We start from the raw sequence: 230,686 nt of genomic DNA on the forward strand, positions 1-230,686 counted from the left end.
GGAGATGGTTGCAAACAGGGCCGAAATGTCCTCGGGACTGACATTCCCGGTGATCGAGACGCGCAGACGGGATGTGCCTTTTGGAACGGTAGGCGGGCGAATGCCGCGAATGTCAAACCCCTGATGTTGCAAAGCCTGTGCCATCGCCATCGTGCGGGCCTCATCCCCAAGAACGACGGGAATGATCTGGCTGTTCAAGGCCGCGTCAGGCAACCCTGTTTCACGGGCCACCTCATGTGCATGGCGCAGACGTTTGCGTGCAGCAGTGACCAAATCGTCATTCCCGGCCAATTCACGCAAGACAGCCCGTACCAGCGCAGCATTCAGAGGGGACGGCGCCGTTGCAAAGATAACGGGCCTTGCGCGGTTGATCAGGGTATCGATCATCGCCGGTGGGCCACAGATCAGCCCGCCGGAAACTCCAAGCCCCTTGCCGCAGGTGTGAAGGGTCAGAAGGTCAGCGTTCAGATCATGCGCCAGACCTTTCCCATTTGCCCCGAAAACGCCGGTGGCGTGCGCCTCATCCACGATCAGAACAGCTTGGGCTTCACGCGCCAGACATGACAAATCTTCCAGCGGAGCCAGATCGCCCTCCATGGAATAGACGCTTTCAACAGCGACCCATACCTGACCCTGCCCACCAGCGGATCGCCATTCGGTCAGAACGTTGCGCGCATCCGCGACGTCGTTGTGACGGAAAGCGCGCAGGTCCGCTCGGCTGGCGCGCATCCCCTCATGGGCGCTGGCGTGAACCAGTTCATCATACAAAACCAGATCCCCGGCCGCCGGCAGGGTGGAAAAGATTGCCTGATTGGCCTGAAACCCTCCACCCATGAACAATGCGGCCTCGGCCCCAAAGAACACAGCTGCTTCGTGTTCCAGCGCCTCATGCTCTGGGTGATTCCCCCGCAGCAGCCGCGAGCCGCCCGAGCCTACGGGCACGCCGCGGGCCAGCGCCGCCTGTGCGGCCTCTTGCAACAGGCTTGACCCGGCCAACCCCAAATAGTCGTTGGACGCAAAATCCAGCCCGCGCGCCGGGATCAAAACCCGGCGGCGGTGCCGGGCTTCCAGCGCACCCAGCATGGATTCCAGTCGTTCGACTGCTTTCATTCGGCGGCTTCCGTGCGCTTATGGTCTTCAGCCGTTTCGGCCTGAAGGCCAAGTTTTGCAAACAGGATCGAGTCGGTGTCTTCTTCGGGGTTTTCCGCCGTCAAAAGAGTTTCACCGACAAAGATGGAATTAGCTCCGGCGAAGAAGCACATCGCCTGCATCTCGTCGCTCATGTCGCTGCGCCCGGCGGACAACCGAACATAGGCTTTGGGCATCAGGATGCGAGCGGTTGCGATGATCCGCACAAAGTCGATTGGATCAACCGGTTCCGCATCAGCCAGCGGAGTATCCGCCTGTGGCATCAGCATGTTGATCGGCACCGAATCCGGCGGCGGGGTCATGTTGGCCAAAGTCAGCAACATATCGATACGGTCGCCAGTGTGTTCACCCATACCCAGAATACCACCCGAGCAGACCTTGATTCCGGCTTCCTGCACCCGGTTCATCGTGTCGATCCGGTCCGCGAAAGTACGGGTGGTGATCACTTCGGAATAATAGCGTTCGGACGTGTCGATATTGTGGTTGTAATAGTCCAACCCGGCATCGCGCAGTTGAACCACCTGGGTGTCATCCAGCATGCCCAGCGTCATGCAGGTTTCCATGCCCATCGCCTTGACGCCTTCCACCATGGCAATCAGGGCAGGCATATCGCGCGGCTTGGGCTCGCGCCAGGCGGCCCCCATGCAGAACCGGGTCGCGCCACCGTCGCGGGCCTTTTTGGCCTCGGCCAGTACACGCTGAACCTCGATCAGCTTCGATGCAGGCAGGGTGGATCCGTTGCGGGCCGATTGCGAGCAATAGGCGCAATCCTCGGCGCACCCGCCGGTTTTGATCGACAGCAGCTTAGAGGTCTGGACCTTGTTCGGATCAAAGTTCTCGCGGTGCACGGTCTGTGCCCGGAACAGAAGGTCCATCAACGGGAGGTCATGAACAGCTTGCGCAGACTTTCGGGTCCAGCCGGAATGAGGGATGATCATTTTATCTATAAAACTTCCTGCAGCTTGCGTTGCCGAGGATTTATTATCGATAAAACCTGAAGGCGCAACCGTGTTGGCGCAAACGATCTCAAATCAAGCAGAAATGCCGCGCTTTTCAGAAATTTTTCAGAAATCAAGACCCAGATCAACGGTTCGGGCGGAATGCGTCAGCGCCCCGGACGAGATGTAATCGACCCCGGTCGCCGCAATTGATGCAACCCGATCCAACGTCACATTACCGCTGGCTTCGGTCTTCATCCGCCCGTCCACCATGGCAACCGCTTCGCGCAGCATCTCGTCATCCATGTTGTCCAGCAATACGACGGACGCGCCGCCAATCCTGAGGACTTCGGCCAGCTGGTCCAGTCGATCGACTTCGATCTCGACGGCCATCATGTGGCTGGCTTGCGTTTTGGCGGCCTCAAGAACCTGACGCACACCCCCGGCGGCGGCGATGTGGTTGTCCTTGATCAGGATCGCGTCGGACAAAGAGTAGCGATGATTGAAACCGCCGCCATGCAGCACGGCCTGTTTTTCGACGATGCGAAGTCCCGGCGTGGTTTTGCGGGTACAGGTCATGCGGGCATTCGTGCCCTTTGTCTGCTGAACAAAGCTGGCAGTTTTTGTGGCAATACCGGTCAGACGACCGGCAAAATTCAGCGCGACCCGCTCACCCGACAGGATCGAGGCCGCGGAACCTTTGATGGTCATCAGCGTGTCGCCGCGCCGACAAGGCTGGCCATCCTTGACAAGCACCTCAACCTCAAGCGTCGGGTCGACCAGCCGGAACGCAATCGTTGCCACCTGCATACCCGAAACGACGGCATCCTCACGCGCATTCAGCCGGGCCATATAGGTCGCGTTCGGCGGGATCACGGCGCGGGTGGTCACGTCACCATATGCTCCCAGATCCTCCATCAGCGCCGCGCGGATGACGGGTTCGAGGATCAGATCGGGCAGGGTCGCAAAACTCATGATATTTCCTTGCAGGCTTCGGCGCGAATGTGCAGCGCGTCGCTAAGATACATCCGGGATCGTTTGCCGGGGCCATCGGCAGTTTCCGGAAAGTCGGATCGCTCATGCGCGCCGCGGCTTTCTTCGCGCTGCAATGCCGCTGCGGCGATCAAGGTTGCTGTGGCACACATGTTTCTGAAGGACGGGCATGTGCCATGCTGTTCTTCGAGCGTGGCAATCCTGCGCAATGCCCGGCTTAACCCGGCGCGGTCCCGGACAACGCCAACATCGCGCGACATGGTCGTGCGCAACATACAGACCGCATCGGACGTATCAGGGATATCAGCTTGATCAAATCGAAGGGCCACAGGTTCCGACGCGGAAGTGTCCGGTATCGAACGCGCAATGTCCTGGGCACAGATGCGTGCAAACACCAACGCTTCGAGCAAACCGTTCGAGGCCAGTCGGTTGGCGCCGTGAAGGCCGGTCGAAGACGCCTCGCCGCACACCCACAACCGATCCAGCGTCGCACGGCCATCAGTGCCTGTGGCAATCCCGCCCATGTGGTAATGCGCTGCCGGAGCAACCGGGATCGCATCCCGGACCGGATCGATTCCGTTGCGCGCGCAATATGCGGCAACCGCCGGGAAAAGTTCATTGATTTGCGCCCCCAAAGCCTTGCGGGTGTCCAGCATCGGGCGGTTGCCGGCCTGTACCTCGGCAAAAATCGCGCGGGCCACGACATCGCGCGGGGCAAGCTCGGCATCAGGGTGAACGGCCTGCATGAAGCGCTCGCCGTGCTTGTTTATCAGTATTGCCCCTTCTCCGCGCAGGGCCTCGGTCGCCAGCGGGGCCGGGTCTTCACCCACGTCCATGGCCGTGGGGTGGAACTGCACGAATTCGGCATCGGCGATCAGCGCCCCCGCCCGTGCGGCCATTCCGATGACCTGCCCCCGGATGCGGGCCGGATTGGTCGTCAGGGCATAAAGCCCGCCAGAACCGCCACCCGCCAACAATACGGCAGGTGCACGAAGCGTCACGGGCGCGGATCCGCTTTCCGAGGCGTCCTGCAAAACAACGCCCACCACGCGCCCTTCCGTCACTTCCAGCGCAACGGCAAGGACCCCTTCCAACACCTGCACCGACGGAGTTTCGCGCACTCGCTCGATCAGGGCGGCCATGATTTCACTGCCGGCCTGATCGCCCTTTACCCGCACGACGCGGGCAAAACTGTGCGCGGCTTCTCGGGACAGGGCGTACCCGCCACCCTCGGTGCGATCAAATGGTGTGCCCAAAGTGGTCAGGTCCAGAATATAGTCCCGCGCCTCTCGCGTCACCAAATCCGCAACATCAGGCTCGACGGTGCCCGCCCCGGCATTGACGGTGTCAACGGCGTGGCTTTCCGGGCTGTCGGCCAGGTCCATCGCCGCCGCCACGCCACCCTGCGCCCAAGCCGAACTTGCACCTTCGCCCAAAGGATCAGGCGAGATGATCACCACCGGGCGCGGCGCCAGTTTCAGCGCAGCATAAAGCGCGCCAATCCCGGCCCCGACAATAACGACGCGATCCGTGGTGATGTCGGTCATTGCCGATCAGATGCCGAGCTTGCGGGACAGATCAATCATCGCCTGAACAGATTTGCGGGCCTTCTCTGCCACGTCTTCGGCGACCTCGACCTGGCCTTCCATCGTGTGCAACGCATAGAGGATCTTTTCCAGCGTGATCTTTTTCATGTACGGGCACATATTGCACGGCCCTACGAAATCGACCTCGGGCAGTTCATCCGCGATGTTCGACGCCATCGAACATTCGGTGATTAGCATCGCCTTTTCGGGTTTCTCATCATGCACATATTTGATGATCCCGCTGGTTGAACCGGAATAATCCGCCTCGGCCACCACATCCGGCGGGCATTCCGGGTGCGCAATCAGGCGTGTTCCGGGGTTCCATTCCCGGAAGTCGCGCAGGTCCTGTGCGGTGTATTGTTCATGCACGATGCAGGAACCGGGCCAGTACACCACATTCTTGTGGCTTTCATTGGCCACGTTTTGAGCCAGATATTGATCCGGCGTCATGATGACCGTGTCGCTCTCCATCGCATTCACGATCTGCAAGGCGTTCGACGAGGTGCAGCAGATATCCGAGGCCGCTTTGACCTCGGCAGTGGTGTTCACGTAAGACACAACCGGCGCGCCGGGGTATTTGGCCCGCATTTCGTCGATTCCTTCGGCAGTAATCGATTCTGCCAAAGAACAGCCGGCATCCATGTCGGGCATCAGAACAGTTTTCCCGGGGCTCAGAATTTTCGATGTCTCGGCCATGAAATGAACCCCGGCCTGAACGATCACATCCTCTTCCACCTCGCTGGCCTTGATCGCCAGTTGCAGGCTGTCGCCCACGAAATCGGACACACCATGATAGATTTCCGGTGTCATGTAATTGTGCCCAAGGATCACGGCGTTACGCTCTTTCTTGAGCGCGTTGATCGCCCGCACATAGGGCGCATAGATCGCCCAATCCGGCGGGCTGATCACACGATCCATACGGGCAAACGTGTCTTTCATCTCATTGGCCAACGTGGCCGATGGGGCGAGGTCATAGACGTCCGAAAGAACAGTGCGGACTTGTGCAATATCGAGCAACGGGCGAGCCACCTTTGTCAGTTGTCGTTAGCCTGGCGGGCTGCTTAACGGCTTAGCCCTAGCGGAAACATCCCCGGTTCGAAACCGGAAAATGAGACGTTAGCGCTAAGCCATGCAGACAAATTCAAAGATGAATGGCAAATCAGCCCAGAATCCCCGGCAGACGCAGCCCGTGTTCACGTGCGCAAGCCTTGGCATCCTCGTAACCCGCATCTGCGTGACGCCAGACGCCCGAAGCCGGATCATTCCACAGAACCCGTTCGAGACGTCTGGCCGCTGCATCTGTTCCGTCGGCACAAATCACGACACCCGCATGTTGGCTGAAACCCATGCCAACGCCGCCACCGTGGTGCAGCGAGACCCATGTCGCGCCCGAGGCGGTATTGACCAGCGCGTTCAGCAGCGGCCAATCCGACACCGCGTCCGAGCCGTCCTTCATCGCCTCGGTTTCGCGGTTCGGAGACGCGACCGAGCCGCTGTCGAGGTGGTCACGACCGATGACGATCGGCGCCTTCAGTTCTCCGGTTTTGACCATCTCGTTGAACGCCAGCCCGGCCTTGTGGCGGTCGCCCAACCCGATCCAGCAGATGCGCGCGGGAAGGCCCTGAAAGGCGATGCGCTCCTGCGCCATGTCAAGCCAGTTGTGCAGATGGGTGTTTTCGGGGAACAGTTCCTTCATCTTTGCGTCGGTTTTGTAGATATCCTCGGGATCACCCGACAGTGCGCACCAGCGGAACGGGCCAATGCCGCGGCAGAACAACGGGCGGATATAGGCGGGCACGAAACCTGGGAAGGCAAAGGCGTTTTCCAAGCCTTCGTCCTGCGCCACCTGCCGGATGTTGTTGCCATAATCCAGGGTTGGCACGCCCGCGTTCCAGAAATCGACCATGGCGGCCACGTGCTGCTTCATCGACGCGCGCGCTGCCTTTTCCACGGCCTTGGGGTCGCTTTCCCTCTTGTCTTTCCACTGCGCCATGCTCCAGCCCAATGGCAGATAGCCGTTGACGGGATCATGGGCGCTGGTCTGATCGGTCACGATGTCAGGTCGCATCCCGCCTGCCTGCATCCGCCGGTAGATCTCGGGGAAAATCTCGGCCGCATTGCCCAGCAAACCGACAGATTTTGCCTCGCCCGCCCTGGTCCAGCGGTCGATCATTTCAAGCGCTTCGTCCAGCGTCTCGGCCTTTTCGTCGAGATATTTGGTGCGCAGGCGGAAATCGATGCTGTCTGGATTGCACTCGACGGCCAGGCAACACGCCCCTGCAAAGACCGCCGCCAGGGGTTGCGCGCCACCCATGCCGCCCAGACCGCCAGTCAGAATCCACTTGCCGTTCAGGTCCCCGTCATAGTGTTGGCGTCCCGCCTCGGCGAAGGTTTCGTAGGTGCCCTGAACGATGCCTTGCGTCCCGATATAGATCCACGAACCGGCAGTCATCTGGCCGTACATCATCAGGCCCTTCTTATCGAGCTCGTTGAAGTGGTCCCAGTTGGCCCAATGCGGCACGAGGTTCGAGTTCGCGATCAGCACCCGAGGTGCATCCGCATGCGTCCGAACGATGGCGACCGGTTTGCCGGATTGCACCACCAGAGTTTCATCTTCCTCCAGGTCCTTGAGGCTGGCAACGATGGTGTCAAAATCTTTCCATGTCCGCGCGGCGCGGCCGATGCCGCCATAGACAACCAGCTCATGCGGGTTCTCGGCCACATCCGGGTGCAGATTGTTCATCAGCATCCGCATCGGGGCTTCGGTCATCCAGCTTTTGGCGTTCAGTTCGGGCCCTGTCGGGGGATAGATGTCACGGGTATTTTTACGAGGATCGGTCATCGGGCAAGCTCCAATGCAGTGTCGTGGATAGCGTCAAGTATGTCTTTGAGCCACCGGCGCAGGCGGTCGGCTTTGTCGGTGTCAAAAGCCCAGGGCGGCGCTTCAGCTTTCAGGTAGGTCGACTGAGCCAGCTCCATCTGGATCGCGTGAACCCCTTCCGAGGGGCGCCCATAATGGCGCGTTGTCCATCCGCCCTTGAACCGCCCATTCAGAACAGCCGTATAGGGCGAGGACGCCGCGAATTCATGCGTTATGGCTTCGATTTCCGGCGCGCAGGTCGCCCCATTGTTCGTGCCGATGCTCATATCGGGCAGAGTACCTTCGAACAGAAAAGGAATATGGCTGCGGATCGAGTGGCAATCATACAGCACCGCAACCCCATGGGCCGCCTTCACGCGCTCCAGCTCGGCCTTCAGGGCGGCATGATACGGTGCATGAAAAGCTTCCCGTCGTTCGAGGATATCCTTTTCCGAAGGCGGGATGTCCCAGATGCCCTGGCCGTCAAAATCCGTCAGCGGCACAAGAGAGGTCGTGTTCTGGCCGGGATAAAGCGACACGCCCGACGGGTCCCGGTTGGCGTCGATCACATATCGGTGGAAGGTCGCCCGAACCGTGGTCGCACCGGGCAGAAGCCCTTCATACAAGGTATGAACATGCCAATCCGTATCCGCCAGAGCCTTGCCCCGCGTATTCAACTTTGCCTCGATCGTGGCCGGAACATGGGTGCCGGTATGCGGCAGACCCAGCACGATCGGACTGTCACCGCGCGAAATCTCGACCGGGCCGCTCATGCGCCAAGTTCCGGCATGGCGATGCCCGTGCCACGGGCAATCTCACCACTGGCAATCAGGGCCGAGGCTGCTTCGATCTCGGGTGCCATATAGCGATCGTCACCCAAGGCCGGCACCACGGCTCGCAGCCGTGCCATTACGGCCTGCAACGTATCGCTCGTAGGCAGCGGCGCGCGGAACTCGACCCCTTGCGTGGCACACAGCAGTTCGACCCCCAGAATACGTTCCAGATTGGCAACCATCTGCCCCAATCGCCGCGCGCCATGGGCCGCCATCGAAACGTGATCTTCCTGATTGGCCGATGTGGGCGTCGAGTCCGTCACGCATGGATTGGCCAAATGCTTGTTTTCGCTCATCAGTGCGGCGGTCGTCACCTCAGCGATCATATAGCCCGAATTCAGGCCCGGATTGGGCGTCAGAAAAGGCGGCAGATCAAAGCTGAGCGCCGGATCGACGATCAACGCAATGCGGCGTTGCGCAATTGCCCCGATCTCGGCCACGGCAAGCGCGATCATGTCTGCGGCAAACCCAACGGGTTCGGCGTGAAAATTCCCGCCCGAAACGATCAGGCCGGTTTCCGATAGAACCAGAGGATTGTCCGTCGCCGCGTTGGCCTCGATTTCCAGCGTTGTAGCGGCCTGCCTCAGCACATCCATCGCGGCCCCCACCACCTGAGGCTGGCAGCGGATACAATACGGATCCTGAACCCGGGTATCGCCATCCCGATGGCTTTCACGAATGACCGACCCGGCCAGCAGCGCTCGCATGGTCACGCCGGCCTCGATCTGCCCGCGATGCCCGCGCAACGTGTGGATTTCCGGTTGCAACGGGGCGGTCGAACCCATTATCGCATCCGTCGTCAGCACCGAGGTAACCAGCGCGCTTTGCGCCGCCTGCCACGCACCAAACAGGCCGGACAGCGCAAAGGCCGTCGAAAACTGGGTGCCATTGATCAGCGCCAGCCCTTCTTTGGGGCCCAGTTCGATCGGGTGCAGACCCGCTTTGGACAGCGCAGCGTCACCGGGCATCACATCGCCGCCAAACTCGGCCTCACCAGCGCCCATCATGACGGCAGCCATGTGGGACAAGGGCGCAAGATCACCCGAAGCCCCGACCGACCCCTGCGCCGGGATCACCGGGGTCACACCTTTGGACAACATCCCTTCCAGCAGGGTGATCACTTCTGGCCGAACCCCCGAGGCCCCGCGCCCCAGGCTCAGCAATTTCAGAACCATCATCAATCTGGCAAGGGCGCGCGGGATCGCAGGGCCCACGCCGCAGCAATGGCTGAGGATCAGGTTGCGCTGCAAGGTTGCCGTGTCCTCGGCCGCGATTTTGACGCTTGCCAGTTTCCCGAACCCTGTGTTCACGCCATATACGGCGGCCTCTCCCGCCGCCGCATCGGCGATGCGCTTGTGCGCTTCTTCGACGGCCGGGCGGCAGGCGGGGTCCAACCGAACTGCGCACTCTTCGCGAAAGACCTGTTCCAATTGCGACAGGGTAACGGTACCCGGGGTTAGGGTGAGGGTCGTCAAAATATACCTCCGAATATGCGGGTATGAAGAGGGTTGAAGCCGATGCGATAGGCCAATTCCGCGGGGTGTTCGACATTCCAAACCGCCAGATCAGCGCGCCGCCCGACTGAGATCTGACCGCAGTCAGCCACCCCGAGAGCACGGGCCGCGTGAACCGTCACGCCTTGCAGGGCCTCTTCTGGCGTCATGCGAAACAGGGTGCATCCCATGTTCATCGCCAGCAACAGCGAGGTCATCGGTGCCGAACCGGGATTGCAATCCGTGGCAAGCGCCATGGGCACAGCATGCCGACGCAACAGGTCAATCGGTGGCGCCTGTGTCTCGCGCAAGGTGTAGAACGCCCCCGGCAGAATAACGCCGACGGTACCGGCCTGCGCCATGCCCAGAACACCTGCTTCATCAAGGTACTCAATATGATCTGCCGACAGCGCGCCGTATCCGGCAGCCAGTTTTGCGCCGCCCAAATTCGACAATTGTTCGGCGTGGATCTTGATCGGCAGGCCAAGCTCTGTCGCGACATCAAAAAGCGGGATCAGCTCTTCGGGTTGAAAGGCGATGCCTTCGCAGAAGGCATCGACCGCATCGACCAATCCCTCGGCATGAGCGGCGCGAAGCGTGGGAATGCAGACCTGATGAATGTAGTCCGACGCCCTGCCCTCATAGTCCCGAGGCACCGCATGAGCCCCCAAAAAGCTGGTCAGAACGCGGACGGGACGATGATCCGGCAACGCCCGAGCCGCGCGCAACATGTTCAATTCGGTATCGTCATCCAATCCGTAACCGGACTTCACTTCGATGACCGATACCCCTTCGGCCAGCATCGCATCCACACGCGGCAATGCCTGTGCGACCAACTCCTCCACTCCGGCTGCGCGCGTGGCCTTCACTGTCGAGATGATCCCACCCCCGGCGCGGGCAACCTTTTCATAGCTCGCGCCGTTCAGGCGCATTTCGAACTCTGCGGCGCGATGGCCACCGTGAACCACATGGGTGTGGCAATCGATCAAGGCGGGCGTAACCAGGCGCCCACCCATTCGAGCCCTTGGCTGGTCGGCGAAACGTGGAGGAAGATCCACAACAGGGCCTACCCATGCGATGCGCCCGTCCTGCAACGCGATCGCGGCATCCGGGACCAAACCGTATTGCGCACCGCCTGCGGTCATCGTTGCGGCGTTAAGATCCGTCAAAACCTGCGTTTGCGTCTGCATGTGACTCGCACCCTCCATGCATTTCCTACTTTTCTAGTACATTTCTATCATTTATATGTCTATGCATAAAATGAGGTGAAAAATGGCTATCTTCGCTAATCGCGCATTACTGAGCACCGGTTGGGCTACGAACCTGCGGGTAGAAATCAGGCAAGGGCTGATAGTGTCGCTGCAACAGGGCGCGACGGCGAAAGAAGGCGATACTTGCGTCGACACTTTGCTGCCTGCGCTGGCCAATCTGCACAGCCACGCATTTCAGCGCGCGATGGCGGGCATGACCGAATATCGAAAGGCCGGTCGCGACAGTTTCTGGACGTGGCGGGAACTGATGTATCGTTTCACCCAGCATCTGACGCCTGATCAGGTGCAGGCGATTGCCGCTCTGGTCTATATGGAGATGCAGGAAGCCGGCTATGCTTCGGTTGGTGAATTCCATTATCTGCATCACCAGCCAGACGGCACACCTTATGACAATCTCGCAGAGCTGTCCCAGCGGATCATGGCTGCTGCGGCCGAGACGGGAATCGGGCTGACCCATCTGCCCGTACTTTATTCTTACGCAGGAGTCGGCGAGCAACCGTTGGAATCGGGACAGCAACGATTTGGCAATGATGTGGACCGCTATCTGGCGTTGGTCGAACATGCGCAGGCGGCACTGGGCGATCTGCCGGATGACTGTCAGATAGGCATTGCACCACATTCCTTGCGCGCGACATCACCGCAAGATCTTGCCCGGGTTCTGAACGCAAAAAAGACGGGACCTGTCCATATTCACATTGCAGAACAACCCATGGAAGTTGAGCAGGTTCACGAGGGTCTGGGCGCCCGCCCGGTGGAATGGCTGCTGAACAATGCAACGGTAAACTATCGCTGGTGCCTCATCCACTCCACTCATATGACGGAAAAGGAAACTTGCGATATGGCCGCAACGGGCGCCGTCGCGGGGCTTTGCCCGATCACCGAAGCCAATTTGGGGGATGGCCCTTTCAATGGGGCTGTCTTTCTTGAAGCCGGTGGTCGTTTCGGGGTTGGGTCGGATTCAAACGTGTTGGTTTCGATGACAGAGGAACTGCGTACGCTGGAGTATTCCCAACGCCTGCGAGACCTGTCGCGCAATGTCCTGGTCGAAGGGGACGGTTCGGTAGGACAGACACTGTATTGCAATGCGGCTTTGGGCGGTGCGCAGGCCCTGGGTCGCGCGGCGGGCCAGATCGCAGAAGGGATGCTGGCGGATCTTGTTGCCATCGACAGCCAGGATCCCGCACTGTGTGCCCTGCGTCCTGAACAGTTGCTCGACGGGTTGGCCTTTGCCGCGAAGGACCACGTAGTGACCGATCTGTGGTCGGCTGGCCGCCATCAGGTACGCCGGGGCCGCCATATTGCTCGGGAGCGGATCGTATCCGGCTATCGGCGGGCCATGGCTGATCTCATGCCGAGGCTTTGAGCTTGCTGCCGCCTTTACGGGCTGACAAAAATAGCCTCATAATAGCAATATGTTTGTACGTAATTGGATGAACACCACGTGACCGATCAAAAACCTCTCGGCTTTCAGGACATTCGGGACGAAGTCGTGAACCGCATTCAAACCCGTGTCTGGCCACAGGGCAGCCTGTTGCCCACCGAGATGGAACTGGCAGCCGAATTCGGTGTTGCGCGGGCAACGGTCAATCGGGCGCTGCGGGAACTTGCCGAACAGGGAATTGTCACCCGCAAACGCAAAGGTGGCACGCGTGTCGTGACCACACCGGTAAAGCAGGCGAAATTGCCGATCACTGTCGTTCGGCAGACCATCGAAGAAATGAACGCCGAATACCGCTATGCTCTGGTCAGCCGAACACTGATCGATTGCCCCGCGTGGTTGCAGGCAAAGCTGAACATCCCGGAAGGTGCGCAGGTCGTCCATCTGCAATGCATGCACCACGCCGACAACCGCCCGTTCCAGTTCGAGGAACGCTGGATCAACGTCAGCACCGTGCCTCAGGTTCTCGACGAAGATTTCCTGACCACCGGGCCGAATGAGTGGCTGCTGTCCGAGGTGCCGTTTTCAAACGCTGAAATTGCCTTCTCTGCCGTCCCGGCAACAGGGCATTTGCAGGAGTTTCTGGCGGTACCGCCCGGAACACCGTTGTTTCAGCTGGAACGCACGACTTGGTTTCGCAGCGATCCGGTTACTTTCGTGCGCATGACTTTCCACCAGGGATACCAGATGCGCACCACGTATTGAGGCCAGAGCACCGAACAGGTTTGACATATGAGCAAAACCTCATCGCTTCGATCCCACCTTCCTGACTGTCGTGGCAGTCACCTTTGCCCGCTCAGCTTCCGAAGCAGCAGAGATTTGGTTCTCTTTGTTCAGCGGCCAGGGCAGAGACAATTGTACAATCGTCGGAACGGCAAATATGGCGGCAGATCGACTCGAACCTCAGCGTGGTCAGGTCGAAACCTTTGCTGATGCGGCTTGATCCATCTTGTTTGGGAAGCCTCACCTCAAGTTCGTATCCGAAACAGTGTGTAAGCCGGATGAAATCATACGGCGGAGCATCCTCTGGGGTGATGGATGGCAAGGTGCAAAGCGGGTGCCCTTTTCGAAGGGCCAGAAACAATGGTTCAGACCAGATTGAAGTGAAATCCAAAGTTGCGCTGCTGTTAATCTTCGCCGCAAGCGCCATGTCCAGCAAGTGATCATCGACCGTACGCAACATGTTTTCAGGCAGACCCTCGACCAGCGTGACCCGCATCCACGGAAACAGCGAGCTGAAGGGTTCAGAGAGATACCCGGTCAGATAAGGGGCCAGAGTCGGATTCATTCCGACAGTCAAAGGAACTGTTTCGGGGTCGCGGAACTCGGTCGCGGTGTCACGGATTTTCTGCGCATTGTTCAGAAGGCGCCCAGCCCGTTCAACGACACGGGCACCGTACAGTGTCGGGCGCACCTCGTTGTTGAGGCGCAGGAACAGACCGGTTCCCAATTCCTGTTCAAGCTTTTCGATCTGGTTGGCCAAGGGTGACATTCTCACCGTCACCCTGAGCGGCAGCCTGAACGCGGAGCAAGAGCCGGGACCGACCTCGGACAGCAAAGCCACCGGCGACGCGACCGTAGTCATCACCCAGAATCTGGCGACCGAAGAAGTCTCGTATTCCAGCGAACTGAGCGTTGTCGGTCGGGCGGCTTTGAACTTGGTCCCCGGCCAGCCCGCAGACCTGTTCGTCAACACAAGCGAACGCGCGATGATTGCGTATCTGGCGCAGCCTGTCAGCGAGGGTCTGGCCAGAACTTTCATCGAGTAAAGGGTTTTACAAGACTTACAGCTTTAAACTGTTGTGTATCGAGTGTTTTGGTGAGTGAGCGGTGGTCTGCGCCCCTGTTCCGGGCGCGGGCCATCACTTTTGTGGGTCAGACCCCGTAACGGGCAAGAAACATGTCAACAGCCTGAGCAGCGACCTGATCTATTTCTTCCTGAGTGAACGTGTTCTGAATACCAAAAGCCGCCCGGGTCCAGATCCGCACTTTGCACAGTTCGGAAAACTGCTCGGCAGCGATATGTACATCATCAATGGCCAATTCGCCCTTTGCCACGGCTTTTTCCAGATACTCGGCCATCTGTCGCTGGCCGTTTTGCGGCCCTGCCTCATAGAACGCACGACCAAGCTCGGGAAACCGGTCGCGCTCGGCAACGCAGATCCTGAAAACCTGCTGCGCGAAATCCGACACAAGAAAGGCCGTCAATTGCGTCGCCGTGATCTGAAGCACTTCGCGGGCAGGCTTGGTTTCGTCGATCATCGAGATGACCCGCTCGGCCATCAGGCAGCATTCTGTCTGGGCCACTTCCATGAACAAAAGGCGCTTGTCCGGGAAATAGCTGTAAAGCGTTGCTTTTGACACGCCAGCCGCGCGGGCAATGTCATCCACACTTGCCCCTTCAAACCCATCCGCCATGAAAACCTCTCGAGCCCCGCGCAGAACCTGGTCGAATTTCCGGCCGGTGCGCAGAATGGTGGCGGTCTGGGTCATGTCTTCTCCTCGATCGATAGCCGCGCCAGTTTATAAACCGTTCGGTTTAGATACAACGATTCTCGAATATTTCAGCGAAGCGGAGGTTGCATTTGCTTTGATGCCTGGGACTTGCAGCGCGTTCAAACCGTGCTAGGACTGGGCCCATGGTCGAAATCTTTCTGCGCACCCTTCCGTTTTTCGCGATTATCGGCCTGGGCTTTTGGGCGGGGCGCACACGGTTCTTCTCGGCTGAAGCCACGGCATATCTGACCAAGTTCGTCTTTTTCTTTGCGCTGTCGGCGATGCTGTTTCGCTTTGCCGCCACCCTTCCATTTGCCGAGATTTTCAATGCCCGGCTCATCCTTGGATATTTGCTGGGAACCATGACCGTTTACGTTCTGGCGTCGACCATCGCCTGGCTTCGCGGGCTCGACATTCCGACCGCTGCAGTCGAGGCTCAGTGCGCGGCCATCGGCAATGTCGGGTTCCTCGGGCTGCCCATGCTTTCGCTTTTGTTTTCCGAGGCTGCGATCGGGCCTGTGATGCTGGTCCTGACCGTCGATCTGGTCGTGTTCTCTTCCCTGATCGTGATCCTGATCAACGGCGGCCGTGACGGCAGATTGACCCCGACCACCTTCAAGCTGATCGGAATGGGTTTGGTCCGCAATCCCATGATCGTGTCCATCTCGGCCGGTCTCATCTGGTCCTCGCTGCAATTGCCTGTTCCTGAACCTCTTGGCGATTTTCTGATCATTCTCGGTGGGGCAGCAACTCCGGGTGCATTGTTCGCCATTGGCGCGTCATTGGCGGACAAGTCGGCTGAACGTGTCCAGATCGCGGCTTGGTTGAGTTTCTGCAAATTGGTGATCCATCCGGCCTGCGTTGCGGTCGCACTGCTATGGCTGATACCGATTGAAACTTTTCCGGCAACTGTAGCCATCTCTGCCGCGGCTTTACCTGTTGCGGGCAATGTTTACATGCTGGCTGCGCATTACGGCATTGCCCCGCATCGCGCGTCGGCGGCAATCCTTCTATCCACGATCGTCAGTATTCTCACCGTGCCGATGGTGATCGCCTGGGTGGGCACTTTCTGACCTTCACCTTTTCGAAAAATACTCTCACCGAAGGCGCACAGACTTTACGCCGGGTCCGCGGATCGTTAGCCATGTTGCGACTCGAAAACAAGGACGGTGCCTGATGGAAACCCTTTCGGAAAATGCCTGTTTCGGTGGTGTGCAGGGCGTGTACCGCCACGCCTCCTCGTCGTGCAAGTGTGACATGACTTTTGGCCTGTTTCTTCCAGCCGAGGCCAAGGACGGCCCGGTCCCGGTTCTTTGGTATTTGTCGGGATTGACCTGCACCCATGAAAACGCGATGACCAAGGCCGGGGCTCAGGCGTGGGCTGCGGAACAAGGGATCGCCGTGGTTTTTCCGGATACCTCGCCGCGTGGTGACGGCGTCGCAGATCACGAAGATTATGATCTGGGTCAGGGCGCGGGATTCTATGTGAACGCGACACAGGAACCTTGGGCGCCGCATTTCCGGATGTGGGACTATGTTGCCGAAGAGCTGCCCGCCCTGCTGTTCGAAAACTTCGCCATCGACAGCGAACGTCAGGCCATTACGGGCCATTCCATGGGGGGGCACGGCGCCCTGACACTTGCCATGAACCTGCCGGGACGCTTCCGTTCGGTGTCAGCCTTTGCGCCGATCTCGAACCCGTCCGGAGCGGATTGGGGACGCAAACAGCTGAGTGCCTATCTCGGTGACGACGAAGCGCTTTGGGCAAAACACGATGCGTCCTTGTTGATGAAGAAAACCGGCTTTGACGGCCCGATCCTGATCGACACAGGTGCAAACGATCAGTTCATGGATCTTCTGCGCCCCGAAGCGTTGGCGCAAGCCATCGCCGAACGCCGCCAGCCAGCGACGTATCGCTTCCAGCCGGGTTACGATCATTCGTACTTCTTTGTGTCCACGTTTATGGAAGATCACGTCATCTTCCATGCCGAGGCCCTGTACGGAGACTGAGGGATGAGCAATTACGATTATGACCTGATCATCATAGGGTCGGGGCCTTCAGGGCGTTCTGCGGCGATTCAGGCAGGCAAACTGAAACGGCGTGTGCTGGTCATCGACCGCAAAGACCGTTTTGGTGGCGTCTCTGTCCACACCGGTACGATTCCGTCCAAGACCCTGCGCGAAACCGTTCTGAACCTGTCGGGCTGGCGCGAGCGCAGCTTTTACGGGCGTTCATACCGGGTAAAGGATCAGATCCGGGCGGAAGACTTGAAAGCCCGCCTGCATATGACCCTCGACCATGAAGTCGATGTGTTGGAGCATCAGTTCAACAGGAACCACGTCGAAACCCTGGACGGTCTGGCCAGATTTGTCGGGCCGCACGAAGTAGAGGTCGCAACCGATGCCGGGGAAACAACGCGCGTGACGGCCGCGAAGTTCCTGATTGCGACAGGCACGAAAACCTATCGCCCGGATTATGTCCCGTTCAACGGCAAGACGGTGGTGGATGGTGACGAATTTCTGGAAATGGCAGAGATTCCGCGCTCGCTGGTCGTTATCGGTGCCGGGGTCATTGGCGTGGAATATGCCACGATGTTTTCAGCCCTGGACGTGCGTGTAACGCTGATTGAACCGCGCGACACGTTTCTGGATTTCATCGACAGCCGGTTGATCCACGACTTTACCCATCAGATCCGGGAAAACGGTGTCGACCTGCGTTTGGGCTCGGCTGTCGAGAAGATTGAAGACGCCGGTGAACATGTGGAAGTGACCCTTGAAAACGGTCGCCACGTTCGCGCTGAAATGCTTCTGTTTGCGGCCGGACGCATGGGGGCGACGTCCAAACTCAATCTGGATGCCGTCGGACTGGAGACGGACCACCGCAACCGGATCAAGGTAGACCGCAAGACATATCAAACGGCGGTACCGCATATCTATGCCACGGGCGATGTCATCGGACATCCGTCGCTGGCATCGACCTCTTTGCAGCAGGGGCGCGTGGCTGCCTGTCACGCGCTTGAAACGCCCACGCTGCCGGAAAGCCCGTGGTACCCCTATGGCATCTATTCAGTGCCCGAAATATCAACCTGCGGAATGTCGGAAGAAGAATTGCAGGAGCGCAACATCCCCTACGAGGTCGGCGTCGCGCGATTCCGCGAGACCTCTCGCGGGCATATCATGGGGCTGGAACACGGCATGTTGAAGATGCTGTTCTCGCTCAAGACCCGCAGGGTGCTGGGTGTCCAGATCGTTGGCGAAGGCGCGACGGAGTTGATCCATATCGCGCAGGCCGTGCTGAACCTGAAAGGTACGGTGGACTACTTCGTTCAGAACACGTTCAACTACCCGACACTTGCCGAAGCGTATAAAATCGCGGGCCTGGATGCGTTCAACCGCATGCCTATACCCGAGGAATTCAAAGTCAAAAAGAAACCGGTGGAACCAGCAAAGAAAGAGGCAAAGAAGGCGTGACGACGTTGTATGTCGATGGCGATGCCTGTCCCGTAAAAGCCGAGGCCGAACGGGTCGCGACGCGGCACAAAGTGCCGATGGCGCTGGTGTCCAATGGCGGGCTTCGTCCATCGGCCAACCCGCTGGTACAGGTCATTGTCGTTTCCGAAGGCGCGGATGAGGCCGATAAATGGATTGCCGAACGCTGTGGACAAGGGGATGTCGTCATAACTTCCGACATCCCTTTGGCCGCAAAATGCGTCAAAGCGGGTGCACGCGTGCTGCGCCCGAATGGTGAAACCTTCACTGCGGCAAATATTGGCCAACAACTGGCAATGCGTGACTTGATGGCCGATCTGCGCGCGGCCAATCCGTTGGGAACCGGCGGCGGTGGGCGACCCTTCGGCAAAGCCGACCGCTCGCGGTTTCTGGACGCCTTGGAACGAGAAATACGTGCCGCCAGAAAGGGATGACCATTCCTTTTGCCAGATCAAATACTAACCCGAATTCCGAAACGCCCGTTTACAAGTACCTCATTAGAACGCACCCTGTGCTTGAATTCCGATCAGGCTTTTCGAATACGGAGACTGCGTTATGAAAGTACAAGGCACCCATTATCGGTCTATTTGGTGGGACAAACCGGCAGGCGTGGTTCGGATCATCGACCAAAGGTGGTTGCCGCATGATTTTCGGGTCGTAACCCTGAAAACCCTTGATGAATTTGCAGCTGCGATACGGGATATGTGGGTCAGGGGCGCACCCTTGATAGGCGCGACCGCTGCGTTTGGAATTGCCGAGCAGATGTCTCGGGACAGCTCCGAAGCCTCCTTTGATGCCGCGTATGACGTTTTGCATGCAACCCGACCCACGGCAATCAACCTGCGCTGGGCATTGGACAGATGCCGAGAAGCGCTGATGCCGCTTGCTCCGGGTGACCGTGCCGAGCGCGCCTGGTCGCTGGCGCAGGAGATTGCAGACGAAGATGTCGAGATCAACGCCGCAATCGGCCGGCACGGGTTGGAACTGATCAAGGATATCGCGGCCCGAAAACCCGCCGGAGAACCGGTTCGGTTGCTGACGCATTGCAATGCGGGATGGCTGGCGACTGTGGATTGGGGCACGGCCACAAGCCCAATGTATCACGCACATGACGTTGGCATCCCCTTGCACGTCTGGGTGGATGAAACCAGACCGCGCAACCAGGGCGCGCTGACATCCTGGGAATTGGGCGAACATGGCATTCCACATCGTTACATCGTGGACAATGCCGGCGGTCATTTGATGCAGCACGGCCTGGTTGATTTGGTGATTACGGGCACGGACCGAACCACGGCCCAAGGTGATGTTTGCAACAAGATCGGGACCTATCTGAAAGCTTTGGCTGCGCGGGACAACGGTGTGCCATTTTACGTCGCCCTGCCCTCTCCTACGATTGACTGGACCGTTCGCGACGGTGTGGCCGAAATCCCGATCGAAGAACGTGATTCCAGGGAAGTCACCCATGTCATGGGGGTTGATGGGCAGGGGAACATCTCGGATGTACGCGTGACGCCAGACGGCACGGAAGGTGGCAATCCTGCCTTTGATGTCACCCCAAACCGGCTGGTGACGGGGCTTATCACCGAGCGCGGCGTCAGCGAGGCTTCTGCTGACGGGCTTGCCCGGTTGTTTCCCGAACGGGCTGGTTAACACTTTGTTTAGCACAGTCCTGAATTGTGCAATCGCCCACGCGGATAATGCACCCGCTTAACTTGCTGAGAATGAATGATGATTGAAAACTGGTACAGGGCCGACGAGGCGCGCAAATGGCGTGATAGGGCCGGAACAGACCCCGCAGATCAGGAACTGGGCGAACGTGTCTATACCTCGCGGCTGATCGGTCAGAACCCGGACCTCCTGATGCACGGAGGAGGCAACACGTCGGTCAAACTGGAACGCCCTGATCTGTTCGGTGATCCGCAGCGCGTTCTGCATGTCAAGGGATCTGGGTGGGATCTGGACAGCATCGAGGCACCGGGCCTGCCGGGCGTGTGGCTTGATCCTTTGATGAAACTGCGCGCACTGGACCATCTGTCAGATGCACAGATGGTCAATGTTCAGCGCGCCAATCTGTTGGATTCGGGTTCTCCGAACCCCTCTGTGGAAACTCTGTTGCATGCATTTCTGCCGCACAAATATGTGGATCATACGCATGCGACACCCTTTCTGGTGCTCGCCAATCTGCCAAATGCCGAGGACGTCTGCCGCGAGATTTTTGGCGACCGACTGGGCATTGTGCCCTATATCATGCCTGGCTTCGGGCTGGCCAAAAAGGCTGCCGAGGTATTTGACGAAAACCCGAATGTCGAAGGGCTTCTGCTGCTTCAGCACGGGCATTTCACGTTCGGCGCGACGGCGCAGGAAAGCTATGACCGGATCGTGGCGCATACCAACGAGGTTGCTGCCTATTTCGGAATGAAGGACCTGACGACAATTGGCCGTCGCGATCCGGCTGAGAATCTTGAGGTGTTGCCGATCCTGCGCGGGGTCATCGCCGAAGTGGCGGCTCAACGGGATGACCCGATGCCGGTTTTTGACCTCCGCAACGGGCCGGATGTCATGCAGTTTTTTGATCGTCCGGATATTGATTCATTGGCCCAGCGGGGCATGGCGTCGCCGGATCACGTGTTGCGGACAAAAGGCTGCCCGCTTGTATTGCGCGCGTCGGATTTGTCTGGGGGGCGGTCTCGGATCAAGGCAAAAGTCGAAGAGTTTGCCAAAGACTATCGGGCGTATTTTGAACGGCAGGCGCCGCAGGCCGACGAACCCAAGAAACTGCTGCCCCAAGACCCCAAACACGCCTGGATCGAGGGCGTTGGGATCCTGGGAATGGGCCCGAACGCAAAGGCTGCCTCGGCAGCGGCGGATCTTGCGGAACAAAACCTGCGGGTTCGAACAGTGGGCGAAGACGCGGGCGGTTTTTTTCCCATCAATGAAAAAGATCGCTTTGATTGTGAATACTGGTCCTTGGAACAGGCGAAGCTGGGCAAAAGCTCACCACCTCCGCTTCAGGGCAAGATTGTGATGGTGACCGGCGGTGCAGGGACGATAGGTCTGGCCACCGCCAAGGCCTTTGCTGACGCCGGTGCAAATGTCGTTCTGGTGGACCGGGATGAACGGGCGTTGGCCAAGGCCAAATCGACCCTTGGCACATGGCATTCGACATATGCCTGCGACGTAACCGAGAGAGGCGCCGCAGATGCCGCGATTGCGGCGGCGATACACCGGTTTGGTGGGATCGATGTAATGGTATCGAATGCCGGGTCGGCGACTTCGGGCGCTTTGCTGGATCTTGGTGACGACGAGTTCCGCGCGGCTTTTGAACTGAATTTCTTCGCGCACAAGGCATTTGCGACACAGGCTGCCCGAGTGATGCAAGCTCAGGGCCGCGGCGGTCAGATCCTGTTCAATATCTCCAAACAGGCGATCAACCCGGGCCGGAACATGGGGGCTTATGGCACGCCAAAAGCCGCCACCCTGTTCCTGTTGCGCCAGTTGACGCTTGAATTGGCCGAATATGGAATCCGTGTGAACGGGGTGAATGCAGACCGAATTCGGTCTGGCCTGCTGACGGATGGGTTCATTCAGGAACGCGCTGCCGCACGTGGCGTTTCCGAGGAGACCTATATGTCAGGCAACCTGCTGGGCCGCGAAGTCGAGGCGAAGCATGTCGCGAACGCTTTCGTTGCGCTGGCGCTGATGGAACGCACCACCGGTCATGTCGTGACCGTGGATGGCGGCAATACCGAGGCCGAACTTCGGTAACGCCTTTGCCGGATTGGTTTCCTGCCTGTGGCGTATCGATGTGCCTCAGGCAGGAACTGCTGTTCGGTTCTCTCGGATCGGCAGGTGGACTATGGCGCTGAAGGCACCGATCGCGACCCCGATCCACCAAACCATGTTGTAGTCGCCATACTGGTCATACATGCGTCCGCCAAGCCAGACGCCCAGGAAGCTGCCGATCTGGTGGCTCAAGAAGATAAAGCCATAGAGCGTTCCCATATAGCGCAGACCGTATAGATGCGCGACGAGCCCCGAAGTCAGCGGCACGGTGGCCAGCCAAAGCGATCCCATCACCAGCGAGAACACGATGACCGTAAGGGGTGTGATCGGGAACACGATGAACAAAGCCGCCGCAATCGTCCGGCCCGTATAAACCGCGGCCAGAAGATATTTTTTCGGAAAGTGGTTGCCGGCCCAACCCGCCAGCAGCGTGCCGCCGATATTGGCCAGACCGATCAAGGAAATCGACACCGCACCAAGTGCGGATGTGGAGGTGATCCCGATGGAATGCAGTACGCCTCCGGGTTGGATTGGTCCACACATCTCGGTCACGAAAGCCGGGAAATGCGCGGTGATGAAGCCCAGCTGGTATCCGCAGCTGAAAAAACCCAGGAATATCAGAGCATAGGAAGGGTCGCGGAACGCTTTGCCCAGTATCTCACTCATGCTTTCTTGCATCTCTGCTTTCGAAACGGGCTGTGGTGCACGCATGAAGGGCAAGGTCAGCACAAGGGCAAGAATTGCCGCGGCGAACACGACAAAAACCTGCTGCCAAGGCAGGAAAGTCAGCAGCCATTCGGCGGTCGGCGCCCCCAGAACCTGCCCAAAGCTGCCCGCGGCGGTAACGATGGCCAGCGACATGGAGCGGTTTTCATCGGTGGACGCGCGGCCGACAACCGCCAGAACCACACCAAACCCGGTCCCGGCGATGCCGAAACCCACCAGCCACGCGTATATCTGATGCTCGAACGGCGTAACGGACCACGCCGTCAGCACCATGCCGGCCGCGTAGGTGAGAGCGCCGAGGATGATGGCCCGGCGGTCGCCCACCTTTTCGGCAATCGCGGCAAAGATCGGCTGCCCGATGCCCCAGGCCAGATTCTGAATTGCAATCGCCATCGAGAAATCGGTTCGCAGCCAGCCGAACTCATCCGCTATCGGAATCTGGAATACGCCGAACGACGCACGAACGGCGAAGCTGACCGTGATGATGATACATCCGACAATCAGAATCGGATTCAACAAGCGGGCGGATTGAGACATGGGACCTCAGGCGTTACGTCCGAAGGACCGTATTACTTTTGGTGTCACCGTCAATTCAGCAGATTTGCGGTCACGGATAAACAAAATTGATGTGTCGCCAAAAATGGCTTCTTTTCAATGGCCGGGGCGACGGGTAAGGCTCGGATTCATGACGGATCTTATTTCGCTTTACGAGGCCCGCATCGCGGACGAAACGCTGACACGCGACGACGCGCAAGAGGCCGTTCTGCCCCAATTCGAACGCATCCGGGCGGCGCTGTCCAAGCCGGTAAAACGCGGGCTCTTCCGCAAGGCGCCTCCGCCACCTAAAGGACTGTACCTGTGGGGCGGTGTCGGGCGCGGGAAATCCATGCTGATGGACATGTTCGTCGATACGCTGAGCAATATCCCGGCACGACGCGTGCATTTTCACGCTTTCATGCAGGAAATTCACGCTGGAATGCACAAGGCCCGGCAACAGAATGTCGAGGATGCCCTGGCACCGGTGGCGCAGGAGGTGGTCAATTCAGTTCGCTTGCTCGCGTTTGACGAAATGCAGATCACCGACATTACGGACGCAATGATTGTTGGGCGGCTGTTTGACTTGTTGCACGAGGGCGGCGTGGTCGTGGTTACCACGTCGAACAGGCATCCCGACGATCTGTACAAGGATGGGCTGAACCGGCAGCTGTTCCTGCCCTTCATTGCCCATATCAAAGAGCAGTTGCAGGTGTGGGAATTGGTGTCGCCCACGGACTATCGGCAGAACCGGTTGGAGGGTGCCCCGGTCTATTTCACTCCGATTGGCCCAGAAGCCCGGCAGAAGATCAGAGAAGTCTGGACAGATCTTGCCGGTGGACCCGCTGATCCGCTTGTGTTGCACGTCAAAGGCCGGGCCGTTGAATTGCCCGCCTTTCGCAACGGGGTGGCGCGGGCTTCATTCTATGATCTGTGTGGCCGCATGCTTGGGCCGGGTGATTATCTGGCGATCGCCGAAGAGGTGAAGGTGCTGGTGCTTGAGGACATCCCACGCCTGTCACGCAACAATTTCAACGAGGCCAAACGTTTTGTCACCCTGATTGATGCGCTTTACGAAGCCAGGGTGCGTTTGATCTGCTCGGCTGCCGCCGAACCCGAGATGCTGTATGTCGAAGGCGAAGGAACCTTCGAATTTGAACGCACGGCATCACGCCTGCGGGAAATGCAGGATCAGGATTGGGGGCGACAGGGGCGCTGATCCGCCCGTATCGCCCGCGCCAAGACAGTGTGTCAGCCAGATCATGAGGCCGGAACGCACCTACGCGTTTTCTTGCAGAATTTTTCCAGCCAGATAGAGCGAGCCGCAGATCAGAACACGCGCCTGCGGGTCAGTGTCCGTGATCACTTTCAATGCGTCCGCCACGCTGTCAGCGGTGGATGCGGGAAGGTTCACCTTGGCCGCAGCCGCAGCGGTTTCTTCCGCGCTGAGCGTTGCGGTCTCACCCGGAATGGACACGGCTGTCAGACTTGTCGCCTTCTCTGCAAGAGGTGCAAGATATCCTGTCACATCCTTGGTGTTGAGCATGCCGCAGATCATGTGCGTGGGTTTTTGCGGCAGGTTCGTCAGCACATCCGCCAACGCGATTCCAGCGGCGGCGTTGTGACCACCATCCAGCCAAATCTCGGCCTGCGGGGCCTGATCGACGAGCGGGCCGGATTTCAGACGCTGCATTCGCGCCGGCCATTCGGCCTTGGTCACGGCAGCTTCGTATGCGTCGTCGCCCATGTTCAGATGGCGCAGAACCGCCAACGCTGCGCCCGCATTCTGAATCTGATGTGCGCCCAGAAGGTTGGGCAGAGGCACATCCCGCAAACCGGTTTCGTCCTGATAGATCAGACGCCCGTTTTCTTCCTGCACGTGCCAGTGCTGACCATGAACCAACAAAGGCGCACCCAATCGGGCGGCCGTGTATTCGATGACCTCAAGCGCTTCGTCCTGTTGCGGGCCGACAATGCACGGAACGCCGGGCTTGATGATGCCCGCTTTTTCCGCCGCGATCTTGCCCAAAGTATCACCCAGGAACTGTTCATGGTCGATGGATACGGGGGTAATAACCGTGACGGCCGGGTTTTCAATCACGTTTGTGGCGTCCAGACGCCCGCCCAGCCCGACCTCGAGCAATGTGAAATCTGCCTTGGCGCGGGCAAAGGCCAACAGGGCGGCGCATGTGGTGATCTCGAAATAAGTGATGTTTTCGCCGCCATTGGCAGAGTAGCATTCATCCAGAACCGCCGTCAGCTCTGGCTCCGAGATCAGCACTCCGGCCAATCGAATACGTTCATGAAAACGGGCCAGATGCGGCGAGGTATAGGCGTGTACCAAGCGCCCCGCCCCTTCCAGCCCCGCTCTGATCATCGCCTGAGTTGAGCCCTTGCCGTTGGTCCCGGCAATATGGATGACCGGCGGCAATTTCAGCTGCGGATTGTCCAGTGCTTCCAGCAGACGCCAGACACGGTCCAAGGTCAGATCAATGATCTTGGGGTGCAGCGCCATCATCCGGTCGAGGATGGCGTCGGACGTCTTGGCCGTCATTTCTGATCTGTCTCTTCGGCGGGGGCCTCGATTGCGTCGGTTGGTTCCGGTGCAGGCAGATCGCCCTTGATCGCCGGCGGCAGATTCATCAGCATCCGCGTGATGGTAATCAGTTCATCGCGCATTTCGGTACGTCTGGTGACACGGTCCAGCATCCCGTGATCCAGCAGGTATTCGGCGCGTTGAAAGCCTTCGGGCAGTTTTTCGCGGATCGTCTGCTCGATCACGCGAGGCCCGGCAAAACAGATCAGCGCGTTGGGTTCCGAGATATGGACATCGCCCAGCATCGCATAAGACGCAGTAACGCCACCGGTTGTCGGATGAGTCAGTACCACGATATATGGCAGGTTGGCTTCTTTCAGCATCTCGACTGCCACGGTGGTGCGCGGCATCTGCATCAGGCTGAGGATACCTTCCTGCATACGGGCGCCACCGGCTGCCGAGAAAAGGATAAGCGGCCGTTTGAGTTTCACCGCCTCCTGCGCGGCGGCGATGATCGCGTTGCCGACATACATGCCCATCGATCCGCCCATGAACGAAAAATCCTGCGCGGCGGCCACAATGGGGGTGCGGCCAATTTCACCCAAGGCGACCAGCATGGCTTCCTTTTCGCCGGTCTTCTTCTGCGCTGCTTTCATGCGGTCGGGGTATTTCTTCTGATCGCGGAATTGCAACGGGTCGTCTTTTGGCGCGGGTACTTCAAGTTCGGTAAAGATGCCGCCGTCAAACAAGTGCTTGAACCGCTCTCGCGGTGTGATCGCCATGTGGTGGTCGCACTGTGTGCAGACATTCTGGTTTTCCGCCAGCTCGCGATGGAACAGCATCGTTCCGCATTCGTCGCATTTGTGCCAGAGGTTTTCAGGCACTTCGCGGCGTGAGAAGATCGAGTTGATCCGGGGGCGGACGTAGTTTGTGATCCAGTTCATGTCGGAACCTTGGCTTGTGCGGTGTTGACGTCAAATAGGACGCCACGGAAGGAATTGCAATCAACGCCTGAGCGCAAGTCGCGCGGCCAGCCAGCAAACGAACATCACGGCAAGGTCCACCAGAAGCCAGGGGCGAAGCTGTTCGGCGTCGGATGCATCGAACGGAAGGGTGAACAGCGCCAGCCCGTTCAGATTGTCGGGCAACGAGATGAACAGCAACGCAATGATGTTGTTGAAAAAATGCAAGGCGATAGCTGGCCCCAATGTTCCCGCCCGTGCCGTTAGGTCCGATGTCAGCAGACCGAAAACGCAAGCCCACAGCGCAATCAGCAACGCGTTGTCGCCAGCCATGTCCGGTGTGTAATGTCCAACTGCAAACAGGATGGATGGTACCCCCATCCAGATGACAGGCGATTGGAATCTGGCTGCCAGGGTTTGCTGAATATAGCCTCTGAACAACAGCTCTTCGGCGCTGGTCTGCACCAGAACAACCAAGGCCGAAACCGGCAAAAGAAGAAGCCAGGTTGACAATGGCAGGTTCTGCGACAGAGATCCGCCAAAGCCATAAGGCGGCAGCAGGAACCCGACAGCGCCCAAAATAAGCAGTGCTTTCAACACTTTGAGGAATTGGCCCGCAGCCAATCGGTACCCGCCCACGATGGACACCAAAGACCTGTGCTGAACCTGCCGCGCGGCGACGGCCACGCCCAGAATGATGAATCCGAAACTGGCCAACAGCAACAGCAACGCGAGGGGTGAACCGCCCAACAGAAGCGTCTGCGCCCAGCTTTCCGGACCCATCCCGGCAACCACGGTAAAAAACACCATGTTCAGAACGCTGACCAGCACGGCAACCAGCAAGAGCCCCAGCAACAGGCGCCAGATTTCCGGTTTGCCGCGCGCGGTTTCGACCAGATGGTCATGAGCGGAATATGCTTTAGGCATTATAATCCGTGCTTTCCTGAATCGCCTGATCCGTAATCGTCGGGAGCAGCTCTTCGGGGTTCTGCGCCGCATTGATTCTTGTGGACAACGTAGTCAGATATCCCGCAACAGTCTGTAGCAATTGCGTAGCAACCGAAGCGTCGCTTTCGACCACGGCACGCAGTTCCTCGGCGCCGATACGCAGGAACCTGCAATCTTCGGTGGCGACCAGATCCAGTTGTCTGGGCTCTCCTGTTATGATCGAGAGATCACCGATCAGTCGCCCGGGCTCGATTATCGAGATCGGGCGTTTTTGTCCATCATCCGTGGGCCAGTCCAGCCTGGCCTGCCCTGAGACGCACAGATACGCCGCGTCGGGCGCCTGACCACGCGAGAAGATGACTTGCCCCGCTGCTGCTTCGTACCATTGCGCTGAGAAAGCCAGCAGCCGCTGGTTGCGGCCATCCACGCCGGAAAACAACTCGGTCGCCGAAATGATCTCGAGCTTGCGGCTCAGATCGTCCGACGTGCTGTCTTCTTGCGGGGATTTGGATCGTGACACACCATCGATACGGCCATCCTTGATTTCCACAAACAGATCATACGCTTCGGGATGTGCAAAGTGATCTTCCATAAATATCATAATGGAATCCGGCAACAATTCCCGCAGTTTCAGGCGGGTGCGCAACCGGCTTTCGGAATCGTGACTTGCCAGGGCCCTGTCCAGAATCAGGACGTCAGGCCGTTTGATACCCGCGCGAGAGAATGCGGCACGCTCCTGAAAGACGGTCGGCAGATTGTTCCCGCCCAGGCCTGCTGGCAGATCGTAGATGATGGCAGCTGCACGGCGTCGCAGGCCGGCTTCGTTCATGGCTTCGGCCACAACGTCTTCTATTTCGTCCGCGTGTGCACCGGCCATCAACGAAACCCGGCCGTAGATCGCATTTTCCATCACGGTCAGACGTGGCACATAGATGTCCGGCGCAACTGACATGAACATGCCGCCCATCGCATCCCGCAGCCGCTTGGCCTGACTTTTGCGGATGGAAAGAATCTTTTCCTTGTATTCTTCCGGGAAGTTTGGGCCGATCTGCTCCGCCGTCAACAGGAACGGCACCGTCAATAGCAATGCGCGCTCCTGGTCGCTCACGGCCATATCACCTTTGGCTTTGCGCCGTTCTTCGATATCCAGCAATTTGTGATACATGTCCTTGGACATGCCAAGCCTAAGGAAAAGCGGGTGATCCGCCCCGTCCCGCCCGAAGGTCTTGCTGAGCGTGTCCATGACGGCCTGAGAGATGCTGATCACGTCGTCAACCAGATCATGGGATCTGAGCATCTGAACGAACCGTTCGTCACCCGCCAAAATATCCGGAGAAATGTCCTTGGATGGCGCCGCGAACAACAGGTTTCCGCCCAGCGGAACTGCCGGGTTAAAGCGATCAGGGTCGAACCGGTACACATATCGATCAAGCCCCTTTTCTGCCAGGCGCTCGGCGATGGTCCCTCGTAAATTGACAACTTCCTGTGCCAGGATCGGGTGAATTTCCGGGTCGAACTGCGTACGCAAAGTGCGGCGGAACATGAACTCGTCGATACCCATCGCTTCCACCAGCTGGAACCACCAGTCACGTATGTCGTCGATATCGTCAAGACCGGCAAGGCCCGGGTCAATCCACTCATCGTCCAGTGAATCCGGTGAATTGCCTGCACGAACAGCTTCGATCTGCCACCGCGTCGGGGCCTTGAGCGAATCTACTTGGTGTCGTGGATGCGTGCGCAAAGGCATCATGAGGTTGTCGCCCAATGTCCCGTCAAACAGATAAGGGCGCGAATAGGCATAGCCGATCCGGGCCGCGATGACGGCCTGATGCAGACCGCGCAGATTATGCCCGGCTATGATCACCTCACCCTGAGCCGGCAACACCTCACGAGTCAGAAGCTGTCCCAACGCACTGCGTTCCGACGCCTGTCCAGACTGAATTGCGACGCGCGCGCCGCGCGGAATGGTCAGATCGAGATCTTCGAGAACGGTTTTACCATCGCTGTCGCGAACCGTCACATTTCGCAGCTCTATGTCGCCAGTCAGACGCGGAATGGTTTCAGGCTCACCCTCGAAAAGCTCTTCCGGCATCATGTTGTCCGGCGCAAATCTCTCGGTGACGATTTCCCACCGCAAAGACATGTCCTGTACCTGATTGTAATAGGTCAGCAGATCCTTCCATGGGCCGCTCAGATCCTTGTAGGCGCCCAACGCGGCAACCAGCGCACCTACGGTCACCTCACCGGTAATCGCCAGATATCCACCCACTGAATAAAACAGGAAGGGTGTCATCTGAGTTATCAGGTTGTTGAGGAACTTCATGAAGAATTTTTTGTTGTAGATCTTGAAGCGGATCTCGAACAGCTTCCCCAGCCGATGGCTGAATTGCGCAAGGCGATAGCGCCACCCTCCGTTGGTCCGCAGATCGCTGATACCCGCCGCAGTTTCGCCGATCTCCGAGCTCAGACGTCGAACTTCCTGAATGCGGTCCTTGTTCAGAAGGTTGATTTGCCGCTGAAGCTTGGGGATCAGCCAGGCCTGAAGCGGGATCAGCGCGATACTGGCAATTCCGAACCAAACGCTTTGCATGAACAGGAAGGTGACGATCGTCATCATCTGGCCGAACTGGAAAACCGGCTGCGCGATGGCATCCCCCATCAGGCCACCCATCGGTTCGGCCTCGGACGTGATCATCGATACCAGCTCACCCTGGCTGGTGGTCGCAAAATAGGATTTCGGAAACCGCATCGACCGTTGGATCAACGTATAGCGCAGGCGCCGCAGCATGCGCTCGGCAAGGACGCCCTTCATCGTGTTGATGCGCATCTTCATGACACCGCTCACGATCACCGTCGCCAGGAACGCAACACACAGTATCATCAGATACTGAACCTGCGTCACGGTGAAGTTCCATATGGTTACCGTGTCACCCGGCGCGCCAATTGCGTCGTTGATGATTTGTTTGGGCAGTTCCAGCGAGGCGTAAAGAAACGGGAACGACAGGACCGTCAGCAGAAGAAGAACAAGTTGCTGTTTCTTCGAATACTTCCAAATGAAGGCAAATAAAGTGGACTCCATAACCTGGCCTTGTCATGCGCTAAACTGTTGTGTGGCTGTTCTTGGGATGACCCACTTTGCAGGAGCCAAACGGTAAGCACTGACCCGGTACATTGCAAGAATAGACCGGTTCAGTTTCAGCATGTTGCGCCTAACCAAATTATGGAGGGACCCCAACAGGAAAACACAAGGCTTCGATAGCAATTCCGTTATTGCGGCTTTGTTCATGCTGTTGTCCTTGACTAAGGCCGGGCATTATCGGACGACGTGGCCATGGGCAGGATTCTGGATCGCTATTTTCATCGCAAGATTCTGGGGCGCTGGCGTCGAGCCGCGCATCAGGCGCCGTATGCCAGCCAGGCAGATTTGCGCTTGCAACGGGATCAGGCCCGCGGCTTGCGCAGGCATCTTGATCATCTGATTCAGCAGGCGGACAGTCGCCTGATCCGGCCAACGATTGGGTCAACGCAGTTTCCCAAACCCGTCGGAACAGACTGGAGCTGCCGCCCCGACCTATGGCGTGCGCCCCTGACGCAACCGGGTGTGGCTTCGGCCCCGCGAAAGACCGTTCTGGACAGTCAGGTCAGCGTGTTCCACGACTGCCCGCTTTCTGAAATTGCCGTTCGGCAAGTCCGGAATAGAGGGGACAGAGATCTGGCTCCGTTCAGTCTCGTGATCGAGGTTTTCAGCTTTGGGGGGTCCTTCCTGTCCGTTTCGGTTGAATTGCCTGTGGATGCTGCAATTCATCTAACGCGCGAGCATCTTGTGAGGCTGGAAACCCTGATCGAGTGTGAAAAGCCATCGGGCGTTTTCGCGCGCCTCAACATTCAGCACGGGCCCAATATGGAACAGGTGTTGCGAAGCCTTGATCCCAGCGAGGTATCAAAGGCCGTGGATTTTGATCTGGCGCATCTCCCCCTGAATGAGCGCAGGATCGAAAAAATCTGGCTGGATTTGATTTTTGAAACGCCCGAGATGAACCGCACGGTGGTGCGGGATCTTACGTTTTGCCGTTTTCATCGTGCCGATTTGTGAGAAGATCAGTCATGACGCAGACCAAGCTAACCTTCATACGGTTCGAAAACGGAGTCTGGCAAGGCCACATTCAAGCCAGCAGTACGCCTAACCCCGAGGTAAGCTATCAGGGCGAAACCCTGAGCGATGTTGACCTGTCGCCCGCAGAAGACGGATGGGACTTGCGCATACAGGTGCCTGTTGCAGCCCTATCCGAAGGCGTGCACACGTTCGTCGTTGCAGATGCAGCCACAACCGAAAAACTGGGAAGCTTCACGGTGATTGCCGGTGAGCCCGCCGCAGATGATCTAAGGGCCGAAATTGATTTGCTGCGGGCTGAACTGGATATGCTGAAACGCGCTTTCCGCCGGATTTGCCGAGACGACCCCTAATCCGTTCCTGCTAGTTTTCCTGTCAATCTTGCCAGATTCGTGCATCATTGGCGTTTTCAGAGCGGATCGCGCCTTGTCATGGATCGCAGCAGCATAGTCAAAGTCATCGCTTTGATGGTTACCGGATTTGGCATCGGTATTGATTTTACCGGCGCCCTGATGCTGGTGCCTGCGATCGAAAGCAGCTTTGACGCCGACATCACCAGCACCCAATGGGTTCTGAACATCTATGCCTTGTTTTTCGCCATGACCATGGTCGCAGGCGGACGGCTTGGCGACATGTATGGCCACCGCAGAATGATGCTTTTTGGCCTGTCGATCTTTCTGTTTTCCTCGGTCATGTGCTTTGTTTCGCCCAGTCTTGATTTTCTTGTCATTGCGCGTGCGCTGCAAGGCATCGGCGCGGGTTGTGTGTGGCCCTGCACGCTGGCCTTCGGGGCAACCAAAGTATCAAAGCCAGAACATCGAGCCTTGGTGATGGGGCTAATTCTAGCAGGTGTGACCACCGGAAACGTGTTTGGTCCGATGCTCAGCGGATTGGCCGTGAACTTGGGAGAGTGGCGCTACTTTTTCCTCGCCAATGTGGTCTTTTCCTGCATTTCGATGGCCACCGCGCTGATCCTGATGGAGCGCGAAACACAGCACAAACCGGATGAACACCTCGACCTCGCCGGAATGGGTGTGTTGTCCTTTGCCGTTTTGCTGCTGCTTTACGGTTTGGATGTGGGCGCGGACTGGGGGTGGACGTCCGTTCCGTTGTTGATGCTGTTTTTCACCAGCGCTGCGCTTTTCATTCTGTTCCCCAAAGTCGAGAAACGCGTGACAGAGCCGCTGCTTTTGCCGCAGATGATGCAAAACCGCGAGTTTCGCATCACCCTTGGCCTGAACATGTTCAACGTGTCCGCGGCATTTGTGGGGCTGCTGTATTTTCCCCAATACATGCAAAAGGTGCTGGGCTGGTCGACGTTTGAATCGGCACTGGGCTTGGCGCCGCTGACCGTGTTGCTTGCCGTGGGATCAATTGTTTCGGGCACGCTTTACAATGATTTCGGCCCCAAGCGGCTGCTGTTTTGGGGATATCTGATCGCAACGATCGGCGCTGCGACCATTGTCGTGCTGCCCGGTGATCTGGGGTACTTTCGCATCCTGCCCGGCATGGCGATGATCGGGCTGGGCGCAACATTGACGGTTGGGCCGTCCGGAACTGCTGCAATGTGTGCCGTAAAGCCGGAACGGGCTGGGCTGGTTGGCGGCCTGAGCTTCATGACCCACCTGGTTTACGGCGCAATCTCTGTCGCCTGTGCCACCGCCATTATGTACGTCGTCAGCCTGTCTGAGCTTCGCCAGTATGTGGCCGCTTCGGGCATCAAGTTGACCGAAGCAGAGCTTCGCACGATCAACGGCGGAACACTTGATACGCCGTCCGCCCATGCGGTTATCAGCCGGTTGTCATCCAGCGAAGCAGAGACGGTTCAACGGGCATTGTCGGCGGCGTTTGACAGCGGGATGAGTATGGCTTTCGTCTTTTCGGCCTTGTCCGTCTCGGTCGGTCTCGTTCTGGCGCTGCTTCTCGACGAAAAAAAACTGCACCGGATCGAAAGCTGAAGCCGGGAGCCAAGGGCTGCGACATCCGCAGCCCTTACCGTTTTACTGTGACGGCCCGTTGGGGTTGAAGGCCGACAGCCCCTTCAGGATATCGATGGCATAGGCCAGCTGGTAATCCTCTTCCCTCAGCTCTGCGGTTGCCTCGGCCTTGGCGCGATCTTCCTCGATCTGGCGGATCTCATCTTCGCTCAGACTGTCATTGTTGAGGCTACCGCGCAGATCGGCCTCGGAGCGCGAACGGGCGTTGGCTTCTTCCTCTTCCGGTTCTGGCGCCGGACGGGGTTGTTCCACGATAATATCAGGGCTGACACCCAGAGCCTGAATCGACCGCCCTGATGGGGTGTAATACCGGGACGTGGTCAGGCGCATCGCACCATCACCCCGAAGCGGCATCACCGTCTGAACCGACCCTTTGCCGAAGCTTTTGGTGCCGACGACGATGGCCCGGCGATGATCCTGAAGTGCGCCCGCGACGATTTCAGATGCCGAGGCCGAACCACCATTGATCAACACGACAATGGGTTTGCCTTCCGCCAGATCGCCGGGGGTGGCGTTGAAACGCTCACCCTCTTCCGGGTCCCGTCCACGGGTCGAGACGATTTCCCCTTCGTTCAGGAACGCATCCGAAACTTTGATGGCCTGTGTTAACAGACCGCCCGGGTTGTTGCGCAGGTCCAGTACGACACCATTGACCTTGTCGATGCCACCAGCTTCTTCGATCTGTTCCTTCAACCCTTCCTGTAGGTTGGGGAAAGTCTGATCATTAAAGGTCGTTACCCGCAGCACGACACTTGTGCCCTCGGTGCGGGCGCGAACGGCGGTCAGTTTGATCGTGTCACGGATAATGGTGACATCGAAGGGATCAGGTTCGCCTTCGCGCACGACGGTAATAACAATCTCGGAGCCGACCGGGCCCCGCATCAGATCCACCGCCTTGTCCAGCGTCAGGCCCAGAATGCTTTCGCCATCCACATGCGTGATGAAATCTCCGGCTTCGATCCCGGCCTCGTCAGCGGGCGTGTCGTCGATGGGAGACACGACTTTGACAAAACCGTCTTCCTGCGTGACCTCAATACCCAGTCCACCGAACTCGCCCCGGGTCTGCACGCGCATCTGCTCGGCATCATCAGGCGAAAGATAACTGGAATGCGGATCAAGAGAGGTCAGCATACCATCGATTGCCGCTTCGATAAGTTCTTCGGGCTCGACCTCTTCGACATATTGCGCACGGATGCGTTCGAAAATGTCACCAAACAGGTCAAGCTGTTCATAGACGCTAGCCTTGTTCACAGCCTCTTGCGCCAGCAGGGGGCCTGCGATCTGTGTTGTCGCAAGAATGCCTGCCACAGTTCCGGCCAAACCGGCCATCACAAATTTCTTCATACTCGTTTATCCATCCTTGTCGGTCCGAAACCAAGTTTCCGGGTCCACCGGGGTGTTATCTTCTCTTACCTCTATATAGAGCGTTTCTGGGCGATCAGTTCCAGTGCCATCACCGCTTGTTGACAATATTGCGCCGATTTCCGGCGTTTCACCCGGCATCAGGCCAACCGGAGTGCCTTTGGGGATCACCTGCCCGGGTTGACCATAGACCTCTTGCAAGCCCGAAAACACGAACAACAGGCCCGGTTGCGGCTCCAGAATGACAAGGTTTCCCAAATCCAGCAGTGGCCCGCGATAGCGGATCGTGGCCGCAGTGGGGGATGTTACAAGCGCACGGGAACGGGTGCCGATGACCAGACCAGCGCGGGCGACCCCAGCAGCGTCCGGTTCACCGGCCTTGTGCAGCAAAACGCCCTGCACCGGCAAAGGAATCTGTCCTTTCTGATCCAGGATGCTTGCGTCGGTTTCAATGATCTCGCCTTCTGAAATCTCTGACAGACCGCTTGCAAAGCCATCCAGAGTCTCGGTCGAAGAAATCAGAATGGCCGTGCGCACCGGGTCTTCGACAAACCGACGCGGCAAATCAGTTCGGTCGGCAATCGCTTCGCTCAACCGCGTGCGGGCATCCTGCACACCGCGCAGCCCTTCGGTCAAAGTTTCCGAGGCACTTTGTTGCAGCAGACGCAGGGTCTGAACCTCTTGCAGGTCCTGTGCCAGCGCTTGCGCTTTTGCGTTAAGACCAGGCGTGACCTCGGACAGCATCATTCCGGCCCGCGCCGCGCCCAATGGGCCTGACGGGTGCAGCATCAGCACTGGCGGTGCGGTCGTTTCAATAGTCTGCAATATGCCAAGCAACTGCCTGACGTCCTTTTCACGCGCGCTCAATTGCGCGCTCAGTTGCGCTTCGCGTGTTGCAGCCTTGCGCAGACCAGTCCGCATCGCGCTCAGCCCGGCCTCATAGGCTTGTATCGTTTCGGTCAGCGCCCGCACCCGATCCCTTGCGCCGTCTGCTTCGCTCAGCGAGATCGACGCCTGTTCCAGCATCCTTGCCGCATCCAGTGCCGCCCGAGAAGCGTCGTCCTGGGCAAAGGCCTGACAAGTTGAAAGCAGCATAATCGCTAGGGCGGTCAGCCTCATGACAGCAGGCTTTCTCCGGTCATTTCCGGCGGTTTGGGCAGGTTCATCAAATCAAGCAGAGTCGGCGCCAGATCAGATAACCGCCCCTGACGCACCTGCGCGCCCTCTGGCCCTCCGACCAAAGCTATGGGCACCGGGTTCAGCGTGTGCGCCGTATGCGGACCGCCGGTTTCCGGATCAACCATCACTTCACAGTTACCGTGATCGGCAGTGAGGATCATTGCGCCGCCTGCTTTCTCCACGGCAGCAACGACCTGAGCCAATCCTGCATCAACGGCCTCGCATGCCTTGATCGCAGCTTGAAGGTCGCCGGTATGCCCGACCATATCAGGGTTGGCATAATTGGTTACGATGAGGTCGTAACCTTGTTCGATCGCCTCGACAAACTTGGCTGTGACCTCGGCCGAGGACATCTCGGGTTGCAAATCATAGGTCGCAACCTTGGGTGATTTGGGCATATAGCGGTCTTCACCTTTTTCGGGGGTCTCCTTGCCCCCGTTCAGGAAAAAAGTGACATGGGGGTATTTTTCGGTTTCAGCCAGCCGGAACTGACGCAACCCCTGCTTGGCGACCCATTCCCCGAGCGTGTTCACAATCGCCCGTTTCGGAAAAACCGCGGTCATATATTCGTTGTGACCGTCCGAATACTCTACCATGCCCAGCAGCGCCGACAGTTTCGGCCGCGGCCCGGTTTCGAACTCGGCAAAGCCCGGTTCACCAATCGCGCGCAGGATTTCGCGAGCACGATCTGCGCGGAAATTTAGACAGAAAAAACCATCGCCGTCGGTGACGCCCTTGTAACCTTGCAACACGGTCGGCGTAATGAATTCGTCAGACTCAGACTGGTTGTAGGCGTGGTCCACGGCATCAAGTGCGGTGCTGGCCGCCCTGCCCTTGCCGTTGATCATCGCGTCATAAGCTTCTGCGATCCGTTCCCAACGATTGTCGCGATCCATGGCGAAATAGCGACCGCTTACCGTGACGACACGTGCCCCCTCGGGCAGCCGTTCTTCCAACTGGGAAAAATAGGTCAGCGCAGATTTTGGGGCCACGTCGCGCCCGTCCGTGACCGAATGAAGGGCGACCGGAACACCGGCATCCGTAATGGCCTTGGCTGCAGCGATGATGTGATTCAGGTGCCCGTGAACACCACCATCCGAGACCAACCCCATGAGATGAGCCGTCCCCTCTGAGGATTTGACCTTGGAAATGAATGCCTGCAATGCCTCATTGCCAAAGAACGAACCGTCTTCGATGGCTAGGTCGATCTGCCCCAGATCCATGGCAACAACGCGGCCCGCACCTATATTTGTATGACCGACTTCGGAATTACCCATCTGCCCACTGGGCAGACCTACGTCCGGGCCATGCGTTGTCAGCGTGGCGTGCGGGCATTTGGCCATGATCGCGTCAAAGGTCGGCGTGTTCGCCAGATAGGGCGCATTCGCCTGTGTGTCGTCTGACACGCCCCACCCATCAAGAATGCACAGAACAACGGGTTTGGGGGTTGGCATTGAAAATCTCCGATTACTGCTCTTGGGTCTTCTTCTAGCGTCTGGCCGGCAAGGGGTGAACCATCTTTGCGGCAATTTACGCAGAATTAATCAAACGGCCTGGCGGCTTCGGCCCATCGCCGGAGGACAATGAGCCGCTGCATTTTTCGACGCAAAGCCATCATGGTTTTATCGGTGAAAAACCCGGACAAGACTAGTCTTTGAGGTAACGCGTGTATGGCTTCGCCTTGCGGTTGCGATATTTGACCGTCAGTTCCAGCGGCGTGTCGTTTTCGTCGTAGATGCCGATCATGATGCCCGTGCCCCCGCTTCGGGTCCGCATATCGATCAACTGCTGTTCGGACCGGGTGGTGCGCTGTGACGGGCGGCGCGCCCAGGCAAACAGGTGATCGTACATTTGCGCGATGACATCCGAATGATCCGCACTGTCACCCAGATCCACCAGTTCATCGGGGTCGTTTTCCAGATCGAACAGGATCGGCCTGTACCCGCCCTCGCAATGGATGAGCTTCCACTTTTCATTCGCGACCATGAACATGACCGCATCGCGAACCGATGCATTCAACCGCTGCGCGATGGGAGACGCGGAATAGTCATATTCGCAGATCGCGACCTTTCGGGGCGTTTTGTCGGACTGGCCATGCAGGATCGGCAGCAAAGAATGCCCCTCGAGAATATGCCCGGCCTTTTCGCCGCCTGCCAGTTCCAGAAACGTCGGCGCCAGATCGATCGACTCGACCAGCGCGTCGCAGGTGGTACCGCGCGTGACGTCCGCTTGGGGAGACGGGTCATAAATGATCAGCGGCATTTTGGTTGACACATCGTGGAAAAAAGTCTTCTCACCCATCCAGTGGTCACCCAGAAAATCACCGTGATCCGAGGTCAGCACGATCATCGTGTCGTCCATCCTCCCGGTTTTCTCCATCCAGTCGAACAGACGACCCATCTGGTCATCCGCTTGTTTGATCAGCCCCATATAAGCCGGGATCACCGCCTCGCGGACATCCTCCTGCGAAAATGCCTGCCCGACCTTGGTGTCCATGAAGGCCTTCAGGACGGGATGGGCATTCTTTCGCTCAGCTTCCGAGCGGACCACGGGCACGACAAGTTCGGGCCCGTACATCGAAGCGTAAGGTTCCGGCACGATGTAAGGCCAGTGAGGCTTGATGTAGCTGAGGTGACAGCACCACGGTCCGTCATGGCTGTCCATGAACTCGATTCCACGGGTGGTCAGATATGGTGTTTCACTGTCCTCTTCCGCGATATTTGCAGGTTCGGATGAATTCTTCAGGAACCACCCTGACAGCACGTTGCCATCGGCATCCAGACCGGAATTGGCAAAATCATGCCACGGATTGTCGCTCTCGTATCCCTTGTCTGCTAGGTAATGGTTGTATTTCTTTGCCCCGTCTGGGTCATAGAAACCGTCCGGACCCTCTGCGCGCAACCCGTCATCGCGTTCGAACACGTCAAACCCGCATTCCGCGACGCGGGCCCCGATGATGCTGTCGGGCTCCAGCCCAAGACGGGCCATCCCCTCGGCATCGGCGGCCATATGTGTCTTGCCGACCAGCCAGCAATCCATTCCCGCCTTGCGCAGGTGGTCGCCCAACGTGATCTCACCCACTTTGAGGGGAATGTTGTTCCATGAGGCTCCATGGGAATGCACATAGCGCCCGGTATAGGTCGACATGCGGGAACTGCCGCATATCGGCGACTGGATATAGGCCCGGTCAAAGCGGACACCGCGGGCGGCCAGACGATCGATATTCGGAGTATGCAGATGTGGGTGCCCGTAACAGCTCAGATAATCCCAGCGCAGCTGGTCGAACATGATAAACAGGATGTTCTTTGCCTTGGCCAACGCGGTGCCTCCCCGAAAGTCATAGGGACCTAGTTAGCCACTTCCGTCCGCAGAGCGAAGCAAAACTTGCTTCAGGCCTGATGTTCCATCCGTTCCAGCATCTTCCTGGCACGTTTGCACTGCAACTGATCGCGTAGCGGGCTGTCCGGATCGACATCCTTTTGACACACAACGCATTTATCGGCGCCCGAGATCGCATTCAGGCCACCGCAGCTGCCTTTGATGGTCTTGCCCATCAGCATGACACCCAATGACATACCGACCATGACAAGCGCCAAAAGAATAAAGGCCAGAATAAAAGTGCTCATCTCGGTTCCTGCCTGTCAGTTGGTTCCCAAAGCGTCTTTGAACGCGGTGCTGTGCGACGTAATATAGGCATCTTCGCCGCCTGTCACATCCCGCGAAATGAAGTACACGGCAAGTTTATGCTTTTCCGCGATGTCCATTCCCTTTTCCTGACCCAAAGCCAGCATGGCCGTTGCCCAGGCATCCGCCAACATTGCGTTTTCCGCCAGGACCGTGACAGAGGTCGTGCGATGTGTGATCGGGCGTCCCGTTGTCGGATCGATGATATGCGAATACCGCACACCGTCCTGTTCGAAGAAATTCTTGTAATCGCCCGAGCTGGCCATGCCGCGATCATCCAGGGAAACGATCAATTGAATGCTCTGAGCACCCGTTTCAGGCTTTTCGATGCCAATGCGCCAGGCTTCGCCCTGCTCGTTTTTGCCTTTGGCAACAAGATCACCGCCGATCTCGACAAGGTAATCGTCGATACCGGCATCCTGCAAAGCGCCGGCAACCGCATCGATGCCATAGCCCTTTGCAATCGCCGACAGGTTGATGCCCACCTGCGGATCAGCCTTCGACAGCGTGCCGGCTTCGGTGTCGAGCGTCAGCAAACGGGCTTGCCCGACGCCGCTCAACGCGGCCTCGATTTCGGCATCCGATGGCACCGGATCCTCGGGCTTGCGTGGGCCAAAGCCCCAAAGTTCGATCAGCGGGCCCAGAGTTACATCAAAGGTCCCACCGGTTTTTTCGTGCACGTCATTGGCGGCCGAAAGGACCAATGCGAGTTCGTCCGAGACCGGAACGGGGGCCGTGCTGGTTAAAGCCGAAAAAACGGACACCTCGGATTCTGGATCCCAGTTGGACATTTTGCCGTTCACCTCGGCCAGCGTCTCTTCGACGGCCGCGGCCAATGCGGCCTCATCAAGATCTTCACCGATCGCGGTTATGTTGAAGGTCGTGCCCATCGTTTCGCCCGACAGACGAACCACCTCGGGTTCTTTGTCGAACAAACAGCCGGAAAGAAGGGTGGCAATGGCCAGTAAAGGCATAAGACGCATCGGGCGATCTCCGGGAAATTCTGTGCCCGGCATATGCCAGTGCCCCCCGCCAGAGTCAAACTGCGATCACATCTTCAGCGGCAGGAAACCCAGCACCAAAAGGCCGACCCCCGCCGGCACGCCGAACAACCACGCACGTTTTTGCCAACCCGGCGGCTGCTGCTTCCACGCCATGCGGAAATTGTGGCCACAAACAACAACGGCAAAGAAGATCAATGCCGCTATGGGTGGCGTAAGATAGAGTTCACTCAATGGCTTGAACGTCCTTTCCGGGCCCGCGTTTTTGCCGATCGGCGCAATTGCACCCTATACAGGTCGTTTAGCTGCGCTAAGGTAAAAGGGAAAGACTTTGCAAGAACCACAAGGAGATTGCCCATGGCTCCAACCTCTTACCAGTCGCCTTCGCGTGGCGACAAGTCAGACAAGACGACGTACAGCCAGTCAGCGGAATCGAACCTGTCGCATTCGCAGACAACCGTGGCCAAGCTGCTGGAAGGTAAAGGGGACGCGGTGTTTTCGGTGCGGCCAAATGACACCATCCATTCTGTGGTCAACACGCTGAAGGAAAAGCGGATCGGCGCTGTTCTCGTGACGGATCAGAACGGGGCATTGCAGGGGATTTTGTCAGAGCGCGACATCGTTCGGCGCATGGCAGATACACCCGGCCAGACCCTTCCGCAATCGGTCGAAGACCTCATGACCAGGGATGTTAAGACCTGCACACCGGATGATCTGCTGAATGAAGTTCTGAAAACAATGACCGAGGGCCGTTTTCGCCATATGCCGGTGCTGCGCGACGGTAACTTGTGCGGCGTCATCACGATCGGAGACGTTGTCCACTTCCGTCTCAAAGAGTTGGAATATGAAGCGCTTCGCATGAAGCAAATGATCGTCGGCTAAAGGCCCACTGTTCATCCGGTCGAGGTGAACCGAACACTTCCGACGTTGATCTCGGCGGCTGTCAATCGACCCGAAGCGAAAGCGCCCGTGTCAATCGATACCACCCGGTTCCTGATCCGGGGCAGGTCCACGATGGTGTGGCCATGCACCACCCATTGGCCATCGCTGCGAGCCAGCCTGGGAAACATGGGATGTCCCCAGAGGCAAATCTGGCGATCCTGGGCCTCAATCGGAAGTCGGGGGTCCAGCGCCGCATGAACGAAAGTGACGTTGCCGGTAGTCCAGGTCAAAGGCCGGTCGGCAAGCCAGTTGATCAGGCTTTCCCCCATCTTCAGGCGAAGATCATCCGCCAGTTTTCGAACCTGCTGGTTGTTGTCGATATCCCCGGGCGGTTTCAACCCGAAAGACGCCAGCGTATGTACACCCCCATTTTGAAACCAGAGCCGGGCGTTGCGTTCCGGCGCCTCCAGGAATTGCAACAGAAACTCTTCGTGGTTTCCAAGAAGACATTGAACGCGTCCTCCTGACGTCTCGCTCAGGTGAAACAGGTGGCGCAGGACCTGCGCGCTGTATGGCCCTCGGTCGATGTAATCTCCGACAAACACCAGCAAGCTCTGATCGTCCAGTCTGGGCAACAACGCCTGCAACAAGTCCAGACGACCGTGGATATCGCCCACGGCCGTCACTTTCTCGGCCGGAGCGATGTCGCAAGACACCGCGTTCGTTGTCCGCCCCGCCCTGCGGTCGAACCATCGTCTGATCCAGTTCGTAATCATACATGTGATCCCTATCCTTCTCGTCCATTGGCGGCAATGAGCATCTGATTGAATCAGCAAAGAGTTGACCAATGACGTCTGGATGTTCGATATGACCTTCGGCGCAGTTCAAAATGTTTGACCCGGCATCAGGGGCAGAACCTTTTGTTCGGCGATGATCGTGCAGGGCGTTTTGAGGGTTCTATGAAACGGGTTTTGATTACGGGCTCTGCGGGGTTCATCGGGTTCCATCTGGCAAAGCTGCTGTTAGAGGAAGGGTTCCGCGTGCATGGATACGACGGGATGACGGATTACTATGATGTGGTCTTGAAACAGCGTCGGCATCAAATTCTGCTTCAGACACCCGGGTTCACGGCAACCGAGGATCGGTTGGAAAATTTTGATCGGTTGATGCAGGTCGCCGAGGAATTTCAGCCGGAAGTCATCGTTCATCTGGCGGCTCAGGCCGGTGTGAGACACAGTTTGGAACATCCCCGCAGCTATGTTGAATCGAATGTCGTTGGAACATTCAACGTGATGGAAATTGCACGTCAGCATAAGGTGGATCACCTTTTGATGGCATCGACCTCATCCATTTACGGTGCCAACGAAGACATGCCGTTTACCGAGACGGAAAAAGCCGACACTCAGCTGACCATCTATTCCGCGACCAAAAAGGCGAATGAGGCGATGGGGCATTCCTATGCGCATCTGTGGGATTTGCCGACGACCATGTTCCGCTTCTTTACCGTCTACGGCACCTGGGGACGACCGGATCTGGCGTATTTCAAGTTTGTCGCCGCCATCCTGGATGGTCGCCCGATCGACATTTACAATCACGGCGACATGTACCGGGATTTCACCCATGTCCAAGACCTTGTACGCGGCATCAGATTGCTGATCGACGTGCCTCCGGTGCGGCCAGCCAGCCGTGAGGATATCGAGGACGGAGACAGCCTGTCCCCCGTCGCGCCCTACCGCATCGTGAATATCGGCAACGGAGAAAAAGTGCGCCTGATGGATTTCATCGAAGCCATCGAACAGGCCGTGGGGCAGAAGGCGATCAAGAACTTCATGCCGATGCAGATGGGTGATGTTCATGCCACCTGGGCGGACAATCGGCTGCTACAAAGACTGACGAACTATCGTCCCCGGACAGACCTGAAAGACGGCATCACCCAGTTCGTTGCGTGGTACCGAGATTATTACGGAAAATAACGTAGGCCTATCGCCAAATGAAAGAACCGGCGTCTTCAACGCCGGTTCTTTTTTGTTCCTTACCCGCCGAAATCGTCGAGCATGATGTCTTCGCGGTCCACGCCCAGATCCAGCAGCATGTTGATGACCGACTGGTTCATGATCGGCGGGCCACACATGTAGAACTCGCAATCCTCGGGCGAGGGGTGGTTCTTGAGGTATTCTTCGTACAGAACGTTGTGGATGAAGCCGGTATAGCCTTTCCAATTGTCCTCGGGCTGTGCATCCGACAGGGCCACGTGCCATTCGAAATTGTCGAATTCTTCAGCCAGACTGTCGAAGTCTTCGACAAAGAACATCTCTTTCTTCGACCGCGCACCGTACCAGAAGCTGATCTTGCGGTTGCGGTTCTGAAGACGCTTGAGCTGATCAAAGATATGGCTGCGCATGGGCGCCATACCGGCGCCGCCGCCAATGAAGACCATCTCTTTGTCAGTTTCACGGGCAAAGAACTCGCCGAATGGGCCTGAAATGGTGACCTTGTCACCCGGCTTCAGGTTGAAGATGTAGGACGACATCTGACCCGGCGGAATGCCTTCGGACCCCGGCGGCGGCGAGGCCACGCGGACGTTCAGCATGATCATGCCCTTTTCGTCCGGGTAGTTGGCCATCGAATAGGCGCGCTCGATGGGCTCGGTCACCACCGATTCATATTGCCACAGATTGAAGCGATCCCAATCCTCGCGATATTCCTCTTCAATGTCGAAATCCGTGTATTTCAACTGGTGTGCAGGTGCTTCGATCTGGATGTAGCCGCCGGCGCGGAAGTTCACATCCTCGCCCTCGGGCAGGTCCAGGATCAACGCCTTGATGAAGGTCGCTACGTTTTCGTTCGACCGAACGGTACATTCCCATTTCTTGACGCCGAAGACTTCTTCCGGAACTTCGATATCCATGTCCTGCTTGACGGCCACCTGGCAAGACAGGCGATCACCACATGACGCTTCACGTTTCGTGATATGGCTTTCTTCGGTTGGCAGGATCGATCCGCCCCCCGAATGCACCCGCACCCGGCACTGCGCACAGGTGCCGCCGCCACCGCAGGCTGAAGGAACGAACAACTTCTCGGCAGCCAGTGTCTGTAGCAGCTTGCCACCTGCCGGAACGGAAATCGTCTTTTCGCCGTTGATCGTAATGTTGACGTTTCCAGTCGATACCAGCTTGGATCGGGCGGCCATGATGATGGCCACCAATGCCAGAACGATTACGGTGAAAAGAGCTACGCCTAAGGTAAAGGTTTCCATTAACGCCCCCTTACAGTTTCACGCCCGAGAAGGACATGAAGGCCATAGCCATCAGACCTGCGGTAATGAAAGTAATGCCCAGACCTTGCAGACCATCGGGAATGTCCGAATATTTCAGCTTTTCCCGTACTCCGGCCATTGCGGTGATTGCCAGTGCCCAGCCAAAACCGGAAGACAAGCCATAAGTCGCTGCTTCGGCAAAGTTATAGTCACGCTCCACCATGAACAGCGACCCGCCAAGGATGGCGCAGTTCACCGTGATCAGTGGCAGAAAGATCCCCAGCGCGTTGTAAAGCGGTGGGAAATACTTGTCCAAAACCATCTCGAGTATCTGCACCATCGCCGCGATCACGCCGATATAGGAAATCAGGCCAAGGAAGGTCAGGTCCACATCCGGGAACCCGGCCCAGGCCAGCGCGCCCGGTTTCAGCAGATAGTTCAGCAGCAGGTTGTTGGCAGGCACGGTGATGGCCTGCACGACCATGACCGAAATCCCCAGCCCCAGCGCTGTCGAAATCTTCTTGGACACGGCGATGAAAGTGCACATGCCAAGGAAAAAGCTGAGCGCAAGGTTTTCGACAAAGATGGCCTTTACGGCCAGTGAGATCAGACCTTCCATCAGTGGGCCTCTACCTGCTGAATTTTGTATTCACGCTCTTCCACCTGGTTCGGCTTCCATGTGCGGAAAGCCCAAATGATAAGACCGATGATGAAGAACGCCGAGGGCGGCAGCAGCAACATGCCGTTGGGCACGTACCAGCCGCCATTGTTGACGGTTTCCAGAATGGTGACGCCGAACAGCGACCCCGCGCCAAACAGCTCACGAATGAAGCCGACAAGCAGCAGGATAAGACCATAGCCCATGCCGTTGCCCATTCCGTCGATGAAGGACGCAACCGGAGGGTTCTTCATCGCAAACGCCTCGGCGCGGCCCATCACGATGCAGTTGGTGATGATCAGGCCGACGAAAACCGACAGGGTTTTCGAAATCTCGAAAGCATAGGCTTTCAGGATCTGGTCCACCAGGATCACCAACGACGCGATGATCACCATCTGAACGATGATCCGGATCGAACCGGGGATCTGGTTGCGCAGGCATGAAATGAAGAAGGACGAAAACGAGGTCACGAAGATCACCGCCAGCGCCATTACCATCGACACTTGCAGCGATGATGTCACCGCAAGCGCCGAACAGATGCCCAGCACCTGCAATGTGATCGGATTGTTGTCGACAAGCGGGTCGACCAGCATCTCTTTCTTGGTCTGGGACATCAAATCTCTCCTGCTTGAAGTTTGGCCAGGAAGGGACCATAGCCCGCATCGCCCATCCAGAATTTCACAAGGTTGTCGACGCCGACCGACGTCAGCGTGGCCCCCGCCAACGCATCCACATAGAAATCTGGCCCGGCGGCGGGCTGCGATTTGGCAACGGTGATTTGCAGATCACCTGCTTCGTCGCGCAACTTTTTCCCGTTCCACAAGGCTTTCCAGCGCGGGTTGTCCACCTCGGCCCCGAGACCCGGAGTTTCACCATGCTGATAGAATTGCAGGCCGTAGATATCGTTGCCGTTGTTTTCAAGCGCGATAAACCCATAGAGCGTCGACCACAGGCCGTATCCGTGCAGAGGCAGGATCACCTTGTCCAGATCCCCCGCATCATCGCGCAGCAGATAGATAACACGGTATTTGGATTTGCGTCCGATACCGGCTGGGTCATTGTCCAGCGCGACGCTCAGCTCTGGATCACTGGCGGCGGCGATGTCGTCAAACGTGGTCGGATCAAACTGATCATCGACGAAGGTGCCTGTGGACAGCTCCAGCACATGTGGTTCGAAGGCGGCAAAAGCCTCTGTCACGTCGATGCCCGGCTCGAACACGCCCGCAACTTGCAGAACGTTTACCTGTTTGTCCTTCAGTCGGTTGGCCTCTTGCACCGGGCGCAGGCTGACTGCGGCCGCGGACACAACCATCGAGGCGACCAGACAGACGGCAACGGCGATGAAGATCGTCTTGCCAACAGAATCCGGCGAGGCCGCCAGGAATTTGGCCAATGCGCCCTTGGGTGCCTCGTTTTGATCTGGGGATTGCGTATCAGACATGGCGACGCGCCCTCCGTTTGATGTTGGCTTGCACGACGAAATAATCGATCAGCGGTGCAAATACGTTGCCGAACAGGATTGCCAGCATCATGCCTTCGGGGAAAGCCGGGTTGATGACGCGGATCATCACGACCATGACACCGATCAGAGCCCCGTAGATATAACGCCCTACATTGGTGTGGCTGGCCGAAACCGGTTCCGTCACCATAAAGGCCAGCCCGAAAGCGTAACCGCCCAACACGATATGCCAGTACCACGGCATCGCGAACATCGGGTTGGTATCCGATCCGATCAGGTTCAGCAGCAGGGTAAAGCCGATGGTGCCCGCCAGGCAGCCCACAATCAGGCGGTAGTTGGCGATCCTGGTCATCAGAAGGAAAGCCAGACCGATCATGCAGGCCAATGTCGATGTTTCGCCAAAGCTGCCCTGAATGGTGCCGAAAAACGCGCTCGACCAAGTGATGCCTTCGGCGGCCAGTGCCTGCACACCTTCGGCCGCAGACACGCCCAATGCAGTTGCGCCCGAGAACCCGTCAACGGGTGTCCAGACTGCATCCCCCGACATCTGCGCCGGATAGGCGAAGTACAAAAACGCCCGCCCCACAAGCGCGGGGTTGAGAAAGTTCTTGCCGGTGCCCCCGAACACTTCCTTACCGATCACAACACCGAAGATGATGCCCAAAGCCACCTGCCACAGGGGCGTCGAAGCAGGCATGATCAGCGTGTAAAGCATTGATGTAACAAGGAAGCCTTCGTTCACCTCATGGCCGCGAACGGTGGCAAAGATGACCTCGAAGATACCGCCCGCGACCAGCGTGACGATGTAGATCGGAAGGAAATACATCAGACCATGCATGACGTTGGCAAAGATGCTGGACGGGTCCAGCGAAATCCCGAACATCTGCAACAAAGCAATCCGCCAGCCGGTGGCCGATTCCGGCCCCAGCAAAGCAATCGCCGAGTTTGCCTGATAGCCGGTGTTCCACATCCCCCACAGGATGCAGGGGATCGTCGCGATCACGACATAGGTCATGATCCGCTTCATATCCACATAGGACCGCGCGTGCGGCGCCACCGTGGTCACGGTTTTTGGAGTGTAGATGAAGCTTTCCACCATCTCGTAGATGGGGAAGTACTTTTCGTACTTGCCGCCCTTGGTGAAGTTCGGCTCGATTCTGTCAAAGAAGCTGCGCAAACCCATTCGGCTCAGCCCTCCTTTTCAATTTTGCTCAGGCAGTCGCGCAGCGCCAGCCCGTATTCATATTTTGCCGGACAGGCAAAGCCCACAAGGCCCAGATCCTCTTCGTCCAGCTCCAGCGCACCCAGGGCTTGGGCAGTGTCCGTATCCATTACCAGCAGCGCCCGCAGCAACTGAGTGGGCAGATAGTCCTGCGGCATCAGGTCTTCGAAAACACCTGTGGGCACCATGGCCCGACGCCCTCCGTTCAGGTTGGACGTGAAGGCATACAGCTTCTTGGCGAATGCCGAACCTAATACAGGCTGGACCGCGTATTTCGACGGCATCGGACGAATCCAGCCCAACGGGATTTGATCGGGATCTTCACGGATGATGCTGATCTGGCGCGCGAACCGGCCCAGATAGGCGGTCGGGCCCTCAGCGTGCCGGCCCGACAGGATCGAACCCGAAATGACACGGGGCGTACCGTCCACATCGACTTCGTTGCGGGTCAGATCGTCAGTTGATGCGCCCATCACGGTACGGATCAAACGTGGTTGACGCGCACCCGGCCCCGTCAGGGCAATCACGACATTCGGATCCAGATGGCCGGTCAGCATCAGGCGGCCAATGGCGATGACATCCTGATACCCGATGGTCCAGACCTGCCTGTCGCCTGCAAGGGGTTCGAGGAAGTGAATATGCGTTCCGGCCAGCCCCGATGGGTGCGGGCCTGCGAAAGATGCAGCTTCGACACCGGCGACATCTGCGCCGGGTATCGTGTCACCCTCTTTTTGGCAAAGATAGGTTTTGCCCTCGGTCAATGTGCTGACTGCCGCCAAACCGGCGGTAAATTCTTCGGCCGCCTCGGCAATGATCGTGGCAGCGTCAGCGGCCAGGGGGTCACTGTCCATGGCCGTGACAAAGATCGCATCCGGTTTGGCGCCGGGGTTCGGCATTTTCGAATAGGGACGCGTGCGGAACGACGTCCACAGGCCGGCGGCGCACAGTTTGGCCGTCACGCCTTCGGAGCTGTCGGCATCCCCTATGCCCGAGAAATCAACACCGGCGTCATTGACGTCTGTCACTTCGATCACGACGCTTTGCAGCACCCGACGGGCACCACGGTTGATCGCGACGACCCTGCCACTTACCGGTGCGACCATCATCGCGTCAGGCGCGTCCTTGTGACAGAACAGCGGCGCGCCACGTACGACGCTGTCGCCTTCCTGCACCAGCATCTTGGGTTTCAGGCCGATGTAGTCACCGCCCAGGACGCCAACGGTCGAGTATTCCGGGCCCGGGTGAATGGTCTGGTCAGGAGCGCCTTCCACCGGCAGATCCAGCCCCTTTTTCAGTTTGAAAGTTTGCATGTTGCTACGTTCTTCCAAGCCTCTTTTCTGCGCCAGCTCTGCCAACGCCCTTTCGGGGTCATGCAATAGCGCGGTTTTTTCGAGCCTCCGTCGCAAAAGCGTCGAAAACGGTCCAAAATCCGCAGGCGTATTTCCGATCAAGGACCCTTTACGCGGGGAAGGTCACAAACGCAAACCTGTTACCGCCAAAACTTGAGGATGAACCACACAATCCTGCGATTGATCGGTCATTTCTTCTGATTCCATGGCGTATAATTGCATATCGCGCCCACCAAGGTTCCAGTGTAAGCAACCGGAATGGAAAAAGACACAGATTTGGAAATCTTTCTGGTTGCCACGCCTGGCCTCGAGGCGCCTCTTGGTGACGAGGCGCAATTCAACGGACTCGCGCAGGTCAGAACTGTACCCGGCGGGGTGACATGTCGGGGTTCATGGCCCGAGGTCTGGCGTGCCAACCTGACACTGCGCGGCGCCAACAAGGTTCTGGTGCGACTGGGCAGTTTCCCCGCCGTGCACCTTGCCCAATTGGACAAACGTGCTCGGAAATTTCCTTGGGGCACCGTTTTGCGTCCTGACGTGCCGGTCAAGGTGGACGCCATCAGCCGCAAATCCAGAATTTATCACGCCGGTGCAGCGCGTCAGAGGATCGAGCGGGCAATATCCGAGACATTGGGCACCTCGATTTCATCCGAGGCAAACCTTCGGGTCTTGCTTCGAATCGAGAAAGACATCTGCACGATCTCGGTCGACAGTTCCGGCGAGCTGTTGCACAAACGCGGTCACAAGGAAGCCATCGCCAAGGCCCCAATGCGCGAAACAATGGCCGCCATGTTCCTCAGAGAGTGTGGCTACTCGGGTGATGAACCCGTGTTGGACCCGATGTGCGGATCGGGTACCTTCGTGATCGAGGCCGCCGAAATCGCTCTGGGTCTGCGCCCTGGCCGCTCCCGCAGTTTTGCATTCGAGGACCTGGCGGGCTTTGACCCTGATCAGTGGCAGGAAATGCGGCAGGAAACGAAGACGGCGGAATGCGCGCTTACTTTCTACGGCTCGGATCGCAACTCGGGCGCGGTCGACGCGGCGACTGCCAATGCCGAAAGGGCGCAAGTCGCTGCTGTGACGCAGTTTCAACAGCGTTCCGTCAGTGACATAAAGCCCCCCGAAGGTCCTGCGGGGCTGGTCATTGTGAACCCGCCCTACGGGGCGCGGATTGGTGACGAAAGACGCTTGCGTTCGGTCTATGGTGCGATGGGCAAGACCTTGATGAACCGGTTCCGGGGATGGCGGGTCGGCGTGATCACCAGCGCTCCGGGGCTTGCCCGGGCCACACGTCTGCCTTTGCTGGCGCCAGGACCGGTCGTCGACCATGGTGGAACCAAAATTCGTCTGTACAAAACAGATCGCTTGCCGTGATTGCCTGGGACGCTTCACAACCAATTCATGATGATGGCTGCGCGGGCGAGAGCGGACAAGAAAACCACAGGGTTTCCGTTGCAAAGGGGGGCGATTCCCTTGTCTCTCAACGTGCCTGTGAACCTCTCGACGTCTTGGCACCGGTGCAATCGTGACCTGCCCGGCAAGGGCGAACAAGTTGGCGGAAACTCTTGCTTGCCGATCAACCAGAAGAACGCAGACAAGCAACCGCTCGTTTTTTCGAATCGTGAAGACCTGCTCAAATTACCGGGTTCCGACCTTATCGGTGCGCCGCCCTTTTTTGGTTGTTGCGTTCGAAAGATTCGAGTGATCGAAATACAGAATCCTCTTGCGCATCAGACACGCCGCGTATAGATCACCCGCCACGGTCGGAGTGTAGCTCAGCCTGGTAGAGCACTGTCTTCGGGAGGCAGGGGTCGGAGGTTCGAATCCTCTCACTCCGACCAATAAAACAAGGCGCCCAAGGGCGCTTTTTTGCTTTCAGTGTATTTCACGCAACGATTTCCGCAACGTTTCGCGGGTTGTTTTTGCTCAGTTCATCCCAACCGGCAGAAATCTACCACAGCAGGGGACCCTGATATCTTCTAGCCCCTAGTAACCGCAGCTTTCTTGGGCGCAACCAGGCTTTAGGAACGGTAGAAATTCTACAGGGTCTCGCGCAAGATCGCAGAAAAGGCAGTGGCGTTTACCAGGGTCATGCCGCGCATGCCCAAGCTGAAAACAATATGCCGGAGGCGGCGGACAGAAGAATTGGCACGTCGGGATCGAGGAAGAGACCCAGACAATCAAAAGCACCAACTTTGTCGTACATTCGGTGTTCCAAACCTTTGCCGCCCGCGAAGGCAACCTCATCACGAGGCTACAACAGGGCCTTGGCGCGGCCACAGCGGAACGGATTGTCGACACACTGCGCAGCCAGGGCTCCGAAATTCAGCCGGTGGTGCCTCCTCAATGCGCTGTCACGAATGTGCAGCGTTCAAGTGTTCGATTCTAGTCGAATGCTTTTGAGGGATTTTTGCATGGCAACAATAAGCGCATCTCGCTCGGCCGCGAGTGTCTGCGGGGATCGACCGTTTGCTTCTTCGTTTATGCCCTGAACCAACGTTTCGATAACGTCGTCGTTCAAGTATGGCTGACCCAACCCGTCCCACCATCCGTTAAACGTATCCCGGAAGTGATCGCAAAAGGCGCGCAGACCGCCCTCTCCCGCGCCTAGATTGAACAACATCGTCGGCCCCATCGCCGCCCATCGCAGACCGGGGCCCGCCCACATAGCCTTGTCAATGTCTTCGACCGAAGCAACGCCCTCGACAGCCATATGGACCGCTTCGCGCCAGACGGCTGCCTGAAGGCGGTTCGCCACATGGCCAGGCATGCCTTTCCTGATGCGGATCGTGACCTTGCCGATGTCGTGATAAAACGCTTCGGTTCGTTCGAGAACGCCATCACCTGTTTGCGCGTTCGCGGTGAGCTCCACCAAGGGGATAAGATGAGGCGGGTTGAACGGGTGTCCGAGGATGAAAGGCGTAGGGTCTTGCCAACCAGCTTGCAAAGCCTCCAGCGTCATGCCTGATGTGGAACTGGAAACGATCGCCTCCTCGCTCAGGGCTGGTTCGACTTCAGAATAGAGTGCGTGTTTGATCGCTTCTCTTTCTGGAACATTCTCCTGCACGAAGTCTGCACCATCGACCGCAGATGCTGCTGTTTCTGCAAACGCCAATGCGTTCGGAGAGGCTCTGCCGGTCAGGCCGAGTTCTTCAAGCGTGGGCCAAGCTGTTTCAATGAAAGCGCGGGTTTGCTCTTCAGAGTTTGGTGCCGGATCGTAGACAGTAACTGATCGACCAGCCGCGAGAAACAGCGCAGCCCAGCTTGCACCAATAACGCCGGCACCAAGAATTGCAGTATGTGAGATCTCCGACATCAGAACACTCCGGGGTTGAGTGGCGACGCGGCCGTCATGCCGCCGTCGACGGTAAAGAACTGACCCGTTGCGAAGCTTGCCTCGTCAGAGGCGAGCCAGACAGCCATGGATGCAATATCATCCGGCTCGCCAAACCGACGAACGGGATGACGGGCCAGTGCGTCTTGCCTTGCCGCGACAGGATCCTTTGCAAGTTCGAACGCGGCCTCAAGCATGCCGGTATTGATCCATCCCGGACAAATCGCATTGCACCGCAGGCTTGGGCCATGATCCACGGCGATAGATCGCGTGAGCCCATGCACGAAAGCTTTGGACGCATTGTAGAGAGCCATCGAAGGGTCCGCGACCTTGCCAGAGATTGAGCCGATATTGATGATGCTCCCGCCGGATTTCATGGTCGGAATAAAGGCACGGCAGCAGTTGAACACCCCTCGACAGTTGGCGCCGATCACAAGATCCCAATCCGCGTCGGTGCTTTCCGTCACGGTCTTTTCCACCTGGACCCCGGCATTGTTGACGAGAATGTCCAACGCACCCACAGCCTCGGCTACCATTTGGACGTTCACCGGATCACTGACGTCCAGATCGTGCCATTCACAGGGCAGGCCGTCAGGGGCTCCACCCCGCCCGCAGGTCACTACCTCGGCGCCTTCCTTTAGGAAAGCACCGACGATGGCGCGTCCAATTCCCTGGCGTCCGCCAGTAACAAACGCTTTTTTTCCCGCAAGCCGCATCAGTGCGCCACCATCACATGACGGATCGACGTATAGGCGTCGAGCGCATAGACGCTCATATCACAGCCCGTGCCGGAGCCTTTCATCGCGGCCCAAGGCATTTCAGGTGTGCCGACACCATGCGTATTGACCCATGTGAACCCGTAGCGCAGGCGAGATGTAATCGACATCGCCCGTCCCACGTCGGTCGTCCAGACCGAGGATGCCAGTCCGTATCGACCTGCATTCGCCACCTTTACGGCATGATCCGCGTCCGAGAAACGGGAAAGCGTCACAACGGGCCCAAAGACCTCATCCGTTGCGATCTCTGCTGAATTATCGACGTTTGCTAACACCGTCGGTTGATAGAAGAACCCGTTTCCATCTCCGCTTGCGCCACCTGTGACGATCTCGCATCCAGGGCGTGCGCGATCGACAAAGGCGGAAACGCGGTCGCGCTGACCTGCGGAAACCATCGGACCCATTTCGGTGCCTTCGGCCTTGGGTGCGCCAACTTTTATTTCTTTTACTTGCGCTTCGACCATGGCCGTGAATTTTTCATACACACTGTCTTGGACCAGGATCCGGCACGGTTGCGCGCAATCCTGCCCGGCATTGAAAAAGCTCCCATAGCGGATCGTTTCGGCCACAGCGTCCAGGTCGGCATCATCAAAAACAATGACGGGGGCCTTGCCACCCAGTTCCAGATGCACATGGCGAATTTGCTCGCTGGCGGCGCGCATGGCGGCCATGCCGGTGGCCGGGGACCCCGTGACAGTGATCGCTTCCATTTGAGGGCTGTTGATCAATTGATCCCCGATCGTGGGACCACGCCCGTGAATCACATTCAGCACCCCTTTGGGCAAGACGTCGTGCAAAAGTTCAGCAAGGCGCAGTGTGGACAAAGGTGTGATCTCGGAAGGCTTCAGAACAACTGTACAGCCGGCTGCAAGAGGGGCTGCAAGTTTCCAGGCGGCCATCATCAACGGATAATTCCAAGGGGCAATCGCCGCCACGGGGCCAACGGGGTCGCGGCGGATCATGCTTGTGTGGCCTGCGACATACTCGCCCGCGGCCGATCCCGTCATGGTCCGGGCCGCCCCTGCAAAGAAGCGGAATGTGTCGATGGTAAGAGGGAACTCATCATTGCGTGCCGATGGCCAGGGTTTGCCGACATCAAGGCTTTCAAGCTCCGCCAACTCATCCTGATTGGCTTCGATAATATCGGCGATTTGCATCAGCAGCGCGGCCCGTTCGGCCGGCGGGACATGTCGGAAGGTTTCGAACGCCTCTTCAGATGACCTTACTGCGGCCTCTACCTGGTCCGAACTTGCCTCTGCGACCTGACCAATCTTCTCTCCAGTCGCGGGATTCAAAATGGCCAGGGCCTCACCCTCCCCTTCCACCATCTCCCCATTGATAAGCAATTTGCCTTGCATGCCCGTTCCCTTCTATCAGAAATTCACCCGGTCCGCGCCCTTGAGCGCGAGCCGCTCTCTGGCTTCGGCAGGTGCTGCAACCTCAAGCCCGAGGTTTTCCACGATGTCTCGAATTTTCCGGACCTGCTGGGCATTGGATGTCGCCAGTTCGCCCTTGCCGATGAACAGGCTGTCTTCGAGCCCCACACGAAGGTTGCCCCCCAACAGGGCCGCCTGAGTCGCAAATGGCATCTGATGGCGCCCCGCAGCCAGCACCGACCATTCGTAGTTCTCCGGCCCGAACAGCCGGTCGGCTATGGTGTGCATATGCATCAGGTTGTCGAGATCAGCGCCCACACCGCCGAGGATTCCGAACACCATCTGAATAAAAAACGGTGGCTTGATCAGACCCTGATCAACGAACCATTTTACATTGTAGAGATGGCCAAGATCGTAGCACTCGAATTCGAACCGTGTGCCATGTTCACCCCCAAGCTTTTCGATGGCATAGCGAATTGTCCTGAACGTGTTGGGAAAGATGAAATCCTCGGTCATTTCGAGGAAAGGGCGTTCCCAATCATGCTGAAACTCGGTGTATTTCTGAAGCATCGGGAAGATTCCGAAGTTCAGGGACCCCACATTGAGGGATGCCATTTCGGGGCTTGTTGTCGTGGCCGCCAACATGCGTTCGTCCATGGACATGCCAAGACCACCGCCGGTTGAAACGTTGATCACGGCATCTGTGGATTGTTTGATGACAGGCATGAATTGCTGGAACAATTCTGGCCTGGGATCGGGTTTGCCGGTCTCGGGATGGCGGGCATGCAAATGGATAATGGAGGCACCGGCCTCGGCGGCTTCTATGCTGGCCGTTGCGATCTCGGTTGGTGTAATGGGCAGATGAGGGCTCATTGTCGGGGTGTGGATGCCCCCGGTCGGTGCGCATGTGATGATTACGGATTTTGGCATTCCGGGGCCTCCTGCGAAACAACACGGCGCAAATGGTAACGCACCTCTTTGGGTCGGTAGATCAGATGAAACTCGGGGGTTTCACCAAGCGCATAGCGTGGCCGTAAAGCACCCTTGTCGGCGACCTTCCTGGGGTTGACGGCGCATTTCATAGCCGCATCTGCTGGACTTGAGCGCTAAGGCCTCCATCCAGCACCCAAAGCTGTCCGCTTGCATATCGGGCCTCATCGCTGGCGAGCCAGTTCACGAGGTTTGCGATATCGTCTGGCGTTCCATAAGTGCGCATCGGGTGCACATCGCGCACAGCTTGCTGAAGCTGGTCAATCGTCTTGCCGCCGCCGCCCGAGCCGTCGCCGGTGAAAAAGCTTTGCAGCATCGGTGTGTCGATGTAGCCAGGGCAAATCGCGTTGACCCGGATGCCTTCGGGCCCGTGATCGCAGGCCATCGCGCGGGTCAGGGCATGAACCGCACCTTTCGTTGCACAATAAGCCGCCAGTCCCGGATCAGCGATGAAACCGTCATATGATCCGAAGTTAATGACAGAGGCAGAACTGCCGCTCTTTGCCGCCTTGCGCATCAAAGGTAGCGCATATTTGGACGTCAGGAATGTGCCTGTCACGTTCACCGCAAACGAGCGGTTCCATTCTTCAAGGCTTGTATCCTCAATCGTTTTTTCGATCTCGATGCCCGCAGCGTTCACGAGAATATCGAGTTTGCCGTGCTCAGTCTTTATCCTCTCCATAGCTGCAATGGCCTCGGGTTCTGAGGTGACATCAAGTCGGAGAAAATGGCTATCGGCCCCTGCTGGGTTGGACACGGATCCGCTTTCACTGAGATCGGCTGCGTAGACAACGGCACCTTCTCGGGTCAGCCGATCCACGATCGCACGGCCGATGCCGCCCCGTCCGCCCGTCACAAGGGCCACCTTGCCGTCTTGAATATCCATCAATTTGTTTCCCCCATCGGTGGAAAGCGGTAGCGCGCGGCTGCCGCAGTCCAATCCATGTGATTGCGAACATACTCCTGACTGGCGTCGCGCGGCGGGTTGTAATCCCATGGCTCGCTTGCCCCGGACTCCATCGCGGCATGAAGCGCGCGCCTCGATTTCTGGGTGCGCATAACATCAGCCCGGAGCCTTTCGCTGTCCCATCTCTCAGCGACTTCGCATGCAAAGGCAGCGGCTGCATCACTGTAGGCCGGGTCATCCGCCAAGTTGACACGCTCATCCGGGTCCCGAGACAGATCAAAAAGCTGCGGTGGATCCACATCGCAGTGAATATACTTCAGTGTCCCGCGCCGGATCATGAAGACAGGCCAAGGTGTCATCTCTGCGCAGTATTCGCCGATGGCAATGTCCTCTGGTGCATCCTCCCCACGCGCCAAAGGCATCAGGGACCGACCGTCAACAGGCTCGCCCAGCATGTCGGGTGTCCCTCCGGCAACCTCCAGGAAGGTCGGAAGCAGGTCGACGAGAGAGCACGCCTGAGGCGCCGTGCCTTCGGCCACATCCGGGCCTGCGAAGATTAAGGGCACACGGGCAGAGTGTTCGAAGAACGTCATCTTGTACCAAAGACCCCGTTCACCCAGCATGTCTCCATGATCCGCGGTCACAATGATCAATGTGTTGTCAATCTGACCCGTTTCTTCCAGCGCCTTGACGATCGCGCCGACTTTACTGTCGAAATAGCTCACATTTGCCAGATAAGCGCGCCGTGCGCGGCCGATTTCTTCATCCGAAAGCGGCACAGTGGAGGCTTCGATCCCATCCATCACACGGCGTGAGAACGGGTCGTGCTCTTCCAGAGAGAGGCCTTGCGGCAAGTCGACTTCGTAATCGGCGTAGAGATCCCAGAATTCTGGCTTCGCCACATATGGATCGTGAGGATGGATGAAACTCGCCACCAAGCAGAACGGAGAGACGTCGCCGGCTGCGTGATCCCGTCCTCGCTCAATCAGCCAACGGCGCGCTGCGAACTCGACCTCGTCATCGTAATCCGTTTGGAATGTCGCGATTGCCACACCGCTTTCCTTGACGGTCTGCATGTTGTGGTACCACTTGTCGATCCGCTCATCATGGGCTTCCCAGTCCGGCGTCCAAGCGAAATCGGCGGGATAGATATCGGTCGTAATCCGATCTTGAAACCCATGCATCTGGTCAGGTCCGACGAAGTGCATCTTGCCTGACAGGCACGTGCGATATCCCAGAGCCTTGAGGTAGTGTGCAAATGTAGGCACGCTGGCACGGAATTCCGACGCGTTGTCATAAGCCGCAATTCGGCTGACATATTGCCCGGACATGAAAGCAAATCGCGACGGCGCACAGAGCGGCGAGTTGCAATAAGCGGCGTCAAATCGCATCCCGCGTGCCGCGAGTTTGTCCATATGCGGGGTTTTGGCGCCCTTGTGCCCATAAGCACCAATGAAATGTGGTGCCAACTGATCGGCCATCACCACAACAATATTCGGCTGCGTCATGGAGCGGCCTTTGCGTAAGCATCAAGTACCAGCCCGTGGAAGTGATGAACGGCATGTTCGGATTTGCCGGATCCTGAAGGGTCCGACACGATTCGACCTTGCGTAAAGGCCGGCGTTTTCATTCCTCGCTGTACACTTTCGACCAGATTGATGTCTTCAACCTGAAGCACTTCATCCAGATAGCGCATCGCGTCAATTTCCATCGGATCAGGCTCGGGCGTCTCAAGAAAAAAGTCATAGGTCTCCAACGTGCGATCTGGTCCGACCGGAATGACATTCAGCACGATCATGCTGGACCGGCCCGGGTATCGCATCAGACAAGTTGTGGGCCACAGCCACCAGACCGCATGGGTTTTTACAGTCGCGTTTGAGACGTCGTAGGCGGAGTTGGCGTTCTGCCCCGCTTCTGCCATGTGGCTGGAATAAATACCGTAGGTCGTTACTTTGTACGTGTCCATGTCCACAAGATCGCAAAAGTCCTTGTGGGCGGTCGGGCAGTGGTAGCATTCAAGGAAATTGTCGACGACATTCTTCCAGTTCGACTTGATGTCGTATGTCAGTCTTTTCCCGAAGGTAAGTTGTTCGATATCAGGGGCCCAGTGGCGGATTTCGGTCTCCAGATTGCCGGATTGATCCGACAGCGAGGCGGCTTGCGTGTCGAGGTTGACGAAAACGAAACCGGCAAACTCTTCCACTTGAACAGCATCCAGGCAGATATCGCGTGGAGTGAAGTCCTCCAGGTGATCTGTTTCAGGTGCACGGACAAGTTGACCGTCAAGCTTGTAGACCCAAGCATGGTAGGGACACATGATACGGGTCGTCTCGCCTTCGCCACTCAACAGCTCATGGGCACGGTGTTTGCAGACGTTGTAGAAGGCGCGCAAGACCCCTTCCCTATCCCTGACGACAGCGATTGGGTGCCCCGCGATATGTGTGGCGACGTATGACCCCGGCGTACACAGCTTTTCGACGTGACAAACCCATTGCCAAGACTTGGCAAGGATCTCCGTACGGTCGACCTCAAACCAGTTTGCGTCAATGTAAGCCTCTTTTCGCAACGAAAGCGCACGATTTGGATCTGGGTCAAAGCCAGACTTGATTGCTTCGAACGCGTTTTGATCTGGAAACTGCGTCATGGCTGTCCTCACGACTGGAATCAGGAACTCACTGCACCAGCATTTCGCGGATCAAACCACAAGACTTACCATGAATCGCCGACTACTTTACTTTTTTCGCCTTAGGCTTTGGTGCACGGTGCATTGGCCATGCTCGGAACTCGAATGGAATGCGTCCCTGTACACGATCCTTGCTTGGCGGGAGACCGAAGCGGTCCTTGTAGGCCCGACTAAAGTGGACCTGGCTCGAAAATCCGCTCGCAAAGGCAATCTCCGACATGGTCAGGTCAGTTTGGGTTACAAGGCCGCGGGCCCGGTCGAGGCGGATATCGCGGTAGTAAAGTGCTGGCGTTTTTCGCACGCATTGCGCAAAGAGCCGATCAAGTTGCCTATGTGATAACCCGACATGCCTGCAAACATCCGCAATGGAGAGTGGCGTTTCAAGGTTTGCCTCCATGACACGAATTGCGGCACGCACATTTGTTGGAACAGAGTTGCCCAAAGGTTCGGTATTTTCGGGGTACTGCAATGCCCCGTGGGCGCGTATCGGGGGGGCAAACACATAGCGTGCAGCGGCATTTGCAAGAGCGCTACCATGAGACTGCTGGATCAGATGCAGGGCAAGATCGAGCGAAGCTGCACCACCACTGCAAGTCACACGACGGCGATCAATAACCCAAAGCGCTTCACTGATGCCCGTCTTGGGGAACAATTCTTGAAACGCATCAATATGTTCGTAATGGACTGTTGCCGTATAGTTTTCCAGCAACCCGGCATGGGCCAGAATAAAGGCACCTGTATCTAGCCCGCCCAAGATTGCCTGACGTTTCGCGGCATTTCTGAGGTTCGCGCGCAATGCTGCAGAAACATGGCGCTCCGGCTCCCAACTTGACGAGACGAAAAGCATGTCCGCTTTGTTCATTCCCGCCTCCGAGAACCTGGCAGTGTTGACTTCAACGCCATTGCTGGCCGTCACCATTCCGCCCGCCTCGGACACAAGTTGCCATCGGAACAGTGTTGTTCCCTCGAGATAGTTGGCGGCACGAAATGGATCGATAAATGACATCGTGGCCGCCAGGTTGAAAAATGGTGTTACAGCGATTCTCAGTTCGGTTGTTCTGTCCGGCCCGCCGCCCTCGACCATGTCGCCAACTCCCTTCTGTTCTTTCTCAACGGTAGACAGTGCGGCCAGACAAGTAAAATCGACGACCAACTCAAGGCTGAATCAGACGCGAAGCGCAACGTGTATTGCAGCGACTTAAGCTTATCTTTCGCCTCGAACTGCGACGAAGGATATTCCATTTTCCGCTGTCTGACTTCAGCACCCACCGGGTAGATTTAGGTATCTGTCAAACGGAGGGGTTCGGGTTCATTGAACCTATTGGCAAGCTAAGATGAACAAGAAATCCGGAACTTAGAAAGACGCAGATTAAAAGCTGGTCAGGAACATCAAACGCAAGACCCGCAAACATTACCTGGCCGAATAGAATGTCGGTAATGTCCCGGCCGGTCTGCGCGCTGAGGATAGCATTGCGGCGCTGTGTCTCCGCGAGGGCATAACCGAAAGCTATTATATTCTGGTCGAAGGAGTTCCCGGAAGCCGTGAGAGCCCGTCTTGCGGGCGACACGGCTCGGTAGGTGACCGCCCCTGAGACCTCGGACTGAGATCACGTCATGGTCGCACACGAGCCAAGGCTGCTCAGCGAAAACGGCTCGACATACGCCGCGGGTGATTTGGCGGACTGTCTCGGATCACGTGCACGGTGCGCCGCACCACACACAAACCCCACTCCAGTTCGAGCGTTGGTACCAAACTAAGAAGCACTGGGTTCTCTTGGAAATTTACTTCCTACCCGGAGGTTTTGAGCGACAGATCGGCACCTTTGTCGATCACAACAACTACTGTTACCCCAAGACCCCGGCCAACTTGACGCCCGCCGACGTCTACCATGGCCGAGGCGCCGAAATCCTGAACATAAGAGTGGAGATCAAGAAGCAAACAATCAGAAACCGAAGGTTTCAGAACCAAGCCGCTACCACTTTTACTCAAACGTAAACCGAACCAGAGCCTCCGTTACAAAGAGACCAACGCCAAAAAACTCTGAAAACGGGTGGTCGAGATCCATCTCGCATTACTTGTGCCAAAGAACAGCGCACAGCTCACTTTCAATCGGTGACCTGCCCCGCGCCGATTATTGTTCCGAGAACAAATTGTGTCGCGGGATCAATTTCACCCCTCACGATAAGCGCTTGAAATTGGTGATTCAGGGCGGTCTCGCCCCAGTTCCGCATGGCAACTGCGATCCGCGGCGCTAGATTACGGTCCTTTTCGAGTTCACTCGCGAAAATGCCAATAATCTGAGCGCGAAGTTCAGGCAAAACCGTGCCGCCTTCGGTCAAAGCCCGGATCAGGGATTGCTTTTCGGGCGGTTGCCAGCCGGGGCGCTGCAGTGCTCGCTCAATCGCAGTAACTGCAAGGGCACCGTCGATTTCGATACCTGCGAGAGCCCATTCATAAAGGTTTTGACCATTGCTTTTCAAAACCTGTTCAAATCGCGAACGCACAACAGAGGCTGCCTGTTCATCAGATTGCAAGCCAAGCAGACGCACCGCGACGGGTATGTAACTGATCCTGTTCAGACTACGAAATTCTTGCAGGAGCTGCTCAGTGGGCACCGTGTTCCGAAGTGGATGAACAAATTCATATGGGGCACGGTAGATTTCAACCATAGCGATATTTCTCAGCACATGATCTTCGTGGCTTAGATAGCCCGCAAAGAACATAACACGCTCCGAGCCGTCATTGTCGCCGTACGCCCACGATCCTCCAACAGCTGTCAAAACCTCAACAAACCGAGATCTATCTGGCGTCATCATGAATAAGCGCTTCCAGCTTCGTGAAATGCTACGCCCTGCACCATCCTTGTCGGTTGCGCCATAGGTGAAGAGAACCGTCTTTTCTGGATTGGACCGGAAAGCTGCGCGGGTCTTGCTGTCGATCAGAAACGGTATTTCCGGCAGCGTTGAGATTTTCTGTTCTGTCCCTCTCAGAATGTGAACCGGAGAAAACCGGAACGGGTTGTCCGGTGTGGGACCGGCCAGAACGATAATGTCCGCGGAAATAATGTGATCAGCCGACGAAGCCTCAGGCAAAGTCACGCAGACTGAGCAAGCTTGCAAAGGTCTAGAGGTCACCAAGAAGATGGCCAGAATACAAAGCAGTGAGAGAGAATTCGTTATTAAGCGCATAAGATACTGATATTCTTTAGTTTATGTGTTCCTTTTTACCTGTCGGCACTTGAGTTGGCACAATAATCTGTAACTCAACTTAGTTTAGAATGCGAATCTTCGACAGTGACTAAGCTAAGAACCCCGTGACGCGCTTGACCAGACAGAAAAGCAAAGACCAGACATTCCAGAAGCGCCGCGCTCTGCATAAACACAGCGCGCTGCAGATTGAAGTTTCAGCGAGCTTGACCCTCTCAAACCAATCAAGCGATCGTGGTCCTAGTCATACGATGAAAGACATTGCCAGCAACAGTCTAAGGCGTCTTTTAGCGATCGCAAAACGCACCTGCGACTCCGGCCCCGATCAGTCGGCCAAGTAAACCGTTTCACCGGTTTCAATTGCCTGTTGCGCCGCTTGCCCCATCCTGACAGCCCAGAGGCCGTCCTTCAAACTCACATCCGGTTTCGCCTTTTCGCCACGAAGAACGGCCAGGAATCCTTTGTGCTGATAGTAGGTCGACCCATTGTGATCCCCAGCCGCCAAAAGGGTGGGGTCCACCGGAACGTCCATTGATACCGGACCTTTGGGATTGCGCGGGCTCAAAATCACCTGAGGCAATGGCGGGGCTCCCAAGTGATCGGGCCAGAATCGTCCGGGTCCGGGGACAAACGCCTCGATCTTGGCGTCCGGTCCGACGGCCGATATTTCTTCTTGATAGCGTGAGCCTTCGGCAAACATGCAAAGTTCCAACATCGCGCGCGCACCCGAAGCAAAGTCGACCAGAACATAGCCGTGATCCAGAATATCCGGGGTTTGACCGTCGTAACTTTCATCAAGATGGTTCACCGCCTGCCCGCCGCTTGCCGTGATGCGCACCGGATCGGATTGCAATATCAGACGCATCAGGTCGAAGAAGTGGCAGCATTTCTCGACGAAAGTGCCACCAGTATTTCGGTTGAACCGGTTCCAGTGACCGACCTTGTCGAGGAAGGGAAAACGATGCTCGCGGATCGACAGCATTTTTACCCCACCTGTCGCCTCGGCCTTGTCGATCAAAGCAGCGATAGGGGGCATGTACCGGTATTCCATTGCAACCCAAATCGGGCAGGGGTAGTCGCGCTGCAACTGTTCGAGCCGGGGCGCGTCCTGCGGGTCGGTGAACAATGGTTTTTCTACCAGAAGCGGCAGAGGACGTGTTTCTGCGATTTCGCAGATCTGGTCCACATGAAGATGGTTCGGGCTGACGATGACGACGCAGTCCAGTTCCTCTACCGCCAGTAGCTCTTGCACGGAACCTACCATGGTAGCAGTTGGCGCAATTGCCTTGGCGGCTTTTGCCATCTCCTGATCGAGTTCAAAGATCGCAGCCACACTGGTACCTTCCAGCAATCCGATATTGTGCAGGTGCTCTTGCCCCATCATTCCGCATCCAATCAGCCCGTATTTGATGGTCCGGGTCATGCGCAATTCCTTTTACTTCAGACGTTGTACGTAGTTGGCCCGATCCGGGTCGAACCAAGTTTTTGAGAATTCGACGGGTTCGGCGCTTTCCGACCAGCTGAACCGCTCGATATAACCGACTGCTTGGCCGGCTGGCTTGGTGAAGTCAGAAGGCGTCCAGTCCGGTAGAGGCCGGACCGAAACCCTGTCTTCGGCTCTTGCGATCCAAAAGCCCAACTGGCGCTGATAGTAGCGATAGAGCGAGTCGGACAGCAGGCTCTGGTCGATTAGGCCCGCTGATTCGTCCAGCCAGATTTCTTCGACAGCGATGATTGTATCATTCAGGTAGCGCATCCGCCGGACACGCGAACCGGCGTCAGAAGCACCGAATTTCGGCAGATTGATCGGCTTTTTCAGATGGTCAACCGACAGGATATCCGCACGAGGCAGGCCACCCCCTTCCGGCAGTTCCAGCCTGAACATTGCATAGACGCTGTTTTGCGTACCGGTCTCGCGTATGTAGTTGCCCGAGCCCTGGATACGCTCCAACATCCCCTTTTTTTCTAGCTCTGAGAGCGATTTTCGCAGCGTTCCAACCGAGACATTCAGCTCTGCGGCCATCTCGCGCTCGGGCGGCAATCGTTCACCGTCAATAAGGCGACCAGCCGCGATGTCACGGATCAGAAGTTCCGCGATCTGAATATATACCGGCAGGGCATTGGGGTTTCGGTTGGATGCAGGCACGGCAGACGCTTCACTCGGTCGCAGGAAAAATTGATACACTATTGATCTACATCAAAGCGATTGCTACGCAAGAGGAAAGTCAAAGATGTACGGAGCGTGAATCAAATGAGCATCGTCCCCATCACATCCCCCGATCTGGATGCGGCCGAAGTTTCGTGGTTCGCTGCGCTGTGTTCCGATGATTACCAGTTCCTTGGCGTTCCCGATGGTGCCCTGCGGTCGAGTTGGGAGCATTGCTCGAACATTGTGAAAGAGGCCGAGGCGCAGGGTTTTCGCAACATCCTCTGCCCGTCCTCTTATCAGGTCGGTCAAGACACGCTGAGCTTTGTCGCCGGCTGCGCCCCGATCACCGAGCGGATCAACCTGCTGGCCGCCGTGCGCTGTGGCGAGATGCAACCGATCATGCTGGCCCGCACCATCGCAACGCTGGACCACATGCTGAAGGGGCGTTTGACGGTCAACATCATCTCATCCGACTTTCCCGGTGAGAAGGCCGACAGCGCGTTCCGCTATCAGCGCTCGCGCGAAGTGGTGGAGATTCTGAAACAAGCCTGGACGCAGGATGAGATCAATCATGCAGGCGAGGTCTATAACTTCTCGGACCTGACCACCGACCCGGCCAAGCCATATCAGACCGGCGGGCCGCTGCTTTATTTCGGCGGCTATTCTCCCTCTGCTTTGGATCTGTGCGGCGAGCATTGCGACGTCTACCTGATGTGGCCTGAAACCAAGGATCAACTGGCCGAACGGATGAAGGCCGTTCACGCCGTCGCTGAAAACTACGACCGCACGCTGGATTACGGGTTGCGTGTCCATATGATCGTTCGCGATACCGAGGCTGAGGCACAGGAATACGCGGACTACATCGTCTCGAAGCTGGACGACGAATACGGTCGCGCCATCCGCGAACGGGCGCTGGATTCGACCTCGCTGGGGGTGGCGCATCAGGCCAGGAACCGCGATCTGGCGGATGAGTACGGCTATGTCGAACCCGGTCTCTGGACCGGTGTTGGCCGGGCACGGTCTGGTTGCGGTGCCGCTCTGGTCGGATCGACGGATCAGGTTATGTCGAAGATCGAGGAATACCAGAAGATGGGCATCCGCGCTTTCATCTTCTCGGGCTACCCGCATCTGGACGAAGCCCGCCATTTCGGCGCCCGCGTGTTGCCGAATTTGAAAACCTGTTCCCTTCCCGAAGCTTACGGAAGGGTTCCCAAAACGACCCCGGCCACACCGCTGGGCAACGGAGAACGCCGCTAATGCAACGTGTGAAACTATCTGACTCGCTGGAGATGAGCCGCCTTGTCTATGGCATGTGGCGGTTGGGCGATGACAGTGACACGTCCGCGGGCCATGTCGAGGCCAAGATTCAGACCTGTCTGGATCAGGGTATCACCACCTTCGATCAGGCCGACATCTATGGCGGCTACCAGGCCGAGGCCGTGCTGGGTGCCGCCCTGCGCGCCAATCCAAACCTGCGTCAGAAGATGGAGATCGTCACCAAATGCGACATCGTCGCGCCGGTTGGCCGTTACGCGGATGCGAAGGTAAAATACTACGACACCTCACGTGCCCACATTCTGAAATCAGTCGACACGTCGCTGTCGGAAATGGCGATTGACCACATCGATCTGCTGTTGATCCACCGCCCGGACCCCATGATGAGCCACTATGAAACCGGAGCCGCCCTGGATGAGGTTGTCGCCAGCGGCAAGGTCGGCGCGGTGGGCGTGTCCAACTTCCGCCCGTGGGATTGGTCGTTGCTGCAATCGGCGATGAATACGCCGTTGGTCACCAACCAGATCGAAATTTCGCTGGGTCAGATCAGCCCTTTCACCAACGGTGATCTGGCCTTTCACCAACAGCATGGCCATCCGTTGATGGCATGGTCGCCGCTGGGTGGAGGCCTGTTGATGGCCGGAAACCCGCCGATTGGGGTCGTCGCCGATGAAATCGCAGCCGGGTTTGGCGTGGATCGCGCCGCCGTCGCAGTGGCGTTCCTGTTGGCCCACCCGGCCAACATCCTGCCGGTTCTGGGCACCAACAATCTGGACCGGATTAAACGCGCCTCTGACGCATTGAAAGTCAAACTGGATCGCGAAAGCTGGTTCCGCCTGTACGAGGCGGCGCTGGGGCACGAGGTACCATGATGAACGCAATCTCAAAGGACATGACCCGCACCTTTATTCCACATAAGGACGACACACGTACCCTGCGCGACGCCTTCGGCCGATTTGCAACCGGTGTCACCATCGTGACCTGCGACAGCGCGGATGGGCCTGTCTGCATCACCGCCAACAGCTTTTCGTCCCTGTCGCTTGACCCACCGCTGATCATGTGGGCCGGAGACCGAAACTCGCGTCGCTTCCCCTATTTCCACAAGGCCCGTCATTTCAGCGTGCATGTGCTGTCTTCGGACCAGGCCGAGCTGTGTTTCGGCTGCTCGAAAGACGCCTTTGCACTGCGGGACATCAGCCACGAGCGCTGTGAGAATGGGACACCGGTGTTGGCAGATTGCCTTGCGCGGTTCGAATGCGAACAGCACGCGTATCACGATGCAGGCGATCACGTTATTGTGGTTGGAAAAGTTCTACGGGCCAGCATGTCGGATGGAGACGCGCTGACCTTTTATGCCGGGAAACTCGGCCAATTCGCGAAAGTCTAAGCGCGATTTGATGACCGTGGGGGACACCCGCGGCTGACCAAGGGAGGATCCGCATGGGCGGACTGGCATCGGTGCTTGCACCGATTGCATTCGTGAACGAAACCGTGCTGCGTCTGGGGCGCGCGGTTGGTGTTGTTGCGATTGCGCTCATGGTGATCGCAATTCTGATCCAGGTGTTTTTCCGATACGTTCTGGGCAATGCGCTGCCGTGGCCGGATGAGGCCGCGCGGTTCTGCATGCTGTGGATGACCGGTCTTATGGCGCCCACCGCGTTTCGGCGCGGCGGTTTTGTGGCCATCGACATGCTGGAACGCCTCCTTCCCCGCATCATCGGCCAGACGCTGAATCTGTTCCTGCTTTTGATCGCGCTCGCAGTCCTGCTGGTCGCCGTCAATATCGGCTGGTCCGAGGTCACCGGCTTTGGCGGCAAGTTCGCCACTGCCGCGCTGTATCTGCCCACCTCTTTCGGGTTCGACGAATGGTATCGCATTCCTCGCAGTTGGATGATGGCATCGCTGCTGGTGGGGATCATCCTGCTGATCTCGGTGAATATCGAGCTGATCCTGCGATCCTTCATCACTCTGCTGGGCGGCGGCCACCTGTTGCCTGAAATTCCTGATGCGGCAGTGGGGGCCGAATAAATGCTGATCTGGTTCCTGCCCACCTTCCTGATTTTCCTGCTGATCGGCCTGCCGGTCTTTTTCGCTTTGCTGGCGGCGCCCGGAATCCTGCTGTGGCTGAACGGCCAGACGAACGACATCACGCTGCTGTATCGCAATGTCTATAACGGTATGGACAGCTTCCCTCTGATGGCGATCCCCTTCTTCATGCTGGCCGGAGAGCTCATGAACCGAGGCGGCATCACCATCCGCCTTGTCGAGTTTTCGCAGGCCCTGATGGGGCACCTGCGCGGTGGTCTGGCGCATGTGAACGTGCTGAGTTCGATTCTGTTTGCGGGCCTCTCGGGGTCCGCCGTGGCGGACACCTCGGCGCTAGGGTCGATGCTGATCCCGGCGATGGAGAAACAGGGCTATACCCGCAAATTCGCCGCCGCGATCACGGCGGCGAGTTCGGTGATCGGGCCGATCATTCCGCCCTCGGGCATCATGATCATCTACGCCTATGTGATGGGCGAAAGCGTGGCCGCGTTGTTTCTGGCGGGGATCGTTCCGGGCGTGATGGTCGGTGTCGGTCTGATGCTGATGATCAAACTGATGGCCGACCGCTATGACTTCCCCATCGCCAGCCGCAAATACACATGGCCCGAGCGGCGTCAGGCCAGTTTGAAGGCCTTTTTCCCATTGATGACACCGGTCATCATTCTGGGCGGTATTCTGGGTGGTATCTTCACACCGACCGAGGCTGCGGCAGTCGCCGTGGGCTATGCCTTCATCATCGGGTTCTTCATCCTGCGGACATTGACATGGAAAGAGGTCCCCGAGGTGCTCAGCAATGCAGGCATGACTTCAGCCGTTGTTCTGCTGCTGGTTGGTGCTGCGATGGCGTTCAAGACGGTCGTCAGCCTCAGCCATGCGCCGGAACAACTGGCCTCGCTGATCCTCAGCCTGTCGGAAAACCCGCTGATCCTTTTGTTCCTGATCAACCTGCTACTGTTCATCGTTGGCATGTTCCTGGACGCAGGCCCTGCGATCATCATCCTTGGTCCCATCCTTGGCCCGATCTTCACCAGCCTCGGTGTTGACCCGATCCACTTCGCCATCATCATGAGCGTCAACCTGACCGTCGGCCTCGCCACCCCGCCAATGGGCCTGGTCTTGTTTGTCGCTGCTGCTGTCTCGCGCGAACGGGTCGAAACCATCGCCAAAGCGATCCTGCCGTTCCTGGCGGTCGAAATCATCGTGATCTTCCTGATCACCTATATCCCCGCACTATCCATGACGATCCCGAGGATAACGGGATTTGCCAACTAACTGAGTTCCACAGGGAGGAAACGCATGCTCAGAAACTTCATCAAAACCGCAGCGGTGGCCACTTCGCTTGTGGCCGCGTCTGCCATCGCGGCAACAGCTGCCGACTACACGCTGCGCGCCACTGCCAATTCGAACGAAAACGACGAGGACTATGACGGCCTGATCGTCTTCAAGAACTATGTCGAGGCCGCCTCGAACGGCGCGATTGAAGTCGAATTGTTCATCGGTACACAACTGTGCTCGAACGGGGCCGAGTGCTTGCAGGGTGTGGCAGACGGTACCATCGACATCTACATCTCGACCTCGGGCGGTGCCTCAGGCATCTTTCCTTACGTGCAGGTTCTGGACCTGCCTTATCTGATGGCCGATGACCGCATTGCCGAGCATGTCCTGTCGGGCGATTTCACCCGCACAATGCGCGACATGGCGCTTGAGGACTCGGGCGGCGCGATCCGTCTGATGACCATCGGCAACACCGGCGGCTGGCGCAACTTTGCCAACACACAGCGCCGCATTGCCGAGCCTGCGGATATGGAAGGTCTGAAAATCCGCACCGTCGTCGCCGACCTGCCGCAGGAACTGGTCAAGGCGCTAGGTGCGTCGCCCACCCCAATCCCGTGGCCGGAACTGTTCACCAGCTTCCAGACCGGTGTCGTTGAAGGATCCAAGAACGGCATCACCGACATCATGGGCATGAAATTCCCGGATGCGGGCCTGCAATACGTAACGCTGGACGGCCACGCCTATATGGGCGCATTGTGGTGGATGAACAACGCCAAGTTCCAGGAGATGCCCGAGGATCTGCGCCGCGTCGTGGTCGACGGGTTCTATGCCCTGCAACAGGCCACTTTCGCCTCCCCCAAGCGCAAGTCGATCCAAGCCTATGAGGATTTCGTCGCCGGTGGCGGAGACCTCTATGTGCTGACACCCGATCAGAAGGCTGCGTTCAAAGAGGCCGCAACGCCAGTCTATGATTGGTTCCAGTCCAACGTTGCGCGAGGCGACGAGATCTTTGCTGCACTGACCGAGGCGGTCGCGGCGGCTGAGGCGGACGTCAACGCTGCTCGTGATGCGGACCTGAAGTGAACGGTTGGGCCGGGCTTTGCGGCCTGGCCCTCACCGAAACGGGTACATCCACCCTTTGTAGTCGTTGACCAGAACATGCGCCTTTTCAATCTGCTCCGGCGACATTTTCTTGACCACTTCCTCAAGGCTGATTGCCGCATCGGGGTCGCCGCCAATAGCGCTGAGCGTGTACCACATATACGCGCGCACCAGATCGGGCGCAGGCATGCCCAGACCCAATTCGTAATACCAGCCAACGCCCGACTGCGCCCCCGGATGCCCCTTCATCGAGGCGCGCAGATACCATTCAAAGGCCCGTTCGTAATCCTGCTCGACCCCCAAACCCAGCCCGTACATCACGCCGATCAACTCTTCAGCCTCGGCGTTGCCCGAGCGCGCGGCTGGAAGAAGTTCCTCACGCGCGGCAGCAAACTGTCCGGCTTCCATCATATCGCGGGCTTGTTCCAGTTCAGCCAGAGCCGGAGACGCAAATACGCAAAGGGCCAAAACAAGCTGGCGCATGGGATGGTTGCCTTCTTCTGGGTCGGGCCCGCTGTGGCACAGGATTTGCCGCGCCCGCTGACCGATGATGACTTTATCCCCTTTGATATGGAACAGGCCGCCATCGGTCATCAACTGTTTTACGACCCGATCCTGTCAGGCAACCGCAACATCGCCTGCGCCCATTGTCACCACCCGGATTTCGGCACTTCGGACGGGTTTTCGCTGGGCATAGGAGAAGGCGGACAGGGGTTGGGGCCGGACCGCACACCCGGCACCGGGGCCAACAGAATACGCAAACGCATCCCTCGTAACTCTCCGGGCCTGTGGAATCTTGGGGCCAAGGACATACACACCGTCTTTCACGACGGCAGGCTGAGCATTTCCGACGTCTACGGCAACGGCTTCAATTCCCCGGCGCAGGAGTGGCTGCCCGAGGGTCTGAACTCCCTGCTGGCAGCACAGGCTCTGTTTCCCCTGACCTCACAATTCGAGATGGCGGGCAATGTGGCCGAAAATGAAGTCACAGGCGCGGTGCATGATCGTATCGACAAGGGCTGGCCCATTCTGGCGAAACGCGTCCGCACCGATCCGCGCTATGGTCCGGCCATCGTCGCCGTCTTTGATGAGGTCGAGACGACCGAGGACATCACGATCGCGCAAGTCGCCAACGCTCTGGCCGCTTTCATGGCGATCGAGTGGCGCAGCACCGACAGCCCGTTTGACCACTATCTTGCGGGCGACATGAATGCCCTTTCACCTGCGCAAATCGAGGGGATGAAGCTGTTCTACGGCAAAGCCCGCTGCTCCGCCTGCCACACCGGTCCGCTCATGTCAGATCAGAAGTTCCATGCATTGGGCTTGCCTCCCTTTGGGCCGGGTCGCACCCGGCAGTGGGATCCCTTCGTCCGGGATGTCGGCCGCATGGGTGAAAGCAACCGCCTTGAGGATGCCTACAGGTTCCGCACCCCGATGCTCCGTAACGTTGCCCTGACCGCACCATACGGTCACAATGGCGCCTTCCCCGATCTTGAAAGCGTCATTCGCCATCATTTGGATCCGCAGGCCAGCCTGGACAAATGGACCCCCCAAATGGCTGCCTTACCCGAGGTGCCATGGTTGCAAAAAACGGATTTCCTAGTTTGGCAGGACCGATATGAAATGGCACGTCAACGCAAGAAAATTGATATCGATCCGATCCAACTCACGGAATTAGAAATAGAAAACCTGATTGCTTTTCTGAATTCGTTGACAGGTCGCAGCGTGGACTCGCCGATATTCGGTGTGCCGAAAGGATTTACTCCTTAGCCATCTCTCACATCATTTAGCTCATGTTGACTAATGGCTGAGCCAGAGACGGGTTGATGCGAAATCGACGAATCCGAAGAGCTTTCGGCGGGCACGTCGCAGCGTGTTGCAACTCGGCTGGCATTCTTCAACTTGTTGAAGCATTTCTCGACTGGATAGCCTCATCTGGCCCCGCCCATCTCTGAAACTTATCAATCACTTTCAAACAAATACTCTCTGCAGTCTTCGCTTGCATTCTAAATTTGGCACCTGCTTTTTTTCACTGCATGGCCAGAAGACCACAACCAGGCTAACGAAGCTTTGATTGGTCCAAGCGGACCAATGCGGTTTGGCACCCGCCAACTTTATCGGGAGCGTGCTAAAGCGCTGACAACTCTCTCGACACAATCCAAATCAAAAAAAGCCAGCACCTCGAAACGCGATGGCAAAGTTCTGGTGGTCAACGATGCAGTTTGAGCTGGTTTAATTGCAGGCTGTTGCTGGTTTTCACAGCGAAACCCCACCCCCCGTCTCAGCCACATTTCGAATGCCCGCAGCTGCGGCAGGTCATGCAGCCCTCGATCATCACCATGTCATACTGGCCGCAGGACGGGCAGGCCTTCCCGCGGGGGGCGTCCATGTTGACCACTTGCGCTTGCGGGTCGGATTTCAGCCCCATCCCTTCGCCCTCAAGAAACCCAATCGCGATCATGTGCTGCTCGATCACACCACCGATCGCCGCCAGGATCGAGGGGATATACTTGCCCTGCACCCAAGCCCCGCCGCGCGGATCGAACACGGCCTTGAGCTCCTCGACCACGAAAGACACGTCACCACCGCGCCGGAACACGGCCGAGATCATCCGGGTCAAGGCCAGCGTCCAGGCGTAATGCTCCATGTTCTTCGAGTTGATGAACACCTCGAACGGACGACGCCGGCCGCCGATGACGATATCGTTGATGGTCAGATAGATCGCGTGTTCGCTGTCGGGCCATTTCAGCTTGTAGGTCGAACCCTCAAGCGATTGCGGCCGGTCCAGCGGTTCGGACATGTAGATGACATCGCCGCCATCCACCTCGTGCGGCGCATCCGCACTTTCACCCGGCACCTTGTCGTCGCTTTCCGAGACGGTCAGCACCGAGCCGGTCACGTCGTTCGGGCGATAGGTGGTGCAGCCTTTGCAGCCCTGATCCCAGGCCTGCATATACACGTCCTTGAAGGCGTCGAACGAGATGTCCTCGGGGCAGTTGATGGTTTTCGAGATCGAGCTGTCGATCCATTTCTGCGCAGCCGCCTGCATCTTGACATGCTCGGCCGGCGTCAGGGTCTGGGCGTTCACGAAATAGTCGGGCAGCTCGACATCGCCGAACTTGTCGCGCCACATCTGAACGGCATAGTCCACCACCTCTTCCTCGGTGCGCGAGCCGTCCTTCTGCAAGACCTTGCGGGTGTAAGCATAGGCAAAAACCGGCTCGATCCCCGACGACACGTTGCCCGCGTACAGCGAGATCGTCCCCGTGGGTGCAATCGAGGTCAGCAGAGCATTGCGGATGCCATGCTCGCGAATGGCCTCGCGAACAACGTCATCCATCTGCTGCATGGTGCCGCTGGCCAGGTATTTCTCGGCATCGAACAGGGGAAACGCCCCTTTTTCCTTGGCCAAGTCGACCGACGCCAGATACGCGGCGCGGGCGATCGCGTGCAACCAGCGCTCGGTCTGACGCGCCGCCTCGTCGGACCCATAACGCAGACCCAGCATCAACAACGCATCCGCCAGTCCGGTCACGCCCAGCCCAATGCGGCGCTTGTCCTGCGCTTCAGCCTCTTGTTCGGCCAGTGGGAATTTTGACACATCAACGACATTGTCCATCATCCGGACAGCCGTGGCGACAAGTTCTTGCAGGGCCTCTTCATTCAAACGGGCTTTTGCCTCAAACGGTTCAACCACCAAACGCGCCAGATTGATCGAACCCAACAGGCAGGCGCCATAGGGCGGCAATGGCTGTTCGCCGCACGGGTTCGTGGCCGCGATGGTTTCAACATAGCTCAGGTTGTTGGCCTGATTGATCCGGTCGATGAAGATCACCCCCGGTTCGGCATAATCATAGGTGGCCTGCATGATCTTGTTCCAAAGATCACGCGCCTGAACCGTGTGATAGACCTTGCCGTCAAAGATCAGATCCCACGAGGCATCGGCCTTGACCGCTTCCATGAACGGATCGGTCACCAGAACCGACATGTTGAACATGCGCAGGCGGGCCGGGTCAGATTTGGCGGTGATGAACTGTTCGATATCCGGGTGGTCACAGCGCATGGTCGCCATCATCGCGCCACGGCGCGAGCCCGCGGACATGATCGTGCGGCACATGGCATCCCAGACATCCATAAAGCTCAGCGGCCCCGACGCATCCGCCGCGACGCCTTTCACGTCAGCGCCACGCGGGCGGATGGTCGAGAAATCATAGCCGATCCCCCCGCCCTGCTGCATGGTCAATGCGGCCTCTTTCAGCATGTCGAAAATGCCGCCCATGCTGTCGGGCACCGTGCCCATGACAAAACAGTTGAACAGGGTCACCTGACGCGCGGTGCCGGCGCCTGCTGTGATCCGCCCGGCAGGCAGGTATTTGAAATCTTCCAGTGCCTCATAGAATTTCTCTTCCCAGTGCCCCGGGTCGTTTTCCGCCCGCGCCAGATCACGGGCGATGCGCCGCCAACTGTCTTCAACCGTTTGATCGATGGGGGTGCCATCCGCCTGTTTAAAACGGTACTTCATATCCCAGATCTGCTCGGCGATGGGGGCGGCAAAGCGGCTCATTGGTGATTCCCTGTGCTGAAAGAGGTATCCAGACTACCTCAAATCACATGCTCACCACAACACCTTGATGACAATTGGAACCAAGCTACAATATAAAGATGGTCTTCGGGACGACTCTGTGGGAAAGCTGTGGATAATTACGTAAACCTCATAAAACTGTCCGTTGGTTCGGAAAGCGTCGACACGCTGATGGCCTGGCAGGACAGCTATCGCCAGCGGTTCGCAGATGGCCTTCCACGCCACGTCACCCGCATGTGGCCCAAGCGCGAAGCCGAAATTCTGAACGGCGGATCGATCTATTGGGTCATCAAGGGCGTAATCCAATGCCGCCAGCGGATCCTGCGGCTGGATGAAGTGATCGGAGAGGATGGTATCCGCCGCTGTGCCATTGTGCTAGACCCCAAGTTGCACCGCACTCAGAACGCCCTGAAACGCCCGTTTCAGGGATGGCGTTATCTCAAGCCTGAAGATACTCCTGCCGATTTGCCCAAAAACCGCGAGCAGGACGATGCCCTGCCCGATGATCTGAACCGCGCCCTGGCGGAAATCGGGGTTCTGTAGTTACCGCAACCGATCCAGCAGTTCGGACAGAACCGCTTTTTCTGTCGGATCATATTTTGCAACGCGACTGCGCCAAAGCGTGGCCTGCGATTGCAGGATCAGACCGTCCGAGAGGATCTTCAGGTGGTTCGCGCGCAGGGTCTCTCCGGTCGAAGTGATGTCGGCAATTGCTTCAGCGGTTTCATTCATCACCGTGCCTTCAGTCGCACCCTGACTGTCGACCAGCGTGTAATCGGCCACGCCCGCTTCTGTCAGGAATTCCCGAACCAGACGGTGGTATTTGGTGGCGATCCGCAGCCGGTGGCCATGGGTTTTGCGAAACGCAGCTGCTGCCGCGTCCAGATCATCAAGCGTATCGACATCGACCCAACATGCCGGGATTGCGATGATCAGATCAGCCTTGCCGAATCCAAGCTGCGAAACCTCTTCAACCTGCTGTTCCCAGCGCGGCAGTTTCTCGTGCACCAGATCGATCCCGGTGACGCCCAGATGAATCCGCCCCGCCGCCAGTTCACGCGGGATTTCCCCCGCCGACAGCAGGATCAGAGAGACACCGTCGATCCCTTCGACCTTGCCCGCATATTCCCGGTCCGACCCGCTGCGTGACAAGGTGATGCCGCGTTTTTCGAACCACGAGAAGGTCTTTTCCATCAACCGGCCCTTCGAGGGCACACCCAGTTTCAGGCTCATACAGCACCCTCCTCAATCTCCAGCATCAGGTCGGGGCGCAACACGCCGCCGACAGCCGGGATTTCGTCTCCACGGCCCAATTGCCGTGTCAGCGCGTCATAGCGCCCGCCCGTGGCGATCGGAGGCAGGTCAGGCCGACCTTCCGCGTAAAACCCAAAAACAAAACCATCGTAATATTCCATCGATGTCCGGCCATAGGCGGCCTCGAAATCCAACCGCTCGACATCTACGCCACGTGCTTGCAACGCAGCCACGCGCGCCTCCAACCGGTCCAGAGCGGGCGTGATCTGGGGCAGATCCACCGCCACGTCGCGCAGCTGTTCCAGCGCAAATGGCATGGTCTCGCGCACATTCAGCAACGTTTCCAGCCCGGCCAGTTCATTGTCGGAAATCGGCGGCGTATCGCGGTCATCGCGCAGGGCTTCGATGCGCGCTGCGATTTCGGCCTTGCGGCGCTTGCCGATCATAGGGGCTTCAAAGGCCATCGGATCGGCAGCGTCCAGCAGCGCGGCGCGCCCTTCCGAGGGCGCCTTGCGACCTGCAAACCTATCCAGCAAGATACGGAACCGGCGCGGTCTCCACAGGTGCCGCATCAGGGCGGCCTTGCGACGCTCGGTCGTGCGCAGCCCTTCGACCGCAGCGGTGAGGATACCGATATCCCCGGTTGCCGCGCGCAGTGGCAGCCCGCGCAACTGAAGCGCCATCAGCGAAAACACCTCGGCGTCGGCGCCTGCCGGGTCGTCGCGGTCAAAGACCTCGTATCCCACCTGGATGTATTCATTGGCGCGGTCGGGGTCATGCTCCTGACGGCGGAACACCTCACCCGAATAGGTATAGCGCGCCGGTTCGGCCCCGTCGCGCATGTGCATCTGCACCACCGGTAGGGTGAAATCCGGGCGCAGCATCTGTTCGCCGCGCAGCGCGTCCGAGGTGACATAGGCGCGCGCGCGGATATCCTCGCCGTAGAGGTCCAGCAGCGTCTCGGCCGATTGCAGCAGCGGCGGGTCGACGACCTGCGCCCCGGCGGCCTCGAAGCGCACGCGCATCATCGCGGCCCGGGCCTGGATCTGGGATCGGTTGGGCATGGCTTAGTCCTGACTGTCCAGAATCTCGCGCACCTTGGCGACCAGATCGCCGCGCGGCACCTCGAACTGGCTGGGGCGTTCCTTCCATTCCTCGAGCGTGGCGCTTTCGGCAATCTTGGCCCCCAGGATCAGGTCCTTGATCTGCACGATGCCTTTGGCTTTTTCGTCGCCGCCCTCGATCACCGCAATCGGAGAATTCCGCTTGTCCGCATATTTCAGCTGGTTACCAAAATTCTTGGGATTGCCCAGATAGACCTCGGCCCGGATGCCGGCATTGCGCAGCTCGGCCACCATCGCCTGATAGTCGGCCATGCGGTCGCGGTCCATTACGGTCACGACCACAGGGCCGGTGGCCTGAGCACTGATCCGACCCTTTTCGCGCAGCGCTGCGAGCAGGCGATCAACGCCGATGGAGATGCCTGTCGCAGGCACTTCCTGCCCGGTGAAACGCTTCACCAGATCGTCATAGCGCCCACCACCCGAGACGGACCCGAACTGCCGCTTGCGGCCTTTCTCATCAAAGATCTCGAACGTCAGTTCGGCCTCATAGACCGGCCCGGTATAATACCCCAGACCGCGCACGACCGAGGGATCGATCTGGATGCGATCAGCACCATAGCCGCCCGCGGCCAGCAACTCGCCGATCTGCTCCAGTTCCGTAATGCCTTCGGCGCCGATCTTGCTGTCACCCACGGCCGCGCGCAGGTTGGCCAGCGTTCCGGCGGCAGCATCGGCCTTGGAGGTCAGGAAGGCGATCACCGGCTCGGCCTGATCGTCGGACAGGCCCACACCGTCGATGAACGCGCCCGAGGCATCCAGCCGGCCCTTGGTCAGCAACTCGCGCACGCCCTGCTCACCTACCTTGTCGAACTTGTCGATGGTGCGCAGAACGTCGTCGCGCGCTGCCGCGTCCGCGCCTAGGCTCATGGCCTCGAGCACGCCGTTCAAAACCTTGCGGTTGTTGACCCGGACCAGATAATCGCCGCGAGGAATGCCCACGGTTTCCAGCGTATCCGACAGCATCGCGCAGATTTCGGCATCGGCGGCCATGCTGGCCGTCCCCACCGTATCCGCATCACACTGATAGAACTGACGGTACCGCCCCGGCCCCGGCTTTTCGTTGCGCCAGACCGGACCCATCGCATAGCGGCGGTACGGCGTGGGCAGATCGTTGCGGTGCTGGGCATAGACCCGGGCCAAAGGTGCTGTCAGATCATAGCGCAGCGCCATCCAATCGCCATTGCCGCCCTCGTCAAACTCCTGCCAGGCGAACACGCCTTCGTTCGGGCGATCCACGTCGGGCAGGAACTTGCCCAGCGCCTCGACGGTCTCGACCGCACTGCTTTCAAGCGCGTCGAACCCGTAACGATGATACACGCCCGCAATCGTCCGCAGCATCTCGGTGCGCTGCGTGACTTCCTCGCCGAAATAGTCGCGGAACCCTTTCGGCGTGACGGCCTTGGGGCGGGGCTGTTTCTTGGGCTTGGCCATGTGGGGCGTCCTTGGGAGTGTCCTTGTTCCGCGCGCGGTCTATCCCATGGTCCGCATCGGGGCAAGGCGCGCTTTCTCTGGCCTTGGGCCGACTGTGTCGCTATGACCAGCGCAAGACAGGAGTCCCCCATGCAGCATCTGGAAGAAGAGATCGCACATCTGACCCGTACCGTGGACGAGCTGAACACGGTCGTCACCAGACAACAATCGGAAATCGACCGGCTGACCCAACGGGTTGAAATGCTGTTGCAGCGCGAAGCAGAACGGGCGCAGGAAGGTTCAGGCGGCGTTGTCTTTGGTGACGAACGACCGCCTCACTATTGATGAATTAAAGCCCAAGCGTCGATTTTACCGCGTTGTCCACAACACCTCCCAACAGGGCGTTTTCGTCCCCGGTGCAGCCCTCTTTCAAGGCGGCCACAAATGTTTCTCTCAGAGCCGCCTTTTGCTCATCCGAAGTCGCGTGGGCTTCGATGTCAACCTGACGGTTGTAAAGCGAAAGGGCCGTCATCTTCCCAACAACGTCCAGAATGTACTCTTCGTTACCATCAGCCTCTTCGATAACAGAGGTGCAGGTGTGATACATCAGCGGCAGCGCGTCCTGCATCATCTGTTCGGCTTCCTCGTCGGCAAGGGCCAGTCCGGGCGCTGCAAGCATTAAGGCGGTGGCGGCTGGCTTAAGCAAATTCGTCCTCATCCGGGTGCTCCTCCGCTTACTTGGAATTCGCGCCGATCAGCGCACCGGCCACCGCTCCGGCGGCGGCACCTTTGCCGTCGCCGATCAGCGCGCCGACACCCGCACCAATCACGGCGCCTTTGATCGTGTTTTCTTTTTTCTTGTCATCCGCCAGACCAGCTGAGGCCGAAACCAAAGCCAGCGTCGCTGCTGCGCCGAATACAATCTTTCTGAACTTGAGACCCGTTATTGTCATAACAACGCCCTCCCGTGGCATGACCTAAAGACATCTCTGTAAAGTCAGCCTAGCGGGGCACCAACAGTCTGGCAACAAAGCGGCGTCATATCTCTTCTACGGTCATGACGCCTTCAAGGGATTTGATCGCGCCCTTGATCTGCGGGTTGATGGGGAATTCACGTCCCAGTTCCATCTCAACATCGCCGGGCAGGCTGGGGTCCAGCAACATGAACTGGACTGGTCCCCGTGCGGCCCCTTTCGCGGCAGAGGCGGCGTCCTCGAGCACCTTGGCGACCGTTGGTACGACCTGCGCTTCGTTCACAAAGATGCGCAGCCCAGTTGCTCCGGCCTCGGCCACGAGGGAATCCGCAGGGCCAACCGAGCGGCCCAGCAGCTTGAGCTGATCGGCTTCCATCGTTGCCTCGGCAGTCAGCACGACCTGCGCGCCGGTTTCCAGAAACTCGCGACACTTCTCCAGCGTGTCTGAAAACAGCGTGACCTCATAGGCGCCAGTGGGATCAGACATTTGAACGAAAGCAAAGCGGTTGCCCTTGGCCGATTTCCGCTCCTGCCGCCCGGCGACCACACCGGCCATCTTGGCGATGAACGGGCCAGACCGGGCCCTTTCCGTCACCTCGTCCAGCGTCATCACCTGTTTGCGTTTCAGCGCAGGCATGTAATCGTCCAGCGGGTGGCCGGACAGGTAGAAGCCGATGGCCTTGAATTCTTCGCTGAGGCGCTCCGCCGGCAGCCAGTCGGGTGTCGGCGACAGGCGCGGTTCGGGCAGGTCGTCGCCTGCCTCGCCGAACAGAGACACCTGATTGGAGTTCTTCTGTTCATGGATCGCCGCCGAATACTGTACCAGACGGTCAAGGCTTTCGAACACGCGGCGACGGTTCTTGTCGAGCTCATCAAAAGCGCCCGCACGCGCCAGCATTTCCAGCGGACGTTTGCCGACCTTTTTCAGATCGACCCGGCGGGCGAAGTCAAAGAGGTTGACGAAAGGCTTGTCGCCCCTGCCCTGCACGACCAGATTCATCGCCTCGACGCCGACATTCTTGAGCGCGCCCAGCGCATAGACCAGTTGGCCGTCCACCACGTCGAAGGTCGCCAGCGAGCGGTTCACGCAGGGCGGCACGTAAGGCAGGCCCAGACCCTTTCGTACCTCTTCGAAATACACCGCCAGCTTGTCGGTCAGGTGGATATCGCAGTTCATGACGCCCGCCATGAATTCGACCGGGTGGTTCGCCTTGAGCCAGCCGGTCTGGTAGCTGACCACCGCGTAGGCCGCCGCGTGGGACTTGTTGAAGCCGTAGTTGGCGAATTTTTCCAAGAGGTCGAACACTTCGGAGGCCTTCTTGGCGTCCACCCCGTTCTTGGCCGCGCCGGCCTCGAATTTCGGGCGTTCGGCGTCCATCGCCTCTTTGATCTTCTTGCCCATCGCACGGCGCAGCAGGTCGGCGCCGCCAAGGCTGTAGCCCGCCATGACCTGCGCGATCTGCATCACCTGCTCCTGGTAGACGATGATGCCCTGGGTTTCCTCGAGGATATGGTCGATCAGCGGGTGGACCGAGGTGATCTCGCGCTGGCCGTTCTTGACCTCGCAATAGGTGGGGATGTTCTCCATCGGGCCGGGGCGGTAGAGCGCCACGAGAGCCACGATATCCTCGATGCAGGTGGGTTTCATGCGCTTGAGCGCGTCCATCATGCCCGAGCTTTCAACCTGGAACACCGCCACGGTCTTGGCCGCGGAATAAAGCTTGTACGTCGCCTCATCATCCAGCGGGATGGCGTTGATCTGGTTCTCAGCCCCCTCGGCGGGCTCATAAAGTTCGGTGCCATCGGCGGCGATGTGCAACGGGCGCCCGGATTTGAAAATCAGGTCCATCGCGTTCTGGATCACGGTCAGGGTCTTCAGGCCCAGAAAGTCGAACTTTACCAACCCGGCCTGTTCCACCCATTTCATGTTGAACTGGGTCGCGGGCATGTCCGAACGCGGGTCCTGATAGATCGGCACCAGCGCGTCCAGAGGCCGGTCGCCGATCACCACCCCCGCCGCGTGGGTCGAAGCATTCCGCAACAGCCCCTCGACCTGCTGGCCATAGGTCAGCAGGCGGTTGACCACCTCTTCCTCGCGCGCGGCCTCGCGCAGGCGGGGTTCGTCTTTCAGCGCCTTTTCGATGGAAACAGGTTTCACCCCCTCAACCGGGATCATCTTGGACAGGCGGTCCACCTGCCCATAGGGCATTTGCAGCACCCGCCCGATGTCGCGCACGGCGGCCTTGGACAGCAAGGCACCGAAGGTGATGATCTGACCCACCTTGTCGCGGCCGTATTTCTGCTGAACATAGCGGATCACCTCTTCGCGGCGGTCCATGCAAAAGTCGATGTCGAAGTCGGGCATCGAGACCCGTTCGGGGTTCAGGAACCGTTCGAACAGCAGGCTGTAGCGCAGCGGGTCAAGGTCGGTGATCGTCAGCGCATAGGCCACCAGCGAGCCCGCGCCCGAGCCCCGCCCCGGCCCGACCGGAATGTCGTGATCCTTGGCCCATTGGATGAAATCCGCGACGATCAGAAAGTAGCCGGGGAAACCCATGCTTTCGATGATGCCCAGTTCGAAATCCAGACGTTCCTGGTATTCCTCGGGCGTCACGGCATGCGGGATCACGGCCAGACGTTTCTGCAAGCCTTCATTGGCGATGCGCCGCAGCTCGGCCACCTCGTCATCCGCAAATTTTGGCAGGATCGGGTCGCGTCGATAGGCCATGAACGCGCAGCGTCTGGCGATCTCGACGGTGTTTTCGATGGCCTCGGGCAAGTCGGCGAACAGGGTCGCCATCTCTTGTTGTGACTTGAAGTAGTGCTGAGCCGTCAGCCGACGGCGGCCTTCCTGCTGGTCGACATAGGCCCCTTCCGATATGCAGATCAGCGCGTCATGCGCTTCGTACATGTCCGGCGTCGGGAAATAGACGTCATTCGTTGCGACCAGCGGCAGGTTCTTGGCATAGGCCATCTCGACATGGCCGCGTTCTGTCAGGCGCTCGGCCTCGGGTTGGCCATCTTCACCCGGATGGCGCTGAAGCTCGATATAAAACCGGTTGGGGAACATTGCCGCCAGCCGATCGACCAACGCTTCGGCCGCCGGGCGCTGACCCTGTTGCAACAGCATTCCGACCGGGCCGTCAGGTCCACCGGACAGGCAGATCAACCCTTCAGACCGGTCGGCCAGTTCTTCCAAAGTGACCTGAGGCAGTTGCCCGCCCTTGTCCACGTAGAGACACGTACTGAGTTTCATCAGGTTTTCGTACCCGGTCTCGGACTGCGCCAGCAGCACCAGAGGCACGGGCATCTTCGGCTTCTCGCCCGGCTGGGCCTGGACATAGGTCAGATCGACCTGGCACCCCATGATCGGCTGTACCCCGGCGCCGCTTGCGGTGACCGAGAATTCCAGCGCCGAAAACATCGAATTGGTATCCGTCACGGCGACCGCCGGCATTTCCATCTTCTCGCACAGGCCCGGCAGCTTTTTCAGCCGCACGGCGCCTTCCAGAAGGGAATATTCAGTGTGAACGCGGAGGTGGATGAATCGTGGAGAACTGCTCATGACGCCCAAGCTACCCCAGCCGGCTGCGCGGCAAAAGGCTGAACCGCGTCGCGTTTGCCGCAAAAAAATCGCCATTGATTATTCGGCTTTTTCAGAAGGTGCTTCGGGATTAACTGGGCGTCGCAATCAAAAACCGCTTTATTTACAAGTGGCTGCTCATTAATCAGAAAAGACGGTCACAGGCCGTATACGTCTAATGGTGTATAACAGAGGCGGTTTTTCTTGCCAGACAAGCCGCGCTGTTTCTAACATCTCATGGCAAGCAATTCGCCCGCCACTCTTTCTACGTCGCATCGAAGGAGGGCCACAAGGGCGCAACCGGGTAAGGCGACGGGTTTCTCTAATGAACATCACGTTTCTTCTGAACGGAGAGACAGTGGAGTTGGCTGATATCGATCCGACAGCCACCCTGCTGGATTGGCTGCGCGAAGATCGCGGCCTGACCGGCACCAAGGAAGGCTGCAACGAAGGCGATTGCGGGGCTTGCACCGTGATGGTGACGGATGACGAAGGCGCCAAGGCACTGAACTCGTGCATTCTGTTTCTGCCGCAACTGCATGGCAAAGCGGTGCGCACGGTCGAAGGTGCCAGCGGCCCGAATGGCGAAGCGCACCCGGTTCAGCAGGCAATGGTTGATCTGCACGGCTCGCAATGCGGCTTCTGCACACCCGGTTTCGTGATGTCGATGGTGGCCGGGCACACGAACGGTGCAACGGACCATGACACTTTGCTTGCAGGCAACCTGTGCCGCTGCACCGGCTATGCGCCGATCATTCGCGCGGCGAAAGCGGCCGAGGAACAGCCCGTTCCGGTTTGGGTCAAAGATAAACCACCTGCAACGATTGCCGCTTCGCGCATGCTGCCAACTTCATCCGACGAATTGGCCGCCGTGTATGCCGAGAACCCGAATGCGACTCTGGTCGCTGGTGCGACCGATGTGGGCCTTTGGGTCACCAAGCAACTGCGCGAACTGGACCCGGTGATCTTCCTCAACCGCTGTGATGATTTGAAGAAGATCACGCTCGGCAGTGAAGAAGTCCGCTTTGGCGCAATGGTCGACATGAATCGCATGGCAGAAGCATTGGCCGATCTGCATCCGTCCTATGCCGAGATGATCCGCCGCTATGCCAGCGTTCAGGTCCGCCATGCGGCCACCGTGGGCGGCAATATCGCAAACGGTTCGCCTATCGGGGACAACCCGCCCGTGCTGATCGCATTGAACGCGACACTGCACCTGCGCAAGGGCGACGAGCGGCGGTCGATCCCGCTGGAAGAGTTCTTCATCGACTACGGCAAACAGGATCGGGTTCCGGGCGAGTTTGTGGAAGCCGTCAGCTTCCCCCGCCAGCCAGATCGCCTGAAGGCTTACAAGCTCAGCAAACGGTTCGATCAGGATATCTCGGCCGTCTGCGGCTGTTTCAACATAACCGTTTCGGAGGGCAGCGTCACACAGGCGCGCATCGCCTATGGTGGCATGGCTGCTGTTCCGAAACGGGCAACCCATGTCGAGGCCGCTTTGATCGGCAAACCGTGGACGCGCAAGACCGTTGACGCCGCGCTGCCATCCTTTGCCGACGACTTTTCGCCACTCACGGATATGCGCGCCTCGGCCCTGTATCGACTGGAAACCGCCAAGGCGATGCTTCAACGGTATTTCCTGGAAGATCAGGGCGAGATCACCAATGTGCTGGAGGTGTCAGCATGAGTGTGACGCAAGCCCTGCCCCACGACGCCGCCCCTTTGCACGTTTCGGGCGCGGCACGGTACGTGGATGACATCCCGACACCCAAGGGCACGCTGCACCTGGCCTTTGGCCTGAGCCAGATCGCCAAGGGCAAGATCACCGCAATGGATCTGTCGGCTGTCAAAAACGCCGAGGGTGTCGTGATGGTCATGACGGCAGAGGATCTGCCGTTTGCCAACGATGTCTCGCCCTCGATCCACGATGAGCCGCTGCTGTCGGACGGCACGGTGCATTATATCGGTCAGCCCGTGTTCCTGGTCGTTGCCACCAGCCATCTGGCCGCCCGCAAAGCGGCGCGATTGGGCAAGGTCGACTATGCCGAGGAAACGCCGATCCTGACGATCGAAGAAGCGCTGGCTGCCAACAGCCGGTTTGAAGATGGTCCACGCATCTATGCCAAGGGCGATGCGGATGCGGCCATTGCCAGTGCGCCGCATGTGATCGAAGGTTCGTTTGAATTGGGCGGGCAGGAGCATTTCTATCTGGAAGGTCAGGCCGCGCTGGCCGTGCCGAATGAAGGTGCGGATATGCTGGTGCACAGCTCGACCCAGCACCCGACCGAGATTCAGCACAAAGTGGCCGACGCTCTGGGTGTTCCGATGCACGCCGTCCGGGTCGAGACCCGCCGCATGGGCGGAGGGTTTGGCGGCAAGGAAAGTCAGGGCAACGCTTTGGCAGTGGCCTGCGCCGTGGCCGCCCGCGCAACCGGCAAGGCCTGCAAGATGCGCTATGACCGTGACGATGACATGATCATCACGGGCAAACGCCACGCTTTCCGCATTTCGTACAAGGCCGGGTTCGATGAGCATGGCCATATACAGGGCGTCTCATTCCTCCACTATGCGATCTGCGGCTGGGCGCAGGACCTGTCCTTGCCCGTGGCCGACCGGGCGATGCTGCACTCGGACAACGCCTACCTTTTGCCGAACGCCCGGATCGAAAGCCACCGGTTGAAGACCAACACCCAATCTGCCACCGCCTATCGCGGGTTCGGCGGCCCGCAGGGCATGGTCGGCATCGAACGGGTCATGGACCATGCCGCGCATGCGCTGGGTTTGGATCCCGTCGAGCTGCGCCGCCGGAATTACTACGCACCCGCGCACGCCGTGACCGAGAGCACACCGACAGAAAAACCACTGGGGCATCCCGATCCGCACGAAGACCTGACCAGCCGCGGCGCCGTTGAAATGGGTGACGCACCGGTGCGTCCTCTGCCCGCCGGCGGGAACACCACACCCTATGGGATGGAGGTCAGCGATTTCGAACTGCACGGCATGACCGAGGCGTTGCTGAAATCCAGCGACTATGCCGCGCGCAAGACGGCTGTCGCGAAATGGAATGCCGAGAACAGTGTAATCAAAAAGGGCATCGCCTTTTCCCCGGTCAAGTTTGGTATCTCGTTCACGCTGACCCACCTCAATCAGGCGGGTGCGCTGGTGCATGTCTATCAGGACGGATCAGTCCACTTGAATCATGGCGGCACCGAGATGGGCCAGGGCCTGTTCCAGAAGGTCGCACAGGTCGCCGCGTCGCGCTTTGGCATACCGCTGGAGATGGTGAAAATCACCGCAACCGACACGGCGAAAGTACCGAACACGTCTGCGACGGCGGCATCTTCGGGCAGTGACCTGAACGGTATGGCGGTGAAGGCCGCTTGCGACACGATCCGCGACCGGATGGCCGCCTATCTTGCGGAACGTCATCAGGCCGATCCATCGACGGTCACGTTCTCGGATGGGCAGGTCTCGGTTTCAGAAGAACGCTACACCTTCGCCGAAGCCGCCGCACTGGCCTATCAGGGGCGCGTCAGCCTGTCGGCGACCGGGTTCTACAAGACGCCCAAGATCGAATGGGACCGGATCGCCGGGCGCGGTCGCCCTTTCTTCTACTTTGCCTACGGCGCTTCCGTTACCGAGGTGGCGGTGGACACTCTGACCGGTGAAAACCGCATTCTGCGAACGGATATCCTGCATGACGCGGGCGCGTCGCTGAATCCGGCTTTGGACATAGGTCAGGTTGAGGGCGGCTATGTACAGGGTGCAGGGTGGCTGACGACCGAAGAGCTGGTCTGGGATGACACGGGCAACCTGCGCACGCACACGCCCTCGACCTACAAGATTCCGGCCTGCTCGGACCGGCCGGACATCTTCAACGTCACGCTTTGGGATGGCGAAAATCGCGAGGACACCATCTATCGTTCGAAAGCTGTGGGCGAGCCGCCTTTCATGCTGGGGATCTCGGCCTGGCTGGCGCTGTCGAACGCAGTTGCCGCCTGCGGAGACAGATACCCGGCCCTGAACGCTCCGGCCACGGCCGAAGAGGTTTGGCGCGGTGTCCAGAGGATGAAGGGAGGCATCTGATGGGAGTTGACCTTGAGGCTTTGAGGGAGACGGTCAAAACCCACGGGAAAGTGGTTCGGGTGGTCATCGCCGGGATCAAAGGATCGTCCCCTCGCGAGGTGGGTGCTGCGATGCTGGTCTGGAAGGACGGGCAAAGCGGAACCATCGGCGGTGGTACGCTGGAATACCAGGCCGCAGAGGCCGCACGATCGCAAACAGTGGCCACGCGCCTGACGCATCACACGCTGGGACCGGACATGGGCCAATGTTGCGGTGGAGCGGTCTCGTTGTTCAGCGAAGTCTATGATCTCATGAAGGTTGAAACGCTGGATGATACGATCATTGCACGATCAGCATCCGGTGGCACCATGCCTCTTTCGGTCAAGCGAGTGCTGACGGCAGTACGCAATCAAGGCATCGCGCCCGAACCACGCCTGATCGACGGCTGGATGATCGAACCGGTGCATAAACCGGCACGAAACCTGTGGATCTGGGGCGCAGGTCACGTCGGACGGGCGCTGGTGGATGTTCTGTCCCCCCTGCCCGATCTTGCGATCACTTGGGTCGATACCGGCCCCGAGCGCTTTCCGGACGTGATTCCCGCAGGCGTGACCGATCTGCCCGCGACGAAACCGGCCGAACTTGTGCGACATGCACCGCCCAATGCCGAGCACCTTGTGCTGACTTATTCACACAATCTGGATTTAGAACTGTGCAACAGGCTGCTTTTGCACGATTTCCGCTTTGCGGGACTGATCGGCTCGGCTACCAAATGGGCGCGGTTCCGATCGCGGCTGGCGGCCCTTGGGCATCCGCCCGACCGGATAAGCCGGATTACCTGCCCGATTGGTGACCCGTCGCTGGGCAAACACCCGCAGATGATCGCCGTGGGCGTCGCAGCGCACCTGCTGCGTCCGGCCCGGCAGAATGAGTTGAAGAAGGACCTGAGCGCGTGACCACTCCATTGCTGAGCCTGCAAGGGTTGACCAAAGCCTATCCCGGTGTCGTGGCCAATGATCAGGTGTCCTTTGACATCGGAGAGGGCGAAGTTCACGCCCTGTTGGGGGAAAACGGGGCCGGGAAATCCACACTGGTCAAGATGATCTATGGGCTGGTGAAACCTGACAGTGGCACCATGCTGTTGCGCGGTCAGCCTTTTGCGCCGCCCGAGCCCCGCGCCGCGCGGGCCGACGGGATTGCGATGGTGTTCCAGCATTTTTCGCTGTTTGACGCGCTGAACGTGGCCGAGAACATCGCCTTGGGGATGGAAAACCCGCCCGCCATGGGTGATCTGGCCTCGCGCATCCGCGAAGTGTCGGAAACCTACGGCCTGCCGCTGGATCCGTTCCGCACTGTCGGCGATCTGTCCGCCGGGGAACGCCAGCGTGTTGAAATCATCCGTTGCCTGCTGCAAGACCCGAAACTGCTGATCATGGACGAACCGACCTCGGTACTGACCCCGCAGGAGGTCGAGATCCTGTTCGAGACGCTGAACAAGTTGCGGTCCGAGGGCACATCGATCCTGTATATCTCGCACAAGCTGGAAGAGATACGGACCCTGTGTGATCACGCCACGATCCTGCGTCTGGGCAAGAATGTGGGCGAGTGTGTCCCCTCTGAGACCTCGGCCCGCGACATGGCCGAACTGATGGTGGGAACGACCCTGCAAACCCCGGAACGTTCGGGGCGTGATTTTGGCGCAGTGACGCTGGATGTCAGCGGGCTGTCGGTGCCTTCTCCGTCAGAATTCGGTACTGCATTGCGCAACGTGCATTTGACTGTCCGCAAGGGCGAGGTTCTGGGCATTGGCGGCGTTGCGGGCAACGGGCAGGATGAGTTGCTGGGCGTTCTGTCCGGTGAAATCCTGACATCTGCCGACGCGATCAAGTTCAACGGTCAGGCGATCGGCAAGCTGGGTCCGACCGCGCGACGCAAACTTGGCGTGTTGACCGCGCCCGAAGAGCGGCTGGGCCATGCCGCTGCCCCGAACATGAGCCTGACCGAAAACGCCCTGTTGACCGGGTCGGTTCGAGAGGGTCTGGAAAGCAACGGCTTTCTCAAATGGACCGAGACCAAGAGCTTTGCGGAGAAGATCATCGAGATTTTTGACGTCCGGACACCCGGCCCGGACAACGCGGCGCGGTCCTTGTCCGGGGGGAACCTGCAAAAATTCGTGATCGGACGCGAAGTGCTGCAAAACCCGGATGTGCTGGTGGTGAACCAGCCAACCTGGGGCGTGGATGCCGCGGCGGCGGCGGCCATCCGGCAGGCAATCCTCGACCTGGCTGCAAAGGGAACGGCGGTTGTCTGCATCTCTCAGGATCTGGATGAGTTGATGGAAATCTCGGACAGCTTTGCTGCGCTGAACGAGGGCCGCCTGAGCGCACCACGTCCGACAACCGGACTGACGGTGGACGAAATCGGGCTGATGATGGGCGGTGCCCACGGAATGGAGGTGGCGCATGTGTGATCTGTTGGGCCGCCTTCGGCGAGAGTATTTGAAAAAAGATGAAGAAGTCAGGGGAATGAGCTGATGATTGTGCTGGAGAAACGTCCTCAGCCTTCCAGGGTCTGGTCTTATGCGACGCCGTTGGTTGCAGTTTTGGCGACGATGTTTTTTGGCGGCGTATTGTTCGCCATACTGGGCAAGAATCCGGTTGAGGCCATCGGCACCATCTTCTGGGAACCTCTTTTTGGTGAATTCGCCTTTTATTACCGCCCACAGCTGCTGGTGAAAGGCGCTCCGCTGGTGCTTATCGCCATCGGTCTGTCGCTGGGCTTTCGTGCAGGCATCTGGAACATCGGGGCCGAGGGACAGTATATCATGGGCGCCATCTTCGGGGCGGGTGCCGGGCTGGCCTTTTACCCTTTGGATGCCTTCTATATCTTTCCGATCATGGTGATTGCCGGCGCCTTCGGCGGCTGGTTGTGGGCCATGATCCCCGCCTTCCTGAAGGTGCGTTTCGGCACCAATGAAATTCTCGTCTCGTTGATGCTGGTCTATGTGGCCGAGCAGATGCTGGCCTCGGTTTCTCTGGGTTTGCTGAAGAACCCCGAGGGGTTTGGCTTCCCGGGGTCCCGCAATCTGCAATCCTATGACAGTGCGCACAATGCCGAACTGATCGCCGGATCCGGCATGCACTGGGGTGTTGTGACCGCGTTGATCGCAGTGATCTTTGCCTATGTCCTGCTGAACCGGCACATGCTGGGCTTTCACATCCGCCTGACCGGCGAAGCACCGCGCGCCGCGAAATTTGCGGGTGTGAACCCGGCCCGGTTGATCCTGTTCTGTCTGGGTCTGTCCGGCGCGCTTGCAGGACTTGCGGGCATGTTCGAGGTTTCCGGCCCTTCAGGCGTTGTCAGCATCGATTTCAACGTGGGCTACGGTTTCACTGCCATCATCGTGGCCTTTTTGGGCCGTCTGCACCCTGTGGGCATTCTGCTGGCCGGTGGCCTGATGGCGCTGACCTATATCGGCGGTGAAATCGCGCAGTCGCAGCTGGGCCTGCCTGCCGCTGCCATTCAGGTGTTCCAGGGCATGCTGCTGTTCTTCCTGCTGGCCTTCGACCTATTGACCAACTACCGCATCCGTGCGGCCCGTAACGAGGTGGCGTGACCCATGGACCTTGGTGAAATCAATCCCGTACTTCTGGTCGCTTCACTGATGGTGGCCGCGACCCCCTTGCTGCTGGCCGCGATCGGAGAGCTGGTCGTTGAGAAAGCAGGCGTTCTGAACCTCGGCGTCGAAGGCATGATGATTGTCGGTGCGATCAGCGGCTTCGCGATTTCGGTCGAGACCGGCTCGCCCTGGCTGGGCTTTGTTGCTGCCGCGATCGGCGGCGCTGTTCTATCGCTGCTGTTCGTCTTGCTGACGCAGTTTGCGCTGGCCAATCAGGTAGCCAGTGGTCTGGCGCTGACCCTGTTTGGCCTGGGGTTCAGCGCGTTGATGGGGCAAAGCTATGTGGGGATCAAACCCCCCAGTATGGGCGACATCCATATTCCGCTGATCAGCGATATTCCGGTTGTCGGTCCGATCCTGTTTCAACATGACCCAATCCTGTATGTCGGCATCGCGATCACGGCGGCCGTCTGGGCGGTGCTGAAATACACCCGTCTTGGTCTGATCCTGCGGGCAGTCGGTGAAAACCACGATGCCGCGCATGCGCTGGGCTACAAGGTGATCAAGATCCGCATTCTGGCCATCATGTTCGGCGGCGCCTGCGCTGGTCTGGGCGGGGCCTATATCAGCCTGATCCGCGTGCCGCAGTGGACCGAGGGCATGACCGCCGGCGTCGGCTGGATCGCATTGGCCCTTGTTGTCTTTGCAAGCTGGAAGCCTTGGCGGGTTCTGCTGGGTGCCTATTTGTTCGGCGGCATTACCGTGTTGCAGCTTAATTTGCAGGCAGCGGGCGTTGCCATTCCCGTCGAGTATCTGGCAATGTCGCCCTATATCATCACGATCCTTGTGCTTGTGATCCTTTCGGCCGACAAGAGCAGCGCACCTGCCTCGCTGGGCCGGACCTTCCATGCCTCACACTAGGGGCCAACAGTACCAACTTGGGGAGTAACACATGAAATTCACTACACTTCTGACGAGCGCCGCCATGGCGCTGGGTCTGGCCTCGGGGGCCATGGCCGAAGACAAGACCAAGGTCGGTTTCGTCTATGTCGGCCCGGTCGGCGATGGCGGCTGGACCTATGAACATGACAAGGGCCGGCAGGCCGTTGAAAAAGAGTTTGGCGACAAGGTTGAAACCGTATTCGTTGAATCCGTTCCCGAAGGCCCGGATGCCGAGCGTGTGATGACCCAGATGGCGCTGGAGGGCGCCGACCTGATCTTTACCACCTCGTTTGGCTACATGGACCCGACCATCAACGTGGCCAAGAAATTCCCGGACGTGAAATTCGAGCACGCAACCGGCTATAAAACCGCCGACAATGTCTCGGTCTACTCGGCCCGTTTCTACGAAGGTCGCGCGGTTCAGGGCCACATCGCCGGTAAAATGACCAAGTCGAACATCATCGGCTATATCGGCTCCTACCCGATCCCCGAGGTGATCCGCGGCATCAACTCGGCCTATATCCACGCCAAGAAGGTGAACCCGGATGTCGAGTTCAAGATCGTCTGGGCCTATACGTGGTTCGACCCGGCGAAAGAAGCTGACGCCGCCACTGTTTTGATCGAACAGGGCGCGGACGTAATCCTGCAACACACCGATTCGACAGCGCCGCAAGCAGCAGCGCAAGAGGCCGGCAATGTGATCACCTTCGGTCAGGCGTCGGACATGAGCGAGTACGCACCGCTTCCGCGTGTGTCATCGATCATCGACAACTGGGCCCCTTATTACATCGCGCGGACAAAAGCGGTAATGGACGGGACCTGGACGTCTTCCAACACCTGGGACGGTATTGGAGCAGGAATGGTTGAAATCGGCGAGATTTCGGACGCGGTTCCCGCAGATGTCAAGGAAGAGGCTTTGGCCCTGAAGGCGGCCCTTGCAGATGGCAGCTATCACGCGTTCACCGGTCCGCTGAAGAAGCAGGACGGCAGTGACTGGCTGGCTGAAGGCGAAACCGCTGACGATGGCACGCTGGCAGGCATGAACTTCTATGTTGAAGGGTTGGAAGGCGAAATTCCGCAGTGAGCTGTATCGTCAAGGAACGGAAAGGGCCCGCAATCCGTGTGCGGGCCCTTTTTTGTGCTGTGCTCACCTGAGGTGCCGAACAACGAATGAGATTACCTGGTCAGCGCAATCGAGCTCAGATCCATCACACCCTGCCCTGTCTTTGCCACCCCACCACGCTGAGACAGGCAAACAAGACTGCGGCGACGCAGACAATTGATGGCCCCGCCGGAGTATCGAACACATAAGCTGCCCGTAACCCCGCAATCGAGGACATCGCGCCTATTGCTGCCGCTATCAACGCCATTGATTCGGGCGAGCGGGCCAGATTTCGTGCCGCCGCCGCGGGAATGATCAGCATCGCCGCGATCAGCAATACCCCCACGACCTTGATCGCAACAGCCACGGTCACCGCCAGAGACAGAGTCAGAATCAACTGTTCCCGCCTCGGGTCGAACCCACTGGCATAGGCCAGTTCCTCGTTCAATGTAGCCGTCAAAAGCTGAGCCCATCGCCAGGCGATCAGCGCCACGACAAGCGCCGCGCCGCCCCAGATCACAAGCAGATCCGAACGGGATACCGCAAGAATATCGCCGAACAGATATGCCATCAAATCAATGCGGACGCCGGACAAAAACGAAACGGCAACCAGACCGAAAGCCAAAGCAGAATGCGCCAGGACCCCCAGCAGCGTGTCCATCGCATAGCCACGACCCGCCAACAAAGTGACCGTCAGCGCCATAATCAACGCAACAGCCAGCGCACCGGTGAAGATCGACATCTGAAAGGTCAGTGACAGGGCCACGCCCAGAATCGCGGCATGTGCGGTTGCGTCGCCGAAATACGCCATGCGGCGCCACACCACGAAACATCCAAGAGGCGCCGCCGCAAACGCAACGCCAATACCTGCAAGCGTTGCACGCATCATGAAATCGTCAAGCATCATTCCGCCGCTTCCTGAGGATTTGCATCATGGTCGTGATGGTGATCATGCTCGTGCCGGTACAGAGCAAGCGCTCCGCCTGTTCCCGTTCCGAACAAGGCCCGGTATTCCGGTGCCGAAGCGACCACCGCCGGCGATCCTTCACAGCACACATGGCCGTTCAGACAAATCACCCGGTCCGAGGCGCTCATGACCACGTGCAATTCGTGACTGATCATCAGGATTGCACATCCGGTTTCGCGGCGCACGGCCTCAATCTGCTGATAGAAACTCGCTGATCCGCGCTGGTCCAGCCCCTGGGTTGCCTCATCCAGCAGCAGAAGGTCAGGCTGGTTGATCAGCGCCCGCGCCAGCAACACACGCTGAAACTGCCCGCCGGACAGTTGCGACATCTGACGTTTCAACAGATCCGGGACGCCCGCTTTTTCCAATGCCTCGACACACTGACGGCCGGAGACACGGTCGGTCAGTCGCATGAATCGCTCGACCGAGATTGGCAACGTGGGATCCACGTGCAGTTTCTGCGGCACGTACCCGATCTTCAATCCGGGTTTCAGCGATACATGCCCGGCACTTGGCCTGGTCGCACCGATGATGGCGCGCAACAGGCTGGTTTTGCCCGACCCGTTCGGCCCGACGATGGTGACGATCTCGCCGGGTTCGACAGCCATGTCCACATGGCTCAGAACAGTGTTTGAACCATAGCGAACACTGAGATTCTCGACAGAGACGAGCGTCATTTTCAGGCCTTTTCGGTGCAGTCGGGGCAAAGTCCCTCGGCTTCTACAACCGTTCGCTCGATCTCGAAACCCGCTGCGCGCGCAGCGGCACCCAGAACACCTTTGACCGGCATGGACTGCGCCTCGGCAACGGCATCGCACTTTCTGCAAATCATGAATGCCGGCGAATGCGACGCGCCGGGGTGAGAGCAGGCAACGAATGCATTCAGCCGCTCGATCTTGTGAACGAAGCCGTTTTGAACAAGGAAATCAAGCGCCCGATAGGCGACCGGAGGTTGAGACCCGAACCCTTCCTCTCGCAGGCGGTCAAGAATTGCATAGGCACCAAGGGCCCGATGCTCTTGCAGCAGCATTTCCAAGACCTTGCGGCGAACCGGTGTCAGGCGCAGCCCCTCGCCCTCGCAGCGCGCCTCGGCGGATACCAACGCAGTTTTGACGCAACTCTGATGGTCATGTTCCTGAAACCCGACCGGGGCCGCCTCATCGACAGAGGCAGGGTTCGTATCGCTTGTCATGTTATTTCATATCATGTATTGCCACTCGTAACGTTATAAAATCACACAGAGGGTCTGATGTCCAGAAAGCTTCTTCCAGTTTCGATCACGGTTGCATTGATGGGAGGAACGGCCATTGCGGACGTTCCGAACGTCGCGGTCGATATCGCACCGATCCACTCGCTCGTTTCCCGGGTTATGGACGGCGTCGGAACACCGGCCCTGATCGTCGCACCAGGTGCCTCGCCTCATGAATACAACCTGCGCCCGTCCGAGGCGGCCGCATTGCAGGATGCCGATCTGGTGTTCTGGGTAGGAGAAGACCTGACACCTTGGATGGAAAACGCCATCGAAACCCTTGCCGACAGTGCGACGGTCACGTCCCTTCTTGACGCAGATGGTACCGTTCTTCTGGAGTTCCGCGAAAGCGCTGTTTTCGAGGCACATGATCATGGCGGCGAAGACGAACATGATCATGATGATGAGCACATCGAAGACGACGGGCACGATCATGATGATCATGAACATGGTCACGACGACCATGCAAAGGATGATGACCACGAGCATGATCACGAAGACCACGCCAAGGATGATGATCACGATCACGAAGACCATGCCGATCAAGACAAACATAATGAGCATCATGATCACGCGCATGGTGCGCACGACCCACATGCATGGCTTTCACCGGCAAATGCTGAAACCTGGCTGAATCTGATCGCCGCGCAGCTGTCGTCTGCCGACCCGGACAATGCAGGTGCATATTTTGCCAATGCCGCAGCCGCGCGCGCTGAAATGGCCGCGCTGTCCGCACAAGTGGCCGAGACGCTTGGACCAGTTCGCGGAGGAAGCTTCGTCGTGTTCCACGACGCCTACCAGTATTTCGAGGATGCATTTGACTTTCCGGCCGCAGGTGCGATTTCCATCGCCGACGCCTCGGACCCGAGCCCGGCTCGTATCGCCGAGATTCAAACCCGTATCCGCGAAGAAGGTATCAACTGCGTTCTCGCCGAGCCGCAATTCAACCCCGGCATGGTCAAAACCGTGCTGGACGGCACCGAGGCCAAGACGGGCGTAATCGATCCGCTGGGCTCTGATCTGGAACCCGGAGCCGATCTCTACCCGCAAGTCATTCTCAATATGGCAAAAACTCTGGCCGAGTGTCTCTGACCCTGTTGCAAGCCCGGTTCAGTTTTAGAAACTGGCCGGGTTCAACCTTCCAGAAGACAGGGCGGATCAACTCGCAGAACGAAATAATCGGCAGCTACTTCATATATGATGCCATGGTGCATCCGTATTCACTGCGCGGCACGGTTCACGGCTTGAAAACGAAGCGGTGACACACGTCATTTTTTCTGGTTGACCGGCGCGCAGATCGCTAGGCACGCCCCCTTCTTCGTGAAGTCGCACGGCAGGCCTCGGGTGGATGACAAACCGGTGTTTCGCGGGATTGTCTTCATCAACTGCAATGGCTCGCGGTGGCGCGACACTCCCGAGGAATACAGAACTAACAAGACGCTTAACAGCCGGTGGAAGCGTCGGTGCAAGAAGGGTATCTCCGCCCGGATGTTGGCCGAACTGGTTGCCGGGCACGGCGAAAGGAAGACCACGATCCCCTGCCGGGCAATGGACGCGACCTATCTCATGGCACATCGCAATGAAACCGGTATGGCCGAAAAAAGGGGGGCGTGGCTGCCTGATCGGGCGCATCAAGGGCGGCATGAATACCAAGCTGATGCCCGCCTGCGATGGCCAGGGTCGCCCGCTCAACCTGTTCGTGACCGCCGGGAGCGACAGTGATTACATCGACGCCCGGACTCTGCTCAGTAGCATCCCAAATGTGGATTGGCTGCTTGGGGAACCTGGCCGTGATGCCAGTCAAGGAAGACAAGCGCCGCAACTGCATCGAGACTATGTTTGGCGGGCTTAAGAATTGGAGGCGTGCGGCAACCCGCCATCACCGTTGATCCGGGGTCTTCCAATCAGCGACCGCACTCAAAGAAACCGTCATCCACTGACTGGGAATCCTCGCCCAAGTACATTAGCTCTTTTTCGAAACCTTTCCGCCGGAATAGAGATGCAAAGCGCTGTGCTCTTAAATCCTCGCGCTACGTCAGTCACGTAGTTTTTTTTGTTTTCAATATAGTTAGTCACTGTATCTTGATCGGAACGACCCTGAAGAGAGACGCAGGAGATTTCAAAATGGAATTGATTTCTGAGCAGCTTCGTACCTTCCCGATTATGGCGCTGTTTCTTTGTCTGGGCTTAGGTTATGGCGTTGGAAAGTTCAGGGTCGGCAAGTTCGAACTTGGTGGCATCGCCGGAACCCTTTTGGTGGCCGTTCTTGTAGGTCAAATCGGGGGCATTAACCTAAGCACCGATGTCCAGAATATTTTCTTCTCTCTTTTCATTTTTATGGTCGGCTATAATGGTGGCCCTCAATTTTTTGCAGCTCTGAACCGAACCGCACTTACCAAGTTACTGGCTGCATTTATGATGACTGTCTGGGGACTTTTCTTTGTGGTGGTCGTCGCCCGTTTGGCTGGGTTGGACAAAGGGTTGGCCGCTGGGCTGGCTGCAGGAGGGCTTACGCAATCCGCAATCATTGGTACCGCTGGAAATGCCATCGACCTGCTTGGGCTGGCCGCTGACGAAGCGGAAAAGCTCAAAACCAACATCGCCGTGGGATATTCAGTCACTTACATCTTCGGCTCGATCGGGCCAATTTTGGCGGTGAGTGTCATTCCAATCATAATGCGCGTGGATCTGCGTAAAGAGGCGATTAAGCTGGCCCAAAAACTCAGCGGAGGTGGCCGCAAACTGGAAGAAGGCGAGTTCCTCCCAATGAACCGCTTTAACGCCCGCGCCTATCAGGTAGGTTCCGACGCCTCGATTGCAGGAGAGTCAGTTAAATCCATCGAAAACACTTACGACGGCGACCTGATCGTCGAGAAAATTCTGCATGAAGGTGCCCCGTTAGATCCGAAACCGGACATGGTTATCAGCCCAGGAGACGTCATCGTTGTATCGGGGCTTGTTACAACCCTGACCCGGTTCGAAGGTAGTGCAAGCGGAGAAATTGGTGAGTACCCACCTGAATTGACGGTGGTGGAAGAACGTCGAAATGTTGTTGTCACTAATCGGAAACTGACAGGTAAAACTCTTGCCGAATTGCGCGAAGCCGTAACAGCCGATCAACGACGCGGCGTTCACATCTCAAAAATTACCCGAATGGGTCACGAAGTGCCGGTGTTGCAAAATACCGAAATTCATGCAGGCGATGAGATCTGCATCGTCGGCCACAAAGACGACTTGAACCGAGCGGCAAAAGAGGCGGGATACGTACCGCCATTGGCTTCGGCCACAAATTTCATCGCGCTGGGGATTGGTGTGGCAATTGGCTATTTGATTGGCGAAATCAGCTTCGTGATCGCTGGAACCAAAGTGTCGCTCGGCTCGGGCCTTGGGTGCCTCGTGACAGGGTTGATAATCGGGTATTTGCGTATTCGCCGACCCAAGATCGGCGGGATCAACCATGGGGCCGCAAATTTTCTGCAGAGTTTCGGATTGGCGGTATTCGTCGGGGTTGTTGGTTTGAATGCCGGTAAACCTGCTCTGGAAGCAATTCAACAGTACGGCGTTACCCTGCTTCTGTTGGGAGTCCTGGTCACAATGATGCCAATGATTGTTCAATTCCCTATTAACTACTATGTCTTGCGCATCAAAAACCCGGTCGAAGCCTGCGCGGTTGTTACCGGGTCCCGGTCCGGGAACCCGGGGTTTGCCACGTTGCTTGAAAAGGCAGGGAACTCCACCCCCACGCCAGCGTTCACCATGACCTATGCGGTTGCAAATATCTTTTTGACGCTCTGGGGCCCGCTCGTTGTGGCGTTCGTACCGTAAGTCGCTTCAGAATGACCTCAACTGTCGAACGCGACTATGTGGCGTGCGGCTAGGGCATGACCCGCTGAGAAGACAGGCTGATAGTTTGAGTCGCCTGCGTCCTCAGCGGCCATGTATTTAACCGTGCAACGGCAATCCTTTTGACGCGCGATAAGCCTGCACATATCCAACGGCCACAGCCCGTACAGCGCGACCGATCTGGCGATAGGCGCTGTCGTCCAAATTGGCGAAAGACACGCGTGCAGACCAGTTGGGCGCATCAAAACCGGACCCGTTCAACAGCACGATCCCGTGGTCCTGTGCCAGTTTGAACGAGATATCCAACGGGTGAACGTTTTCCTTGATCCATTCAACCACATCTTCGCCGACGTATTTCCGCAGCCAGAACTCGAAATCTATGATGCCATAATACTTGTCGAACAACGGGTTGTCGGCGACTTCAACGCCCAATCCGTCGACCAGTTCATCAAAACGGTGCTTCAAGATACCCCAACAGAACTTCTGATAAGCTTTCTCGTGGTCCATCAACTCGACAAGCGAGAACAATGTCATCATCACTTGTTGTGGCACCGACAGACCCGCAGTGTGATTTAGTGCGACATCCCGGCTGTCGGCGACAATCCGATCAATGAACTTGAACGAGGACGGGTCGGGGGTCAGCGATTCATACCGGGCGTTCACCACAGCTTTGGTCTCGTCCGGTGCCTCAGCAATCATCTTGTCGAAGATGTTGTTCTCGGCCACTAGAATTGCGCCCAGACGCCAGCCCGTGCAACCAAAATACTTCGAGTAGGAGTAAACCCCGATCGTATTTTCAGGAAGATGCCCCATCACCGATTGAAAGTCAGGTACGAAGGTGCCGTAGACATCATCTGTCAATATGATCAGGTCAGGACGGCGGGTCTTTACGAAGTCCACAAGTCGGGTCATGACTTCGGGGCTGATCGCGACAGAGGATGGATTCCCTGGGTTGACCAAGAACAGCGCTTTGACTTTGGGATCGGCCAGCAGTTCAAAATCGTTGTCGTTAAGTTGAAAATGATCTTCTTCAGCAGAAGACACATCCACAGTATTCAACCCGTAATCTTCAAGCACCGGCATTTCCAGATAAGGCGTGAAGATCGGCGTGCCCAATGCAATTGTGTCGCCTGCATTAAGCAACCGCTGGTTCTTAAGTGCCTTGAAAATATAGCACATCGCAGCAGTTCCGCCCTCTACTGCGTAGATATCGAACTTTGCGTCGGGCCGATGGCCTGCGCACATCGCCCACATCACGTATTCGTGGACGATCGCCTCATTGTGTTCCAAGCACCTGTCCGGCATCGGGTAGTGGTCGCCAATGATACCGTCGGTCAATTCGAGTACGAAATCGTCTGCTGTGAAACCAAATTTTTCAATCGCAAAATCCACCACGGCCACCAAAGTATCTGCACCTGGAGGACCGTTTTTTTCCGACGTTTCGGCGCAGTATGCCTTGAGCCGTTCGTAACATCCCGGCCCTTGTGGCATACCGGCTAGTCCAACTTGTGGTTCATTGCGATGTCGCTGTGCCTCGGTCATCGCGAACTGACCCAAAAGGAAGAACGCCTCTCGTGCCTTGGTAGCGATCCAATTCGGGTTGCCGCGCCCTGCGTTCAAATATGGCAGCGCCATTTGGCGCGACTCTCTCTGCGCCAGCTTTATGAGTTCGTCTTTGATCTGGAAAGGACTTAGGTTCTCGAACTTATGCAGGTCCAGCGTTTCTGCCATGGCATCAAACCTTTGCGTTAGAACAATCGAAAGAATTCAACCGGATCGTATGCAAGGTGATGAGCAAATGTAAACAGAACTATCAGAATGGAGCGACCGACGAAAAGAAAACCATGAACTTCAAAACAGGCTCTGGGGTCGCGATTCCTAACCAGTAAACGACTGTTGCTGCGGGTGCGATCGCTGATTGAAATATCCTGAAACAGGTCGCGCCTATTGCCCAACAGGGTAGCACGCCAATGATGTCACGATAGGGATCATCACAGTCTTCTTCTCGCCCTGCCCGGCAACAAGGCCGGCCAGCATTCCGGCGAAGATACCTTTCTCGCACCAACGCTTTCTCCGGCTGTAAAGCGAGTTGTGCGCTCTGTATTTCTCGGGAACGTCGCGCCACCGCGAACAGTTGCGATTAATGGAGATAATCCCGCTCAATACCCGTTTGTCATCGACCCTAGGCGTGCCAAGCGTCTCCGCTAAGAAGGGGGCGAGCCTGGCCACCTGCTCGTCGGTCAACCAGAAAGGATCACCCGTTTCACCGCTCTGTTTTCTAGGACGTGTACCCTGAAGTACCTTGAAATTGGATGCATCGTGGCACTATGAGGGTGATTTCAAACCCAGCTGTTTCAGAGCTTCGTCCGCTGACCGAGCCCAACGTTCCCGAAGGGCAGCGTTGGTGCTATGGCGCAAACCAAGTGATCTCAGATGCTCAAATCGGTTCGGGTCATCCCTCCCGAAAGACACTGCTACGCGTGGCCACCAATAGTCCACAGCGTCTTGCATGTCTTGCGACGCTCCGTTTTCAACCAGCTTCACAGCGCCTTCCAACGCCAGTTCGCCGTGATGCGCCTCGATCGGTGCGATCTGCCGGAAAGCCTCGGCCAGTGGCTGGTAAGAGACGGTCGAGAACTCCGCCAGTTGCTCTGCCACGGCACGGCTCATCAGCAGGTTCATGACGACGGCATCAGTCCAACCGGAAATCGGATAATTGAACACCGCAAGCCGCATGTCATGTTCGCTGCGGGTCGCGCCGATATCCGCTTTTCGATCCAACCGGGCAGTCCACGGGTGATGCGTGGCATAACGATCCGTGTCGGCGCCGAACTCACCCATGATTTTCAGAACCCGATCCGCATGGTCCGTCTTTTCCAACACGATCTTCGCCGCCGCGATGCGTTCCTTTATGCCGGGGCCCTGGTTGATGACATCAGCAAAGCCCGCGGCACCTGCGAGTTCGCTGTCCACAAACGTAGCCATCAGTTTCATCAGTTCGGCGCGGTAACGCGGCGGTACGTTGGTCGGATTGGTCAGCACTCCGCCTGCGGCCAGGTAGCTGTCAAGTGTCATGGCGTCGGTCATTGATCCTCTCCCTTTACTGGTCGTAGTCCACGACCACGCGGTCGGTCACCGGGTAAGCCTGACAACTCAGCACGTAACCTTTTTCGACCTCGTAATCTTCCAGCGCGTGATTGGCGAGCATCTCGACTTCGCCCTCAAGAACACGGCAGCGGCAGGTTGAACAGACCCCGGCCTTGCAGGCGTAAGGCGCGTCCATGGCATTTTCCAGGGCGGCATCCAGAATGGACTGATCCTTCGGCAAGGTGACGGTCTGCGTCGCGCCGTCCAGTGTGATCGAAGCACTGGTCTGGTTTGCCTGCGTGCCTGCGTCGGCGGCGTCTGTCTTGCGCCTGGCCCGACCCGGCTGGGCGCTTGCGAAGAGTTCGAACTTGATCTGGCTGTCCTCAAGTCCGTGTTCCCGCAGAGCGGCGGCAATACCCAGCATCATCGGCTCTGGTCCGCAGATGAATGCGGTGTCTGCATTCTTGACATCGATCCAGTGCTTGAACAGCTCGCGGCATTTTTCCTGCGTTACCAGACCGGTAAACAGGTCAATCTCCTGCGCGTCGGTTTCCAGAATGTGGATGACGTTCAGCCGACCCATATATAGGTTCTTCAGATCCTCCAGTTCCTCGCGGAACATGATCGTGTTGATGCCCTTGTTGGCATAGATCAGCGTAAATCGGGATTTGGGTTCGCGCGCCAATGTGGTTTTGAGGATCGACAGAACAGGCGTGATCCCCGATCCGCCGGCGAAGCCAAGGTATTGTTTTTCCGCATCCGCATCGATGGGTACGTGGAAATTGCCCATTGGCGGCATCGCCTGCACGACGTCACCTATGTTGAGCTCTTCATTTGCCCAGCTTGAGAATGCGCCACCCTCGACACGTTTTATGCCAACCTTAAGAACACCGTCATCCTTGCCGGCACAGATGGAGTAGGAGCGGCGCAGTTCTTCACCGTCGAATTCGCGCCGGAACGTCAGGTACTGGCCGGCGGCGAAGTCGAACTGTTCCGCTGCGCCGTTAACGGGCTCAAGCGTAACGACAACCGCATCGCGGATGGTTTTGTGGATGTCGGTGACTTTCAGGTCGTGAAAACGTGCCATCCGGTGCTCCTCCTCAGATGCACTTGAAATAGTCAAAGGGTTCCAGACAGTCCGCGCAGCGCCAATGGGCCTTGCACGGGGTCGAGCCGAACTGGCTGACCTTTTCGACTGCTTTACTGCCGCAATGGGGACAGCGATCCGGGCCGCCCGCGGGTTGCGGCGGCGCAATGCCATAATCTTCCAGCTTGGCGCGGCCTTTTTCGCTGAGCCAATCGGTGGTCCAGGCGGGTGAAATGCTGGTTTCTATGAGCAGATCCCCGATGCCGTGATCGCGCAGGGCGGTTTCGATATCCATACTAATGATGGATGTCGCCGGGCAACCGGAATACGTTGGCGTGACGGTTACGACCAGCGTGTCAGCGTCCCAGCGCACATCGCGCACAATGCCCAAATCCACGACGGAGATCACCGGGATTTCGGGATCGGGCACGGCATCCAGCCAGCTCCATATCTGGTCAGTCGAGACCCGCATCCGCTTTTACCACTTTGCTCCGGGATAGGCGCGTTGCAGCCATTGCATCTGCGTCAGCAGATGGCCCAGATGTTCGGTATGCATGCGCCCGTCGCGGCCGCCTTTATGGGCAAAACGGCTTTCCGGAATGGTCAGAGTTGCCTGATTGAGGACCCGCTCAACCAGAGCGTCGTATTCCTCTCGCAAATCCGCCGGATTCGGAGCGATCCCTGCGGCGACCATCTGGGCGTCCACCTCGTCGCTGGCAAACATCTCGCCCACATAGGGCCACAGGTAATCCAGAGCATCCTGCATCCGGGCATGGCTTTCCTCGGTTCCATCACCAAGCCCGACAACCGTGTCGCCCGAACGTTCCAGATGGTAGGTCACTTCCTTGCTGGCCTTGGCGGCGATTGCCGCGACCCGCTCGTCCGAGGAAGCCATCAGGCGCCCCAGCATGATCGAGTGCCACGCATCGAACAGGAATTGACGCATCAGCGTACGGCCGAAATCGCCGTTCGGCACTTCGACCAGCAACACGTTGCGGAAATCCCAGGCGTCGCGCAGGAAAGCCAGCTCGTCGGCGCTTTTGCCACCATCGGCCTCTCCCGCAAGGCCCAGCCACATCTGGGTCTGGCCAATCAGGTCCAGCGCGGTGTTGGCCAGCGCTATGTCTTCTTCCAGAACCGGCGCATGGCCGCACCACTCACTGACACGATGGCCGAGGATCAGGGTGTTGTCCCCCATCCGCAGCAGGAATTGCAGAAATGCCTCGTCCCGGGTCATCACATTGCCCCCACTTCATCGGGAATGTCGAAGAAAGTCGGGTGGCGGTAAACTTTGCTTTGGCTCGGTTCGTACAGCGGGCCTTTGTCGCTGGGCGACGACGCCGAGATGTTGTTGGCTTCGACCACCCAGATCGAGACGCCTTCGTTGCGGCGGGTGTAGACATCGCGCGCGTTCTTGATTGCCATTTCCGCGTCAGGGGCATGTAGCGAACCGACATGTCGGTGGCTCATCCCATGCTGACCGCGGATGAAGATTTCCCACAGGGGCCATTCGGTATTCATCGGGTATCCTCCTCAGGGTAAGCTTATTCAGCAGCCAGATTGCCGGCCTGTTTCTTGCGGGCGTGGGCCAGCAGCCCGTCACGGACCCACTTGCCGTCGTCCCATGCCTTGTTGCGCGCGGCCAGCCGATCCACGTTGCAGGGGCCGTTGCCCTTGATCACGTCAAAGAATTCCGACCAGTCGGGTTCGGTAAAGTCGTAATGCCCCCGCTCTTCGTTCCACTTCAGATCCGGATCGGGGATTGTCAGACCCAGATATTCAGCCTGCGGCACGGTCTGGTCGACGAATTTCTGACGCAGCTCGTCATTGGTGTTGATCTTGATCTTCCACGCCATCGACTGGGCCGAATGCACCGAGTCCTTGTCGGACGGACCGAACATCATCAGTGACGGGTACCAGAAGCGGTTCATCGCATCCTGCGCCATCTTGCGTTGTTCGGGCGTACCTTCGGCCATTTTGCGAATGGCATCGTAACCCTGGCGCTGGTGAAAGCTTTCTTCCTTGCAGATGCGGATCATGGCGCGCGAATACGGCCCGTAGGACGTTCTTTGCAGCGGCACCTGGTTCATGATCGCCGCACCGTCAACCAGCCACCCGACGGCACCGATATCGGCCCAGTTCAAGGTCGGGTAATTGAAGATCGACGAGTATTTCATGCGGCCATCCAGCAGCATCTCGGTCAGTTCATCGCGGCTGACGCCCAACGTTTCGGCGGCACAATACAGGTAAAGACCGTGCCCGGCCTCGTCCTGCACCTTGGCGAGAAGGATCGCCTTCCGCTCCAGCGTCGGCGCGCGCGTGATCCAGTTGCCTTCGGGCAATTGGCCCACAATCTCGGAATGAGCGTGCTGTCCAATCTGACGGATCAGCGTCTTCCGATACCCGTGCGGCATCCAGTCCTTTGGCTCGATCTTGATATCCGCGTCGATCCGCGCCTGGAATTCAGCTAGCTTGTCCGGATCTTCATTCGACGCTTCGGATTCTACCATCTGAGCATACATGTCCCGTCTCCTCCGTTACACGCGTTCAAGTATAAGGGCCGCACCCTGCCCGACACCCACACACATGGTGCACAGGGCATAGCGCCCGCCGGTACGTTTCAATTGATAGGCCGCAGTCAGCACAAGACGCGCACCGCTCATGCCAAGGGGATGGCCCAGCGCTATTGCGCCACCGTTGGGGTTCACGTGAGGCGCGTCGTCGGGAAGACCCAGCTCGCGCAAGGTGGCAAGGCCCTGAGACGCAAACGCCTCGTTCAGTTCGATCACGTCCATCTGATCCACGCTCAGCCCTGCCCGGGCCAACACCTTGCGGCTGGCCGGCACCGGGCCGATGCCCATCACACGTGGCGCAACACCCGCAACCGACATGCCAACCACACGGGCCATCGGGGTCAGACCGTTCTGGGCTGCCGTGGCCTCATTCGCCATCAGGATCGCCGCCGCGCCATCATTCACACCGGACGCATTTCCCGCCGTCACGGTTTTGTCGGGCCCGTTCACACCTTTCAGACCCGCGAGTTTTTCTGCCGTAGTTCCCGGGCGCGGGTGCTCGTCCGTATCAACGACAATCGGATCGCCCTTGCGCTGGGGAACCGAAACCGGGGTAATTTCATCCTTGAACACCCCAGCGGCATGCGCGGCGGCCCAGCGGGACTGGCTGCGCGCGGCAAAGGCATCCTGGTCTTCCCGGCTGATACCATAATCTTCGGCGACATTGTCGGCCGTTTTCGGCATGGAGTCGACGCCGTATGCCTGCTTCATCTTCGGGTTCACGAAACGCCATCCGATCGTGGTGTCGTAAACCGCGTTGCTGCGAGTGAACGCCGAACTTGCCTTGGGCATCACGAACGGCGCGCGTGACATGCTTTCCACGCCACCCGCAATGACCAAATCATAGTCGCCCGCCTTGATGCCGCGCGCCGCCATTCCCACGGCATCCATGCCGCTGGCACACAGACGGTTCACCGTCGTTCCCGGCACATCAATCGGCAAACCCGCCAACAGCGCCGCCATACGCGCAACGTTTCGGTTGCTCTCGCCCGCCTGATTGGCATCGCCATAGATCACGTCGTCAACACTGGCCCAGTCGACCTGAGGGTTGCGCGCCTTCAGCGCCGCCAACGGCAGAGCAGCCAGATCATCTGTGCGGACCGACGAAAGCGCTCCTCCGTAGCGTCCGATCGGAGTGCGCGTCGCGTCACAAATGAAAGCGTCCATCTTAGAGTACTCCTGTTCCCACGGAACAATATCAACCGTCTGGTCGGTTAATAAATCTTCCCCTGATTCGATGCAAGTCTTATGTTACTCAATCTTCCCATGCGCCGCACATCTTGTAACATTAAAGGTGACTGCTGACCAAAGAGGTTTTCTTGACCGCAAAAAAGACGACGCAGCCCTTCGCGATGGCAGGACATCCAACAGCTCGCCCGAACTTTGCCCCGCTGTGGGTCAGTCCATCAGCTCGGCTTCCAAGCTCGATAGCGAAGGGCGCGGCAGCCTGTCCAACAAGTGCGAGACAGCTTCTCTGCATGCGGCGCCTTTCCAATCGTCCGGCAGGAAAACCGGTGGCAGGCTTGGGTGGCGCAGAACGATACGACGCCAGGCATGCACCACCAGTACGCGCAGAACCGCCGAACGCATCGGATCGCCCGCCCCCTCTGCGGGCAAAAGCCGCTCAACCACCTGAATGGCATCCCAGAACTGATCATAGGCGGTTTTCAACGGCTCCGGCCCGCACAGGTCGCGAAGCCAGTTCGGGACGGACATCGTGTCGCTCTCGAAACCCAGAAGCTCTTCAAGATCATTCGGCATCGGCCCGGGCGCCATGGCCGTGGACGCATTCAGCGAGAAGTAATCCCCTGTCAGCATCAGGTCCGACAATTCCTTTCGGGAACTTTCCGAGTTGCTGGCGATGAGGACATGCCAGATATCAGGCATGTTCGGGTCGCGGGAATAGATACGCGGCGCGGCTGCAACGCTTTGACGGCGGCCAAAGCTGGTCAGCCTGTGTACACTGTTCCGACCAACCCGCGTGCTTTCAATCCAGCCTTCCTTGCGCAACCGATGCAAGGCAACCCGCGTGGCCTCGGCCCTGATCCCCGCCAGACGCGTAAGCGCGGTGATGAGTGATCCGCTGATCTGATCTGATCCATCCTGCGCCAGATCGCCGAAAATCGTGACCAGAACAGACCACACCCGCTGGGTGCTTGTCGTGGTCAGCCGGCTGACACAGGTTTCAAACCAGTCTGGAGCGGTATCTTTCATTTGCCCAGTATAATCGGGCCCGAAGGAAATGCCATCCGGCCCCACGCGCCCAGTTTCGTTCAGGGTCAGGATTTCGCCAACGGGGTCGGTTCAGTCAAGCGTTGTCGGGCAAGACAAATGATCGGCCGAGGCAGCGCCACCTGCGCGCGCCGCGTTGCCTGCCGCTCTATTTGGCGTGCATGTCACGTTTGCGGTTGCGAGTTCGTTTCGTGGCCTCTTCCGAGCCATCGTGATAGGTTCCGAACCACTTGTCCCAGGGCATTTCCGCGTTGCCGTAATTGCATTCGTAATACCGGTGATGCAACTGGTGGAAAAACGCCCCGATCAACAACGCCTGACGGTCGCGCGCCCAGATGGCCTCGTACCCGGAATGAGACGAGGCGGCACCCAACATCAGCCAATACCCCAGAAAGATCATGTGCACCGGGTTGCTGGGCAGCACCAGCACGATCAGGATGGCACTGAGATACCCCAAAGCCTCGACCGGATGCATCGACATGCCCGACCATGGGCCGGTGTTGACGTTGCGGTGATGCACGGCGTGAACATGTCTGTAGATGAATGGCTGATGCAGAAATAGATGCACCACGTAGAAATGAAAGCTCTGCCAGATCGCCAGGATCGGAAACAGCAGCACGAACCAGACCGGATGCGCCGTGAAGCTGAGCGTGGCGATATAGTCGTTGGCATACATCCAGCGCAGAAAGCACTCCAGCATCGACAGGAATGTCGCGCCAAAGACCATCGAATGGTAGATGTTGTCCCAGGTCTGATAGCCGAACTTGTACAAAGCGTTCTGGCGCTTCATGTAAGGCCGTGGGTCGTATTTCAGCAGCTTTCCCTGCCCGTCAACGCCGTAGAACCACATGTGCAGACCACCGGCGACGATCAACAGCAGCACCCAGTTCCGAATGAATACCCATGACATCCAGCCCGAGGCAAACGAGGCCTGCCCGGCATCGACGGGTTGTACCCAGAAGGCCACTAGGAAGGCCAAGGCCAGAAAGATCGAGCGGTCCGAGAACTGAAGCCAGTTCTGCCAAACCCATTTCGCCAGGACGCCGATTTTCGGCGGCCAGTTCCAGTACGGGGCGTATATCACCGGCAAGTCCGGGTGCCAATGCCATTCGCGGCTCATGGGGCCGGGCGCGGGGCGTACCTTGGTGGTGCCCTGAAGGTTCGCATCTTGGGTCGTCACGTGATTGTCCTTTCCTGAATAAAGTCGCCTTTTTCAGGACCAGGCCGGAGGCGGCTCGTAAGGATATTTGCGTGATGGCCGGCGATACATGATGTGACCTATTCGTGGAACGGGCGGCGGTTATCGAGCACCTTGCGCAACCTGCCCCGCCCATCCGGTTTCTTGCGGACACCGGCAGCGGAAAGCGAACCGTTCCGCTCAGAAACGGCGGCACGAAAGACGGCCAGAAGTTTCAGCCGATTTGCTTCAGGCGTGATGCAGGATCCCCCCATGTCGGCGAATGCAACGGCGCAAGAATGATGATCCGCCATGCTGTAGATCCGTTACCTGCCCGCCGCGCACCGCCCTATTCGGCGGCCTTCAGGTCAGATCCTTGCGGGATCACTTCGTAACCGGGCTCTTCGGGTTCATCGTCCAGCATTTCCGATGGGAACCCCGGCGCGCGGATATCCAGCCCGGTTTTGTCTTCGAGCCGGCGGATGATGTTGGGGGAAAACTCACGAGGGCCGTATTTCTCGATCCCGTCCTTGAAAATCTCGATCATCAGCGGATTGACCTCCAGCGGCACCCCGGCGCGATCCGCCACCTCCTGAAACAGGCCGATATCCTTCAACACCAGGTCCATCGTGAACGAGATATCGCGAGACCCGTTTAGGATGACCTGACTTTCGGTTTCATGCACGAAGGATGTTCCCGAACTGATCTTCATTGCCTCATACGCCGTATTCAAATCCATTCCGGCGGCCTTGGCGACCACAAGCGCCTCTGAACAGGTGATCAGGTTTGCAGTGGCCAGATAGTTGGTCAGCACTTTCAGTACCGAAGCAGATCCCAGTTCACCGGTATGAAGGATGCGACGCCCCATCGTGGTCAGAAAGGGCAGAATACGTTCGAACGCGGCGCGATCACATCCGGCAAAAATCGAAATGTTGCCGGTATCCGCCCGATGACACCCCCCCGAGACCGGACAATCGACGGCAGCGCCACCGCGTTCCTTCACCATCGCACCCAGACGCTTGACCTCTGCTTCATCCGTGGTGGACATCTCCATCCAGATTTTGCCCGCGGTCACTTCGGGCAGCATGTCCTGCATCACAGCGTCCGAAGCCGCCGGAGAAGGCAGGCAGGTGATCACTGCATCACAATCCCGCATCAGTTGTGCCGGATTCTCGGCAGCCTTTGCCCCGCGGTCGACGAAACCTGACACCAGGTCAGAGTTCAGATCATGTACGGTCAGATCAACGCCATTGCGCAGCAAACTGCCGCTGAGTTTCCCGCCGACATTTCCAAGGCCGATAAATCCAACTTTCATACCTGCGTTCCCTTTCCGGTGGCCAATCAGAGGACCAGCGCTGTTTTTCCCTGATGAAATCTACGGCCGTTGAATGCAGCATGTAAAACGAATAAATATCGCCAGTATCCATAAATTTTTTTGGTGCTGGAAATGTCAAAATCGCCCAATCTGGTCTGGCTGCGGTCTTTTGACTGTGCCGCACGGCATATGAGCTTTACTGCTGCAGCAGAAGAACTTGGCATCACACAGACGGCCCTGAGCCTGCACGTCCGCTCATTGGAAGCACAGCTGGGCTGCCCTTTGTTCTTTCGTGCCGCGCGCAACCTCAGCCTGACAGAGGTCGGGCAGGCCTATGCGTTTTCAGTTCGGCGCGCCTTGGGCGATATCGACCTGTCGACCGCAAGCCTGTTTGGCTCCAGTCACAAGCACGAGCTGGTCGTGCGTGTGCCGATTTCCACGGCCAGCTTGTTCCTTGCCGGCAGATTGCCCGAGTTTTCACGCGCACACCCGGGTGTATCGATCAGGTTGGTTTCAAATATCTGGGCAGAATCCGCGGGCAGGGAAAACGTCGATGTCGAGCTGCGTTTGGGAAACGGGGAATGGAAGGACGGGCCGTTCAGCAAGATCTCGGACGAACGTATCGTACCGGTTGCAGCCGGATCACGAGATCGGAAATGGCCTTCGGCGCAAGAACTGCTGGTCAAACCCCAAATACAGATTTTGGGATTTCAGGACATGTGGCACCGGTATTTTTCCGCTTTCGGCACAAAATATTCTCCTGCTGCGTCTTGCTTCACCGTGGACACGACAATTGCCGCCGTGGACATCGTGGCGGAAGGTGGAGGATACGCGGTAATCCTTGAGCGCTTTGCCAGAACCGCAATCAAGGCCGGAAGGTCCATCGCGATAGTCGGGAACCCCATTCCAATCGAACAGAGCCATTTCCTTGTCGATGGTCAGAGATCGAACGCGAACTCTGCTGCAAAACAGATGTTTGAAACCTGGCTCAAACAGATTTTCGCCTGAGACGTGCCTGCGGGCAATGAGTTCGATCTTCTGTATTTGACCAGTTACGCGCGTGCCCGCGTCTGCTTGCTGATCCAGTTTGCAAAAACTTGAACGGCGTCGTTCTTCTGACCTGTTGGCGTCGCGATGTAATAGGCGCTGTTCGACGTGTTGGCGATCTGGCCGATTTCGGTCAGAACGCCGGACGCCAGCTCTTCTTCAATCAAATACGAGGGCAGAATGGCGGCACCCAAACCGACGACGGCGGCCTCGATCAGCATCGAGAACTGATCGAACCGCATCCCCGGAAAAACCGCTCCCGGATCCAGCCCGAGCTGAGAGTGATAGGTGGACCACAGCTCGGGGCGCGAGGTCAGATGCAAAAGCGGCAGCTCAAAGGTCTGCGCGCGGGTGTCCAGCCTGTGACGTCTCAGCAGCGCGGGTGCTGCCGTGACCACCAGATGCTCGGGGAACAACCTGCGCAATTGCGCGCCCGGCCAATCCTCCTGCCCGAAATGGATGGCCAGATCCATACGTCGTTCTTCAAGGCTGAAAGGCGTCGTGTAAGAGTGCAGATCCAGTTCGATCCCGGGATGGCGCGTTTTGAAATCCGGCAGGCGCGGCACCAGCCACCGTGTCGCAAAGGTGGGCAGGACGGCCAGGGTCAAAAGCGACGCACCGTCTCCGGCTGCAATCGCACGGTTGATCGTGCCGCTGAGACGTTCAAGATCTCCTGCCAGCTCGTCCCGCAAGGCCCGCCCCGCCTTGGAAAGGCGCACTGCGCGTCCAACCCGCCGAAACAGCGTAACGCCAATCGCGGCCTCAAGCTCTCGGACCTGGCGGCTGATCGCGCTTTGCGTCACGCCAAGCTCTTCGGCCGCCATGGTATAGCTTTCATGGCGCGCGGCGGCTTCGAAACTGCGCATAAGAGCCAGCGATGGCAGTGAGTTGATCCGGGGCATGGAACTCATGAGTTTTAGTCACTGAAAAGATACTCATTGGCGTATTTTTCTCAAGTGACTTTGTGGCTAAAACCGAACCTGTTTGCAGAGGAAGGTTCATTGTGTTCCAGCGCGCTGACCGGTTGAACGGTATCGAATTGTCGGAAATCGTCCAGATCTCAGAGGCCGCCGCCCGCCTGCGCGCCCAAGGGCGTGATATTCTGGCGCTGTCAACCGGCGAACCGGACCTGCCGACGCCACCCCATGTGGTCGAAGCTGCGCATTCCGCGGCACTGGAGGGCAAAACCAAGTACCCGCCCACTGCGGGTGTGCCTGAACTGCGCACGAAAATTGCCCGACAGGCAGGTGCCGAGATGGCTCAGATCATCGTATCAACAGGCGCGAAACAGGTGATTGCAAATGCGATGCTGGCCAGCCTTAACCCCGGCGACGAGGTCATCATGCCCGCCCCCTATTGGACCAGCTATTCCGATATTGTCCGGATGGCAGGTGGGGTGCCGGTTGTTCTGCCCTGCCCAATGGAGCAGGGCTTCAAACTGCTGCCTGAACAATTACAGGCCGCCATCACACCGCGCACGCGCTGGCTTATGCTGAACTCACCCTCGAACCCGTCGGGCGCGATTTACTCGAAGGAAGAACTTGCGGGGCTGGCAGACGTGCTGGAGCGCCACTCGCAGGTCTGGGTTCTGGCCGATGAGATTTATCGCCATCTCAACTTTGCACCTTTCACGTCCGCGGCCGATGCCGCCCCGGCGCTGACCCATCGCATGCTGATCGTCAACGGTGTGGCCAAGGCGTGGTCGATGACCGGATGGCGCATCGGCTGGGGGATCGGACCGTCCGATCTGATAAGCGCCATGGTCGCTGTTCAGGGTCAGGTCACATCGGGGGCATGCTCGATCTCGCAATGGGCGTCGCTGGCCGCCATCACTTGCGACCCCGAGTTGCTGGAGGAGCGTTGCGCCCTCTTTGACGCGCGCCGCGATCTGGTCGTCGACGGGTTGAACGCAGTACCCGGGCTGCGCTGTTCCACCCCGGACGGGGCGTTTTACGCCTTTCCGTCCTGCACTGGCCTGTTGAAAGAACAAGGCGGGCCATTTGACAGCGACGCGGAATTCTGCACGTGGTTGCTGGAAGATGCCGGCGTTGCCCTGGTGCCCGGCCGCGCCTTTGGGATGCCGGGCCATCTTCGCCTGTCATTCGCATATGCTGAAGATACAATTGCAGCGGGCCTTGCGCGTCTGAAAACCGCTGTGGAAAGGAAACTTGCATGAAACCTCAATCCTCCCCGCACCTTGGCCCCTTCACCTGGGACGACCCGTTCCTGCTGGAAGACCAGCTGGCCGAAGACGAACGCATGGTTCGTGACGCTGCGCATGCCTACGCGCAGGACAAGCTGCTGTCTCGGGTTACTGCCGCGTTTGCCAATGAAGAAACCGACCCGGCCATCTTTCGCGAGATGGGTGAGATGGGTTTGCTGGGGACAACCATCCCCGAGGAATATGGCGGCATTGGGTCCAGCTATGTGACCTATGGTCTGGTCGCGCGCGAGGTCGAGCGTGTGGACAGCGGCTATCGTTCGATGATGTCGGTGCAGTCCAGCCTGGTGATGTATCCGATCTACGCTTACGGCACCGAAGAGCAGCGCCAGAAGTACCTGCCCAAACTGGCAACCGGCGAATTTATAGGCTGCTTCGGGCTGACGGAACCCGATGCCGGTTCGGACCCCGGCTCGATGAAGACTGTCGCGAAGAAAACCGAGGGCGGCTATGTGCTGAACGGGTCGAAAATGTGGATCTCGAACGCCCCGATCGCCGATGTGTTCGTCGTTTGGGCCAAATCCGAGGCGCATGGCGGCAAGATCAAGGGCTTTGTCCTGGACAAGGGAACGGCTGGACTGTCGGCGCCCAAGATCGAAGGCAAGCTGTCCTTGCGCGCCTCGATCACCGGTGAGATCGTGATGAACAATGTCGAGGTCGGCGAGGACGCCCTGCTGCCCAATGTCGAAGGTTTGAAAGGCCCGTTCGGCTGTCTGAACCGTGCGCGTTACGGCATCGCCTGGGGGTCGATGGGCGCCGCCGAGGCGTGCTGGCACGCGGCCCGGCAATATGGGCTGGACCGCAAACAGTTCGGCCGTCCGCTGGCGCAGACACAACTGTTCCAGCTGAAGCTTGCCAACATGCAGACCGAAATCACGCTGGGCCTGCAAGCCGCGTTGCGCGTGGGTCGCCTGATGGACGAAGCCCGCGCCGCGCCCGAGATGGTCAGCCTGATCAAACGGAACAATTGCGGCAAGGCCCTTGAGATCGCCCGCCATGCCCGCGACATGCATGGTGGCAACGGGATCAGTCAGGACTTCCACGTGATCCGCCACATGGTGAACCTTGAAACCGTCAACACCTATGAAGGCACCCATGATGTGCATGCCCTGATCCTGGGCCGTGCGCAGACAGGTCTGCAAGCCTTCGCCTAAGGACATCTGACATGGATCGCGCCGCAATCGTGCATGACAATTTCCTGCGCCGTGTTGCGGCGCGGGACTTTCCCGAAGGGTCCGCACCGGCCGGGCCGCTGAGCGGTCATCAAGCCGTCGCGCTTTACAGGGCGCAATGCCTGAGCCGCGCGCTGGACCGGCAAAGCCGCGCGATGCAGAAGGCGGGCCAGGGGTTCTATACGATCGGGTCGTCCGGGCATGAGGGCATGGCGGCCGTTGCCGCGGCCCTGCGCCCGACCGATCCGGCCTTTCTGCACTACCGCGATGCGGCCTTTCAGATTGCCCGCGCGGATCAGGTGCCGGGCCAAAGCCCGACATGGGATATTCTGCTGTCCTTTGCCTCGTCTTCCGAGGATCCGATCAGTGGCGGGCGTCACAAGGTTCTGGGATCGAAAGCGCTGTGCATTCCGCCGCAGACCTCGACCATCGCCAGCCATCTGCCGAAGGCGGTCGGCGCGGCATATGCCGTCGCTGCTGCACGGCGTCATCGCCCTGAACATGCAGACATGCCCGAGGATGCCATCGTCTATTGCTCGTTCGGGGATGCCTCGGCCAACCACTCCACCGCACAGGGCGCGTTCAACACGGCGCAGTGGACGTCCTTTCAATCTGTGCCTCTGCCCCTTCTGTTCTGCTGCGAAGACAACGGGATCGGTATCTCGACCAAAACGCCGAAAGGCTGGATCGCGGCCACTTTCGCCAACCGTCCGGGCCTGAAGTATTTCTCGTGCGACGGGTTGGATCTGTTCGACACCTATCGCGTCGCGCAACAGGCGGCGGACTATGTGCGCAGCCGCAGGAAACCTGCTTTCCTGCATGTTCGGACTGTTCGCCTGTACGGTCACGCCGGGGCCGATATGCCAACCACCTATATGCCAAAAGCCGAGGTTGAGGCCGAAGAAGCCAACGACCCGCTGCTGCATTCCGTGCGCCTGTTGGATCAGTTCGGCGCGATGGGCCCGGAACAGGCGCTGAGCGTCTACAATGATACCTGCGCCCGGGTCGCCCGCGTGGCCGATCAGGCCGTCGCACGCCCGCGCCTGCAAAACGCAAAAGAGGTGATGGCCAGCCTGATCCCGCCGGCACGCCCCTGCGCGCCGACCAACGGCCCAACACCCGAGCGTCGGGCCGAGATTTTCGGCGGCGATCTCAAGGCCCATTCCGAACCGCAGATCATGTCGCGGTTGATCAACTGGGCACTGACCGATCTGATGCTGGAACATGGCGAGATCGTCATGATGGGCGAAGATGTCGGCCGCAAGGGCGGCGTTTACGGCGTGACCCAAAAGCTGCAAACACGGTTTGGCCCTGACCGGATGATCGACACGTTGCTGGACGAACAGTCGATCCTGGGCCTGGCGATCGGCATGGCCCAGAACGGGTTCACGCCAATGCCGGAAATCCAGTTTCTGGCCTATCTTCACAATGCCGAGGATCAGCTGCGAGGTGAGGCCGCCACCCTGCCCTTTTTCTCGAACGGTCAATACACCAACCCGATGGTCGTGCGCATTGCCGGACTGGGGTATCAAAAAGGGTTTGGCGGACATTTCCACAATGACAACTCGGTCGCTGTATTGCGCGACATCCCGGGCCTGATCCTGGCCTGCCCGTCGAACGGTGCCGACGCCGCGCGGATGCTGCGTGAATGCGTGCGCCTCGCGCGTGAAGAACAGCGGCTGGTCGTTTTCCTCGAACCCATCGCCCTCTACCCGATGCGGGACCTGCACGAGGCCGGAGACGGCGGCTGGATGCAAACCTATCCCGATCCTTCTGAAAAGATCGGCTTCGGCGAGGTGGGCGTGGATGGTGACGGCGACGATCTGGCCATCGTCACCTTTGGAAATGGCGTCTATCTCAGCCATCAGGCGCGCACGGCCTTGCAGGCCGACGGGATCAAGACACGGATCATCGATATGCGCTGGTTGTCCCCTTTGCCCAAAGCGGCACTGACACAGGCCGTGATCGGGGCCAAACGCATCCTGATCGTCGACGAAACCCGCCACCATGGCGGCGTGGCCGAAGCTCTGATGGCGCATTTTCATGAAACAAGCGATGTGCCGCTGGCCCGCATCACCGCAGAAGACAGCTTTATCGCAACAGGCCCGGCCTATGCTGCGACCATGCCATCGAAGGACAGTATCGAAACCGCCGCGCGATCCTTGATGGAGGCCGGCACATGAGTTCCGCCAAACAGACTGCCGTCGTCATCTGCCCTGGCCGCGGTACTTACAACAAACCAGAACTGGGTGTCTTGGGCCGGCAATTCAGCGACAAGGCCCTGTTGCGACGCTTTGATGACATGCGGCGCGCGCAGGGGCAAGACACGCTCAGCGAACTGGACGGTGCCGCCCGATATTCCATTGCCAAGCACACGCGCGGCGACAATGCATCTGCTTTGATCTATGCCGCGACTTTGGGTGATTTCCGCGCCATCAATCCTGACAAAATCGAAGTGGTTGCGGTGACGGGAAATTCGATGGGCTGGTATTCGGCACTGGCCTGCGGCGGTGCGCTGTCCGCCGAAGGAGGGTTCGAGGTGGTCAACACCATGGGCACTCTGATGCAGGAAAACATGATCGGTGGTCAATTGATCTATCCTTTCATGGAGTCCGACTGGCATCCTGACCAGGCCCGCAAGGCAGAGCTGCTTGCCTTGGTGGATGACATCGACCGAACCGATGCGACGCTGACCCTGTCGATTGATCTGGGCGGCATGTTGGTGCTTGCAGGCGACGACGCCGGTCTGGCCGCGTTCGAAAAGGCCGTACCGGTGGTTCAGGAACGTTTTCCCATGCGATTGGCCAACCATGCCGGGTTCCATTCGCATCTTCAGGCTCCGGTTTCGGCGCAGGGCCGCACACAACTGAGCGCTAGCCTGTTCCGGCAACCGGACCTGCCCCTGATCGACGGGCGTGGCCGGATATGGTGGCCCGGAGCATGCGACCCGAATGCGCTTTGGGATTACACCCTGGGCCACCAAGTGACGGAAACTTATGATTTCACCCATGCCATCGCACAGGCCGCGCATGAGTTCGCACCGGATCTTTTCATTGTTACGGGTCCCGGCACCACGCTGGGCGGTGCCGTCGCGCAAAGCCTGATCCTGAACAATTGGTCCGGACTGTCGGACAAGTCGACATTTCAGTCTCGCCAAAGAAACAGCCCGATTCTGTGTTCGATGGGAATGGATGATCAAAGGAAACAGGTGACATGAACCTGCGGGCCGCCGGTCAGCCTCAGAGCCGGCGCGCCGAGGTTGCCAAGCCGTTTCAGAAAACCGGTGCAGCGAACCCGGTTTGTCAATTCCGTCGCTATTCAATGCGATAGAAACATTCTGACGTGCCGCGAAAGACGTCGTCCAGCATCGACCCCGGGATGAGCGTCTCATGCCGGGAAACGGTTTCCTTGTAGGTCGAGGTAAGGCTGTCGACCGGGAAATTCGACCCGAACATGCAGCGATCGGCGCCAAATTGGGACAGGCAGGTTGAAACGATCGGCGAGACGCTCTCAGAATTCCAATCCTGGTCGAACATTCCCAGGCCGGAGAGTTTGCAAAAGACTTGTGGCAGGTTTGACAAGGCCGTCAATTCATCTGCCCACCGTCGCAACCCTTGCGGAGTCCGGTCGTAAGGCGAGCCTGCGTGGCAAAGAGCGATCCGGGTCTCCGGGGCCTGTGCAAGGATATTCGCGGTTTGACCCATCAGCTCTGGCAGCAGCTGAAGATCAAAGGAAAGACCGCGCGCGCCCAGTTGCTTCAGGCCAGTCAAGAACTTTGGGTCTTCAAGCAACGCGTTCGTGCCAGTTGAGGCGTCTTCACCCGGAGCGCGGCCAATAATCTGACGAGCGCCGCGCACCGAAGGCAGGGTTTGAAGACGGTCGAGCTGTGCATCCAGATCATCCGAGGTCAGATCGCAGAATGCCACCTGCACCAACGGCCAGTCAGGGAACTGGTCGGCAACGGATTGTACCCACTGCGCCTCGGCCCAGGGGTCAGCGGCGCCGACCTGAATGTGAACCGAAGCGCCGAACCCCATGGCTTCGGCGTCTGCGCGAAACTCCGGGAGCAAATAGTCCCGCTGGATGGAAGACGGATCGCCGAAAAACCGAACGATACCTTTCTCTGAAAGCCAGGGGTAGTGCACGGCCGAAAGGTCCCACAGGTGGTGATGCGCATCTATCCTCATGGTGCTTCAATCCCGGTGGTGCGCGCCAGAATATCCACACCCTGCCCTTTCCAGAAATGCAGCAAGTCGATGAAGATCCAGTTTTCGGCCAGCTTGTCTTCGACGCGGCGATAGATATCGATCACCCTGAATTCACCGGGTTTTCCGGTGGCTGGCATCCCCATGAAACCCCCTGTGGGCGTGGCAGTGAAGTTGGGCCATCCAAAGAAGCCGCCGTAATGCCCTTCGGCCAGACGGCAGACGTGATTGGTCTTTGACCGGCCCGTGAAGGCAGCGCGAAACGGGCCAGAGTGTTGCCTGGCATAGCGTTCGATCGTGTAGGTCGCGCCAATTCCTTCGGGGCCCCACCAGATCATGTCCTGGTGCCAAGTGCGCGCCAATTCTTCTTCCAGCGACAGTCCGCTGTCCCAACGGCCCAGATCCGCGATCATCGCGTTGATGACTGCCAGCGTTTTTTCGCCTTCGTCAGCGGGTTGCTCATCATGCAGCAAACCATCATGGGTCCTTGGTCCGGGCTGAACCACATGTGCCGCGGTCTGCGGGGGGAACGGATTCTGGCCAGCCTGGACCATCAAGTGCGGGATGTCGAAATACATCGCCGTTTCGACAATTCTTCCGCCGGCCACCTTGTAGAACGCGCAATACCGCAGGAACGCCATCTTGCCGGTTGGGCGAATACCCAACCACGGTCGGTCGAACAGCCCCACCAGATGGCCCATGGCGACAACCCAAACGTCGGTTTCTTTCCGCAACGAGTTTTGCCCCGCAAACAGAATATCCACTCGGTTCTGCAAATGAGCAAGGCTGCCCTTCAGCGGCTGCCAGAATTTCCGGGCAACCTGTTCGGCGCCGTTGATTTCGTTGAACGGATGAAAGCCGCGCCACCTCAAATCCGAGGCGCTGAATTGGCTCATCACCTTCGGAGTTTCCGTCACTGCGGCCGATTCCAATGCGGCGTGAAACGCAGAGACCAGTTTTTTTTCTGTCTGAAAGTTCAAGGTTTTTACCATTGTAGTCAAAGTTTTGCGAGCGGCGCGAAGCCAGGTTGAGTCGGATTTCTCCGTTATTTTTGCATACGTATGCAAAAAAGTCTTGCCTGATTTGATACATGCGAATTACAGTTTTGCAAACGTATGCAAAATGATTCCTTGCAGGGGGCACCATGGCGGAAATTCAATTGCGGAACGTCGGCAAGCGATGGGGCTCATTCGTTGGGGTTCACAATTTCGACCTCACGATTGCAGATCGTGAGTTTCTGGTGCTGCTCGGCCCATCAGGCTGCGGCAAGACAACCACAATGCGCATGATCGCCGGCCTTGAAGACGTGACGGAAGGCGAAATCCTTGTCGACGGCAACGTAGTCAATGATCTGGAACCCAAGGACCGTGACGTGGCGATGGTGTTCCAAAGCTACGCTCTGTATCCCAACATGAACGTCTACGAGAACATCCGCTTTCCGCTGAAAGTGCGTGGTATCGACCCGGCAACCCACGACGAGAAAGTGCGCCGCGCCAGTGCCATGGTTGAACTGGACGATTTCCTGCATCGCAAGCCAGCCGAGTTGTCGGGTGGTCAGAGACAGCGTGTGGCACTTGCACGTGCCATCGTGCGCGAACCCAACGTGTTCCTGATGGACGAGCCGTTGTCCAATCTGGACGCCAAGCTGCGGGTTTCCACACGGGCCCAGATCAAGAACCTGAGCCATGAGCTGGCTGTAACCACCATTTACGTCACCCACGACCAGATTGAGGCCATGACCCTTGCGGACCGCGTCGTCGTGATGAAACAGGGCGTGGTTCAGCAGGTCGGAAGCCCGACCGAAATTTATGACCGTCCCGCGAATACGTTCGTCGCCAGCTTCATCGGTTCACCCGCCATGAATTTGATGGATGGCGAAGTGGCGGGCGGAATATTCCGCGCCGAACATGTCGAAATTGCGGTGGATGCACCGGATGGCCCAATGACACTGGGTTTCAGGGCCGAAGATGCCAGCCTTGCCGATGGCAAAGGTCAGATCACCGCTCCGATCTATACGCTGGAACTGCTGGGCGACGCGACCATGATCTCGGTTCGGGTCGGCGGAGATCTGGTTTCAGTGAAAGCAGACAAAGCATTCCGCGCCGAGATTGGCGAAACGGTCTCGTTCTCGGTGCCAACGGATATCTGTCACCTCTTCGAAGCTGGAAGCGGTGCGCGGATCGGGGGCTAACCCCACAAACGGCCCGCAAGGGCATAACACCGGTCCGGACGTCGACGACGGACCGATCCTGACAGGGAGAAACCTATGAAACTCAAGACGATCCTCATGGCCGGTGCCATGTCCATCGCCGCCACCGGCGCGTGGGCAGATTGCGCCTTTGAAAACGAAGTGCCGCTAAAATCACTGTCCGCCGGTTTTGAAGCGTGGAAAGCCGTCACCGATGCGATGGCAGAATGCGGCAATTTCAGCGCATCGCTGGATCAGGAATTCCGCGAAAAGCAGCCCGAAGCATTTGCTGCGGATCCCGCGCTTTATCAGATCGGCGGTGTTTCAAACGCGACCCTGGTGCCGTTGCTGAACGCAGGCACGATCCGTCCGTTGGATGATCTGGTCGAAAAATACGGCCAGGACCTGCTTCCCAACCAGTTGATCAAGGTCGATGGCAAGACCATGGCCATTGCAATGATGGTGAATGCGCAGCACCTGATGTATCGCGATGATGTACTGGCTGAACTGGGCATCGAAGAACCAAAAACCTATGATGACGTCCTGGCCGCAGCTGCCAAGATCAAAGAAGCCGGCGTCATGGACTATCCGATCGGGGGAACGTTCAAGACTGGTTGGAACCTCGGCCAGGAATTCGTCAACATGTACCTTGGCGAAGGCGGCTCGTTCTTTGGCGACGGCAACGTTCCAACGATTAACAACGAGCAGGGCGTAGCTGCGCTGGAAACACTGAAAGCCATGACCGAGTACATGGATCCGGAATATCTGGTTTCCGACTCGACATACGTGCAGCAACAATTCCAACAGGGCAAGATCGCCATGGCGAACCTTTGGGCCAGCCGTGCCGCCGCCATGAATGATGAGGCCGAAAGCCAGGTCGTCGGCAAAGTCACCATGGCAGCCGCTCCTATGGGTTCGGCAGCGCCGGCAACCACCATCTGGTGGGATGGCATCGTTCTCGCTTCGAACATGAGCGACGAAGAGGCCGACGCCGCATTCCGCGTCGCGCTTGAGGGCATGGACGGCGAAATGGTCAGCGCAAACAACGACGTCGCTGTTTGGCTGAGCCCTGCCTATTCAGCGGGTGCTTTGGCGGCAGGAGCAGCCGCTTCGGCTGAAGCGGGCGCAAAGGCTTACCCGGCATCTGGCCCGATGGGCATCATGCACACCGCCCTGGGCAACGGTCTGGCCGACTACCTGACCGGCGCCAAGGATGCTCAGACAACGCTGGCGGATATCGAGGCAGATTACATCACTGCCGCGAAAGAAGCAGGTCTGATCAGCAACTGATCCTCCCGTGGGAGGGCTACGGCCCTCCCGCCCCTTCCCCTCGAGAGTCATGAGAAAGGCAGAGCCATGAATTTCCGGACATTTGCCGCATTTGTCGGCCCCTCTGTCTTTATGATGCTTCTCTTTATCGCGTTTCCTCTGGTCAGCGTGTTCAAGCAGAGTTTTTACGTTACTCAGCCGATCTATGAGACGGTCGAAAAGGAAACCTGCACGCCAGGTTTCCTGACGCAGACCTGCGTGACCGAGATGGTTTCGCAGCCAAAGCTCGACGAACATGGCGAGGTCATTACCCAAACCCAATATGTCGGCTTGCAAAGCTATCGCAACGTATTGGAGCCTGAACGCGCATGGCGCGCCATAAGCGACGGCAGTTGGCATGTGCTGTCTACGATCAACTTCTGGAAAGCGCTTCGGTTCACCCTGACCTTCACATTGATCACTCTGCCGCTGGTGGTCGGGTGCGGGCTTGGGATCGCAATACTGATCAACAACGCGGCGCGGTCCATCCGCGGGCCGGTGATCTTTGTGTCCTTGCTGCCCTTCATCATCACACCCGTGATCGGCGTGCTGTCGATCAACTGGCTTTTCCGGGGCGACGGCATCCTGACCGCAATGATGGAATGGTGGCTGAACCGGGACATCGCCCTTTTCGCCCAAGCCTGGACCATCGAAGTACTGATGATGCTCTACCGCGTCTGGCACGTGGCACCCTTTGCAGCGATCGTCTTCTACGCCGGGCTGCAAACGGTCAATCAGGACAGTCTTGAAAGTGCCGTGATTGACGGTGCGACCCGTTGGCAGCGCCTGAAATACATCGTCATTCCACACCTGATGCCACTGATCATTTTCGTGTCGATGATCCACCTGATGGACAGCTACCGCGTGTTCGAAGAGATCGTCGGTTTTTCGAGCCAGGGCTACGTCATCTCGCTACAGTGGCTGACCTTCGACTACCTGACGCCGGATCAGGCCGGCAACCGGTCGATCAGCCGGGCGTCCGCCAACTCGATGCTGACCATGATCGGTGTCGTCATCCTGCTTATCCTTCCGCTGCGCCGTACATGGCGCGACCATAAAGGAGGTCACTGACATGTCCTCGCGTGCGCTTCGCCAGCCCTTAAGCCTGCGGTTGACCTCGAACATCTTCCTTGCGCTCTGGTGCCTGATCGCGGCCTTTCCGATCTTCTGGATCGTGGTCATGAGCTTCAAGTCACCCGTCGATGCGTTCGACAGCAACGCGCTGAACGTGATCTTCGGGCCGGCCACGCTGAGCGTCGGAAAGGGCTTGTCGCTGCTGGATATCATTCTGGGTATCGCGGTTATCTGGGGCACGATCTTCGCTGCCACCAAAACACTGCCTTCGATGATAAAGTCCTACACCAAGCCCGGTCAGGAATGGTTTGGATGGCTAATCGGTGTTCTGGTATTGCTGGTGGGTTTCCTGCTGGTGTTCTTCGTGGTCCTGCCTGCAATCCTGAACGTGTTGAACCCGCTGTTTGGCCCACTGGGACGGGATGTGCTTGGTCTGACGACCGAGCATTACAAAACCGTCTGGATCGACCGGGGCTTTTCAAACAACTTCAAGAACTCGCTGATCGTAACGACGGGCGTGGTGACAGTGTCGCTGACCGTGGGCACATTGGCGGGCTACGGTCTAGCGCGGTCAGGATCAACGTTGGCCTTCTGGATCCTGATCGTCGCACTGGTGTTTCGGGCATTACCGCATTCAGTTCTGGTGGCGGGCTATCTGCCGGTGTTCATCAACTCGGCCGAATGGCTCAGCCCGATCTTGGGTGAAAACGCACCAACCTTGTACGGCAAGCCTTTTGCGGTAATTGCTGTTCTGGTTGCGATCAACCAGCCCTTCACAATCTGGATGCTGCGTTCGTTCTTCCAGAACATCCCGGCCGAGCTGGATGAGGCCGCCCGCGTGGATGGGTGCAGCCACTTTCAGGCCTTCCGCCGTGTCATCATGCCGGTGATGTGGCCAGGCGTGATCACCACAGGACTGTTCAGCTTCTTGCTGGCGTACAACGATTTTCTGGTCACCGCGCTGCTGCTTGATGCGCAGAACCAGACCATGGTTCCCGCCATCGTCGGCATGTTCAATCGCGAGACGACGACAACCGATCAGGTCGTTGCGGTTGCCGCTGCCGTATCGATCACCGCGCCTTTGATCTTCCTTGTACTGATTTTCCAGCGCCAGATTGTCAGCGGTCTGACAGCCGGGGCAGTGAAAGGCTGATGAGCAAGAACGCCCGACATAACGCCATGTCGCGCCACCCGGCGCTGAACAGGATGCCGAGGGACTTTCTGAGCATTGGGGCCGCACGTCCCAATCCCTCCCTTCGGCAACCTCAAAGGATAGAAAAATGAAAGGTTCCCGTCCCGAACAAGCGGTTCTGACCCGCGACACGGACATGAGCAAGACGGAAGACACGCGCCGCGTGATCGAAACGATGGTTGATGGTCTGAATGATCACCGCATTGATGACATCGGTGAATTCTTCGCCCAAGGTTTTCGCTGGATGGGCAATCAGGGCTGCGGCACCAAGACCGGCCTGCAGGAATTTCAGGATAACTGGCAGCGCCCGTTTCAAGCCGCGTTTTCGGATAAGGTCTGCGTTGACGAAGCGCGCCTTTACATGGGTGAATGGGCCGCCGCCTTCGGCCGCCAGGAAGCCACGCATTCCGGCGAATTTCTGGGCATTGCCCCCACAGGCAAGCGTGTCGAAATCAGGTACATGGACTTCTGGAAAGTGGTCGACGGCAAAATTGTCGACAACTGGGTGAATGTCGACTTTGCCCACGTTGCGGCTCAGCTGGGCGTGGACCTGTTCAACGGCGAAGGCTGGGAAGCATTTGACCGCGGCGAGAAGACTCCGCCACGGCCGGAAAACTGAGGATTGGAAAGATGGCAATCGAGTATCTTAAACGCGGCAAATCCGATGCGGATCGGGCGGAAGATGATGCCAAGACCCGCGCCGTGGTTGAAGCGACGCTGAAAGACATCGAAACCCGTGGGGATGCCGCGGTGCGCGAGTTGAGTGAGAAGTTCGACAACTACTCACCTGCCTCGTTCCGCCTGAGCCAGCAGGAAATTGATGACCTGATCGGGCAATTGTCCGATCGTGAGCTGGCCGATATCAAATTCGCGCAGGAACAGGTGCGCAACTTTGCGCAGGCGCAGCGGGATTCAATGCTGGACATCGAGGTCGAAACCCTGCCCGGTGTCATTCTGGGGCACAAGAACATCCCGGTGCAATCCGTGGGTTGCTATGTTCCGGGCGGCAAATTCCCGATGGTCGCCTCGGCGCATATGTCGGTGGCGACCGCCTCGGTCGCCGGTGTTCCGCGCATCATAGCATGCACACCCCCGTTTCAGGGCAAACCCAATGCAGCGGTAATTGCCGCCATGCACCTGGGTGGCGCGCATGAGATCTATGTCATGGGCGGCATTCAAGCCATCGGAGCCATGGCATTGGGCACCGAAACAATCGATCCGGTTCACATGCTTGTTGGCCCCGGCAACGCCTTTGTCGCGGAAGCCAAACGTCAGTTGTTCGGTCGTGTCGGGATCGATCTTTTTGCAGGGCCGACCGAAACGATGGTCATTGCCGACGAGACCGCCGCAGATGCGGAGCTGTGCGCAACCGATCTGCTGGGGCAGGCCGAGCATGGATACAACAGCCCTTGCGTTCTGCTGACCAACTCACGCAATCTGGCCAATGACACCCTGGCCGAGGTAGACCGGCTGCTGGGCATCCTGCCAACCGCGGATACCGCAAAGGTGTCGTGGGACGAATATGGTGAGGTGATCGTTTGCGACACTTATGATGAGATGTTGCAAGTGGCAGATGACATCGCCTCGGAACATGTACAGGTGATGACCGACCGAGACGACTGGTTCCTTGAAAACATGACCTGCTATGGGGCGTTGTTCCTTGGGCCGCGCACCAATGTTTCGAACGGGGACAAGGTGATTGGCACAAACCACACGCTGCCCACCAAGAAGGCCGGACGTTACACGGGTGGTCTTTGGGTTGGTAAATACCTGAAGACGCACAGCTATCAAAAAGTTCTGACGGATGAGGCCGCGACGCTGATCGGCGAGTATGGCTCGCGCCTGTGCATGCTCGAAGGGTTCGTTGGCCACGCGGAACAATGCAACGTTCGTGTGCGCCGATATGGCGGAATCAATGTTCCCTACGGTGCGCCCGCCCCTTACCGGGACGCTGCTGAATGAGTGACAAACACACACATCACAAGGCCCTGATCGAACCGCTCAGGGCTGCGATGTACGATTTCGATGAGGCCGGCGTACGCCGGGCTTTGGCGGAGGTCACGTCACCGGATGCCGTGTTCCGTCTGTGTCATCCCTTTGGGGACAGCGTCGGCAGTGATGCGTTCTATGACACTGGCTACAAAGACTTACTGGCGGCCTGGCCCGATCTTGAACGACGGGATTACATCGTCATGGCCGGCCCGGATGAGTTCGGCGCAGATTGGGTCGGATGTGGCGGCTATTACACCGGTGTTTTCACTGGCCCCTGGCTGGACATCCCGCCGACGGGTCATCAGGTCACGATGCGGTTTCATGAATTCTACCGCTTCGAAAACGGCAAGATCGTCGAGATGCAGGCCCTGTGGGACATCCCCGAAGTCATGATGCAGGCGAATGCCTGGCCGATGGCGCCAAGTCTGGGCCGTGAATGGCACGTCCCCGGCCCTGCCACCCAGGACGGGTTTGTCCCCGGCCCCTATGATGAAGCTAAGGGCGAACAGACCTGCCAGCATATCATCGACATGCTCGATCATCTCAAGAAACACCCGTCCCAAGGCGGCCCCGAAGTGATGGAGATGGAACGGTTCTGGCACCCGCGCATGAACTGGTACGGCCCTTCGGGCATCGGCACCGGGCGCGGCTATGCGGGGTTCCGCAACTGGCATCAGATCCCGTTCCTGAACGGAATGCCGGATCGCGGGCAGTTCGTGGACGACATCACCTATCACTTCTTCGGTGACGGGGAATATGCGGCCGTGACGGGCTGGCCCAACATGATCCAGACCGTCACAGACGATGGTTGGATGGGCATCGCTCCGTCAGGCAAGAAGATCACCATGCGCAGCCTCGATTTCTGGCGTTTGGAAAACGGCAGGATCCGGGAAAACTGGGTGCTGGTTGATTTGCTGGATGCCTACCGGCAGCTTGGCGTTGACGTCTTTGCCCGCCTGCGGGAGTTCAACAAGGCCCGCAATTTGGGCCGCATTGAAATACCGGATGGAATGAGCTGATGACGGAATTGCCACGCACCCCTTCGTTTTCCCTGAACGGAAAATCCGCCCTCGTTACCGGGGCCTCCTCGGGTATCGGGCAGGGGTGCGCGGTAGCGCTGGCCGAGGCGGGTGCACATGTAGTTTGTGCGGCCAGAGGGGCGGATCGGTTGAACGACACCGTCTCCGCCTTGCGAAATCACGGCTGGTCGGCCGAAGCGCTTGTGATGGATCAGGGTGATCTGGATGCCCTGAAACAGCTTTTCGATCACCGCACCTTCGATATCGTGGTGAATTCGGCGGGCGTGGCGCGCCACAGCGCGGCCATAGAGACAACACCCGATGACTTCGATGTTGTCACCAACGTCAATTTGCGTTCGGCCTACTTCTTATCGGCCTACGCCGCCCGCGCTTTGATCAAGGCAGGAAAGCCGGGATCGATCATCCACATCTCCAGCCAGATGGGGCATGTCGGCGGTGTCGACCGGGCGCTTTATTGTGCGACCAAACATGGGCTTGAGGGCATGGTCAAATCCATGGCCATCGAATGGGGCAAACAGGGCATTCGGATCAACACTGTCTGCCCGACTTTCATCAGAACCCCCCTGACCCAATCCACTTTCGACAATCCTGAACGCGCGGCTTGGATCATGGAAAAGATCAAGTTGGATCGGGTCGGAGAGGTCGAAGACATCATGGGGGCGGTGCGTTATCTCGCGTCAGACGCCTCTGCACTGGTTACCGGCACGTCAATGCTTATCGACGGGGGTTGGACAGCAGATTGATGGCGGAAAAAGTAACATCTCTGCAGGTCGCTCAACTGGCTGGTGTCAGCCAGTCCGCCGTCAGCCGCGTATTCACGCCCGGCGCGTCCGTCAGCAAAAAGACCGAAGAGAAGGTGCGCAAAGCCGCTGCTGAACTGGGCTATCGTCCAAACGTTCTGGCCCGCGCCATGGTGTCCGGGAAAAGCCGGATTATCGGTTTGGTGGTGGGCTACCTGGATAACTATTTTTATCCGGAAGCGCTCGAGAAGCTGTCCAACGCCCTTCAGGAGCAAGGCTATCACGTGCTGATCTTCATGGCCTCACGATCGGCCGGGAACATCGACGATGTGATGGAAGAGATTCTTGATTATCAGGTGGATGGCGTCATCCTGGCCTCGGTGCCCATGTCGTCGGATATCGCCATGCGCTGCCAACAGGCCGGGGTGCCGGTGGTGCTGTTCAACCGCAGCCAGGACATCGAGGGCATCACCACGGTCACGTCCGACAACTATGCCGGGGGCCGCAAAGTCGCGGAATTTCTGTTAGCCGGTGGGCACCAACGGATTGCCTATATCGCAGGTTGGCAAGGGGCCTCGACGCAGCGGGACCGCGAAGCCGGGTATCGCGCCGCACTGGCCGAGGCCGGGCAGGAATTGTTTGCCCACGAAGTAGGTGAGTTTCACACGGAAAACGCCCGTACAGCAGCCCGTCGGATGTTCGATGTCGCCCCCGAACGACGGCCGGATGCCGTATTTGTGGCCAATGATCACATGGCATTGGCGGCGATGGATGTGATCCGTTTTGAACTTGGCCTGCGCGTCCCCGAGGATGTCTCGGTCGTGGGCTATGATGACGTGCCGCCGGCCGGTTGGCCGGCTTACAATTTGACGACGATCCGGCAGCGGGCTAACCTTATGGTGGCCGAAACCGTTGCCGCCCTTTTCGAACATATCGACACCCCGGCGAAAGCCGAACCGCGCAAAGTGGCCATTGATGGACCACTGGTTGTGCGGACCTCGGCCCGATTGCCAAAGGGGTGGGCCCCACAAAGGACAGAGACATGAAAGGCTTCGATCCGAAATTCCGGGATTTTCCGGACTACATCATCGGCATCACCAAGGAGATCTGGGAAGATCGAGGTATCGCCACGCTGCATGAGTATTACAGCGATGACATCGTCGTCCGTTCGCCTGGTTCGGTTGTTTTGGGCAATCAAAATGTCATCGGAGCCACAATGGCAACGCTGGCCGAGTTTCCGGATCGGCAGCTGCTGGGCGAAGACGTGATTTGGTCCGGCACACCGGAAGAGGGCATGTTGAGCTCTCATCGGATCATTTCAACGGCCACGCATTTGGCCGAGGGTGTCTATGGCAAGCCCACCGGGACGAAGCTGCGTTACCGGATTCTTGCGGATTGCCACGCCATAGACAATCAGATCAACGATGAATGGCTGATCCGCGATCAGGGCGCGATTGTGCGCCAGATGGGCTGGGATCCCAAGGAATACGCCGCTGATCTGATTGCCCGGGAAGGCGGCAAAGAGAACTGCGTCAAACCTCTGACGCCCGAAATCGATCAGCCCGGACCATACAAAGGCCATGGGAATGACAATGAATGGGGGCAGCGCTACGCCGACATTCTGACGCGGATCATGAACGCAGATATGGGCGTGATCGGTTCGGAATATGACCGCGCTGTTCAGTCAGAATATGTGGGCGGAGTAACCGGGCATGGCCGGGATGCCGTCGACCGCTTCTGGATGGGACTGCGGGCGAGTTTTCCGAATGCAGAATTCAAGATCGAGCATCAGATCGGGCGAGATGACCCTGATATGCCTCCGCGCGCGGCAATTCGCTGGAGCCTTTGGGGCAAGCATGACGGCTGGGGCGTGTTTGGCGCGCCGACCGGTGCGCAGGTTTATGTCCTCGGGATCAGCCACGCTGAATTCGGCGCACTTGTTGCGGGGCAGCCGCAGTTGCGCCGTGAATACACCCTGTTCGATGAAACCTCGGTCTGGAAGCAGATCCTGTTGCAAAACGGCGAGGTCTGAGTGGGCCGCCCGGTCTCATATCGCATCCTGTCGGGCGGTCTGTCCGAGCCCCGAACCGTTCGGCTTTTCCATATGTACCGTCAAAGCCTGAGGGCGCGGCGACTGAACCTGCGCCCGCCCGGAAAGTAAGGGCCTGTCCTGCTTGGGCACACGCGCTTTCTTTCCAAAAAAAATCAATCGGATCGTACGTCATGACAAAATCATCCATCCCTTCCCGCATCGTCCGCTATGGCGAGCTTCAACCTTGTAAAACCGCTTTTATCGATGCCCATACTCCCGGCAGCGATCAGAAAGAGAACTTCACGATAATCGGCGGCGGCGTCTCGGAATCTCCGGACCAGCATGTCCACATCACCGACAAGATCGGCTTCAACATCGGAGCGGCGGGACAGCCGCCGAAATGCCGCAACTCACTGCACAGCCACACCACGGCCGAGGTCTTTTTCGTTGCCAAGGGTCGTTGGCGGTTTTTCTGGGGCCGCTATGGTACGGCCGGGGAATTCATCGCCGAGGAAGGAGACATCTTCAACATTCCAACGGGTATTTTCCGGGGCTTTGAGAATGTCGGCCAGGATTACGGAATGATCATGTCGATCCTGGGCGGAGACGATGCGGGTGGCGGCGTCACCTGGGCGCCTCAGGTGATCGAAGATGCGCAGGCACATGGTCTGATGCTGGGCGACAATGGCGTTCTGTACGACTCCAAACTGGGCCAGGAACTGCCCCACAATGTCCGCCCGATGCCTTTGCTGACCGAAGAACAGTTGAAAAGCTATCCCGAAGTTCCTGTCGAGGATGTGGTCGGCAAATACGTTGCGCGGTATTGGGATCTGATGGCGTTGTCGGCCAATAAGCCCGCAAAGGTGATTGGCGAAAACGCGTTGATCAAGGACAAACCCGGATTCGAGGTCGATTTTCTGGGGCGCGGATCCGCAGTGACCGAACCGATCGCGGCCGAGAAACCAGTGGTTCTGATGCCGGCCAGCGGTCACTGGCGTGTTTCGATCGACGGGTACGAAACCACGATCTCGGTGGGCGACACGGCCTTGGTTCTTCCCGGCGAAACCTATGGTGTTCAGCCATCCATGACCGGGCTGGCGGGCCTGTACCGCATCACCGCAACCGATGACCCGGCAGGAGCGACCTGGACAGGATGAACGCGGACCCGAATGACACCCACGCCGTTTATGAACGGCAGGCGACCGAATATGACAGGCGCCGTTCCAAGGCCCTGTTCGAAGCGCGCTGGTTGGCGCGCTTCACCGCCAGCCTGAAGCCGGGTGACCGCGTATTGGACCTGGGCTGTGGCTCGGGCGACCCCATCGCACGCTGGTTCATGGCCGAAGGGTTCGACGTCACGGGTATCGATTTTTCCGACGCCATGCTTGCCATTGCCCGCGACCGTTGGCCCGATGGCGACTGGCGCAACGCGGATATGCGGAATTTTGAACTGGATCAGCAGTTCGACGGCATCATTGCCTGGAACAGCTTTTTCCACCTTACGGCGGACGAGCAGAAAGACTGTATCGCCCGGATGGCGCGCCATTTGCGACCCAAGGGAATGCTCATGCTGACCGTCGGACCTCGTGCCGGAGAGGTCAGCGGCACAGTCGGATCAGAGCTTGTCTACCACGCGTCACTGTCCCCGGCCGGTTACGCCGGGTGTCTTGAGAAAAACGGGCTGCAAATGACCGGATACCTGGCCGAAGACCCAGAAGCCCAAAGCCACACGATCCTGATGGCACGAAAAGTTTAAGGAGGTCCCTATGACCGTAAAAACAACACATGTTGGCTCTCTGCCCCGAACGCAGGACGTCGTGGATTTTATTTTTGCCCGCGAAAACGGCGAACCTTATGACACAGGCGCCTTTGATACCTGCATGGCCAACGCCGTGGCCGAAACGGTGCGCAAACAGGTCGAAGCCGGTGTTGATATCGTCAGCGACGGCGAAACTTCGAAAATCTCCTATGCGACCTATGTCAAGGATCGCTACACCGGGTTTTCGGGCGACAGCCCTCGCAATGCACCGGCAGACTTGAAGATGTTCCCCGGCTTTCTGCAAAGACTGGCCGATGACGGCGGTACGCCACAATACGCAAGGCCGATGTGTACGGGTGAGGTGCGATCAAAAGGGCAAGGCGAGTTGCAAAAGGACATCGCCAACCTCAAGGCGGCCATGGCTCGACACGGGGCCGAGCGCGGCTTCATGAATGCCGCGTCTCCCGGAGTGATCTCGTTGTTTTTGCAGAATGATTTCTACCCTACGCGAGAGGCCTATCTGGCAGCGTTGGCCGACGCGATGAAGGACGAATACGAAACCATCGTCGCCGCCGGGTTGGACCTGCAACTGGATTGCCCCGATCTTGCCCTGTCGCGCCACATGCTGTTCACCGACCTGTCGGATGAGGCGTTCATCAAAATTGCCGACATGCATGTCGAGGCCCTGAACCATGCGCTTCAGAACGTCCCGCAGGATCGGGTACGGGTACATATCTGCTGGGGCAACTACGAAGGCCCGCATTGCTGCGACATCGCCATGGACAAGGTCTTCAGCACCCTGATGGCGACCAAGTCGCGCTATGTCCTGTTCGAAACGTCCAATCCGCGGCATGCCCATGAATGGACTGTTTTCCGGGACCGCAAGGCCGAGATTCCCGATGACAAGGTTCTGGTGCCCGGCGTGGTCGACACCACGACCAATTTCGTCGAACATCCCGAACTTGTGGCCCAACGGATTGACCGGTTCACGGAAATCGTGGGACCGGACCGGGTGATCGCGGGCAGCGATTGCGGCTTTGGCACTTTTGCGGGTTTCGGCGCCGTCGATCCCCAGATCGCCTATGCCAAGCTGGCGGCGTTGTCCGAAGGGGCAAAGCTGGCTTCGGCATGAAACCTCTGATCTTGTTGCCGGGCATGATGTGTGATGCCCGGCTTTTTGGCCCTCAGATCAATGCTCTGTCGGGCAGAATGCCCGTGATGACCTTTCCGTTGTCTCATCACGACAGCATAGAGGCCATGGCCCGGGATATTCTCGGGAATGCGCCGCCGGTCTTCGCGCTGGCCGGGCTGTCCATGGGGGGTATCGTGGCGATGGAGGTCACGCGCCAAGCCCCCGAACGTGTTTCGCGTCTGGCCTTGCTTGACACCAATCCACTGGCGGAAAAGCCAGAGGTAAAAGCGCGTCGTACGCCGCAGATGTCCGTCGTGCGCAACGGTCAGCTGAGGACCGTGATGCGTGACGAGATGAAGCCCGGTTATCTGGCTGACGGACCGAACCGGGGGGCGATCCTGGATCTGTGCATGGCAATGGCCACCGACCTGGGCCCAGACGTTTTCATACGTCAGTCCAAGGCGCTTATGAACCGACCGGACCAAAGCGAGACGCTGACGGCTTATACCGGAAGGGCTCTGGTTTTGTGCGGACGTGAAGACCGGCTTTGCCCAGTTGAACGCCACCGACTTATGCATGACCTGCTGCCACGAAGCGCGCTTGAGATCATCGGCGACGCGGGCCATCTCCCGACATTGGAACAACCTGAAAAAACAACAGCGGCGCTGTCCCGCTGGCTGGAGGACACATGACACCGTCCCTTTTGTCTTTGCTTCGCAAAGTCGATACGCCAACTGTCTGCAATGCCATCGAGGTGGCACAGGGCAGGCGCGGGTTCGACAGGTTCACGCGTGGCACCATGCTAAGCTCGGCCCCCGAAGGGCCTGCCATCGTCGGCTATGCGCGCACCGCCAAAATTGCTGCGGTCAATCCCCCGACCGAGCCGCCCGACGTCATCAAAGCCCGACGTATGGCCTATTACAAGTACATGGCCGAGGCACCCGGCCCTTCAATCGCCGTGATCGAGGATCTGGATTATCCCGATTGCATCGGCGCTTATTGGGGTGAGATCAATACGACGGTTCACAAGGGTTTCGGCATGTCTGGCGCTCTGACCAACGGTGTCATGCGGGATCTCGGGGATTTGCCCTCAGGGTTCCCGATTGTCGCTGGTTCCATCGGACCGAGCCATGGTTTCGTCCACGTCCGCGAGATTGACACTCAAGTTTCGATTTTTGGTCTGACAGTTGACCCCGGTGATCTTGTTCACGCCGATCGTCATGGCGCATTGGTCATACCGAATGATGTCGTTGATCAATTGGAAGCTGCAATCCATAAGCTTTTGGCGACAGAACGTATTGTTCTGGACGCAGCCCGCGAGCCCGCGTTTGATTTCGAAGCATTCGAAACCGCCTGGGCCGCCTTTGAAAAAGCACGGGTCTGATCACAAGGGTCGGAGACAATGAAAGCCGGCTGGGTGAAATGCACTTACAAGCCGCTTGCTCGTCAACCCAGAGCAAGACGGCCTCTGCCAACGCAATGCCCGTGACGAAGGGTTACCCACATCTGTCTGTCCGGTGGCGGCGTCGCGCCGCTGCCGGTGACGCCCGAACGAAAACCGGACCGTTTCAGGCAGCAGTCCATTACACCGGAGTGTACGGGGTTTCAGATCCGTTCAGCCCCGCGTACAATCCGCGTTTCCAGACAGTTTCCCGAAAGAACAATCAAACCTTGTGAGAAGCGGCGCCCTGCGCATCCCTTCGCTGTTCTCCGATCACGTTCAGCATGGCATCTACATCTGTACGTACGGTTTGTGTTGCCGCTTCGCGCACCGGGCCAAAACCACGGATATCCAGCGGCGCTGACAGGATCTTCAGGCAGGTTTCCGCCTCCAGCTCGGGGCTGGATTGTTCAATGCGATCCAAGACAGCCAGAAACCAGGCCAGGGTTTCGTTTTCAAGCTTGCGGTCCCTTGAAAACCGGAATGGATCAAGCCAGCCGCCGCGAAGCCTGCGTGCACGCGAAAGGAGCCTCAGAACGGGGGTCATCCAACCACCATAGCTTCGCTTGCGCGGTCGCCCGCGTGCATCCTTGCGACCGGTCAGAACCGGTGGCGCGAGGTGGTATTTGATCCGAAAATCCCCTTCGAACTCGGACCGCAATTGTTTCTCGAATTGTTGCGATGTCAGCAACCGAGCAACCTCGTATTCGTCTTTGGTTGCCATGAGGCGAAACAGGGATTTTGCCGCAAGCGAAAGCGCTTCCTCGCGTATCTGATCAGGCAGTGCTGCGGACAGACGGGCCAGGCGATCCCGGTACTGTTGCGCATAAGCGGCATCGTGATAGATCGCCAATTCATCGGACCGGTAATCGATTATCTGCTGCGACGATTCTTGCGAAAAGCTCTTTTCCTTCGCATTCAGCATCTGCGGGTTTGCAGCGATCACCCGCCCCAGATCAAAGGCCATTATGTTGGCCTCGATCGCGGTTCCATTGAACTTGATCGCCTGTTTGATTGCAACCTCACTGATTGGAATGTTCCCCAGCTGCCACGCGACACCAAACAGCAAGGTATTGGCAAAGACCGAATCCCCCAGCAAATCCACGGCCAACTGGTTTGCATCCAACGCGAAGACATTTTCTTCGCCGACGGTCCGGCGTATCAGCGCTTCTCGTTCGTCGACCTTGAGCTGGGCATCGCGGTGCAAAACAAGGTCGCCTGTTGGCATTTCCGCACGGTTCAGTACGACTTTTGTGCCCTTGCGATAGTGAACCGAGGCTTTGGGCGCCGAAGACACGACCACGTCACACCCAATGACGGCGTCGGCGCTTTTGGCCTCAATTCGGACCTGATTGATTTCTTCGGGCGTGCGGGCAATGCGAACATAGCCGACAACCGTACCGAATTTCTGGGCGAACCCGGTAAAATCCAGCACGCTGGCGCCTTTGCCTTCCAAATGCGCCGCCATCGTCAGAACGGCGCCCACCGTTACGACACCGGTGCCGCCGACCCCACCGACCAAAAGATCGTACGGCGCGTGCAGGTCAGGAAGCTGCGGGTCGGGAACCTTGGCAAGAAGCGACGGGATATCCAGTTTCTGCCTGGGTTCCTTTCGCCGCACCGCCCCTTCCACAGTAATGAAACTGGGGCAAAACCCGTTCAGGCAGGAAAAGTCCTTGTTGCAAGAGTTCAGGTTGACCTTTCGCTTGCGGCCCAATGGGGTTTCCAAGGGTTCGATACTCAGACAGTTGCTTTCGACCGAGCAATCGCCGCAGCCTTCGCACACTGCGGGGTTGATGAAAGCAAACCGCTTGGGGTCTTCTGTTTTTCCACGCTTGCGGCGACGGCGTTTCTCGGTGGCGCAGGTCTGCTCGTAAATCAAAACCGTAACACCTTGGATGTCACGCAACTCACGCTGCACGGCATCCATCTCTTCCCGGGGGTGAAAGCTCGTTCGTGCCGGAAAATCGCTGGAATCGAACTTCGTTATGTCGTCTGAAACCAAGGCGATCCGGTCGACACCTTCTGCGCGACAGGTCTGGGCGATCCCGGTAACGCTGATAGGGCCATCAACAGGCTGCCCCCCCGTCATTGCCACTGCGTCATTGTACAGAATCTTGTAGGTGATGTTCGTACCCGCCGCCACGGCCTGGCGAATGGCAAGCGACCCGGAATGATACCAAGTGCCCTCGCCAAGGTTTTGAAAGATATGTTTGTTGCCACTGTATTTCGAGGCAACAACATGCGGCACACCTTCGCCCCCCATCTGCGCATAACCGACCGTGTTGCGGTTCATCCAACTTGCCATCACGTGACAGCCGATGCCTGACGCAGCCATGCTTCCATCGGGGACTTTGGTGGATGTGTTGTGGGGACAACCCGAGCAAAAATACGGAGCCCTGACCGCACCCGGAACATTCAGAACGGATGGCGGTTCGTCCGTCAGCGCCTTCGCCTTTTCCAGAAATCGCTCTTCCGGGAAAAAACGGTCGAGTCGCTCTGCAACGACCGGAATCAGGTTCAACGGGCTCAACTCTCCGGTCCAGGGAATCAACGGATCACCCGCTGCGCGGTGTTTTCCGACCATCTTTTCGGGTTTGTCCCCCGGCCAGTCATAGAAATATTCCTTGAACTGGCTTTCGATGATCCCGCGTTTTTCCTCGACGACCAGCACTTCTTTTTTGCCACGGACAAAAGACAGCGCATCGCGCCGCGCCAAAGGCCAAACCATCCCCACCTTGTAGATGTCGATGCCCAAACGGCGGCATCCGCTTTCGTCGAGCCCCAGAAGACGCAGCACTTCCATCAGGTCCAGATGGCTTTTGCCCGTTGTGACAATCCCGAATGGGGCATCCTTGATGTCATAGATGCGCCGGTCGATCGGGTTCGCCTCGACAAAAGCCTCGACTGCCCGCAACTTGTGTTCGATCCGCGTCTCGATGGCCGGGCTTGGCAAATCGGCGCTGCGCACGTGCAAGCCGCCCGGCGGCAGATCTATTTCCGGCAAGGTAAATTTACGGTCCGGCTTCAACCGCACGGATTGCCCGCTTTCCACGGTTTCCGAAATCGCCTTGAACCCGACCCAGGTGCCCGAGTATCGGCTCAGCGCGATCCCGTATTCGCCGAACTCCAGGTATTCAGCCACGTTGGCCGGGTTCAGCGTTGGCATGAACCAGGTCATGAAGGCGACGTCGGACTGATGCGGCATTGAAGAAGACACGCAGCCATGATCGTCACCCGCGACAACCAGAACCCCGCCCTTCGGCGACGAGCCATAGGCATTGCCATGGCGCAACGCGTCCCCTGAACGGTCAACTCCGGGGCCCTTCCCGTACCACATCGAAAACACGCCCTCGACCTCACAATCGGGATCAAGCGAGGCCTGCTGGGCACCAAGAACCGCTGTGGCGCCGAGGTCTTCGTTTACGGCCGGCATGAATGTGATCCTGGCCGCCTCGGTTTCCTCTTTCGCTCGCCACAGCTCCAGATCCAAACCTCCAAGAGGAGACCCCCGATATCCGGAGATGAACCCGGCCGTGTTGTTTCCCGCTGCTGCGTCCCTGCGGGCCTGGTCCAACATGATGCGCACCAGAGCTTGCGTTCCCGTCAGGAAAACACGACCCTCTGAGGCTTTGTATCGGTCCGACAGGGCGTAAGTATCGAATTTCAGGGACTGGTCAGTCATGGATGCCTCGCCTTTTCTGGGTATTTTACCGGAATCCTTTGAGGAATCTGTTCTAGCTTCCCGCTATTTCCGGATATTTTTGAAAAATCCTCTCTTCTTTTGTCGCGTTATGGGGTATTTTTCTCGAATGCTTCTCGACTCACGTGACTGCCAACTTCTCGCGCTGCTTCAAAAGGATTGCCGCATCTCAAATGCTGACCTTGCAGAACGGGTGGGCATGTCATCCTCTGCCTGTTGGCGTCGAATCCGCGTGTTTGAAGAGGCCGGCCTGATTTCGCAGTACCGTGCCGAATTGTCGCCTGAACACGCCGGGCTTTCGTTTCAGGCCCTGGTGCATGTTCATCTGACCCGGCACAATCCGGAACATCTTGAACGCTTCATTGCAGCGATCGAGAAGCGCCCGGAAGTTATGGAATGCTACGCAACGACCGGGCAGGCAGATTACCACATGCGGGTGATCTGCAAGGATATCGGGGCTTACAACGTTTTTCTTGAAGAATTCCTGTTTCGCCTGCCGGCGGTGGAAAGCGCGCAAACAAATGTCGTTCTGCGCGAAATCAAACGCAGTAACGCCCTGCCCATTCCTTCCTTTTGAGATCGGTTCCCCGGGTGGGACTTGCCGTCTGGTGTGGGCTTTGTTGCAAAGCTTTGAACGCACCAAGCGAAAGATTCACTCGAACCCGTTCCGAAGCTACGATTTGGCCCGCCAAACTCCACGGAATTGATTTTCATAGAATTTTTCACGGATCAGGTCTGGGAACGCCCCCAAAAACCGTCGCGCAATTCAGCTTCAAGGCAGGTAAAACGTGGTTGCCTTTTCGACCGCAACCTTTTGGATTCCACCTTCTGCGCCGCGCTCTGGGCGGAAGCTTCCATCGACGCCGAAAAGCCGCAAAACCGAATTTCGAAACTGAAGCCATTTTGTTGCTTCGCGTTTCGATCTTCCTGTTTTCTTTACCCGTGCTTGCATCGAGTCCGGCTCCTGTTCGCTGCCGTCATCAGAAGTGTAGCATCATTCCTTTGCTTTTTCAGATTTTTATCACAGAACCTTCCGGCTATTTCGCAATTTCGTCGATCAGCCGCGTCTCGAGAAGCTGGCCATTCTGGTACAGCACCGGGTAAGCAATAGATGCGATATGGCTGTTGAACTCCCGGAACGCCCGCAACGTCTCAAGATGAATATCACTGGTTTCGAAGCTTTCCCGTGACCCGTGCTGCAATCGGCGCAGGTGTCGTTTTCGGCTTTCACGTTCCACCCGTTTGATTTCGGTCTTCTCAAGGCTCAGCAGGCGCGCGCTTTCCAGATCGTCTGAAATAAGCACGTTTGATGCCAGCTTCATGTTGGCCAGAATACCCTCGTGCATTTGAACAAGTTCCGACCAGCCTTCCTGCGAAAAGCTCGAGCCTTTGGCCCGCATTTCACCCGCCAACACGGTCAAGCGCTTGGCCACGACATCACCGGCCGTCTCCAGCCGGATTGCGAATTCCATCAGGTCGCGTGCGGATTTTTCATCCTTTTTTTCATATACATCCGGTGGAATCGCGGAAACGAATGCCCTGATCCCGGACAGGCAATTGTTCACGTCTTCGTCGATGGCCTGTACCGCTCGAATCTGTTGTTTGTCGCCACTGCGATACAATTCCAGGCAAGGCCGGAACATGGTTTCGACAAGGTCGCTCATCCGCAGCAGCTCACGCTTGAGGCTTGGCAGGGCCTGGCTGGGATTTGCCACGTTGCCTATGTCCAATGCGCTGGCCGGTCGTGCCGGTTGCGGAACCAGTTCCTTCTTCTGATCCGGCAAAAACCTTTCGAAGAGAACTTTCAACTTACCGCAAAATGGCAAGGCCAGTAGCAGCAGTGACAGGTTGAACAAAACATGCACATTGACCAGCATCTGCCCGCCTTGCGGGTCTCCCAACAACCCGGTCCGCAAAGCCATGTTGGCGGCAAACAAACTCACCAAAGCCCAACTGCCACGCAATGCCAGGTTGGCATATGGAATGCGCCGGGCCTGGACTGGCATGGCACGGGTGAGCCAGACCGGAATGAAGGCAGAGCCGAAGTTCGCGCCAAACACCAAAGACATCCCGGCGGCGAACGGGATCGCTCCGATCTGCACAAGGGTGACACACATGAGGATGGCCGCCACCGAAGAATGCATGATGAAAGCCAAGGCGCCCCCGACCAGAAACGCGGTGATATAGTCGCGCGCCAGATAATCCGCCACCGCGGGCAGAAACGCGCTGTCCCGAATGGGATCCATTGCCTCGCGAAGGAACCGAAGCGAGATCAGGATAAAGGCCACGCCCATCAGGATGCGCCCCATTTGCCGGGTTTTTTTGGCGTCGGTCTTTACGAACAGATACCCTCCAACCGCTAAAAGCATCGGAACAAGCCAGTCCAGCCGGAACGAAAGAATCTGGATGATCAGCGCCGACCCCAGATCGCCGCCAAGTACAATCGCAAGGCCGGCAGGAAAACTGAGCATTCCACTGGCCGCAAACCCGGAGGTCAACAGAGCAACGGCCGCCGAGCTTTGCAGCACGACCGCCATCGTCAACCCAACCACCGAGGCCTGAAGGTAGCTGCGTTGTTGGGTCATTACCCGCTGGAACGACGCCCCATAGCTGCGCTCGATCCCGGTTCGCACCATACGAACCGCGTAAAGCAGCAGCATCGTCGCCCCGGCAAGGCTGATAAGGAAGCTGACAATTGCCATACTCTACCCCGTTATTCTTTTTGGCCCAGCTTGTCGCGGCGCATTGTATTATTCATGTTACCGGCCGCGATTGGGAAGGGATACATCCCATTTTTGGCCTACAAGGCGTAAACTCCTGTGAGCTTCACCGCAAGCACTTGACCGCGCTTTGGCGGAACATCCGTCACCTATGAACTTGGCCAAGGGCGCCCGGAAGGACGCGGCCCCTGATCCTCTATTGTGACACGAGATCGGAAAGGGGCGTCAACTCTCGGCCTTGATTGCAGCAATTACGATGTCGATTGCGCGGTCCAACTCCAAACGCGAGATGGTCAGCGGCGGTGACAATGTCAGAACGCACCCCTGACTGATCTTATAGCTCAGACCGGCCTCGAGGCAGGCATAGTAGATCCGTTCGGCGCACGCGTTTCCCGGTGTTTTGTCGGCGCGATCATCCACGATTTCGATCCCGAACATCAGGCCCCGTCCCCGGATGTCTCCGACAATCGGAACGTTCTGAAGTTCATCCATCAAGCGACCAATGGCATGTTCACCCAGTTCGGCTGACCGGCGAACCAGGCCTTCGTCTTCGATGATCTGGATCGTCGTCAAAGCGGCCCGGGCGGTGACCGGGTTCTTTTCGTGCGTGTAATGCCCGATGGCAAAATCTCCGCAGACATCCAGCTGTTTGCGGGCGACACAGGCGGCAATTGGCAGGATGCCGCCGCCAAGCGCTTTCCCAAGTGTCACGATGTCCGGGATGATCTCGTCATGTTCAAAGGCGAACATCCTGCCCGTCTTGCCAAGACCCGTCGGGATTTCATCCATGATCAACAGCGCCCCGTGACGGTCGCATGCCTCTCGCACCGTCTTCCAAAATCCCGGCGGCGGGACGTAGGGCACGGCGCGCATCGGTTCCGCAATGACCGCCGCCACATCTCCTTCGCGCTCGAGCACATATTCCACCATTTTCGCACAGGCCAGCCCGCATGTTTCGGGGCCCGCATGATTGTACGGGCATCGATAGCAGGCAAAGGGGGCTACATGTTCGGTGCCGGACAAAAGGGGCCCCGCAATGTGACTGCGAAAGGTCGCCTCTCCGCCGACACTCGCAGCGCCGAACCCCGCGCCATGGAAAGCATCCCAGAAGCTGATCGTTTTGAACCGACCCGTAGCGGCGCGCGCGATCCTGAGGGCAACCTCGTTGGCGTCAGAGCCGCCGGTGGTAAAGAGCATTTTGCCCAGATCACCAGGCACGATCTCTGCCAGTTTTTCAGCCAGTTCCACCGCCGGATCATTGGTAAATCGGCGGGGCGCAAAGGGCAGATCGTCAAGCTGTGCCTTTATGGCGGCTACCAAGCGGGGATGGCCATACCCGATGTGGTGCACCGAGTTGCCGTGGAAATCCATGTACCGGCGGCCCTCGATGTCTTCGATCCAGAGCCCTTCGGCCTTTGCAATGGTGCTGACGCAGGGTGAGGACAGAGATTGATGCAGGAACACGTTCGCATCGCGTTTGAGCAATGGCGATGATTTCGGCCCCATCGACTTTTGCAGCCACGCCTTGCGCGCCTCGGACGTGTTTGATTCCCCTTCAGTGTGGACAATTTGTGGCATCGCCGCTCCTCTTTGCCGTCATCGAAAGATGCGGACCCCGCAAGGCCCGCCAGTACCAGGGAGGAACTGTGTTGCCCTTTCCGCAAAAGGGGTAAGGGCAACAGACTCAGTTAGGCCACGGCAGCGAATAGGTTTTGACGTTGGTGAAAAACTTCATCGCTTCGATGACGCCTTCCTTCACCCCGTTTCCACTGTCCTTGATGCCGCCAAAGGGCGACATTTCAATGCGGTAACCCGGCTGTTCCCAGATGTTGCAGGTGCCGACGTTCAACCCGTTGATGAAGGCAATCGCCCGGTTCAGATCGTTTGTGCAGACACCCGAAGACAGGCCGAACTCGGTTCCGTTGGAAATTGCCATCACTTCTTCGTCGTTGTCCGGCACGCGAACGATCGGCACGATGGGTCCAAAGGTTTCCTCCATCACCAATTCGCTGTCATGGGGCACCTTGTCGACCACGATAGGCGGCAGCAGCGCACCCTGGCGACCGGGGTGGTACAGAATTTCAGCACCTTCTTTTTCCGCCTGAAAAACGCGGTTTTCAAAAACCTCGGCGGCCTTGTCATGGATCACGCATCCAAGTTCGGTTTCCGGGTCTTGAGGATCGCCGAACTTGATCTTCCTGGCCTTCTCAAGAACCAGCGGCACGAATGTATCGGCCACGCTTTCCTGCACGAGAATGCGCTTGACCGCCGTGCAACGCTGGCCGGAATTTCCGGTAGCCCCCGCCACCGCAATGGCTGCCGCCTTGTCCAGATCGGCCTCACTGAGGTCATTCAGAACGATCAGAGGATCGTTGCCGCCGAGTTCCAGCGCCTGACGCTTGTAGACGCCCTTTTCGGCGATCATCTTGCCCACGGGCACACCGCCGGTGAAGGTGATGATATCGATGTGTTCATTGGTGATCATTTCGTCGCCGATGTCACCGGGCCAACCTGTCACGACCTGGAACATCTCGGGCGGCAAGCCGGCCTCATAGAGTATGTCAGCCAGTGTCAATGCGGTCAGCGGCGTCAGCTCGGTCGGTTTGCAAACCATGCAATTGTTGGTGGCAATCGACGGCGCGATCTTGTGGCTGACCATGTTCAGCGGGTGATTGAACGGCGTGATTGCGCTGATTGCTTTCACCGGCTCTCGGGTGGTGAAAATCTTGCGGGCCTTGCCATTGTGGGTCAGGTCGCAGGAGAAGATCTCACCATCATCCTTCAATGCCTCGGCCGCCGCGAATTGATACACGTCCTGCGCGCGCTTGGTTTCGTAGATCGCATGCTGGTGACAGATCCCCAACTCCAGCGTCAGCCATTTCGCAAGATAATCGCGTTTTTCGCCGATCAACTCGCCCGCCCGTTGCAGGATCTGGCTGCGCTCGTATCGGGTCAGCTTGGGTTTGAAATTCGCCGCAATCTCGAACGCCCGGCGCGCATGTTCGGCTGTACCGGCTGGTACGTGACCCACAACCTCGTTTGTGTACGGGTAGAGAACGGGAACGGTGTCGTCGGTAAAGATAATCTCGCCACCGATCCGCATTCCCTCGTTGCGTACTTCGATTTTCGACATGGTCTGATCTTTCATAGCTTACTGTGCCGCCGCTGTTGTTGCGTAGAAGAAGGCATCGAAATTGCGCAGCACGGGTTGGTTTGGCAGGTCGATGACACGGTTCACGATGAAGGGAACTTCCTGCTCGGTCAAACCACCATGGCTGCGCAATGGTTCTTTGAGTGCTGCCAGATCGTGGCGATGCTCGGACGTGCCGATGCAGATGTTTTCACCGGAAACCATCACGATGTCGCCAATGCGGTCGCCCGGCAATTCGAATTGCTCGATCGCCTCGGCCTTGGTCAGAACATGAGTGATGCCGCTGGTCGCCTTGAGCTTGCTGATGATGTCGTCCTGGTCTGCTCCGTCAGGCAAATAGGCGGTTGCAAAAGACCCCAACGCGCCATGATGCACAACGTATGGGTCGGTAATCGGAAGAATGACCCGCGCCGCATCCTTGCCCAACCATTCGTCCATCAGGTCCTGCACGTACACCACCGAGGGGGATCCATCCGCCAAATGCTTGGGCTTCATGCCGTGGTCCGCGGTCACCACGATGGCCGCACCCAGTTCATCCAGTTCGCCCAGATACCGGTCAAACATGGCATAGAAATCGAGTGCGCCTTTTTGATCGGGTGCAAACTTGTGCTGGATATAGTCTGTGGTCGACAAATACATCACGTCGGGCTTGAACTCTTTCAGCAGCTTGACGCCAGCGGCAAAGACAAATTCGGAAAGCTCTGCCGAGTAGACCTCGGGGACGTCCATGCCCAGCCATTCGCTGGCGTTGTCGATGCCATGTTCCGCCAGCGTCGTTTCACCCGACCGCTCGGAAGAAAACGCAACCGCCCTGCCCTCGTCAAATTTCAGCCCGGCCCCCAACAGCGCGCGCAGCTTGTCCTTGGCGGTTACCATCGCCACGCGGAAACCCGCGTCGTAGAATTGGGAAAAAATGGTCGGCGCACGCAGGAAGCGGACATCATTCATCATCACTTCCTCGCCGCTGTCAGGGTCGATGAGGTAGTTGCCGCAGATGCCATGCACGATCGGAGGGCGCCCGGTGGCAATCGAAAGATTGTTGGGGTTGGTGAAGGACGGGATAACGGAATGGGCCAGTCGGTCCGTACCCTCTTCCCGTATCCGCTTGAGATTGGGCATCAGCCCTTTCGCAATCGCGACATCAAGGTATTCGGGCTCGCATCCATCAAGGCAGATGGCAATAGCAGGCACCTTCGGCGTAGGATAGACGCGCTCATTTGCTTCGACAGGGGTTTGAATGGTCATCTGTATTTTCCTTGATGTTTAAGCGGCCAGCTTGGCGCGTTCTTCCAGTGCACGAAGAGGAGGAGCGGCGTTTGTCACGCCCATTTCTTCCAGGGATTCCTTTGCTGCGCGCACGACATTGCGCATGACGTCTTCGTCCATCTGACCGATGCATCCGACGCGGAAACTGTCGACGACAGTCAGCTTGCCCGGGTAGATAATGAACCCTTTGTCCTTCATCAGGTTGTAGAACCGATCGAATACGAATTTCTCATCGGCGGGGCAGAAGAACGTGACGATGATCGGGCTGAGCCAACGATTGTCCAGCAGCGTTTCGAAACCCAGTTCACGCATGCCTGCAACCATGACGTCCCGGTTGCGGGTGTAACGTGCGCCGCGGCCGGCAACACCGCCTTCAGCGGCATGCGCCCGAAGCGCTTCGATAAAGGCGGCGACCACGTGCGTCGGCGGGGTAAAACGCCACTGACCGGTCTTGTTCATGTGCGCCCACTGGGCGTGCACATCCAGAGACAGGGAATGACTGTTACCCTTTGCGGCTTCCAGCTCGTTCTTGCGCGCCACAATGAAGCCAAATCCGGGAACGCCCTCGATGCACTTGTTAGCCGAAGACACCATGGCTTCATATCGAATATCCGAGGGCCTGAGCTCGATCGCGCCAAAGGCAGACATCGAGTCGATCAACAGCTTGCGGCCGGCTGCATATGTGGCCTCGGATATTTCCTCGACGGGGTTCAAGATACCCGAGCTGGTTTCGCAGTGAATGGCAACAACATGCGTGATGGCCGGGTCATCCACGAGAATGCGCGCAACCTCGTCGCCCCGTGGCGGCAGGTAATCGCCCTTGTCCAGCACGATATGGTCCCGCCCCAGATACTGTAGCGTCTGCGCAGAACGTTGCCCATAGGCGCCATTGGCCAATACCAGCGCCTTTCCTTCCGGCGGAATAAAAGACGCCAGCATTGCTTCGACCGAGAAAGAGCCGCTGCCTTGCATTGGCACGCAATCGAAGGCGTCGGCGCCGTTACCCAGCAGGTCCAGCAGGCTTGACCGCAGCTCTCTTGTCATGGCGCGAAAGTCGTCGTCCCAGCTGCCCCAGTCCTTCAGCATGGCCTCTTTCACGGCGTAGGACGTTGTCAAAGGACCGGGTGTCAAAAGGTATGGTTCGCCGAGGCGCGGTTGCTCGATTTTTGGATGGGATGGCGTCATTACCGGGCTCCAGAACAGCGTTTTCACAAACACCATTGCAGCAACGGTTGCTATATGTGAAATTGCAAATATCAATCTAATTATAAGTGCAGCCTATGCACAAATCATTTGGGACCAGTGATGCGGCACAGCCAGCTCAAAGCCTTTCATTACGTGGCCAAACATGGCGGGTTTTCCCGCGCGGCCGAGGCGCTTTTTCTGACGCAGCCGGCGATTTCCGAACAGGTTCGAAAGCTGGAACAGGATCACGACCTGTTGTTGTTTCAGCGCGAACGAAAACGCGTGAACCTCACCCCCGAAGGCGAACAGCTTTACCGGTTCACAAAGCAGTATTTTGAGATCGAAGATCAGATCGAGGACTATCTTTCGGAAACCAAGGCCGCAATCGACGGGGAACTGCGGATCATCGCCGATTCAGCGCATCACATGACGTCTTTCCTGGGGTCGTTTCAAAAGAAGTACCCCAAAATCACCATCACCGTGCGGTCCGGAAACACCGAAGAAATTCTGGAGGAACTTCGGTCGTACAATGCCGAGATCGGTGTTGTCGGCAGCCTGTCCCCCGGCAAGGACATGGATGTGTTGAACCTGGGCTCCACTGAAATCGTGGCCTTTGCCGCCCAAGGCGTGCTTTTGGCATCCAAACCTTCGCTTTCTTTGGAAGAACTGGCCGATCTGCCGCTGGTTTTCAGAGAGCACGGGTCAAAAACACGTCAGAAACTGGAAGAAGAAGCCGAAAGGCGCGGTATCACGTTGAATCCTGCAATCGTTGCGGAAGGGCGCGAGGCCGTTCGCGAGCTTGTGGCCTCGGGCGCAGGCATCGGGTTTGTCTCTCAGGCAGAGTATGGGCATGATGATCGGTTGCGACAAATCAAGCTGAAAGGCGTGAAGCTGCAAATGGGTGAAAGCATGATTTCGCTGTCGCAACGGCGCAACGTAAAGATCATCCGGGCCTTCATGGACTTCGCCCAGCGCGCGCTGGAAGAAAAAAGCCCCCCCGCCGATACCTGACCGGCGGGGGCAGCGTTCCTTTGACTACCGGCTTCGCCAAGCCTGAGTGCGCTTGAGGATGCCTTTTGAAGCAAACAGGTGAACGATCCGGGCAGCCGCGTTGGTGTAAAAGATCATCATGCCCATCGCCGCCGCAGGCGCGATATCCCCGGCATCATCCATGTTCAGCACCGCGATGGACGCAAGCGTCGTTTTGGGAGAGTAAAGAAATACCACTGCCGACACGGTCGTCATCGCATTGACGAACAGATAGATCGAGATGTCCAACACCGCCGGCAGACAAACCGGAACTGTTACCCGTGCGAACAGCTTCATTGTCGGCTGTTTGAGCGAGGCAGACACCGACTCAAATTCTCTGTCCATTTGCTTGAGCGCGGTGACGGCCGTCAGGTGCGATACGGTGTAGAAATGCGTCACGGTGCAAATCACCAAAATCGCCATCGTGCCGTAAATCCCGTTCAGCGGATTGGACGGGTTGTTGAAGAAGAAGATGTAAGACAGCCCCAATACCATGCCCGGGATCGCCATGGGCAGCATCGCGAACATCTGGAAAATCGACCGGCCGGTTCTGAACCCGTTTGATTTTTCCACCAGATAGGCCCCGAAGAACACAACCGTCGTGCCGATGACTGCCGTCAGCAACGCCAGTTTGATCGAGTTGAAATACGACCCCCAGCCGCCGCCGTCCATTCTGTTGAACTGATAGTTCTTGAGGCTCAGACTCAGGTCGTAGGGCCAGAACTTGATCAGCGCCGCAAACTGACACACTGCCAGAAGACCAACGATGAACAGGCCGATCAGGCTGCAATAGATCAGGAATATTCGGTCAGCTTTCGGGTTCGGCGTCGCCTGATATGGCACGGAACGCGCTGAAAGCAGCGCAACCTGCTTGGACTGAACCATTCGATCGATGGCAAAAGCCAGAATGGCCGGGATGACCAGAACCACAGAGACCACGGCGCCCATTTCAAAATTCTGCTGGCCGATCACCTGTTTGTAGATATCCACGGCAAGCACGTTGAATTGACCACCGATGACCTTCGGCAATCCGAAATCGGTGATCACCAGGTTGAACACGACAAAGGCCGCCGAGATCAGGCCATAGCGAGCCCCGGGAATGGTTACGGTCCAGAAGGTCCGCCATGGCGTCGACCGCAAGCTGGCCGCAGCTTCATACAGGCGCGCGTCAGATATCGCGAGCGCGGTCGATATGATCAGAAACGCGTGCGGAAAGGTAAAGAAAACCGATCCGATCACGATGCCTATGGGGCCGTAAATGCTGGCACCGAACAGCAACTCCTTGATCATGCCCTGATTGCCGAACAGGTAGACCAACGCGATGCCCGGCAAAAGCGACGGAACCAGGATCGGTGCCATCGCAATGAGGCGAAAAACACCCTTGAACCGCATGCAGCTTCGGTTCAGCGCATAGGCGAACCAAAACGCCAGTGTCACCGTCACAATGGTGCTGACTACCGAGATCCAAAGCGAGTTCTTGATCGAATTGAACAATGCCGGTGTCGAGAAGTAGTTGATGAAATTGTCCAACCCTCGCGACTGGACCGGCCGCATTTGCACCCGGCGGAACGTGTTGGAATCCAGCTCGACCCAATCGGTGCCTTCATTCAATGTCGACCCAACCAGAAAGCGCCCGGTATCCGTCGTGTTGCGGATCTTGTACATCACCGGGCTGCGAAAGCTGAAATCAGGAAAGAATCCGGTCACCGGCAAGCGCCCGTCCGAACCCGTCACCAGATCAGAGTCGGAATAGACCCCCAATTGCCTGTTCAACTCGTCCGCCGACAGGATCGTTCCATCAAAGACGCCTGCGTCGTCACTTACCTGAAACTCGTACTGGGACAGCTCGACCCGATAGGTCGAAAACGACTTGGACAGCATCGTGTAAAGCGGCAACGCCAATGTCACGACCAGATACAGCGCGATCACCATCATGCTGCCGCGCATCAGGATATCATCACGGCTGAGCTTGGGCTTGATGTCCGGCCCGACCGGCAGGCTGTCCTGATTGGTAGAAACCGAGCTCATGCCTTGGCCTCCGGCACTTCAAACGCCATAAGGCGGTTCTCGGGAAGCTCAATCACCACGCTGCGCCCCTCTTCCAGTTCCAGACGACGCACGGCGTTGATCGAGAAATCCGCGATCAGTTCCGATGATCCGAACTTCTCGTTGTTCAAGCGGCAGCGCCAGAACGAACCCAGGAACTCCATCTCATCCAGCGTCACCTCTATGCAGTTCCGATTGCCGCCCGTGTCGAGATAACCAGCTTCATGAGGGATGATGTCTTCGGGTCGAATGGCCGCGATGATCGGGGTTCCATCGTTGAACTTGTGGCTGAGGCAGGCAAAGGTCTTTTCCCCGACGCTCAAACGTCCGCCTTTGGTGACCTGTGACCCGATCTGGTTCATTTCACCGATAAAGTCGGCAACGAACAGATTGGCCGGTTCCCGGTAGATTTCGGTAGGGGGCCCCACCTGTTCGATCACTCCGTGATTCATGACCACGATCCGGTCTGCCATGGCCAGCGCTTCTTCCTGATCGTGGGTCACCATCACGGTGGTCACACCCAGCTTGCGCTGCAACTCCTTGATCTCGTGCCGCAGATGAACACGTACTTTGGCGTCCAGCGCCGACAGGGGTTCGTCCAACAGCAAAAGTCCGGGGTTGGTAGCAATGGCACGCGCCAGCGCAATCCGTTGCTGCTGACCACCTGACAATTGCGCCGGATATTTCTTGCCCTGATCCGGCAGACCAACCAGGGTCAAGAGTTCGTTTACGCGAACAGCGATATTCGATTTGCTGCGGCCTGTGTTTTCAAGGCCAAAAGCGATGTTCTTTTCAATGGTCAGATTTGGGAACAACGCGTAGGACTGAAACACGATCCCGAAATCACGCTCGGACGGTGGCAGATTGGACACGTCCTTGCCATCCTGCATGACCGTACCCTTGGTCTGCAAGTCCAATCCGGCGATTGCCCGCAAAAGAGTGGTCTTGCCGCACCCGGACGGGCCGAGGAAACAAACAAACTCGCCCTCGTTGATTTCCAAAGAGATGTCCTTGAGCGCCAGAAAGTTTCCGAACGCTTTCCACAAATTTTGGATGCTGAGATACAGTTCACCGGGTGGTGTTTTCTGAAGCACGGGAGAAGTCCTCACATCTGCACCTCGGGCGCGGCCGGTCCTGGCCGGTTGAAACCGGGTGAGTAAGTTGTTTTTCGGGGAACAAGAGACTGGTGCGCAGGAGAGGCACGAAAGCCTCTCCTGCCAATGGGGTTACTTCGCTTCCGACTTTCCGTCATAGCGAGACTGCCATTCCTTCAGGATTGCCGCGCGATTGTTGGCGGCAAACTCAAAATCATTTTCGATCATTGCATCCAGAAGACCCTCTGGGAAGTGCTCAACCGGTTTTGCAACGCCCGGATAGGCGACAACTGCATAGCCGGTGTTGTACATCTCGTTGGCTTCCTTGGTGACGGTAAAGTCCACCAGCTTCTGCGCGGCCTCCAAATTGGCGGTGCCAGCAACAATTGCGGTGGCTTCCATGTCCCATCCCACGCCCTCAGAAGGCACGATGATCTCAAGCGGCGCGCCGTCAGCTTTGGATTTTGCCCCGCGGAACGCAAAAGAAATGCCAATCGGGATTTCGCCTGCTGCGGCCAGTTTGCAGGGTTTTGAACCTGAATGGGTGTAGCGCGCGATGTTCTCGTGCAGCGCATCCATGTATTCCCAACCACCTTCTTCACCGAACATCTGCAACCAGCTGGACACATCAAGGAAACCGGTGCCCGATGAGTTCGGATTGGGCATGATCACCTGATCTTTGTACATCGGATCGGTGAGATCCTTCCAGGATGTCGGCGGGGTCAACCCGGCTTTCTCTGCCTCCACGGTGTTGTAGCAGACGGATGCAACCCAGGCGTCCATGCCGACCCAAGCAGGGGGGTTGTCGCCATCAACAAATTTTTTGTCCAGCTTTTCCACACCGGCCGGCGCATAAGGCTCCAACATACCTTCTGATTTCAGCAGCAGCAGCGACGTGGCGGCCAGGCCCCAAACTACGTCGGCCTGCGGATTATCACGCTCTGCCAACAATTTCGCCGTAATGATCCCGGTCGAGTCGCGAACCCAATTGATCTTGATATCAGGGTGGCTTTGATTGAAAGTTTCGGCATACCGGGCCAAATCTTCCGCCTCGACTGCGGTATAAACTGTCAATTCCGTTTCCGATGCCGCAACCGTTGCCGTTAGCGCACCTATAGTCAGAGCTGCGAGAAGTGATGCTTTGTGTTTCATTGTGATCCTCTGTTGGTAGTAATGTTATTTTCGCCATTCTTGCGCGGCGTTCGAACTCGATTATTGTGCACCGATTGTTTGACAGCAGTTTGACAGATAAAAACGCCAATAAAAATCGATTATATCTTCGATGTCATAAGCATTTCCTATAGATGAAATCCGCCCGCCCCAGATGATCAGCGCGGAACGGGACCATGACGATCAACAGATCAACAGGGCTTGTCAAAGGCGCTGAATTCTTCCGACTTTCCTGCGGTGGCGCAAAAACGCTCAACGTGTCATCGCAAGGAGTCCGATCCCGATCGCGACAATGGTCGCTGCAAGAAGCCTGTTGGATTTCGGCCCTTCGCCGTACCACATCACACCAATAAGCGATGCAAAGATAACCGAACTTTCCCTAAGGGCGGACACCACGCCCAAGGGCGCGACCGTCTTGGCATACAGCACCAGCCCATACGCCAGGCCAGAGATGACGCCGCCTGTCAGACCCGCCCAGACATAGCGCCTGGGCAGCGCGACGAAACGCTGCCATCTGGTCGCGAAGATAAACCCGGCAACAAAAATTTCGGCAACGAACAATGCCGCAATATATCCCAGTATGTTCCCGGACAGTCGGATACCAATGCCGTCCACAATCGAATAGGACGCTATCATCAGACCCGTGCCAAACGCCGCCGCCACGGCGACCCAGCTTGTGTTTCGGCCCAGCCCGACCAGGGACAGGCACCCAATCCCAGCCGAGATGCAGACAATGCCGACCCACGCGATCGGCGGCAGAAACTCACCCGCGAAAAGAATGGCACCCACCGTGACCAGAATTGGCGTCATCCCGCGTGAGATCGGGTACACCACCGACAGATCTCCATGTTTGTACGCGGTGTTGAGAAACCAATAGTACCCCCAGTGGATCAGGGTCGAGCCGATGATGAAGGGGAACGCCGCCCAAACCGGCAAGCCGATAAAAGGCAACGCAATCAGCGCAGGCACGGCGTGGCCAAGCGCCACCAACCCCAAAACAACCGCTTTGTCGGGCGCGCCTTTGACAACCGCATTCCAGAGCGCGTGCAACACGGCTGCGGTCAATACGATGAGAACTGCCTGCAACGTCATTGTGGCCCGACGATAGGAGCTGAATATTTGTCTTGCGTCACAATTCGGCTTTCAGAGCGCTTGTTTGCGCGCGCGCATGCAGTGGCCCGACCGAAGCATGACCTGCATCGCGGCGGCAACGGTTTAGGGGGCTCAAACCCGCTGAGCAATGCAACCCCGGCGAGGGGCGGATCCGGTTGGTCATCGCGGGTTGGGTGCACAACTGACGATCCAGACCAGCCGCATGCCATGTGGTGCCGCGGCTTGGTTGCCCCTGCGCAGTAGGCACCACGTCACGATGCCCCTTTCCGGTCAGATGAAACGCAACCGCGCAGCCAATGATGATGCCTTTGACAATGACATGCTGCGCTGTGCTGAAGTTTGGTGTCAGCCATCGGCTCGCTCCGTACTCAGGGATTCGGATTTCCCTTCACCCTATTTGTACTTTGCAAAATTTGGCAATTGTTTTCCTGTTATTGCGTCATGCTTTCACGATATCCACGGGCTGGCTTTGCAGCGCGTCAGCTATGCTGTTGGGCAACTCCTCATCCACCACCAGTGTCGCTTTAACCGGCAGAGGTTTCATTACGATCGGACCAACCATGTCGAACTTGCTGCTATCAGCCAGGATCAGCGGCCGCTGCGACCGCTGCATCATCATATGACGCAGGTTGGCGCCTTCCAGCGAGAAATCCGTAAACAATGCCCGAGAGCTCACACCGCCGACCCCGATCAACGCATATTCTGCATTGTACCGCGACAGGTGGTCGAGCGTGTCCAAACCCAATGTGGCATTCTCTGAAAAATCCAGCCGCCCGCCCAGCAGCGTGACTTCGGCGGCCGCCGGCGCCAACACAGATGCAATCGCCAAATCATTGGTATATATGGTAAGATTTTGCCGTACAGCGGCCAGAGCCTGCGCCGCCGCCACTGTCGTTGACCCGCTGTCGATTATCACGCTGGCCCCGTCCGGGATCACGCTTGCCACATAGGCTCCAATCCGTTCCTTGCCTTGCGGGTTGGTTTGAGCCCGGTCGGCCATCGGAGGTTCCCGCCTGCGGATACTGGTCGCGCCGCCCCGCACCTGATGAAGCTTGTTCTCCAGTGCCAACTGTTCAATATCCTTGCGCACGGTTTCCCGTGACACACCAAGCCGTTCCGTCAGCGAACGGATCGAGACCGCAGGCTGGCGCGAGACTTCTTCCAGTATGATCGCGTGGCGTTCAGGTGCGAGCATTGGCCGGCCCTTTGGTTTTGGACTGCACGAATATGCCAAAATTTGCAAACATGGTACAGCCCAAACACCCAATCAGACACGCGTTGCCATGGCGCAGCGGTGACGCGCTCACACCAATGGTCCAGAGCGGTCAATGGACCCTGCCACCGGGCACGCAGTGACTACGCTGTATAGATGGGGAACGATTTGCACAACGCGGCGACCGAGGCTTTGCAGAGCAGAATTGTCGCGTCGGTATCACCCGCGGCCTCAGCTTCGATCAGATCCGCAATCACGTTTGCCAATTGGTCGAACTCGGCCTCTTTCATTCCGCGGGTCGTTGCCGCGCTCACGCCCAGGCGCAATCCAACCCATTCTGGCGGTCGCGTGCTGTCATTGGGGATCGCGTTTTTGTTGGTCGTGATATTGGCCTTCTCCAGAACGACCTCGGCACGTTTGCCTGTGATACCCTTGGGGCTGAGATCCACGAGCACCAGATGCGTGTCAGTACCACCGGACACTATACGCAACCCCCGGGACTGCAAGGTTTCCGCGAGTTTGGCGGCGTTGGCTTTGACCTGCGCTCCGTAGTCCTTGAATTCATCCGTAAGCGCTTCGGCAAGGCAAACTGCTTTGGCCGCCAGAACCTGGCTGTGGATCGAACCCTGAACGCCGGGGAAAACCGCAGATTGCAGCCTCTTGAACCAGTCCTTGTTGTTGGTGAGGATCAACCCGCCACGAGGACCACGCAGTGTTTTTGTCGTGGTGCACGTCACAATGTCCGCATGCGGAAAAGGCGAAGGATGCACGCCCGCGGCGACCAGCCCGGCAATATGGGCCATGTCCACGTGAAAATGCGCACCGACCTTCCTGGCGATTTGCCCCATGCGCCCGAAGTCGATTTCGCGTGGATAGGCAGACCCACCCGCGATCAGCAACTTTGGCCGGATTTCCTCGGCCAGTTTTTCCAGCGCATCGCAGTCAATGACCTCGGATTCGGCATCGACACCATAATGATGCGGTTCGAACCAGCGACCCGACAGGTTGGCCTTCAGGCCGTGACTCAGATGACCGCCGGCGGCCAGATCCAGCGACAAGACCCTGTCACCAGGCTTGAGCAGCAGAAAGAAAACAGCAAGGTTCGCCTGGCTGCCGGAATGAGGCTGAACATTGGCATAGTCGCATCCGAACAGTTCCCCGGCGCGGTCGATTGCCGCCTGCTCGACGACGTCGACAAACTGACCGCCGCCGTGGAACCGGTTTCCCGGATACCCTTCAAGCGTCTTGTTGGTCATCTCATGCCCGAGAGCATCCAGCACCGCGCGGCTGACGATATTTTCGGACGCGATCAGCTCAATTTGATCCTGCTGGCGCTTTTTCTCGTTTGCAAGAGCTTCTGCGACGACGGGGTCGGTCATCCTGACTGGGTTTTCAAAGTGCCGCGACATCCGGGCTCCTCCGATGCGATTGCGTTTTTTCCAAAATTCCAGAGTTCCACTGGCCGAAGCAAATCAGTATTGCTATTTATTTGCCGCAGAAAAACTAAGGCTTAAATGGATGTCACTTTCCCCTCGTCGCCCGAAAGGCCCACACCTCAATGCTTTACGAGCATTTGAAGCGGCGGCTCGGCTTGGAAGTTTTGCCGCTGCGGCAGACGAGCTATCCGTTACTCCGGGCGCGATAACTCAGCACGTCAAGGCCCTTGAAGCCTGGGCCGGCACCCAACTTTTTGTCCGGAATGCCCGCGGGGTCGAGATGACGGCGCTTGCCGAAGAGCTTTTGCCCGGGTTCACCCAGGCGTTTGATCAATTGGGAATGGCCGTGCAGGAACTTCGAACCAAGGCCCTGCCGCGCAAGGTCAAGGTCGCCGCGCTGCCGTCGATCGCGCAATTGTGGCTGGCGCCCAGACTTGGAGCGCTCAGGCAAATTGCCCCGGATTTGTCCGTGTCTGTTGTGGCCCTTGAAACGCCGCCAAACCTTGCGCGTGAACCATTTGACATGACTTTGTTCTTTTCCGGTGAACCGATCGGAATCAACGAAATCAAAATAGCCGAAGATGTGATTTTCCCGGTTTGCGCGCCCTCGGTCGCGGACAGATTGAAATCTGTTTCAGATCTTTCGCAGGAAACCCTTCTCCATGACGGGGCATGGGCAAATGATTGGGACATTTGGCTGAACAGCCAACCAGATGGCGCAGGTGTACCGAAGACGGGGACCGTGCACTCGTTGTATTCCGTCGCGCTGGAAGAGGCGCGTCATGGCGGTGGCGTGTTGATGGCGCACGAAGTTCTGGTTCAGAACTTGCTGGACAATGGCGATCTGGTTCGCCCGTTTTCGGCCTCGTTGAAGCTGCCCCGCGCAATGGTGGCCAAATTCACACCCTCTTTCAGCAGATCCCCCGCCTTCAAAGAGTTCAGATCGTTTTTGCTGAACGCAAACTGAAAAGCGGTGCCCGCAAAACGGGTTGTTTACAACGATCAGGCCCGCCTTCCTCTGACAGTCTCGGCTGGCCATACTTCGCGACGGATCCTTCGGGCAATACCATCAAATCCGTGAAGCTTCACATACTTAAGTCGTGGTCCGGCCTCGGACTGGAAGGTTGAGAAACGCGCCCCGACGATGCAAGCTGCTGTCAAGAACCATGGTTCGGGACGGAGGAAGAATGTCAGACGCGCGCCCCTCGGCGGAAACCGATCCTGGTCTCGCCGTACGCGACCTGAGCTTTCATTATGGCGCCAAGGCGGCTTTGGATGCTGTCTCTTTTGACGTGTCGGCGGGGATGTTCTGCGGTCTGCTTGGTCCGAATGGGGCCGGTAAATCGACACTGGTGTCGCTGCTCACGCGATTGCTTGTCGCGCCGGACGGTGAAATCACGGTCGCGGGCCATGATCTGCGCCAATCCCCACGCAAGGCGCTGGCAAAGCTTGGCGTGGTCTTTCAGCAACCGACACTGGATCTGGGTTTGACGGTGCGCCAGAACATGGCCTATTTCGCAGCTCTGCATGGGTTGTCGCGATCCGAAGTCCCCGACCGTATCGACGAGGCGCTGGATCGGCTGAACATGCGCGACCGCGCCGGGGAACGAGTGCGCGATCTCAATGGTGGTCATCGCCGCCGGATGGAACTGGCGCGTGCCCTGCTGCACGAACCTTCGGTGTTGCTGTTGGACGAACCGACCGTTGGGCTTGATGCCGCGGCTCGGCACGCGATAACCGACCATGTGCACGACCTGGCGGAACAGGGGCTGTGCGTGTTGTGGGCCACGCATCTGACAGATGAAATGCGCGATGACGACCAGCTTCTGGTTCTGCATCGCGGTCAGATTCTTGCCAGTGGGCAGGTGGGCCGCCTGCGGGGGGATCAAACACTGTCCGATTGGTTCCTGTCCCGAACCGAGGTGCCGGCATGAACGGGTTCCTGGGAGTCGCCCGCGCCATCATCGGACGCGAGTTTCTGCGTTTCATCCATCAACGCGAACGATTTCTGGCAGCTCTGGTCCGGCCAATGGTTTGGCTTTTGATCTTCGCAGCAGGGTTTCGAGCGGCCCTCGGCCTGTCGATCATTCCCCCCTACCAGACCTATATCACTTACGAGACCTATATCGTCCCCGGACTGTGTGCGATGGTTCTGTTGTTCAATGGGATGCAAAGCTCGCTCAGCCTTGTCTACGACCGCGAGATGGGCTCGATGCGCCTGCTGCTGACCAGCTCGTTCCCACGCTGGTGGCTGTTGTTCTGCCGTCTGCTGGGATCAACCGCGATATCCATCCTGCAAGTCTATACGTTTCTCGGATTGGCCGCTGTGTTCGGCATTGTCCTGCCCCTACCCGGATATGTCGCGGTTCTGCCTGGGCTGGTTCTGGGCGGTCTGATGCTGGGCGCGCTTGGGCTGGTGTTGTCCAGTTTCATCAAGCAGCTGGAGAATTTTGCCGGGGTGATGAACTTTGTCATCTTCCCGATGTTCTTCCTGTCCTCCGCCCTTTATCCGCTGTGGAAAATGGCCGAAAGCTCGCCATTGCTGCGTGATATCTGTGCCCTCAATCCTTTCACGCATGTGGTCGAGTTGATCCGGTTTCTGCTTTACTTGCAGATCAACTGGGGGGCCCTGCTGTGGGTTCTGGCGTCAACCGCGATACTGAGCGCGATCGCCGTTTGGGGGTATGATCCGGCCCGGGGTCTGATGAGGCGAAAATTATGACGGCCGCGCCACAAACCGCAAAGCGGAGTCTGCTTCTGAAAACACGCTTGGGCCTTGGGGCCGTCGTGCTGGGATCAGGCACCCTGCTGGCGGCCGCAATCCTTTACTTCGGGATGCAGACCGTCGCCAGCCGCCTGGAAACGGCACTGGCATCGGAGACCCGCATGGCACGCTATGCTGCTCTGTCGACCCAGGCGGCCACATTTCTTGTGATCGCAACCGAGTCGATACAGACCGGCCAAACAGCCGAGTCTCGTCTCGATCGCCTTTCGCCGATCCAAGACCAGATTGGGACAACGTTTCTGAACCTTCGTTCCGATGTGGAAGACGCCGTTGCCGCGGTTCAATCCCTGGGGCTGGACGAACAATCGCGATACGGAACCCAATCCCTGGGTCTGGCCAGAATGGAGGCGCTGCTGGCCAGCACGCTGGAAGGGCTTGCCGACGCAGACGCCGATCAGGCCCAGCTGCGCGCCTATGTCGACTCGTTTGCGTCGGCGTTTGATCCCCTTCTCAGCCAGGCGGTGAATACCGAGGTTCTGTTTCGAAACTCCGTCATGGCGGGGATCGAAAGGACCCGCTGGGTTCTGACCTGGGCGGCACTGGCACTGGCACTTTTCGCCCTGCTCAGCACGGCGTGGTTCTATTTTGGCCTTGTGCGACCGCAGTTCTCTCGTCTGGATCGGCTGCGCAACGCTGCGGTTCAGGTCGGCCGATCCGAATTCGCAATTTCGCTGCCTCAAACCCGCAATGATGAGATCGGCCAGTTATATGGCGAGACCAACCGCATGGCCGCTGCATTGAGAAAACGCCAGGCCGAGGTTGACGCAGAATGGGTCCGGTTGAACGAGACCATTGCCCAGCGAACCCGCGAACTGAGCGCTGCAAATGAATCCCTGTCCAAGATCGACGAAAACCGGCGCCGCTTTTTTGCTGATGTTAGTCACGAACTGCGCACACCGCTGACGGTCATCATGATGGAAGCTCAGATAGGCCAGAGGGATAACCAGACCGCGCCAGAGGCGTTAGCAACAATCGAAAGCAGCGCGGCAAAACTGAACCAGAGAATCGATGATTTGCTGCGCGTCGCCCGTTCCGAAACCGGTGAGCTGGCTCTGGAACCAACCAACGTTGCACTATGCGATCTGATGCAAACAGTTGTGAGCGACATTCAACCTGAAATCGATGGCGCCGACATGCAGCTTGAAACGGGCGACTTCCCGGATTGTTCGTTGCACTGTGACCTGAACTGGATTCGTCAGGTCCTGCTCAGTCTGATACGCAACGCGATCCGGCATGCGCGGGACGGAAGGGCATTGTTGCTGTCCGGCCAATCGGTTGATGGTGGCGTTCAAATACAGCTGACCGATAACGGCCCCGGAATTCCCGTCGGCGCCCAAACCCGGATCTTCGAGCGGTTTGTTCAGGGAGGGGCAGCAAACAGCCAGGGCTTCGGTGTCGGGCTGGCACTGGCCAGGTGGGTCATCGAGGCCCATGAAGGAACCATATCGGTGGCAAGCCCGGTACCGCGTGAAAACGCACTGGGATCAAATGCCGGTACAAATGTCTGCATTCGACTACCGCTGGCGGAGGCATAGAAAATGGTCTCCAGACTGCTGATCATAGATGACGACCCCAGAATCACGTCGGCCCTTGTCCGGGGCCTGTCGCTGCACGGCTACGCAGCCGAGGCTGAGAACCGCGCCGACCAAGGGTTGGAGCGGTTGAAAAGCGGTGTATTCTCGGGCGCGATTGTCGATGTCATGCTGGGAACCGACAGCGGCATCGAACTGGTCCGGGCCGCGCGTCTTGCCGGGGTCGGAATCCCAATATTGATGTTGTCTGCCCTTTCCGATGTCGATCATCGTGCCGCCGGGCTTGAAGCCGGGGCCGATGATTACGTCGTCAAGCCGTTCAGCTTTGAAGAGCTTGTCGCCCGGTTGCAGGTACAGGAACAACGCGTGCTCTCTCAGCGCCCGGACCCCGCGCGCCTGTCGTCGCGGGACAGAACGCTTTCGATCCGCGAGACACGCATTGCGCTCACCGAACGTGAATTCGAACTGCTCACGCTGCTCAACAGCAAGGCCGGATCGCCAATATCCCGAGGAGAACTGTTTGACACGCTCTGGTCACAGGACGGGTCCAGTAACGAAAACGTGGTGGACGTCTACATCGGATATCTGAGGAAGAAATTGGGGTCGGATGATTTTGGGTTTGAAATCAAAACCATACGCAACCAGGGGTTTTGCATTCAGGGGGTCGCCCCGTTGTCGGATGACACCTGAGTACCGACCAAAGTCTAAATCCTTCTTATGAATTAAGAGTCGCACGGGCGCATGAGACCTGCCACATTGCTCGCAAGCACTTTCTAGGAGGAGGACCCTGATATGGCTTGGAACAGACCTGTTATTCGCGAAATCGAATGCGGCATGGAAATCAACATGTACGGCCCCGATCACGATGATGAGCGCGGTGGCGGCCTGATCTGATCAGCCGCAGGCGCCAACAATAGATGACGTTGCGCGCAATAATACTTGGGGCCGCTGCTGGCGGCGGCCTTCCGCAATGGAATTGTGGATGTGAAAACTGCAATCTGGCCCGAAGCGGACATATTCCGGCGCAGACGCAATCATCACTCGCGGTCTCACCCGATGGCCAGAACTGGGCCATCCTGAACGCGTCTCCGGATATTCGAACGCAGATCGGCAATACGCCTGTCCTGTATCCGACCGGCTTGCGAGCGGTGCCGGTTCAATCGGTGCTGGTGACGAATGGTGACATCGACCATGTGGCTGGCTTGCTGACGCTGCGCGAGATGCAGCCATTCACGCTGTTTGCAACCCAAAGCATTCAGGACGTCATCGCGCAGAACCCGATTTTCGACGCCTTGAACGCCTCGGTCGTCACACGCGCGCCGATCTCGTTGAATCAGACGTTCGATCTGGTTCCCGGCTTGCAGGCGACATTGTTTCCGGTGCCCGGCAAAGTGCCTCTGTATCTTGAAGGGGAACATGTCGAAACCGAATTGGTTGGCGAACAAACCGTCGGGGTGGCACTGAGCGCGCAGGGGAAGACGGCATATTACATACCGGGCTGTGCCGCATTGACGCCCGAGCTGCGCGCCCGGCTTGACGAGGCCGATCTATTGTTTTTCGACGGCACGCTTTGGCACGACACGGAAATGGTGCAGGCCGGGTTGGGTCAGAAAACGGGCAAGCGGATGGGCCATATGTCGATGGACGGCCCCGATGGATCGATCGCTGGTTTCGCCGATATGAAAATCGGCCGGAAAGTGTTCATCCACATGAACAACACCAATCCGGTTCTGCGCCCCGACAGCGCCGAGAACGCCCGGGCAAGGGCCGCAGGCTGGACGATAGGCCAGGATGGCATGGAGATAACGCTATGACCCAAAGCCGCACAGAGTTCGAGGCCCGGCTTCGTCAGATCGGAGCCGAGCGTTACCACGACCTTCATCCGTTTCATCATCGCCTGCACGGTGGTCAATGCACGCCTGACGAAGTGCGGGCCTGGGTGATCAACCGCTACTATTATCAGCATTCCATCCCGATGAAGGACGCCGCCTTCATGTCGCGTGTAGAAGATCCTGCGCTGCGCCGAGCCTGGCGGTCGCGGATCGAGGATCATGACGGTACGGAAGACAACGAAGGTGGTATCCGGCGATGGTTGCGACTGGCCGAAGCCGTCGGTCTGGATCCGGACTATGTCGCCTCATGCGACGGCGTATTGCCAGCCACCAGATTTGCGGTGGACGCTTACGTGCGATACGTCCGCGAAAAGTCGTTGCTGGAAGCGGTTGCGGCCTCACTCACAGAACTGTTTGCTCCAAAGATTCATGCCAACAGGATCGAAGGCCTGCTTCGGCATTACGATTTTGCGGATGACAGCTCACTTGCCTATTTCCGCAACCGCCTGAAAGAAGCCCCCAAGGATGTGGCCTTTGGTCTGGCATGGGTTCTGGATCATGCCGACACCGCAGAAAAACAAGACGCGGCAGCCAAGGCACTGATTTTCAAGACCGATGTTCTCTGGTCGCAGCTGGATGCCCTGTGGGGCGCCTATGTCGAACCTGCCCGAATTCCTCCGGGGGCATGGAAGCCGGACACCGGTTTACGGATGCGGCAGGCGTCGTGATGTTGGCGCAGGAGGTCCCCTTGCTGCCGCGTGGTGTCCGCATCCATTTCGATTCCGTGCGAGAACAATGGGTTCTGCTGGCACCTGAACGGGCCGTGACGTTGGATCAGATCGGACATGCGATTCTGAGCGAAGTAGACGGCCAACGCAGCTTTGGTCAGATCACCGCAAGACTGTCCAGGAAATACAACGCCCCGGAAGAACAGATTGTCGAAGACAGCTCGGGGTTTCTGGATGCCCTTCGGGTGCGTCGCTTTCTGGATGTCATCTGATGCAGGTAAAACCCCCTCCCCCCATTGCCATGCTGGCCGAGCTGACGCACCGATGTCCGTTGTCCTGCCCTTATTGCTCCAACCCAGTCGAAATGGCCAAACTCGACAATGAAATGGATACCGAAAGCTGGGCACGTATTTTCAGAGAAGCGGCGGCGCTTGGTGTCTTGCAATTGCATCTGTCCGGTGGCGAACCCGCATCCCGCCGCGATCTGGTTGCGCTGGTCAATGCCGCGCGTGAGGCCGGGTTGTATACCAACCTGATCACGTCGGCGATCGGCCTGTCCGAGCGACGCCTGCATGAGCTGGACGAAGTCGGCCTGGACCATATCCAGCTTTCTCTTCAGGGTACCGACGCTGCGATGGCGGATAAGGTAGGCGGCTATCGGGGCGGGTTTGACCGCAAGATGAAAACGGTCGAATGGATCAAGAAGATCGGGTTTCCGCTGACCCTGAACTTCGTACTGCACCGTCGCAATGCCCACCAACTGCCGCGGGCGCTGGAACTGGCACAGGAGATGGGTGCTCGGCGGATCGAGGTTGCAACGGTGCAGTTCCACGGCTGGGCCTTGCGAAACAGGGATGCCTTGATGCCGACGCGGGAACAGGCGCAACAGGTGACGCGACAGGTGGCCGAGGCCAGGAAAAACCTCAAGGGGCAACTGGTCATCGATTATGTTCCGGCGGACTATCACGACGACTACCCCAAGCGATGCATGGGCGGCTGGGGGACAACCGGGCTGAACGTGGCGCCAGACGGTCAGGTTCTGCCTTGCCATGCGGCACAGTCCATCCCGCATCTGACATTTGACCGGGTACAGGACAAACCGCTTGCGGATATCTGGTTCCATGGCAGCGCGTTCAATGCCTATCGCGGCACGGATTGGATGTCGGACCCGTGCAAAACCTGCGAACGCAAAACCATTGATTTTGGTGGCTGCCGCTGTCAGGCCATGGCCGTTATCGGAGACGCAGCCGCCACCGATCCGGTTTGCATCAAATCACCCCACCATCAGACCCTGCAAAACCAGGCAAACGAACATGCCGCCAAATCGGATGCACCCTTTATATATCGTACCGCACCCGGTGCCGAGAGAGAGCCCGCAGAATAACCCTAACCAAGAACCGCACCGCTGGGCCCGGGTACCAGATTCAGGATCCGGTCGGAAAGCCGCCGTGCTTCGGGTTTGGAATGCGTCACGAACAGGGTCGCCGGGCGATGCCGCGTGATGAGGTTCTCGGTCAGGGTCAGCATCGTCTCGGCCGTTTCGGAATCCAGTGATACAAAAGGCTCGTCCATAATCAGAAATTCAGGCTGCCCGGCAAAGGCGCGCGCCAGAGAAAGCCGGCGCTGCTGACCCAATGACAATTGACCGGGAAACAAATCCCCCTTTCCGTCCAGGCCGACGTCTGAAAGCGCGGCGTCAATGTCAGCCTGCGACAGGTCACCATGGATCAGGGCGAGATTATCGAAAGCCGAACGCCATGGCAGCAAAGTGGGTTCCTGAAACACAATGGCAAGCCGATCCGGCCGCACGATCTGGCCTTCGAAATCCGGGTCAATGCCTGCCACCAATCGCAGCAACGTCGTCTTTCCGATGCCCGATGGTCCGGTCAGCGCGACCGTTTCCCCGGCGGCGATGTCAAATGCAATGGGGCCCAGAACGGCGTGGTGTTCAAAGCGCTTCTTTCGGATGTCAATTTGGATCATGCAGTTCTCCACCGTCGAGCGCTACGCTCCAAAGGTTGAAGAACCAGCCATTCGACAACCAGCATGACGGCAATGAACGAGAACGCGTAGACCAGCACCATTGCCACATCAAACAGCTGAAAATACAAGTGGATTTGAAACCCGACACCGGATGAACGCCCAAGAAACTCGACCACGAGCACGATCTTCCAGATCAGGGAAAGCCCGGACCGTGCGGCGGCTGCAATAAACGGGGCAAGCTGCGGCAGGATCACATGGCGCTGTCGCCTTTGCCACGGTATCCGGTAGACCCGTGCCAACGCATCCAGATCCGGGCTCAGCGCCCGGCCGCCCTCTCGGAGGATCGTCGCGACATTGGGAATTTTGTTCAGCGTAACCGCCGTGATCGCCGCAGCTTCGGTCAAACCGATCCAGAGGTAGCACAGCACGATCAGAACCAGCGCGGGCAGGTTCAGGAAGACAACCAGCCATGGATCAAGCCAGCGGTTCAGCGCATCCGACCGCCCCATGGCCAGGCCAATGATCGTTCCCAAAGTCATTGCCAGCACGAACGCCCAGATCACGCGTGACAGGGTCGCGCCAAGGCTGCGCAGCAACTCTCCTGACGCAAGCTCTTGATGAAACCGGGGGATCAGGTCCCAGGGTTGCGGCAGAATCTGAGGGTCTGCGGTCAGCGACGCCGCAACAATCCACAACGCCACAAGGCCTGCGATAGACAAAAGCGGCGTGAGGCGCGCGTTTTGCATCTGATCCTATTCCACGTCGGCAAAAAGACCCTGCGGCACAGTCGTCGCGGCGCCCACCAGTTCAACCCCGCCCAATTCGGCCATAAGTTCCAGCATCCTGTTGGCCGCGACCGCATCAACCGGGCGGCGATCGGGAATACCGGCGATCCAATCGAGCTTGAGTTGTTCAAACTGTGCATCGGACTTGACGTTCATGCGCGGTCTGATCGCCTCCCATGCTTCGGGCGAATTGGCCAGCAGGTCCTTGGCGTCGCGGCTGGCGGCAAACAGGCTTTGCGCAAGGTCGGGGTGTTCGTTCAGAAAACTCTCTTTCAGGTAATAGCCCAGCAAGGGCGTATTGGTGTCGAGCCCCAAGGCCTGCCCGGCATCCTCAACCGAGATCAGCTCTTTCATGCCGGACGCTTTCATCTTGGCCAGGAAATGCCAGAAATTGATCGCCCCGGCATAATCGCCGTTCAAAGCAGATTTGAAGATCAGAGGCGGCGCACCGAACACCTGTTCGGTGTCGGCTTTCAAGTCCATCCCGTATTCCTTTGCTGCATATGCGCGCAGGATCAGCCAGGATTTATCCAGCGGTCCACCCGCGATGCCGATCTTGCCGCCCGCCAGGTCCTTCAAACTGGTTGCCGGGCTGTCAGCGGGCACAACCACCCCGCCCACGGCCTTGGAATAAGGAATGAACACATAGTCGTTGCCGGCAGCCCTTTGACGAGCAACCCAAATCCAGTCGGCAACCGCCAAATCAGCCTCATCCCCCTCGACCGCGATACGCGTTGCACCATTGTCGGCAAAAGGTTGAACATCAAGGACAAAGCCATGTTTCCGATCCAAGCCGTTCCGGCTAATGGTCTCAAGTTCCCAATTGACCGTTCCGATCTTGAGTACGGCCGCGCGAATGGTCGGCAGGGTCTCGGCGGCCAAAGCCCCCGAACTGAAAGCAAATGCAAGGCACGCGGCAAATAGTTTGGACATGACCCTATCCCGTTTACTCGCTATTCCGCCTTTCGGCTGACTTCATTCAAGTCTTTATCCAGTTTGATATCGAACTGGTTGCCACCCTTGCAGATGACATCGTCCAGATCATAACCATCATCTTCAACCTCGATGTCATCCGGGTCCATCTGACACTCGACAGAGGCAAGATAGGCCTCGATCTTTGCCACCGTTTCCGCGTCAATGTCGTCGGCGAAAGCCGGGGCCGCCAAAAGCCCGGCGGTTATCAACATTGCAAATCTTTTCATGATGTTATCTCTCCTCTATTGAATACTCACCGTAATGCGTTGCGTGTCACCGGTGGAACCGGGGATGCGAATTTCATGACTGCCGGGTTTGATTGCGATAAACGACAATTCGGCGACGCCGGCCTTGTCAAACTCGATGCTGTCCACCGCCATCGGACGGATCTCGATCTTGTTGATCACGATTTCATTCATCCAGATCGCGCGAAAGAAAGACGGCCCTTCGATGGCCAGTTCCGCCGAACCGTCAGCGGTGATCTCAAGCTTGTAATACGCGCCGGATTGCAGAACCACGTCGTCACCCAGCGGTTGCCCCGAAGCAAGCGTCAGCTTGATGGTTTCCCCGCGGTTGCATTTCGCCAGAAGCCCGGCAAATCCCAGATCATCGCAAAGAGGTGCCGCCGATATCGGCCCACCCAGCGCCGCGACCATCGCTGCGATCACAAGTTTCTTCATTCCTGTCCCTCCCAGAACTTCAGTCAATGGTCACCACACCCCAGGGCTGTTGCCCGACCTGCACCGATTTGATCGCCTTTTCAGAGGCGACATCGATGATGGTGATGTCGTTTGAATTGCCATTCGTGGTCAGCAGGTATTTTTCGTCCGGCGTGAAATCCAACTGCCAGACCCGCTGCCCCACCAGGATATAGTCCAGCACTTCAAGACTTTGCGCGTCAACCACGGCAACCCGGTTTGCGGGCCCCAAAGCAACGAACAGGCGTTTGCCATCCGATGTCACCTTGGCACCGACCGGCTGCAACCATTCCGGCTGCACGCCCGCCACTTCGAAGCTGATCTTGCCGACAACCGTCGGCGCCCCGTCTTCTGCAATGTCCATGACCGTGACGGTTCCACCGATTTCCGATGTCACGAACAGGCGCTTTCCATCCGCTGTGTACTGGGCATAGCGCGGGCGCTGGTCGACCAGGACATTATGCTTGATGGAATAATCCTCGGTGGAAATGAAATGCGCCATGTTGGTGGTCTCGGACGTGTTGACCACGAACTTGGCGTCGGGGCTGATCCCCATGCCCTCGGGCTCGACACCGACCGGAACCTCGGCCAGAATGGTGCGGGTTTCAGTGTCGGTGACCGTCACCAGATTGTCGTCCTCATTGGCAATATAGAGCCGCTTGCCCGAGGGTTCGAGAATGAAAAGCTCGGGGTCCGGACCAGAGGGCAAACTGGGAAGTTCCTCATAGGTCTCGGTATCAAATACCCGGATGATATTGTCATCCGAGGCACAGACATACAGCGTGCCGCCATCCGGGCTGACGGTGATCCCGCGCGGTCGGTTGCCACCCGGAAATTCGGTGATCACCTCCCAGGTTTCGGTATCAACCACGGTAATCGTGTTGCCCCGCTCGTTCGAGACAAAAGCCTTGCCCGCAAACACGGGACCCGCGGTCAGCGCAGCACAGGCAACGGTCAACAACAGTCGTTTCATCAATACCTCCGGTTACTCAAATGCGCGACAGCTGGATTCCGCCCGATCCAACCCCATCGTATCGAGCGGTGAGACCTGGTGCAGAAACCCCTCTTGCGGACTGACGCTGACAGTGATCGACCCGTCATACAGAAGGATCGGCTGACGCAACTGCCCGTTCCAATCGCGGAATGTCACTTTCTGCCCCTTGAATGCGGCAAGCTCAAACTCGTCCGACAGAGCGTAATCCCGAACACCTTCGGGCTCTGCCGTACTGGCACGGGTCACGGCCTCGCCGATCACGCGCAGTGCAAGCCAGGTGTTGTAGTCTTCGGGGCGGACATAGCGGCCTGTCAGATCCTCGAAACGGGTCTGGAACTGGGTCGCGCCCCATGCCTCATGCGCGCCGTGAAACGTCGTCGGACGCAAGCCGCCTGACCCCATCACGGGGCGCGGGGTCCAAAGGTGATAGGACAGATAGCGCGCGAAATAATCAGTTTCGTCTGCGGCAATCACAACGTCATGGTCTCGCGCATCTTGCGTGTCCAATGGCAATTGGCGCTGAACAAGGATGTGACCGGAATCCGTTCTACGAGACCCACCGGTATCCGCAAAGGTTCGATCTTCTGCAATCTTCGCGCCAAACTTTTTGGCTGCGCGGCGATACGCGTCCGCAAGCTGGACATCCTCGGGGTTGGATCCGGCCAACAGGAACCAGTCGCCCCATTTCTTCCAGACGGCAAACTGAGCGACCGCATCGGCCTTCATGGCGCGGGACGGCGCGATATGAAGCAGGTTGCCTCGGCAGTTTGCGTCGCGAAGATCGACATCAGGTGCAGACGCGTTGAAAACAAGCGCCCCGGACTCTGCCGCCTTGTCCGTCAGGCGCAACATGTCAGGCGCCTTGGCCAAAAGGACGATCAGGCGCACGCCTCCGGCAAGGATCTGGTCCATTGCGGCGTCAGCCTCTTCCGGAGGAACGGCCATCGTGACGGTCTCGTATGTATGTCCCAGAAATCCACCCGTGGTTCCGTTATCCTCATCCCCAAGCGCGGCACCGGCAAATCCCAGGTCGTCCGGTTTCAGATCATAACGCGAGATCGGCAGAAGCGACGGATAGTCGATCCGCAGCACCGCAGCCTTTACATCCAGCGCCGTCGCGGTCATCGCGGATGCACACCAAAGAAGCGCCGCAAGCAGCGGCAGCAGGCGAATATTCAAGATGTCCTCCCGTTGCCTGAAAGTCAGAGTTCAGGTTGAAACATCCGGGGCATAGCGCCCCGAAAAACGGAACCGATACTTTTGGCCGTGTTGTAAAACAAAGCCTATCAGCTTCATCATTGAGCTCGATTCTTATTTTATAAGAATGCGCGTATACGGTTGATCTTGCTGCGGTTTCCCGCGACACCCGCCGATTTTTCATAGGGTGTCGCGGGTGACCAGCGAGGTGCGCTCGCATGTCAGGTCTGACAGAAGAAACGCCGCGAGCGCGCAGCGTGTGCCAACGCTTTGCGCATTCAGGGAGGACATGGAATGAATCGACGATTTCTTCTTGCCGCAACCGCCGCTCTGCTGGTTCCGGGTCTGGTTTGGGCCCACGGGCCGACCCGGCAGAAAATCACGCTGACTGCCGAGGTCGCAGCCTCACCAGAAGAAGTCTGGGCCGTTGTCGGGAACTTTGATGACATGTCGTGGCATCCGGCTGTGTTTGCGACCGAAGGAAATGGCGGCAATAAGATTGATGCGACCCGATTGCTGACACTTGGCCAAGAAGGCGGTCCGACGATCAATGAAATTCTGTATAAGTACAGCGCAGAGAAAATGAGCTACTCCTACCGGATCACCGAGGTCGCGGTAGAGGTGCTGCCAGTCACCAACTATTCGTCGCATCTGACGGTAAAACCGCGCGAAGGAGGTGGTTCGATCATCGAATGGCGCGGTGCCTTCTATCGCGGGTATCCAAACAACGATCCTCCGGCCGAGTTGAATGACGAAGCCGCCATTGCCGCCGTGACCGGCGTCTATCAGGCGGGTCTCGACGCGTTGATCGAGCGGTTCGGTGCGGCAAGTTAGCCACGCGCTGATGTTGTTTTTGGCGCTCTCTGGCAGCCCGACACTGGCACAGACAGCATTCATCACCTGTCAGAACGGTGAGGAACTGAGCCGGGTGGATCTTGCACGGATGCAGGAAACGGCCCGCTGGCCCCTACCTGGCAAGCCTGCGGGTGTGGCGGTTGGTCTGGATGAAACGCTGTTCACCGTATCCCCGGACAGCAAGATGGTCAGGCGTCTGTCTGCCAAGACCGGTGAAACGATCGCACAAGTCACGCTTGAAGGGGGGCCGATTGGAATCGCACTGGATCAGGATCGCGGGCGGGTTTTCGTCTCGGACTGGTACAACTCCCGACTGTGGGTGCTGGACAGTGAAACTCTGAAAGTTCAATCCGAGTTGCCCACCGGAGCCGCCCCGGCGGGTATTGCGATATCAAAAGACGGGCGTTTTCTGGCGTCGGCCGACAAGGACGCGGACCAGGTGTCGGTTTTCGATTCCGACACTCTTCAGCCTCTGCACCGCAGCCCGGTTGGATCACGCCCCTTCGGGCTGCGTTTTGACCCGGATGGGCGTCTGTTCGTCGGCAATGTCGGCAGCAATGATGTCAGCGTGGTCGATGCGGAAACCGGCTCCGTCCTCGCAACGGTCCCGGTCGGAGAACGCCCTTACGGCATCGCCTTCGCCCACGGCCGGGCGTTCGTCACGAACCAATATGCCAATACGCTCAGCGTCATATCTCTGGCGACGCTCGAACATGAGGGCGTGATTGATGTTGGAGAATACCCCGAAGGCATTGATGCGACGGCGGGCGAAGATCTTCTGGTCATCGCAAACTGGTTCGACAACACCGTCAGCATCGTGGACCCGCAGGCACTGTCGGTGTTAGAAACAATGGAAACCTGTGATGGGCCCCGTGCCTTTGGCAGGTTCCTGCAAGGAGGACGACCATGAAAGTTTCTCATCTGATTGCAGTCCTGTTCTGTGTGCTGGCGGCTCCGGTTTGGGCATCCAACGAGGCATGGGAAAATGTCCGAGCGATGTTGTATGGCGACCGACCGATGCAAAACGGAGATGCGTTCATCGCGATTGATGCCCCCTATCGCACGCCCGACGATGCGCGGGCTCAACTGGCGGCTCAGGTTGCGGCCCCTCGGGGGACGAAAGTGGCCAAGGTGACTTTGGTGCTGGACGAAAACCCGATGCCGGTTTCTGCCGTGTTCGAGTTGGAACAACCATTGCCGAGTTTCTACTTCGACGTGACCATGCGCGTGAACGGCCCGACGCCGATGCATGTCATCGCCGAAACCACGGATGGCCGCCTTTGGGTATCGGAAACTTTTGTCAAAACCTCGGGTCTTGGCGCCTGCGCGGCACCTCCCGGAACTGATCCGGAACTGGCGTTGGCAAACCTTGGAACGATGGAGGCCGAACTGGTGGGCCGCGTCCCTGCGTTGAACACGCGGACACGATTGTCCAGCCTTGGGGCGGATCGGGCCAACAAGATGGATCTGAACATTGATCACCCGTCGCATTCCGGTATGCAGATGGATCAGATTTCCCTGCTGTTCATTCCGATGCGATATGTAGAGACCGTGGATATCGATCTTGATGGCGCGGGGTATGTCCAGATGACGGGGTCGATTTCACTGTCCGAAAATCCAAGGGTCGGCATTTCCGTTCCAAGCAGGGCGCAAGCGGTTGACGTGACCATGACGGACACGGACGGCACGGTCAGTCATTTACACAAAAAACTGGCGGGTTTTTAGATCAGCCGCCTCCGGCAACGGGTTGGCCTGGGGCTGGCTTTACCCGTTCCAGCGGATAGCCCCACAAGGCCCAGCCGTCGGTACCTTCCGGGAACCAATAAACTTTGGTGTATCCCCATTCGATTGCGCGTCGGGCGGCATTCCAGCTCATCCAGCAATCTTCCAAGCAAAAGAACACGAGACCGTGGTTGATATCGCCATTGGTGCTGGCTTCTAGGCCGGTTCGAAAATAGTCTGCCGTAACATCGGCAATTGCGCCGTAGCCGACATTGGGCAACCACAGTGATCCCGGAATGCTGTCGCGCGGCTTGTCGCGCCAGATCGTGCCTTCAGGCAGATTGGCCGGTTTGGGCGGCTGCGGCAAAACGTCGATGAACGCGACGCGTTGTTCCTGCCACAGGCCGTATGCCTCTTCCGGGCCGATGACCGTCCCGCCGGTTATCTGATCCGGCACCGGCGCGCGGTAGTGGTCCATGCGATAATCACCTGGTTCGGGTACTGTCTGCGCTATTGCGGCAGTCGAGATCAACGCAATTGCCACCGATGCGCGCATCATTGCGACAGGTCCAGAACCTCGGTCCCCAGATCATTCACCAAGGGAACACCAGCCTCGGCCAATAACGAATTGATCTCGTCCTGGTTGCGCCGGATCAGGGAATTCAGCTGTCTCTGCCACACCTTCTCACCCTGCCGTACGCCCATGGTGATGCGATAGAACAGGCGCGGCGGCAGCTCTTCCTTGACCAGCGGGATCACCTTGAAATCAGGATAGTCCGCCTTGACCAGTGGTCCGCCCAGCGGACCCCAAAGAATGGCCGCATCGATCTCACCTGTTTGCAGGTCATCCAGCATGTCGATGGCCGGGCTTTCCACACGTCGGTCAACGAAGAGGTTATAAGGCTTGGCTTGCCCGATCAGCCCGTTCCGCGCCATATGAGCCGCGGGCGGTGTACCCGCCACGATCCCGATCTGTTTCCCCTTGAGCATGGGATCGTTCAGCCTGTCCACCTGGGCCAGATCACTGTCCATCGGCACGATCAGCGCATAGGCGGACGTGTAGTAGTGGTTGGTGTTCTGCACCAGCTCATGACCTTGCGCATAACCGATCACCACATCGCAACGTTTGGCGGCCAGCGTGTTCCGTATGAAGCCTGTCGCCTGCGGAAACCAGACATATTGCACGGGCAATTCCAGCTTTTCGGCAATCAATTCGGCCAGTTTGTTTTCATATCCCGATCGATCCTTGGATGACACGGGGTAGTTGGCTGGATCCGCACAAACGCGAAAAGCCGTTCTTGAAACCAGGTCAGACGTCTGCGCCGACACGGGTACTGCCTGACAAAGCCAGACGCAAAGTCCGAAAATCGGCAGGCAGGCCTTAGCCCATACACGCATCTTCATCCTCGCGGATCACGTCAGATTTCGCCTCTTTCTTGGGAGGGCGGCCACGCGGGATCGCGCCCGATCCATGGGCTTTGAGATATACATAGATATCATCAAGAAAGCACATCACATTCGGGTTGTCGCCAAATCCCGGCATCACCGAGTTTTCAGCGGCGTTCACCACCTGGCGGCCATTGGTGACGATATCAACGAAGTCGTAATAATCCATTTCCAGCGCTGAGTTTTTCAGAGCCGGCGCATAGGTCGAGCCCTCGCCATCAGGGCCATGACAGACATGGCATTCTGCGTGATAGCGCCGGAAGCCTGAAAATGTCATCCAGTCCACGGTTCCATCCTCGGCCACGTTGAATGTCGGGATATCGTCTTCGGTGTAATACCGTCCATCTTCGGAATAAGCGACTGCCAGATTGTCAGCAATGGCGGTAACAGGAAGGCACAATGCAAGAATTGATGCCAGAAGACGTACAGAATGGTTCATGGAACGCTCGTTTCTTTTCAAGTGAAAACCGGCGCGGTCCGATTGAACCGCGCCGGCCAGATCTTTGGCTTAGTTCGGCAATGCGAACACGGTGAGCTGACCGCCCAGCGCGGTATAGTCGCTGAGTGCGGCATAGCCACCCACGGCGCCCAGCCCGTCATTCGGGTTGGTCAAACCAGCCGCCAGACCAATACCGGCCCAGCCACCGACACCTGACAGGATGCCGATATACTGCTTGCCACCTTGCTCGTACGTCATCACGTTGCCGATGATACCAGAGGGTGTTTTGAACTTGTAAAGTTCTTCACCTGTCTCGGTATTCACCGCCTTGATGTAACCTTCTAGTGTACCATAGAAGGTGACGCCTCCTGCGGTGGTCAGCGAACCCGACCAGACCGAGAACTGCTCGGGTATAGACCACTTGATCTCACCTTTGATGTTGTCCCAAGCGATGAAGTTACCCATACCACCGTGGCTATCCGGTGCAGGATACATCGCCAGCGTCGCGCCCACATAGGGTTGACCGGCAGTGTAGCTGACACGGAACGGCTCGTAGTCCATGCAAACGTGGTTCGTTGGCACGAGGAACAGACCAAGGTTCGGGTCATACGACGCCGGCTGCTGGTCTTTGGTGCCCAAAGCCGCCGGGCAGATACCGGTCGAGTTCACGTCCTCGCCGTTCTGTTCCGTCGAATACTGCGCAACCACGGCCGGGCGGCCATAGGTTTCGCTGTTGGGATCCATGTCGACGCCAGTTGTCCAGTTCACAACCGGGTCGAATTTTTCGGCCACCAGCAGCTCACCCGTGACGCGGTCCATGGTGTAGGCCAGACCGTTGCGGTCGAAATGGGTCAGCAACTTGCGCTGCTCGCCATCAATTTCCTGTTCGGTGAGGATCATTTCATTGATGCCGTCATAGTCCCATTCGTCATGCGGCGTCATCTGGTAGAACCATCTTGCCACGCCGGTGTCGATGTCACGCGCCATGATGGTCATGGACCAGCGGTTGTCGCCCGGGCGCTGCGCCGGGTTCCAGGTCGATGGGTTACCCGTGCCGTAGTACATCAGGTTCTCGTCCAGATCCGCAGAATACCAGCCCCATGTGGTGCCGCCGCCAATCTTCCACTGATCGCCTTCCCAGGTGTTTGTACCCGAGTCCGCGCCAACCGGCTTACCCAGATGGGTGGTCTTTTCCGGATCAACAAGAATGTCCGAATCCGGCCCCATGGAATAGGCCCGCCAGACCTGCTCGCCCGAGTTCATGTCATAGGCCGTAACTGACCCGCGTACACCGAATTCGCCACCCGAGATGCCGACAATGACCTTGTCCTTGATTGGCAACACCGTGGCTGTGTTGGTTTCACCAATCGCCGGGTCGCCATTCTGGACTTCCCAGACGACGTCCCCGGACTTGGCATCAAGCGCCACAACCTTGGTGTCGGCCTGATGCAGGAAGATCTTGCCATCCGCATAAGCCACACCGCGGTTCACCGTGTCACAGCACATGACCGGAATCACGTCCGGGTCCTGCTTGGGCTCATACTTCCAGACGATTTTGCCCTCATTTGCCAGATCCAGAGCATAGACAATGTTCGGGAACGGCGTGTGGACATACATCATGTCACCAATCACAAGCGGTGAACCCTCGTGCCCGCGCAGAACACCGGTTGAGAAGGTCCAGGCCACTTGCAGATCACCTACATTGTCTGCGTTGATCTGATCCAGTTCGGAATAGCGCTGATTTTTGTAGTCACCCGTCTGGATCGCCCATTGTTTTGCGTTCTCCATCTGGGCAACCAGGTCGTCATTTGCATAGGCCGTGGTGGCCAGTGCAATGGCAATCCCGGAGGTCCAAAGCGATAGATTTTTCATTCAATCTCCTCCCTTTCGTGCAGCGATCTCTCTCTGCATTGCAACACCTCACCCAGGTCGGATTACGGTGTCTGTTGATGCTCGCCCCGACCGACGGTTTTCCGGTCGCTTAGGTGGGAGAGCAATGCGATCTCCTACGACCCGCTGTCCTCAAAGGTCGCAAGATATGCGATGATGTTGGCCCGATCGTCCTCTTTTCGCAGCCCGGCGAAGGTCATCTTGATCCCCTTCGCATAGTCGCGCGGTTTCGTCAGAAACGCGTCCAGTTCTTCGGGTGTCCAAACCAGCCCTTCTTCGGACAGCGAAATCAACACCGGTGAATAGCCAAACCCTTCGACGGTTGCGGCCTGACGTCCAACGATGCCGTTCAGCACCGGCCCCACCTTGTTTTCAGCCCCCTCGCCCACCGCATGGCAGGCCTTGCACTTGCGAAAGACCTTCTCACCCGCTTCGGGGTCGCCATCGGCACTTGCGAAGGCGGGGGAAAGCATGAGGCAGGTTGCTGCGAATACCGTTCTGATCACTATCAATCTTTCCTTGTTATTTTCATTGGCTGAGACGTTCCGCGTGCCATTCGACATGGTCGCGCGCAAAACTGTTCACGAAGAAATACGAATGGTCATACCCCTCCTGGATTCTGATCTGTCCGGGCTGGCGGCGTTTGGCCATCATGTTGGCCAGAGCTTCGGGTTTGAGCAGATCAAGGAACTGATCATCCGCGCCCTGATCGATCAGCAGGTCACCTTTCCAGCCGTGCTCTTCCAGCAGCAGCGTGGCGTCATGCGCGACCCAAGTGTTTTCGTCGTCACCCAGATAGCTGCTGAGCTGCTTACGGCCCCAATCCGACCGCGTCGGGTGCGCAATCGGCGCGAATGCCGAAAGAGACCCGAATTTATCGGCGTTGCGTATCGCGATCGTAATCGCACCATGTCCACCCATGGAATGGCCCGTGATCCCGTGGCGATCCTGCACGGGGAAATTCTTCAGTACTATGTCGCGCAATTCGTCGACGATGTAGTCATACATCCTGAAATGGGCCCGCCAAGGGTCCCGGGTGGCGTTCACGTAGAACCCGGCTCCCTGCCCCAGATCATAGGCGTCATCATCGGCAACATTGTCACCACGCGGGGACGTATCGGGAAACACAACCGCGACACCGTAATCCGCGGCCGCCTCCTGAAATCCGCCTTTGGTCATCGCGTTTTCATGGGTGCAGGTCAGGCCGGACAAGTACCACAACACCGGCACAGGGCCGGATTTGGCCTGAGGCGGCAGGTAGACGGCAAAGGTCATCTCGCAATCACAGGTCTCGGACGAGTGGGAGTACACGGTCTGCTCCCCTCCGAAACTGCGGTTTTGCGAGATGATTTTCAAACCCATGTCAGTACTCCACGACCGCGCGGATCGACTTACCCTGGTGCATCAGGTCAAAGCCGTGGTTGATTTCATCAAGTGTCAGCTTGTGCGTGATCATGGGATCGATCTCGATCTTCCCGGCCATGTACCAATCCACGATCTTCGGAACATCCGTCCGGCCCTTGGCACCGCCGAACGCGGTTCCGCGCCATGACCGGCCGGTGACCAGCTGGAACGGACGCGTTGAAATCTCGGCGCCAGCGGGTGCCACACCGATGATGATGCTTTCACCCCAACCTTTGTGTGCGCATTCCAAAGCAGTCCGCATCACGCCGACATTGCCGGTCGCATCAAAGGTATAATCCGCACCGCCGCCGGTCAGTTCGACCAGATGCGCCACGATATCACCGCTGACGTTCGAGGGGTTCACGAAATCGGTCATACCGAAATGAGTCGCAATTTCGGCCTTTCCGTCGTTCAGGTCGACACCAACGATCTGGTCACAGCCCGCCATGCGACAGCCCTGAATGACGTTCAGGCCGATCCCGCCCAGACCAAAGACCACGCAACGCGACCCAATTTCGACCTTGGCGGTGTTGATGACGGCCCCGATGCCGGTGGTCACGCCGCAGCCGATGTAACAAATCTTGTCAAACGGCGCGTCCTTGCGCACCTTGGCCAACGCTATCTCGGGCACAACGGTGTGATTGGCAAAAGTCGAACAGCCCATGTAGTGATGGATCGGTGTGCCATCCAACATGCTGAACCGCGTCGTTCCATCCGGCAACAGACCGGCACCCTGAGTCGCCCGCACTTTCTGACACAGGTTCGTCTTGGGGTTCAGGCAATATTCGCATTCGCGGCACTCGGGTGTGTACAGCGGGATCACGTGATCCCCGACGGCAAGGCTGGTAACGCCTTCCCCGACCTCCAGAACAACCCCGGCACCTTCATGGCCCAGAATTGCAGGGAAAATCCCTTCGGGGTCATCTCCGGAACGGGTAAACTCATCCGTATGACATAGACCGGTCGCCTTGACCTCGATCAGGACTTCACCTGCTTTCGGGCCATCCAGCTCAACCTCCATGATTTCCAGAGGTTGGCCTGCCGCCACAGCAACCGCCGCGCGTGTTCTCATCTCCGTCTGTCCTCCCATGGCACCGGAATCAACCGCAGTCCGGCAGCTTGGGTCGAGTATGGGGGCGAGCACCACGTGCAAACAATTAAGACAATGGTGTGTATTGGGTTGAATGGACTTCGCGCGCAGAGTCCGTGCATGATGTCCGCGTGGAGGAAAGCTGTGATGTCAAACGGCAAGCTCATTGTTTTGGCGCTGGCCTGTCTGGGTGCGGCTGGCCCTGGCTTGGCAGCGGATTTCTCCGATCCAACATGGCCGTGCATTCAGCGCAAGGTCGAGGACCTGTCGCTGGGCCTCATGTGGCCGTATCAGGTTGTTGACGGCGAAACCGCCGAAGACACTGCCGACATCGACGAAATCGCCGGGCTGTTGGCCCTGAGGCGGATCGAACTGGAAGACCTTCGGCCCCAGGTTGCAGAGTTCGCCGCGCGGCACAACGGGGATCCGGATATTCTGGGTCAGGTGTTCCAGCGCGTCTTTGACACCTTGTCCAAAAGGCGCAAGCACATCATCGCGGGGATCGGAGAGTTTTCGCTCAAGCAGATCGATCTGGCCGAAAAGATTGATCTGGCCAGGGTGGAAATGGACCAAGCCCTGTCCTCCGACCCGCCCGACTATGACCGCGTTGACGCCCTGGAAGAGCAGCTGGATTGGGATCAGCTGATCTATTCTGACCGTCAACGCTCGATCACCTATCTGTGTGAAACGCCGCAAATCATCGAGCGGCGCCTGTTCGCGATTTCGCAAATGCTGCAACAATTGACCTCAGACCAGGGTTGACGCAGCGGCCTCGGGGCAAGGAGGGGCACATGAAACACGTATTGATCATCTTTCTGACGCTGTCGCCCCTCTCGGCCCTGGGCCAGTCCCCGCTCAGCGGCGTTGACATGACCCTGCCCAAAATGACCCAAGCGCAAATGACCCGCGCCGATGTCGTGGCCCGGCTTGCGGCTGCAACGGCCGACGCGCCCGCCGATTTCACCCGGGTCTGGCTGAACAATCTCGACTTGTCCGGGTTGGATTTCAGCAACGCGATCCTGCGAGCGACATCATTGAACGGCACCAATTTGTCGGGATCGACTCTGGACGGCGCGATTCTCAGCCAATCCTGGATGATCGGCGCCAACCTTTCAGGCGCATCTCTTGTCGGGGCCGAGCTGTTCCAGACTCAGCTCAGCCAGGCGAATCTGAGCGATACGGATTTCACAAACGCCAGAACAGCCGCCGATTTTACCAAGGCCAATCTGAACCGGGCAGTATTCAAAGGGGCGGATTTTTCGGCCGACATGCGCAACCAATCCATGGGGCTTATGCGCGGAGTTCTGTCCTCGGCTCGTGGATCGGACGTGGATTTCACTGATGCGCAAATGTCCCGCGCCGATCTGGAATTTGCCAAATTGCCCAACGCCAATTTCACCAATGCCGATTTGTCGATGGCCACATTGGGCGGGGCTGACCTGACAGGGGCCACTTTGTCCGGTGCCGATTTTACGAATGCCGATTTGACGGCAACGCGGCTGACTGATGTTCAGGGCGCAGATCAGGCCAATCTGAACGAAGCGAAAAACCTGGATCGGGCCATTCGCTGACCGGGCTATTCCCATTCAAGTTCGGTGAATGCGACCGTTGCATTGCGCGGGTTGTAGGTGTCAAACAAGTCCCAGTGCACCGCTTCTTCCTGAGCGATCGTTTCAACCGCATCCCCCAACCGCTGGCCACTGTCGATTGCGTCGCGCGTGTCGCTTTCCAGCACGTTCAAATAGCGCATCATATCCTCGGCACCTTCAGGCCACGCCAGGATCGGCCCACCATGGCCCGGCACGATTTGGGTGACCTCAAGCCCGGTCATCTGTTTCAAGACGCGTCGCCAGCCGATCAGTTGACCATCCAATGCCGGGGTGTGCCGGTGAAATACAAGATCGCCGGTGAACATGACGCCGGTGTTTGCATCCATTACGGTCAAGTCATTCCCGGTATGTGCCCGGGGCCAGGCCCGCAGGATCAGTTTACGCCCGCCCAGATCAATCTCGTGCGTGGTTTCGACGGCGATGTCGACGGAAATCGGCCCGACGCCCACATAGGCGCTTTCGCCGATCGCGGCGCTCAGGCTTTCGACATAGTTGCCCAACCGGTCCAGCAACGCTCGCTCCAGCCCCACATGGCCGACAATCTGCGCACCTGAAAGGGCCAAAGACTCTGTGCCCAATGTGTGATCGGGATGCATGTGAGTCAAAATTACGTGACTGACCGGCTTGTCCGTCTCGGCCCGAATGGCCCGCCAGACAGCCTCGCCTATCCACGGTGCCGTTCCCGTGTCAATCACGGCGACACTGTCCTGGCCAATGACAAACCCGATATTGGACACGTCGCCCAGATTGTCCGCGTCGGGTTCCGCTATCAAGCCGCGATGCACGAACAGACCGGGCGCAGCTTCTTCAAATTCCAGAGCCTGGCCAATGGGTTGGCAAAAAGGCGCGCCGCTACGCCAATCCGACAGCGGCGGAGGAGTTGTTATCAGCTTCTGCTCGCATTCAGCCTGGGATCGGGCTTCGTAACCCGGCAAAAGTCGTTCTCTGCAAGGCTCTGTCGCAACCTGCGCGCATAGCAAAATCACGGCTTCAAACATGGCAGCCCTCCGACCGGAACATTGGCATAGATCTCTGCCCGAACCACCGCGCCTTTCGTCGGCATGTATTTTCCCCGCATTTTGTGGCACATTCTCGGCCACCGGTTGCCGGAGGAGACACCATGGCCAAAGCACTAGCACCCGCAGCGATCCTTTCTCTTGCGCTGTCCCTGCCTGCATGGGCACAGCAGCCGATCAAAAACCCGCTGGTCGAAGGCGAAACCTGGAAGGATCTGCAATACGATGTCGTGGGCGACGCCCAGATCGGGAACGCGGACACGCTGCTTGCGCTGGACGCCCCTTACCGGGCGCATGATGCCGCAACGGTGCCGATCGTTTTGAAACAGCTTGATCCCGATGTCCGGATTTCCGCTGCTACCGTCGTGATCGACGAAAACCCGGCCCCGATCGCAGGCGTCTTCAGCTTTTCACCGGCCATGGGTCAGTTGGATTTCGAGATGCGCGTTCGCGTGAACCAATATTCGAATGTCCGCGTGATCGCTGAAACGCCGGACGGGCTTCAAATGACAGGCCGGTTTGTCAAAGCATCGGGCGGCTGTTCGGCACCGGCCAGCAAAGACCCAGAGGTCGCATTGGCGTCCATGGGCAAGATGAAGCTGCGCAGCTTCGGGGAAGAGGCGCAGATTTCAACATCACGCCGAGAAGCTCAAATCATGATCCGCCACCCGAACTATTCCGGCCTGCAACGCGACCAGGTCACGCAACTGTTCATCCCCGCGCATTTCATCGACCATATCGAAGTCTGGCAGGGGGATGAGTTGCTGTTCACGATGGATGGCGGCATCTCGATCTCGGAAAACCCGGCTTTCCGTTTTGCCTACAATGACAACGGCTCGACCATGTTGACGGTCAAGGCAACGGATACCGAGGGCAACACGTTCGAAAAAGACCTTCCCAAAGCTGCGGCCAGCTGACGGACGAGCCTGCGTTTATCGGAAACAGACAACCTCGGCTTCTGCCTGCGCCCGGCGCAGGTCAGCCACCATGTTTTCGGCCAGTACCGCGCTTTTGAAAAACGCCATACGCTCTCCCCCGACCCGACGCATCGACAGAACCGTTTCCGCCTGTTCATATTGCTCATACGGCAGGATCGAAGCGATCAAATCGATCGAGCATGAGCACCTGTCCAGCATCTCGCGGGTTTGACCGTTGGTGACCATGCATGCAAACACGTAATCCGCGCGCGCCGCGGTCGGGTAGTCATTGAGCCGATCCGCAACGCTTTGTGCTGACGCTGCAAAGGGCGCGGCCAGAATGCCCGCGACCAGCGCTTTAAAGGTCATGCGGCTGCGTTCCCGAATTTGGCCTGACGTTTTCATTCGCGACCCTCCTGCATTCCTTCAAACCGCATTTCCGATCGATAAACGGCCGTGCCGTCACGTTCGGAAACAGCTTCCGCCACAAGGCTCAGATACCAGCCCGGGACCTCTTCGGACACCGTGACGCGAAGAACCAGGTCTCCGAACCCTTGCATCCGGTCGCGGTTCGGATCCTCGGCGAAAGGACGCATGAAAATGGTCCGAACGGGGATGGTTTTGCCACCAATCGCCGCCTCGCCCTCGACGATCTCGGCAGGTTGAACCAGCGCATCCTTGATACGATTTCGGATGTAAAACGGGCTGCCTCCGGCGGACTCGGCCATATCCCGTATGGCGCTTTCATAGAAAACCATGATCATCGGATTGCCGACGCTGGCCGGAAAAACACCCATGGCGCGGTGTTTGTCATCTTGGCGAAATTCCAGATGGGCCATCTCGTTCCCGTCATCCGAAAAACTGAGAGAGATAAGACCACTATCACGTTCCGCCGCATCGGGTCTTATCCGGTTTGTGACGGTACGTTGATAAATCAACTCCTTGTCACGTTCGATTGTGTCCAGAACGCCATTTTGGAACAGCAAATCATAGGCTTGCTCGGCATCAACCGATGCCGCAGATACGGCATTCAAACTCAGAAACAAAACGGCGATGCCGCAAAGAAGCCTTCTCATGACCTAGCCCTCCCAAGGATGAGAGTATGGGCAAATCGCCCCATGTCATCGCCGACTTTTGTCGGTGTTGAGCGTTTGCGCGTGCAGGGCATTCTGTATTTTCCAAAAGATCAAAGACCGCAGCCGAGGCAGCTTGACCGGTTTCGCCATAACCGAAATTTCATGCCGCAATCCGTCTTTGCGCAACGCTTCGCTGCGATCAGCCGTGATCAGAATCGCCGGAACTTGAGTCTGCGTCATCTCTCGGATCCGGTGAATGGCCATCACGCCAGTTTCCCCATCATCCAATTGATAGTCGGCCAGAATGATATCCGGGGGCATTCCGATGTCTTTTATGAATTGCAGCGCTTCCTTCGGCGACCGGGCCGGCAGAACACTGGCGCCGTTCTGTTCCAGCCACTGCGTTGTTCCAAAAAGAACGTCGCGGTCGTTTTCAATCACCAGAATGATGAAATCCAACGGCACGTCGCCCGTATTGGCCAGAAGATCCAAGGGTTCGATGGTGCTTGGCCCGGTTTCGACCCTGTCCATTTCTATGCTGAACACTGAACCAATGCCAGGTTTGGACCGCAGCGACAGCTTATGACCCAACAACCGGCAGGCGCGGTCCACGACGGACAAACCCAGCCCCATGCCGGACCCCAATGGCACGTTTTCGGCCCGCGTGAATTCCTCGAACACGCGTTCCTGGTCTTTGCGTGCGATCCCGATACCCGTATCCCAGACCTGCAAAATGACCTTGTCGCCGCGCCTGCGGCACCCCACCAGAACCCGACCACCCGGTTCGGTATACTGGATGGCATTCACGACCAAATTCTGGATCGAGCGCAACAGATAGACCGGGTCGGATTTCACGATTTCCGAACACGGAACCACATCAAGCGTCACATTCTTGCTCTCGGCCACCAGCGTTTGGTCGCCCTGTATCCCTACAATCATCGTAGCAAGGCTAACTTCTGTCGGTGAGACCGTGTCCGGGTCAGCGGTTTCAAGCCGCGATATATCCAGCAATGAGTGCAGCAGTTGTTCAGCAGATCCAAACGCACCGTCCAACCGCTCCATCATCTCATGAAGCTCGGTTTCACGCGTGATCTCCAGCAGGGTCGAGATCATGAGTTTTGCGGCATTGATCGGTTGAAGCAGATCGTGGCTGGCGGCCGCAAGAAATCGTGTCTTGGAAGAAACCGCAGCTTCGGCGCGTTCCTTTGCAATCCGCAGCGCCTCTTCCACCCGCGCTTTTTCTTCGTATTCCTGAACCAGCTTGGCGTTGGCATGGGTCAACTCTGCCGTGCGTTCCATAACTCGGTTTTCCAGGGTTTCGGTCGCGCGTGCCTCGAACGTTACGTCTTTCAGTTCGACCAGAAAACCACCATCCGGCAGTTGGTTGACCTGAATGTCCAATACGCGGTCTGATCCGTCGCGCACACGTTTGCGCAACCAGCCTCGGCTTTTCAGCTCGTGTTGCCACTTGCCGATCCTGAGTTCATCATCGGCCTTGATCAGCCCACGCGCCCGCATCAGATCCAAAAGCGTTTGCACTGGCATATTTGCCTGCAAGACGGAAAGCGGCAGGTTCAGTATTTCCCGGAACCGCGCATTGTGCATCATGATCTTCGTATCTGACGAAAACGTGCAAACGCCTGAGCTCATGTTCTGGAAAACCGCCTTAAGGTAGTCCTCCTGACGGTCAATAAGGGTTTCTTTCTCATCACGGTTTCTGCGAACAACCGATGTGATATCGGTCAACAGAATGACCACATTCTGAGGCGACGTGTATTGTGCGCTGAGCTGATACCAACGATCCCCACGCAGTTCGATCACGTCGCTGGACACCATCCCGGTATGGCAATTTCGCTCAAGCGTATCCAGCATTTTCGATATGCCATTGTCGGACGATACGAATTCGGGGCTGTTCTGCACCAACAGAAAAAATCGGCCCAGGCTGAGGCCGGGCCCGACAATATCAGACATATCCGGGAAGATCGCCTGAAACAGCTCGTTGCACAGGTTCAATTCGCCATCCGTGAACAGCGCAAACCCTTCTTCCATGGAAGACAGGGCCTTGACGAGGCTCTTGCGGGTTTGTTCGCGTTCGTATCTGGCGCTTTCAAGTTCGGTGGTCGCGCGTTCCAGATCGCGACTCTGCTTCATCACCTGCTGCTGCAACTCTATCGCCGATTGAAACGCCAGAAAGGCGGACGGGCCTACATCTTTCTGACGGTTGGCGCGCCGCATCAGCGCATCAATGATCTTGGCCTGTTTGGATATCTGGATCTCTGGCGGGTCGTCCGGATTAAGCATGGTCAGCTCAGTTCCCGCTTTTCGGGTTCAAAGAAAGCGACCCCTACAAAGGTCTGGTTCATGTGTACGCCGGATTGCTGCTCTCCGTAGGTGTTGAAGCCAACCACCCGGTGGGATTGCAAAACATCCGAAACCTGTTTGCTCAACTGCTTCTGTTCGATTTCGAGTTTCCGCAGAATACAGTCGAATCCAAGAATGAAATCCGGGGCCGCGCCGGTGTTGTCGCGCACATTCAGTCCAGCTTCGAGCGTTTCAATGATCTCCTTCCCGCGCCCCAGTGTCATGATAAGGCCGTCATCGATCGCCGCTAGAAAAGACAGGGATCCCCCCTCCATCGGTTCACGAATGGCACGCACATAGTAATTGAGGTTCTGCCTGAGAAGCAGCGGGTTTTCCGCGAATACCAGTGGCGAAAGATCTTCGGCCGCGCACCCGACCAATCGTGCATATTCCTGCGCTGCCGGCGCCCCGTTGATCTCATAGACCACGCGTTCTTCCGGGTTGGCGTCGGTGATGATGATCTCTGACCCGATGGGCAGGAAATGATCAAAACCGATACCCTGAAAACCAAGGTTGGTTTCAATCAGCAACAGGACGGCAGCATTGTTGTGCGCGCTGCCACCGTGAAAAACGAACGTCTCTTCATATTGAAGGCCATCCCCGGCAGAGCCGCCGAATATCGGCAATCCATCCAGAACGGTTTCCAGCGTTGAAACCAGCAAGTCTTCCTGCTTGGACAATCCATCCGTAAACACCAGAGCCAGCCTGTTCCACCCCGCCGTGTGGCGGAATCTTTCGGCCAACCGCTGCGCTGCGGCAGCGATCTCCATTGAATTGAGCGGCCTGAGCGACTCGAACAAAATGGACGAACATCGAAAGTTGGACTTTGGAAAGGCCAACAGCAAAAGCGCATGCGATTCATAACCCGATCGCGTGATTTGACCTGCGGTGGTGCAGCCAAAGACAGGAACACCCGCAAGTCTTCTGTTCAGGCAACGTGACACCTCTGCCGGGTCAAGAGTGCTGGGGACAAAGGCCAGGACAAAGCAGGACGACAGACTATCGATTTCAGCGCAGGCTTCTTCAACGGCGGTCGTCGGGTCCAAATCATCGGAACGGCCAATCGCAATGAAATTTGGTTCATGCTCCAGATCCCGCATGTGTCCCCCCTAGTGTTGAAGAAAGGATTTGACCTCCGGTTCGTGTCGCGACTGTCTGGCGACAACCGAGTCGACCAGAACAGCGGCCTGGGTCCGGTTGCGCACCCCAAGGCGGCGCAGCAAAGCGGTGATATGCGCCTTGACCGTCGCCTCGGCCAACGACAGCTCATAGGCAATCTGTTTGTTGGATTGGCCCACGCAGATAAGCTTGAGAATTTTGACCTGCTGCGGCGTCAATGATGAAAGCTCGGGGCTGGATTGGTAGACGGTGCTTTCGGATGGCTTCAGCTCTTCGACGCGGTTGTATTCGGTGGGTACGTATCTCCGCCCAGAGGTGATCTCCTGAATGGCGTGTTTCAGGGTTTGCGCCGGCGTATCTTTCGGCAGAAATCCCATCGCACCGTGGTCCAGCAAAGATCTTACCAGCTCTCCGGATGCCAGTGACGATATCACCAGAACCGGCGCATTCGGACAGCGCTGCCGCAGCTGCTGAAAACCCGAGATACCCGTTACGTCCGGCAATTTCAGATCGAACATGATCAGATCGGGCTTGAAGCCTGCGCCAAGTATTTCAAGTGTCTGCTTCAGCGTGTTGGCTTTTTCAATTCGGCAGTTCTCGAAGCTCAGCTGCAACGCCGCGGCCAACGCATCGCTGAACAGCGGATGATCATCCACGATAAGCACGCTGGACACCTGGTCCACCGGTTTAGGGCATCCCGCAATGTGCATTGCTTCTCCTCCGACAGGAAAGGTACAGCATTTCCCGATCAGTTCAACTGTTTCATTTTGAGACACGCGAAAGATACCATAGATAACAAATGCTTGATGACTCAGCCGGTCTGGTTCCTGAGGAAGACCCTGGCAAACGCGTTCAAATCGGGCGCCGCAGCATTGGGATCAAAATACTGCCTGTCAAAGTCTTGCATGTGTTTGAGTCGACTGGATGAAGGGCCGTCGCGGCGCAGGATGGCAGAAGCCGCTTGCCGCAGCCTGTCTGCGCGACCAGACCTGGCACTGCGTCGCAATTCCCGGGCCAACGGATCAAAAACCCCAAAGCGGCGCAATGCCCTTGAAACGGCCAGTTTGTGGCCGGACAGTCCCAACCCCAAACCGGCCAGAAAAACGACAATGGCGATTGCGGCCATTGGCCAACCCAACAGCGTTGCTGGTGGCGCATCTGCCTCTGCGCCGCCAAGGCTTACGTCTTCGATGGCTGTGCCATAGGCAATGCGTTGTGGTGAGATGACGACCTCACGGGTTTCACGGGCCACGGTATCAAAGTAACTGAATTGCAAGGGTTCAACGATGCCGGACGTGTCGTTCGAGGGGCGTATGGTCCAGCGCCAGAACGCATGGGTGACCGGCCCCTCCGGGGTCAGTTCGACAAGCCGTTTCTCAGGATGCGGGAAGATCAGGGCCGAAGGCGAGGTCAACTCGGGCATGGGCGGGATCATCTCGGGCGTCGCGCCCAGGGCTTCCAGTCGAATGACGCGCAAGACCCCCTCACCCGGCGCAAGTTGATCCGGCGCATTCGACCACTGATCCGAAATCTGCAATTTGCGAACCGGAAACCACCACTCCTTGGTGGCCGGGGCTTGCGCCACCTGAATGGTCAGCGGCTCTGATTGAATCTCGTGTTCGAACCAGTCGTCATTTTCGTCTGTCAGGGTCAACCTGTGCACAAACGGACCAATTGAAAGTTTGCCTGCCTCGACAGGATAGATCGCCATCCGTCGGGTGAACACTTTGTATTTCCGGCCATTGATCCTTTGTTCCGACCAGCTGTCCGGGCCCAGTTGCGCCCAGCTGAACCCATCCAAGCGGGGTTGGATCAGTTCTTCGCGCGTGATGTGCCGACGATAGACACCCCGGATCGTCAACAGCACCATCTCTTGGGTGAACGGAATCGGGGCATTGTCTTCGACGGCAACTTCGATCAACGCCTCGGACGGCAGCACTGTTTTCGACTGCGCCAAAACCTGCATCGGAAATGCAATAAGAAGCAGAAACAGCCACTTCATTCCGGGTTCTCCGCTTCTGGCGGCGAAAGACCAAGCTTTTCCCGGCGTTTGTGTTCGTGTGCGATCCTGGCCGCCATGAACTCACCCGGAACATCGGAAAGCTGATTGAGCCAGCGCAGATCGGCAACCATGAACTTGTCATCAAAGATACGGCGCACGCCCAGTTGCCCGCGACTGTCCAATTCCGCCAATCCCAGCATCGTGTTCGCGTTCGTGACCTCACTGCCGGTTCCCGCCGCCCGCGCATTCCCGCGCGCGACAAAACTGTCGGCCTTGGGGCCGGATTTGCGTTCGGGGAAAAGGCTCAACGCCTCTGGGGTGATCTGCTGCCCTGCGTAATAGGCGGCCAGCACATCGAAATTCGCCTGAGCATCCAGGTTTCCCCTGGCCATGGCCTGATCATAGGCTTCCAGCGCGGCGGCCAATTGGCCGGTCCGGGCGTAAGCATTGCCAAGGTTGTACTGGTTCCCGGCGCGCTCGAAAGCACTGGCCGCTTTGTCAAAAACGCCCGCACGGTAGAAGGCAACACCTTGCCAGTCAGGGTCGGAAAACAGCTTTGCAGCCATTGGATACAGACCGATTGCCAATGCGACGCGGCCAAAAGGGGCAGCGCCGCCCAGCGCAAAGGCAACGGCAATACAAGTGGCACCTGCAATCGCGAACCATCTCATGCCCCTTCCCTCCAGAACAAAAACAGCAGGGGGAGCAGTGCGAAATACAGCATGTACCGCCCCAGATCATGCCAGAACAGCACCGGATAGTCCGCCCGTATCAAGCGGGTTGCGGCATCATCTGCCAGCCAATTGGCCAGATCATCTGACTGGTCCAAAGTGAAGACAGCGCCACCGCCGAGCGCGGCGTGGGTTTGGATTTGCGCAGTCGTGGGATGAACCGACACCAAAGACACGCGCACCCCTCGTGCGGCAAGCAATGCGACCTGCTGCAATGAGGGTGATCCAAGCCCGTCCTCGTCAGTGAATAGGACGACGTCTCCGGCCAGGATGCCCGCCTCTTCCATCCGCTGCAACGCCAAAGCCAGCGCGCGTTCGGGTCGCGATCCCTTGTCCGGAACGGTCTGTCCATCGATGAGCGACAGCGTTTGACCCAATTGGCGGTGATCGGTGGTCATATCCGTGGCGACATAGGCATCGCCCGCGTAAACGATGATGCCGCCGGGGCGGGACCCAAGCGCACTGACACCCAAACGCCCCATGCTCAGCAGTTGCGGCCAGCGGTCGTCTTCCACCACGCTGTCTGATGCATCCACAAGGAACAATACGCCATCCAGATTGCGATAGGTCTGCGCGTCGCGCCGTTCGATTGCCGGGCCGGTCAGGGCAATTGCGACGATCCCGGCGGTCAGAAGCAATGCGGCTGGTTTAACCGGGAAGGAGCCGCCTTCGATCCGGCCAATCGCGGCCATCGCCTGGACAAGCTGCGGGTCGGTGATCTTGTCCCAGGCTCCGAACCCTCCGGCACGGGAAAGCAACCACCACCCTGCCCCGCAGATGACGGGCAACAAAAGCCCCCAGGCCGGTCTGAGCAGAGTGACATCCAGCTCAATCATCACGCTTGCCTCCACGCCGCCAACAGGGCAAGCGCTGCCGCCATTGCTGCGGGCCAGGTCCAAAATGATCGGTAGACCTCGGCCGTAAGGCCCGCGCTGTCCGTCGCTTCCAGCCGATCCAAGGCTTGAGTCACGTCGACAAGATCATCGGTGGTTTTGACGCGAAACGCTTCGCCGCCGGAAATTTCGGCAATGGCGCGCAGGGTTGTCGTATCGACGACGCCGCGCTCACCAGGTTCGGCGCTTTGCAGGTCTTTCGGGCCCAGAGCAATTGTATGGACCCGCACCCCGATCTCGGCCGCCAGTTCGGCCACGCCACCGGGATTCGTAGCGCCCGCGTTGTTCACCCCATCCGACAACAGAATGACGACCCGCGACGCCGCCTGGCTGTTGGCCAGGCGCTTCAAAGCAAGGCCCAGACCATCGGATATGTTTGTCGCACGGCCCGAGATACCGATCGTGGCCTCTTGGATCCGTCGCGCGACAGCCTCTGTATCGAAAGTGAAAGGCGTGGCGAAATAGGCTTCGGATCCGAAAACAATCAAGGCCACCCGGTCGCCGGCGCGGCGTCGGGCGAACTCGGATCCAACGCGTGTCACCGCCTGCAAACGAGTGATCTGGTGCCCATCGAGATAAAAATCCTCCCGCACCATAGATCCCGAAAGATCCAGAACAATCGCAAGGTCCCGTCCGGACACTTTCAGGGCGTTGACGGGTTGCAGTTGGCGCGGACCGGACAGTGCAAAAATCATGAGCCCCCATATGATCCACAAAATCAGGAGGTCCGCCAAAGTCCGGGTCCTGGCCTGAGCCTGTGGGCTGGCCGCCATAAGCAATCCGCCTATGCGGTCCGGAACTGGGAACCCCCGCTCGAAAACCGGCCGCGGCTTGACCAAACGTGTGATGACAAGAGGCAATGGCAGCGCCAGCAAGATCCAGGGGTCAGCAAGCTCAAACACGACCCGCGACCTCCTCTTGCAGGGTCGCCAGATCCGGTTCGCCGCCGGGTTGATAAAGATCACCCGTCAACTCTGCATAACGCTTCGGATTCTGAGCGCGCAGTTTGTGCAAAAGAGCCACCCTGCGGCGATCCAAGGACCACCCCGGTTGTTCAACAGATCGATCAGGTGGATCCGGCCGCCTGTTTGCTGTGGTCCTGACACTCAACAACCGCAAGATTGCGACACAGCCGACCGAGGCCAGCGCCGCGATACCAAGAACAGCCGCGTATTCCGCAACCGCCCCGCCTGCGGCCTCGGCGGGCAAATGGATATCCCGCAGGCTGGCCAGCATCGTGGCTTCAGAGAGTGCTTTCTCACTCATGCCACATATCTTGCCGCGAAAACCGACGAAATGCGACGAGAGGTTTGTTCGACCGGGTCACTGGCATTCAGGACAAGCGCAGGATGTGTTGCCACCTTCTGAAACGCAAGTTCACCGGAAGGCTCTGCCCGGGCCAGATAGACCCGCTTTTGCCGCCCATCTGAAAGGCGGATCGGATACCAGCCTCTTGGCATCTCATGCGCTTTGCTTTCGGTCACAAGAAGCAGTCTGGGGGTGCGGCGATGATCGAGCCGGCCCAGCACGTCCGAAAAACCGTCTCCCTGCTGATCGAAGCCAGACGCGATGATAATCTCGGCCCCCGTCGGCGTCAGGCGCTCAACGCCGGCAAGTGCCTGTTCCAGCGTCCAGCTTTCATCCTCACCTTTTTGCAGCGCGGTCAGACTGCGCGCATGAGCCTGAACCAGGCCACCGATCACGTCCAGCATTCCGCGCGTTTTCCCTCGCAACGGTACGATGACGGGTGCGCCGGCGGTAAGCGCCAAAAGACCAACACGCCCGCCGCTTTCAACCATGAACCACCCGATCAGGGTCAAGGCTTCGGCGGCAGCGACTGACAGAAACGCCCGCTGGATGCCCCAGAACATCGGTGCACGAAAATCCGCAACCAACAGGGCGACGCGGTCCTGTTCCTCCTGAAACTGCCGGATATGCATACGCCCCGTGCGGGCGGTTGTTCCGCGATCCAAATGACGAATGTCATCCCCGTCCACATATTCGCGTACATCTGCAACCTCGACGCCTTGCCCGCGCTTTCGGGTCAGAAATCCTCCGGGCAGGGCCGTCATTGTCGGGTTGCCACGGTCGGTCAATGCGATATGCCGCAATGCAATCAAGGCCTCGGTCGTCAGGCGAACCCCCGCATGTGCCAGCACCCCCGTCACAGCGGCTCCACCGCATTCAGAATGTCGGCCACCAACTCGCGCGGCTTTTTCCCATCTGCAACGGCTCTCCAGGTCAGCACCATGCGGTGGGCCAGCGCATCGGGTGCAACAGCGGCGACATCTTCAGGCAGGGCGAAATCCCGGCCCCGCAGATAGGCGCGCGCGCGCGATGCCGAGGCCAGGGCCAATGACCCGCGCGGCGAGACTGCGTGTTCAATATATTCGGAAAACGGACCTTCACGGGTCGCAAGCACAAGCCGTACGATATAGTCCCGCAATTCTGGCGCGACGTGAACCGACTGGGCTTCGGCACGGGCAATCTTCAGCTCCTCAAGCGTCATCCGCTGCGCGTCCGGAGGCCCATTCCGGGTTTCGGCGATGACCAGATCAAGGATCTCACGTTCCGTTTCCAGATCCGGCAATGTCAGTATGACATGCAGCAGAAACCTGTCCAACTGCGCCTCGGGCAAGGGAAAGGTTCCATCATGTTCAATGGGGTTCTGGGTCGCCACAACCAGAAAGGGATCCGGCAGGGCGTATGTTTCATTACCAACCGTAACCTGATGTTCTGCCATGGCCTCCAACAAGGCAGACTGCACCTTTGGCGGCGCGCGGTTGATCTCGTCAACCAGCACCAGCGTGTGAAACACCGGCCCCGGAACAAACTCAAAGCGGCCTTCCTGAGGCTGGTAGACTGGCGTTCCGGTCAGATCAGAGGGCATCAGGTCAGGTGTGCATTGAATACGGGCAAAGCCGCCTTCGACAGCGTTTGACAGCCATTTGACCGCCCGTGTCTTCGCCAGCCCGGGCGGACCTTCTACAAGAAGATGGCCACCTTCCAGCAGCGCGATCAAAAGAGAGTCCACCAGATGCGCGTGACCGATAAGCCCCTGCGACAGATACGCGGACAATCCCGCAATGGCGCGTGGCGGGTTTTCAGGCCTCGTATCCATATGTCCTCCCATAGCCTCTGAGGGCGCGTTGCCTGCGCTCAGGCTACCCGGAGTCACCCGCCCGACAAAACACGTCAGATGGTATTACCTGGCCACACGAACCGAATTGGTGCAGCCTTCATCAAAAAGGGCTGCAAATCTGGGATTGGCGAGGGTTTCGTCCGCCTGCGCCCACAGCCGGTCATATTGGGCATCAATGTATTCGATAAAGCCGGGGTCTATGGTTTGATCCACCGGGGATTGCGCGACAGCATGCATCATGAAGACGTCAAACGCACAAAGACCGCTTGGGTTCGAATCCAGCAATGCGCGCATGAAGTCGTGCGAACTCCAAGGCAGGCGCTGCAAGTTTACCGGCGTTTCCTGCAATTTCGACAAAAACCCTGACGACTTGTCATATAGCAGGATGTCCATGCCGAAGGTGAAGGACTGAAACAGCTCTTCCAGCAGGATCGATTTGTGAAAATCCCTTTCCAGCTTGCTGGGCCGATCATGCGCCGGTTGTTTGACCACGATATGGGTCCCCTGCCCCCGATGACCAAAAAAGGTCTGTGCCATCGCCGGTGATGTCACCACATAGTTTCGACCCGCAGGCAAACCAAGCTGGTGGAGTTCGCTGAGCCAGTCGATATCTGACGAAAGGTCCCGATTGGGAGGGTACCCGGAATACAATCGCAAAACCACGGTTCGACCGGTTCCGCAATCGCGCGCAGATGGGCCTGCGTAGCGCATGGGTGTCGGGTGGCCGAAGCTGTGTTTCAGCAACGCCCGAAAGGTATCCAGAACGACAAGCGTTTGCGGATGCGGTTTTTCGCCGACCAGGCACAAGGCTGCACCGGCCTGATCGCGGCCATTGATGTGAACGGGGATCGCCATGTCACGCCCCAGCATCGTGGACCGCAGTTCATACCCCCATCCTCTCTGTGCAAGTTCGATATAATCGCTCTTCTCTGCACAAAGCGCGCCTGCAAAAGCGACAATCGCCAATACTTGCAACAACAGATAGCGCATTCAGCCCCTCTCAATGTGACGCGCATTCTATCTGGGATACGGGTCTCTCGCAAAATTTCTTGAGACCCGCCTTGATGGTAATGGCGATCCGTTAAGCCCGCCAGCTGAGCAACCTGCTGAACCGGGCAGAGCGGCCGGACGAGTATTGAACATTGCCGGCCATGTCGATCAGGTCCATTCCCGCAAGGACAGATATTTTAGTATCGATGGACTTAGACCATAGCATTGGCTCTGCCAGACATTTGTTAAACCGATGGCCTTGCTCAACAATGCTATCAGGAAATTTCAACCTTACGTTTTCAATTGGGACCGAAAGCCACCCGCACGTTAAACTCAGACGCATCAACCGCCAAAGCTTTGCAACAGAGCCCCCGTCACAGGGCAATTTTTCACATGAGCGATGGGGTCGCGGATATTGCGAAGGAGTGTTTCGGTGATCACGGTTGGGTCTTTCTGCTATGACGGCGCTTTGCGGGTAATGGCCTCGGCCATTTCCGCCAGCGCGATATGGGTGGTGTCCTTGATGCCGTCCACATGGGGGTCGATGATCCCATCGGCAGAATTGATCAGCCCGTTGGCGGTCATGACCTTCAACAGGCGGGCTTCCATCGCTGGGGTGTGGATCAGGCGGGCGTCGCCTGTGCGCATGGCCATGGCCGCGCAAATCGCTGTGCAGCCCCAATTCGAAACCGCAGCGGTCATCAGGATATCGGCGCCAGAGGTCGCGCCGATCCCACCGCCGCATGCGCAATCGCCGGGGGCAGCAAAAGGAACGGCGGTTTTCACGATATCGGCGACCAGCCCCATGCCGATCTCGTTGCCGCCATCACCCACAGCCAGCGTCGGGATACCTCGCGCCATGGCAGCATCGAACAGCATGTCGATGCGCGCCCGGCCTAAGCCGTAGTCGCGCCCACGCATGTTGTAATAAATGCCGTTTTCGTTGCGCCCCACGCGTTCGGTCGAGACCATGATATCGGGCTTGAGCTGATTCAGCATCTTGGCCGCCGCAACAGCGCCCTCGGCATCTGTCACCGGATACGACAGCAAGGTTGCGCAGGCCATTGAGCCATCCGCACTGGCCTTGCGCGTCGTCTCAAGATCCACGATCGCGACGCCACAGGCCTGCAAGGTAGCAGCCATGGGCGGGATCAGCGTTTCCTCAATCACCAATACGCAGGTTGCTTTTCGGGCGAGCCAAAGCGCGCGAATGAGGGCCGCCGCCCCGGATGGGCCATCGTTTTCGCCCAAAGCCGGAGACAGCCACGCCCGCGACACGGAACCCGTGGTGACAATTGCCGTCCCACTTTCGGGCATGGCAAGCAGCAAATCCGCCGCGGCGCCGCACAACGCTTGGCCCGCCAAGGCGCGCGAGGCGTCATAGAGCGGCTCGATCCCCCGGTTGCCGAGGTCGAGGTTCACCAGCCGGTCCAGCCTGTCATCATACTTTGCGAATTCGCTCATGACTCGTCTCCGAACAAAACCGCCGTGAACCACGCGTCATCGTCAAGCCTGTGCGACACTTCTTCTGTGGCCGCGTCCAGCGCCGACACCAAAGCGGCAACCCCACCCACGGCGGTCACAGCTCCGGCGGTCGGTTTCAGGCGCAGCGAAACCCTTCCGCCCGGCGCGCCATGGGTGTTCACGGTCAAAACGCTGTGCTCTTTCAGCAATAGCATACCGATGGCCGCTGTCGCCTCTGCCGGGACAATGTCGGTCTTGTCGCGTCCTGCCAGTGACAGCACCCGCGCTAACACGTCCTCTTCATCCAGCATCGGCCCCAGATCAGACCGCTGCACAACCTCTGCACCCCATGCCCCGGCCAGCGCTTCTGCAATGGACGCGCCGTCGCTTGCCTCGATTCGCAGATCTTCCGGGTCAAAGGCCTGCAGGCTGCGCATTGCGCCGGCCGCTATGGGTGCGCGTGCCTCCTGGCCCAGTTCCGACGCCTTGGCAAGCGTGGCCAGTACCGGCGCGGACGCCCCACAAAGGATGCCCGCGCGCGGGCCGCATAGGCCCGCCTTATCCGCATTCGTGATGGCTATGTCCGCTCCCATGGAAAGGCTCAGCGCTCCGCCATGCAGCACCGGGCGCAGACGCGCGCCATAAGCTTCGTCCATGAACACGGTGGCGCCAGCGGCCCGCCCCTCAGCTATGGCGCGGCTCGTCTCAGCGTCCGGCAATCGCGCCAACGTGCTTGTGACAGTCGTGATCACCACCAATGCGGGCGCGTGCGTGGTTATCGCTGGCCCTGGGTCCGCCGATCCTTCGATTTCCACAAGCTCAACGCCCGCCAGCCGACATCCGCGCACAACCGATGCGTGGCTGCGGTCCTTATCGGGCACCACGGAGACCACGGGTCGCCCATCGCATAGCGCCAATATGGCCGCCACAATACCTGCACTTGTGCGGTTGGTGACAGCGACCGTATCCCCGCCCCCAAAATGCGCGATGGCAGCCTGGGTCAGTTCCGCTGAAAACAGGCCCGGTCCCACCCATTCTTCGCAATAGGTCGACAGATCATCCGGTTTCAGCGGAAAGTAACGCGGGTTACCTGTAAAAATCCCAATTCCGTCAGCCCCGCGCGTTTCCAAGACCTCTGCCGCAACCGCTTGCGCATGGCGCAGCCGGCGGATTTCGGCTGCGCTGGAGGACAAATATCGCCCCCGCGCATAGCCGACCGAAGCGTCAATCGTGTTCCCGAACCGGTCTGTTTCCATGCCTACAGCGCCACGGTCACGCACTTACGATAGGTATAGGCCTCAAGCGCGCCTTCGATAGAATATTCGCTGCCCATTCCGGATTGCTTAATCCCGCCGTAAGACATGCCGGGGATTTGCCCGCCACCCTGATTGACCTGCACCCAGCCGGCCTCAAGCGCGCGGGTCATGCGGATGACGGTGCTCATGTCGTAGCTGAAAATGAACGCCGCCAGCCCGTAATGCGTGTCGTTGGCCTGCGCGATCATATCGGCCTCATCCTCCCACGGGATTGCGACCAGGACAGGGCCAAACACTTCTTCGCGGGCAATCCGCCAAGAATTGTCTAGCCCCGTCAGGATTGTGGGGATCGGATGAAACCCATTGTCTGTTGCCTTTGGCGTTTCGCCTGTCAGGAATGTGGCGCCTTGCTCTTCGGCCTCAGCGACATAGGCACAAATCTCAGAGTAGCGTTCTTCATTCACCACGGCCCCGATGTCGCTGTCTTCATCCAGCGCATCGCCGATTTTCATCGCAGCAGCCTTTTCTGCGACCAAAGGCATCAGGTCATCCCAGACAGATTTATGCACAAACAGGCGAGATCCGGCTGTGCAGCTTTGCCCCTGACGTGCAAATCGCATGGCATTGACCACACCTTGCGCCGTGGCGTCGATACGCTCTGGTGCGCAAGCGTCGGGAAAGATGATGCAGGGGCTTTTGCCCCCCAGTTCAAGCGTTACATTGGCCACCCGACCCGCCACGGAATGAGCCACCAGTTTGCCCACTTCGGACGATCCGGTGAACGACACTTTCGCGATACCGGGATGATTGACCAGCGCCGCGCCGGCCTCTTCCCCAAGCCCGGTGACCACGTTTAAGACACCTGGTGGAAAGATGTCGGCAGCCAGCTCAACCAGCCTCAGAACGGCGAGTGGCGCATCTTCGGCAGGTTTCAGGACGATGCAGTTGCCCGTGGCCAGCGCCATGGAAATCTTCACCGCGCCTAATTGCAAGGGCGAGTTCCATGGGATGATCGAGCCGACAACGCCCAATGGCTCGCGCGTGGAATACGACATGAGCCCGGGGCCAAAGGGCAGCGTCTCGCCCTTTTGCTCACCCGCAACACCGCCATAATACTTGAGCACTCCAGCCGCGCCCATCGCTTCGCCCCGGGATTGTGTGCGGACCGCATTGCCACTTTCGGCGGCCAGAACGCGGGCGACCTCTTCGGCATGTGTAGTCAGGCGGTTGCCCAGCTCGGTCAGCATTGCGCCGCGTTCTGCGGCGGGTCGCGCGGCCCAGTCCCGGCGCGCCCGTTCAGCGGCGGCAACGGCAAGGCTTATTTCTACTTTGGTCCCCCGGCCAATCTCGCAGATCGTTTCGCGCCGCGAGGGGTTTTCAACTGCCAGCATCTCTCCGCTTGCGGGCCAATGCCATTGCCCGTCTATGAAGGACCCGGCCAACCCATCTGTGGGCAAGGTATAATCCAGAATTGCCATATGTTATTCCTTCTGGTGCTCGGGCAACGCCCGAAGCGTGGTGTAAAAGGCCGAGAAGTCGCGGTCGCCGCGCGTTTCGGCAAATTTTGTAAAGGCTTTGGCCGCCTCGGCCCCGAAAGGCGTGGGCTGTCCGCTCGACTTTGCCGCCGCCTGAGCAAGTTGCAAATCCTTTGCCATCAGGCGCACTGCAAAGCCGGGGTCAAAGTTGTTGGACGATGGGGCGTCGGGAACCACACCGGGTATCGGGCAGCGGTTTTCAAGCGTCCAGCTTTGCGCCGCGGCCCCCGCGCACAACGCATAGAATTTGTCGAGATCGAGGTCCAAGGCGTCGGCAAGCGCAAATCCTTCCATCACCGCCATCGCGGTAATACCGCAGATCATGTTGTGACTGGCCTTCGCGGCCTGCCCCGTTCCGGGTCCACCGAAATGGGTAATTTTGGAGCCCATTGCCAGCAGGATTGGTTGCGCCCGTTCGACATTCGCCGCATCTCCGCCGACCATGAAGCTAAGTGTCCCGGCCTCGGCCCCAGCAGGGCCGCCGGAAACGGGCGCGTCTAGCATTGCCAACCCATGAGACATCGCCTCAAGGGCGAGCGCATGCGCCGTGTTCACATCAATGCTCGAACAATCGATCACCAGCGCGCCGGGTTTGGCAGCCGCTCGGATCAGTGTCTCATGAACGCGCGCGACGTGATCGGCTTCTGGCAGCATGGTGATAATGACCTCTGCCGCTGCGATGGTATCCGACGACGGCGCGATCGCACCGACAAACGCTTCACGCATTTCGGGGCTGATATCCATGCCCGTTACGTCATGGCTTGCGTCCCGCAGAACTTGCGCCATCGGACGGCCCATCGTGCCCAAGCCAATAAACGCAATCCTCGCCATGTTCACCCCGCCGAAGTCGTAGAACGTCAAATGCTGGTTTGTAGTATTGCGCAGGAAAAGCCGACGTTTGCATGAAAGATTCTGGTCTGAGTGCGCGAATTTTCGAATTGCCATTGCGTGAGTTTGCGCAATCCTTGCGTAGATTGTTCTTCTAAGGACCGCCCGATGGCCCGCAGAACCCGCTCAAAAACCGACAGTTGCGCGCCCCGCATCACTCCGCCTCCACAGGGTGGGCGGTTTGCGCCACTGGATGCTGCTGCGGTAGATCGGATCGTGCAGGCCGCGTTTGATATCCTTGCGCAGACCGGGATCGCAGAATGCCCCGACGCCATCGCAGAACAATTCGTCAATGCCGGGGCAACCAGACGTTCGGATGGGCGGGTCTGCTTTTCGCAATCGATGGTGGAAACCGCCATTGCGCGGGCGGCGAGGCGCGTCAATCTACCAGGGTTTGTGGAGGATATGGGCCTGACCGTTGGCGGCGGCCGTGTGCATATCGGAACAGGCGGAGCGGCGACAGAGGTTCTGGACAGCGCCACCGGCGAGTTTCGCGGTGCCCAGCTGTACGATCTCTACGATCTTATGCAGTTGGTGGGACGATTGCCGAACATCCACTACGGTTTGCGCCCGGTGATTGCACGGGACATGGACCAGCCCTTGCTGCTGGACCTCAACACCGGGTTTGCCTGTCTCAGGGCCTGCCCCAAACCCATCGGGATCAGCTTTGACAGCGCCGCGCATCTGGATCCGGTTATCGCCATGTTCGATATGGCCCTGGGCCACGAGGGCGCCTTTCGAGCGCAACCCTTCTGTTTCGGCGTGATCGTGCATGCGGTCTCGCCGCTGCGCTTTGCGCCCGAAGGGTTAGAGATTATGCAACGGGCCATGGCCCACAGAATGCCGCTGCAGATCTGCACCGCGGCGCAGGCGGGGGCAACCAGCCCTGTCACTTTGGCGGGCGCGCTGGCGCAGGGTCTTGCGGAAACGCTGGCTGGGTTGATGGTCGTCGACGCCCTCGAGCCGGGGTATCCCTGCATCTTTGCGTTCATGCCATTCATTTCCGATTTGCGCACCGGTGCAATGACAGGTGGATCAGGCGAAGCTGCCGTCGCCGCCGCTGCCGCCGCGCAATTGCTGTTGCATCTAGGCTTGCCGTCAACCGCTTCTGCGGGAATGACCGATGCCAAAACCCCCGATGCGCAGGCGGGGTATGAAAAAGGGTACACGGTGGCTCTTGCAGCGCAAGCCGGGGCAGACATGATCAACCTGTCTGTTGGCATGCTCGGGTCCATCATGGCCGCCTCGCGCGAGGCATTGGTGATCGACGATGACATGTGTGGCGCGATCCTACGGTCGGTTCGCGGGGTCGAGTTGACCGAAACCGCGATCGACCTCAGCCGGATCGAAGCCGTGGCGACCGGCGAAGGGCATTACCTGGGCGAGGCGCAGACACTGGAACTCATGAAATCCGAATACACTTATCCGAGCCTCGGCAACCGGCAGAGTATTTCGGATTGGAAAGATGCCGGGTCGCGCACGATCTGGGATGTCGCTGTTGATCGCAGCGCCGAGATGTTGCGCGAGCAACCAACCCATTTGCCCAAGGACCGGGAGGCCGCGATACGCGCCGCTTTCGATATCCGATTGCCCGAAGGAAAATAGCCCCATGAAAGACACTGCCCGCGTTGTTGTGATTGGCGGGGGGGCCGTTGGCACCTCAATCCTGTATCATCTCGCTTTGGCCGGCGTAACTGATACGCTTCTACTTGAGCGCAACGAACTGACCTCCGGCTCGACCTGGCACGCAGCGGGCAACATCCCGACCTACGCGACTTCATGGCTGGGAATGCGAGCAGGAAACTACGGCTGGTCAATCTATAAAGATCTGGCCGAAAAGGTGGGCAGCGCGATCACCTATCGTCATACCTCGGCGTTCTGGCCTGCCCATACGCCGGAACGGATGGACCTGTTCCGCCATCTGTGCGGAATTTCAGAAAGCGCAGGCTTCGATCTGCAGATGCTGAGCCCGTCCGAGATGGACAAGATGCACCCGTTCTGGCACCCGGACAAATCCGTTCTGGGCGGCATTCTGGACCCTTACGAAGGTGACATTGACCCCAGCCAGCTAACGCAAGCGCTGGCCAAGGGCGCGCGGGATCTGGGCGCGCAGGTGGAACGGTTTGCGCCCGTGAAAGCCATTGACCGCAAGGCGTCAGGGGAATGGCTGGTCACTTGTGCGAAAGGCACAGTGAAGGCAGAGATCGTCATCAACGCAGGTGGCTTCTACGGCCGCAAAATCTCCGAGATGGCAGGATTGCCTGCCCCGGTGGTCACGCTCGAGCACCAGTATCTTGTGACCGAACCGCTCAAAGCGTTGGAGGATCATGCCGGTCTTTTCCCACTGGTGCGTGACCCCGATATCCGCTTCTATCTGCGCCGCGAACGCAACGCTTTCCTTGTTGGTTCCTACGCCCATGATGGTCGCCCCGCGTGGGAGGAGGACGGCCCGCCGGATGACTTTGCGCATCAGCTTTTCCCTGACAGTGTTGAGGATATTCTGGATGTGCTGGAGGCGACGATGGTCCATGTGCCGCTGCTTGGCGAAGCGGGCGCGCAGCGGTTTGTCAACGGCCCCATCGCCTATGCCCCAGATGCCCTGCCGCTGGTCGGTCCGGCGGCGGGTGCGCCGAATTTCTATCAAGCGACTGGCGTGCAGGTTGGCATCACCCATTCGGCCGCTATCGGCAAAGCGATGGCCGAATGGATCACCGAAGGCGAAACAGAATGGGACCTCAGTGCGTGGGATCCGCGCCGCTTTGGCGATTGGACCACGCAGGACTATGCCCATTCCCGTGCCTCGCAACACTATGATCTGCAATATGCCATTCCATTTCCGCATCGGAACATGCAGCGTGGCCGCCCGGTGCTATGTACCCCGCTCTATGAACGCCTGAAGGATCAGGGCGCCGTCATGGGCCAGATCGCCGGGTGGGAGCGCGCCTTCTGGTTCGAAACCGATGCGATCAAGGACAATGGCGATGCCGACCTGTCCTTCCACCACGAACCCTGGCAGGACGCTGTCGCGCAAGAATGCAAAACCGTGGCAAGAAGCGTCGGCGTCATGGATCACGGCGGTTTCACCAAATACGATCTGCGCGGCCCCGGCGCTGAGGCGTTCCTATCCAGCGTCCTGTGCGGCGGTGTTCCGAAACCGGGACGCGTCCGGCTCAGCTATATGCTGACCCCCAAGGGGCACATCTGGTCAGAAGCCACCGTTGCGCGACTGGCGAGTGACAGGTTCCTTCTATGTGGCCCGACCCTGGCCGATCTGCGAGACTTTGACTGGCTGAACGCCCACCTACCAGCAGAGGGCGTCACACTAAGCCGCGGCTACAAACACGATGCCGCTTTGATGGTCATGGGCCCCAAATCGCGAGAGGTGCTTGCCCCGCTGACCGATGCAGACCTCTCTGCCGCTGCTGCCCCGTGGCTATCAGTGGCCGAGATCACGCTGGCCGGCTTTCCTGTCACCGCGATGCGCGTATCATACGTCGGTGAGCTGGGTTGGGAGTTGCATCTGGCCTCCGAGCACCTTGTGGCGGTCCACGACACGATCATGACGCGCGTGAACGAGGTTGGCGGCTGCCAGTTCGGCTCCTACGCGCTGAACGCGATGCGGATCGAAAAAGGTTATCACGGATGGGGTTCGGATTTCGGCACGGAATATACGCTTTACGATGCGGGTCTGGACCGGTTTGCCAATATGAAAAAGGGGGAGTTCATCGGACGCGACGCGGTCGAGCGGCAGTCTGACGAGGAGGCCAACTGGGAATGGATCGGGCTGGAAATCAGTGACGACAGCCCCGAACCGCTTGCCTCTGATCCGATCCTGAAGGATGGCGAATGGATCGGGTACGTGACCTCAGCCAGCCAAGGCTATCGCACCGGAACACATTGTGTTCTGGCTTATATCAAGCGCGGATCACTGGGTATGGGGGCCGATTGCACGGTGCGTGTGCTTGGCCAGCCCCGCAACGCTCGGCGGCATAATCCCCATGTCTATGACCCGGACAATCTGAAAATGAAGGCCTGAACGACTAAAGGCGTCTGTATGAATAGGCACCTTTTTCTTTTGTCTGAAACTCAATTGGGCCGATGCGACGAAATTGCTGATTTCTTACCGTATTGGCCGCGTTCTGGATGAGCCCCAGGCGCGCCCTTTCACCTCGGCCCGGACATAGTCCAAGGCGGCTTTCAGGATCGCAGTTGCCTCGTCGATCTAATCTTCGTTGATAATCAACGGCGGCAAAAAACTAATCCGATCGGGCGGGACGGACCGTAAGTGCAGCCCCGCGTGTGGGCGCGATCCTGCACCATTGTCCCCACCTTCAGCGCCGGATCCCACAGCGCACGCGTCCCTTTGCCCTGCACCAGTTGAATACCGCAAAACAGACCGATCCCGCGCACATGACCGATCAGATCTATGTCGCCATAGATTTTCAGCGCCTCCAACGCGACGGCGGCACCGACAAGGTGACCAACATAGGTGAACTCGTGGCCCAACACGCTGGATGCGTCTGAGCTCAGCATCAGACCGTCAAAGAAATCCTGCCGGAACATGATCACCGATATCGGGAAAAACGCAGCGGTCAGCGCCTTGGCGCAGGTGGTGCTATCAGGGGTTAGATCGAAGGCCCCTACGCCCCAGTAATGCCCGGTGCGGCCAAAGCCGCAAACGGTCTCGTCCACATGGAAATGAATGTCATACTTCCGGATCACGGTCTGCATCGCATGCCACTTTCCCTTTGGCGGGCGGATCGCGCCGCCGCCGGATTGCATCGGCTCAGCAAAGAAACGCGGCGATTGTGTCTGGTCCCGCCTCCAGCACGGTGGCTTCGAACTCGGCCGCCATTCGGGCAGAGAATTCCTCCTCGGTTTCACTGGCCTCGGCATTTAAATAGTAGTTCGACGTCGACAGCTTGAGAAAATCATGTATCGGCAGACCAAAGCCCGCATGAATGTGAGGCTGGCCGGACAGAGCACCGCTGCTTTCGACGTTAGTGCGCGCGCCAAATCCGCGGCTCTTGGATGGGACCTCCCGTAAAATGTCGGCGCGAAAGGCAATTCCTGAATCTGATCCATGGCCGCCCGCGCCAGCCGGTCGTCATGATTACCCAATGACACGCATCCCAACCCGAAAAAGCCGTCTATGATGCTTTGCCCATCATCCGTTTCAATCCGGACCCCTTGGCCGCGCGTCACCATCGCGTTGGGGCCATCTCGCTGGTGCAGGCGGGCGTTCGTCTGTCCATGCACATGGAACTGACGGTCCCAAGCGCGGGGTGAATCGACGTCTGCGAGCTTGTCCATATGGATCTTGATCATCTGTGCCGGGCGTATTCTTGGCGAAAAAATATTGAGCAACACTCGCGTTAATCGTAGGTTTTCATGAACAACTTTCATGCAGAGATCAGTATGGAAAATCCGCGACTAGACATCCGCCACCTGCAGATGATCCGCGCCATTGGGAAAACCGGTCGCGTCGTTGACGCGGCCGATGAGTTGGGCCTGACACCGTCAGCGCTGTCCCACAGAATCCGCGAAGCAGAACGCAGGCTGGGTGTGCCCCTGTTTGAACGCATGCACAAGCGTTTGCGCATGACGGCTGCCGCCGAGTATCTTGCCCGATTCAGCGACAAGTTTCTGAGCGAGATGTATGTGATCGAAGATGAAGTGCGTCGGATGAATGCGGGCATTGATCACGTCGTGCGCATCGCGGTGGAAAACTACAGCGCCTATCACTGGTTCCCCGCGTTTCTGCAAATGTTTCGCGCTAAACACCCAGCGATCGATATTCAGATAATGGCTGGTTGCCGTCGTGACATGGTCACGTCGCTTCTGGACCGTCAGATTGACTTGGCCATCGTCGCCGGAGAGTCGAGCCATGCAGCGACGCGGTCATTGCATCTCTTTCAGGATCCTCTTGTATTCGTGTGCGCGCCAGAACACCCGCTGGCCGGGGCTGCATCGGTATCTGCACGTGATATCGAAGGGCAACGGTTTATCACATTCACCAAGATCCCCGAGCCTGATCAAGAATTTGCAAGGCTGTTTCGTGCAGAACGTCGCTATCCCAACTGGACTGCAGCCGTCGAGTTGCCCGAAGCCATTGTCGAATTGGTTGCTGCCAACCAAGGTACAAGCATTCTGGCGCAATGGGCCGTCGCGCCACATGTGGCGTCCAAGCGTATCGTGGCAATACCGCTTGGCCCCGATCCGGTGCTCATGAATTGGAGTTGCAAGTTCCGCACAGACGAGCCTGAGGATGGGCCGGTGCTCCGCGTCGCGCATGCGCTTCAGGACTGGGAAATCGCTGGAAGGGCGTCTTGCCCCCCTACTGTGTCTTCGACAAGGATCAGCGCGTCACCCATGCCGCAATCACCGAGAACAAGCGCCTCAGTTCCGTCCCGGAGTTCATCGAAGAAGAACAGGACAAAGCGCCACTGAAGAAACGATGTGCTGGCAAACAACGCTCAAGATACAAGCCAAACCGTCATCGCAATGACGGTTGAATCTCATTGGCTGATCGTAAGCGCATCAACAACCGCAAAGCCAGGAGGGGCTACGATTTATGAAGCCTCTGCACTGTCAGGCTTTGCTGCCGCCGCGCACTATGGTGATATTTGCACTTCGCAGAACCAACGACGTTTCTACTTGATTGCAACCAGTGCCGAGACATTGAAAACCTGAAATACTGCTAACAATGGTTGGAGGAAACCACTTGCGCTGCATTGATTAAGATTTACGCCAGTGCCGTGTCATGAAGATTTCTTTGTTCCATGTAACAATCAGTTCAGCATCCACCGTCGTATGCCCGAGCGATGAACACGCAGTCAAAGAAACTGAAACCTCGGCGGTTCCGTCAGGTCGTTCAAAAATCATTTTGTGATCAACGTTTGTCTCCTGCTCGACGACATCCGAGGTCTTCAATCTATGCACCATGCCTGTTTCGTAGCTAAAAACAGTACCCATCTGAGGGAATGCAGTCTTCACCAGTGGTTGGCGCCAGCCCATCTCGATACAGTTGTCACGGGTTTTATTCCAACGTGTCAGCCTGTCAGCAGCAGAAGTGAAATGCGATTTCTCTTCTGGCAAATCTTCTGCAGGCGGAAGAGGTTCGCTTAAGTCGGAAGGCTTATTGGCCATCAAAGGAAGAACAAATTCTCCATCATCCAGACTCAAGTCACCTTTCGGTGCCGCCGCGTGAATGAGCGGCCAGTAAGACGAAGAGAACGCTAGTCGGATGCGATGTCCTTTGCGGATGCGGTAGGCGGTTGAGTGAAAACGGATGTCTGCGTTAAATGCGTCGGATTTTGCAGAGGGCGAAATGCGATCCAGGTTCTCATCCAGCGACAGATTCCTGACGCCATAGGTTATACGTGCCGACACGCCGTCAGAATTTACATCACTGAGTCTTGCGATAATCTGATTTGGTTTGTCTTTCGTTTCTCCATGTAACCTCAAAACGACCGACCCATAGATTATCAGATCCTCTGTAAGAGGCGCTGTTTCGAAAACCAAAGAACGGGAATCATCAAAGTTTTGATCAAGGGGTAAACCGCCGGTTCGGCCAAAATACCCTGTATCCCCTGCGCTTTGCCCCACCGTCGGATCTGCTGGAACGATCCACCGCTCGTGGTTGGTATTGGATTTTAGTGAAGACAGGGAAATTTCCTGAACTTTTGTTTCTTGGATCGTTGGGCCACTTTCTATCCATTTCCCTGTGGCCATGGATAAATAATCCTTCGGATCAACGTATTCGCGTAACCAAACCCGAAGCTGCGGCCAGTTTGGCGTTTGCGACGTGTCTGACTTCAGCCAGTGATCCCACCAATCCAGAGCCAGTTTCTGAAACCCGACGGCGGGTCCGGGCGACCCTTGATCTGGATAGTGGTGACCCCAAGGGCCGACCACCCCCCAAACCCGGGTGGGTCGCGCATCAACCAGAGACATTACCGAATTGGAATAGCGATCGCTCCACCCTCCAATAGCCAGAACCGGGACAGAAAGTGCATCTGCTTGATGAATGACAGAACCGTGTCGCCAGTATTGCCCCCTACCATCCTCGCGCAGCCAGTTTTCCAATGGAAACGTAAGGTTCTCAATTCTCTCTTTCCACAGCGCTTTCCAATCTGTCCCGACATTTGCCGTTGGAGGCGAGGCCAGAATAGCCGGAAGCGTCGCACCCCATTCGAACGTATCCGACAAAACGCAACCGCCCATATAGTGGATGTCATCCTCAAAACGGTCATGGGTTGCGCAAACAGCGATCGCCGCCTTCAGCGCATCGGGCGCATTCACACTGGCCTGCAACGATGCCGTACCGCCCCAGGACGTGCCGAACATTCCCACACGGCCATTGCACCAAGGTTGCGCAGCCAGCCACTTGATCACTTGTCGCGCATCGTCCAATTCAGCCTGCGCATACATATCCGGCATGTGCCCTTCGCTGTCGCCCGAGCCCCGCATGTCAACCCGAATGCAGGCGTAGCCGTGGGCTGCAAAGTAGGGGTGGTTCCTTTCATCTCGCGCGCGCACCATGTCGGTTTTGCGGTACGGGATGTATTCCAAAATGGCAGGAACAGGCATCTGTGTTACCGGGCGCCACAGACGGCCTGCCAAACGTACGCCATCAGGCATTTCGATCCATAGATGGTCTGTCTCTGACACTTTGAAGGGATGATCGGTTTGATCGGTCATTTTGATCCGCCGCGTGGAATCCATGTCTGCCTCACTTCTGCAAATCCAGATCGAACATGCAATAGTTTCGTGCTATTCGTCCAAAAATAGAATTTGACTTTAAAATTCTAGTCTGCTTTCAATTTGGATAGAGTTTAACCACTCCACTCATTTTTCGGAGACCCGCATGTCATCTGACAAAGTTGTCGCCTTGCCATCCGCTATTTCTTCGCTGGGCAGCGAGGTTCGGCAATTACGCAAAGCCCGTCAGCTTACGCTGAAGCAACTGAGCGAAGAAGCGGGCATCTCCCTCAGCCACGTGTCGGCGATTGAGCGCGGGGTATCCAAGCCTTCTGTTGACGTATTGCAAACTATCGCCAGCGCACTCAGCGTCACGCCAGATTGGTTCTTTGCCCGCCGCGCTGGGGCGGGTCCAATGGAACAGGCTTTTGTTGTGCGCGCCCAGAACCGTCGAGCCCTGAATACCCTGTACGGTCAGGACGTGGCAGAGCTGGGCTATACCGATCATCTGCTGTCCAGCTCGATCGGAGGACAATTCTATATGGGCATGGCGGTCTACGCACCACATTCAGAACGCCCGGACGACCCTTTGCAAAAACACGAAGGCGAAGAGCACGGGCTGGTTTTGGAAGGCGAGCTGGAGATGCAGATCGGGGATGAGTTCATCACCCTGCGCGCCGGGGACAGCTACAGCTTTGACGCACGCATCCCGCACCATGCCCGCAACCGCACCGATCAGGTCTGTCGGTTGATCTGGGCCGTCTCACCTGTCGTCATTCCCAAGGATGTCGTCGCAACGCAGCCTTCTAACCGGGAAACGTCCTCATGAGCAGCGACGCCCTGTTGCAACCCTATCAACTGAAGCACCTGACCCTGAAAAACAGGATCATGACCACCAGTCATGAACCCGCCTATCCCGAAGACGGAATGCCTAAGGAACGCTATCGCGCCTATCACGAAATGCGCGCGAAAGCCGGCGTTGCGATGACGATGACCGCTGGCTCTGCCACCGTCAGCCGTGACAGCCCCCCGGTGTTCAACAACATCCTCGCCTACAAAGATGAGGTCGTGCGCTGGATGGGTGAATTGACGGATGCCTGCCACGCCCATGGCTGCGCCGTGATGATCCAGCTGACCCACCTGGGTCGGCGTACCGGTTGGAACAAAGGTGACTGGTTACCGTCAGTTTCTCCATCGCACTACCGGGAACCCGCGCATCGGGCCTTTCCGAAGAAGATGGAAGACTTCGACATCGAGCGGATCGTGACCGACTATGCCGATGCGGCCGAACGCATGCAGGCCGCCGGTTTGGACGGGATCGAGTTGCAGGCCTACGGGCATCTGCTGGACCAGTTCTGGTCGCCGCTGACCAACACGATGGACGCACCGTTCGGAGGTGATCTCGACAACCGACTGCGCTTTGGCTTCATGGTACTGGATGCGATCCGCGACCGTGTAGGACCAGAGTTCATTGTCGGCGTTCGCTATACTGCCGATGAGGTTGAAAAGGGCGGCATCACCGAGGAAGAAGGGCTCGAGATCGCGCGCAGGCTGCGCGACAGCGGTCAGGTGGATTTCCTGAATGTCATTCGCGGGCGCATTCACACCGACCCTGCCATGACGGACGTGATCCCTGTGCAGGGCATGAAAAGCGCGCCGCATCTGGATTTCGCCGGGCGGGTGCGGGCCGAAACGGGCATGCCGACCTTCCATGCTTCGCGCATCCCTGACGTGGCGACGGCGCGACATGCGGTGTCCTCGGGGCTTTTGGATATGGTGGGGATGACCCGCGCGCACATGGCCGATCCGATGATCGTGTCTAAAATCCAAGCCGGGCAAGAAGATGACATACGGCCTTGTGTCGGTGCCACCTACTGCCTCGACCGCATCTATCAGGCAGGCGAAGCGCTGTGCATCCACAACCCTGCCACCGGGCGTGAACTGACCATGCCGCATGTAATACCTGCGGCGGACACGCGCCGCCGGGCAGTCATCGTCGGCGCAGGTCCCGGTGGGTTGGAGGCCGCGCGCGTCGCCGCAGAACGCGGGCACGATGTCACCGTTCTGGAAGCCGCCCCCGAACCTGGTGGGCAGGTGCGCCTTACAGCACAATCCAAGCGCCGGGCCGAGATGATCGGGATCATCGATTGGCGCATGGCGCAATGTGCTGCGCGGGACGTTCAGTTTCAGTTCAACACATATGCCGAAGCCAGTGACGTGACCGCGCTGTCACCGGATTTGGTCGTGATTGCGACCGGGGGCCTGCCGAATTCAACGATCCTCGATTCGGGCAATGAGCTGGCGGTATCCGCCTGGGATATCCTATCCGGCGACGTGCAGCCGGGCGAAAACGTGCTGATCTATGACGATGCAGGAGATCACCCCGCCCTGATGGCCGCCGAGGTCATCGCCGCCTCCGGCGCACGGGTCGAAATCATGACCCGTGACCGCAGCTTCGCGCCCGAGGTTATGGCAATGAATCTGGTGCCCTATATGCGCTCTTTGCAGAAAACCGGAGCCAAGTTTACCGTCGCACGAACGCTGCAAGCGATCGAAAAATCAGGCAATCAGCTGCAAGCCCATATCGGCACAGACTATTCTGATCTGGTCGAAAAAAGGGAATATGATCAGGTGGTTGTCAATCAAGGCACGCAGCCTCTGGACGATCTCTATTTTGATCTTAAACCTCTGTCGCGCAATCGCGGAGCGGTGAATCAGGGTGCGCTTGTCTCCGGCACAGGCGACCTGTTTCCGCAACCCAATCCCAGCGCCAGATTTGACCTGTATCGCATCGGTGACGCCGTATCGGCACGCAACATTCACGCAGCAATCTACGACGCCCTGCGTATGGGCATCCAATGGTAGCAAGCGCAGGGAGGCAGCGCCAATACAGGAATTTTGAATAATTTTTCTTGCGGAGAAGAAAAACAAACGTAGGATTTCCGACATACCCAGCGAGCGTAGGGAGGATTCGTGAGCCAGGGCAAATCGAAAAAACAAACCCGCACCGCCAGCGAAGAGGGCCTTGCAGCCTTCGGTGCCGAGGTGCGCCAGCTGCGCAAAGCGCGCCAGATGACCCTGGCCGAGCTTGCGACCAGCAGCGGTGTTTCGATCAGCCATCTCAGCGCGATCGAGCGCGGAACCGTCAGCGCGTCTCTCAACAAGATCTCGCGCATTGCCGATGCTCTTGGCGTTCCTGAGGAATGGTTTTTCAACCACCGCCCCGGCTCTGGCCCGTTGGAGCGCGCCTATGTCGTGCGCCAGTCCAACCGACGAAACCTGAACATGCTGTATGACGAACCGGCCGAGCAATCCGGTTATGCCGATCAGTTACTGTCCAGCTCCATCGGCGGTGGGTTTTGTATGGGCGTCTCGGACTACCGCCCCTATTCCGAACAGGTCGTAGACCAATATTTCTCGCGCGATGGCGAGATGCACGGGGTCATTCTGGACGGTGAGCTGGAACTGGTGCTCGAGGACGAAACCGTAACCTTGCGCACCGGTGACAGTTTCAGCTTTCCCGGAGACATTCTTCACGTCCTGCGCAACGTATCCAATCAACCTGCGCGCATGATCTGGGTGAACTCACCCGTGATCATTCCAAGATTCTCAGCGCTCGGCGCTGATGAGCAACTGCCACAGTCACACAAGAAAAAGAACGGATAACGCCTGCTGGCACCTGAAGTCGCGGGCACGCCTGCCCGCAAGCAACCAAACCGGACAGATGCCCGGATACGAAGACAAACAGGGAGTAAGCAAATGAGTTCGATTTTCAAAGGGGACGTTTCCCGACGCTCCGTTCTGGCCGGTGCCGGTGCATTGGGCGCGGCCAGCCTCGCATTTCCCCATATGGCAGTTAGTGCAGATGGCTCAGTTCTGACCATCCGCTCCTATAGCGATTTGCAAGTGCTGGACCCGGCCTTCTGGCTGGCTCTGCCCGAGGCCGACATCATGCGGTCGATCTATGCCCCGCTGGTCTCAAACCAACAGGGCGATGAGTGGAACTGGCGGCCCGTTGCTGTTGAAAGCATCGAACAGCTGGACGATCTGACCATCGCCTTCAAACTGCGTGACAAGATCGGGTTCACGGATGGTTTTGGTCAGATGACCGCCGATGACGTGAAGTTCTCGATCGAGCGTATCGCTGACCCAGCGAATGAAAGCCCCTATGCGGGTGACTGGAGCGCGCTGAAAGAGGTCGAAGTAAAAGACACCCTTTCGGGCTTGATTCATCTGAAAAACAAATTCGTGCCGCTGTGGACAACCACGCTGCCGACCCCCGCCTCCTGTATCGTTTCGCGCAAAGCGGTCGAGGAAATCGGCGGAAAGATCGGGTCAGAGCCTGTGGCGCAATCCGGCCAGTACATTCTGACCGAATGGGTTCCCAAGCAGAAAACCGTTCTAAAGCGCAACCCGGATTGGGCTTATGAACCTGGTGGGTATGAGGAAATCCACATCCTACCCATTGAGGACCCCTCGACAGCCGAGCTGGGTTTTGAAGCTGGTGATCTGGACTACACCTGGACTTCGGTATCCTCTCTGCCGCGGCTTAAGGAAAACCCGCCGGCGGGATCGGTTGTCGAGGAAAAACCCTCGCTGGCCTATGTCTGGCTGGGAATGAATCAGGACAACGAAGCACTGAAAGACGTTCGCATCCGCCGTGCCATTCAGCACGCGATTGACCGGCAGACTGTGGTTGACGCGGCCTATTTCGGCGCAGCGGCCGTAGGCAACGGTATCATCGCCCCTGGCCTGCCGGGCAGCCGGGATAGCGTGACATACGACTACGACCCCGATAAAGCGCGCGAACTGCTGGCCGAAGCGGGTGCGGAAGGCATGACCGTCACGCTCGACATCCTGAACCAGTCCGAACGCCTGACGGCGGCTCAGGTCATACAGGCCAATCTGGCCGATGTGGGGATCACCTGCGAGATCAAGCAAAATGACAGTGGGACGTTCTGGACGCTTGGTTCCAAGGACGGCGACTATTTCATGGATCTTCAGTTGGTGCTCAGCCGGTTTTCGATGAACCCTGACCCAAGCTGGGCGACGGTCTGGTTCACGCCGGAACAGGTTGGCGTCTGGAACTGGGAACGGTTCAACAACGCGGAATACAAGGCGCTGCACGACGAAGGTCTGGTCGAAAGCGATCCGGCCAAGCGCGATGAGATCTACAAGAAGATGCAAGGTCTCATGGATGAAAGTGGCTGCTATGTCTTCCTGACGCACGAAGTGGTCGGCCTGATCCACAAGGATACGGTCAATCCGGGCCTGAAGCCGAATGGCGAGCCGCTGCTGCCGCTGTTCAAACCCGCCTGATCCACGCAAACGGGCGGCGTATGGCCGCCGCCCGCACGGCCTTTTGGGGGGCGCGTATGCTGAGCTATTTTTTCAAACGGCTTGGGCTGGCTGCCGCGATCGTTTCGGTCGCCATGTTCCTGCTGTTTTGCATGATTTACCTGATCCCCGGCGACCCGGCCTCGGTTGCGCTGGGGCCTCGGGCAACCGAGGAAATGCGCGCCGCCCTGCGCGAAAAAATGGGGCTGAACCAGCCGGTTCTGGTTCAGTTCTGGAACTTTTACATCGGAGCCTGGACAGGTGATTTAGGGGATGAGGTTCTATCGGGCCGTCCAGTCACTACGGTCGTGTTCGAACAACTGCCCTATACGCTGGCCTTGATCGTCGGCGGTATCACGTGGTCGGTTGCGCTTGGTATTCCGCTGGGTTGCTGGGCGGCGGTCAGCCGCGGCAGCTGGGCCGACCGGATCGTTGGCATCCTGTCTGTTGCAGTGATTGCCGTGCCCTCGTTCGTGATCGCGATCTATGCGCTGCTGATCTTTGCCGTTGAATTGCGCTGGCTGCCCGCCATTGGCGCAGGCGAACCCGGCAATCTCGGCGATCAACTCACGCACCTGGTCCTGCCTTCGCTGGCGGTTGGTCTGGGCTGGGTCGGCTATATTGCCCGCATGGTGCGCGCCTCTATGCTCGAAGTGCTTGAGGCCAGCCATATCCGCACCGCCCGCGCCTTTGGCCTGCCGGATCGAACGATCACCTACCGCTACGCCCTGTCGATTGCGATCCTGCCCACGGTCACGTTGCTGGGCGTGGGCATCGGTCAGATGCTCTCATCGGCTGTCTTTGCCGAGATCGTCTTTGCCCGCCCCGGCGTTGGCAAGCTGGTCTATGACGCCATCCTGACCCGCAACTTCCCCATCGTGACAGGAACCGTTCTGATCACGACTGTCCTGTTCGTTCTGCTCAATCTGTTGGCAGACCTCATCATCGGAGCTTTGGATCCCCGTGTCAGAAGCAGTTTCTAACCCCGCCCCCGGGCGCATGGCCGAGCTGTGGCGCCCGATCCGCAAAATCCTGCGTGAACCGCTGGGCGCGCTGGGACTTTTCCTTGTGCTGTTTGTCATCTTTGGCGCCGTGTTTGCCGATTTTCTCACCAGCTGGGACCCGACGAAAATCAACCCGCGTGACCGGTTCCAAGGCCCAAGTGCGCAGCATCTGATGGGCACCGATCAGCTGGGCCGAGACCTGTTTGCCCGGGTGCTGCATGGCGGACGGATTGCGCTTTTTGTGGCTTTGGTCTCGACCGCTGTGTCGCTGGTGATTGGCATCGTTCTGGGCTTGATCGCGGGTTATGGGCCGCGTTGGCTGGACAATCTGATGATCCTTTTGTTCGACGCAATGAAAAGCTTTCCGACCGTGATGCTGGCCCTTGCGCTGGTCACGCTTATGGGGCCGTCGCTGACCGCCGTTATGGTCGTCGTTGTTCTGGTCACCGTGCCGGGTTACGCGCGGATCATTCGCACTCAGACTATCGCGTTGAAGACGTCAGAATATGTCACGGCGGCGCAAAGCATGGGCGCTTCTTCGGCGCGTATCCTGCGGGTGCACATTCTGCCGAACGTCATCGGTCCGCTGGTTATCCTCGCATCGATGGACATTCCGGTCGTCATCGGCATCGAAGCAGGGATGAGTTTTCTGGGCCTCGGAGTGCGCCCCCCGACCCCAAGCTGGGGCTCGATCCTGAATGACGGATTCACCAATATCCGCGATACTGCCTGGATCGCGATTGCTGGCGGCGTGCCGATCATCATCACAACGCTGGGCTTTACCTTTTTGGGCGAGACGCTGCGGGACGTATTCGATCCCCGGCTGAAAGGACGCTGATGACCACGCTGCGCATAGAAAATCTGAACGTCAGCTTCTCGACCGAGGCCGGGCCGCTGCACGCGTTGAAAAACGTCAGCTTCGATGTGCCCGAAAACCGGATTGTCGGTATCGTGGGCGAATCTGGCTGTGGGAAATCCACCCTGATCAACGCCATTCTTGGATTGCTGGCCGACAATGGCAGCATCGACAGCGGATCGATCCTGTTTGAGGGGCAGGATGAGCTGACCACCCTGCCCCCGTCGCGCATGCGGGACCTGCGTGGCCCGCGCATCGCAACCGTGTTTCAGGACCCGATGGGCGCGCTGAACCCTGTGATCTCGGTCGGCAAACAGATGCTGAACATTCAGTATCGCTCACCCCTTTCCAAGGACGAAAAGCTAAGCCGCGCGGTCGAGATGCTGGAATTGGTGCGCATCCCCGATGCCCGTGCGGCGCTGGCGCGGTATCCGCACCAGTTCTCGGGAGGGATGAAGCAACGCATCGCCATCGCCATGGCCTTGATGATGGAGCCCGCTCTGCTGATCGCGGACGAACCCACAACGGCGCTGGATGCGACGCTTGAGGTTACGACAATCGAACTTCTCAAGGACCTTCAGCAAAAGATCGGCTGTTCAGTCATGTTCATCTCGCACCATCTGGGTGTCATCGCCGAGCTTTGTGACGATGTCGTGGTGATGTACGCCGGGGAAGTGGTCGAACGCGGTACCGTCCGTCAGATATTCCAGGGTCCACGCCACCCCTACACAGCGCGGCTGCTGGAATGCGACCCAGCGCGGCAAAGCGAACGCACGCGGCACTTGCCGACGATCCCCGGAGAAATTCCCGACCTGCGCGCGCGGCCCGCGGGCTGCATCTTTGCCAACCGCTGTGACCGGGTAAGCGACGCGTGTTCCGCCCCGCCACCCGACAAGGACATCGGGGAAGGCCATATCGCCCGCTGCTTTGTCGCAGACTCACCAGCAGAAACCGGAGTGACAGCATGAGCAGCGATCCGATTCTCAAGGTCGAAGATGTTCAGGTCTCGTTTCCGGTCGGCGGACTGGGACGCCGCAGCGCGATCCTGGGTGTGGCTGGGGTGAGTTTTGAGGTCAACCGCGGCGAGACTTTTGCCCTGGTCGGCGAAAGCGGTTCTGGCAAAACAACGCTTGCGCGGGCCGTGAACGGTTTGCAGGAGATTAGCGCCGGCGCCATCACTTTTGAGGACCAGCGCATCGACGAGTTGGACCGAAAGGCGATGAAGCCCGTTCGCAAACGCATGTCGATGATGTTTCAGGACCCGGTAGGCTCCCTCTCGCCCCGCATGACCGTCGGCGATCTGGTGACTGAACCTTTCCGAATTCACGGTATAGAGGGGCGCAATCTGCGGGAAGAAGCTGACCGCCTGCTGACACTAGTGGGTTTGCCGACCAGCTTCGCGTCGCGTTTCCCGCATCAGCTGTCGGGTGGACAGGCCCGACGTGTCGGCGTCGCGCGCGCCATTGCGCTGGACCCGGCGCTGATCATCGCGGATGAACCCACTGCGGGCCTGGATGTGTCGGTGCAGGGTGAAGTTTTGAACCTGCTGAATGATCTGCGCGAACGGCTGGGTCTGGCGATGGTGATCATCACCCATAACCTGCATGTGGTGCATCATGTGGCGGACAGAACCGCAGTCATGTATCTGGGCCGCTTTGTCGAGGCCGGAGACACCGAACAGGTGTTCAGTGCGCCTCAACACCCCTATACGGCGGCGCTTCTGTCAGCCAACCCCGAGCCCGACCCGGATAAGACACATGACCGGATCACGCTGCCGGCCGAAGTCCCCTCGTTGCTGGCCCGCCCATCGGGATGCGAGTTCCACACCCGCTGCCCATGGGCGCAATCGCGTTGCAGTGTGGATGCGCCGGAGCGGCAGGTTGCAAACGGGCGCGCTGTCGCCTGTCATTTCCCTTTGGAACCCGGCGCCCGCCCGCCGGAACTAGCAGAAAAGGCAGCGTCATGAACGATATCGAGGTCATTGAAACCGTTTGGATTCCAATGCCTGACGGAACCAAGCTTGCTGCCCGGCTCTGGCTGCCCGAAACAGCCAGAACTTCACCGATGCCCTGTATCCTTGAGTACATCCCCTACCGGCGTCGGGATCGCACGCGTATGCGCGATGAAAGCATGCACCCGCATTTCGCAGCCGCCGGGTACGCCTCAATCCGTGTCGACATAAGAGGGTATGGCGACAGTGAAGGCGTGTCCGAGGACGAGTATTCCCACCAGGAAATCCAGGACGGCCATGACATTGTCCAATGGATAGCCGATCAGGACTGGTGCGACGGAAATGTCGGCATGTTCGGCAAAAGTTGGGGGGCGTATAACGCGTTCCAAGTTGCGGCGACCCGGCCCCCGGCCCTTAAGGCAATCGCTCCGGTGATGGGCACGGATGACCGATGGCGCGAGGATATTCACTTCTACGGCGGCTGTTTGGCGAATGACAATTTCTGGTGGGGCTCAATCATGCAGCTCTACAACGCTATGCCGCCGGACCCCGAAATTGTCGGAGGTGATCGCTGGCTCGACATGTGGCGCGAACGTTTGGAAGGCGCTGAATTCTGGCCCGCCATGTGGCTGGAGCACCAAACCCACGACGAGATGTGGCGACGTGGTTCGATCTGCGAGAATTACTCTGACCTACAGGTACCGGTCTACTTCTTTGGCGGCTGGATGGATTTGTATCGGGACACGCCCTTCCGCATTGCAGAACACCTCGGCGGACCAGTCAAAATCCTGATGGGACCTTGGGCGCATCTTTACCCACATGAAGGGGTGCCCGGCCCCAAGGCCGATTTTGTTGGCGAGTTAATCCGTTTCTGGGATCATTGGCTGAAAGGGATCGACACGGGGTTAATGGATGAACCCCCATTGCGGTTTTTCTTGCAGGACAGCGCGGCGCCTTCGGGGACCCATCTGCAACGCACGGGGCGCTGGGTCGAAGAACCGTCTTGGCCGTCGCCCAATATCGCCGAGCAAACGTTCTGGCTGAATGACCAAACTCTGGGCGAAACGGCACGGTCAGGGTCTGCGATGTCCATATGCTCGCCACAGAGCTTCGGTGCCGCTGCGGGCGATATGTGCTCTTTTGCCATTCCCGGCGATATGGCAGCGGATTGCCGGATCGACGCTGGGGGGGCATTACAGTTCAAGGGGTCACCCCTGACCGAACCGCTGGACTTGTTGGGTCAGCCCAGCGTTGACCTGACGGTGTCGGCGGATCAGACGCAAGCCTATGTCGCCGTGCTGCTGGTGGATGAGGCTCCGGACGGCGCGCAAACGCTGATCGCGCGGGGATTTTGCAATCTCAACCACCGCGACAGCGATACCCAACCTACGCTGATCACGCCCGGCGAAGACATGACCGTTACGGTTCCCTTGTACGGAACCGGCTATCATGTTCCCGAAGGCCACCGCATCACACTGCAAATCGCCTCAGCCTATTGGCCTGTTCTGTGGCCCGCGCCACAGCCGGTGACACTCATGATCAAGTCCGGCATGTCCCGGCTGACCTTGCCGATCAGAGTCCAGCCTGACGGCAGCGCCGAGCCGCGTCCGCTGCCGGAACCGGAGCCCCCAAACGCAGCCCCGCGAAAAACCCATGTTCGCAATGGCTCAATGGAACGCTCGGTCCACACTGATCTGACGAATGGCGAAGTGACCCACCGGTTCTTTCTGGATGGCGGTGTGTTTGGTCCGGTCGGCGATTTCCGTCTTGACGACATCGGAACGGTGCTCAGCGATGTGTCCGACCGGCGCTACACGATCCACCCCGGCGATCCCTTGTCTGCCGTCGCCACAATGGAGCAAACGGCCGGTTTCGATCGGGACGACTGGTCCGCGAAAATCTGGACCTATTCCGAGCAACGGGCAACGGCAACCGAGTTTCACCTGACCTCACGCCTAAAAGCCTGGTCAGGTGATGAACTCATTTTCGAAGAAGAAAAGACGCACATCATTCCCCGCAACGGAATGTAGCGCATCCTTGCGGCCACAGGAGCCTTCCAATGTCAGTCTTCCCCGAATTTGGTCCAAAATCAGAAACACATCAATTGACCATGGGCGGCGTCACCATGCGAGTCGTCGTTGAAGGCGAAGGGCCTCCGGTCGTGTTCGTCCCCGGCGGAGATCAGACGGCTGAGGCTTATTCCGAACAATTCTCGTGCCTGTCAGATCACTTTAAATGCATCACTTATGATCCACGCGGCGCGGGTGACACCCACTCGCCCCCTCCGCCCTGGTCGATGCAGGATTACGCGGCCGATTGCGCTGCGGTGATTGATGCTTTCGCTGGTGGTCAGGCCACTGTCTGCGGGTTGTCACTGGGCGGGCTGGTCACGCAGCAAACCGCAATCGACTTCCCGGAAAAGGTGCGGCTGGCAATTCCGATGGGCACCTCGGCCTATATCGACGGGTTCACTCGCGACTGGATGCAGGCCGAGATCGACTTGCGCAAGGACGGCATCACTCTGCCTGATTATTTCCTGGCCCCGCACTACGCCGTTTACGCCTTTCCGGCCAAAGCGTTGCACGAGCCTGAGCTTTGGGAGCAGCTCAAAGCATCCTACACCGAGCGTTTTCGTAATCGCGACCCGCAGGCAACAATTGATCAGTGGGAAGCCTGTTTGAAATTCGACTGTCGTGAAGGGTTGAAAACCTGCCCGGTCCCGATGCATGTCATCGCCTTTTCCGAGGATGTTCAAACCGCTCCGGTCATGTGCAAGGTGGTTTCTGATCTTGCGCCGAACGGCGTGTTCCATGAGATTCCTGGCCTGGGTCATGTTTCGATGACCCGCCACAAACCAGAAATCGTAGCGGCAAAACTGCGTGAGATTTTGACCGCCGAATTGGTGCAGCAATAAGCGGCTGAAGGGTCAGATGAGAATTGCTATCGCAGGATTTCAACACGAAACCAATACCTTCGTCGCCACTCCAACGCAACTGAGCGATTTTGAGCAGGCAGACAGCTGGCCGGAATTGCTTTGGGGCCAAGACGTTCTGAAGATAACCCAAGGTATGAACCTGCCCATAGCCGGTTTCGCAAAAACTGCCTTGGCGGATGGGGTCGAATTACAACCCATCCTGTGGTGCGCTGCTGAACCGTGTGGCAAGGTTGCGGATCACGCCTTTGATACTATTGCCGGACGCATCACCAATGCGCTTGCGAACATGACGCAGCTTGATGGGGTCTACCTGGACCTGCATGGGGCCATGGTCACAGAATCTTTGGATGATGGGGAGGGAGAGCTGTTGTCGCGGATCAGACAGGTCATCGGTCCGGACCTGCCGCTTGTTGCAAGCCTCGATATGCATGCCAATATCTCGAGGCAGATGGTGGATCTGTCGGACGCGATGACCATTTTCCGCACTTATCCGCACCTCGACATGGCAGAAACAGGCGCGCGGGCCTTTCGAATGATGCGCGAAATCTGCACAAATGGCCCGCCCGCAAAAGCGTGGCGGCAGGGGGAATATCTGATCCCGCTGCACAGCCAGTATACCGAAGTCGCCCCCGCCAAAACGCTGTACGCCGCGTTGGATGTCTTCGACGGGCCAAACGCGCGCCTGGTTGAACTCGCCGTTGGGTTTACTGCAGCGGATACGGCCGATTGTGGACCATCTGTCCTGGCTTACGGCGAGTCACAATCCGATGCCGATGCAATGGCCGCGCAGATATTCGCAAAGCTGCAAGCGGCGGAAACGCAGTTCGATACGTCTCTGCTTTGTCCGAAAGATGCTGTTGAAACTGCACGGCATGCAAATGGCAAAGGGCCTGTAGTAATCGCTGATGTGCAGGACAATCCGGGGGCTGGAGCGTCGGCCGACACGACAGGGTTGCTACGTGAGTTGATGCAACAAAACGCCCCCTCAGCCATTCTCGGGTTGCTGAACGACCCGCAACTGGCGGCAAAGGCCCACGAATTGGGCGAAGGCGCGGAACTCGAAGCCGAGATTGGTGGTCGAGGTCCCGGCGACGTTCCTTTGGCCTCAAAGGTGCGCGTGCATCACCTAAGCGATGGCCGATGTCGTTATTCGGGCGAAATGTATGGCGGCGGCGTTGCTACGATGGGTCCGTCGGCCGCCTTACAGCTGATTGGAACGCAAATCCATGTCCTAGTCACCAGCATTCGAAATCAATGTCTGGATCTGGCGCAAATACGTTTGTTCAATCTGGAGCCGGCAGACGCTCGGATACTATGTGTCAAAAGCACAACCCACTTCCGCGCCGACTTTGAACCCATCGCGCAAAAAGTCTTGAAATGTGCCGTACGGGGGCAGTTTCCGTGTCAGCTCAAGGATGTCAGGTATACCAAGCTGCGACCGGGCGTGCGCATAATATAAGGGTGCCGAAGCGCCTCAGCGTCGTCTCCGCAACAGTACGAAACGGATCTGTTGCAAAGTGCTTTATTGACCGAAGAGTTGAAACCGAACCCGCGGCTTATGCCGCCAGTTCTGCAAACTGGCGAAACGGGCAAACCCCAGGCGTGAGTTGGCCTTTGCGGATAATATGCGCCACTTCGATCCCGTCCAATGTAGCCGCCGCTGAAGCGAAGGCCTTGAACCCCAACATAGGCGGTGTTCGTCTCTTGATGCAGCTATGGCCCTTTTCCAAGATGTTATTTAGATACTTCCGTCTGACCATCTCGATTGGTATCGGGCAGCCAAAGCCTTTCAGCATCTTGTTTATGGATTTGATGCCAGCCGTGTTAGCTCCGTTTTTGTCGATGACAATCTTTCTCGGGTGGTCGTTGACCTCCAGCAGCTACGCGAAAAATGTGGCGGCGGCGGGTTTGTTTCGACGCTGCGAAAGCATGAAATCAAGTGTCTTTCCGTTCCTGTCGACAGCGCGATAGTGACAGACCTACGCTCCTTTTACCTTGATGCAAGTCTCTTCCATTCTCATGGAACAGTCGCACGGCCCCTTTCGCCTGCACGCGACATCGGCAATTGCACTAGCGTATTTTGTGACCCAACGGTTCAGTGTTGCATGATCCAGATTAACGCCGAATTCCGCCATGATTTCTTCCAGGTCACGGCACGACACACTGTATCGAAGGAAGACGAAATCCGAGTACAAGATGACGTCTTTCGGAAATGCGCCCTTGAAAGAGATCGTCGCGATTGGCTCCTGTCATATTCTAGCCCGCGTTAACAGAACTTCGTTCAAGCTGACAGGTGGAGACAGAGTTTGCGATAAAACCGGCGTCAGCTGAACGGCTTAATGCTGATTGGACTGCCGCACGGCGGGCCCGTTCGCTAGGAAATTCTCTTGCCCAGTCACACATCGAAACCCTGATGGGCGAATTACCGTCGCACTGCAAGATCGTCGCTGCCATTGATGGGTACCCGGCCTCCCTCGCATGGCTGGGGGTGTGGCTGGAGACCATACGATCTGGCTCGGTGCCGAGCGTTTTGGCCAGACGGGAACCATTTGTGATCTCTACAACCATCACGAGATTGACCCGCGGTCGTCACATCCGTGTTCATGCCGCGACTTGAGAGGGTCCGGTTGTCTGAGATCGATCACAGGCCAATTGCGAACTGTGTACGAGGCGCACAACTGGCCTGGCCAGAGTAACTATTGAACTCCATGAAACCACACTCACGGTCGGTTGAATGCCACTCGGGGGAACCAGCCCCCGAGTGCAGAACGTACTGAAAACACTCACTCACGGTTAAACCGCCACCGTATCATCGCGGTCAGGTGGTGGGTCGAAAGCATGTCAAACATAGGGAAGAATGAAGTCGGATTTCTTTATTACACTGTAGAGCAGCAAAGCATTGCCAACCGCTGGTGTTTTCAGGCCGCCTCTCCGCTTGTGCGCATAATTTTGGATTTTTGATCCTTACTTTTCCACAGCACGATTTCACTATAACATTTGATAATTTTTCTTATCATATATAATTGTTCTAGCCGAGATTGTGTGCAGTGAGTAGCCGTCATATCACCTTATGACCCTGTCACATGTTGCATGCCGAAATCTCGAGCAGGTATCGGGCGCCCTTCCGTGATCTAAACGTGCGAACCCGAACAAGACCCCGTGGTTTTAGGCCCCGACAACACTCCGTGAAACTGACCGTTCCTGAACCAACGTCAATGATCGAAGCCACAAGCCCCGTCTCAAGCTGCGGCGGCATCGATCAAGGGACACGATTTCAAGGCAAAAAAATTATGGGCAGTATTCCCTTGCTGAGAACGCCCAGGCATTAGCGACAAGACAAAGGCGCCGGATTCAACCGGCGCCTTTTCTCGGGCCTTCAAACCAAACCTTACCCGTGGGTAAGATCGTCTTCTTCGGGAAGAGCATCGATGAAAGCAGCTATTGCCGCCTCAAGTTTGCTGCGATCAACACGCGTAAAGTCCAAATCATATCTCAACTCAATTCGACCACTGGATGCCGAGCACTTGGCGATCCCTGCCCGTCCTGACACCTGAAACGTGGTCTTTGCACGTCGTGGTTTATCGGCGCTTTCAACCGGAGTCTTCTTCGCCACGCTTGTTTCCGGCGCGCCCAGAAATGACCTGAGGATAGCAACCTCACGCGCTCCGTCACGGTCCGGCTCGCTCATGACCGCGGCACTCACCTGGCGCACCAAACCGGGCGTTGCATCCAGCTTGCGCTTCAGCTCTACGCCTACGTTGCGCGGAATGTCGTTCGGATGTTTCAGAACCTTGTCCAACATCATCAGCAAACTGGCAAATGACCTAATGTAACTCCGCTTTGTGTAACTGGCGGATTTGAACAGAGTGGAAACCGCCTTGTCTACATCCGGGCAATCATTTGCCGGGTCTTCGGCATACGCGCGCGCCAGAGCCCCCATTTCCGCAAACGAGATATCCTTGCGGATCAGGTTCTCATCAACCATGCGCCGGTAGCTGCTGTCGAGATCGCCCGCCTCTGAAATACCCGCTGGAATTCTGGCATAAGACTCATCGCCCGTTTCCTCATACAAGGCCCGATAGGCAGACAGGCGCCGCATCCCCTGGATCAGTTCAAATCGTCCGTCTGAGCGACGCTCAAGTCGAATGGGGTTGGACAATCCGATTTCCTGAATTGACGCTTTTAGCTCGTCCAGTTCCGGATCCGGCCCTGGTTTGCGATCCCGCGTCAGCTTTTCAAACAGAATGTCAGCCAATGCTACGCGTTCGGTCACCAGACCTTCGGACCGCAGGCGCACGAGTTCATGCGCAAGACGATCGTTTTCTGCGCGAATGGTTTCTTCCGTCGATTGCTGGTCGCGCAGCGCATCGGCATTTTCCGAAATGGCCGCAGCCATCGGGCCCCGCCGCTTTTCAAGAACCTTGTCCGGAACCTTGCCGACAGGAATGTCATCCATTGCGGGCAGGTCGATATCAAACATTCTGCGCTTGCGGCTCATGCGTCATCCTCCAGCTTGTCCCAGGCAGACAGCATCACACCTCGGAATTCCTCGTAAACATTGTCGAACGTCGAACGGGCCCGACGCCAGGTTTCGCGGGTCATTTCGCGATAATCCATTTCGTACACCGAGCTCAGAAAGCGGCCGGATTGCTCGACCGCGCGGGTCATTTCAACAGGGTGCTGGGCGACGTGGTCTCCGAAGACTTTCTGGAACGCGTCGAACATCGCCAGATGCAACGCGTTTCCGGGCTCGTACCTTGTAAGCAGGAACCGCAGTTCGCAGAAGGTTTTGGGAAGACCGATCTTACCCGTGGGTAAGGTTTTGTCGAACCCGTAGGCCAGGTCCTCCAAAGCTTCTGCCAGCTGACCGATAAAAGACGTGGTCGAGTCATATTCCCAGTACCCGGGGCCAGACGGAATGTACAACATGTCCGCCGCGAACACCGCGTTCATGGACTGATACCCAATGGCCGGCGGGCAATCGAACAGGATCAGGTCATAGGCGTCGTCAGGGATTTGATCCAGATACCGGGACACTGCGGCAAAGAAAGACCATTCAGGGTTCAGGTGGCGATACTGTGCCGAGGCAAATTCGACGAAGGCCGCGTTCGCACAGGATGGGATCGCATCGATGGTGGACCAGGACGTCCGCCTGATGAAATCGCTGATCCGCAGATCTCCAAGCCCCATATCCGTGATCGCCGGGGGCAGTTCCCGGCGGGGCAGGGCGGTGCCGGACTCGGCCGCGGCGGGCCGGTTGTTCATGCGCTCGGTCTCGCGGATCAGGTCACGCGCCATGATCCCCCAGACAGTGTAATCCTCGGCGACATCGGTCAGGCCCATTGAATGGCTCAGCGTGGCCTGCGGGTCGAAGTCAACGACAAGAACACGGTACCCATCAAGCGCGGCAGCATGCGCAAGATGCAACGCCACCGTTGACTTGCCCGCCCCGCCCTTGAAGTTCGCTACGGCCGCGCGAATGGCCCGCTTGCCCTCGGGACGCGGTGGCATGAGGGATTTACGATTCACCTTGAGCCGCCGCCGCAACTCATTCACCTCCTCCAGGCTGAACCAGCGCTGCCGCCCCTCGGGCTCAACCTCGCCTCCGGGCAGAGACGGATCAGCGGCCAGCTTTCCGCGAAAGGTTGACTGGTTGACCCGGAAGATCAGCTCGGACACTTCCCAGCTCGAAAACCGGCGGAGTGTCTTCTCCATCTCGGGGCTAAAGGTCTGCTGACGAATCCACCCCTGGAGTTTGAGAGATTGATTGCGCAATGCATTCAGGTCTTCGTGCGTGTACATGCCTCATGTCTCTTTGTTTGGAACGTAAATTTCTGCTCGTTTCCTATTTACGCCCGATTTGCGCTTTACGCAAAAGAAAATATGATGAAACTCAAATCTTACCCACGGGTAAGAAAACAAGGCCCTGCAAGGGCATCGCCGATTCGGCAGCGCAGAAGTTGAAGGGTGATGATTCGCAACACGCCCTCAACCGTATTTAGGGGGGCATTCTTACTGGACCGGCGATATATGGGGGGACATAACAAGCCAATAAGGGGTCATCCTGAACGTCCCCCTTCACCAATACTTCACCAGATTTCTTTTATTTTTTGATCTGGATTGGCGCAATTTTCTGACCTGTTTCAGACTCTTCTTGACAGAATCGAAGCTTTGGACGCTAATTAGGCCACGATGACGAAAAGCGTTGGCAAACAGCGCTAGATCGGCGGGACACACCCGTCTGAGGCAGATAGAGCGGTGAGAACGGGTATGCAGCTGGCTAAACCGGTCGGGCGAAATGCGGCGGCCTTGAAATATGATATACTTTCTGCGCTCACCATATATGCGTTGTCAGGCGACAAGCATCGGCAACGCAGCGTACTGCGTGTCATCTCATTGATTACGACACGATATAACTGGCGAAACAACGAATTATCGATTGGACGCGAAGAAATTTCGCGCCTTTGGTCAGTGAACGAAAGGACTGTAAAGCGCGAAATGGCCAGATTTCGCGCATTAGGTTGGGTAACGGTCAAACGGCCTGCTGCACGGGGCCGGGTCGCGGTCTATGAAATCGACCTCAAACAGATCATGATCGATACGCAGGAGGTCTGGCCGATCATAGGCTCCGATTTCCAGGCCCGGATGAGCGAGGATTCCGAGCCCGTTACAAATGTCGTGCCTTTCGCAGCAAAATCCCCGGGGCCTGAAATCAACACCCCCGAAGCCAAGCCCGAGGATGTCTGGTCGCAGGTGCAGTCAATCCTTCACGGGCGCGATCCCGAGCTGTGGGCGAGTTGGTTCCAGCATCTGTCCGAGTCGGAAAGGGCAGGGGGGCGCGTCATTCTGGTTGCACCCTCGCGGTTCATGGCGGATTACATTGCACAGAAATGGACGGCACGATTGCTGGCCGCCTACAGCCGCGTCGATCCCAGTATCAGAACGGTTCATGTAAACGCAGCCGATTGAGGCTGTCAGGTGCGCAGCACGCCCGAGCAAAGGATGCATCATGATCAACCGAAATTTTCAACCATTTCGGGTCGAACAGTTCCTGTCCGAAACGGAACACGGGGTGGCCTTCAATTTCTCGGAAAGCGGCGTTCATCCCATGTCGCTGCAGGGATTGGTAGAGCTGGCCGGGATTGATCTCGACGCTCTGCTGACAACGATGATCGACTATCCGCAAGTCAATGGAAAGCAATCCCTGCGCAACACCATCGCAGGCTTGTATCCAGGGGCCTCGGCAGATGGGGTATTGGTCACGGTCGGGGCAACCGAAGCGAACACGCTGGTGGCCAACACCTTGTTGGAGCCCGGCGACAATGTTGTGTGTTTCCGACCGACCTATGAACAGATTTCAGGAAACGCCGCCAATCTGGGCAACGAAGTGCGTTGGGTCGATCTGATCGAATCCGCAGGGTGGGGCATAGACGCAGAGGCGCTGGAGAGGGCGGTCGATGACAGAACCCGCATCATCCATGTGGTGAACCCGAACAATCCAACGGGCCGTATTCTGACCGAAGAGGATCGCGCCCGTATCGTATCGGCTGCCGAGCGCGTTGGTGCCTGGATCGTTTCAGACGAGGTTTATGCCGGAACCGAGCGCGAAGGTGACACCGAAACGCCTTCGTTCTGGGGAAGTACGGACAAGGTTCTTGTGGTGAACTCCATGTCCAAGGCTTATGGGCTTCCGGGGCTGAGGCTGGGATGGCTGGTTGGGCCCGAAGACATCATTCAGCACTGCTGGCGGCGGCACGAATATGCCTCGATCGCGGCATCCATGTTGTCGATGGAACTGGCGGACAAGGCGCTTGCCGAACCGGCACGGTCCAAGTTGAAGGCCCGCGCGCGCCGTCTGATCCGCACGGGGTTTGACGTTCTGACGGAAGAACTGGCGCGGCATCAGGGGGTGTTTTCCGTTGTACCACCTCAGGCGTCGGCCATGTCGTTCGTGCGGTTCAATCTACCGATCGCATCCGAGGCGTTCAGCATGCGCCTGTTGCGCGAAAAAGACGTGCTGGTCATTCCGGGGTCGCGGTTCGGGGTCGAGAACCATTTTCGGTTCAGCTCGGCCCTGCCCGAAGATCATCTGCGCAACGGGTTGGCAAAGTTGAATGATCTTACAGGAGACATCCTGAACGGACGCTGAGAGTTTGCCGCCGAACTGGTGCCAATGGTCCGGTGACATTTCTTTTGCCTTTTTCATACGTGTCGATAGGCTTCGCAAATGGAAGATTCACCTGTGCTTTCCGCCGAAAAACCGCCGCTGGATCACCTTGTCGGGTCCGCGGTGAAAACGCATCGCGCGCTGGCCGGGTTGACTCTGGCCGAATTGTCTCAGCGGTCCGGCGTGTCCACGGCGATGATTTCCAAGATCGAGCGCGGTCAGGTGTCAGCCTCACTGGCGACGCTTGAGGCCCTGGCCGGCGGAATCGGCGTTCCGTTGATCAACTTCTTCGCCGGTACGGTCGAACGCACGGATGTGTCATTTGTGGCTGCGGGCGAAGGTGTAACCGTGCAACGGTTGGGCACCGGTTTCGGGCACAGTTACAAGCTGATCGGTCGGGCGGAAGCGAAACATGTCAGTTTCGAGAGTTTCAGCGTTACATTGGAAGGTCCGTTGGACGAACGCCCGCTTTACCAACATCAGGGTGTCGAATTCATCCACGTCACCGCCGGCGAGATGGTCTATGGCTGCGGTGAAGCCGCCTATCACATGCGGCCGGGCGACAGCCTGAGTTTTGATTCAAACGCCACTCATGGGCCGTTGGAGTTGAAAACTGACACGGTCAGCTTTGTCACCGTGGTTGCCAAGGCCGTGTCGGGCGACAATTGAAAAACGCCCGGCGACCGGGCCGGGCGTTTGGGAATTTCAGTGATCCGAGAAAAGTCAGAGACCCCATTTCTTGCGATTTTCCTCGAAGAACCCTTGCGCCTTTTTGACTTCGATCCAGTTGTTTACATAGTTGATCCACACCTGATCGGCCTGTGGCAAGATCATCGCGATGGGTGACGGCGAACGCGGGCCTGCGTTCTTCACGCGTACCACCGGAAATTTCGCCTCGAGGGTCGAGCCTTCGATGTTCGACGTAATGAAGACATCCGCGCGTCCTGCGATTACTTCCTGAAAACCGCGGGCCGGAGCCTCGACCACCTTGATATCTGCGTTCGGGAACCATTCGCGGACACGCTTTTCGAATGTTGTGCCCAGGGTGGTCGCGACTTTTACTCCGGGCTGGTTGATCGAGTCATAACCGTCAAACTTGTCGGCCTTGTCCTTGGTCGTATAGGGGAAGAGTTCCACCGAAATATAGCTGTCGGAAAAACCTGCGACCTTCATGCGTGGCGGCGAAATCGATGCCGATCCGGTCAGGTGA

General features: G+C 58.1%; 209 protein-coding genes, 1 tRNA gene and 5 pseudogenes (2 of these 215 running past the window's edge). 94 read left to right on the top strand and 121 right to left on the bottom strand.

Going from position 1 to position 230,686, the window contains the following annotated elements; all coding sequences use genetic code 11:
* The 9 genes from ACR0C6_RS08890 to hutI form a co-directional block, all read right to left on the bottom strand.
* Nucleotides 1–1,110 carry the 5' portion of an 8-amino-7-oxononanoate synthase gene (locus ACR0C6_RS08890; protein WP_480618916.1) on the bottom strand. It extends 24 nt beyond the left edge of the window, so only the first 1,110 of its 1,134 coding nucleotides appear in the window; the start codon lies at nt 1,108–1,110; the stop codon falls past the left edge of the window.
* Complete coding sequence (gene bioB / locus ACR0C6_RS08895) at nt 1,107–2,087, bottom strand: biotin synthase BioB (protein WP_171638789.1); 981 nt, start codon at nt 2,085–2,087, stop codon at nt 1,107–1,109. The genes ACR0C6_RS08890 and bioB overlap by 4 nt, the downstream gene beginning before the upstream one ends.
* A 126-nt stretch (nt 2,088–2,213) precedes the next feature.
* The gene (gene nadC, locus ACR0C6_RS08900) at nt 2,214–3,062 is read right to left on the bottom strand and encodes a carboxylating nicotinate-nucleotide diphosphorylase (RefSeq protein WP_480618917.1); all 849 of its coding nucleotides are present in this window, start codon (nt 3,060–3,062) and stop codon (nt 2,214–2,216) included.
* Nucleotides 3,059–4,627 carry an L-aspartate oxidase gene (locus ACR0C6_RS08905; RefSeq protein ID WP_480618918.1) on the bottom strand — a complete coding sequence of 523 codons (1,569 nt, stop codon included), beginning with the start codon at nt 4,625–4,627 and terminating at the stop codon, nt 3,059–3,061. The genes nadC and ACR0C6_RS08905 overlap by 4 nt, the downstream gene beginning before the upstream one ends.
* Nucleotides 4,628–4,633: 6 nt before the next feature.
* Complete coding sequence (nadA, locus tag ACR0C6_RS08910) at nt 4,634–5,683, bottom strand: quinolinate synthase NadA (protein WP_171230399.1); 1,050 nt, start codon at nt 5,681–5,683, stop codon at nt 4,634–4,636.
* 142 nt (nt 5,684–5,825) lie between these two features.
* Nucleotides 5,826–7,508 carry a urocanate hydratase gene (gene hutU / locus ACR0C6_RS08915; RefSeq protein WP_480618919.1) on the bottom strand — a complete coding sequence of 561 codons (1,683 nt, stop codon included), beginning with the start codon at nt 7,506–7,508 and terminating at the stop codon, nt 5,826–5,828.
* Nucleotides 7,505–8,299 (bottom strand): N-formylglutamate deformylase, encoded by a 795-nt coding sequence (gene hutG, locus ACR0C6_RS08920; RefSeq protein WP_480446326.1) that lies wholly within the window; start codon nt 8,297–8,299, stop codon nt 7,505–7,507. The genes hutU and hutG overlap by 4 nt, the downstream gene beginning before the upstream one ends.
* Nucleotides 8,296–9,834: a histidine ammonia-lyase gene (gene hutH / locus ACR0C6_RS08925; RefSeq protein ID WP_480446325.1), complete on the bottom strand. Its 1,539-nt coding sequence runs from the start codon at nt 9,832–9,834 to the stop codon at nt 8,296–8,298. Before hutH ends, hutG begins: the two co-directional genes overlap by 4 nt.
* Nucleotides 9,831–11,042, bottom strand: coding sequence for an imidazolonepropionase (hutI, locus tag ACR0C6_RS08930; protein WP_480618920.1), 1,212 nt, complete (start codon nt 11,040–11,042; stop codon nt 9,831–9,833). Before hutI ends, hutH begins: the two co-directional genes overlap by 4 nt.
* A gap of 82 nt (nt 11,043–11,124) precedes the next feature.
* On the opposite strand from hutI, the gene ACR0C6_RS08935 reads away from it, so the two are divergent.
* A complete protein-coding gene (locus tag ACR0C6_RS08935; protein WP_480618921.1) occupies nt 11,125–12,486 on the top strand; it encodes a formimidoylglutamate deiminase in 1,362 nt (453 codons plus the stop codon).
* A gap of 78 nt (nt 12,487–12,564) precedes the next feature.
* Nucleotides 12,565–13,266, top strand: a complete 702-nt coding sequence (locus tag ACR0C6_RS08940; RefSeq protein ID WP_152460215.1) for a GntR family transcriptional regulator — start codon at nt 12,565–12,567, stop codon at nt 13,264–13,266.
* A 91-nt stretch (nt 13,267–13,357) separates the two neighbouring features.
* On the opposite strand, the gene ACR0C6_RS08945 is transcribed toward ACR0C6_RS08940, so the two are convergent.
* Nucleotides 13,358–14,053: a LysR family transcriptional regulator gene (locus tag ACR0C6_RS08945; RefSeq protein WP_480618922.1), complete on the bottom strand. Its 696-nt coding sequence runs from the start codon at nt 14,051–14,053 to the stop codon at nt 13,358–13,360.
* Here ACR0C6_RS08945 and ACR0C6_RS08950 point away from each other — a divergent pair.
* The gene (locus ACR0C6_RS08950) at nt 14,037–14,330 is read left to right on the top strand and encodes a hypothetical protein (RefSeq protein WP_480446320.1); all 294 of its coding nucleotides are present in this window, start codon (nt 14,037–14,039) and stop codon (nt 14,328–14,330) included. The two genes, ACR0C6_RS08945 and ACR0C6_RS08950, sit on opposite strands and share 17 nt — an antisense overlap.
* 106 nt (nt 14,331–14,436) lie before the next feature.
* On the opposite strand, the gene ACR0C6_RS08955 is transcribed toward ACR0C6_RS08950, so the two are convergent.
* The gene (locus ACR0C6_RS08955) at nt 14,437–15,054 is read right to left on the bottom strand and encodes a TetR/AcrR family transcriptional regulator (protein ID WP_171169500.1); all 618 of its coding nucleotides are present in this window, start codon (nt 15,052–15,054) and stop codon (nt 14,437–14,439) included.
* A 146-nt stretch (nt 15,055–15,200) separates the two neighbouring features.
* Here ACR0C6_RS08955 and ACR0C6_RS08960 point away from each other — a divergent pair, with 146 nt between their 5' ends.
* From ACR0C6_RS08960 to ACR0C6_RS08985, 6 genes are all read left to right on the top strand, one after another.
* On the top strand, nt 15,201–16,130 hold the full coding sequence (locus ACR0C6_RS08960) for an AEC family transporter (RefSeq protein WP_480446319.1): 930 nt from the start codon (nt 15,201–15,203) through the stop codon (nt 16,128–16,130).
* Nucleotides 16,131–16,233: 103 nt separating this feature from the next.
* The gene (gene fghA, locus ACR0C6_RS08965) at nt 16,234–17,067 is read left to right on the top strand and encodes an S-formylglutathione hydrolase (RefSeq protein WP_480446318.1); all 834 of its coding nucleotides are present in this window, start codon (nt 16,234–16,236) and stop codon (nt 17,065–17,067) included.
* Between the two features lie 3 nt (nt 17,068–17,070).
* On the top strand, nt 17,071–18,528 hold the full coding sequence (gene sthA, locus ACR0C6_RS08970) for a Si-specific NAD(P)(+) transhydrogenase (RefSeq protein WP_171230389.1): 1,458 nt from the start codon (nt 17,071–17,073) through the stop codon (nt 18,526–18,528).
* Entirely contained in the window at nt 18,525–18,980 is a 456-nt protein-coding gene (locus tag ACR0C6_RS08975) for a YaiI/YqxD family protein (RefSeq protein WP_480446317.1), read from the top strand. The genes sthA and ACR0C6_RS08975 overlap by 4 nt, the downstream gene beginning before the upstream one ends.
* Nucleotides 18,981–19,101: 121 nt before the next feature.
* Nucleotides 19,102–20,196, top strand: coding sequence for an S-methyl-5-thioribose-1-phosphate isomerase (gene mtnA, locus ACR0C6_RS08980; protein ID WP_480618923.1), 1,095 nt, complete (start codon nt 19,102–19,104; stop codon nt 20,194–20,196).
* 75 nt (nt 20,197–20,271) lie between these two features.
* Nucleotides 20,272–22,311, top strand: coding sequence for a bifunctional aldolase/short-chain dehydrogenase (locus ACR0C6_RS08985; protein WP_480618924.1), 2,040 nt, complete (start codon nt 20,272–20,274; stop codon nt 22,309–22,311).
* 45 nt (nt 22,312–22,356) lie between these two features.
* Here ACR0C6_RS08985 and ACR0C6_RS08990 read toward each other — a convergent pair whose 3' ends face one another.
* On the bottom strand, nt 22,357–23,592 hold the full coding sequence (locus ACR0C6_RS08990) for an MFS transporter (protein ID WP_171205078.1): 1,236 nt from the start codon (nt 23,590–23,592) through the stop codon (nt 22,357–22,359).
* Nucleotides 23,593–23,740: 148 nt separating this feature from the next.
* On the opposite strand from ACR0C6_RS08990, the gene zapE reads away from it, so the two are divergent.
* Entirely contained in the window at nt 23,741–24,808 is a 1,068-nt protein-coding gene (zapE, locus tag ACR0C6_RS08995) for a cell division protein ZapE (protein ID WP_480618925.1), read from the top strand.
* 60 nt (nt 24,809–24,868) lie between these two features.
* Here the strand turns inward: zapE and ACR0C6_RS09000 are convergent, their stop codons facing one another.
* From ACR0C6_RS09000 to ACR0C6_RS09015, 4 genes are read right to left on the bottom strand one after another with little or no spacing between them, the layout of a single operon-like run.
* Nucleotides 24,869–26,143: a bifunctional folylpolyglutamate synthase/dihydrofolate synthase gene (locus tag ACR0C6_RS09000; RefSeq protein ID WP_480618926.1), complete on the bottom strand. Its 1,275-nt coding sequence runs from the start codon at nt 26,141–26,143 to the stop codon at nt 24,869–24,871.
* Entirely contained in the window at nt 26,140–27,069 is a 930-nt protein-coding gene (gene accD / locus ACR0C6_RS09005) for an acetyl-CoA carboxylase, carboxyltransferase subunit beta (protein ID WP_171205075.1), read from the bottom strand. The genes ACR0C6_RS09000 and accD overlap by 4 nt, the downstream gene beginning before the upstream one ends.
* Nucleotides 27,070–27,129: 60 nt before the next feature.
* On the bottom strand, nt 27,130–28,014 hold the full coding sequence (locus ACR0C6_RS09010) for a CPBP family intramembrane glutamic endopeptidase (protein ID WP_480446311.1): 885 nt from the start codon (nt 28,012–28,014) through the stop codon (nt 27,130–27,132).
* A complete protein-coding gene (locus ACR0C6_RS09015) occupies nt 28,007–31,114 on the bottom strand; it encodes an ABC transporter transmembrane domain-containing protein (protein ID WP_480618927.1) in 3,108 nt (1,035 codons plus the stop codon). Before ACR0C6_RS09015 ends, ACR0C6_RS09010 begins: the two co-directional genes overlap by 8 nt.
* 252 nt (nt 31,115–31,366) lie before the next feature.
* On the opposite strand from ACR0C6_RS09015, the gene ACR0C6_RS09020 reads away from it, so the two are divergent.
* The 3 genes from ACR0C6_RS09020 (at nt 31,367) to ACR0C6_RS09030 (ending at nt 34,104) form a co-directional block, all read left to right on the top strand.
* Nucleotides 31,367–32,128, top strand: a complete 762-nt coding sequence (locus ACR0C6_RS09020) for a DUF6478 family protein (RefSeq protein WP_480446309.1) — start codon at nt 31,367–31,369, stop codon at nt 32,126–32,128.
* Between the two features lie 11 nt (nt 32,129–32,139).
* Nucleotides 32,140–32,499 carry a hypothetical protein gene (locus ACR0C6_RS09025; RefSeq protein ID WP_480446308.1) on the top strand — a complete coding sequence of 120 codons (360 nt, stop codon included), beginning with the start codon at nt 32,140–32,142 and terminating at the stop codon, nt 32,497–32,499.
* A gap of 78 nt (nt 32,500–32,577) precedes the next feature.
* Nucleotides 32,578–34,104 carry an MFS transporter gene (locus ACR0C6_RS09030; protein ID WP_480446307.1) on the top strand — a complete coding sequence of 509 codons (1,527 nt, stop codon included), beginning with the start codon at nt 32,578–32,580 and terminating at the stop codon, nt 34,102–34,104.
* A gap of 42 nt (nt 34,105–34,146) precedes the next feature.
* Here ACR0C6_RS09030 and ACR0C6_RS09035 read toward each other — a convergent pair whose 3' ends face one another.
* The 7 genes from ACR0C6_RS09035 to ACR0C6_RS09065 form a co-directional block, all read right to left on the bottom strand.
* Nucleotides 34,147–35,487 (bottom strand): S41 family peptidase, encoded by a 1,341-nt coding sequence (locus tag ACR0C6_RS09035; RefSeq protein WP_171169475.1) that lies wholly within the window; start codon nt 35,485–35,487, stop codon nt 34,147–34,149.
* Nucleotides 35,488–35,493: 6 nt separating this feature from the next.
* Complete coding sequence (locus tag ACR0C6_RS09040; protein WP_480446306.1) at nt 35,494–36,624, bottom strand: murein hydrolase activator EnvC family protein; 1,131 nt, start codon at nt 36,622–36,624, stop codon at nt 35,494–35,496.
* The gene (gpmI, locus tag ACR0C6_RS09045; protein WP_480446305.1) at nt 36,621–38,138 is read right to left on the bottom strand and encodes a 2,3-bisphosphoglycerate-independent phosphoglycerate mutase; all 1,518 of its coding nucleotides are present in this window, start codon (nt 38,136–38,138) and stop codon (nt 36,621–36,623) included. The genes ACR0C6_RS09040 and gpmI overlap by 4 nt, the downstream gene beginning before the upstream one ends.
* A gap of 193 nt (nt 38,139–38,331) precedes the next feature.
* Nucleotides 38,332–40,002 carry a sulfatase-like hydrolase/transferase gene (locus ACR0C6_RS09050; RefSeq protein WP_480446304.1) on the bottom strand — a complete coding sequence of 557 codons (1,671 nt, stop codon included), beginning with the start codon at nt 40,000–40,002 and terminating at the stop codon, nt 38,332–38,334.
* Nucleotides 40,003–40,073: 71 nt separating this feature from the next.
* Nucleotides 40,074–40,310 carry a (Na+)-NQR maturation NqrM gene (gene nqrM, locus ACR0C6_RS09055; protein ID WP_480446303.1) on the bottom strand — a complete coding sequence of 79 codons (237 nt, stop codon included), beginning with the start codon at nt 40,308–40,310 and terminating at the stop codon, nt 40,074–40,076.
* 15 nt (nt 40,311–40,325) lie between these two features.
* Nucleotides 40,326–41,351: an FAD:protein FMN transferase gene (locus tag ACR0C6_RS09060; protein ID WP_480618928.1), complete on the bottom strand. Its 1,026-nt coding sequence runs from the start codon at nt 41,349–41,351 to the stop codon at nt 40,326–40,328.
* A 66-nt stretch (nt 41,352–41,417) separates the two neighbouring features.
* The gene (locus ACR0C6_RS09065; RefSeq protein WP_170345279.1) at nt 41,418–41,603 is read right to left on the bottom strand and encodes a hypothetical protein; all 186 of its coding nucleotides are present in this window, start codon (nt 41,601–41,603) and stop codon (nt 41,418–41,420) included.
* A 123-nt stretch (nt 41,604–41,726) separates the two neighbouring features.
* Between ACR0C6_RS09065 and ACR0C6_RS09070 the strand changes: the two genes are divergently transcribed.
* Nucleotides 41,727–42,251 carry a CBS domain-containing protein gene (locus ACR0C6_RS09070; protein WP_171230375.1) on the top strand — a complete coding sequence of 175 codons (525 nt, stop codon included), beginning with the start codon at nt 41,727–41,729 and terminating at the stop codon, nt 42,249–42,251.
* An 11-nt stretch (nt 42,252–42,262) separates the two neighbouring features.
* Here the strand turns inward: ACR0C6_RS09070 and ACR0C6_RS09075 are convergent, their stop codons facing one another.
* Complete coding sequence (locus ACR0C6_RS09075; protein WP_480446301.1) at nt 42,263–43,027, bottom strand: metallophosphoesterase family protein; 765 nt, start codon at nt 43,025–43,027, stop codon at nt 42,263–42,265.
* A 183-nt stretch (nt 43,028–43,210) separates the two neighbouring features.
* Here ACR0C6_RS09075 and ACR0C6_RS09080 point away from each other — a divergent pair, with 183 nt between their 5' ends.
* Nucleotides 43,211–44,224 (top strand): NAD-dependent epimerase/dehydratase family protein, encoded by a 1,014-nt coding sequence (locus ACR0C6_RS09080; protein ID WP_480618929.1) that lies wholly within the window; start codon nt 43,211–43,213, stop codon nt 44,222–44,224.
* Nucleotides 44,225–44,283: 59 nt separating this feature from the next.
* On the opposite strand, the gene nqrF is transcribed toward ACR0C6_RS09080, so the two are convergent.
* Genes nqrF through ACR0C6_RS09110 form a run of 6 tightly spaced genes read right to left on the bottom strand, consistent with a single transcriptional unit; the run spans nt 44,284 to nt 50,156 of the window.
* Nucleotides 44,284–45,507, bottom strand: coding sequence for an NADH:ubiquinone reductase (Na(+)-transporting) subunit F (gene nqrF / locus ACR0C6_RS09085; protein ID WP_152460186.1), 1,224 nt, complete (start codon nt 45,505–45,507; stop codon nt 44,284–44,286).
* 10 nt (nt 45,508–45,517) lie between these two features.
* On the bottom strand, nt 45,518–46,126 hold the full coding sequence (gene nqrE, locus ACR0C6_RS09090) for an NADH:ubiquinone reductase (Na(+)-transporting) subunit E (protein ID WP_050603817.1): 609 nt from the start codon (nt 46,124–46,126) through the stop codon (nt 45,518–45,520).
* Nucleotides 46,126–46,779, bottom strand: a complete 654-nt coding sequence (locus ACR0C6_RS09095; RefSeq protein WP_152460184.1) for an NADH:ubiquinone reductase (Na(+)-transporting) subunit D — start codon at nt 46,777–46,779, stop codon at nt 46,126–46,128. The genes nqrE and ACR0C6_RS09095 overlap by 1 nt, the downstream gene beginning before the upstream one ends.
* Nucleotides 46,779–47,606: a Na(+)-translocating NADH-quinone reductase subunit C gene (locus tag ACR0C6_RS09100; protein ID WP_171636238.1), complete on the bottom strand. Its 828-nt coding sequence runs from the start codon at nt 47,604–47,606 to the stop codon at nt 46,779–46,781. The genes ACR0C6_RS09095 and ACR0C6_RS09100 overlap by 1 nt, the downstream gene beginning before the upstream one ends.
* Nucleotides 47,599–48,807 carry an NADH:ubiquinone reductase (Na(+)-transporting) subunit B gene (locus ACR0C6_RS09105; RefSeq protein WP_171169456.1) on the bottom strand — a complete coding sequence of 403 codons (1,209 nt, stop codon included), beginning with the start codon at nt 48,805–48,807 and terminating at the stop codon, nt 47,599–47,601. The genes ACR0C6_RS09100 and ACR0C6_RS09105 overlap by 8 nt, the downstream gene beginning before the upstream one ends.
* Nucleotides 48,808–48,812: 5 nt before the next feature.
* A complete protein-coding gene (locus ACR0C6_RS09110) occupies nt 48,813–50,156 on the bottom strand; it encodes a Na(+)-translocating NADH-quinone reductase subunit A (protein WP_480618930.1) in 1,344 nt (447 codons plus the stop codon).
* A gap of 297 nt (nt 50,157–50,453) precedes the next feature.
* On the opposite strand from ACR0C6_RS09110, the gene ACR0C6_RS09115 reads away from it, so the two are divergent.
* Nucleotides 50,454–51,569, top strand: a complete 1,116-nt coding sequence (locus ACR0C6_RS09115; protein ID WP_480618931.1) for a THUMP domain-containing class I SAM-dependent RNA methyltransferase — start codon at nt 50,454–50,456, stop codon at nt 51,567–51,569.
* Nucleotides 51,570–51,959: 390 nt separating this feature from the next.
* Nucleotides 51,960–52,036: transfer RNA gene (locus ACR0C6_RS09120), tRNA-Pro, on the top strand.
* Between the two features lie 530 nt (nt 52,037–52,566).
* On the opposite strand, the gene ACR0C6_RS09125 is transcribed toward ACR0C6_RS09120, so the two are convergent.
* The 8 genes from ACR0C6_RS09125 to ACR0C6_RS09160 form a co-directional block, all read right to left on the bottom strand.
* Nucleotides 52,567–53,511, bottom strand: a complete 945-nt coding sequence (locus ACR0C6_RS09125) for a 3-hydroxyacyl-CoA dehydrogenase NAD-binding domain-containing protein (RefSeq protein WP_480446296.1) — start codon at nt 53,509–53,511, stop codon at nt 52,567–52,569.
* Nucleotides 53,511–54,245 carry an SDR family NAD(P)-dependent oxidoreductase gene (locus tag ACR0C6_RS09130; protein ID WP_480446295.1) on the bottom strand — a complete coding sequence of 245 codons (735 nt, stop codon included), beginning with the start codon at nt 54,243–54,245 and terminating at the stop codon, nt 53,511–53,513. Before ACR0C6_RS09130 ends, ACR0C6_RS09125 begins: the two co-directional genes overlap by 1 nt.
* Entirely contained in the window at nt 54,245–55,663 is a 1,419-nt protein-coding gene (locus ACR0C6_RS09135) for an aminobutyraldehyde dehydrogenase (RefSeq protein WP_480446294.1), read from the bottom strand. The genes ACR0C6_RS09130 and ACR0C6_RS09135 overlap by 1 nt, the downstream gene beginning before the upstream one ends.
* A gap of 15 nt (nt 55,664–55,678) precedes the next feature.
* Nucleotides 55,679–56,611, bottom strand: a complete 933-nt coding sequence (gene kce, locus ACR0C6_RS09140; RefSeq protein WP_480618932.1) for a 3,5-dioxohexanoate:acetyl-CoA acetone transferase — start codon at nt 56,609–56,611, stop codon at nt 55,679–55,681.
* Nucleotides 56,612–56,759: 148 nt separating this feature from the next.
* Nucleotides 56,760–57,557: an SDR family NAD(P)-dependent oxidoreductase gene (locus tag ACR0C6_RS09145; protein ID WP_152460175.1), complete on the bottom strand. Its 798-nt coding sequence runs from the start codon at nt 57,555–57,557 to the stop codon at nt 56,760–56,762.
* Entirely contained in the window at nt 57,557–59,086 is a 1,530-nt protein-coding gene (gene betC, locus ACR0C6_RS09150) for a choline-sulfatase (protein ID WP_480618933.1), read from the bottom strand. Before betC ends, ACR0C6_RS09145 begins: the two co-directional genes overlap by 1 nt.
* A complete protein-coding gene (locus ACR0C6_RS09155; protein WP_171232317.1) occupies nt 59,083–60,222 on the bottom strand; it encodes an aromatic ring-hydroxylating oxygenase subunit alpha in 1,140 nt (379 codons plus the stop codon). Before ACR0C6_RS09155 ends, betC begins: the two co-directional genes overlap by 4 nt.
* Nucleotides 60,223–60,304: 82 nt before the next feature.
* Nucleotides 60,305–61,345, bottom strand: coding sequence for a GlxA family transcriptional regulator (locus tag ACR0C6_RS09160; RefSeq protein WP_171169821.1), 1,041 nt, complete (start codon nt 61,343–61,345; stop codon nt 60,305–60,307).
* Between the two features lie 292 nt (nt 61,346–61,637).
* Here ACR0C6_RS09160 and ACR0C6_RS09165 point away from each other — a divergent pair.
* Nucleotides 61,638–62,257, top strand: a pseudogene (locus ACR0C6_RS09165) (hypothetical protein).
* Nucleotides 62,258–62,367: 110 nt separating this feature from the next.
* Here ACR0C6_RS09165 and ACR0C6_RS09170 read toward each other — a convergent pair.
* From ACR0C6_RS09170 to ACR0C6_RS09180, 3 genes are all read right to left on the bottom strand, one after another.
* Entirely contained in the window at nt 62,368–63,360 is a 993-nt protein-coding gene (locus ACR0C6_RS09170) for a hypothetical protein (protein ID WP_480618934.1), read from the bottom strand.
* 433 nt (nt 63,361–63,793) lie between these two features.
* The gene (locus ACR0C6_RS09175; RefSeq protein WP_480446289.1) at nt 63,794–64,891 is read right to left on the bottom strand and encodes a Gfo/Idh/MocA family protein; all 1,098 of its coding nucleotides are present in this window, start codon (nt 64,889–64,891) and stop codon (nt 63,794–63,796) included.
* A gap of 12 nt (nt 64,892–64,903) precedes the next feature.
* Entirely contained in the window at nt 64,904–65,614 is a 711-nt protein-coding gene (locus ACR0C6_RS09180; RefSeq protein ID WP_480446288.1) for a GntR family transcriptional regulator, read from the bottom strand.
* Nucleotides 65,615–65,719: 105 nt separating this feature from the next.
* Between ACR0C6_RS09180 and ACR0C6_RS09185 the strand changes: the two genes are divergently transcribed.
* From ACR0C6_RS09185 to ACR0C6_RS09210, 6 genes are read left to right on the top strand one after another with little or no spacing between them, the layout of a single operon-like run.
* On the top strand, nt 65,720–66,874 hold the full coding sequence (locus tag ACR0C6_RS09185; RefSeq protein ID WP_480446287.1) for an LLM class flavin-dependent oxidoreductase: 1,155 nt from the start codon (nt 65,720–65,722) through the stop codon (nt 66,872–66,874).
* Entirely contained in the window at nt 66,874–67,764 is an 891-nt protein-coding gene (locus ACR0C6_RS09190; protein ID WP_480446286.1) for an aldo/keto reductase, read from the top strand. The genes ACR0C6_RS09185 and ACR0C6_RS09190 overlap by 1 nt, the downstream gene beginning before the upstream one ends.
* The gene (locus ACR0C6_RS09195; protein WP_371808053.1) at nt 67,764–68,279 is read left to right on the top strand and encodes a flavin reductase family protein; all 516 of its coding nucleotides are present in this window, start codon (nt 67,764–67,766) and stop codon (nt 68,277–68,279) included. Before ACR0C6_RS09190 ends, ACR0C6_RS09195 begins: the two co-directional genes overlap by 1 nt.
* A 53-nt stretch (nt 68,280–68,332) precedes the next feature.
* Entirely contained in the window at nt 68,333–68,920 is a 588-nt protein-coding gene (locus tag ACR0C6_RS09200) for a TRAP transporter small permease subunit (protein ID WP_171230703.1), read from the top strand.
* A complete protein-coding gene (locus tag ACR0C6_RS09205) occupies nt 68,921–70,210 on the top strand; it encodes a TRAP transporter large permease (protein WP_171364655.1) in 1,290 nt (429 codons plus the stop codon).
* Nucleotides 70,211–70,234: 24 nt separating this feature from the next.
* Nucleotides 70,235–71,296: a TRAP transporter substrate-binding protein gene (locus ACR0C6_RS09210; RefSeq protein WP_480446285.1), complete on the top strand. Its 1,062-nt coding sequence runs from the start codon at nt 70,235–70,237 to the stop codon at nt 71,294–71,296.
* Between the two features lie 30 nt (nt 71,297–71,326).
* Here the strand turns inward: ACR0C6_RS09210 and ACR0C6_RS09215 are convergent, their stop codons facing one another.
* Entirely contained in the window at nt 71,327–71,797 is a 471-nt protein-coding gene (locus ACR0C6_RS09215) for a tetratricopeptide repeat protein (protein ID WP_152460163.1), read from the bottom strand.
* Nucleotides 71,798–71,800: 3 nt separating this feature from the next.
* Between ACR0C6_RS09215 and ACR0C6_RS09220 the strand changes: the two genes are divergently transcribed.
* Nucleotides 71,801–73,084 carry a cytochrome-c peroxidase gene (locus ACR0C6_RS09220; protein ID WP_480618935.1) on the top strand — a complete coding sequence of 428 codons (1,284 nt, stop codon included), beginning with the start codon at nt 71,801–71,803 and terminating at the stop codon, nt 73,082–73,084.
* Nucleotides 73,085–73,114: 30 nt separating this feature from the next.
* Here the strand turns inward: ACR0C6_RS09220 and ACR0C6_RS09225 are convergent.
* Both ACR0C6_RS09225 and ACR0C6_RS09230 read right to left on the bottom strand, forming a co-directional pair.
* Nucleotides 73,115–73,236: pseudogene (locus ACR0C6_RS09225) on the bottom strand (IS5/IS1182 family transposase); the annotation flags it as partial.
* Between the two features lie 359 nt (nt 73,237–73,595).
* The gene (locus ACR0C6_RS09230) at nt 73,596–75,878 is read right to left on the bottom strand and encodes an adenosylcobalamin-dependent ribonucleoside-diphosphate reductase (RefSeq protein ID WP_480618936.1); all 2,283 of its coding nucleotides are present in this window, start codon (nt 75,876–75,878) and stop codon (nt 73,596–73,598) included.
* A 129-nt stretch (nt 75,879–76,007) separates the two neighbouring features.
* Here ACR0C6_RS09230 and ACR0C6_RS09235 point away from each other — a divergent pair, with 129 nt between their 5' ends.
* A complete protein-coding gene (locus ACR0C6_RS09235) occupies nt 76,008–76,439 on the top strand; it encodes a DUF1489 family protein (RefSeq protein ID WP_480618937.1) in 432 nt (143 codons plus the stop codon).
* Here the strand turns inward: ACR0C6_RS09235 and hisG are convergent, their stop codons facing one another.
* Genes hisG through hisS form a run of 3 tightly spaced genes read right to left on the bottom strand, consistent with a single transcriptional unit; the run spans nt 76,440 to nt 79,705 of the window.
* Entirely contained in the window at nt 76,440–77,129 is a 690-nt protein-coding gene (hisG, locus tag ACR0C6_RS09240) for an ATP phosphoribosyltransferase (protein ID WP_171206995.1), read from the bottom strand.
* Entirely contained in the window at nt 77,126–78,214 is a 1,089-nt protein-coding gene (locus ACR0C6_RS09245; RefSeq protein WP_171615021.1) for an ATP phosphoribosyltransferase regulatory subunit, read from the bottom strand. Before ACR0C6_RS09245 ends, hisG begins: the two co-directional genes overlap by 4 nt.
* A 3-nt stretch (nt 78,215–78,217) precedes the next feature.
* On the bottom strand, nt 78,218–79,705 hold the full coding sequence (hisS, locus tag ACR0C6_RS09250) for a histidine--tRNA ligase (RefSeq protein ID WP_480618938.1): 1,488 nt from the start codon (nt 79,703–79,705) through the stop codon (nt 78,218–78,220).
* A gap of 129 nt (nt 79,706–79,834) precedes the next feature.
* On the opposite strand from hisS, the gene ACR0C6_RS09255 reads away from it, so the two are divergent.
* The gene (locus ACR0C6_RS09255) at nt 79,835–80,029 is read left to right on the top strand and encodes a SlyX family protein (RefSeq protein ID WP_152460143.1); all 195 of its coding nucleotides are present in this window, start codon (nt 79,835–79,837) and stop codon (nt 80,027–80,029) included.
* A 4-nt stretch (nt 80,030–80,033) separates the two neighbouring features.
* On the opposite strand, the gene ACR0C6_RS09260 is transcribed toward ACR0C6_RS09255, so the two are convergent.
* From ACR0C6_RS09260 to dnaE, 3 genes are all read right to left on the bottom strand, one after another.
* A complete protein-coding gene (locus tag ACR0C6_RS09260) occupies nt 80,034–80,402 on the bottom strand; it encodes a hypothetical protein (RefSeq protein WP_480618939.1) in 369 nt (122 codons plus the stop codon).
* A gap of 16 nt (nt 80,403–80,418) precedes the next feature.
* Nucleotides 80,419–80,637, bottom strand: a complete 219-nt coding sequence (locus tag ACR0C6_RS09265) for a hypothetical protein (protein ID WP_171119082.1) — start codon at nt 80,635–80,637, stop codon at nt 80,419–80,421.
* 85 nt (nt 80,638–80,722) lie between these two features.
* Nucleotides 80,723–84,223: a DNA polymerase III subunit alpha gene (gene dnaE, locus ACR0C6_RS09270; protein ID WP_480618940.1), complete on the bottom strand. Its 3,501-nt coding sequence runs from the start codon at nt 84,221–84,223 to the stop codon at nt 80,723–80,725.
* Here dnaE and ACR0C6_RS09275 point away from each other — a divergent pair.
* From ACR0C6_RS09275 to ACR0C6_RS09310, 8 genes are all read left to right on the top strand, one after another.
* Entirely contained in the window at nt 84,222–84,386 is a 165-nt protein-coding gene (locus tag ACR0C6_RS09275; RefSeq protein ID WP_480446277.1) for a hypothetical protein, read from the top strand. The genes dnaE and ACR0C6_RS09275 overlap by 2 nt on opposite strands.
* A 180-nt stretch (nt 84,387–84,566) precedes the next feature.
* Complete coding sequence (xdhA, locus tag ACR0C6_RS09280; protein WP_480446276.1) at nt 84,567–85,928, top strand: xanthine dehydrogenase small subunit; 1,362 nt, start codon at nt 84,567–84,569, stop codon at nt 85,926–85,928.
* Entirely contained in the window at nt 85,925–88,327 is a 2,403-nt protein-coding gene (gene xdhB, locus ACR0C6_RS09285; protein ID WP_480618941.1) for a xanthine dehydrogenase molybdopterin binding subunit, read from the top strand. Before xdhA ends, xdhB begins: the two co-directional genes overlap by 4 nt.
* Nucleotides 88,327–89,262 carry a xanthine dehydrogenase accessory protein XdhC gene (xdhC, locus tag ACR0C6_RS09290; RefSeq protein ID WP_480446274.1) on the top strand — a complete coding sequence of 312 codons (936 nt, stop codon included), beginning with the start codon at nt 88,327–88,329 and terminating at the stop codon, nt 89,260–89,262. The genes xdhB and xdhC overlap by 1 nt, the downstream gene beginning before the upstream one ends.
* Nucleotides 89,259–90,776, top strand: coding sequence for an ABC transporter ATP-binding protein (locus ACR0C6_RS09295; RefSeq protein ID WP_480446273.1), 1,518 nt, complete (start codon nt 89,259–89,261; stop codon nt 90,774–90,776). Before xdhC ends, ACR0C6_RS09295 begins: the two co-directional genes overlap by 4 nt.
* A 63-nt stretch (nt 90,777–90,839) precedes the next feature.
* A complete protein-coding gene (locus ACR0C6_RS09300) occupies nt 90,840–91,922 on the top strand; it encodes an ABC transporter permease (protein WP_152460136.1) in 1,083 nt (360 codons plus the stop codon).
* Nucleotides 91,923–91,925: 3 nt separating this feature from the next.
* Entirely contained in the window at nt 91,926–92,846 is a 921-nt protein-coding gene (locus tag ACR0C6_RS09305) for an ABC transporter permease (RefSeq protein WP_171232333.1), read from the top strand.
* 31 nt (nt 92,847–92,877) lie between these two features.
* Nucleotides 92,878–93,951, top strand: coding sequence for a BMP family ABC transporter substrate-binding protein (locus ACR0C6_RS09310; RefSeq protein ID WP_152460134.1), 1,074 nt, complete (start codon nt 92,878–92,880; stop codon nt 93,949–93,951).
* 124 nt (nt 93,952–94,075) lie between these two features.
* On the opposite strand, the gene ACR0C6_RS09315 is transcribed toward ACR0C6_RS09310, so the two are convergent.
* From ACR0C6_RS09315 to ACR0C6_RS09325, 3 genes are read right to left on the bottom strand one after another with little or no spacing between them, the layout of a single operon-like run.
* The gene (locus ACR0C6_RS09315; protein WP_480619243.1) at nt 94,076–94,873 is read right to left on the bottom strand and encodes a metal ABC transporter permease; all 798 of its coding nucleotides are present in this window, start codon (nt 94,871–94,873) and stop codon (nt 94,076–94,078) included.
* Nucleotides 94,873–95,613 (bottom strand): metal ABC transporter ATP-binding protein, encoded by a 741-nt coding sequence (locus tag ACR0C6_RS09320; protein WP_152460133.1) that lies wholly within the window; start codon nt 95,611–95,613, stop codon nt 94,873–94,875. Before ACR0C6_RS09320 ends, ACR0C6_RS09315 begins: the two co-directional genes overlap by 1 nt.
* Before the next feature lie 2 nt (nt 95,614–95,615).
* Entirely contained in the window at nt 95,616–96,128 is a 513-nt protein-coding gene (locus tag ACR0C6_RS09325) for a transcriptional repressor (RefSeq protein WP_480618942.1), read from the bottom strand.
* Nucleotides 96,129–96,185: 57 nt separating this feature from the next.
* Here ACR0C6_RS09325 and ACR0C6_RS09330 point away from each other — a divergent pair, with 57 nt between their 5' ends.
* From ACR0C6_RS09330 to aspT, 3 genes and pseudogenes are all read left to right on the top strand, one after another.
* Nucleotides 96,186–97,277: a zinc ABC transporter substrate-binding protein gene (locus ACR0C6_RS09330; RefSeq protein ID WP_480618944.1), complete on the top strand. Its 1,092-nt coding sequence runs from the start codon at nt 96,186–96,188 to the stop codon at nt 97,275–97,277.
* A 189-nt stretch (nt 97,278–97,466) separates the two neighbouring features.
* Nucleotides 97,467–98,074 (top strand): annotated as a pseudogene (locus ACR0C6_RS09335) (transposase).
* A 235-nt stretch (nt 98,075–98,309) separates the two neighbouring features.
* Entirely contained in the window at nt 98,310–100,010 is a 1,701-nt protein-coding gene (gene aspT / locus ACR0C6_RS09340; protein ID WP_480618946.1) for an aspartate-alanine antiporter, read from the top strand.
* Nucleotides 100,011–100,127: 117 nt separating this feature from the next.
* On the opposite strand, the gene ACR0C6_RS09345 is transcribed toward aspT, so the two are convergent.
* The 13 genes and pseudogenes from ACR0C6_RS09345 to ACR0C6_RS09405 form a co-directional block, all read right to left on the bottom strand.
* Complete coding sequence (locus tag ACR0C6_RS09345) at nt 100,128–101,759, bottom strand: bifunctional aspartate transaminase/aspartate 4-decarboxylase (RefSeq protein WP_480618948.1); 1,632 nt, start codon at nt 101,757–101,759, stop codon at nt 100,128–100,130.
* 255 nt (nt 101,760–102,014) lie between these two features.
* Nucleotides 102,015–102,272, bottom strand: a pseudogene (locus tag ACR0C6_RS09350) (transposase); the annotation flags it as partial.
* An 81-nt stretch (nt 102,273–102,353) separates the two neighbouring features.
* Nucleotides 102,354–103,115 (bottom strand): Phenylacetic acid catabolic protein, encoded by a 762-nt coding sequence (locus ACR0C6_RS09355; protein ID WP_152460127.1) that lies wholly within the window; start codon nt 103,113–103,115, stop codon nt 102,354–102,356.
* A 13-nt stretch (nt 103,116–103,128) separates the two neighbouring features.
* Nucleotides 103,129–104,202, bottom strand: coding sequence for a 1,2-phenylacetyl-CoA epoxidase subunit PaaE (gene paaE, locus ACR0C6_RS09360; RefSeq protein ID WP_480618950.1), 1,074 nt, complete (start codon nt 104,200–104,202; stop codon nt 103,129–103,131).
* 13 nt (nt 104,203–104,215) lie between these two features.
* Nucleotides 104,216–104,674, bottom strand: a complete 459-nt coding sequence (gene paaD, locus ACR0C6_RS09365) for a 1,2-phenylacetyl-CoA epoxidase subunit PaaD (RefSeq protein WP_171229245.1) — start codon at nt 104,672–104,674, stop codon at nt 104,216–104,218.
* Between the two features lie 6 nt (nt 104,675–104,680).
* The gene (paaC, locus tag ACR0C6_RS09370) at nt 104,681–105,439 is read right to left on the bottom strand and encodes a 1,2-phenylacetyl-CoA epoxidase subunit PaaC (RefSeq protein WP_171229246.1); all 759 of its coding nucleotides are present in this window, start codon (nt 105,437–105,439) and stop codon (nt 104,681–104,683) included.
* Entirely contained in the window at nt 105,439–105,723 is a 285-nt protein-coding gene (gene paaB, locus ACR0C6_RS09375; RefSeq protein ID WP_171118424.1) for a 1,2-phenylacetyl-CoA epoxidase subunit PaaB, read from the bottom strand. Before paaB ends, paaC begins: the two co-directional genes overlap by 1 nt.
* Before the next feature lie 23 nt (nt 105,724–105,746).
* Nucleotides 105,747–106,724 carry a 1,2-phenylacetyl-CoA epoxidase subunit PaaA gene (gene paaA, locus ACR0C6_RS09380; protein ID WP_171118422.1) on the bottom strand — a complete coding sequence of 326 codons (978 nt, stop codon included), beginning with the start codon at nt 106,722–106,724 and terminating at the stop codon, nt 105,747–105,749.
* Between the two features lie 15 nt (nt 106,725–106,739).
* The gene (gene pcaF / locus ACR0C6_RS09385; RefSeq protein WP_480618952.1) at nt 106,740–107,942 is read right to left on the bottom strand and encodes a 3-oxoadipyl-CoA thiolase; all 1,203 of its coding nucleotides are present in this window, start codon (nt 107,940–107,942) and stop codon (nt 106,740–106,742) included.
* Nucleotides 107,943–108,173: 231 nt separating this feature from the next.
* Nucleotides 108,174–108,989 carry a PaaX family transcriptional regulator C-terminal domain-containing protein gene (locus ACR0C6_RS09390; protein ID WP_480618954.1) on the bottom strand — a complete coding sequence of 272 codons (816 nt, stop codon included), beginning with the start codon at nt 108,987–108,989 and terminating at the stop codon, nt 108,174–108,176.
* Between the two features lie 166 nt (nt 108,990–109,155).
* A complete protein-coding gene (locus ACR0C6_RS09395; RefSeq protein ID WP_480618956.1) occupies nt 109,156–110,187 on the bottom strand; it encodes a sterol desaturase family protein in 1,032 nt (343 codons plus the stop codon).
* A gap of 98 nt (nt 110,188–110,285) precedes the next feature.
* Nucleotides 110,286–110,498 carry a hypothetical protein gene (locus tag ACR0C6_RS09400; RefSeq protein ID WP_480446263.1) on the bottom strand — a complete coding sequence of 71 codons (213 nt, stop codon included), beginning with the start codon at nt 110,496–110,498 and terminating at the stop codon, nt 110,286–110,288.
* Between the two features lie 35 nt (nt 110,499–110,533).
* Nucleotides 110,534–111,499 (bottom strand): NAD(P)-dependent oxidoreductase, encoded by a 966-nt coding sequence (locus ACR0C6_RS09405; protein ID WP_480618958.1) that lies wholly within the window; start codon nt 111,497–111,499, stop codon nt 110,534–110,536.
* A 132-nt stretch (nt 111,500–111,631) separates the two neighbouring features.
* Here ACR0C6_RS09405 and ACR0C6_RS09410 point away from each other — a divergent pair, with 132 nt between their 5' ends.
* The gene (locus ACR0C6_RS09410) at nt 111,632–112,507 is read left to right on the top strand and encodes a LysR family transcriptional regulator (protein ID WP_480618960.1); all 876 of its coding nucleotides are present in this window, start codon (nt 111,632–111,634) and stop codon (nt 112,505–112,507) included.
* Nucleotides 112,508–112,551: 44 nt separating this feature from the next.
* Here ACR0C6_RS09410 and ACR0C6_RS09415 read toward each other — a convergent pair whose 3' ends face one another.
* On the bottom strand, nt 112,552–113,457 hold the full coding sequence (locus tag ACR0C6_RS09415; protein ID WP_480446260.1) for a LysR family transcriptional regulator: 906 nt from the start codon (nt 113,455–113,457) through the stop codon (nt 112,552–112,554).
* A gap of 92 nt (nt 113,458–113,549) precedes the next feature.
* Between ACR0C6_RS09415 and ACR0C6_RS09420 the strand changes: the two genes are divergently transcribed.
* From ACR0C6_RS09420 to ACR0C6_RS09435, 4 genes are read left to right on the top strand one after another with little or no spacing between them, the layout of a single operon-like run.
* Nucleotides 113,550–114,722 carry a pyridoxal phosphate-dependent aminotransferase gene (locus ACR0C6_RS09420; RefSeq protein ID WP_480618962.1) on the top strand — a complete coding sequence of 391 codons (1,173 nt, stop codon included), beginning with the start codon at nt 113,550–113,552 and terminating at the stop codon, nt 114,720–114,722.
* The gene (locus ACR0C6_RS09425) at nt 114,719–115,921 is read left to right on the top strand and encodes an acyl-CoA dehydrogenase (RefSeq protein WP_171229255.1); all 1,203 of its coding nucleotides are present in this window, start codon (nt 114,719–114,721) and stop codon (nt 115,919–115,921) included. Before ACR0C6_RS09420 ends, ACR0C6_RS09425 begins: the two co-directional genes overlap by 4 nt.
* An 11-nt stretch (nt 115,922–115,932) precedes the next feature.
* Nucleotides 115,933–118,122, top strand: a complete 2,190-nt coding sequence (locus ACR0C6_RS09430; protein WP_480618964.1) for a thiamine pyrophosphate-dependent enzyme — start codon at nt 115,933–115,935, stop codon at nt 118,120–118,122.
* A complete protein-coding gene (locus ACR0C6_RS09435) occupies nt 118,119–119,156 on the top strand; it encodes an ACP S-malonyltransferase (RefSeq protein WP_480618966.1) in 1,038 nt (345 codons plus the stop codon). Before ACR0C6_RS09430 ends, ACR0C6_RS09435 begins: the two co-directional genes overlap by 4 nt.
* 97 nt (nt 119,157–119,253) lie before the next feature.
* On the opposite strand, the gene ACR0C6_RS09440 is transcribed toward ACR0C6_RS09435, so the two are convergent.
* Together ACR0C6_RS09440 and ACR0C6_RS09445 are read right to left on the bottom strand one after the other, a co-directional pair.
* Nucleotides 119,254–120,126, bottom strand: coding sequence for an amidohydrolase family protein (locus ACR0C6_RS09440; protein WP_480618968.1), 873 nt, complete (start codon nt 120,124–120,126; stop codon nt 119,254–119,256).
* Complete coding sequence (locus ACR0C6_RS09445; protein WP_480446256.1) at nt 120,123–121,136, bottom strand: nuclear transport factor 2 family protein; 1,014 nt, start codon at nt 121,134–121,136, stop codon at nt 120,123–120,125. Before ACR0C6_RS09445 ends, ACR0C6_RS09440 begins: the two co-directional genes overlap by 4 nt.
* Nucleotides 121,137–121,288: 152 nt before the next feature.
* Here ACR0C6_RS09445 and ACR0C6_RS09450 point away from each other — a divergent pair, with 152 nt between their 5' ends.
* From ACR0C6_RS09450 to ACR0C6_RS09520, 15 genes are all read left to right on the top strand, one after another.
* A complete protein-coding gene (locus tag ACR0C6_RS09450) occupies nt 121,289–122,335 on the top strand; it encodes an ABC transporter ATP-binding protein (protein ID WP_480618971.1) in 1,047 nt (348 codons plus the stop codon).
* A 75-nt stretch (nt 122,336–122,410) separates the two neighbouring features.
* Nucleotides 122,411–123,622: an ABC transporter substrate-binding protein gene (locus tag ACR0C6_RS09455; protein ID WP_152460109.1), complete on the top strand. Its 1,212-nt coding sequence runs from the start codon at nt 122,411–122,413 to the stop codon at nt 123,620–123,622.
* Between the two features lie 66 nt (nt 123,623–123,688).
* Entirely contained in the window at nt 123,689–124,711 is a 1,023-nt protein-coding gene (locus tag ACR0C6_RS09460; RefSeq protein WP_171205944.1) for a carbohydrate ABC transporter permease, read from the top strand.
* A 1-nt stretch (nt 124,712) separates the two neighbouring features.
* Nucleotides 124,713–125,867 (top strand): carbohydrate ABC transporter permease, encoded by a 1,155-nt coding sequence (locus ACR0C6_RS09465; RefSeq protein ID WP_171205943.1) that lies wholly within the window; start codon nt 124,713–124,715, stop codon nt 125,865–125,867.
* A gap of 127 nt (nt 125,868–125,994) precedes the next feature.
* Complete coding sequence (locus tag ACR0C6_RS09470) at nt 125,995–126,525, top strand: ester cyclase (protein WP_171118397.1); 531 nt, start codon at nt 125,995–125,997, stop codon at nt 126,523–126,525.
* A gap of 11 nt (nt 126,526–126,536) precedes the next feature.
* Nucleotides 126,537–127,868, top strand: coding sequence for a histidinol dehydrogenase (gene hisD / locus ACR0C6_RS09475; protein ID WP_171170235.1), 1,332 nt, complete (start codon nt 126,537–126,539; stop codon nt 127,866–127,868).
* Entirely contained in the window at nt 127,865–128,917 is a 1,053-nt protein-coding gene (locus ACR0C6_RS09480) for an ester cyclase (protein WP_480618973.1), read from the top strand. Before hisD ends, ACR0C6_RS09480 begins: the two co-directional genes overlap by 4 nt.
* Complete coding sequence (locus tag ACR0C6_RS09485; RefSeq protein WP_480618975.1) at nt 128,917–129,681, top strand: SDR family NAD(P)-dependent oxidoreductase; 765 nt, start codon at nt 128,917–128,919, stop codon at nt 129,679–129,681. The genes ACR0C6_RS09480 and ACR0C6_RS09485 overlap by 1 nt, the downstream gene beginning before the upstream one ends.
* Nucleotides 129,681–130,724 (top strand): LacI family DNA-binding transcriptional regulator, encoded by a 1,044-nt coding sequence (locus tag ACR0C6_RS09490; protein WP_216597841.1) that lies wholly within the window; start codon nt 129,681–129,683, stop codon nt 130,722–130,724. Before ACR0C6_RS09485 ends, ACR0C6_RS09490 begins: the two co-directional genes overlap by 1 nt.
* Nucleotides 130,721–131,710 (top strand): nuclear transport factor 2 family protein, encoded by a 990-nt coding sequence (locus tag ACR0C6_RS09495; protein ID WP_480446251.1) that lies wholly within the window; start codon nt 130,721–130,723, stop codon nt 131,708–131,710. Before ACR0C6_RS09490 ends, ACR0C6_RS09495 begins: the two co-directional genes overlap by 4 nt.
* Nucleotides 131,711–131,901: 191 nt before the next feature.
* Complete coding sequence (locus ACR0C6_RS09500) at nt 131,902–132,867, top strand: cupin domain-containing protein (RefSeq protein WP_480618977.1); 966 nt, start codon at nt 131,902–131,904, stop codon at nt 132,865–132,867.
* Nucleotides 132,864–133,466, top strand: coding sequence for a class I SAM-dependent methyltransferase (locus ACR0C6_RS09505; RefSeq protein WP_480446249.1), 603 nt, complete (start codon nt 132,864–132,866; stop codon nt 133,464–133,466). The genes ACR0C6_RS09500 and ACR0C6_RS09505 overlap by 4 nt, the downstream gene beginning before the upstream one ends.
* Before the next feature lie 10 nt (nt 133,467–133,476).
* The gene (locus ACR0C6_RS09510) at nt 133,477–134,601 is read left to right on the top strand and encodes a cobalamin-independent methionine synthase II family protein (RefSeq protein ID WP_171118384.1); all 1,125 of its coding nucleotides are present in this window, start codon (nt 133,477–133,479) and stop codon (nt 134,599–134,601) included.
* A complete protein-coding gene (locus ACR0C6_RS09515; protein WP_480446248.1) occupies nt 134,598–135,293 on the top strand; it encodes an alpha/beta fold hydrolase in 696 nt (231 codons plus the stop codon). The genes ACR0C6_RS09510 and ACR0C6_RS09515 overlap by 4 nt, the downstream gene beginning before the upstream one ends.
* Nucleotides 135,290–135,985 carry an RraA family protein gene (locus tag ACR0C6_RS09520; RefSeq protein WP_480446247.1) on the top strand — a complete coding sequence of 232 codons (696 nt, stop codon included), beginning with the start codon at nt 135,290–135,292 and terminating at the stop codon, nt 135,983–135,985. Before ACR0C6_RS09515 ends, ACR0C6_RS09520 begins: the two co-directional genes overlap by 4 nt.
* Before the next feature lie 280 nt (nt 135,986–136,265).
* On the opposite strand, the gene ACR0C6_RS09525 is transcribed toward ACR0C6_RS09520, so the two are convergent.
* Nucleotides 136,266–139,727 (bottom strand): indolepyruvate ferredoxin oxidoreductase family protein, encoded by a 3,462-nt coding sequence (locus ACR0C6_RS09525; protein ID WP_480618980.1) that lies wholly within the window; start codon nt 139,725–139,727, stop codon nt 136,266–136,268.
* Between the two features lie 127 nt (nt 139,728–139,854).
* Between ACR0C6_RS09525 and ACR0C6_RS09530 the strand changes: the two genes are divergently transcribed.
* Nucleotides 139,855–140,322 carry an Lrp/AsnC family transcriptional regulator gene (locus ACR0C6_RS09530; protein ID WP_171641016.1) on the top strand — a complete coding sequence of 156 codons (468 nt, stop codon included), beginning with the start codon at nt 139,855–139,857 and terminating at the stop codon, nt 140,320–140,322.
* 460 nt (nt 140,323–140,782) lie between these two features.
* Here the strand turns inward: ACR0C6_RS09530 and ACR0C6_RS09535 are convergent, their stop codons facing one another.
* The 5 genes from ACR0C6_RS09535 to ACR0C6_RS09555 form a co-directional block, all read right to left on the bottom strand.
* Nucleotides 140,783–142,447, bottom strand: a complete 1,665-nt coding sequence (locus tag ACR0C6_RS09535; RefSeq protein WP_480618982.1) for a Na/Pi cotransporter family protein — start codon at nt 142,445–142,447, stop codon at nt 140,783–140,785.
* Nucleotides 142,448–142,690: 243 nt separating this feature from the next.
* Nucleotides 142,691–144,043: a (R)-1-hydroxy-2-aminoethylphosphonate ammonia-lyase gene (pbfA, locus tag ACR0C6_RS09540; protein WP_480618984.1), complete on the bottom strand. Its 1,353-nt coding sequence runs from the start codon at nt 144,041–144,043 to the stop codon at nt 142,691–142,693.
* A 106-nt stretch (nt 144,044–144,149) separates the two neighbouring features.
* Nucleotides 144,150–145,613 carry a phosphonoacetaldehyde dehydrogenase gene (gene phnY / locus ACR0C6_RS09545; RefSeq protein WP_480618985.1) on the bottom strand — a complete coding sequence of 488 codons (1,464 nt, stop codon included), beginning with the start codon at nt 145,611–145,613 and terminating at the stop codon, nt 144,150–144,152.
* A 3-nt stretch (nt 145,614–145,616) separates the two neighbouring features.
* The gene (phnA, locus tag ACR0C6_RS09550; protein WP_171637143.1) at nt 145,617–146,861 is read right to left on the bottom strand and encodes a phosphonoacetate hydrolase; all 1,245 of its coding nucleotides are present in this window, start codon (nt 146,859–146,861) and stop codon (nt 145,617–145,619) included.
* An 18-nt stretch (nt 146,862–146,879) separates the two neighbouring features.
* Nucleotides 146,880–148,067 carry a 2-aminoethylphosphonate--pyruvate transaminase gene (locus ACR0C6_RS09555; protein ID WP_480618987.1) on the bottom strand — a complete coding sequence of 396 codons (1,188 nt, stop codon included), beginning with the start codon at nt 148,065–148,067 and terminating at the stop codon, nt 146,880–146,882.
* A 120-nt stretch (nt 148,068–148,187) separates the two neighbouring features.
* On the opposite strand from ACR0C6_RS09555, the gene ACR0C6_RS09560 reads away from it, so the two are divergent.
* Nucleotides 148,188–149,078: a LysR substrate-binding domain-containing protein gene (locus ACR0C6_RS09560; RefSeq protein WP_152460090.1), complete on the top strand. Its 891-nt coding sequence runs from the start codon at nt 148,188–148,190 to the stop codon at nt 149,076–149,078.
* 24 nt (nt 149,079–149,102) lie between these two features.
* Here ACR0C6_RS09560 and ACR0C6_RS09565 read toward each other — a convergent pair whose 3' ends face one another.
* The 6 genes from ACR0C6_RS09565 to ACR0C6_RS09590 all read right to left on the bottom strand — a co-directional run bounded on the left by ACR0C6_RS09565 (nt 149,103) and on the right by ACR0C6_RS09590 (nt 157,111).
* Nucleotides 149,103–151,124 (bottom strand): putative 2-aminoethylphosphonate ABC transporter permease subunit, encoded by a 2,022-nt coding sequence (locus ACR0C6_RS09565; protein ID WP_480618988.1) that lies wholly within the window; start codon nt 151,122–151,124, stop codon nt 149,103–149,105.
* The gene (locus tag ACR0C6_RS09570; RefSeq protein WP_480618990.1) at nt 151,121–152,236 is read right to left on the bottom strand and encodes a putative 2-aminoethylphosphonate ABC transporter ATP-binding protein; all 1,116 of its coding nucleotides are present in this window, start codon (nt 152,234–152,236) and stop codon (nt 151,121–151,123) included. The genes ACR0C6_RS09565 and ACR0C6_RS09570 overlap by 4 nt, the downstream gene beginning before the upstream one ends.
* 132 nt (nt 152,237–152,368) lie before the next feature.
* On the bottom strand, nt 152,369–153,388 hold the full coding sequence (locus ACR0C6_RS09575; RefSeq protein ID WP_480618992.1) for a putative 2-aminoethylphosphonate ABC transporter substrate-binding protein: 1,020 nt from the start codon (nt 153,386–153,388) through the stop codon (nt 152,369–152,371).
* 270 nt (nt 153,389–153,658) lie between these two features.
* Nucleotides 153,659–154,498: an EamA family transporter gene (locus ACR0C6_RS09580; RefSeq protein WP_480618994.1), complete on the bottom strand. Its 840-nt coding sequence runs from the start codon at nt 154,496–154,498 to the stop codon at nt 153,659–153,661.
* Nucleotides 154,499–154,958: 460 nt separating this feature from the next.
* The gene (locus ACR0C6_RS09585) at nt 154,959–155,714 is read right to left on the bottom strand and encodes a DeoR/GlpR family DNA-binding transcription regulator (RefSeq protein ID WP_480618996.1); all 756 of its coding nucleotides are present in this window, start codon (nt 155,712–155,714) and stop codon (nt 154,959–154,961) included.
* A gap of 161 nt (nt 155,715–155,875) precedes the next feature.
* On the bottom strand, nt 155,876–157,111 hold the full coding sequence (locus tag ACR0C6_RS09590) for a serine hydroxymethyltransferase (protein WP_480618998.1): 1,236 nt from the start codon (nt 157,109–157,111) through the stop codon (nt 155,876–155,878).
* Between the two features lie 139 nt (nt 157,112–157,250).
* On the opposite strand from ACR0C6_RS09590, the gene ACR0C6_RS09595 reads away from it, so the two are divergent.
* The 10 genes from ACR0C6_RS09595 (at nt 157,251) to pqqE (ending at nt 165,429) form a co-directional block, all read left to right on the top strand.
* A complete protein-coding gene (locus ACR0C6_RS09595) occupies nt 157,251–158,135 on the top strand; it encodes a LysR family transcriptional regulator (RefSeq protein ID WP_480618999.1) in 885 nt (294 codons plus the stop codon).
* A gap of 220 nt (nt 158,136–158,355) precedes the next feature.
* A complete protein-coding gene (locus ACR0C6_RS09600; protein ID WP_480446235.1) occupies nt 158,356–159,102 on the top strand; it encodes an ABC transporter ATP-binding protein in 747 nt (248 codons plus the stop codon).
* Nucleotides 159,099–159,890: an ABC transporter permease gene (locus tag ACR0C6_RS09605; protein WP_480619001.1), complete on the top strand. Its 792-nt coding sequence runs from the start codon at nt 159,099–159,101 to the stop codon at nt 159,888–159,890. The genes ACR0C6_RS09600 and ACR0C6_RS09605 overlap by 4 nt, the downstream gene beginning before the upstream one ends.
* Nucleotides 159,891–159,937: 47 nt before the next feature.
* Nucleotides 159,938–161,488, top strand: coding sequence for a sensor histidine kinase (locus tag ACR0C6_RS09610; protein ID WP_480619003.1), 1,551 nt, complete (start codon nt 159,938–159,940; stop codon nt 161,486–161,488).
* A 3-nt stretch (nt 161,489–161,491) separates the two neighbouring features.
* Complete coding sequence (locus ACR0C6_RS09615) at nt 161,492–162,175, top strand: response regulator transcription factor (RefSeq protein ID WP_480619005.1); 684 nt, start codon at nt 161,492–161,494, stop codon at nt 162,173–162,175.
* Nucleotides 162,176–162,277: 102 nt separating this feature from the next.
* Nucleotides 162,278–162,379 carry a pyrroloquinoline quinone precursor peptide PqqA gene (gene pqqA, locus ACR0C6_RS09620; RefSeq protein ID WP_117873022.1) on the top strand — a complete coding sequence of 34 codons (102 nt, stop codon included), beginning with the start codon at nt 162,278–162,280 and terminating at the stop codon, nt 162,377–162,379.
* Nucleotides 162,380–162,402: 23 nt separating this feature from the next.
* Nucleotides 162,403–163,299: a pyrroloquinoline quinone biosynthesis protein PqqB gene (pqqB, locus tag ACR0C6_RS09625; RefSeq protein ID WP_480619006.1), complete on the top strand. Its 897-nt coding sequence runs from the start codon at nt 162,403–162,405 to the stop codon at nt 163,297–163,299.
* Nucleotides 163,296–164,045: a pyrroloquinoline-quinone synthase PqqC gene (gene pqqC / locus ACR0C6_RS09630; RefSeq protein WP_171232375.1), complete on the top strand. Its 750-nt coding sequence runs from the start codon at nt 163,296–163,298 to the stop codon at nt 164,043–164,045. Before pqqB ends, pqqC begins: the two co-directional genes overlap by 4 nt.
* Complete coding sequence (gene pqqD, locus ACR0C6_RS09635; protein WP_253283556.1) at nt 164,003–164,317, top strand: pyrroloquinoline quinone biosynthesis peptide chaperone PqqD; 315 nt, start codon at nt 164,003–164,005, stop codon at nt 164,315–164,317. The genes pqqC and pqqD overlap by 43 nt, the downstream gene beginning before the upstream one ends.
* Nucleotides 164,317–165,429, top strand: coding sequence for a pyrroloquinoline quinone biosynthesis protein PqqE (gene pqqE / locus ACR0C6_RS09640; RefSeq protein WP_480619009.1), 1,113 nt, complete (start codon nt 164,317–164,319; stop codon nt 165,427–165,429). The genes pqqD and pqqE overlap by 1 nt, the downstream gene beginning before the upstream one ends.
* Nucleotides 165,430–165,431: 2 nt before the next feature.
* Here the strand turns inward: pqqE and ACR0C6_RS09645 are convergent, their stop codons facing one another.
* The 7 genes from ACR0C6_RS09645 to ACR0C6_RS09675 are packed head-to-tail and all read right to left on the bottom strand — an operon-like array spanning nt 165,432 to nt 170,605.
* Nucleotides 165,432–166,028: an ABC transporter ATP-binding protein gene (locus ACR0C6_RS09645; RefSeq protein ID WP_480619011.1), complete on the bottom strand. Its 597-nt coding sequence runs from the start codon at nt 166,026–166,028 to the stop codon at nt 165,432–165,434.
* Nucleotides 166,025–166,774, bottom strand: a complete 750-nt coding sequence (locus ACR0C6_RS09650; protein ID WP_480619013.1) for an ABC transporter permease — start codon at nt 166,772–166,774, stop codon at nt 166,025–166,027. The genes ACR0C6_RS09645 and ACR0C6_RS09650 overlap by 4 nt, the downstream gene beginning before the upstream one ends.
* A gap of 6 nt (nt 166,775–166,780) precedes the next feature.
* The gene (locus ACR0C6_RS09655; protein WP_480619015.1) at nt 166,781–167,746 is read right to left on the bottom strand and encodes an ABC transporter substrate-binding protein; all 966 of its coding nucleotides are present in this window, start codon (nt 167,744–167,746) and stop codon (nt 166,781–166,783) included.
* 20 nt (nt 167,747–167,766) lie between these two features.
* Complete coding sequence (locus tag ACR0C6_RS09660) at nt 167,767–168,015, bottom strand: PepSY domain-containing protein (protein WP_171232378.1); 249 nt, start codon at nt 168,013–168,015, stop codon at nt 167,767–167,769.
* 15 nt (nt 168,016–168,030) lie between these two features.
* Nucleotides 168,031–168,468: a cupredoxin domain-containing protein gene (locus ACR0C6_RS09665; RefSeq protein WP_171229291.1), complete on the bottom strand. Its 438-nt coding sequence runs from the start codon at nt 168,466–168,468 to the stop codon at nt 168,031–168,033.
* 19 nt (nt 168,469–168,487) lie between these two features.
* Nucleotides 168,488–169,459, bottom strand: a complete 972-nt coding sequence (locus ACR0C6_RS09670) for a YVTN family beta-propeller repeat protein (protein ID WP_480619017.1) — start codon at nt 169,457–169,459, stop codon at nt 168,488–168,490.
* Between the two features lie 12 nt (nt 169,460–169,471).
* Nucleotides 169,472–170,605, bottom strand: coding sequence for an ABC transporter substrate-binding protein (locus ACR0C6_RS09675; RefSeq protein WP_480619245.1), 1,134 nt, complete (start codon nt 170,603–170,605; stop codon nt 169,472–169,474).
* Nucleotides 170,606–170,971: 366 nt separating this feature from the next.
* Between ACR0C6_RS09675 and ACR0C6_RS09680 the strand changes: the two genes are divergently transcribed.
* From ACR0C6_RS09680 to ACR0C6_RS09690, 3 genes are read left to right on the top strand one after another with little or no spacing between them, the layout of a single operon-like run.
* Nucleotides 170,972–171,511, top strand: coding sequence for an SRPBCC family protein (locus tag ACR0C6_RS09680; RefSeq protein WP_480446227.1), 540 nt, complete (start codon nt 170,972–170,974; stop codon nt 171,509–171,511).
* Nucleotides 171,498–172,442: a YncE family protein gene (locus ACR0C6_RS09685; RefSeq protein ID WP_480446226.1), complete on the top strand. Its 945-nt coding sequence runs from the start codon at nt 171,498–171,500 to the stop codon at nt 172,440–172,442. The genes ACR0C6_RS09680 and ACR0C6_RS09685 overlap by 14 nt, the downstream gene beginning before the upstream one ends.
* Nucleotides 172,439–173,257, top strand: a complete 819-nt coding sequence (locus tag ACR0C6_RS09690) for a quinoprotein dehydrogenase-associated SoxYZ-like carrier (protein ID WP_480619019.1) — start codon at nt 172,439–172,441, stop codon at nt 173,255–173,257. The genes ACR0C6_RS09685 and ACR0C6_RS09690 overlap by 4 nt, the downstream gene beginning before the upstream one ends.
* A 1-nt stretch (nt 173,258) precedes the next feature.
* Here ACR0C6_RS09690 and ACR0C6_RS09695 read toward each other — a convergent pair whose 3' ends face one another.
* The 7 genes from ACR0C6_RS09695 to ACR0C6_RS09725 form a co-directional block, all read right to left on the bottom strand.
* The gene (locus ACR0C6_RS09695) at nt 173,259–173,813 is read right to left on the bottom strand and encodes a PQQ-dependent catabolism-associated CXXCW motif protein (protein ID WP_480619021.1); all 555 of its coding nucleotides are present in this window, start codon (nt 173,811–173,813) and stop codon (nt 173,259–173,261) included.
* Nucleotides 173,810–174,652 carry a substrate-binding domain-containing protein gene (locus ACR0C6_RS09700; protein ID WP_480619023.1) on the bottom strand — a complete coding sequence of 281 codons (843 nt, stop codon included), beginning with the start codon at nt 174,650–174,652 and terminating at the stop codon, nt 173,810–173,812. Before ACR0C6_RS09700 ends, ACR0C6_RS09695 begins: the two co-directional genes overlap by 4 nt.
* Nucleotides 174,636–175,139 (bottom strand): c-type cytochrome, methanol metabolism-related, encoded by a 504-nt coding sequence (locus ACR0C6_RS09705; protein WP_480619025.1) that lies wholly within the window; start codon nt 175,137–175,139, stop codon nt 174,636–174,638. Before ACR0C6_RS09705 ends, ACR0C6_RS09700 begins: the two co-directional genes overlap by 17 nt.
* A 69-nt stretch (nt 175,140–175,208) precedes the next feature.
* On the bottom strand, nt 175,209–177,011 hold the full coding sequence (locus ACR0C6_RS09710) for a methanol/ethanol family PQQ-dependent dehydrogenase (protein WP_480619027.1): 1,803 nt from the start codon (nt 177,009–177,011) through the stop codon (nt 175,209–175,211).
* 134 nt (nt 177,012–177,145) lie between these two features.
* Nucleotides 177,146–177,502 (bottom strand): c-type cytochrome, encoded by a 357-nt coding sequence (locus ACR0C6_RS09715; protein WP_171229299.1) that lies wholly within the window; start codon nt 177,500–177,502, stop codon nt 177,146–177,148.
* Nucleotides 177,503–177,557: 55 nt separating this feature from the next.
* Nucleotides 177,558–178,391 carry an S-formylglutathione hydrolase gene (gene fghA, locus ACR0C6_RS09720; RefSeq protein WP_217355541.1) on the bottom strand — a complete coding sequence of 278 codons (834 nt, stop codon included), beginning with the start codon at nt 178,389–178,391 and terminating at the stop codon, nt 177,558–177,560.
* Between the two features lies 1 nt (nt 178,392).
* Nucleotides 178,393–179,505, bottom strand: a complete 1,113-nt coding sequence (locus ACR0C6_RS09725; protein ID WP_480619029.1) for an S-(hydroxymethyl)glutathione dehydrogenase/class III alcohol dehydrogenase — start codon at nt 179,503–179,505, stop codon at nt 178,393–178,395.
* 165 nt (nt 179,506–179,670) lie between these two features.
* Here ACR0C6_RS09725 and ACR0C6_RS09730 point away from each other — a divergent pair, with 165 nt between their 5' ends.
* Both ACR0C6_RS09730 and ACR0C6_RS09735 read left to right on the top strand, forming a co-directional pair.
* The gene (locus ACR0C6_RS09730) at nt 179,671–180,285 is read left to right on the top strand and encodes a hypothetical protein (RefSeq protein WP_480619031.1); all 615 of its coding nucleotides are present in this window, start codon (nt 179,671–179,673) and stop codon (nt 180,283–180,285) included.
* 29 nt (nt 180,286–180,314) lie between these two features.
* Nucleotides 180,315–181,094: a pentapeptide repeat-containing protein gene (locus ACR0C6_RS09735; protein WP_480446221.1), complete on the top strand. Its 780-nt coding sequence runs from the start codon at nt 180,315–180,317 to the stop codon at nt 181,092–181,094.
* Between the two features lie 5 nt (nt 181,095–181,099).
* Here the strand turns inward: ACR0C6_RS09735 and ACR0C6_RS09740 are convergent, their stop codons facing one another.
* Complete coding sequence (locus tag ACR0C6_RS09740; RefSeq protein ID WP_480619033.1) at nt 181,100–182,131, bottom strand: quinoprotein relay system zinc metallohydrolase 2; 1,032 nt, start codon at nt 182,129–182,131, stop codon at nt 181,100–181,102.
* 122 nt (nt 182,132–182,253) lie between these two features.
* Between ACR0C6_RS09740 and ACR0C6_RS09745 the strand changes: the two genes are divergently transcribed.
* Nucleotides 182,254–183,066: a quinoprotein dehydrogenase-associated SoxYZ-like carrier gene (locus ACR0C6_RS09745; RefSeq protein ID WP_480619034.1), complete on the top strand. Its 813-nt coding sequence runs from the start codon at nt 182,254–182,256 to the stop codon at nt 183,064–183,066.
* 15 nt (nt 183,067–183,081) lie between these two features.
* Here the strand turns inward: ACR0C6_RS09745 and ACR0C6_RS09750 are convergent, their stop codons facing one another.
* From ACR0C6_RS09750 to ACR0C6_RS09835, 18 genes are all read right to left on the bottom strand, one after another.
* A complete protein-coding gene (locus ACR0C6_RS09750; protein WP_480619247.1) occupies nt 183,082–183,435 on the bottom strand; it encodes a hypothetical protein in 354 nt (117 codons plus the stop codon).
* A gap of 32 nt (nt 183,436–183,467) precedes the next feature.
* Nucleotides 183,468–184,142, bottom strand: a complete 675-nt coding sequence (locus ACR0C6_RS09755; RefSeq protein ID WP_171229305.1) for a hypothetical protein — start codon at nt 184,140–184,142, stop codon at nt 183,468–183,470.
* 45 nt (nt 184,143–184,187) lie between these two features.
* On the bottom strand, nt 184,188–186,443 hold the full coding sequence (locus tag ACR0C6_RS09760) for a hybrid sensor histidine kinase/response regulator (protein WP_480619036.1): 2,256 nt from the start codon (nt 186,441–186,443) through the stop codon (nt 184,188–184,190).
* A gap of 2 nt (nt 186,444–186,445) precedes the next feature.
* Nucleotides 186,446–187,603, bottom strand: coding sequence for an FIST N-terminal domain-containing protein (locus ACR0C6_RS09765; protein ID WP_171205907.1), 1,158 nt, complete (start codon nt 187,601–187,603; stop codon nt 186,446–186,448).
* 9 nt (nt 187,604–187,612) lie between these two features.
* Nucleotides 187,613–188,332 (bottom strand): response regulator, encoded by a 720-nt coding sequence (locus ACR0C6_RS09770; RefSeq protein WP_171118293.1) that lies wholly within the window; start codon nt 188,330–188,332, stop codon nt 187,613–187,615.
* Between the two features lie 101 nt (nt 188,333–188,433).
* Entirely contained in the window at nt 188,434–189,624 is a 1,191-nt protein-coding gene (locus ACR0C6_RS09775) for a hypothetical protein (RefSeq protein ID WP_480619038.1), read from the bottom strand.
* Complete coding sequence (locus ACR0C6_RS09780) at nt 189,621–190,295, bottom strand: tetratricopeptide repeat protein (protein WP_171232390.1); 675 nt, start codon at nt 190,293–190,295, stop codon at nt 189,621–189,623. Before ACR0C6_RS09780 ends, ACR0C6_RS09775 begins: the two co-directional genes overlap by 4 nt.
* The gene (locus ACR0C6_RS09785) at nt 190,292–191,191 is read right to left on the bottom strand and encodes a vWA domain-containing protein (protein ID WP_480446216.1); all 900 of its coding nucleotides are present in this window, start codon (nt 191,189–191,191) and stop codon (nt 190,292–190,294) included. The genes ACR0C6_RS09780 and ACR0C6_RS09785 overlap by 4 nt, the downstream gene beginning before the upstream one ends.
* Nucleotides 191,191–192,150: a VWA domain-containing protein gene (locus ACR0C6_RS09790; RefSeq protein WP_480446215.1), complete on the bottom strand. Its 960-nt coding sequence runs from the start codon at nt 192,148–192,150 to the stop codon at nt 191,191–191,193. Before ACR0C6_RS09790 ends, ACR0C6_RS09785 begins: the two co-directional genes overlap by 1 nt.
* Nucleotides 192,143–192,514 (bottom strand): hypothetical protein, encoded by a 372-nt coding sequence (locus tag ACR0C6_RS09795; RefSeq protein WP_480446214.1) that lies wholly within the window; start codon nt 192,512–192,514, stop codon nt 192,143–192,145. Before ACR0C6_RS09795 ends, ACR0C6_RS09790 begins: the two co-directional genes overlap by 8 nt.
* Nucleotides 192,511–193,416 carry a DUF58 domain-containing protein gene (locus ACR0C6_RS09800; protein WP_480446213.1) on the bottom strand — a complete coding sequence of 302 codons (906 nt, stop codon included), beginning with the start codon at nt 193,414–193,416 and terminating at the stop codon, nt 192,511–192,513. Before ACR0C6_RS09800 ends, ACR0C6_RS09795 begins: the two co-directional genes overlap by 4 nt.
* Nucleotides 193,413–194,369, bottom strand: coding sequence for an AAA family ATPase (locus ACR0C6_RS09805; RefSeq protein WP_480446212.1), 957 nt, complete (start codon nt 194,367–194,369; stop codon nt 193,413–193,415). Before ACR0C6_RS09805 ends, ACR0C6_RS09800 begins: the two co-directional genes overlap by 4 nt.
* An 84-nt stretch (nt 194,370–194,453) precedes the next feature.
* Entirely contained in the window at nt 194,454–195,380 is a 927-nt protein-coding gene (locus tag ACR0C6_RS09810) for a hypothetical protein (RefSeq protein ID WP_480619041.1), read from the bottom strand.
* A 91-nt stretch (nt 195,381–195,471) separates the two neighbouring features.
* The gene (locus ACR0C6_RS09815; RefSeq protein ID WP_480446210.1) at nt 195,472–195,606 is read right to left on the bottom strand and encodes a hypothetical protein; all 135 of its coding nucleotides are present in this window, start codon (nt 195,604–195,606) and stop codon (nt 195,472–195,474) included.
* Nucleotides 195,607–195,836: 230 nt separating this feature from the next.
* Nucleotides 195,837–196,844, bottom strand: a complete 1,008-nt coding sequence (locus ACR0C6_RS09820; protein WP_480619043.1) for a glutamate cyclase domain-containing protein — start codon at nt 196,842–196,844, stop codon at nt 195,837–195,839.
* Complete coding sequence (locus ACR0C6_RS09825) at nt 196,841–198,100, bottom strand: aminotransferase class I/II-fold pyridoxal phosphate-dependent enzyme (RefSeq protein ID WP_480619044.1); 1,260 nt, start codon at nt 198,098–198,100, stop codon at nt 196,841–196,843. The genes ACR0C6_RS09820 and ACR0C6_RS09825 overlap by 4 nt, the downstream gene beginning before the upstream one ends.
* 2 nt (nt 198,101–198,102) lie before the next feature.
* On the bottom strand, nt 198,103–199,578 hold the full coding sequence (locus tag ACR0C6_RS09830) for an aldehyde dehydrogenase family protein (RefSeq protein WP_480619046.1): 1,476 nt from the start codon (nt 199,576–199,578) through the stop codon (nt 198,103–198,105).
* Between the two features lie 3 nt (nt 199,579–199,581).
* Nucleotides 199,582–200,466 carry an NAD(P)-dependent oxidoreductase gene (locus tag ACR0C6_RS09835; RefSeq protein ID WP_480619048.1) on the bottom strand — a complete coding sequence of 295 codons (885 nt, stop codon included), beginning with the start codon at nt 200,464–200,466 and terminating at the stop codon, nt 199,582–199,584.
* Nucleotides 200,467–200,631: 165 nt separating this feature from the next.
* Between ACR0C6_RS09835 and ACR0C6_RS09840 the strand changes: the two genes are divergently transcribed.
* Complete coding sequence (locus tag ACR0C6_RS09840) at nt 200,632–202,128, top strand: trimethylamine methyltransferase family protein (protein WP_480619050.1); 1,497 nt, start codon at nt 200,632–200,634, stop codon at nt 202,126–202,128.
* 4 nt (nt 202,129–202,132) lie between these two features.
* A complete protein-coding gene (locus tag ACR0C6_RS09845) occupies nt 202,133–204,559 on the top strand; it encodes a GcvT family protein (protein WP_480619052.1) in 2,427 nt (808 codons plus the stop codon).
* Nucleotides 204,560–204,762: 203 nt separating this feature from the next.
* Here the strand turns inward: ACR0C6_RS09845 and ACR0C6_RS09850 are convergent, their stop codons facing one another.
* Both ACR0C6_RS09850 and ACR0C6_RS09855 read right to left on the bottom strand, forming a co-directional pair.
* Nucleotides 204,763–205,305, bottom strand: coding sequence for an aminotransferase class III-fold pyridoxal phosphate-dependent enzyme (locus ACR0C6_RS09850; protein ID WP_480619054.1), 543 nt, complete (start codon nt 205,303–205,305; stop codon nt 204,763–204,765).
* Nucleotides 205,306–205,419: 114 nt separating this feature from the next.
* Complete coding sequence (locus tag ACR0C6_RS09855; protein ID WP_480619055.1) at nt 205,420–205,851, bottom strand: hypothetical protein; 432 nt, start codon at nt 205,849–205,851, stop codon at nt 205,420–205,422.
* A 90-nt stretch (nt 205,852–205,941) separates the two neighbouring features.
* Between ACR0C6_RS09855 and ACR0C6_RS09860 the strand changes: the two genes are divergently transcribed.
* Together ACR0C6_RS09860 and ACR0C6_RS09865 are read left to right on the top strand one after the other, a co-directional pair.
* Nucleotides 205,942–206,973 carry a LysR family transcriptional regulator gene (locus ACR0C6_RS09860; protein WP_480619057.1) on the top strand — a complete coding sequence of 344 codons (1,032 nt, stop codon included), beginning with the start codon at nt 205,942–205,944 and terminating at the stop codon, nt 206,971–206,973.
* Between the two features lie 9 nt (nt 206,974–206,982).
* Complete coding sequence (locus ACR0C6_RS09865) at nt 206,983–207,216, top strand: hypothetical protein (RefSeq protein ID WP_480619059.1); 234 nt, start codon at nt 206,983–206,985, stop codon at nt 207,214–207,216.
* Nucleotides 207,217–207,261: 45 nt separating this feature from the next.
* On the opposite strand, the gene ACR0C6_RS09870 is transcribed toward ACR0C6_RS09865, so the two are convergent.
* Complete coding sequence (locus tag ACR0C6_RS09870; RefSeq protein ID WP_480619060.1) at nt 207,262–209,226, bottom strand: CocE/NonD family hydrolase; 1,965 nt, start codon at nt 209,224–209,226, stop codon at nt 207,262–207,264.
* A 166-nt stretch (nt 209,227–209,392) separates the two neighbouring features.
* Here ACR0C6_RS09870 and ACR0C6_RS09875 point away from each other — a divergent pair, with 166 nt between their 5' ends.
* The 11 genes from ACR0C6_RS09875 (at nt 209,393) to ACR0C6_RS09925 (ending at nt 222,768) form a co-directional block, all read left to right on the top strand.
* A complete protein-coding gene (locus tag ACR0C6_RS09875) occupies nt 209,393–210,055 on the top strand; it encodes a helix-turn-helix domain-containing protein (protein ID WP_171118256.1) in 663 nt (220 codons plus the stop codon).
* Entirely contained in the window at nt 210,052–212,091 is a 2,040-nt protein-coding gene (locus ACR0C6_RS09880; RefSeq protein ID WP_480619062.1) for an oxidoreductase, read from the top strand. The genes ACR0C6_RS09875 and ACR0C6_RS09880 overlap by 4 nt, the downstream gene beginning before the upstream one ends.
* A 108-nt stretch (nt 212,092–212,199) precedes the next feature.
* Nucleotides 212,200–212,892 (top strand): helix-turn-helix domain-containing protein, encoded by a 693-nt coding sequence (locus ACR0C6_RS09885; RefSeq protein WP_171170118.1) that lies wholly within the window; start codon nt 212,200–212,202, stop codon nt 212,890–212,892.
* Nucleotides 212,893–212,985: 93 nt separating this feature from the next.
* Nucleotides 212,986–214,545: an ABC transporter substrate-binding protein gene (locus tag ACR0C6_RS09890; RefSeq protein WP_480619064.1), complete on the top strand. Its 1,560-nt coding sequence runs from the start codon at nt 212,986–212,988 to the stop codon at nt 214,543–214,545.
* Between the two features lie 56 nt (nt 214,546–214,601).
* Nucleotides 214,602–215,546, top strand: coding sequence for an ABC transporter permease (locus tag ACR0C6_RS09895; protein WP_171118247.1), 945 nt, complete (start codon nt 214,602–214,604; stop codon nt 215,544–215,546).
* On the top strand, nt 215,527–216,405 hold the full coding sequence (locus tag ACR0C6_RS09900) for an ABC transporter permease (protein ID WP_367396971.1): 879 nt from the start codon (nt 215,527–215,529) through the stop codon (nt 216,403–216,405). Before ACR0C6_RS09895 ends, ACR0C6_RS09900 begins: the two co-directional genes overlap by 20 nt.
* Nucleotides 216,405–217,391 (top strand): ABC transporter ATP-binding protein, encoded by a 987-nt coding sequence (locus tag ACR0C6_RS09905; RefSeq protein ID WP_480619066.1) that lies wholly within the window; start codon nt 216,405–216,407, stop codon nt 217,389–217,391. Before ACR0C6_RS09900 ends, ACR0C6_RS09905 begins: the two co-directional genes overlap by 1 nt.
* On the top strand, nt 217,388–218,389 hold the full coding sequence (locus tag ACR0C6_RS09910) for an ABC transporter ATP-binding protein (protein WP_171205890.1): 1,002 nt from the start codon (nt 217,388–217,390) through the stop codon (nt 218,387–218,389). The genes ACR0C6_RS09905 and ACR0C6_RS09910 overlap by 4 nt, the downstream gene beginning before the upstream one ends.
* Nucleotides 218,386–220,404 (top strand): CocE/NonD family hydrolase, encoded by a 2,019-nt coding sequence (locus ACR0C6_RS09915; RefSeq protein WP_480619068.1) that lies wholly within the window; start codon nt 218,386–218,388, stop codon nt 220,402–220,404. The genes ACR0C6_RS09910 and ACR0C6_RS09915 overlap by 4 nt, the downstream gene beginning before the upstream one ends.
* 29 nt (nt 220,405–220,433) lie before the next feature.
* Complete coding sequence (locus ACR0C6_RS09920) at nt 220,434–221,288, top strand: alpha/beta fold hydrolase (protein WP_171229331.1); 855 nt, start codon at nt 220,434–220,436, stop codon at nt 221,286–221,288.
* Between the two features lie 16 nt (nt 221,289–221,304).
* A complete protein-coding gene (locus tag ACR0C6_RS09925; RefSeq protein WP_480619070.1) occupies nt 221,305–222,768 on the top strand; it encodes a M81 family metallopeptidase in 1,464 nt (487 codons plus the stop codon).
* A gap of 97 nt (nt 222,769–222,865) precedes the next feature.
* Here ACR0C6_RS09925 and ACR0C6_RS09930 read toward each other — a convergent pair.
* The 3 genes and pseudogenes from ACR0C6_RS09930 to ACR0C6_RS09940 form a co-directional block, all read right to left on the bottom strand.
* Nucleotides 222,866–223,549, bottom strand: a pseudogene (locus ACR0C6_RS09930) (IS6 family transposase).
* Nucleotides 223,550–224,697: 1,148 nt separating this feature from the next.
* On the bottom strand, nt 224,698–225,807 hold the full coding sequence (locus ACR0C6_RS09935) for a ParB/RepB/Spo0J family partition protein (protein WP_480446875.1): 1,110 nt from the start codon (nt 225,805–225,807) through the stop codon (nt 224,698–224,700).
* Nucleotides 225,804–227,111: an AAA family ATPase gene (locus tag ACR0C6_RS09940; RefSeq protein ID WP_171118234.1), complete on the bottom strand. Its 1,308-nt coding sequence runs from the start codon at nt 227,109–227,111 to the stop codon at nt 225,804–225,806. The genes ACR0C6_RS09935 and ACR0C6_RS09940 overlap by 4 nt, the downstream gene beginning before the upstream one ends.
* Before the next feature lie 696 nt (nt 227,112–227,807).
* On the opposite strand from ACR0C6_RS09940, the gene ACR0C6_RS09945 reads away from it, so the two are divergent.
* From ACR0C6_RS09945 to ACR0C6_RS09955, 3 genes are all read left to right on the top strand, one after another.
* Nucleotides 227,808–228,278 (top strand): DnaA N-terminal domain-containing protein, encoded by a 471-nt coding sequence (locus tag ACR0C6_RS09945; RefSeq protein WP_253283585.1) that lies wholly within the window; start codon nt 227,808–227,810, stop codon nt 228,276–228,278.
* Nucleotides 228,279–228,318: 40 nt separating this feature from the next.
* The gene (locus ACR0C6_RS09950; protein ID WP_480619072.1) at nt 228,319–229,458 is read left to right on the top strand and encodes an aminotransferase class I/II-fold pyridoxal phosphate-dependent enzyme; all 1,140 of its coding nucleotides are present in this window, start codon (nt 228,319–228,321) and stop codon (nt 229,456–229,458) included.
* A 78-nt stretch (nt 229,459–229,536) separates the two neighbouring features.
* Nucleotides 229,537–230,145 carry a helix-turn-helix domain-containing protein gene (locus tag ACR0C6_RS09955; RefSeq protein ID WP_171118228.1) on the top strand — a complete coding sequence of 203 codons (609 nt, stop codon included), beginning with the start codon at nt 229,537–229,539 and terminating at the stop codon, nt 230,143–230,145.
* A gap of 54 nt (nt 230,146–230,199) precedes the next feature.
* Here the strand turns inward: ACR0C6_RS09955 and ACR0C6_RS09960 are convergent, their stop codons facing one another.
* On the bottom strand, nt 230,200–230,686 hold the 3' portion of the coding sequence (locus ACR0C6_RS09960; protein WP_170345137.1) for a transporter substrate-binding domain-containing protein. 284 nt of this gene lie beyond the right edge of the window; only the last 487 of its 771 coding nucleotides appear in the window; the start codon falls outside the window, past its right edge — the gene reads right to left on this strand; its stop codon occupies nt 230,200–230,202.

It is taken from the genome of Ruegeria sp. AL12, from assembly GCF_056540885.1.

Bases quoted from the DNA above. Each gene is read 5' to 3' on its own strand.
- bioB (WP_171638789.1), bottom strand. From the start codon at position 2,087: ATGATCATCCCTCATTCCGGCTGGACCCGAAAGTCTGCGCAAGCTGTT.
- nadC (WP_480618917.1), bottom strand. From the start codon at position 3,062: ATGAGTTTTGCGACCCTGCCCGATCTGATCCTCGAACCCGTCATCCGC.
- ACR0C6_RS08905 (WP_480618918.1), bottom strand. From the start codon at position 4,627: ATGACCGACATCACCACGGATCGCGTCGTTATTGTCGGGGCCGGGATT.
- hutU (WP_480618919.1), bottom strand. From the start codon at position 7,508: ATGACCGATCCTCGTAAAAATACCCGTGACATCTATCCCCCGACAGGG.
- hutG (WP_480446326.1), bottom strand. From the start codon at position 8,299: ATGAGCGGCCCGGTCGAGATTTCGCGCGGTGACAGTCCGATCGTGCTG.
- hutI (WP_480618920.1), bottom strand. From the start codon at position 11,042: ATGCAGACGCAAACGCAGGTTTTGACGGATCTTAACGCCGCAACGATG.
- ACR0C6_RS08935 (WP_480618921.1), top strand. From the start codon at position 11,125: ATGGCTATCTTCGCTAATCGCGCATTACTGAGCACCGGTTGGGCTACG.
- ACR0C6_RS08945 (WP_480618922.1), bottom strand. From the start codon at position 14,053: ATGTCACCCTTGGCCAACCAGATCGAAAAGCTTGAACAGGAATTGGGA.
- ACR0C6_RS08955 (WP_171169500.1), bottom strand. From the start codon at position 15,054: ATGACCCAGACCGCCACCATTCTGCGCACCGGCCGGAAATTCGACCAG.
- ACR0C6_RS08960 (WP_480446319.1), top strand. From the start codon at position 15,201: ATGGTCGAAATCTTTCTGCGCACCCTTCCGTTTTTCGCGATTATCGGC.
- fghA (WP_480446318.1), top strand. From the start codon at position 16,234: ATGGAAACCCTTTCGGAAAATGCCTGTTTCGGTGGTGTGCAGGGCGTG.
- sthA (WP_171230389.1), top strand. From the start codon at position 17,071: ATGAGCAATTACGATTATGACCTGATCATCATAGGGTCGGGGCCTTCA.
- mtnA (WP_480618923.1), top strand. From the start codon at position 19,102: ATGAAAGTACAAGGCACCCATTATCGGTCTATTTGGTGGGACAAACCG.
- ACR0C6_RS08985 (WP_480618924.1), top strand. From the start codon at position 20,272: ATGATGATTGAAAACTGGTACAGGGCCGACGAGGCGCGCAAATGGCGT.
- ACR0C6_RS08990 (WP_171205078.1), bottom strand. From the start codon at position 23,592: ATGTCTCAATCCGCCCGCTTGTTGAATCCGATTCTGATTGTCGGATGT.
- zapE (WP_480618925.1), top strand. From the start codon at position 23,741: ATGACGGATCTTATTTCGCTTTACGAGGCCCGCATCGCGGACGAAACG.
- ACR0C6_RS09000 (WP_480618926.1), bottom strand. From the start codon at position 26,143: ATGACGGCCAAGACGTCCGACGCCATCCTCGACCGGATGATGGCGCTG.
- accD (WP_171205075.1), bottom strand. From the start codon at position 27,069: ATGAACTGGATCACAAACTACGTCCGCCCCCGGATCAACTCGATCTTC.
- ACR0C6_RS09010 (WP_480446311.1), bottom strand. From the start codon at position 28,014: ATGCCTAAAGCATATTCCGCTCATGACCATCTGGTCGAAACCGCGCGC.
- ACR0C6_RS09015 (WP_480618927.1), bottom strand. From the start codon at position 31,114: ATGGAGTCCACTTTATTTGCCTTCATTTGGAAGTATTCGAAGAAACAG.
- ACR0C6_RS09020 (WP_480446309.1), top strand. From the start codon at position 31,367: ATGGGCAGGATTCTGGATCGCTATTTTCATCGCAAGATTCTGGGGCGC.
- ACR0C6_RS09025 (WP_480446308.1), top strand. From the start codon at position 32,140: ATGACGCAGACCAAGCTAACCTTCATACGGTTCGAAAACGGAGTCTGG.
- ACR0C6_RS09030 (WP_480446307.1), top strand. From the start codon at position 32,578: ATGGATCGCAGCAGCATAGTCAAAGTCATCGCTTTGATGGTTACCGGA.
- ACR0C6_RS09035 (WP_171169475.1), bottom strand. From the start codon at position 35,487: ATGAAGAAATTTGTGATGGCCGGTTTGGCCGGAACTGTGGCAGGCATT.
- ACR0C6_RS09040 (WP_480446306.1), bottom strand. From the start codon at position 36,624: ATGAGGCTGACCGCCCTAGCGATTATGCTGCTTTCAACTTGTCAGGCC.
- gpmI (WP_480446305.1), bottom strand. From the start codon at position 38,138: ATGCCAACCCCCAAACCCGTTGTTCTGTGCATTCTTGATGGGTGGGGC.
- nqrM (WP_480446303.1), bottom strand. From the start codon at position 40,310: ATGAGCACTTTTATTCTGGCCTTTATTCTTTTGGCGCTTGTCATGGTC.
- ACR0C6_RS09060 (WP_480618928.1), bottom strand. From the start codon at position 41,351: ATGCGTCTTATGCCTTTACTGGCCATTGCCACCCTTCTTTCCGGCTGT.
- ACR0C6_RS09070 (WP_171230375.1), top strand. From the start codon at position 41,727: ATGGCTCCAACCTCTTACCAGTCGCCTTCGCGTGGCGACAAGTCAGAC.
- ACR0C6_RS09075 (WP_480446301.1), bottom strand. From the start codon at position 43,027: ATGATTACGAACTGGATCAGACGATGGTTCGACCGCAGGGCGGGGCGG.
- ACR0C6_RS09080 (WP_480618929.1), top strand. From the start codon at position 43,211: ATGAAACGGGTTTTGATTACGGGCTCTGCGGGGTTCATCGGGTTCCAT.
- nqrF (WP_152460186.1), bottom strand. From the start codon at position 45,507: ATGGAAACCTTTACCTTAGGCGTAGCTCTTTTCACCGTAATCGTTCTG.
- nqrE (WP_050603817.1), bottom strand. From the start codon at position 46,126: ATGGAAGGTCTGATCTCACTGGCCGTAAAGGCCATCTTTGTCGAAAAC.
- ACR0C6_RS09095 (WP_152460184.1), bottom strand. From the start codon at position 46,779: ATGTCCCAGACCAAGAAAGAGATGCTGGTCGACCCGCTTGTCGACAAC.
- ACR0C6_RS09100 (WP_171636238.1), bottom strand. From the start codon at position 47,606: ATGTCTGATACGCAATCCCCAGATCAAAACGAGGCACCCAAGGGCGCA.
- ACR0C6_RS09105 (WP_171169456.1), bottom strand. From the start codon at position 48,807: ATGGGTTTGCGCAGCTTCTTTGACAGAATCGAGCCGAACTTCACCAAG.
- ACR0C6_RS09110 (WP_480618930.1), bottom strand. From the start codon at position 50,156: ATGCAAACTTTCAAACTGAAAAAGGGGCTGGATCTGCCGGTGGAAGGC.
- ACR0C6_RS09115 (WP_480618931.1), top strand. From the start codon at position 50,454: ATGGAAAAAGACACAGATTTGGAAATCTTTCTGGTTGCCACGCCTGGC.
- ACR0C6_RS09125 (WP_480446296.1), bottom strand. From the start codon at position 53,511: ATGTCGGAGATCTCACATACTGCAATTCTTGGTGCCGGCGTTATTGGT.
- ACR0C6_RS09130 (WP_480446295.1), bottom strand. From the start codon at position 54,245: ATGCGGCTTGCGGGAAAAAAAGCGTTTGTTACTGGCGGACGCCAGGGA.
- ACR0C6_RS09135 (WP_480446294.1), bottom strand. From the start codon at position 55,663: ATGCAAGGCAAATTGCTTATCAATGGGGAGATGGTGGAAGGGGAGGGT.
- kce (WP_480618932.1), bottom strand. From the start codon at position 56,611: ATGCCAAAATCCGTAATCATCACATGCGCACCGACCGGGGGCATCCAC.
- ACR0C6_RS09145 (WP_152460175.1), bottom strand. From the start codon at position 57,557: ATGGATATTCAAGACGGCAAGGTGGCCCTTGTGACGGGCGGACGGGGC.
- betC (WP_480618933.1), bottom strand. From the start codon at position 59,086: ATGACGCAGCCGAATATTGTTGTGGTGATGGCCGATCAGTTGGCACCA.
- ACR0C6_RS09155 (WP_171232317.1), bottom strand. From the start codon at position 60,222: ATGACGCAGTTTCCAGATCAAAACGCGTTCGAAGCAATCAAGTCTGGC.
- ACR0C6_RS09160 (WP_171169821.1), bottom strand. From the start codon at position 61,345: ATGGTCGAGGGCGGCGGGCCGGACAGAACAACCGAACTGAGAATCGCT.
- ACR0C6_RS09175 (WP_480446289.1), bottom strand. From the start codon at position 64,891: ATGACCCGGACCATCAAATACGGGCTGATTGGATGCGGAATGATGGGG.
- ACR0C6_RS09185 (WP_480446287.1), top strand. From the start codon at position 65,720: ATGAGCATCGTCCCCATCACATCCCCCGATCTGGATGCGGCCGAAGTT.
- ACR0C6_RS09190 (WP_480446286.1), top strand. From the start codon at position 66,874: ATGCAACGTGTGAAACTATCTGACTCGCTGGAGATGAGCCGCCTTGTC.
- ACR0C6_RS09195 (WP_371808053.1), top strand. From the start codon at position 67,764: ATGAACGCAATCTCAAAGGACATGACCCGCACCTTTATTCCACATAAG.
- ACR0C6_RS09200 (WP_171230703.1), top strand. From the start codon at position 68,333: ATGGGCGGACTGGCATCGGTGCTTGCACCGATTGCATTCGTGAACGAA.
- ACR0C6_RS09205 (WP_171364655.1), top strand. From the start codon at position 68,921: ATGCTGATCTGGTTCCTGCCCACCTTCCTGATTTTCCTGCTGATCGGC.
- ACR0C6_RS09210 (WP_480446285.1), top strand. From the start codon at position 70,235: ATGCTCAGAAACTTCATCAAAACCGCAGCGGTGGCCACTTCGCTTGTG.
- ACR0C6_RS09215 (WP_152460163.1), bottom strand. From the start codon at position 71,797: ATGCGCCAGCTTGTTTTGGCCCTTTGCGTATTTGCGTCTCCGGCTCTG.
- ACR0C6_RS09220 (WP_480618935.1), top strand. From the start codon at position 71,801: ATGGTTGCCTTCTTCTGGGTCGGGCCCGCTGTGGCACAGGATTTGCCG.
- ACR0C6_RS09230 (WP_480618936.1), bottom strand. From the start codon at position 75,878: ATGAGCCGCTTTGCCGCCCCCATCGCCGAGCAGATCTGGGATATGAAG.
- hisG (WP_171206995.1), bottom strand. From the start codon at position 77,129: ATGAGCCTGAAACTGGGTGTGCCCTCGAAGGGCCGGTTGATGGAAAAG.
- ACR0C6_RS09245 (WP_171615021.1), bottom strand. From the start codon at position 78,214: ATGCCCAACCGATCCCAGATCCAGGCCCGGGCCGCGATGATGCGCGTG.
- hisS (WP_480618938.1), bottom strand. From the start codon at position 79,705: ATGGCCAAGCCCAAGAAACAGCCCCGCCCCAAGGCCGTCACGCCGAAA.
- ACR0C6_RS09255 (WP_152460143.1), top strand. From the start codon at position 79,835: ATGCAGCATCTGGAAGAAGAGATCGCACATCTGACCCGTACCGTGGAC.
- ACR0C6_RS09260 (WP_480618939.1), bottom strand. From the start codon at position 80,402: ATGAGGACGAATTTGCTTAAGCCAGCCGCCACCGCCTTAATGCTTGCA.
- ACR0C6_RS09265 (WP_171119082.1), bottom strand. From the start codon at position 80,637: ATGACAATAACGGGTCTCAAGTTCAGAAAGATTGTATTCGGCGCAGCA.
- ACR0C6_RS09275 (WP_480446277.1), top strand. From the start codon at position 84,222: ATGACGCCCAAGCTACCCCAGCCGGCTGCGCGGCAAAAGGCTGAACCG.
- dnaE (WP_480618940.1), bottom strand. From the start codon at position 84,223: ATGAGCAGTTCTCCACGATTCATCCACCTCCGCGTTCACACTGAATAT.
- xdhA (WP_480446276.1), top strand. From the start codon at position 84,567: ATGAACATCACGTTTCTTCTGAACGGAGAGACAGTGGAGTTGGCTGAT.
- xdhB (WP_480618941.1), top strand. From the start codon at position 85,925: ATGAGTGTGACGCAAGCCCTGCCCCACGACGCCGCCCCTTTGCACGTT.
- xdhC (WP_480446274.1), top strand. From the start codon at position 88,327: ATGGGAGTTGACCTTGAGGCTTTGAGGGAGACGGTCAAAACCCACGGG.
- ACR0C6_RS09300 (WP_152460136.1), top strand. From the start codon at position 90,840: ATGATTGTGCTGGAGAAACGTCCTCAGCCTTCCAGGGTCTGGTCTTAT.
- ACR0C6_RS09305 (WP_171232333.1), top strand. From the start codon at position 91,926: ATGGACCTTGGTGAAATCAATCCCGTACTTCTGGTCGCTTCACTGATG.
- ACR0C6_RS09310 (WP_152460134.1), top strand. From the start codon at position 92,878: ATGAAATTCACTACACTTCTGACGAGCGCCGCCATGGCGCTGGGTCTG.
- ACR0C6_RS09315 (WP_480619243.1), bottom strand. From the start codon at position 94,873: ATGCTTGACGATTTCATGATGCGTGCAACGCTTGCAGGTATTGGCGTT.
- ACR0C6_RS09320 (WP_152460133.1), bottom strand. From the start codon at position 95,613: ATGACGCTCGTCTCTGTCGAGAATCTCAGTGTTCGCTATGGTTCAAAC.
- ACR0C6_RS09325 (WP_480618942.1), bottom strand. From the start codon at position 96,128: ATGACAAGCGATACGAACCCTGCCTCTGTCGATGAGGCGGCCCCGGTC.
- ACR0C6_RS09330 (WP_480618944.1), top strand. From the start codon at position 96,186: ATGTCCAGAAAGCTTCTTCCAGTTTCGATCACGGTTGCATTGATGGGA.
- aspT (WP_480618946.1), top strand. From the start codon at position 98,310: ATGGAATTGATTTCTGAGCAGCTTCGTACCTTCCCGATTATGGCGCTG.
- ACR0C6_RS09345 (WP_480618948.1), bottom strand. From the start codon at position 101,759: ATGGCAGAAACGCTGGACCTGCATAAGTTCGAGAACCTAAGTCCTTTC.
- ACR0C6_RS09355 (WP_152460127.1), bottom strand. From the start codon at position 103,115: ATGACCGACGCCATGACACTTGACAGCTACCTGGCCGCAGGCGGAGTG.
- paaE (WP_480618950.1), bottom strand. From the start codon at position 104,202: ATGGCACGTTTTCACGACCTGAAAGTCACCGACATCCACAAAACCATC.
- paaD (WP_171229245.1), bottom strand. From the start codon at position 104,674: ATGCGGGTCTCGACTGACCAGATATGGAGCTGGCTGGATGCCGTGCCC.
- paaC (WP_171229246.1), bottom strand. From the start codon at position 105,439: ATGACCCGGGACGAGGCATTTCTGCAATTCCTGCTGCGGATGGGGGAC.
- paaB (WP_171118424.1), bottom strand. From the start codon at position 105,723: ATGAATACCGAATGGCCCCTGTGGGAAATCTTCATCCGCGGTCAGCAT.
- paaA (WP_171118422.1), bottom strand. From the start codon at position 106,724: ATGTATGCTCAGATGGTAGAATCCGAAGCGTCGAATGAAGATCCGGAC.
- pcaF (WP_480618952.1), bottom strand. From the start codon at position 107,942: ATGGACGCTTTCATTTGTGACGCGACGCGCACTCCGATCGGACGCTAC.
- ACR0C6_RS09390 (WP_480618954.1), bottom strand. From the start codon at position 108,989: ATGAAAGATACCGCTCCAGACTGGTTTGAAACCTGTGTCAGCCGGCTG.
- ACR0C6_RS09400 (WP_480446263.1), bottom strand. From the start codon at position 110,498: ATGGCGGATCATCATTCTTGCGCCGTTGCATTCGCCGACATGGGGGGA.
- ACR0C6_RS09405 (WP_480618958.1), bottom strand. From the start codon at position 111,499: ATGAAAGTTGGATTTATCGGCCTTGGAAATGTCGGCGGGAAACTCAGC.
- ACR0C6_RS09410 (WP_480618960.1), top strand. From the start codon at position 111,632: ATGTCAAAATCGCCCAATCTGGTCTGGCTGCGGTCTTTTGACTGTGCC.
- ACR0C6_RS09415 (WP_480446260.1), bottom strand. From the start codon at position 113,457: ATGAGTTCCATGCCCCGGATCAACTCACTGCCATCGCTGGCTCTTATG.
- ACR0C6_RS09425 (WP_171229255.1), top strand. From the start codon at position 114,719: ATGAAACCTCAATCCTCCCCGCACCTTGGCCCCTTCACCTGGGACGAC.
- ACR0C6_RS09430 (WP_480618964.1), top strand. From the start codon at position 115,933: ATGGATCGCGCCGCAATCGTGCATGACAATTTCCTGCGCCGTGTTGCG.
- ACR0C6_RS09435 (WP_480618966.1), top strand. From the start codon at position 118,119: ATGAGTTCCGCCAAACAGACTGCCGTCGTCATCTGCCCTGGCCGCGGT.
- ACR0C6_RS09440 (WP_480618968.1), bottom strand. From the start codon at position 120,126: ATGAGGATAGATGCGCATCACCACCTGTGGGACCTTTCGGCCGTGCAC.
- ACR0C6_RS09445 (WP_480446256.1), bottom strand. From the start codon at position 121,136: ATGGTAAAAACCTTGAACTTTCAGACAGAAAAAAAACTGGTCTCTGCG.
- ACR0C6_RS09450 (WP_480618971.1), top strand. From the start codon at position 121,289: ATGGCGGAAATTCAATTGCGGAACGTCGGCAAGCGATGGGGCTCATTC.
- ACR0C6_RS09455 (WP_152460109.1), top strand. From the start codon at position 122,411: ATGAAACTCAAGACGATCCTCATGGCCGGTGCCATGTCCATCGCCGCC.
- ACR0C6_RS09460 (WP_171205944.1), top strand. From the start codon at position 123,689: ATGAATTTCCGGACATTTGCCGCATTTGTCGGCCCCTCTGTCTTTATG.
- ACR0C6_RS09465 (WP_171205943.1), top strand. From the start codon at position 124,713: ATGTCCTCGCGTGCGCTTCGCCAGCCCTTAAGCCTGCGGTTGACCTCG.
- ACR0C6_RS09470 (WP_171118397.1), top strand. From the start codon at position 125,995: ATGAAAGGTTCCCGTCCCGAACAAGCGGTTCTGACCCGCGACACGGAC.
- hisD (WP_171170235.1), top strand. From the start codon at position 126,537: ATGGCAATCGAGTATCTTAAACGCGGCAAATCCGATGCGGATCGGGCG.
- ACR0C6_RS09480 (WP_480618973.1), top strand. From the start codon at position 127,865: ATGAGTGACAAACACACACATCACAAGGCCCTGATCGAACCGCTCAGG.
- ACR0C6_RS09485 (WP_480618975.1), top strand. From the start codon at position 128,917: ATGACGGAATTGCCACGCACCCCTTCGTTTTCCCTGAACGGAAAATCC.
- ACR0C6_RS09490 (WP_216597841.1), top strand. From the start codon at position 129,681: ATGGCGGAAAAAGTAACATCTCTGCAGGTCGCTCAACTGGCTGGTGTC.
- ACR0C6_RS09495 (WP_480446251.1), top strand. From the start codon at position 130,721: ATGAAAGGCTTCGATCCGAAATTCCGGGATTTTCCGGACTACATCATC.
- ACR0C6_RS09500 (WP_480618977.1), top strand. From the start codon at position 131,902: ATGACAAAATCATCCATCCCTTCCCGCATCGTCCGCTATGGCGAGCTT.
- ACR0C6_RS09505 (WP_480446249.1), top strand. From the start codon at position 132,864: ATGAACGCGGACCCGAATGACACCCACGCCGTTTATGAACGGCAGGCG.
- ACR0C6_RS09510 (WP_171118384.1), top strand. From the start codon at position 133,477: ATGACCGTAAAAACAACACATGTTGGCTCTCTGCCCCGAACGCAGGAC.
- ACR0C6_RS09515 (WP_480446248.1), top strand. From the start codon at position 134,598: ATGAAACCTCTGATCTTGTTGCCGGGCATGATGTGTGATGCCCGGCTT.
- ACR0C6_RS09520 (WP_480446247.1), top strand. From the start codon at position 135,290: ATGACACCGTCCCTTTTGTCTTTGCTTCGCAAAGTCGATACGCCAACT.
- ACR0C6_RS09525 (WP_480618980.1), bottom strand. From the start codon at position 139,727: ATGACTGACCAGTCCCTGAAATTCGATACTTACGCCCTGTCGGACCGA.
- ACR0C6_RS09530 (WP_171641016.1), top strand. From the start codon at position 139,855: ATGCTTCTCGACTCACGTGACTGCCAACTTCTCGCGCTGCTTCAAAAG.
- ACR0C6_RS09535 (WP_480618982.1), bottom strand. From the start codon at position 142,447: ATGGCAATTGTCAGCTTCCTTATCAGCCTTGCCGGGGCGACGATGCTG.
- pbfA (WP_480618984.1), bottom strand. From the start codon at position 144,043: ATGCCACAAATTGTCCACACTGAAGGGGAATCAAACACGTCCGAGGCG.
- phnY (WP_480618985.1), bottom strand. From the start codon at position 145,613: ATGAAAGATCAGACCATGTCGAAAATCGAAGTACGCAACGAGGGAATG.
- phnA (WP_171637143.1), bottom strand. From the start codon at position 146,861: ATGACCATTCAAACCCCTGTCGAAGCAAATGAGCGCGTCTATCCTACG.
- ACR0C6_RS09555 (WP_480618987.1), bottom strand. From the start codon at position 148,067: ATGACGCCATCCCATCCAAAAATCGAGCAACCGCGCCTCGGCGAACCA.
- ACR0C6_RS09560 (WP_152460090.1), top strand. From the start codon at position 148,188: ATGCGGCACAGCCAGCTCAAAGCCTTTCATTACGTGGCCAAACATGGC.
- ACR0C6_RS09565 (WP_480618988.1), bottom strand. From the start codon at position 151,124: ATGAGCTCGGTTTCTACCAATCAGGACAGCCTGCCGGTCGGGCCGGAC.
- ACR0C6_RS09575 (WP_480618992.1), bottom strand. From the start codon at position 153,388: ATGAAACACAAAGCATCACTTCTCGCAGCTCTGACTATAGGTGCGCTA.
- ACR0C6_RS09580 (WP_480618994.1), bottom strand. From the start codon at position 154,498: ATGACGTTGCAGGCAGTTCTCATCGTATTGACCGCAGCCGTGTTGCAC.
- ACR0C6_RS09585 (WP_480618996.1), bottom strand. From the start codon at position 155,714: ATGCTCGCACCTGAACGCCACGCGATCATACTGGAAGAAGTCTCGCGC.
- ACR0C6_RS09590 (WP_480618998.1), bottom strand. From the start codon at position 157,111: ATGACCGACCCCGTCGTCGCAGAAGCTCTTGCAAACGAGAAAAAGCGC.
- ACR0C6_RS09595 (WP_480618999.1), top strand. From the start codon at position 157,251: ATGTCACTTTCCCCTCGTCGCCCGAAAGGCCCACACCTCAATGCTTTA.
- ACR0C6_RS09600 (WP_480446235.1), top strand. From the start codon at position 158,356: ATGTCAGACGCGCGCCCCTCGGCGGAAACCGATCCTGGTCTCGCCGTA.
- ACR0C6_RS09605 (WP_480619001.1), top strand. From the start codon at position 159,099: ATGAACGGGTTCCTGGGAGTCGCCCGCGCCATCATCGGACGCGAGTTT.
- ACR0C6_RS09615 (WP_480619005.1), top strand. From the start codon at position 161,492: ATGGTCTCCAGACTGCTGATCATAGATGACGACCCCAGAATCACGTCG.
- pqqA (WP_117873022.1), top strand. From the start codon at position 162,278: ATGGCTTGGAACAGACCTGTTATTCGCGAAATCGAATGCGGCATGGAA.
- pqqB (WP_480619006.1), top strand. From the start codon at position 162,403: ATGACGTTGCGCGCAATAATACTTGGGGCCGCTGCTGGCGGCGGCCTT.
- pqqC (WP_171232375.1), top strand. From the start codon at position 163,296: ATGACCCAAAGCCGCACAGAGTTCGAGGCCCGGCTTCGTCAGATCGGA.
- pqqD (WP_253283556.1), top strand. From the start codon at position 164,003: ATGGAAGCCGGACACCGGTTTACGGATGCGGCAGGCGTCGTGATGTTG.
- pqqE (WP_480619009.1), top strand. From the start codon at position 164,317: ATGCAGGTAAAACCCCCTCCCCCCATTGCCATGCTGGCCGAGCTGACG.
- ACR0C6_RS09645 (WP_480619011.1), bottom strand. From the start codon at position 166,028: ATGATCCAAATTGACATCCGAAAGAAGCGCTTTGAACACCACGCCGTT.
- ACR0C6_RS09650 (WP_480619013.1), bottom strand. From the start codon at position 166,774: ATGCAAAACGCGCGCCTCACGCCGCTTTTGTCTATCGCAGGCCTTGTG.
- ACR0C6_RS09655 (WP_480619015.1), bottom strand. From the start codon at position 167,746: ATGTCCAAACTATTTGCCGCGTGCCTTGCATTTGCTTTCAGTTCGGGG.
- ACR0C6_RS09660 (WP_171232378.1), bottom strand. From the start codon at position 168,015: ATGAAAAGATTTGCAATGTTGATAACCGCCGGGCTTTTGGCGGCCCCG.
- ACR0C6_RS09665 (WP_171229291.1), bottom strand. From the start codon at position 168,468: ATGAAGAAACTTGTGATCGCAGCGATGGTCGCGGCGCTGGGTGGGCCG.
- ACR0C6_RS09670 (WP_480619017.1), bottom strand. From the start codon at position 169,459: ATGAAACGACTGTTGTTGACCGTTGCCTGTGCTGCGCTGACCGCGGGT.
- ACR0C6_RS09675 (WP_480619245.1), bottom strand. From the start codon at position 170,605: ATGACCGCGACGGCGCTGGATGTAAAGGCTGCGGTGCTGCGGATCGAC.
- ACR0C6_RS09680 (WP_480446227.1), top strand. From the start codon at position 170,972: ATGAATCGACGATTTCTTCTTGCCGCAACCGCCGCTCTGCTGGTTCCG.
- ACR0C6_RS09690 (WP_480619019.1), top strand. From the start codon at position 172,439: ATGAAAGTTTCTCATCTGATTGCAGTCCTGTTCTGTGTGCTGGCGGCT.
- ACR0C6_RS09695 (WP_480619021.1), bottom strand. From the start codon at position 173,813: ATGATGCGCGCATCGGTGGCAATTGCGTTGATCTCGACTGCCGCAATA.
- ACR0C6_RS09700 (WP_480619023.1), bottom strand. From the start codon at position 174,652: ATGCGTGTATGGGCTAAGGCCTGCCTGCCGATTTTCGGACTTTGCGTC.
- ACR0C6_RS09705 (WP_480619025.1), bottom strand. From the start codon at position 175,139: ATGAACCATTCTGTACGTCTTCTGGCATCAATTCTTGCATTGTGCCTT.
- ACR0C6_RS09710 (WP_480619027.1), bottom strand. From the start codon at position 177,011: ATGAAAAATCTATCGCTTTGGACCTCCGGGATTGCCATTGCACTGGCC.
- ACR0C6_RS09715 (WP_171229299.1), bottom strand. From the start codon at position 177,502: ATGCTTTCCCCCGCCTTCGCAAGTGCCGATGGCGACCCCGAAGCGGGT.
- fghA (WP_217355541.1), bottom strand. From the start codon at position 178,391: ATGGGTTTGAAAATCATCTCGCAAAACCGCAGTTTCGGAGGGGAGCAG.
- ACR0C6_RS09725 (WP_480619029.1), bottom strand. From the start codon at position 179,505: ATGAGAACACGCGCGGCGGTTGCTGTGGCGGCAGGCCAACCTCTGGAA.
- ACR0C6_RS09730 (WP_480619031.1), top strand. From the start codon at position 179,671: ATGTCAAACGGCAAGCTCATTGTTTTGGCGCTGGCCTGTCTGGGTGCG.
- ACR0C6_RS09735 (WP_480446221.1), top strand. From the start codon at position 180,315: ATGAAACACGTATTGATCATCTTTCTGACGCTGTCGCCCCTCTCGGCC.
- ACR0C6_RS09740 (WP_480619033.1), bottom strand. From the start codon at position 182,131: ATGTTTGAAGCCGTGATTTTGCTATGCGCGCAGGTTGCGACAGAGCCT.
- ACR0C6_RS09745 (WP_480619034.1), top strand. From the start codon at position 182,254: ATGGCCAAAGCACTAGCACCCGCAGCGATCCTTTCTCTTGCGCTGTCC.
- ACR0C6_RS09750 (WP_480619247.1), bottom strand. From the start codon at position 183,435: ATGACCTTTAAAGCGCTGGTCGCGGGCATTCTGGCCGCGCCCTTTGCA.
- ACR0C6_RS09755 (WP_171229305.1), bottom strand. From the start codon at position 184,142: ATGAGAAGGCTTCTTTGCGGCATCGCCGTTTTGTTTCTGAGTTTGAAT.
- ACR0C6_RS09760 (WP_480619036.1), bottom strand. From the start codon at position 186,443: ATGCTTAATCCGGACGACCCGCCAGAGATCCAGATATCCAAACAGGCC.
- ACR0C6_RS09765 (WP_171205907.1), bottom strand. From the start codon at position 187,603: ATGCGGGATCTGGAGCATGAACCAAATTTCATTGCGATTGGCCGTTCC.
- ACR0C6_RS09770 (WP_171118293.1), bottom strand. From the start codon at position 188,332: ATGCACATTGCGGGATGCCCTAAACCGGTGGACCAGGTGTCCAGCGTG.
- ACR0C6_RS09775 (WP_480619038.1), bottom strand. From the start codon at position 189,624: ATGAAGTGGCTGTTTCTGCTTCTTATTGCATTTCCGATGCAGGTTTTG.
- ACR0C6_RS09780 (WP_171232390.1), bottom strand. From the start codon at position 190,295: ATGAGATGGTTCGCGATTGCAGGTGCCACTTGTATTGCCGTTGCCTTT.
- ACR0C6_RS09785 (WP_480446216.1), bottom strand. From the start codon at position 191,191: ATGATTGAGCTGGATGTCACTCTGCTCAGACCGGCCTGGGGGCTTTTG.
- ACR0C6_RS09795 (WP_480446214.1), bottom strand. From the start codon at position 192,514: ATGAGTGAGAAAGCACTCTCTGAAGCCACGATGCTGGCCAGCCTGCGG.
- ACR0C6_RS09805 (WP_480446212.1), bottom strand. From the start codon at position 194,369: ATGGATACGAGGCCTGAAAACCCGCCACGCGCCATTGCGGGATTGTCC.
- ACR0C6_RS09810 (WP_480619041.1), bottom strand. From the start codon at position 195,380: ATGCGCTATCTGTTGTTGCAAGTATTGGCGATTGTCGCTTTTGCAGGC.
- ACR0C6_RS09815 (WP_480446210.1), bottom strand. From the start codon at position 195,606: ATGCTATGGTCTAAGTCCATCGATACTAAAATATCTGTCCTTGCGGGA.
- ACR0C6_RS09820 (WP_480619043.1), bottom strand. From the start codon at position 196,844: ATGAGCGAATTCGCAAAGTATGATGACAGGCTGGACCGGCTGGTGAAC.
- ACR0C6_RS09825 (WP_480619044.1), bottom strand. From the start codon at position 198,100: ATGGAAACAGACCGGTTCGGGAACACGATTGACGCTTCGGTCGGCTAT.
- ACR0C6_RS09830 (WP_480619046.1), bottom strand. From the start codon at position 199,578: ATGGCAATTCTGGATTATACCTTGCCCACAGATGGGTTGGCCGGGTCC.
- ACR0C6_RS09835 (WP_480619048.1), bottom strand. From the start codon at position 200,466: ATGGCGAGGATTGCGTTTATTGGCTTGGGCACGATGGGCCGTCCGATG.
- ACR0C6_RS09840 (WP_480619050.1), top strand. From the start codon at position 200,632: ATGGCCCGCAGAACCCGCTCAAAAACCGACAGTTGCGCGCCCCGCATC.
- ACR0C6_RS09845 (WP_480619052.1), top strand. From the start codon at position 202,133: ATGAAAGACACTGCCCGCGTTGTTGTGATTGGCGGGGGGGCCGTTGGC.
- ACR0C6_RS09850 (WP_480619054.1), bottom strand. From the start codon at position 205,305: ATGCAATCCGGCGGCGGCGCGATCCGCCCGCCAAAGGGAAAGTGGCAT.
- ACR0C6_RS09855 (WP_480619055.1), bottom strand. From the start codon at position 205,851: ATGATCAAGATCCATATGGACAAGCTCGCAGACGTCGATTCACCCCGC.
- ACR0C6_RS09860 (WP_480619057.1), top strand. From the start codon at position 205,942: ATGGAAAATCCGCGACTAGACATCCGCCACCTGCAGATGATCCGCGCC.
- ACR0C6_RS09870 (WP_480619060.1), bottom strand. From the start codon at position 209,226: ATGACCGATCAAACCGATCATCCCTTCAAAGTGTCAGAGACAGACCAT.
- ACR0C6_RS09875 (WP_171118256.1), top strand. From the start codon at position 209,393: ATGTCATCTGACAAAGTTGTCGCCTTGCCATCCGCTATTTCTTCGCTG.
- ACR0C6_RS09880 (WP_480619062.1), top strand. From the start codon at position 210,052: ATGAGCAGCGACGCCCTGTTGCAACCCTATCAACTGAAGCACCTGACC.
- ACR0C6_RS09890 (WP_480619064.1), top strand. From the start codon at position 212,986: ATGAGTTCGATTTTCAAAGGGGACGTTTCCCGACGCTCCGTTCTGGCC.
- ACR0C6_RS09895 (WP_171118247.1), top strand. From the start codon at position 214,602: ATGCTGAGCTATTTTTTCAAACGGCTTGGGCTGGCTGCCGCGATCGTT.
- ACR0C6_RS09905 (WP_480619066.1), top strand. From the start codon at position 216,405: ATGACCACGCTGCGCATAGAAAATCTGAACGTCAGCTTCTCGACCGAG.
- ACR0C6_RS09910 (WP_171205890.1), top strand. From the start codon at position 217,388: ATGAGCAGCGATCCGATTCTCAAGGTCGAAGATGTTCAGGTCTCGTTT.
- ACR0C6_RS09915 (WP_480619068.1), top strand. From the start codon at position 218,386: ATGAACGATATCGAGGTCATTGAAACCGTTTGGATTCCAATGCCTGAC.
- ACR0C6_RS09920 (WP_171229331.1), top strand. From the start codon at position 220,434: ATGTCAGTCTTCCCCGAATTTGGTCCAAAATCAGAAACACATCAATTG.
- ACR0C6_RS09925 (WP_480619070.1), top strand. From the start codon at position 221,305: ATGAGAATTGCTATCGCAGGATTTCAACACGAAACCAATACCTTCGTC.
- ACR0C6_RS09935 (WP_480446875.1), bottom strand. From the start codon at position 225,807: ATGAGCCGCAAGCGCAGAATGTTTGATATCGACCTGCCCGCAATGGAT.
- ACR0C6_RS09940 (WP_171118234.1), bottom strand. From the start codon at position 227,111: ATGTACACGCACGAAGACCTGAATGCATTGCGCAATCAATCTCTCAAA.
- ACR0C6_RS09945 (WP_253283585.1), top strand. From the start codon at position 227,808: ATGGCCAGATTTCGCGCATTAGGTTGGGTAACGGTCAAACGGCCTGCT.
- ACR0C6_RS09950 (WP_480619072.1), top strand. From the start codon at position 228,319: ATGATCAACCGAAATTTTCAACCATTTCGGGTCGAACAGTTCCTGTCC.
- ACR0C6_RS09955 (WP_171118228.1), top strand. From the start codon at position 229,537: ATGGAAGATTCACCTGTGCTTTCCGCCGAAAAACCGCCGCTGGATCAC.